At 72.7% G+C, this 230686-nt stretch carries 211 protein-coding genes, 4 tRNA genes and 1 pseudogene (1 of these 216 cut by a window edge); 145 read left to right on the forward strand and 71 right to left on the reverse strand.

The window, feature by feature from the left end:
* Positions 1-343: the start of an NCS1 family nucleobase:cation symporter-1 gene (locus DFQ13_RS14700; RefSeq protein WP_407643168.1), read on the reverse strand. The gene continues 1196 nt to the left of window position 1, outside the view; 343 of the gene's 1539 nt are visible here — the first part of the coding sequence; it begins with the start codon at positions 341-343; its stop codon lies off the left edge, out of view.
* Positions 344-624: 281 nt separating this feature from the next.
* Between DFQ13_RS14700 and DFQ13_RS14705 the strand changes: the two genes are divergently transcribed.
* Both DFQ13_RS14705 and DFQ13_RS14710 read left to right on the forward strand, forming a co-directional pair.
* The gene (locus DFQ13_RS14705) at positions 625-1878 is read left to right on the forward strand and encodes a 2-isopropylmalate synthase (protein ID WP_219994457.1); all 1254 of its coding nucleotides are present in this window, start codon (positions 625-627) and stop codon (positions 1876-1878) included.
* Complete coding sequence (locus DFQ13_RS14710) at positions 1875-2489, forward strand: Sua5/YciO/YrdC/YwlC family protein (protein ID WP_110080233.1); 615 nt, start codon at positions 1875-1877, stop codon at positions 2487-2489. The genes DFQ13_RS14705 and DFQ13_RS14710 overlap by 4 nt, the downstream gene beginning before the upstream one ends.
* A gap of 352 nt (positions 2490-2841) precedes the next feature.
* On the opposite strand, the gene DFQ13_RS14715 is transcribed toward DFQ13_RS14710, so the two are convergent.
* A complete protein-coding gene (locus DFQ13_RS14715) occupies positions 2842-4452 on the reverse strand; it encodes a PucR family transcriptional regulator (RefSeq protein ID WP_110080521.1) in 1611 nt (536 codons plus the stop codon).
* A gap of 96 nt (positions 4453-4548) precedes the next feature.
* Between DFQ13_RS14715 and DFQ13_RS14720 the strand changes: the two genes are divergently transcribed.
* The gene (locus DFQ13_RS14720; RefSeq protein ID WP_110080234.1) at positions 4549-5856 is read left to right on the forward strand and encodes an aspartate aminotransferase family protein; all 1308 of its coding nucleotides are present in this window, start codon (positions 4549-4551) and stop codon (positions 5854-5856) included.
* Entirely contained in the window at positions 5853-7343 is a 1491-nt protein-coding gene (locus DFQ13_RS14725) for a CoA-acylating methylmalonate-semialdehyde dehydrogenase (RefSeq protein ID WP_110080235.1), read from the forward strand. Before DFQ13_RS14720 ends, DFQ13_RS14725 begins: the two co-directional genes overlap by 4 nt.
* Before the next feature lie 52 nt (positions 7344-7395).
* On the opposite strand, the gene DFQ13_RS14730 is transcribed toward DFQ13_RS14725, so the two are convergent.
* On the reverse strand, positions 7396-8772 hold the full coding sequence (locus DFQ13_RS14730) for a S1C family serine protease (protein ID WP_233438414.1): 1377 nt from the start codon (positions 8770-8772) through the stop codon (positions 7396-7398).
* A 134-nt stretch (positions 8773-8906) separates the two neighbouring features.
* On the opposite strand from DFQ13_RS14730, the gene DFQ13_RS14735 reads away from it, so the two are divergent.
* Entirely contained in the window at positions 8907-10979 is a 2073-nt protein-coding gene (locus DFQ13_RS14735) for a S9 family peptidase (RefSeq protein ID WP_110080236.1), read from the forward strand.
* A 55-nt stretch (positions 10980-11034) separates the two neighbouring features.
* Here the strand turns inward: DFQ13_RS14735 and DFQ13_RS14740 are convergent, their stop codons facing one another.
* The 6 genes from DFQ13_RS14740 to DFQ13_RS14765 form a co-directional block, all read right to left on the reverse strand.
* Positions 11035-11862 (reverse strand): helix-turn-helix domain-containing protein, encoded by an 828-nt coding sequence (locus DFQ13_RS14740; RefSeq protein WP_110080237.1) that lies wholly within the window; start codon positions 11860-11862, stop codon positions 11035-11037.
* 88 nt (positions 11863-11950) lie between these two features.
* Positions 11951-12901, reverse strand: a complete 951-nt coding sequence (locus DFQ13_RS14745) for an LLM class F420-dependent oxidoreductase (RefSeq protein WP_110080238.1) — start codon at positions 12899-12901, stop codon at positions 11951-11953.
* Positions 12902-12994: 93 nt separating this feature from the next.
* A complete protein-coding gene (locus tag DFQ13_RS14750; RefSeq protein ID WP_035282885.1) occupies positions 12995-13237 on the reverse strand; it encodes a hypothetical protein in 243 nt (80 codons plus the stop codon).
* Positions 13234-13467 (reverse strand): hypothetical protein, encoded by a 234-nt coding sequence (locus tag DFQ13_RS14755; RefSeq protein WP_035282883.1) that lies wholly within the window; start codon positions 13465-13467, stop codon positions 13234-13236. The genes DFQ13_RS14750 and DFQ13_RS14755 overlap by 4 nt, the downstream gene beginning before the upstream one ends.
* A 133-nt stretch (positions 13468-13600) precedes the next feature.
* Entirely contained in the window at positions 13601-14809 is a 1209-nt protein-coding gene (locus DFQ13_RS14760) for a helix-turn-helix domain-containing protein (RefSeq protein ID WP_110080239.1), read from the reverse strand.
* A 178-nt stretch (positions 14810-14987) separates the two neighbouring features.
* Positions 14988-16214, reverse strand: a complete 1227-nt coding sequence (locus tag DFQ13_RS14765; protein WP_181399992.1) for a bifunctional folylpolyglutamate synthase/dihydrofolate synthase — start codon at positions 16212-16214, stop codon at positions 14988-14990.
* 38 nt (positions 16215-16252) lie between these two features.
* Between DFQ13_RS14765 and DFQ13_RS14770 the strand changes: the two genes are divergently transcribed.
* The 13 genes from DFQ13_RS14770 (at position 16253) to DFQ13_RS14830 (ending at position 33205) form a co-directional block, all read left to right on the forward strand.
* Complete coding sequence (locus DFQ13_RS14770; protein WP_110080241.1) at positions 16253-16873, forward strand: cyclodeaminase/cyclohydrolase family protein; 621 nt, start codon at positions 16253-16255, stop codon at positions 16871-16873.
* Positions 16866-17708 (forward strand): bifunctional 5,10-methylenetetrahydrofolate dehydrogenase/5,10-methenyltetrahydrofolate cyclohydrolase, encoded by an 843-nt coding sequence (locus DFQ13_RS14775; protein WP_110080242.1) that lies wholly within the window; start codon positions 16866-16868, stop codon positions 17706-17708. Before DFQ13_RS14770 ends, DFQ13_RS14775 begins: the two co-directional genes overlap by 8 nt.
* Before the next feature lie 110 nt (positions 17709-17818).
* A complete protein-coding gene (locus DFQ13_RS14780; protein WP_110080243.1) occupies positions 17819-19162 on the forward strand; it encodes a pyridoxal phosphate-dependent decarboxylase family protein in 1344 nt (447 codons plus the stop codon).
* Positions 19159-20439 (forward strand): lysine N(6)-hydroxylase/L-ornithine N(5)-oxygenase family protein, encoded by a 1281-nt coding sequence (locus tag DFQ13_RS14785; protein WP_110080244.1) that lies wholly within the window; start codon positions 19159-19161, stop codon positions 20437-20439. The genes DFQ13_RS14780 and DFQ13_RS14785 overlap by 4 nt, the downstream gene beginning before the upstream one ends.
* On the forward strand, positions 20436-22196 hold the full coding sequence (locus DFQ13_RS14790; RefSeq protein WP_110080245.1) for an IucA/IucC family protein: 1761 nt from the start codon (positions 20436-20438) through the stop codon (positions 22194-22196). The genes DFQ13_RS14785 and DFQ13_RS14790 overlap by 4 nt, the downstream gene beginning before the upstream one ends.
* A gap of 28 nt (positions 22197-22224) precedes the next feature.
* Entirely contained in the window at positions 22225-23622 is a 1398-nt protein-coding gene (locus DFQ13_RS14795) for a glutamine synthetase (protein ID WP_233427577.1), read from the forward strand.
* 543 nt (positions 23623-24165) lie between these two features.
* Complete coding sequence (locus tag DFQ13_RS14800; RefSeq protein WP_110080246.1) at positions 24166-24969, forward strand: TIGR03084 family metal-binding protein; 804 nt, start codon at positions 24166-24168, stop codon at positions 24967-24969.
* On the forward strand, positions 24966-26636 hold the full coding sequence (locus DFQ13_RS14805; protein WP_110080247.1) for an acyclic terpene utilization AtuA family protein: 1671 nt from the start codon (positions 24966-24968) through the stop codon (positions 26634-26636). Before DFQ13_RS14800 ends, DFQ13_RS14805 begins: the two co-directional genes overlap by 4 nt.
* Positions 26627-27778 carry an acyl-CoA dehydrogenase family protein gene (locus DFQ13_RS14810; protein WP_110080523.1) on the forward strand — a complete coding sequence of 384 codons (1152 nt, stop codon included), beginning with the start codon at positions 26627-26629 and terminating at the stop codon, positions 27776-27778. The genes DFQ13_RS14805 and DFQ13_RS14810 overlap by 10 nt, the downstream gene beginning before the upstream one ends.
* A gap of 88 nt (positions 27779-27866) precedes the next feature.
* On the forward strand, positions 27867-29465 hold the full coding sequence (locus DFQ13_RS14815) for an acyl-CoA carboxylase subunit beta (protein WP_181399993.1): 1599 nt from the start codon (positions 27867-27869) through the stop codon (positions 29463-29465).
* Between the two features lie 5 nt (positions 29466-29470).
* A complete protein-coding gene (locus tag DFQ13_RS14820) occupies positions 29471-31438 on the forward strand; it encodes an acetyl/propionyl/methylcrotonyl-CoA carboxylase subunit alpha (protein WP_110080248.1) in 1968 nt (655 codons plus the stop codon).
* A complete protein-coding gene (locus tag DFQ13_RS14825) occupies positions 31435-32592 on the forward strand; it encodes an acyl-CoA dehydrogenase family protein (RefSeq protein WP_110080249.1) in 1158 nt (385 codons plus the stop codon). Before DFQ13_RS14820 ends, DFQ13_RS14825 begins: the two co-directional genes overlap by 4 nt.
* A gap of 10 nt (positions 32593-32602) precedes the next feature.
* Positions 32603-33205 (forward strand): TetR/AcrR family transcriptional regulator, encoded by a 603-nt coding sequence (locus tag DFQ13_RS14830; RefSeq protein WP_110080250.1) that lies wholly within the window; start codon positions 32603-32605, stop codon positions 33203-33205.
* Between the two features lie 47 nt (positions 33206-33252).
* Here the strand turns inward: DFQ13_RS14830 and DFQ13_RS14835 are convergent, their stop codons facing one another.
* The 3 genes from DFQ13_RS14835 to DFQ13_RS14845 form a co-directional block, all read right to left on the reverse strand.
* Complete coding sequence (locus tag DFQ13_RS14835; RefSeq protein WP_035284256.1) at positions 33253-34287, reverse strand: PIN-like domain-containing protein; 1035 nt, start codon at positions 34285-34287, stop codon at positions 33253-33255.
* Positions 34284-35648 carry a cytochrome P450 gene (locus DFQ13_RS14840; RefSeq protein ID WP_181399994.1) on the reverse strand — a complete coding sequence of 455 codons (1365 nt, stop codon included), beginning with the start codon at positions 35646-35648 and terminating at the stop codon, positions 34284-34286. The genes DFQ13_RS14835 and DFQ13_RS14840 overlap by 4 nt, the downstream gene beginning before the upstream one ends.
* A 302-nt stretch (positions 35649-35950) precedes the next feature.
* Entirely contained in the window at positions 35951-37138 is a 1188-nt protein-coding gene (locus DFQ13_RS14845) for a TetR/AcrR family transcriptional regulator (protein ID WP_035284254.1), read from the reverse strand.
* A 130-nt stretch (positions 37139-37268) separates the two neighbouring features.
* Between DFQ13_RS14845 and DFQ13_RS14850 the strand changes: the two genes are divergently transcribed.
* The 5 genes from DFQ13_RS14850 to DFQ13_RS14870 all read left to right on the forward strand — a co-directional run bounded on the left by DFQ13_RS14850 (position 37269) and on the right by DFQ13_RS14870 (position 42298).
* Positions 37269-38483, forward strand: coding sequence for an acetyl-CoA C-acetyltransferase (locus tag DFQ13_RS14850; protein ID WP_110080252.1), 1215 nt, complete (start codon positions 37269-37271; stop codon positions 38481-38483).
* A 10-nt stretch (positions 38484-38493) separates the two neighbouring features.
* Positions 38494-40656 carry a 3-hydroxyacyl-CoA dehydrogenase NAD-binding domain-containing protein gene (locus tag DFQ13_RS14855; RefSeq protein ID WP_110080253.1) on the forward strand — a complete coding sequence of 721 codons (2163 nt, stop codon included), beginning with the start codon at positions 38494-38496 and terminating at the stop codon, positions 40654-40656.
* Positions 40657-40776: 120 nt separating this feature from the next.
* On the forward strand, positions 40777-41160 hold the full coding sequence (locus DFQ13_RS14860; RefSeq protein WP_035284245.1) for a helix-turn-helix domain-containing protein: 384 nt from the start codon (positions 40777-40779) through the stop codon (positions 41158-41160).
* Positions 41157-41975 (forward strand): alpha/beta fold hydrolase, encoded by an 819-nt coding sequence (locus tag DFQ13_RS14865; RefSeq protein ID WP_110080254.1) that lies wholly within the window; start codon positions 41157-41159, stop codon positions 41973-41975. The genes DFQ13_RS14860 and DFQ13_RS14865 overlap by 4 nt, the downstream gene beginning before the upstream one ends.
* Positions 41972-42298: a DUF4180 domain-containing protein gene (locus DFQ13_RS14870; protein WP_084175823.1), complete on the forward strand. Its 327-nt coding sequence runs from the start codon at positions 41972-41974 to the stop codon at positions 42296-42298. The genes DFQ13_RS14865 and DFQ13_RS14870 overlap by 4 nt, the downstream gene beginning before the upstream one ends.
* Here DFQ13_RS14870 and DFQ13_RS14875 read toward each other — a convergent pair.
* Complete coding sequence (locus DFQ13_RS14875) at positions 42295-43116, reverse strand: siderophore-interacting protein (protein WP_110080255.1); 822 nt, start codon at positions 43114-43116, stop codon at positions 42295-42297. The two genes, DFQ13_RS14870 and DFQ13_RS14875, sit on opposite strands and share 4 nt — an antisense overlap.
* A 31-nt stretch (positions 43117-43147) precedes the next feature.
* A complete protein-coding gene (locus DFQ13_RS14880) occupies positions 43148-44596 on the reverse strand; it encodes a PucR family transcriptional regulator (protein WP_110080256.1) in 1449 nt (482 codons plus the stop codon).
* Between the two features lie 147 nt (positions 44597-44743).
* Here DFQ13_RS14880 and uraD point away from each other — a divergent pair, with 147 nt between their 5' ends.
* From uraD to DFQ13_RS14905, 5 genes are all read left to right on the forward strand, one after another.
* Complete coding sequence (gene uraD, locus DFQ13_RS14885; protein WP_219994459.1) at positions 44744-45238, forward strand: 2-oxo-4-hydroxy-4-carboxy-5-ureidoimidazoline decarboxylase; 495 nt, start codon at positions 44744-44746, stop codon at positions 45236-45238.
* Positions 45235-45549: a hydroxyisourate hydrolase gene (gene uraH, locus DFQ13_RS14890; protein ID WP_035284233.1), complete on the forward strand. Its 315-nt coding sequence runs from the start codon at positions 45235-45237 to the stop codon at positions 45547-45549. The genes uraD and uraH overlap by 4 nt, the downstream gene beginning before the upstream one ends.
* Positions 45549-46409, forward strand: coding sequence for a factor-independent urate hydroxylase (gene pucL / locus DFQ13_RS14895; RefSeq protein WP_110080257.1), 861 nt, complete (start codon positions 45549-45551; stop codon positions 46407-46409). The genes uraH and pucL overlap by 1 nt, the downstream gene beginning before the upstream one ends.
* Positions 46406-47803, forward strand: a complete 1398-nt coding sequence (locus DFQ13_RS14900) for an 8-oxoguanine deaminase (protein WP_110080527.1) — start codon at positions 46406-46408, stop codon at positions 47801-47803. Before pucL ends, DFQ13_RS14900 begins: the two co-directional genes overlap by 4 nt.
* 265 nt (positions 47804-48068) lie before the next feature.
* Positions 48069-50072: a diguanylate cyclase domain-containing protein gene (locus tag DFQ13_RS14905; RefSeq protein WP_110080258.1), complete on the forward strand. Its 2004-nt coding sequence runs from the start codon at positions 48069-48071 to the stop codon at positions 50070-50072.
* Positions 50073-50131: 59 nt separating this feature from the next.
* On the opposite strand, the gene DFQ13_RS14910 is transcribed toward DFQ13_RS14905, so the two are convergent.
* Positions 50132-50395 carry a hypothetical protein gene (locus DFQ13_RS14910; RefSeq protein ID WP_110080259.1) on the reverse strand — a complete coding sequence of 88 codons (264 nt, stop codon included), beginning with the start codon at positions 50393-50395 and terminating at the stop codon, positions 50132-50134.
* 375 nt (positions 50396-50770) lie between these two features.
* Positions 50771-51289, reverse strand: coding sequence for a hypothetical protein (locus tag DFQ13_RS14915; RefSeq protein WP_035284225.1), 519 nt, complete (start codon positions 51287-51289; stop codon positions 50771-50773).
* Positions 51290-51455: 166 nt separating this feature from the next.
* On the opposite strand from DFQ13_RS14915, the gene DFQ13_RS14920 reads away from it, so the two are divergent.
* Complete coding sequence (locus tag DFQ13_RS14920) at positions 51456-52607, forward strand: hypothetical protein (protein ID WP_110080260.1); 1152 nt, start codon at positions 51456-51458, stop codon at positions 52605-52607.
* A 496-nt stretch (positions 52608-53103) separates the two neighbouring features.
* Here DFQ13_RS14920 and DFQ13_RS14925 read toward each other — a convergent pair whose 3' ends face one another.
* Genes DFQ13_RS14925 through DFQ13_RS14935 form a run of 3 tightly spaced genes read right to left on the reverse strand, consistent with a single transcriptional unit; the run spans position 53104 to position 56446 of the window.
* Entirely contained in the window at positions 53104-54099 is a 996-nt protein-coding gene (locus tag DFQ13_RS14925) for a polyprenyl synthetase family protein (protein ID WP_181399995.1), read from the reverse strand.
* The gene (locus DFQ13_RS33860; RefSeq protein WP_110080262.1) at positions 54096-55076 is read right to left on the reverse strand and encodes a terpene synthase family protein; all 981 of its coding nucleotides are present in this window, start codon (positions 55074-55076) and stop codon (positions 54096-54098) included. Before DFQ13_RS33860 ends, DFQ13_RS14925 begins: the two co-directional genes overlap by 4 nt.
* Entirely contained in the window at positions 55073-56446 is a 1374-nt protein-coding gene (locus tag DFQ13_RS14935; RefSeq protein WP_110080263.1) for a cytochrome P450, read from the reverse strand. The genes DFQ13_RS33860 and DFQ13_RS14935 overlap by 4 nt, the downstream gene beginning before the upstream one ends.
* 356 nt (positions 56447-56802) lie before the next feature.
* Between DFQ13_RS14935 and DFQ13_RS33865 the strand changes: the two genes are divergently transcribed.
* From DFQ13_RS33865 to DFQ13_RS14970, 7 genes are all read left to right on the forward strand, one after another.
* Entirely contained in the window at positions 56803-57555 is a 753-nt protein-coding gene (locus DFQ13_RS33865; protein WP_233438415.1) for a PP2C family protein-serine/threonine phosphatase, read from the forward strand.
* 218 nt (positions 57556-57773) lie between these two features.
* Complete coding sequence (locus DFQ13_RS14945) at positions 57774-58496, forward strand: DUF2306 domain-containing protein (protein WP_035290700.1); 723 nt, start codon at positions 57774-57776, stop codon at positions 58494-58496.
* 50 nt (positions 58497-58546) lie between these two features.
* The gene (locus tag DFQ13_RS14950) at positions 58547-59047 is read left to right on the forward strand and encodes a (2Fe-2S)-binding protein (RefSeq protein ID WP_035290698.1); all 501 of its coding nucleotides are present in this window, start codon (positions 58547-58549) and stop codon (positions 59045-59047) included.
* Positions 59044-60048, forward strand: coding sequence for an FAD binding domain-containing protein (locus tag DFQ13_RS14955; RefSeq protein WP_110080264.1), 1005 nt, complete (start codon positions 59044-59046; stop codon positions 60046-60048). The genes DFQ13_RS14950 and DFQ13_RS14955 overlap by 4 nt, the downstream gene beginning before the upstream one ends.
* Positions 60045-62126: a xanthine dehydrogenase family protein molybdopterin-binding subunit gene (locus DFQ13_RS14960; RefSeq protein ID WP_110080265.1), complete on the forward strand. Its 2082-nt coding sequence runs from the start codon at positions 60045-60047 to the stop codon at positions 62124-62126. The genes DFQ13_RS14955 and DFQ13_RS14960 overlap by 4 nt, the downstream gene beginning before the upstream one ends.
* A 201-nt stretch (positions 62127-62327) precedes the next feature.
* The gene (locus tag DFQ13_RS14965; RefSeq protein ID WP_110080266.1) at positions 62328-63545 is read left to right on the forward strand and encodes a cytochrome P450 family protein; all 1218 of its coding nucleotides are present in this window, start codon (positions 62328-62330) and stop codon (positions 63543-63545) included.
* A 41-nt stretch (positions 63546-63586) separates the two neighbouring features.
* A complete protein-coding gene (locus DFQ13_RS14970) occupies positions 63587-64186 on the forward strand; it encodes a phosphoribosylanthranilate isomerase (RefSeq protein ID WP_110080267.1) in 600 nt (199 codons plus the stop codon).
* A gap of 57 nt (positions 64187-64243) precedes the next feature.
* Here DFQ13_RS14970 and DFQ13_RS14975 read toward each other — a convergent pair whose 3' ends face one another.
* Positions 64244-65500 carry a tetratricopeptide repeat protein gene (locus tag DFQ13_RS14975; protein WP_146241237.1) on the reverse strand — a complete coding sequence of 419 codons (1257 nt, stop codon included), beginning with the start codon at positions 65498-65500 and terminating at the stop codon, positions 64244-64246.
* 141 nt (positions 65501-65641) lie between these two features.
* Positions 65642-66820 (reverse strand): lipase family protein, encoded by a 1179-nt coding sequence (locus tag DFQ13_RS14980; protein ID WP_456049229.1) that lies wholly within the window; start codon positions 66818-66820, stop codon positions 65642-65644.
* Positions 66821-67373: 553 nt separating this feature from the next.
* On the opposite strand from DFQ13_RS14980, the gene DFQ13_RS14985 reads away from it, so the two are divergent.
* From DFQ13_RS14985 to DFQ13_RS15005, 5 genes are all read left to right on the forward strand, one after another.
* The gene (locus DFQ13_RS14985; protein ID WP_035281107.1) at positions 67374-68894 is read left to right on the forward strand and encodes a PP2C family protein-serine/threonine phosphatase; all 1521 of its coding nucleotides are present in this window, start codon (positions 67374-67376) and stop codon (positions 68892-68894) included.
* Positions 68891-70003, forward strand: a complete 1113-nt coding sequence (locus tag DFQ13_RS14990; RefSeq protein ID WP_110080269.1) for a cobalamin B12-binding domain-containing protein — start codon at positions 68891-68893, stop codon at positions 70001-70003. The genes DFQ13_RS14985 and DFQ13_RS14990 overlap by 4 nt, the downstream gene beginning before the upstream one ends.
* The gene (locus DFQ13_RS14995; protein ID WP_035281078.1) at positions 70000-70350 is read left to right on the forward strand and encodes an STAS domain-containing protein; all 351 of its coding nucleotides are present in this window, start codon (positions 70000-70002) and stop codon (positions 70348-70350) included. The genes DFQ13_RS14990 and DFQ13_RS14995 overlap by 4 nt, the downstream gene beginning before the upstream one ends.
* 46 nt (positions 70351-70396) lie before the next feature.
* Positions 70397-70711 (forward strand): STAS domain-containing protein, encoded by a 315-nt coding sequence (locus DFQ13_RS15000; protein WP_035281080.1) that lies wholly within the window; start codon positions 70397-70399, stop codon positions 70709-70711.
* A gap of 79 nt (positions 70712-70790) precedes the next feature.
* Entirely contained in the window at positions 70791-71543 is a 753-nt protein-coding gene (locus tag DFQ13_RS15005; protein WP_110080270.1) for an SDR family NAD(P)-dependent oxidoreductase, read from the forward strand.
* A gap of 30 nt (positions 71544-71573) precedes the next feature.
* Here DFQ13_RS15005 and DFQ13_RS15010 read toward each other — a convergent pair whose 3' ends face one another.
* Together DFQ13_RS15010 and DFQ13_RS15015 are read right to left on the reverse strand one after the other, a co-directional pair.
* Positions 71574-71816, reverse strand: a complete 243-nt coding sequence (locus DFQ13_RS15010) for a hypothetical protein (protein ID WP_110080271.1) — start codon at positions 71814-71816, stop codon at positions 71574-71576.
* Between the two features lie 164 nt (positions 71817-71980).
* A complete protein-coding gene (locus DFQ13_RS15015) occupies positions 71981-72790 on the reverse strand; it encodes a TrmH family RNA methyltransferase (RefSeq protein ID WP_233438417.1) in 810 nt (269 codons plus the stop codon).
* A gap of 257 nt (positions 72791-73047) precedes the next feature.
* On the opposite strand from DFQ13_RS15015, the gene DFQ13_RS15020 reads away from it, so the two are divergent.
* Positions 73048-74109, forward strand: coding sequence for a TRM11 family SAM-dependent methyltransferase (locus DFQ13_RS15020; protein ID WP_233438418.1), 1062 nt, complete (start codon positions 73048-73050; stop codon positions 74107-74109).
* An 88-nt stretch (positions 74110-74197) separates the two neighbouring features.
* Here DFQ13_RS15020 and DFQ13_RS15025 read toward each other — a convergent pair whose 3' ends face one another.
* The 4 genes from DFQ13_RS15025 to DFQ13_RS15040 all read right to left on the reverse strand — a co-directional run bounded on the left by DFQ13_RS15025 (position 74198) and on the right by DFQ13_RS15040 (position 77180).
* Entirely contained in the window at positions 74198-74878 is a 681-nt protein-coding gene (locus tag DFQ13_RS15025; RefSeq protein ID WP_110080273.1) for a TetR/AcrR family transcriptional regulator, read from the reverse strand.
* Positions 74879-74965: 87 nt separating this feature from the next.
* Positions 74966-76267 (reverse strand): cytochrome P450, encoded by a 1302-nt coding sequence (locus DFQ13_RS15030; RefSeq protein ID WP_110080274.1) that lies wholly within the window; start codon positions 76265-76267, stop codon positions 74966-74968.
* 382 nt (positions 76268-76649) lie between these two features.
* A tRNA-Val gene (locus DFQ13_RS15035) sits at positions 76650-76721 on the reverse strand.
* Between the two features lie 48 nt (positions 76722-76769).
* Entirely contained in the window at positions 76770-77180 is a 411-nt protein-coding gene (locus DFQ13_RS15040) for a TIGR02611 family protein (protein ID WP_052020978.1), read from the reverse strand.
* Positions 77181-77565: 385 nt separating this feature from the next.
* On the opposite strand from DFQ13_RS15040, the gene DFQ13_RS15045 reads away from it, so the two are divergent.
* The 5 genes from DFQ13_RS15045 to DFQ13_RS15065 all read left to right on the forward strand — a co-directional run bounded on the left by DFQ13_RS15045 (position 77566) and on the right by DFQ13_RS15065 (position 79104).
* Positions 77566-77991 (forward strand): SsgA family sporulation/cell division regulator, encoded by a 426-nt coding sequence (locus DFQ13_RS15045; protein ID WP_035281092.1) that lies wholly within the window; start codon positions 77566-77568, stop codon positions 77989-77991.
* A 108-nt stretch (positions 77992-78099) separates the two neighbouring features.
* Positions 78100-78172: transfer RNA gene (locus tag DFQ13_RS15050), tRNA-Gly, on the forward strand.
* Between the two features lie 55 nt (positions 78173-78227).
* Positions 78228-78299 (forward strand) — tRNA-Cys (locus DFQ13_RS15055).
* A 1-nt stretch (position 78300) separates the two neighbouring features.
* Positions 78301-78375: transfer RNA gene (locus DFQ13_RS15060), tRNA-Val, on the forward strand.
* A 276-nt stretch (positions 78376-78651) separates the two neighbouring features.
* On the forward strand, positions 78652-79104 hold the full coding sequence (locus DFQ13_RS15065) for a MarR family winged helix-turn-helix transcriptional regulator (protein ID WP_110080276.1): 453 nt from the start codon (positions 78652-78654) through the stop codon (positions 79102-79104).
* Here DFQ13_RS15065 and DFQ13_RS15070 read toward each other — a convergent pair.
* Positions 79074-79646: a carboxymuconolactone decarboxylase family protein gene (locus DFQ13_RS15070; RefSeq protein WP_110080277.1), complete on the reverse strand. Its 573-nt coding sequence runs from the start codon at positions 79644-79646 to the stop codon at positions 79074-79076. The genes DFQ13_RS15065 and DFQ13_RS15070 overlap by 31 nt on opposite strands.
* 266 nt (positions 79647-79912) lie before the next feature.
* On the opposite strand from DFQ13_RS15070, the gene DFQ13_RS15075 reads away from it, so the two are divergent.
* A complete protein-coding gene (locus tag DFQ13_RS15075) occupies positions 79913-81283 on the forward strand; it encodes a PepSY-associated TM helix domain-containing protein (RefSeq protein ID WP_110080278.1) in 1371 nt (456 codons plus the stop codon).
* 164 nt (positions 81284-81447) lie between these two features.
* Positions 81448-81726, forward strand: a complete 279-nt coding sequence (locus tag DFQ13_RS35620) for a hypothetical protein (RefSeq protein WP_035281097.1) — start codon at positions 81448-81450, stop codon at positions 81724-81726.
* Positions 81727-81891: 165 nt separating this feature from the next.
* Here DFQ13_RS35620 and DFQ13_RS15085 read toward each other — a convergent pair whose 3' ends face one another.
* Positions 81892-82731 carry a helix-turn-helix domain-containing GNAT family N-acetyltransferase gene (locus DFQ13_RS15085; protein ID WP_110080279.1) on the reverse strand — a complete coding sequence of 280 codons (840 nt, stop codon included), beginning with the start codon at positions 82729-82731 and terminating at the stop codon, positions 81892-81894.
* 101 nt (positions 82732-82832) lie between these two features.
* Here DFQ13_RS15085 and DFQ13_RS15090 point away from each other — a divergent pair, with 101 nt between their 5' ends.
* On the forward strand, positions 82833-84161 hold the full coding sequence (locus DFQ13_RS15090; RefSeq protein WP_110080280.1) for an NAD(P)-binding domain-containing protein: 1329 nt from the start codon (positions 82833-82835) through the stop codon (positions 84159-84161).
* Positions 84162-84189: 28 nt separating this feature from the next.
* Here the strand turns inward: DFQ13_RS15090 and DFQ13_RS35045 are convergent, their stop codons facing one another.
* The 3 genes and pseudogenes from DFQ13_RS35045 to DFQ13_RS15100 form a co-directional block, all read right to left on the reverse strand.
* Complete coding sequence (locus tag DFQ13_RS35045) at positions 84190-84603, reverse strand: arsenate reductase ArsC (protein ID WP_200873354.1); 414 nt, start codon at positions 84601-84603, stop codon at positions 84190-84192.
* 237 nt (positions 84604-84840) lie between these two features.
* Positions 84841-85332: pseudogene (locus DFQ13_RS35050) on the reverse strand (aquaporin); the annotation flags it as partial.
* Positions 85333-85368: 36 nt separating this feature from the next.
* A complete protein-coding gene (locus tag DFQ13_RS15100) occupies positions 85369-86043 on the reverse strand; it encodes an arsenate reductase/protein-tyrosine-phosphatase family protein (RefSeq protein WP_035281102.1) in 675 nt (224 codons plus the stop codon).
* Between the two features lie 311 nt (positions 86044-86354).
* Between DFQ13_RS15100 and DFQ13_RS15105 the strand changes: the two genes are divergently transcribed.
* Positions 86355-87119 carry a DUF2382 domain-containing protein gene (locus DFQ13_RS15105; RefSeq protein WP_035281104.1) on the forward strand — a complete coding sequence of 255 codons (765 nt, stop codon included), beginning with the start codon at positions 86355-86357 and terminating at the stop codon, positions 87117-87119.
* An 853-nt stretch (positions 87120-87972) separates the two neighbouring features.
* Here DFQ13_RS15105 and DFQ13_RS15110 read toward each other — a convergent pair.
* The 4 genes from DFQ13_RS15110 to DFQ13_RS15125 form a co-directional block, all read right to left on the reverse strand.
* Positions 87973-88758: a permease gene (locus DFQ13_RS15110; RefSeq protein ID WP_146241238.1), complete on the reverse strand. Its 786-nt coding sequence runs from the start codon at positions 88756-88758 to the stop codon at positions 87973-87975.
* Between the two features lie 476 nt (positions 88759-89234).
* Positions 89235-89573 carry a hypothetical protein gene (locus DFQ13_RS15115; RefSeq protein ID WP_146241239.1) on the reverse strand — a complete coding sequence of 113 codons (339 nt, stop codon included), beginning with the start codon at positions 89571-89573 and terminating at the stop codon, positions 89235-89237.
* A gap of 402 nt (positions 89574-89975) precedes the next feature.
* Complete coding sequence (locus DFQ13_RS15120; protein ID WP_035283535.1) at positions 89976-90332, reverse strand: hypothetical protein; 357 nt, start codon at positions 90330-90332, stop codon at positions 89976-89978.
* Positions 90333-90751: 419 nt separating this feature from the next.
* Positions 90752-91123, reverse strand: coding sequence for a hypothetical protein (locus DFQ13_RS15125; protein WP_146241240.1), 372 nt, complete (start codon positions 91121-91123; stop codon positions 90752-90754).
* 408 nt (positions 91124-91531) lie between these two features.
* On the opposite strand from DFQ13_RS15125, the gene DFQ13_RS15130 reads away from it, so the two are divergent.
* Together DFQ13_RS15130 and DFQ13_RS15135 are read left to right on the forward strand one after the other, a co-directional pair.
* A complete protein-coding gene (locus DFQ13_RS15130) occupies positions 91532-92902 on the forward strand; it encodes a DUF2252 domain-containing protein (protein ID WP_110080283.1) in 1371 nt (456 codons plus the stop codon).
* A gap of 149 nt (positions 92903-93051) precedes the next feature.
* A complete protein-coding gene (locus DFQ13_RS15135) occupies positions 93052-93663 on the forward strand; it encodes a malonic semialdehyde reductase (protein ID WP_110080284.1) in 612 nt (203 codons plus the stop codon).
* Positions 93664-93730: 67 nt separating this feature from the next.
* Here DFQ13_RS15135 and DFQ13_RS15140 read toward each other — a convergent pair whose 3' ends face one another.
* Positions 93731-95149, reverse strand: coding sequence for an LVIVD repeat-containing protein (locus DFQ13_RS15140; protein ID WP_181400018.1), 1419 nt, complete (start codon positions 95147-95149; stop codon positions 93731-93733).
* Between the two features lie 156 nt (positions 95150-95305).
* Between DFQ13_RS15140 and DFQ13_RS15145 the strand changes: the two genes are divergently transcribed.
* The 4 genes from DFQ13_RS15145 (at position 95306) to DFQ13_RS15160 (ending at position 99290) form a co-directional block, all read left to right on the forward strand.
* Positions 95306-95944 carry a DUF305 domain-containing protein gene (locus DFQ13_RS15145; RefSeq protein ID WP_035283550.1) on the forward strand — a complete coding sequence of 213 codons (639 nt, stop codon included), beginning with the start codon at positions 95306-95308 and terminating at the stop codon, positions 95942-95944.
* Complete coding sequence (locus DFQ13_RS15150) at positions 95941-96528, forward strand: GNAT family N-acetyltransferase (protein ID WP_181399996.1); 588 nt, start codon at positions 95941-95943, stop codon at positions 96526-96528. The genes DFQ13_RS15145 and DFQ13_RS15150 overlap by 4 nt, the downstream gene beginning before the upstream one ends.
* Positions 96529-96631: 103 nt before the next feature.
* A complete protein-coding gene (thrS, locus tag DFQ13_RS15155) occupies positions 96632-98659 on the forward strand; it encodes a threonine--tRNA ligase (protein ID WP_110080533.1) in 2028 nt (675 codons plus the stop codon).
* Positions 98660-98744: 85 nt separating this feature from the next.
* A complete protein-coding gene (locus DFQ13_RS15160) occupies positions 98745-99290 on the forward strand; it encodes an HIT family protein (RefSeq protein ID WP_035283539.1) in 546 nt (181 codons plus the stop codon).
* A 45-nt stretch (positions 99291-99335) separates the two neighbouring features.
* On the opposite strand, the gene DFQ13_RS15165 is transcribed toward DFQ13_RS15160, so the two are convergent.
* The gene (locus DFQ13_RS15165) at positions 99336-99893 is read right to left on the reverse strand and encodes a YceI family protein (protein WP_110080285.1); all 558 of its coding nucleotides are present in this window, start codon (positions 99891-99893) and stop codon (positions 99336-99338) included.
* A gap of 97 nt (positions 99894-99990) precedes the next feature.
* On the opposite strand from DFQ13_RS15165, the gene DFQ13_RS15170 reads away from it, so the two are divergent.
* From DFQ13_RS15170 to pdxS, 6 genes are all read left to right on the forward strand, one after another.
* On the forward strand, positions 99991-100554 hold the full coding sequence (locus DFQ13_RS15170) for a MarR family winged helix-turn-helix transcriptional regulator (RefSeq protein WP_084175709.1): 564 nt from the start codon (positions 99991-99993) through the stop codon (positions 100552-100554).
* 86 nt (positions 100555-100640) lie between these two features.
* Positions 100641-101252 (forward strand): phosphatidylinositol phosphate synthase, encoded by a 612-nt coding sequence (gene pgsA / locus DFQ13_RS15175; protein ID WP_035283541.1) that lies wholly within the window; start codon positions 100641-100643, stop codon positions 101250-101252.
* Positions 101249-102160: a phosphatidylinositol mannoside acyltransferase gene (locus DFQ13_RS15180; RefSeq protein WP_035283542.1), complete on the forward strand. Its 912-nt coding sequence runs from the start codon at positions 101249-101251 to the stop codon at positions 102158-102160. The genes pgsA and DFQ13_RS15180 overlap by 4 nt, the downstream gene beginning before the upstream one ends.
* Positions 102157-103281, forward strand: a complete 1125-nt coding sequence (locus DFQ13_RS15185; protein ID WP_035283543.1) for a glycosyltransferase family 4 protein — start codon at positions 102157-102159, stop codon at positions 103279-103281. Before DFQ13_RS15180 ends, DFQ13_RS15185 begins: the two co-directional genes overlap by 4 nt.
* The gene (locus tag DFQ13_RS15190; protein WP_110080286.1) at positions 103278-104258 is read left to right on the forward strand and encodes an NUDIX hydrolase; all 981 of its coding nucleotides are present in this window, start codon (positions 103278-103280) and stop codon (positions 104256-104258) included. Before DFQ13_RS15185 ends, DFQ13_RS15190 begins: the two co-directional genes overlap by 4 nt.
* Before the next feature lie 964 nt (positions 104259-105222).
* Entirely contained in the window at positions 105223-106125 is a 903-nt protein-coding gene (pdxS, locus tag DFQ13_RS15195; RefSeq protein WP_110080287.1) for a pyridoxal 5'-phosphate synthase lyase subunit PdxS, read from the forward strand.
* 136 nt (positions 106126-106261) lie between these two features.
* Here the strand turns inward: pdxS and DFQ13_RS15200 are convergent, their stop codons facing one another.
* Positions 106262-107071 carry a hypothetical protein gene (locus DFQ13_RS15200; RefSeq protein WP_035290821.1) on the reverse strand — a complete coding sequence of 270 codons (810 nt, stop codon included), beginning with the start codon at positions 107069-107071 and terminating at the stop codon, positions 106262-106264.
* Positions 107072-107247: 176 nt separating this feature from the next.
* On the opposite strand from DFQ13_RS15200, the gene DFQ13_RS15205 reads away from it, so the two are divergent.
* Together DFQ13_RS15205 and DFQ13_RS15210 are read left to right on the forward strand one after the other, a co-directional pair.
* Complete coding sequence (locus DFQ13_RS15205; RefSeq protein ID WP_035290860.1) at positions 107248-107820, forward strand: RNA polymerase sigma factor; 573 nt, start codon at positions 107248-107250, stop codon at positions 107818-107820.
* A 2-nt stretch (positions 107821-107822) separates the two neighbouring features.
* Positions 107823-108962 (forward strand): CU044_5270 family protein, encoded by a 1140-nt coding sequence (locus DFQ13_RS15210; protein WP_233427942.1) that lies wholly within the window; start codon positions 107823-107825, stop codon positions 108960-108962.
* 48 nt (positions 108963-109010) lie between these two features.
* Here the strand turns inward: DFQ13_RS15210 and DFQ13_RS15215 are convergent, their stop codons facing one another.
* On the reverse strand, positions 109011-109568 hold the full coding sequence (locus DFQ13_RS15215) for a helix-turn-helix domain-containing protein (RefSeq protein ID WP_035290822.1): 558 nt from the start codon (positions 109566-109568) through the stop codon (positions 109011-109013).
* Positions 109569-109641: 73 nt separating this feature from the next.
* Here DFQ13_RS15215 and DFQ13_RS15220 point away from each other — a divergent pair, with 73 nt between their 5' ends.
* The 5 genes from DFQ13_RS15220 to DFQ13_RS15240 all read left to right on the forward strand — a co-directional run bounded on the left by DFQ13_RS15220 (position 109642) and on the right by DFQ13_RS15240 (position 112711).
* On the forward strand, positions 109642-110331 hold the full coding sequence (locus DFQ13_RS15220) for an AzlC family ABC transporter permease (RefSeq protein WP_035290864.1): 690 nt from the start codon (positions 109642-109644) through the stop codon (positions 110329-110331).
* Positions 110328-110636 carry an AzlD domain-containing protein gene (locus DFQ13_RS15225; RefSeq protein ID WP_035290824.1) on the forward strand — a complete coding sequence of 103 codons (309 nt, stop codon included), beginning with the start codon at positions 110328-110330 and terminating at the stop codon, positions 110634-110636. The genes DFQ13_RS15220 and DFQ13_RS15225 overlap by 4 nt, the downstream gene beginning before the upstream one ends.
* Before the next feature lie 52 nt (positions 110637-110688).
* The gene (pdxT, locus tag DFQ13_RS15230; protein ID WP_035290826.1) at positions 110689-111318 is read left to right on the forward strand and encodes a pyridoxal 5'-phosphate synthase glutaminase subunit PdxT; all 630 of its coding nucleotides are present in this window, start codon (positions 110689-110691) and stop codon (positions 111316-111318) included.
* A 33-nt stretch (positions 111319-111351) separates the two neighbouring features.
* Positions 111352-112101, forward strand: coding sequence for a YebC/PmpR family DNA-binding transcriptional regulator (locus DFQ13_RS15235; protein ID WP_035290829.1), 750 nt, complete (start codon positions 111352-111354; stop codon positions 112099-112101).
* Positions 112102-112198: 97 nt separating this feature from the next.
* Positions 112199-112711: a DUF4262 domain-containing protein gene (locus tag DFQ13_RS15240; protein WP_035290832.1), complete on the forward strand. Its 513-nt coding sequence runs from the start codon at positions 112199-112201 to the stop codon at positions 112709-112711.
* On the opposite strand, the gene DFQ13_RS15245 is transcribed toward DFQ13_RS15240, so the two are convergent.
* The gene (locus DFQ13_RS15245) at positions 112708-113157 is read right to left on the reverse strand and encodes a cupin domain-containing protein (RefSeq protein ID WP_110080288.1); all 450 of its coding nucleotides are present in this window, start codon (positions 113155-113157) and stop codon (positions 112708-112710) included. The genes DFQ13_RS15240 and DFQ13_RS15245 overlap by 4 nt on opposite strands.
* A gap of 77 nt (positions 113158-113234) precedes the next feature.
* Here DFQ13_RS15245 and DFQ13_RS15250 point away from each other — a divergent pair, with 77 nt between their 5' ends.
* The 10 genes from DFQ13_RS15250 to DFQ13_RS15295 all read left to right on the forward strand — a co-directional run bounded on the left by DFQ13_RS15250 (position 113235) and on the right by DFQ13_RS15295 (position 125171).
* On the forward strand, positions 113235-114995 hold the full coding sequence (locus DFQ13_RS15250) for a metallophosphoesterase family protein (protein WP_233438420.1): 1761 nt from the start codon (positions 113235-113237) through the stop codon (positions 114993-114995).
* 52 nt (positions 114996-115047) lie between these two features.
* Positions 115048-115638, forward strand: coding sequence for a crossover junction endodeoxyribonuclease RuvC (gene ruvC / locus DFQ13_RS15255; protein WP_035290835.1), 591 nt, complete (start codon positions 115048-115050; stop codon positions 115636-115638).
* The gene (gene ruvA, locus DFQ13_RS15260; RefSeq protein ID WP_110080289.1) at positions 115635-116237 is read left to right on the forward strand and encodes a Holliday junction branch migration protein RuvA; all 603 of its coding nucleotides are present in this window, start codon (positions 115635-115637) and stop codon (positions 116235-116237) included. The genes ruvC and ruvA overlap by 4 nt, the downstream gene beginning before the upstream one ends.
* Before the next feature lie 74 nt (positions 116238-116311).
* Entirely contained in the window at positions 116312-117373 is a 1062-nt protein-coding gene (ruvB, locus tag DFQ13_RS15265) for a Holliday junction branch migration DNA helicase RuvB (RefSeq protein ID WP_035290871.1), read from the forward strand.
* Between the two features lie 131 nt (positions 117374-117504).
* Positions 117505-117879, forward strand: coding sequence for a preprotein translocase subunit YajC (gene yajC, locus DFQ13_RS15270; RefSeq protein ID WP_035290839.1), 375 nt, complete (start codon positions 117505-117507; stop codon positions 117877-117879).
* 193 nt (positions 117880-118072) lie between these two features.
* The gene (gene secD / locus DFQ13_RS15275) at positions 118073-119917 is read left to right on the forward strand and encodes a protein translocase subunit SecD (protein WP_110080290.1); all 1845 of its coding nucleotides are present in this window, start codon (positions 118073-118075) and stop codon (positions 119915-119917) included.
* Positions 119918-119987: 70 nt separating this feature from the next.
* Positions 119988-121139, forward strand: coding sequence for a protein translocase subunit SecF (secF, locus tag DFQ13_RS15280; protein WP_110080536.1), 1152 nt, complete (start codon positions 119988-119990; stop codon positions 121137-121139).
* 2 nt (positions 121140-121141) lie between these two features.
* A complete protein-coding gene (locus DFQ13_RS15285) occupies positions 121142-121672 on the forward strand; it encodes an adenine phosphoribosyltransferase (RefSeq protein WP_110080291.1) in 531 nt (176 codons plus the stop codon).
* A 247-nt stretch (positions 121673-121919) separates the two neighbouring features.
* Entirely contained in the window at positions 121920-124223 is a 2304-nt protein-coding gene (locus tag DFQ13_RS15290; RefSeq protein WP_407643175.1) for a RelA/SpoT family protein, read from the forward strand.
* 54 nt (positions 124224-124277) lie between these two features.
* Positions 124278-125171, forward strand: a complete 894-nt coding sequence (locus DFQ13_RS15295; RefSeq protein ID WP_110080537.1) for a hypothetical protein — start codon at positions 124278-124280, stop codon at positions 125169-125171.
* Here DFQ13_RS15295 and DFQ13_RS15300 read toward each other — a convergent pair.
* From DFQ13_RS15300 to DFQ13_RS15310, 3 genes are read right to left on the reverse strand one after another with little or no spacing between them, the layout of a single operon-like run.
* Positions 125165-125863, reverse strand: a complete 699-nt coding sequence (locus tag DFQ13_RS15300) for a helix-turn-helix domain-containing protein (RefSeq protein ID WP_233438421.1) — start codon at positions 125861-125863, stop codon at positions 125165-125167. The genes DFQ13_RS15295 and DFQ13_RS15300 overlap by 7 nt on opposite strands.
* Before the next feature lie 7 nt (positions 125864-125870).
* Positions 125871-126614, reverse strand: coding sequence for a peptidylprolyl isomerase (locus DFQ13_RS15305; RefSeq protein ID WP_219994463.1), 744 nt, complete (start codon positions 126612-126614; stop codon positions 125871-125873).
* Positions 126611-127399, reverse strand: coding sequence for a peptidylprolyl isomerase (locus tag DFQ13_RS15310; protein WP_110080293.1), 789 nt, complete (start codon positions 127397-127399; stop codon positions 126611-126613). Before DFQ13_RS15310 ends, DFQ13_RS15305 begins: the two co-directional genes overlap by 4 nt.
* A 133-nt stretch (positions 127400-127532) precedes the next feature.
* On the opposite strand from DFQ13_RS15310, the gene DFQ13_RS15315 reads away from it, so the two are divergent.
* Both DFQ13_RS15315 and DFQ13_RS15320 read left to right on the forward strand, forming a co-directional pair.
* Positions 127533-128240, forward strand: coding sequence for an MBL fold metallo-hydrolase (locus DFQ13_RS15315; RefSeq protein ID WP_035290850.1), 708 nt, complete (start codon positions 127533-127535; stop codon positions 128238-128240).
* Position 128241: 1 nt separating this feature from the next.
* Complete coding sequence (locus DFQ13_RS15320) at positions 128242-128862, forward strand: hypothetical protein (RefSeq protein ID WP_035290852.1); 621 nt, start codon at positions 128242-128244, stop codon at positions 128860-128862.
* On the opposite strand, the gene DFQ13_RS15325 is transcribed toward DFQ13_RS15320, so the two are convergent.
* Positions 128819-130003, reverse strand: a complete 1185-nt coding sequence (locus tag DFQ13_RS15325; RefSeq protein ID WP_407643169.1) for a YibE/F family protein — start codon at positions 130001-130003, stop codon at positions 128819-128821. The two genes, DFQ13_RS15320 and DFQ13_RS15325, sit on opposite strands and share 44 nt — an antisense overlap.
* 21 nt (positions 130004-130024) lie before the next feature.
* Between DFQ13_RS15325 and DFQ13_RS35055 the strand changes: the two genes are divergently transcribed.
* Positions 130025-130369: a hypothetical protein gene (locus DFQ13_RS35055; protein WP_110080294.1), complete on the forward strand. Its 345-nt coding sequence runs from the start codon at positions 130025-130027 to the stop codon at positions 130367-130369.
* Positions 130370-130580: 211 nt separating this feature from the next.
* On the opposite strand, the gene DFQ13_RS15335 is transcribed toward DFQ13_RS35055, so the two are convergent.
* Both DFQ13_RS15335 and pnuC read right to left on the reverse strand, forming a co-directional pair.
* Positions 130581-131630 (reverse strand): AAA family ATPase, encoded by a 1050-nt coding sequence (locus DFQ13_RS15335; protein ID WP_219994465.1) that lies wholly within the window; start codon positions 131628-131630, stop codon positions 130581-130583.
* A complete protein-coding gene (pnuC, locus tag DFQ13_RS15340) occupies positions 131627-132286 on the reverse strand; it encodes a nicotinamide riboside transporter PnuC (protein WP_233438422.1) in 660 nt (219 codons plus the stop codon). The genes DFQ13_RS15335 and pnuC overlap by 4 nt, the downstream gene beginning before the upstream one ends.
* Before the next feature lie 241 nt (positions 132287-132527).
* On the opposite strand from pnuC, the gene DFQ13_RS15345 reads away from it, so the two are divergent.
* Positions 132528-134435, forward strand: a complete 1908-nt coding sequence (locus tag DFQ13_RS15345; protein ID WP_181399998.1) for an intein-containing Rv2578c family radical SAM protein — start codon at positions 132528-132530, stop codon at positions 134433-134435.
* Positions 134436-134989: 554 nt separating this feature from the next.
* Here DFQ13_RS15345 and DFQ13_RS15350 read toward each other — a convergent pair.
* The 3 genes from DFQ13_RS15350 to yaaA form a co-directional block, all read right to left on the reverse strand.
* Positions 134990-136471, reverse strand: a complete 1482-nt coding sequence (locus DFQ13_RS15350) for a DEAD/DEAH box helicase (protein WP_110080296.1) — start codon at positions 136469-136471, stop codon at positions 134990-134992.
* Positions 136472-136784: 313 nt separating this feature from the next.
* The gene (locus DFQ13_RS15355; protein WP_035286250.1) at positions 136785-137759 is read right to left on the reverse strand and encodes a serine protein kinase RIO; all 975 of its coding nucleotides are present in this window, start codon (positions 137757-137759) and stop codon (positions 136785-136787) included.
* A 190-nt stretch (positions 137760-137949) separates the two neighbouring features.
* On the reverse strand, positions 137950-138693 hold the full coding sequence (gene yaaA / locus DFQ13_RS15360; RefSeq protein ID WP_110080297.1) for a peroxide stress protein YaaA: 744 nt from the start codon (positions 138691-138693) through the stop codon (positions 137950-137952).
* Positions 138694-139576: 883 nt separating this feature from the next.
* On the opposite strand from yaaA, the gene mtnA reads away from it, so the two are divergent.
* Both mtnA and DFQ13_RS15370 read left to right on the forward strand, forming a co-directional pair.
* Positions 139577-140557, forward strand: coding sequence for an S-methyl-5-thioribose-1-phosphate isomerase (gene mtnA, locus DFQ13_RS15365; protein WP_110080298.1), 981 nt, complete (start codon positions 139577-139579; stop codon positions 140555-140557).
* 69 nt (positions 140558-140626) lie between these two features.
* Positions 140627-142375, forward strand: coding sequence for a proline--tRNA ligase (locus tag DFQ13_RS15370; RefSeq protein ID WP_110080299.1), 1749 nt, complete (start codon positions 140627-140629; stop codon positions 142373-142375).
* A gap of 55 nt (positions 142376-142430) precedes the next feature.
* Here the strand turns inward: DFQ13_RS15370 and DFQ13_RS15375 are convergent, their stop codons facing one another.
* From DFQ13_RS15375 to DFQ13_RS33870, 4 genes are read right to left on the reverse strand one after another with little or no spacing between them, the layout of a single operon-like run.
* On the reverse strand, positions 142431-143408 hold the full coding sequence (locus tag DFQ13_RS15375) for a hypothetical protein (protein WP_146241241.1): 978 nt from the start codon (positions 143406-143408) through the stop codon (positions 142431-142433).
* Positions 143405-144154, reverse strand: a complete 750-nt coding sequence (locus DFQ13_RS15380; RefSeq protein WP_110080301.1) for an HAD family hydrolase — start codon at positions 144152-144154, stop codon at positions 143405-143407. Before DFQ13_RS15380 ends, DFQ13_RS15375 begins: the two co-directional genes overlap by 4 nt.
* Before the next feature lie 38 nt (positions 144155-144192).
* Positions 144193-144969 carry a hypothetical protein gene (locus DFQ13_RS15385; protein ID WP_110080302.1) on the reverse strand — a complete coding sequence of 259 codons (777 nt, stop codon included), beginning with the start codon at positions 144967-144969 and terminating at the stop codon, positions 144193-144195.
* A gap of 37 nt (positions 144970-145006) precedes the next feature.
* Positions 145007-145717 (reverse strand): hypothetical protein, encoded by a 711-nt coding sequence (locus tag DFQ13_RS33870; protein WP_181399999.1) that lies wholly within the window; start codon positions 145715-145717, stop codon positions 145007-145009.
* A 259-nt stretch (positions 145718-145976) separates the two neighbouring features.
* On the opposite strand from DFQ13_RS33870, the gene DFQ13_RS15400 reads away from it, so the two are divergent.
* Complete coding sequence (locus DFQ13_RS15400; RefSeq protein ID WP_110080303.1) at positions 145977-147185, forward strand: RNA polymerase sigma factor; 1209 nt, start codon at positions 145977-145979, stop codon at positions 147183-147185.
* Between the two features lie 28 nt (positions 147186-147213).
* On the opposite strand, the gene DFQ13_RS15405 is transcribed toward DFQ13_RS15400, so the two are convergent.
* Entirely contained in the window at positions 147214-147624 is a 411-nt protein-coding gene (locus DFQ13_RS15405; protein WP_110080304.1) for a YjbQ family protein, read from the reverse strand.
* 22 nt (positions 147625-147646) lie between these two features.
* Between DFQ13_RS15405 and DFQ13_RS15410 the strand changes: the two genes are divergently transcribed.
* The gene (locus DFQ13_RS15410) at positions 147647-148651 is read left to right on the forward strand and encodes an aminotransferase class V-fold PLP-dependent enzyme (protein ID WP_110080543.1); all 1005 of its coding nucleotides are present in this window, start codon (positions 147647-147649) and stop codon (positions 148649-148651) included.
* A gap of 69 nt (positions 148652-148720) precedes the next feature.
* The gene (locus DFQ13_RS15415; protein ID WP_146241243.1) at positions 148721-149494 is read left to right on the forward strand and encodes a hypothetical protein; all 774 of its coding nucleotides are present in this window, start codon (positions 148721-148723) and stop codon (positions 149492-149494) included.
* 80 nt (positions 149495-149574) lie between these two features.
* Here DFQ13_RS15415 and DFQ13_RS35060 read toward each other — a convergent pair whose 3' ends face one another.
* Positions 149575-150096 carry a ferritin-like domain-containing protein gene (locus tag DFQ13_RS35060; protein WP_233438423.1) on the reverse strand — a complete coding sequence of 174 codons (522 nt, stop codon included), beginning with the start codon at positions 150094-150096 and terminating at the stop codon, positions 149575-149577.
* Positions 150096-150578, reverse strand: a complete 483-nt coding sequence (locus DFQ13_RS35065; RefSeq protein WP_035280595.1) for a hypothetical protein — start codon at positions 150576-150578, stop codon at positions 150096-150098. The genes DFQ13_RS35060 and DFQ13_RS35065 overlap by 1 nt, the downstream gene beginning before the upstream one ends.
* A 218-nt stretch (positions 150579-150796) precedes the next feature.
* Here DFQ13_RS35065 and rimP point away from each other — a divergent pair, with 218 nt between their 5' ends.
* From rimP to DFQ13_RS15495, 14 genes are all read left to right on the forward strand, one after another.
* Complete coding sequence (rimP, locus tag DFQ13_RS15430; protein WP_035280640.1) at positions 150797-151330, forward strand: ribosome maturation factor RimP; 534 nt, start codon at positions 150797-150799, stop codon at positions 151328-151330.
* Complete coding sequence (nusA, locus tag DFQ13_RS15435) at positions 151327-152340, forward strand: transcription termination factor NusA (protein WP_035280597.1); 1014 nt, start codon at positions 151327-151329, stop codon at positions 152338-152340. Before rimP ends, nusA begins: the two co-directional genes overlap by 4 nt.
* A gap of 36 nt (positions 152341-152376) precedes the next feature.
* On the forward strand, positions 152377-152751 hold the full coding sequence (locus tag DFQ13_RS15440) for a YlxR family protein (protein WP_052020940.1): 375 nt from the start codon (positions 152377-152379) through the stop codon (positions 152749-152751).
* An 87-nt stretch (positions 152752-152838) separates the two neighbouring features.
* Entirely contained in the window at positions 152839-155892 is a 3054-nt protein-coding gene (infB, locus tag DFQ13_RS15445) for a translation initiation factor IF-2 (protein ID WP_035280600.1), read from the forward strand.
* Positions 155893-155978: 86 nt separating this feature from the next.
* A complete protein-coding gene (locus tag DFQ13_RS15450) occupies positions 155979-156275 on the forward strand; it encodes a DUF503 domain-containing protein (RefSeq protein ID WP_035280603.1) in 297 nt (98 codons plus the stop codon).
* A gap of 28 nt (positions 156276-156303) precedes the next feature.
* A complete protein-coding gene (rbfA, locus tag DFQ13_RS15455) occupies positions 156304-156765 on the forward strand; it encodes a 30S ribosome-binding factor RbfA (RefSeq protein WP_110080306.1) in 462 nt (153 codons plus the stop codon).
* Between the two features lie 10 nt (positions 156766-156775).
* On the forward strand, positions 156776-157672 hold the full coding sequence (locus DFQ13_RS15460; RefSeq protein ID WP_233438424.1) for an alpha/beta hydrolase: 897 nt from the start codon (positions 156776-156778) through the stop codon (positions 157670-157672).
* 97 nt (positions 157673-157769) lie between these two features.
* On the forward strand, positions 157770-158105 hold the full coding sequence (locus DFQ13_RS15465) for a helix-turn-helix domain-containing protein (RefSeq protein ID WP_035280606.1): 336 nt from the start codon (positions 157770-157772) through the stop codon (positions 158103-158105).
* 17 nt (positions 158106-158122) lie between these two features.
* Entirely contained in the window at positions 158123-158995 is an 873-nt protein-coding gene (locus DFQ13_RS15470; RefSeq protein WP_110080307.1) for an ImmA/IrrE family metallo-endopeptidase, read from the forward strand.
* Complete coding sequence (locus DFQ13_RS15475) at positions 158992-159606, forward strand: PIN domain-containing protein (protein WP_110080308.1); 615 nt, start codon at positions 158992-158994, stop codon at positions 159604-159606. The genes DFQ13_RS15470 and DFQ13_RS15475 overlap by 4 nt, the downstream gene beginning before the upstream one ends.
* 525 nt (positions 159607-160131) lie before the next feature.
* On the forward strand, positions 160132-161418 hold the full coding sequence (locus DFQ13_RS15480; RefSeq protein WP_233438425.1) for an ABC transporter substrate-binding protein: 1287 nt from the start codon (positions 160132-160134) through the stop codon (positions 161416-161418).
* Positions 161418-162362, forward strand: coding sequence for a carbohydrate ABC transporter permease (locus tag DFQ13_RS15485; RefSeq protein WP_035280611.1), 945 nt, complete (start codon positions 161418-161420; stop codon positions 162360-162362). The genes DFQ13_RS15480 and DFQ13_RS15485 overlap by 1 nt, the downstream gene beginning before the upstream one ends.
* A gap of 13 nt (positions 162363-162375) precedes the next feature.
* On the forward strand, positions 162376-163296 hold the full coding sequence (locus DFQ13_RS15490) for a carbohydrate ABC transporter permease (RefSeq protein WP_233438426.1): 921 nt from the start codon (positions 162376-162378) through the stop codon (positions 163294-163296).
* A 24-nt stretch (positions 163297-163320) separates the two neighbouring features.
* Positions 163321-164421 (forward strand): ABC transporter ATP-binding protein, encoded by a 1101-nt coding sequence (locus DFQ13_RS15495; protein ID WP_035280615.1) that lies wholly within the window; start codon positions 163321-163323, stop codon positions 164419-164421.
* Between the two features lie 49 nt (positions 164422-164470).
* Here DFQ13_RS15495 and DFQ13_RS15500 read toward each other — a convergent pair whose 3' ends face one another.
* The 5 genes from DFQ13_RS15500 to DFQ13_RS15520 are packed head-to-tail and all read right to left on the reverse strand — an operon-like array spanning position 164471 to position 169808.
* On the reverse strand, positions 164471-165709 hold the full coding sequence (locus DFQ13_RS15500) for an MFS transporter (protein ID WP_233438427.1): 1239 nt from the start codon (positions 165707-165709) through the stop codon (positions 164471-164473).
* On the reverse strand, positions 165706-167229 hold the full coding sequence (locus DFQ13_RS15505; protein ID WP_267897659.1) for a GMC family oxidoreductase: 1524 nt from the start codon (positions 167227-167229) through the stop codon (positions 165706-165708). Before DFQ13_RS15505 ends, DFQ13_RS15500 begins: the two co-directional genes overlap by 4 nt.
* A 19-nt stretch (positions 167230-167248) precedes the next feature.
* Entirely contained in the window at positions 167249-168472 is a 1224-nt protein-coding gene (locus DFQ13_RS15510) for a beta-ketoacyl-[acyl-carrier-protein] synthase family protein (protein WP_110080310.1), read from the reverse strand.
* Entirely contained in the window at positions 168469-168729 is a 261-nt protein-coding gene (locus DFQ13_RS15515) for an acyl carrier protein (protein WP_035280621.1), read from the reverse strand. Before DFQ13_RS15515 ends, DFQ13_RS15510 begins: the two co-directional genes overlap by 4 nt.
* Positions 168726-169808, reverse strand: coding sequence for a beta-ketoacyl-ACP synthase III (locus DFQ13_RS15520; protein WP_110080311.1), 1083 nt, complete (start codon positions 169806-169808; stop codon positions 168726-168728). Before DFQ13_RS15520 ends, DFQ13_RS15515 begins: the two co-directional genes overlap by 4 nt.
* A gap of 240 nt (positions 169809-170048) precedes the next feature.
* Between DFQ13_RS15520 and DFQ13_RS15525 the strand changes: the two genes are divergently transcribed.
* Positions 170049-170555 carry a MaoC family dehydratase gene (locus DFQ13_RS15525; protein WP_110080312.1) on the forward strand — a complete coding sequence of 169 codons (507 nt, stop codon included), beginning with the start codon at positions 170049-170051 and terminating at the stop codon, positions 170553-170555.
* A 23-nt stretch (positions 170556-170578) separates the two neighbouring features.
* Here DFQ13_RS15525 and DFQ13_RS15530 read toward each other — a convergent pair whose 3' ends face one another.
* Positions 170579-171379, reverse strand: a complete 801-nt coding sequence (locus DFQ13_RS15530) for an AfsR/SARP family transcriptional regulator (RefSeq protein WP_035280625.1) — start codon at positions 171377-171379, stop codon at positions 170579-170581.
* A 453-nt stretch (positions 171380-171832) separates the two neighbouring features.
* On the opposite strand from DFQ13_RS15530, the gene DFQ13_RS15535 reads away from it, so the two are divergent.
* The 8 genes from DFQ13_RS15535 (at position 171833) to DFQ13_RS15570 (ending at position 190188) form a co-directional block, all read left to right on the forward strand.
* Positions 171833-172693 (forward strand): DUF5829 family protein, encoded by an 861-nt coding sequence (locus DFQ13_RS15535; protein WP_110080313.1) that lies wholly within the window; start codon positions 171833-171835, stop codon positions 172691-172693.
* A 74-nt stretch (positions 172694-172767) separates the two neighbouring features.
* Positions 172768-177837, forward strand: coding sequence for a non-ribosomal peptide synthetase (locus tag DFQ13_RS15540; RefSeq protein WP_219994467.1), 5070 nt, complete (start codon positions 172768-172770; stop codon positions 177835-177837).
* Positions 177834-182243, forward strand: a complete 4410-nt coding sequence (locus tag DFQ13_RS15545; RefSeq protein WP_110080315.1) for a MupA/Atu3671 family FMN-dependent luciferase-like monooxygenase — start codon at positions 177834-177836, stop codon at positions 182241-182243. The genes DFQ13_RS15540 and DFQ13_RS15545 overlap by 4 nt, the downstream gene beginning before the upstream one ends.
* Positions 182240-186487 (forward strand): type I polyketide synthase, encoded by a 4248-nt coding sequence (locus DFQ13_RS15550; RefSeq protein WP_110080316.1) that lies wholly within the window; start codon positions 182240-182242, stop codon positions 186485-186487. The genes DFQ13_RS15545 and DFQ13_RS15550 overlap by 4 nt, the downstream gene beginning before the upstream one ends.
* Before the next feature lie 5 nt (positions 186488-186492).
* The gene (locus DFQ13_RS15555) at positions 186493-187731 is read left to right on the forward strand and encodes a metal-dependent hydrolase family protein (RefSeq protein WP_110080317.1); all 1239 of its coding nucleotides are present in this window, start codon (positions 186493-186495) and stop codon (positions 187729-187731) included.
* Between the two features lie 29 nt (positions 187732-187760).
* Positions 187761-187943, forward strand: a complete 183-nt coding sequence (locus DFQ13_RS15560) for an MbtH family protein (RefSeq protein ID WP_110080547.1) — start codon at positions 187761-187763, stop codon at positions 187941-187943.
* Positions 187940-188551 (forward strand): NADPH-dependent FMN reductase, encoded by a 612-nt coding sequence (locus tag DFQ13_RS15565; RefSeq protein WP_052020946.1) that lies wholly within the window; start codon positions 187940-187942, stop codon positions 188549-188551. The genes DFQ13_RS15560 and DFQ13_RS15565 overlap by 4 nt, the downstream gene beginning before the upstream one ends.
* A gap of 32 nt (positions 188552-188583) precedes the next feature.
* The gene (locus DFQ13_RS15570) at positions 188584-190188 is read left to right on the forward strand and encodes an acyl-CoA carboxylase subunit beta (protein WP_219994489.1); all 1605 of its coding nucleotides are present in this window, start codon (positions 188584-188586) and stop codon (positions 190186-190188) included.
* A 367-nt stretch (positions 190189-190555) separates the two neighbouring features.
* Here the strand turns inward: DFQ13_RS15570 and DFQ13_RS15575 are convergent, their stop codons facing one another.
* A complete protein-coding gene (locus DFQ13_RS15575) occupies positions 190556-193519 on the reverse strand; it encodes a helix-turn-helix transcriptional regulator (RefSeq protein WP_084175380.1) in 2964 nt (987 codons plus the stop codon).
* Positions 193520-193827: 308 nt separating this feature from the next.
* Between DFQ13_RS15575 and DFQ13_RS15580 the strand changes: the two genes are divergently transcribed.
* The 3 genes from DFQ13_RS15580 (at position 193828) to DFQ13_RS15590 (ending at position 197254) form a co-directional block, all read left to right on the forward strand.
* Complete coding sequence (locus DFQ13_RS15580) at positions 193828-194910, forward strand: diiron oxygenase (protein WP_200873329.1); 1083 nt, start codon at positions 193828-193830, stop codon at positions 194908-194910.
* A 49-nt stretch (positions 194911-194959) separates the two neighbouring features.
* A complete protein-coding gene (locus DFQ13_RS15585; protein WP_110080318.1) occupies positions 194960-196444 on the forward strand; it encodes a DHA2 family efflux MFS transporter permease subunit in 1485 nt (494 codons plus the stop codon).
* Positions 196445-196522: 78 nt separating this feature from the next.
* Entirely contained in the window at positions 196523-197254 is a 732-nt protein-coding gene (locus DFQ13_RS15590) for an SDR family NAD(P)-dependent oxidoreductase (protein ID WP_110080319.1), read from the forward strand.
* A 64-nt stretch (positions 197255-197318) separates the two neighbouring features.
* Here the strand turns inward: DFQ13_RS15590 and DFQ13_RS15595 are convergent, their stop codons facing one another.
* Entirely contained in the window at positions 197319-197789 is a 471-nt protein-coding gene (locus tag DFQ13_RS15595; protein ID WP_110080320.1) for an acyl-CoA thioesterase, read from the reverse strand.
* Positions 197790-197969: 180 nt separating this feature from the next.
* On the opposite strand from DFQ13_RS15595, the gene DFQ13_RS15600 reads away from it, so the two are divergent.
* On the forward strand, positions 197970-198881 hold the full coding sequence (locus DFQ13_RS15600) for a proline iminopeptidase-family hydrolase (protein WP_110080321.1): 912 nt from the start codon (positions 197970-197972) through the stop codon (positions 198879-198881).
* A gap of 625 nt (positions 198882-199506) precedes the next feature.
* Here DFQ13_RS15600 and DFQ13_RS15610 read toward each other — a convergent pair.
* Positions 199507-200022, reverse strand: a complete 516-nt coding sequence (locus DFQ13_RS15610; protein ID WP_035290503.1) for a CGNR zinc finger domain-containing protein — start codon at positions 200020-200022, stop codon at positions 199507-199509.
* Between the two features lie 62 nt (positions 200023-200084).
* On the opposite strand from DFQ13_RS15610, the gene DFQ13_RS15615 reads away from it, so the two are divergent.
* The 17 genes from DFQ13_RS15615 (at position 200085) to DFQ13_RS15690 (ending at position 215064) form a co-directional block, all read left to right on the forward strand.
* On the forward strand, positions 200085-201386 hold the full coding sequence (locus DFQ13_RS15615; protein WP_035290526.1) for an MATE family efflux transporter: 1302 nt from the start codon (positions 200085-200087) through the stop codon (positions 201384-201386).
* A gap of 108 nt (positions 201387-201494) precedes the next feature.
* On the forward strand, positions 201495-202868 hold the full coding sequence (locus tag DFQ13_RS15620) for an MFS transporter (RefSeq protein ID WP_052022094.1): 1374 nt from the start codon (positions 201495-201497) through the stop codon (positions 202866-202868).
* A gap of 143 nt (positions 202869-203011) precedes the next feature.
* Positions 203012-203914 (forward strand): tRNA pseudouridine(55) synthase TruB, encoded by a 903-nt coding sequence (gene truB / locus DFQ13_RS15625; protein WP_110080323.1) that lies wholly within the window; start codon positions 203012-203014, stop codon positions 203912-203914.
* A 42-nt stretch (positions 203915-203956) separates the two neighbouring features.
* Positions 203957-204901, forward strand: coding sequence for a bifunctional riboflavin kinase/FAD synthetase (locus DFQ13_RS15630; RefSeq protein ID WP_084176445.1), 945 nt, complete (start codon positions 203957-203959; stop codon positions 204899-204901).
* Positions 204902-205001: 100 nt separating this feature from the next.
* Positions 205002-205472 carry a transcriptional regulator gene (locus DFQ13_RS15635; protein ID WP_035290509.1) on the forward strand — a complete coding sequence of 157 codons (471 nt, stop codon included), beginning with the start codon at positions 205002-205004 and terminating at the stop codon, positions 205470-205472.
* Positions 205469-205972: a 2'-5' RNA ligase family protein gene (locus tag DFQ13_RS15640; protein ID WP_035290511.1), complete on the forward strand. Its 504-nt coding sequence runs from the start codon at positions 205469-205471 to the stop codon at positions 205970-205972. Before DFQ13_RS15635 ends, DFQ13_RS15640 begins: the two co-directional genes overlap by 4 nt.
* Positions 205973-206100: 128 nt before the next feature.
* Positions 206101-206370, forward strand: a complete 270-nt coding sequence (rpsO, locus tag DFQ13_RS15645) for a 30S ribosomal protein S15 (protein WP_035290513.1) — start codon at positions 206101-206103, stop codon at positions 206368-206370.
* A 279-nt stretch (positions 206371-206649) separates the two neighbouring features.
* A complete protein-coding gene (locus DFQ13_RS15650; RefSeq protein ID WP_110080324.1) occupies positions 206650-208899 on the forward strand; it encodes a polyribonucleotide nucleotidyltransferase in 2250 nt (749 codons plus the stop codon).
* A 62-nt stretch (positions 208900-208961) separates the two neighbouring features.
* Entirely contained in the window at positions 208962-210296 is a 1335-nt protein-coding gene (locus tag DFQ13_RS15655) for a M16 family metallopeptidase (RefSeq protein ID WP_035290531.1), read from the forward strand.
* Positions 210297-210305: 9 nt separating this feature from the next.
* Positions 210306-211082 (forward strand): 4-hydroxy-tetrahydrodipicolinate reductase, encoded by a 777-nt coding sequence (dapB, locus tag DFQ13_RS15660; RefSeq protein ID WP_110080325.1) that lies wholly within the window; start codon positions 210306-210308, stop codon positions 211080-211082.
* Positions 211083-211129: 47 nt separating this feature from the next.
* Entirely contained in the window at positions 211130-211570 is a 441-nt protein-coding gene (locus DFQ13_RS15665; protein ID WP_035290520.1) for a tetratricopeptide repeat protein, read from the forward strand.
* A gap of 6 nt (positions 211571-211576) precedes the next feature.
* Positions 211577-212281, forward strand: a complete 705-nt coding sequence (locus DFQ13_RS15670) for an alpha/beta hydrolase (RefSeq protein WP_110080326.1) — start codon at positions 211577-211579, stop codon at positions 212279-212281.
* A 41-nt stretch (positions 212282-212322) separates the two neighbouring features.
* Positions 212323-212886 (forward strand): GyrI-like domain-containing protein, encoded by a 564-nt coding sequence (locus DFQ13_RS15675; protein ID WP_233438428.1) that lies wholly within the window; start codon positions 212323-212325, stop codon positions 212884-212886.
* A gap of 97 nt (positions 212887-212983) precedes the next feature.
* On the forward strand, positions 212984-213151 hold the full coding sequence (locus tag DFQ13_RS33875; RefSeq protein WP_161784550.1) for a hypothetical protein: 168 nt from the start codon (positions 212984-212986) through the stop codon (positions 213149-213151).
* Positions 213152-213952: 801 nt separating this feature from the next.
* Positions 213953-214555 carry a MauE/DoxX family redox-associated membrane protein gene (locus DFQ13_RS15680; RefSeq protein WP_110080327.1) on the forward strand — a complete coding sequence of 201 codons (603 nt, stop codon included), beginning with the start codon at positions 213953-213955 and terminating at the stop codon, positions 214553-214555.
* Positions 214556-214584: 29 nt separating this feature from the next.
* Positions 214585-214794, forward strand: a complete 210-nt coding sequence (locus DFQ13_RS15685; protein ID WP_110080328.1) for a DUF2277 family protein — start codon at positions 214585-214587, stop codon at positions 214792-214794.
* 81 nt (positions 214795-214875) lie between these two features.
* Positions 214876-215064, forward strand: a complete 189-nt coding sequence (locus DFQ13_RS15690) for a DUF397 domain-containing protein (RefSeq protein ID WP_110080550.1) — start codon at positions 214876-214878, stop codon at positions 215062-215064.
* On the opposite strand, the gene DFQ13_RS15695 is transcribed toward DFQ13_RS15690, so the two are convergent.
* Together DFQ13_RS15695 and DFQ13_RS15700 are read right to left on the reverse strand one after the other, a co-directional pair.
* Positions 215032-215541, reverse strand: a complete 510-nt coding sequence (locus tag DFQ13_RS15695) for a YqaA family protein (RefSeq protein ID WP_181400020.1) — start codon at positions 215539-215541, stop codon at positions 215032-215034. The genes DFQ13_RS15690 and DFQ13_RS15695 overlap by 33 nt on opposite strands.
* Before the next feature lie 123 nt (positions 215542-215664).
* Entirely contained in the window at positions 215665-216219 is a 555-nt protein-coding gene (locus tag DFQ13_RS15700) for an EF-hand domain-containing protein (protein ID WP_035281854.1), read from the reverse strand.
* A gap of 202 nt (positions 216220-216421) precedes the next feature.
* Between DFQ13_RS15700 and DFQ13_RS15705 the strand changes: the two genes are divergently transcribed.
* Positions 216422-216829, forward strand: a complete 408-nt coding sequence (locus tag DFQ13_RS15705) for a YciI family protein (protein ID WP_110080329.1) — start codon at positions 216422-216424, stop codon at positions 216827-216829.
* 8 nt (positions 216830-216837) lie between these two features.
* A complete protein-coding gene (locus DFQ13_RS15710; protein ID WP_110080330.1) occupies positions 216838-217980 on the forward strand; it encodes an RNA polymerase sigma factor in 1143 nt (380 codons plus the stop codon).
* 477 nt (positions 217981-218457) lie between these two features.
* Here the strand turns inward: DFQ13_RS15710 and DFQ13_RS15715 are convergent, their stop codons facing one another.
* The gene (locus tag DFQ13_RS15715; protein WP_035288880.1) at positions 218458-219015 is read right to left on the reverse strand and encodes a GNAT family N-acetyltransferase; all 558 of its coding nucleotides are present in this window, start codon (positions 219013-219015) and stop codon (positions 218458-218460) included.
* Between the two features lie 55 nt (positions 219016-219070).
* On the opposite strand from DFQ13_RS15715, the gene DFQ13_RS15720 reads away from it, so the two are divergent.
* From DFQ13_RS15720 to DFQ13_RS15750, 7 genes are all read left to right on the forward strand, one after another.
* On the forward strand, positions 219071-220297 hold the full coding sequence (locus DFQ13_RS15720; RefSeq protein ID WP_233438429.1) for a winged helix-turn-helix domain-containing protein: 1227 nt from the start codon (positions 219071-219073) through the stop codon (positions 220295-220297).
* Between the two features lie 59 nt (positions 220298-220356).
* The gene (locus DFQ13_RS15725; protein WP_110080332.1) at positions 220357-220917 is read left to right on the forward strand and encodes a toxin-antitoxin system HicB family antitoxin; all 561 of its coding nucleotides are present in this window, start codon (positions 220357-220359) and stop codon (positions 220915-220917) included.
* Positions 220914-221783, forward strand: a complete 870-nt coding sequence (locus tag DFQ13_RS15730) for a DUF4097 family beta strand repeat-containing protein (protein WP_110080333.1) — start codon at positions 220914-220916, stop codon at positions 221781-221783. The genes DFQ13_RS15725 and DFQ13_RS15730 overlap by 4 nt, the downstream gene beginning before the upstream one ends.
* 101 nt (positions 221784-221884) lie before the next feature.
* On the forward strand, positions 221885-222637 hold the full coding sequence (thyX, locus tag DFQ13_RS15735; RefSeq protein ID WP_110080334.1) for an FAD-dependent thymidylate synthase: 753 nt from the start codon (positions 221885-221887) through the stop codon (positions 222635-222637).
* Between the two features lie 4 nt (positions 222638-222641).
* Positions 222642-223037: an ACT domain-containing protein gene (locus DFQ13_RS15740; RefSeq protein WP_110080335.1), complete on the forward strand. Its 396-nt coding sequence runs from the start codon at positions 222642-222644 to the stop codon at positions 223035-223037.
* Between the two features lie 70 nt (positions 223038-223107).
* On the forward strand, positions 223108-224616 hold the full coding sequence (locus DFQ13_RS15745; protein ID WP_233438430.1) for a serine/threonine-protein kinase: 1509 nt from the start codon (positions 223108-223110) through the stop codon (positions 224614-224616).
* A 20-nt stretch (positions 224617-224636) separates the two neighbouring features.
* Positions 224637-225257, forward strand: coding sequence for a TIGR03085 family metal-binding protein (locus DFQ13_RS15750; protein ID WP_110080336.1), 621 nt, complete (start codon positions 224637-224639; stop codon positions 225255-225257).
* A gap of 30 nt (positions 225258-225287) precedes the next feature.
* Here the strand turns inward: DFQ13_RS15750 and DFQ13_RS15755 are convergent, their stop codons facing one another.
* Positions 225288-225788 (reverse strand): hypothetical protein, encoded by a 501-nt coding sequence (locus tag DFQ13_RS15755; RefSeq protein ID WP_110080337.1) that lies wholly within the window; start codon positions 225786-225788, stop codon positions 225288-225290.
* 98 nt (positions 225789-225886) lie between these two features.
* On the opposite strand from DFQ13_RS15755, the gene dapA reads away from it, so the two are divergent.
* Positions 225887-226900 carry a 4-hydroxy-tetrahydrodipicolinate synthase gene (dapA, locus tag DFQ13_RS15760; protein ID WP_110080338.1) on the forward strand — a complete coding sequence of 338 codons (1014 nt, stop codon included), beginning with the start codon at positions 225887-225889 and terminating at the stop codon, positions 226898-226900.
* On the forward strand, positions 226897-228624 hold the full coding sequence (locus DFQ13_RS15765) for a ribonuclease J (RefSeq protein ID WP_110080339.1): 1728 nt from the start codon (positions 226897-226899) through the stop codon (positions 228622-228624). Before dapA ends, DFQ13_RS15765 begins: the two co-directional genes overlap by 4 nt.
* 144 nt (positions 228625-228768) lie before the next feature.
* On the opposite strand, the gene DFQ13_RS15770 is transcribed toward DFQ13_RS15765, so the two are convergent.
* Positions 228769-229128 (reverse strand): hypothetical protein, encoded by a 360-nt coding sequence (locus DFQ13_RS15770; RefSeq protein WP_146241244.1) that lies wholly within the window; start codon positions 229126-229128, stop codon positions 228769-228771.
* Positions 229129-229348: 220 nt separating this feature from the next.
* Here DFQ13_RS15770 and DFQ13_RS15775 point away from each other — a divergent pair, with 220 nt between their 5' ends.
* Positions 229349-230581: a helix-turn-helix domain-containing protein gene (locus DFQ13_RS15775; RefSeq protein ID WP_233438431.1), complete on the forward strand. Its 1233-nt coding sequence runs from the start codon at positions 229349-229351 to the stop codon at positions 230579-230581.
* Positions 230582-230686 lie beyond the last annotated feature (105 nt).

Here is a 230686-nt window from a genome sequence, read left to right on the forward strand (position 1 = left end):
GGGCGAACACCGGGAACGGGATGCCGTACTTGGTGCCCGCGTGGCTGTTGAGCAACATCGGCACCAACACGATCAGGTTGCCGATCACGATCGTCATCAACGCCTGCACCCAGCTCATCCCCAACGCGATCAACGAGGCGGCGAGGGTGTAGCTGGGGATGTTGTGCGCCATCCCCATCCACAGCGCGAAGTAGTTGTAGGTCGTCCAGGTCCGCTGCGCCACCGGGACCGGCGCCAACTCGGCGTTGTGGAACCGGCTGCCCTCGATGCCGGACCGGTCGGTGAGTTCGACCCGGCCGTCCGGGAGGGTGCGCTGGGTGCCGCCGGTTTCCGCAGTGGCCATCATCCGCTCCGATGCTCGGGATCAGAGTTCCACCCCGGCATCCTTCGGGCAGGTCGAGGTCACCCGGCAGTGTCACTGTGTTCAGCCTTCGACCACTCGGCGAACACACTGCCGATTGCGCGCCGGGGACCGGATGTGCAGCGGGCACAAGGGTTACACCGTGGCAACTGGACTGTCACTCACCCGTCCGGTGGCAGTGTTCCACAGCCGGGTGAGGACTCCTCAGCGCGGGTGCCGGGTGATCGACAACACTGGTGACGGATCGGTGGTCGTGTGTGTTCATGGGCAGGACGAGAAGCGGGTACGAGGAGGCGTTCGTGGACCTGGTCCGGGAGTCGGCGCAGGCCGGTCGGATGGTGCTGTGGGAGGAGTCCGCCCGGGACGGGGCGCAGGGCAAGACCCTGATGTCGGCCGACTTCCGGGTGCGGCTGGCCCGGGCGCAGGGCGCGCTGTTCGGCGCGGACGGCCCCCGGCACGTGGTGTTCGCCGCAGGTTTCCCCGCCGTGTGCCGCGAGGAGTTCGACGCCACCCGGCGGGTCGCCCTCGAAGCGGGCGACGCGGTCACCCCCGCCGCCGTCTGCCGGGGGACCACCGCCGACGTCCGCCAGGCCTGCGCGTCCGTCGCGGGCGCCCCGGGCGCCCGGGTGATGGTCGTCGTCCCCGCGTCGGAGGTCATGGCCGACGTCATGGTGCACCGCCCCCCGGCACAGGCCCTCACGGCCGCGGCCGACTTCGTCGACGCGGCCAGGGCCGAGGGCACCCACGTCGACATCTGCTTCGCCGACGCCACCCGCGCCGACGTGGGCCTGATGGCCGACCACGCCACCTCCCTCACCGCCGCGGGCGCGGGCACGGTGGTCCTGGCCGACACGGTGGGCCGACTGCTCACCCACGAGGCGACGTCGCTGTTCACCGACCTCCACTCCCGAGTCACCGACGAGGTCGTCCTGGCCTCCCACCTGCACAACGACCTCGGCCTGGGCCTGCCCAACACCCTCGCCGCCATCACCGCGGGCACCCGCGTGGCAGCCTGCTCCTGGCTCGGCATCGCCGAACGCAGCGGCATGGTCGCAACGGAGCAACTGCTGTTCCTCCTGTCCCAGCGCGCGGAGGATCTGCTCGGCCCGGGCACCGCCCTCTGGCACACGCCCCCGGACCTGACCGGCGTCCCCCCGATCGCCCGAATGGTCGCCGAGGAGACGGGCATCCCCCTCACCGTCACCACCCCGATCGTCGGCACCGGCGTGGGAACCATCTCCACCGGCACCCCCTTCGCCCACCCCCGCACCTTCGAGCCGTACGACCCGCACGAGGTCCTGGGCATCGAACCCACCGTCCTGCTCACCCACCTCGCCAGCGCCCGGGTCCTCCGCGCGGTCGCCCAGCGCCTCGGCCACGACCTGACGGGGGAGGAAACCGCGGAAGCGCTGGACTGGGTCAAGTCCGAGGCATACCGCCGCAACCAAGCCCACATCCCCGACGCGGACCTCGCCGGCTTCCTCGACTCCCGGAACACCCCGGCGGCCACCCGATGATCACCGACCGCCCTGCTGTCCGCGCCGCCCTGGAATCCGGCTCAGCGGTCGTCCTCCCCAACCCGGCCCCCCTCACCTGCGTCGTCGCGGCCACGGACCCGGCCGCGGTCAACCTGGCCAAGTCCCGCCCCGCCGACCAACCGGTCGCCACCTGGACGGCATCCCCGCAACGCTGGGCCGATGTCGTGCCCGACCTCGCCCTGCCCGCTCGTCTGGTCGAGACCGCCCACCACCTCCTGACCCGTGAACTGGTCACCCTCCTGGTGCCCGTCCGGCCGCGCCCGGCGCTGGCCCCCTCGACCCGCGACGGCTACGCGCTCCTGTTCGGCGCGCACACCATGACGGAGCTGTTCGAGGGCCTGGGCCCGATCTACGTCAGCAGCGCCAACCGCACCGGCCACGCCCCGGCGCCCACGCCCGAAGCGGCTGCCCGGATGTTTCCGCCCACCGTCCCCATCCTGGGCGCCGAGAGCACCCCAGGAGACCGCCGCGCCACCACGACCCTCAAGCTCACCCCGGAGGGTGAACTAACCTTGACCCGCACGGGCGCCCAGGACCACGCGAACGGCGGCCCGGCGGCATACCTGCGGCTGCTGACCGATCGGTGGTGAGAAGGGCTACGGCACCGCGAGGAGGCGCTGCCGCTAAGGTCAGCGTTGAGCCGTGAAAGCGAATGAAAAAAGCCGTTGCGGTTCGGAAGTCCGCAGGTCAACAAGTGTCCTCCCCGCGCAAGCGGGGCTGTTCCCGCCTGGGGTTTCACCTGGGCACCCGCGCCGGAGTTCTCCCCGCGCAAGCGGGGCTGTTCCCGCTCCTGATCGTCACTGCCCCGGCCGCCCACTCGTCCTCCCCGCGCAAGTGGGGCTGTTCCCGTCGGGCGTCCGTTCGATGGCGGCGCCGCGATGTTTTCCCCGCGCAAGCGGGGCTGTTTGTGACTGGACTGCGACAGTGCGGGGCGTGCCCCGGTCACTCGGCCGCGGGTGGCCGGTTCGTGCGGATCTCGGTGACCAGCAGGGCGACGTGCAGGGACAGCACCGATTCCGGCGAGTCCAGGGATACACCCAGGACCTGTTCGATCCGCGCCAACTGCTGGTAGTAAGCCGTCCTGGACATGTGCGCCGCCGCAGCGGCGGCGGACTTGTTGCCGCCGTGGGCGCAGTAGTGGCGGAGGGTGTCCATCAGGCGGCTGCCGTGCGCCTTGTCCCTGGCGGCGAGGGCGCCCAGTTCGCGGTCGGCGAAGGCGAGCAGGCGGTCGTCGTCGGCCAGGAGGTGCAGGAGGCCTCGGAGGCGGACGTCCTGGAGGCGGTGGAAGGGTTTCGGTGAGGGGGTGCTCAGGGCGGCTTGGGCGACGTGGGCGGCTTCGGTGAGGCTGCGGCGGGCTTGGCCCACCTCGGTGACCGTGGTGCCCGCCGCCAGGACCACCGGTTGGTGCAGTTCGCGCGACAGGCGGTTGAGCACACCGTCCACATCGGCCGCCGTGGTCAGCGACAGCAGGGTGCGGACGCTGACGTCGTCCACGATGCCGACCAGGGCTGCGACCCGGGCGCGGCGCGCTGCCAGCGCTGTTGCCTCGGCGAGGTCGCGCAGGGTTTCCGCCACGGCCATGGCGTGCGCTGTCCCCACCGTTGTCGATGGGCGCACGCACACGCCGATCAGTCGCCTGCCCCGCAGCGGGATTCCCAGGGCCTCCGAGCGGGCCACGAGGTCCCCCGGCGGTGTCGGGGAGGCCAGCAGTTCCGCCAGCAGCGTCCGGTGCGCGTGCCGCTCCAGCCCTTCCCGCTCGCGGGCCGCCAACCGGTGCACCGCCAGCGCTGACGCCGCCCGTTCGGCGATGACCACGTGCCGGTGCGCGGGTTCCGACGGGCACAGCAGGACCAGCCGACCCCAGTCGTTGCCGCGGGCGCCGACCACCGTGACCAGCCAGCCCGCCTGCGCGTGGTAGCCCGTTCGCTCCGACAGCACCACGTTCCTGGACCGCTGCGCCCAGTCCGCCAGGAGTTCCCCCGGTGCGCCGCCCGCCGTGTCGTAGGCCAGCACGTCGTGGCCCAGGGTTTCCAGGACGACCGGGAGTCCCGCCGACCGGGTCACCTCCCGCAGCACCTCCGCGGGTTCCGCCCCGGCGACCGTCAGGGCGGTGAACGTCTCGTGCACCTGCCCGGCCGCCCGCAGTTCCGCGACCTGGGCGTCCACGATGAGTCCGGCGACGGCCTCGGTCACCGCGACGAACCGGGTTTCCCGGCCCAGCGTGACCAGGGGCAGCCCGCGCCGCTCGGCGGCCGAGGCGAGGGCGGGGGGCAGGGCGTCGCTCCAGTGGCGGACCAGTTCGACCACCAGGCCCGCGGCGCCGACGTCGGCCAGGTCGTCGACGTAGCGGGTCAGGCCGGGTGGGTCGTCGGGGAGGGCGATGCCGGTGGTGAGGACGAGTTCGCCGCCGCGCAGCAGGCCCGCGATGTCGGCGACCTCGGCCGCGTGCACCCAGCGCACCCGCGACGACAGGCCCGCCGCCCCGGCCACCACGGTCGGGGCGCCGTGGCGGAACACGGGCAGGGCGAGGACTTCCGAGACCGTGGGGTACACCGGCACAGTGTAGGGAACAGGTTGTGCGGTCGGGGTGGTTCGACCGGCACACTGTGTCCATGGCGCCGGGGTCGGCGGGCGGTCACACTCGCGACCATGGCCGACACCGAGCAGACTCCGCTGATCGACCGCCACCGGGCCGTGCTGCCGTCCTGGCTGGCCCTCTACTACCGGGACCCGATCGAGATCACCCGCGCCGGGGGCAGGCGGGTGACCGACTCGACCGGCGCCACCTACCTCGACTTCTTCGCGGGCATCCTGACCAACGCCATCGGCTACGACGTGCCCGAGATCAGCGGCGCGATCCGCCGCCAGCTCGACACCGGGGTGCTGCACACCTCGACGCTGTACCTGATCCGGCAGCAGGTGGAGCTGGCGGAGAAGATCGCGGAACTGTCCGGCATCCCGGACGCGAAGGTGTTCTTCACCAACTCCGGAACCGAGGCCAACGAGACCGCCCTGATGCTGGCCACCCAGTTCCGCCGCAGCAACCAGGTCCTGGCGCTGCGCAACTCCTACCACGGTCGCGCTTTCGGCACGGTCGGCATCACCGGCAACCGCGGGTGGTCCACGAGTTCACTCTCCCCGGTGAAGGTCAGCCACGTGCACGGCGGCTACCGCTACCGCAGCCCGTTCGGCCACCTGCCCGACGCCGACTACGTCGCCGCCTGCGTCGAGGACCTGCGCGAGGTCTTGCTGACCACCACCTCCGGCGACGTGGCCTGCATGGTCGTCGAGCCGATCCAGGGCGTCGGCGGGTTCAGCTCCCCGCCCGACGGGTTGTTCGGGGCGTTCAAGGAGGTGCTCGACGAGACCGGCATCCTGCTGATCTCCGACGAGGTGCAGACCGGCTGGGGCCGCACCGGTGACCACTTCTGGGGCATCTCCGCCCACGGGGTGACCCCCGACGTGATGACCTTCGCCAAGGGCCTGGGCAACGGCCTGGCCATCGGCGGCGTGGTCGCGCGCGGCGACGTCATGGACTGCTTCACCGCCAACTCCATCTCCACCTTCGGCGGCAACCCGCTCGCCACCGCGGGCGCCAAAGCGGCCTTGGACTACCTGCTGGACAACGACCTCCAGGGCAACGCCGCCAAGATGGGAGCCCGCTTGAGCGCGGGCCTGCACGACATCGCCGCGGGCAACCCGGTGGTGGGGGACGTGCGTGGCAAGGGCCTGATGCTCGCCGTCGAGCTGGTCGAGCCGGGCACCCGCGAACCCGACCCGGCCGCGGCGGTGACCGTGCTGGAGCAGACCAGGGCCCACGGGCTGCTGGTCGGCAAGGGCGGTCTGCACAACAACGTCATCCGGCTGGCGCCGCCGATGACGCTCACCGAGGACGAGGTGGACGAGGCGCTCGACGCGCTCGGTCACGCCGTCGCGGCGGTCGGGGTGGGCGAGTGAGCAGGCTGATCACGCACTGGATCGACGGCAAGGCCTGGTCGGGCACCGCCGAGCGGACGGGCGAGGTGTTCGACCCGGCGACCGGTCGGGTGGCCGGGCACGTCGACTTCGCCGGGCCCGCGGAGGTCGAGGCGGCGGTGGCCGCGGCCCGCGCCGCCTTCCCGGGGTGGCGGGACGCGTCGCTGGCCCGCCGGTCGAGCGTCCTCTTCGGATTCCGCGAACTGCTCAACGCGCGCCGTGCCGAGCTGGTCGAGATCGTCACCGCCGAGCACGGCAAGGTCCTCGACGACGCGGCGGGCGAGGTGCAGCGGGCGCTGGAGGCCGTCGAGTTCGCGTGCGGGGTGCCGACGCTGCTCAAGGGCGGGTACAGCGAGAACGTGTCGGGCAACGTGGACGTGTACTCGATCCGGCAGCCGCTCGGCGTGGTCGGGGTGATCTCGCCGTTCAACTTCCCGGCGATGGTGCCGCTGTGGTTCGTGCCGAACGCGGTGGCGTGCGGGAACGCGGTGGTGCTCAAACCATCGGAGAAGGACCCGTCGGCGGCGGTGTTCATCGCCGAGTTGTTCGCCGAGGCCGGGCTGCCCGCCGGTGTGCTCAACGTCCTGCACGGCGACAAGGCCGCGGTCGACGGCCTGCTGGAGCACCCCGACGTGCGCTCCATCTCCTTCGTCGGCTCCACCCCCATCGCCCGGTACGTCTACGAGACCGGCACCCGCAACGGCAAGCGCGTGCAGGCCCTCGGCGGCGCGAAGAACCACATGGTCGTGCTCCCCGACGCCGACCTGGACCTGGCGGCGGACGCGGCGGTCTCGGCCGGGTTCGGCTCCGCGGGCGAGCGCTGCATGGCGGTGTCGGTGGTCGTCGCCGTCGACCCGGTCGGCGACGACCTGGTGGCCCGGATCACCGACCGCATCGGTGGGCTCAAGGTGGGCGACGGCAGGCGCCCCGGCTGCGAGATGGGGCCGCTGGTGACCGCCGCGCACCGCGACCGGGTCGTCTCCTACGTCGAGAACCCCGAGGGCGCCACCCTCGCCGTCGACGGCCGCGACCACGAGGTCGACGGGGACGCGGGCGGCTTCTGGCTCGGCCCCACCCTCTTCGACCACGTCCGCCCCGACACGGCCCTCTACCGGGACGAGATCTTCGGCCCCGTGCTCTGCGTGGTCCGCGCCCAGTCGTACTCGGAGGCGCTGGACCTGGTCAACGCCAACCCCTACGGCAACGGGACCGCGATCTTCACCAAGGACGGCGGCGCCGCCCGGCGCTTCCAGAATGAGGTCGAGGTGGGCATGGTCGGCGTGAACGTCCCCATCCCGGTCCCGGTCGGGTACTACTCCTTCGGCGGCTGGAAGGACTCCCTCTTCGGCGACACCCACGCCTACGGCCCCGACGGCATCCACTTCTTCACCCGGACCAAGGTCGTCACCAGCCGCTGGCCCGACCCCTCCCACGGCGGCGTCAACCTGGGCTTCCCCCGCAACACCTAGGCGAGCCGGTGCCCGAGTCCGTCCGGGGAGGCGGGCTCGGGTACGGGTGGGTTCAGCCGATCCTGGAGATCACCTGCTCGGCGGTGTCGATCGGGATCGAGAAGCCGATGCCGACGCTGCCCGCCGCGCCGTCCGAGGTGGACACGGGGGAGTAGATGGCGGAGTTGATGCCGATGACCCGGCCCGCGGTGTCGAACAGCGGTCCGCCGGAGTTGCCCTGGTTGATCGAGGCGTCGGTCTGGATCGCCTTGTAGGACACGGTCGAGCCGCCGGACACGCGGCTGGTGGGGCCCTCCGAGCCGATGTTCACGTCGCGGTCGAGGGCGCTGACGATGCCCGTGGTCACCGTCCCCTGCAAACCGGCGGGGGAGCCGATGGCGATCACCTGGTCACCGACCCTGACCGCCGACGAGTCGCCCAGGGTGGCTGCGGTCAGCCCGCTGACGCCCTGGACCTGGATGACCGCGAGGTCCGCGCCAGCGTCGGAGCCGACCACGGTGGCCGGGGCGGTCTTGCCGTCGGAGAAGGTGACCGTGATGTCGCGGGCGCCCTCGACCACGTGGTTGTTGGTCAGGATGCGGCCGTCGGCGCTGAGCACCACACCGGAGCCGATGCCCTCGGCGTTGCCCAGCCGCACGGTGATCTGCACGACGCTCGGCATCACCTTCGCGGCGATGGCGGACACGTCGGTGGCCGTGGTCGCCGACAGCGGCGCCGCGTTCGAGGTGGCGGTGGTCGAGGTCGCGGTGGACGCGCCGTCGGAGCCGATGACCGCCCCCGCCGCCCCGCCGAGCAGACCCGCGCCGAGCACCGACGCCGCCACCAGGGCCACCGCACCCCGCCGCAGCCTGCCCTGCCTCGGCTGCGGCAGCACCTGCCGCTGGTAGAAGGCGGGGATCTGCTGCCCGTACCCGGCCTGCCCACCCCGGCCCTGCTCGGAACCCGCCGCCTGCGGGTGAGCGGCCTGAGCAGGCCCGCCCCGCGCATGACCCGCCTGCGCGGCGGCCGGGTCGTGCTGCCCGACCAGGGGCCTGCCGTCGGGGTGCTGCGCCAATGGCGGTGGCTGGTGGCCGTTGGGCCGGTGCCCGTACCCGGCCTGCTCGCCCCGCCCCTGCTCGGCCGCTGCCTGCGGCATGTGGGCGCCGGGGTGCTGCACCTGCTGCCCGGCCTGGTGCACGCCGGGGTGCTGCGCCGAGGTGGGGGCGTGCTGTCCGGCCTGCGGCTGGGCGCCGGGGGCGGGCGGGGACTGCGGACCGGGGGCCGCCTGCTGGGGCGTCTGCGGGGCTGGGCGCTGCTGCGGGTGGCCGGGTTCGACTCGACCGGCGGGCTGCTGCCACGGCTGGGAAGAACCGCCGGGGTTCGCGGGGGGCTGCCACGCGGCGCGCGGTTCGGGGGTCTCGTTCGGCTGCTGCGGTCCGGGGTTCGTCATGGCATGGACTCTCCTGCCGGATCTTGAGAACAACCTGTGCGCAGGCGAGGGATTGCCCAAGAGAGCGGACCCACCCCCGGCGGCAGCGGATCGTCGGGTCCCCTCCGACCGGTCCGCCCGACTAGGTTGGGGCCGTGACCAGTGACACCTCCTTCCTCCGGCTCCAGGCGCGCACCCAGCGCTTCACGCTCGGTTCCCCCCGCGAGTTCCGCATCGCCGCCGACGGCAGCCACGTCCTGTTCCTGCGGTCGTCCTCCGGGGAGGACCGCACGCACGCCCTGTGGGTGCAGGACCTGTCCACCGGGCAGGAGACCCGGCTGGGTGACCCCGGCGAGCTGCTGCTGGGCGGCACCGAGGAGCTGTCGGCCGAGGAGCGGGCCCGGCGCGAGCGCTCCCGCGAGCAGGGCGGCGGCGTGATGGGCAACGCCACCGACGCCGCCGCCAGGGTGTGCGCGTTCGCGCTGTCCGGGCGGCTGTTCGTGGCCGACGCGCTGACCGGCGCGGCGGGCGAGGTGGCCACCGCCACCCCGATCATCGACCCCCGGCCCAACCCCGACGGCACGCACGTCGCGTACGTGTCCGGGGGTGCCCTGCGGGTGGTCGGCATCGACGGCGCCGACGACCGGGCGCTGGCCGAGCCCGGCGGCCCGGACGAGACCTACGGGCTGGCCGAGTTCATCGCCGCCGAGGAGATGGGTCGCTCGCGCGGCTTCTGGTGGTCCCCGGACGGCACCCGGCTGCTGGTCGCGCACGCCGACAAGGGCGCGGTGCGGCGCTGGCACATCGCCGACCCGGCCGACCCGGCCGCCACCCCGCACGTGGTGTCCTACCCGGCCGCGGGCACCGACAACGTGACCGTCCGCCTGGAGGTCATCGGCCTCGACGGCACCCGCGTCCCGGTCGACTGGGACAACCGGGCCACCTCGTACCTGGTGGCGGTGCACTGGTCGGCCGCGGGCAAGCCGCTGATCGCCGTGCAGTCCCGCGACCAGAAGACGGTCGAGGTCCGCGCCGTCGACCCGGACACCGGCGCCACCGAGCTGCTGCACACCGAGACCGACGACACCTGGGTGGAGATCTCCCCCGGGGTGCCCGCGTGGACCCCGGGCGGTGACCTCGTCCGCATCGCCGCCCGCGACGGCGCGAACCGGCTGTTCGTCGGCGAGGAGTGCGTCAGCGGCGACCTCCAGGTGCGCTCGGTGCTGCACGTCGGCGACGACGTCCTGTTCACCGCCTCCGCCGAGGACCCCACCCAGGTCCACGTGTACACCTCCGGCCCGCACCGGGTGTCCACCGAGGACGGCGTGCACAGCGCGACCCGGGCGGGCGACGTCACCGTGCTGGTGTCCTGGTCGCTGGAGTGGGCCGGGCCGAAGGTGCGGGTGCTGCGCGGCGGCGAGGAAATCGGCACCGTCACCAGCCTGGCCACCGAGCCGCCGATCGTGCCCGACGTCCGGCTGCTCACCGTCGGCGAGCGCGGGCTGCGGGTGGGCCTGCTGTACCCGACCGGGCACGTCCCGGGCACCAAGGTCCCGGTGCTGATGGACCCCTACGGCGGACCGCACGCGCAGCGGGTGCTCTCGACCCGCAACGCCTTCGTGAACCCGCAGTGGCTGGCCGACCAGGGCTTCGCCGTCCTCGTCGCCGACGGCCGCGGCACGCCGGGGCGCGGCCCGGAGTGGGAGCGGGCGATCGCCGGGGACTTCGCGGGCGTCACCCTGGCAGACCAGGTCGACGCGCTGCGCGCCGTCGCCGCCGAGCACCCCGACCTCGACCTGGACCGGGTCGGCATCCGCGGCTGGTCCTACGGCGGCTACCTGTCCGCGCTCGCCGTGCTGCGCGCCCCCGAGGTGTTCCACGCCGCCATCTCCGGTGCCCCGGTCACCGACTGGCGCCTGTACGACACCCATTACACCGAGCGCTACCTCGGCCACCCCGACGAGCGGCCCGAGGTGTACGACCGCAACTCGCTCATCGACGACGCGCCCAACCTGGACCGGCCGCTGCTGCTGATCCACGGCCTCGCCGACGACAACGTGGTGGTGGCGCACTCGCTGCGGCTGTCCACCGCACTGGTGGCGGCGGGCCGCCCGCACGCCCTGCTGCCGCTGCCCGGGGTCACGCACATGACCCCGCAGGAGGACGACGTGGCGGAGAACTTCATGCTGATGCAGTTGCGCTGGCTCAAGGGCGCCCTCGGCGTCTGAGCGCCGCGGCGGCGGGGAACCCTGGTGGCAGAACGGGTTCCCCGCCGCCGCCGTTTCAGCTCCGGTCGTGATCGGCCGCGATCCGGGTCATCAAGTTCACCGAATCGATATGATCAAGCGCCGCTGAGGCGATGGTGGCGGTGATCGCGGTGAACAGCTCGACGTGCTCGGGGGCGTCCAAGAAGCCCGAGGAGCCCTCGTGTTCCAGGTAGACCAGCGGGGACGACTTGCGGAAGCGCAGCACCGCGAAGCGCCCCGGGTTGCGGTAGCCGCCGTGCCGGAACGGCACCACCCGGACGGTCACGTTGGACTGCCGCGCCCGGCTGATCAGCCACCGGATCTGCGCGGCCATCGCCACCCCGCCGCCCACCGGCCTGCGCAGCACCGCCTCGTCCAGGAACGCCACGTACTCCGGCGCGGACAGCTTCGACAGCACCGCCTGCCGCCCCACCCTGGCGCTCACCCGTTGCTCCAGCGCGGTGCCGAACGCCATGCTCTGCGCCTGCGCGGCCCGGGCGTACTGGGCGGTCTGCAGCAGCCCGGGCACCGAGGTCGGGGCGAAGTCGACGATCGTGGTCGCCTGCGCCTCGAACCGGGTCAGCGCGGCCGGGTCCGGCGCCATCCCCAGCCAGCCGGGGACGGGGAGTTCGCCCGCCAGTTCCAGCACCGCCCTGCGGTCGTCGGTGGTGGCGCCGTAGACGGCCAGCATGCCGCCCAGTTCCTCGGTGGAGGCCTCGCGCTTGGCGTTCTCGGTGCGGTTGAGGCTCGCCGAGGAGATGCCCAGCCGCCGGGCGGCGCCCCGGGTGGTCAGCCCGGAGCGGACCCGCAGCGTGGTCAGCTCGGTGGCGAGCGCCCGCATCCGCGCGGACAGTCGTTCACTCATGCGGCCACAATGGGCACTCCCGGGCCGCGAAGCAACCGCCGCAGATGGTGGAATGGTTGCAGGACTTGAAATCCAGCGCGAGAGCCGGTTACTTCGGCGCCAGCGCCCGCACCATCTCGGCCGGGTCGGCCGCGGTGGGCAGCACGGCGATGACCGGGGTGGTCAGCCCGTTGTCCACGTAGGACTGGACCTGCTCCCGGCAGCTCTCCGGCGACCCGTGCACGACCAGGTCGTCGACCACCTCGTCGGGGATGGCCGCGTTGGCGGCCTTGCGGTCGCCCGCCGCCCACGCCTCGTGCATCGGGCGCAGCAGCTCACCGCGGCCGAGCCAGTCGTGGAAGGCGGCGTAGGCCGGGACGGTCAGGTAGCTGCTGATCAGCAGCCTGCCCAGCCCCCGCGCCGCCTCGGCGTCCTCGGTCGGGCAGACGAACACCCGCGCCACCAGCTCGGCGTCCGACCCCATCTCGGCGCGCACCTTCGGCACGTCGCGCGCGCCCAGCCAGTTGGTGATCGCCCCGTCGGCCTCGCGCGCGGCCAGCCGCAGCATCCCCGGCCGCAGCGCGGCGAGCAGGATCTCCGGGGCGGTGGCGGGCGGGCGCTCCAACCGGAACTTCGACACGGCGAAGGTGTCGTACTCGGCGCTGACCTTCTCCCCGGCCAGGGCCGCGCGCAGGAACCGCAGCGTGTCCCGGGTCCGCTTGAACGGCTCGGTGAACTCGGCGGCGTTCCACCCCCGCACGATCGTCGGCGACGAGGTGCCGATGCCCAGTGCGAACCGGCCGGGGGCCAGCTCGGCGATGGTGGCCGCGCTCATCGCCAGCAGCCCGGGACCACGGGTGTAGACCGGGACGATGGCGGTGCCCAGCCGCAGCTCCGGCGCCCACTCGGCGGCCAACGCCAGCGGGGTGAACGCGTCGGTGCCCGCCGTCTCGGCCGTCCAGGCGTCGGTGTACCCGAGGTCCGGCAGCTCCTTGACCAGCTCGCGGTGCGCCGCCAGCGGCACCCCGGTCAACGGCAACGTGATACCCCACCGAGCCATGCGACCTCCTCGTCCGAGTTCGGCCGACCCTACCGCGTGGTAGCGCATCGGCGGAGGTGGTCGTGCGCACGGGCGGGGGGCTCCGCGCAGGCCCTACCGGAAATCCGGCAGGGTCAGTTCTTCCATGAGGTCTCGGGTCTCCTGCGCGTCGGGGTGGTCGAGCAACCACCGCAGGGCGGTCGTCGAGTCGTTGAGGGCCGTGCCGAATTCCGCCAGCTGATTGAGGGTGAGTTCGCCCCGGCTGAGGGCGGCCAGGATCTGGGCCGGGTAGATGCGCACGTCGATGAGGTTGCCGTGGATGAAGCAGATCTGGCTGGGTGGCGTGGTGGCGCTCACGCTGCTCCGGTCCGGGTGATCTGCTCGGCGAGCAGGCGGTGGCAGGTGTGCAGGACGCTGGTTTCCAGGCTTTCCAGCCGTTCGACCTCGGCCGGGTTGAGCAGGCCCATTTCCAGGGAGTAGTAGATCTGGTGGGCTGTGGTGACGAGGGTCTGGAGGGCGGTGACGAAGGAAACCGGAATGGTCGGCGTTCCGGGCAGGAGTGGGTTGTCGGCTGTCCCGATTGTCATGGGTGGCGTCCGTGTGCTGCTCGAAGTGGCAGTGGCCGGGGGCAGCCGCCCCCGGCCTGTCGCAGACCACGCTATGCCGTGGGCGTGCCCGCGGTGTTTCGCGATGAATCCACCGGCGAATTCACCCGAAAGGTCAGGCGGTGACCCCCATGCGGTAGGCCATGCCCCGCAGCTCCCGGCCGACGCTGTCGTGCTTCGCTTTGCGCACCAGGTCATTCACAGTTTCCCGGACGAAGGGGTTTGTCCGCACCCGTTGCGGAGCGATCCTCTCGGCCTTGGCCAACGCCGCGACCGCTTGCGGTCGCGTACGAATGTCACTGGCGAGGCCTCGACCGAGGTCGGCGTAGAACATCCCCTGGCGTGCGGCTGACGGGATGTTCTCGGGGCGTACATCGCGGGCGATCTCGGCTACTTTCGCCCCGTCCCCCAACTCGACGTGCAGGCTGACTCGCCAGATGTCGACGTTCGTCCGACCGAAATACATGTAGCCGAAGAGATTCACATCGTCGGGGAGCCTGCGCGCAACAGAGGCGGCTTCGTCGAGGTGGGCCTCCGTCGAGGATCGATCCTTTTGGGTCGCCTTCGCCAGGGCCCCGTAGAGGTGCAGCATCCCGTGCACCTGCATGACCTCCGGTGAAGCCATGTGCGGTTCGAGGTCACTGATCGCCCTGGAGATCTGTTCGTAGTTCCGGGCCTTGCCGCTGCCGCTCGTCGCATTCAGCTTGATCCAGGTGGCCAGGCCGAGCCAGTGCAGCCCGCCGAGCTCCTCGGCAACTCGGCGGGCGTGGAACGCGGCGAGTTGGGGGAGCCCTTGGACGCCCTGGTTCTTGGTCAGGACCTCCGCCGACCGGTAGACGTGCATCATGCCTTCGAGTACTTGGCGGCGGTTCTTCGGGTCGTCGTTGTAACTGGCGTGGAGGTCGGAAAGCAGACGCGGAACCAGCAACCCCTGGGCTATGTAGTCGGCTCGTGGGCGCAATTCTGTGTTCAGTTTACGGATATCGGCCAGTACGGAATCCCAGGGTCGGGCGGGTGTGTCGGCTGGTTGGCCGAGTTCGTAGTCGCTCAGCGCGGCCTCGACCGCTGCGATTCCGGCGTGTGCTTCGCTGGACAGTTGGTCCGATCGGGGGATCGGTTGGCCCGCCAGTTCCGAGGGTGCCACGCGCAGTGCGGCGGCCAGTGCTTCCAGCACCGACCGCTTGTCGACTGCGCGCCTGCCGTTCTCGATGTTGGTCACGTGTGAGCGGGACAGGCCCGCGAGGTCCGCCAGCACGGTCTGGGTCAGGCCCCGCCACTCGCGCAGTTCCCTGAGCCGGTGCCCAATGCTGTGATCGGTGTGCATCAGTCGCCCCTTCCACGGCTTGTGCCTCCATGGTAGGCCGGGTGGGCAAGCAAACCCGTTCGGACGAACCGGATGCGCTCTACCCTCCACATGGGACGAATGTCCGGCCGGGGCGTTCAGCGCGCCGCGCGGACCTGTTCTCCACCATCGCCCGGGGCCACGCCCACGAATCGGTCGGTCACCTGTGCCCGGGGTCCGACAGCAGCGCCCGCACCTGGCTGACCAGGTAGAGCGACCCGGTGACCAGGTGCGTCGGCTCCGGCCGGGCCCGCAGCGCGGCCAGCGCCTCCGGCAGCCCGGGACACACCTCGACCGAGGCGAACCCCAGCGCGGTAGCCCGCTCGGCCAGTTCCACGGCGGGCACGGAGCGCTTCGGCAGCTCGCCGAGCACGGTGAACTCCGGGACCACCAGGTGGGCCGCCAGCGGGCGCAGCGCCAGCAGGGCAGCGTCCAGCTTCGCCGGGGGCGACACCAGCAGGTTGGCCAGCACCGCCGCCGAGGTCACCCCGCGCTCGGCCAGGCTCTCCCGCAGCGCGTCCAGCTTCTGCGGGTTGTGCGCGCCGTCGAGCACCAGGTCGCCGTACCGCTCCAGCCTGCCCGGCGGCTGCGCGGACACCAGCGCCGACGGCGTCACCGCCCTGCCCAGGACCGCCGCCGTCGCCGCCCTGGCCAGGGACCAGTTGCGGCGCTGGAACAGCGGCAGGTCGGCGGGGCCCTCGTCGTGCACCACGGTCAGCGCCGCGCCCACCCGGTCGGCGTGCTCGCGCACGACGGCCATGGCCACCGGGTCCTGCGCCAGCAGCAGCGCGGTGTTGCCGGGGTGGATGATCCCGGCCTTCTGCGCGGCGATCTCCGGCAGGGTCTCGCCGAGGACCTCGGTGTGGTCGAGGCCGATGTCGCCGATCGCGCACACCTTGTCGGCCCGGGTGGCGGTGTTGGTCCCGTCGAGCAGGCCGCCGAGTCCGGTCTCGACCACCGCGACGTCCACGCCCAGTTCGGCGAACGCCCAGTAGGCGAAGGCGACCAGCACCTCGAAGTAGGTCAGCGGCCCGGTCACCTTCGGCAGGAACCGGTCCAGCAGCTCCAGGAAAACCGGTTCCGGCAACGGTTCCCCGTCGACCTGCACCCGCTCGGTGATCGAGGTGATGTGCGGTGACACGGTCAGCCCCGTGCGCAGCCCGGCCTCCTGCAGCATGGCGCGGGCGAAGTAGGCGGTGGAGGTCTTGCCGGAGGTCCCCGCCACGTGCACGACCCGCAGGCGGTCCTGCGGTGCGCCGATGTCGTCGAGGAAGGCCCGCAGCCGGTCGAGGGAGTAGCCGACGCGCAGCGCGGCGCTGCCCGGGACGAACCGGTACAGCTCGGCCACGGCCTCGTCCAGGGACCTGAAGTCCCGCCGCTCCCGCACGCGTCTCCCGATCGGCGAGCCCGGTTACTATCCGGGCCATGAAGGATTCGACTATCGGCTCGTGGCTCGCCGAACTCGGGGATCGTACCCCCACGCCCGGCGGGGGCGGCGCGGCCGCGCTGCTGGCCGCGACCGGCGCCTCGCTGGTCGGCATGGTGAGCTCGTACACCACCGGGGGCAAGTGGGCCGACCGCGACGCCGACATGCTGGCCGTCAAGGCCGAGTCCGACCTGCTGCGCGAGCAGGCCCTCGCCCTGGCCGCCGCCGACGCCGAGGCGTTCGCCGCGGTCGGCGCCGCCTACGGCCTGCCCCGCGCCACCGACGAGGACAAGGCCGCCCGCCGCACCGCGATCCAGGCCGCGCTGCGCGGCGCGGCCGAGCCGCCCGCCGAGGTCGGCCGGGTCGCCACCCGGATCGTCGAGCTGGCCGACGGCCTGGTCGAGCGGGGCAACCCGAACGTCGTCTCCGACGTGGCCGTGGCCGCCTCCAGCGCCGCCGCCGCGCTGGAGTCCGCGATCGTCAACATCGAGATCAACGTGGCCTCGATCAAGGACGCCGAGGTCGCCGACGGCCTGCGCGCCACCGTCACCGAGCTGACCGGGGCGATCGAGCGCGCCCGCGGGATCGTCGAGCGCGTCCGGGAGGGTCTGCGTGGCTGAGAACCTGAGCGGCAAGGCACTCGCCACCGCCATCCGCGCGGACGTCGCCGAGCGCGCCGCGAAGCTCACCGCCTCCGGGGTCACCCCGGCGCTGGCCATCGTCGTGGCCACCGACGACGACGGCACGCTCTGGTACGTGCGGTCGATCGTCAAGGCCGCCGAGAAGGTCGGGGTCCGCGCGGTCATCCACACCGTGGAGAACCCCACCGTCGAGGCGATCGCGGCCACGCTGACCGGGCTGGCCGCCGACGACGACACGCACGGCATCATCCTCCAGACGCCACTGCCCGAAGGTGTTTCCCTCACCGACTTGGCGCACCTCATCCCGGCCGCGAAGGACATCGACGGGGCGAGCCCGGTCAGCGCGGGCAACCTGGTCATCGGCACCCCGGCGTTCGCCCCGGCCACCGCCGAGGCGTGCCTGGAGCTGCTGGCCCACCACGGGGTGCCGCTCAGCGGCAAGCGCGCGGTTGTCATCGGGCGCAGCGCCGTGGTCGGCAAGCCGGTCGCGCAACTGCTGCTGCGCGCCGACGCCACAGTGACCGTGACCCACTCGCGGACCGTCGATCTCCCCGCCGTCGCGCGCACGGCCGAGGTACTGGTCGTGGCCATCGGGCGGGCGGACTTCGTGACCGCCGAGCACGTGGCGCCGGGCGCGGTCGTGATCGATGTGGGCACGAACACCGCGGCGGACGGGTCGCTCGTCGGCGACGTCGAGGCGGCGTCGGTCGACGGGGTCGCGGGCGGGCTGTCCCCGGTTCCGGGCGGCGTTGGGCCGGTGACCACGGCGTTGCTGCTGCGGCATGCGGTGGCGGCGGCCGAGGGCGGCTTCTGAGCCCGCCGAGGGTGGTCTTCGGCGTGCGGGGCACGTCACCATCGCCCCGGGGTTGATCCACTCGTATTGTCGGTAAGGGTTGCCTCACTTGTCGACGTCGAAGGGGTCAGATGACCTACGAGCCCGCGGCCCTGGCCGCGCCGGACGCGGTGCGCGCCCTGGTGTCGGTGGCGCTGGACGCCCTGGCCGAGGGGGCTCGCCAGCGCGGCGGGCCGGTGCCCGCGGGCGGACCCGCGGCGCTGGCCGTCGCCGACGACCCGGTGCCCGCCACCGGGATCGGCGCGGTCGCCGCGCTGGCCGCGCTGACCAGGCGGTTCGCCGCCGGGTCGGCCGACCCGGCGGACCCGTGGTGCGCGGCGCACCTGCACTGCCCGCCGCTGGCCGTGGCCGCCGCGGCCGACCTGGTGGCCAGCGTGCTCAACCCGTCGATGGACTCCTGGGACCAGGCGCCGGTGGCCAGCGAACTGGAGGGCGAGCTGACCAGGGGACTGGCCCGGCTCTGCCACCCGGCGGCCCCCGCGCCGGACGCGCTGGTCACCACCGGCGGCACCGAGTCGAACCTGATCGCCCTGCTGCTCGCCAGGGAGACCCTGGGGCGGGTGACGGTCGTCTGCGGACGCAACGCCCACCACAGCATCGCCCGCGCGGCCTGGCTGCTGGGGCTGGCCGAGCCGGTGCCGGTCGACTGCGTGGACGACCGGGTGGACCCGGTCGCGCTCGGCGCCGCACTGGCGCGGGTCGCGGGCCCGGCCGTGGTCGTGGCCACCCTGGGGACCACCAACACCGGCGCCCTCGACCCGCTGCCCGAGATCGCCGCCACCGCCCGCGCGGCCGGGGCGTGGCTGCACGTCGACGCCGCCTACGCCGGCGCGCTGCTGTTCAGCGACCGCCGGTCCCTGCCCGCACTCGACCAGGCCGACTCCGTCGCCCTCGACCTGCACAAGTTCGGCTGGCAGCCGATCGCGGCGGGCCTGCTCGTCTGCGCCGACTCCGGGGTCCTGCGCGCGCTGAGCACCAGCGCCGACTACCTCAGCGCCGACGACGACACCGAGGCCGGCCTGCCCGACCTGCTCGGCCGCTCGCTGCGCACGTCCCGCCGCCCGGACGCGTTCAAGATCGCCGTCACGCTGCGCGCGCTGGGCCGCTCCGGGGTCGGCGCCCTGGTCGACCACTGCTGCGACACCGCCACCGCCGTCGCTGGTGCCGTCCGCGCCCACCCCCGGCTGCGGCTGTGGGCGGAGCCGACACTGTCGACGGTCCTGTTCCGGCCGATCGACGCCCCCGACGCCCGGGTCGCCGAGATCCGCCGCGACCTGCTGCGCTCGGGCACCGCCGTGCTCGGCCGCGCCCAGGTCGACGGCGAGCTGTGGCTCAAGCTGACGCTGCTGCACCCGCACACCGCGGTCGAGGACTACGCGCCGCTGCTGGACCTCGTCGCCGGGCGGGCGGGATGACCCCGCTCGACCTCGCGGGTATCGGCGTCGGCCCGTTCAACCTGTCGCTGGCCGCGCTCGCCGACGGCGTCGACGGGCTGTCGGCCGCCTTCTTCGAGCGCGAACCCGGGTTCCGGTGGCACCCGGGGATGATGATCGACGGCACGACGCTCCAGGTGCCGTTCCTGGCCGACCTGGTCAGCCTGGTCGAGCCCGCGCACCCGCTGTCGTTCCTGAGCTACCTGCGCGCGCACGACCGCCTGTTCCCGTTCTACTTCGCCGAGAAGTTCCACATCCCGCGCGCGGAGTACGACGATTACTGCCGCTGGGCCGCGCGCCGGTTGCCCTGCCGGTTCGACAGCCCGGTGGAGTCCGTCCGCTGGTCCGACACCGAAGAGGCGTTCGTACTCGATGTGGGCGGTGAGCGGGTTCTCGCGCGCTCGGTCGTCCTGGGTGTGGGAACCGGTCCCGTACTACCGGAACCACTACGGGGACTGGACCGCGTGACCCACTCCGCGCAGTACCTCGCCGCCCGTGACCGGTTAGTTGAGGCCGACGACGTCACCGTCATCGGCTCCGGGCAGTCGGGCGCCGAGGTGTTCCTCGACCTGCTCCGCCGCCGCCGGGGCGCGGTGCGCTGGCTGACCAGGACCAGGGCCTTCGCGCCGATGGAGTACTCCAAGCTGGGGCTGGAGCAGTTCACCCCCGACTACACCCGCTACTTCCGCGGTCTCGCAGGCCCGGTCCGCGCCGCCCTGGTGCCCGCGCAGTGGCAGCTCCACAAGGCGATCAGCGCCGAGACCATCGCCGAGATCCACGACGAGCTGTACCGGCGCACGGTCGGCGGCGGCTGGCCCGACGCCACCCTCGCCCCCGGCGTCGAGGTCGTGGCGGCGACCGGGGCACCGGACGGGGTGCGGCTGCGGCTGCGGCACGTCGACCAGGGGACGACCAGCTCGCTGCGCACCACCGAGGTCGTGTGCGCCACGGGTTACGCGGAGCGCGACCTGAGCGGGCTCCTCGGTGACCTGCCCGCCCACGACGACGAGGGCAAGCTCGTCGTGGACGGTGACTACCGGGTCGCGCTGCGCCCGGGGGTGACCGGCCGCCTCTACGCGCAGAACGCCGAACGCCACACCCACGGGGTGGGCGCACCGGACCTGGGACTGGCCGCGTGGCGGGCGGCGACGATCCTGAACTCGGTCTGCGGGCGGGTCGTGCACCGACTCCCGGAGCGCACGGCCTACACCACTTTCGGGTTCACTGGGGACTCGACAACCGAGGGGAGTGCGACGTGACGGCGTGGCGCGAGGCCGGGTCACTGGTGACCCACAAGGCGCTCGGCGAACTCAGCTACGAGGGCCTGCTGCGCCCGGTGCCCGACGGCGAACCGGACGACCGCGGCCACCGCCCCTGGCGGCTCGACCTCGCGGGCGGCGCCGTCTACCGGTTCGCCGCCCGACCGGGCGCCTTCGAGTCCTGGTCGGTCCGCGCGGGCAGCGCCACCCGCGACGGCGCCCCCGCCGACGACCCGCGCGCGCTCGTCGTCGACGCCCGCGCCGAACTGGGCCTCACCGGGCTGCGGCTGGCCGACGTGCTGGCCGAGCTGACCGCCACCGTCGCCAACGAGGCCGCCCGCCTCGACCGCGCGGTCACCGCCGCGGAACTGCTCGCCCTCGACTACGACACCGCCGACAGCCACCTCACCGGCCACCCCCGCATCGTGCTCAACAAGGGCCGCGTCGGCTTCTCCGCCACCGACCGCGACCGCTACGCCCCCGAGTCGGGCCGCACGTTCGCCCTGCCGTGGCTGGCCGTGCACCGCGACCACGCCGAGTTCCGCTGCGTCGACGGGCTCACCGCCGACAGCCTGCTCACCGACGAACTCGGCGCCGAACTGCTCGCCGAGTTCCGCGCCAAGCTCGACTCCCCGCAGGACTACGTGCTGGTCCCGGTCCACCCGTGGCAGGCGGACGAGATCGTCGGCACCCTCTACGCAGCCGAGGTGGCCACCGGCGTGGTCGTCCCGGTGGGGGAGAGCCGCGACCGGTACCGGCCGCACCAGACCGTGCGGACCCTGGCCAACACCACCGACCTCGCCCGCCGTGACGTCAAGACGGCGGTGTCGGTCCGCAACACCCTCGTCTACCGGGGCCTGGCCTCGGCGGCGACCCTGGCCGCGCCGGAGGTCACCACCTGGCTGCGCACCGTCCACGAGTCCGACCCGCTGCTGCGCGACGAGTACCGCTTCGACCTGCTCGGCGAGGTGGCCAGCGTGTCGGTGCGGCACCCGCTGTTCGGCGCGGTCGAGGAACTGCCGTACCGGTTCCACGAGACCCTGGGCGCGCTGTGGCGGGAACCGATCCGCACCCGCCTGGCACCGGGGGAGCAGGCCCTGTCGTTCGCCGCACTGCCGTACCGGGGCCCCGACGGCGAGTCCGTCATCGCGCACCTGATCACCTCCTCCGGCCTGACCGCCGACGAGTGGCTGCGCCGCACCCTCGACCTCGCGCTGACCCCGCTGCTGCACTGGCTCCTGGAACACGGCGTCGGCTTCTGCCCCCACGGCCAGAACCTCATCCTCATCACGGACGGGGATGGGGTGCCCCTGCGCGTGGCCATCAAGGACTTCGCCCAGGGCGTGGACCTGCTCGACGAACAACTCCCCGCCTACGAACTGCTCGGCACCGCCGCCTCGGCGGACATGCTCCGCTGGCCCGCCCACCTCCTGGTGCAATCGCTGTTCAGCTCCGTCTTCGCGGGCCAACTCAGGTTCCTCGCCGAAATCCTCTACGACGACCTGGACTACCCCCGCCCCCGCCTGTGGTCCCACGTCCGCGAAATCGTCGCCGCCTACCGCGACGCGCACCCGGCCACCACCACCCGGTTCGACGCCTGCGGCCTGTTCGCCCCCGACGTCGAACGCGTCTGCCTCAACCGCGAACACCTCGCGGGCCAGGGCTTCGACAAGATCGACCGCGACGACGAGTTCGACGTCCGCTCCGGCCGCGCCCGCAACCCCCTCGCCGCCCCGGACCCCCAGGGCGCCTGGTGACCCGACCCCCATCGACCACAGTGGACGCGTGGCCCCCGTGCCCGCCCCACCCGGAGACCGCCAGATGACCCTGCTCGACCACCGCCGCCCGGTCGGCCCCCGCCCACTCGCCGACCGCGCCCGCAAGGCCTCCGCCCTCGCGGGCCGACTCCGCGACGCGGTCGCCGACGGCAGCATCCGCCGCGTCGTCTGCCTCGTCCCCGACCCGCACGCCCGCTTCGACGCGGTCGAACTGGGCGCCCCCTTCTTCGTCGACTCCGTCCTGCCCAGCGGCTACGGCATGTGCGCCTACCTGTTCGGGACCAACGCCGAGCGCGAGGTCATCAACGCCCCCGCCGTCGACCAGTTCCTCGGCGGCTACGGCGACCTCCGCCTCCGCCCCGACCTCGCCACCCTCGCCCCCGCCCCCGGCCGCCCCGCCACCTGGCTGGTGGTCTGCGACGTCGAGTGGCCCGACGGCCGCCCCGTCCCGGAAGCCCCCCGCACCACCCTGCGCGACCAACTCGCCGCCCTGGAACAGGTCGGTGTCGTCCCGTCCGTCGGCATCGAGCACGAGGTCACCTTCACCACCCCCGAGGGAACCCCGCTCACCCCCACCGGCCTCGACTACGCGGTCCACGCGCTGACCCCGCTGCGCACCGTCCTGTCCGCAGTGGACACAGCACTCGACGAACTGGACCTCGGCCTGGAATCCGCCCGGGGTGAAGTCCACCCCGCCCAGTACGAGTACGTCCTCCGCCACCGCGACCCCCTCGCCGCCTGCGACGACGCCATGCTCCAACAACTGGCCGTCCGAGCCGCCGCGGCCGCAGTGGGCGTCCGAGCCGGCTACCTCGCCGCAGAAGCCCCCAACACCGGCAGTTCCTGCCACGTGCACGTCTCCCTGAACGACCCCGGCGGTGCCCCTCTGGGCGCGGGAGCCCGCCCCACGGAGATGTCCACCCTCTTCGGCCACTTCCTGGCGGGTGTCCTCCGAGCCGCCCCGGACCTGACGGCGTTCTGGGCCCCCACCTGGAACTCCTACGTCAGGCTCCGCACGGCACCGTTCTCCCCCCGCCAGGTCGGCTGGGGCACCGACAACCGCACCACGGCGGTCCGCCTGGCCGGCCAGGGCCCCAACCTCCGCCTGGAGGCCCGCTTCGCAGGCGCCGACGCCCAACCCCACCAGGTCGTCGCCGCCCTCCTCGCCGCAGGCCTCTCCGGCATCACCGACCGCCTCGACCCCCCACCCGAGGGCCGCGTCCAGGGCGACCTCGCCCGAACCCCCTGGGAGGCCCAACACCGCCTCGCCACCTCCAAACTCGCCCCCACCCTGCTGGGCGAGGAGGTCATCGCCCACAAACTGGCCATCTTCACCGAAGAACTCACCCAATCCCTGGACCCCGTCACCCCCTGGCACCGCACCCACGGCGACCTCCGCGCCTGACCAGCGCCAAGCCCCTGAACCACGAGCCCCGCCGACCAGCACGAACCCACCGACCCGGCAATTACCCGCCCCGAACCCCGCAGCCCCCCAGCCCCTCAGCCCCTCAGCCGACCAGGCTGAACACCACCGGCGCACTCGCCACCGCCACCCCACTTGCCAGCCACCCGAAACCCCACCTGCCAGCCACCCCGCAACGCCGGCTCGCAACGCCAGCCCGCCCCCAGGTCACCAGAAACCCCACCGGCGCAGCCGCTGATGACCCCCATATCGCCGGCCCGGCGACCGAATGCCCGGGTGGGTGGATCTGCTTGGGTGGGGGAAGCGATCATGTGCAAGCCTGCCCGGGCAGTGGGGCACTCTTTTCGCCCCACTCGGTCACACCAGGCACATGATCGCTGTAGGGGCCCCGCCCAAGCAGATCCACCCACCCGGGCGCCACCACACAAATCCCGGGCTGTAAAAGCCGACCCCCAACACCCCCACCCCAAAAACAATCAAGCATGAATGCTTGATAATCCCCTCCCCCCGTGCCACGGTGAACCCGTGGTCGACCTCAGCTCCCTCCTCGCAGACCTCCGCGCCGAAGGCGACGAACTGGACTCCTGGCTCGCGGACCTCCCCGAACCGGCCTGGCGCACCCCCACCCCGGCCCCCGGCTGGACCGTCGCCCACCAGGTCGCGCACCTGGCCTGGACCGACGAGCGCGCCCTCCTCGCCACCACCGACGCCGCCGCCTTCCAAGCCGAGATCGTCGAAGCGCTCACAAGCGACCCAGACCCCCAGCGCTTCGTCGACCAGGGCGCCGAGGACGGCGCCCGGCGATCCCCGGGTGACCTCCTCCGCCACTGGCGCGAACGCCGCGCAGCCCTCCATGACGCCCTCGCCGCCACCCCCGACGGCGTCAAGCTCCCCTGGTACGGCCCGCCCATGAGCCCGGCCTCCATGGCGACTGCCCGCCTGATGGAGACCTGGGCGCACAGCAACGACGTGGCCGACGCCCTCAAGATCCGCAAACCGACCACCGACCGCATCCGGCACGTCGCCCACCTGGGTGTCCGCACCCGCGACTTCGCCTACCTGGTCCGGCAGAAGCCCGTCCCCGCCGCTCCTTTCCGAGTCGAGCTGACCTCCCCGAGCGGTGAGCTGTGGACCTGGGGACCGGACGACGCGACAGCCACGGTCACCGGCCCCGCCCTCGACTTCTGCCTCCTCGTGACCCAACGCGTCCACCGGGCCGACACCGCCCTCGAAGCCACCGGCGAGGCCGAGGACTGGCTCGGCATCGCCCAAGCCTTCGCAGGTCCACCCGGTGACGGCAGGCCCCGGCAGGAAGGAAAAGCCCGGTGATCCGCATCGGCAACGCTTCCGGCTTCTACGGCGACCGCCTCAGCGCCGTCCGCGAAATGCTCACCGGCGGCGACCTCGACGTCCTGACCGGCGACTACCTGGCCGAGCTGACCATGCTCATCCTCGGCCGCCAGCGCCTCAAGGACCCCGCGGGCGGCTACGCCAAGACCTTCCTCCGCCAGTTGGAGGACTCCCTCGGCACCGCCGTCGAGCGCCGGGTCAAGATCGTCTCGAACGCGGGTGGCCTCAACCCGGCCGGTCTCGCCGACGCGGTCCGCGCCCTGGCCGCGCGGCTCGGCCTCGACATCACCGTCGCCCACGTCGAGGGCGACGACCTGCTGCCGCGCGCCGCCGAACTCGGCCTCGACGGCGCGCTGACCGCCAACGCCTACCTGGGCGCCTGGGGCATCGCCGAGTGTCTGAACGCCGGGGCGGACGTCGTCGTCACCGGCCGCGTCACCGACGCCTCCCTGGTCGTCGGCCCCGCCGCGGCCCACCACGGCTGGGCGCCCGGTGACCTCGACCGGCTCGCGGGCGCCACCGTCGCCGGGCACGTCATCGAGTGCGGCACCCAGGCGACCGGGGGGAACTTCTCCTTCTTCACCGAACTCCACGACCTGGGCCACGCCGGTTTCCCCATCGCCGAGATCGCCGAGGACGGGTCCGCGGTCATCACCAAGCACCCGGGCACCGGGGGAGCGGTCACCGTCGAGACCGTCACCGCGCAACTGCTCTACGAGATCCAGGGGCCGGACTACCTGGGGCCGGACGTCACGACCCGGTTCGACACGATCACCCTGGCCGCCGACGGCCCGGACCGCGTGCGCATCAGCGGTGTGCAGGGTTCGCCGCCGCCGGAGACGGTCAAGGTCTGCGTCAACACCCTCGACGGCTTCCGCAACAGCGCGACCTTCGTGCTCTGCGGCCTCGACGTCGAGGCCAAGGCCGCCCTGGCCCGCCGCCAGCTCGAAACCGCCGTCGGCGCGGAGGGCCTGCACTGGACCCTCGCCCGCACCGACCACCCCGACGCGGACACCGAAGAGACCGCAAGCGCTTTCCTGCACGCCACCATCCGCACGCCGGACCCCAAGCGTGCCAAGGCGTTCTCCCGCGCGACGGTGGAACTCGCCCTCGCCAGCTACCCCGGCTTCACCCTCACCGCCCCGCCCGCCGACGGAACCCCAGTGGGTGTCTACCGCGCGGACTACGTGGACCGGTCCGAGGTGGCAGCGGTCGCGGTCGTCGCCGGGGAGCGCAAGACCATCTCCTGGAGCGAAGCCACGAGGGTCGAACCGCGGTCCATCGACTACCCGGCCTCGACAGCCGAGTACGGCCCCACCCGCGCGGTCCCGCTGGGCCGCGTCATCGGCGCGCGCTCCGGCGACAAGGGCGGGGACGCCAACCTCGGGGTGTGGGTGCGCAAGCCCGAGGCCTTCGCCTGGCTGCTCGGTGAGCTGACCACCGACCGCCTCCGGGAACTCCTCCCGGAGACCCGGGACCTCGACGTCGAGCGCCACCCCTTCCCCAACCTGAACGCGGTGAACTTCCTCGTGCGCGGGGTCCTCGGCCAGGGCGTCGCCGCCTCGACGCGGTTCGACCCGCAGGCCAAGGCGCTCGGCGAGTGGCTGCGGTCCCGCGTCGTCGACGTCCCGGAGGCATTCCTGTGAACCCGTTCGACACCGCTGAACGCCGCGAGCTGCGGGCGACCGTGCGCGGCTTCATGACAAGCGAGGTGCTGCCGCACCTCGACGAGTGGGAACGCGCGGGCGAACTGCCCCGGTCGCTGCACAGGTCCGCCGCCGCGCTGGGCCTGCTCGGCATCGCCTTCCCGGAGGCGGTCGGCGGCGAGGGCGGGTCGCTGGTCGACGCCATGGTCGTGGTCGAGGAGATGCACTACGCGGGCGCGTCCGGCGGTCTCATCGCGTCCCTGCTGACCTGCGGGATCGCCGTTCCGCACCTGGCCGCTGCCGCCGATCCGGACCAGGTCGGGCGCTGGGTGCGACCGACGCTGGCGGGTGACCTGATCGGGTCGCTGGCGATCACCGAGCCCGACGGCGGTTCCGACGTGGCGGGCATCCACACCACCGCGGTCCGCGACGGTGACCACTTCGTCGTCAACGGCGCCAAGACCTACATCACCTCCGGCGTGCGGGCCGACTTCGTGACCACGGCGGTGCGGACCGGCGGTCCGGGCGCGCACGGGGTGTCGCTGCTGGTGGTGGAGAAGGGCACGCCGGGGTTCACGGTCAGCCGCAAGCTGGAGAAGATGGGTTGGCACTGCTCAGACACCGCCGAGTTGTCCTACGTGGACTGCCGGGTGCCGGTGTCGAACCTGGTGGGCGCGGAGAACACCGGGTTCGTCCAGATCGCGCAGAACTTCGTGGCCGAGCGGCTGACCCTCGCCGTGCAGGCGTACGCGACGGCCCAGCGGGCGCTGGACCTGTCGCTGGAGTGGTGCAGGCTCCGCTCGACGTTCGGCAGGCCGCTGATCTCCCGCCAAGCCGTGCAGAACACCCTGACGGAGATGGCCCGCCGCGTCGACGTGTCGCGGGTCTACGCGCGTGACGTCGCCCTGCGGCACCTGGCGGGCGAGGACGTCATCGCCGAGGTCTGCTTCGCCAAGAACACCGCCGTGGAAGCGGGGGAGTGGGTCGTCCGCGAGGCGGTGCAGCTCTTCGGCGGTCTCGGCTACATGCGCGAGTCCGAGGTGGAGCGGCACTACCGAGACATCCGCATCCTCGGCATCGGCGGCGGGACCGACGAGATCATGACCATGCTGGCGGGCAGACGACTGGGGTTCACGCAATGACCCGATCGGGGGATGTGGACAACTTTTTGACGGTTTCCGGCGCCCGGCGGATCGTATTCCCGGACACCACGAGCGAAGGAGGTGCGCGATGACGGTGCTGAGGTCCGGTGTGGACACCACGGCCGCCGAGTTCGCGGCCAACCGCGAGGCGATGCTGGCGAAGCTGGCCGACCTCGACGCCGAGCACGCCAAGGCGGTGGCGGGCGGCGGCGAGAAGTACGTCAGCAGGCACCGCGCCCGCGGCAAGCTCCTGGCCAGGGAGCGGGTCGAGCTGCTGCTCGACCCGGACTCCCCGTTCCTGGAGCTGTCGCCGCTGGCCGCCTGGGGCACCGACTACCAGGTCGGCGGCAGCCTGGTCACCGGCATCGGGGTGGTCGAGGGCGTCGAGTGCCTGGTCAACGCCAGCGACCCCACGGTCAAGGGCGGCGCGATCAACCCGTGGGGGATGCGCAAGGGCTTCCGCGCGGCCGACATCGCCGCGCAGAACGGGCTGCCGACGGTCAACCTGGTCGAGTCCGGCGGCGCCGACCTGCCCACCCAGAAGGAGATCTTCATCCCCGGCGGCCGAACCTTCCGCGACCTCACCCGGTCCTCCGCGGCCGGGGTTCCCACGGTGGCGCTGGTGTTCGGCAACTCCACCGCGGGTGGCGCGTACCTGCCGGGCATGTCCGACCACGTGGTGATGGTCAAGGACCGGGCGAAGGTGTTCCTCGGCGGACCGCCGCTGGTCAAGATGGCCACCGGCGAGGAGTCCGACGATGAATCGCTCGGCGGCGCGGAGATGCACGCCCGGGTGTCCGGCCTCGCCGACTACCTCGCCGTCGACGAGCGCGACGCCATCCGGCTCGGGCGGCGGATCGTCGCCCGGCTCAACTGGCGCAAGCGGGGGCCCGCGCCCGCCGCCGACTACGCCGAGCCCGAGCACGACCCGGAGGACCTGCTGGGCATCGTGCCCACCGACCTCAAGGTCCCGTTCGACCCGCGCGAGGTCATCGCCAGGGTGGTCGACGGGTCGGACTTCGACGAGTTCAAGCCGCTCTACGGCAGCAGCCTGGTCACCGGGTGGGCCCAGGTGCACGGGTACCCGGTGGGCATCCTGGCCAACGCCCGCGGCGTGCTGTTCTCCGAGGAGTCGCAGAAGGCCACCCAGTTCATCCAGTTGGCCAACCAGACCAACACCCCGCTGCTGTTCCTGCACAACACCACCGGCTACATGGTCGGCAAGGAGTACGAGCAGGGCGGCATCATCAAGCACGGCGCCATGATGATCAACGCGGTGTCGAACTCGAAGGTCCCGCACATCTCCGTGCTGATGGGTTCCTCCTACGGCGCGGGCCACTACGGCATGTGCGGTCGCGCCTACGACCCCCGGTTCCTGTTCGCCTGGCCCAGCGCCAAGTCCGCGGTCATGGGGCCGCAGCAACTGGCCGGGGTGCTGTCGATCGTCATGCGCCAGGGCGCCGAAGCGCGCGGCCAGGCCTACAACGAGGAGCACGACGCCGCCATGCGCGCCATGGTCGAGAACCAGATCGAGGCCGAGTCCCTGCCGACGTTCCTGTCCGGGATGCTCTACGACGACGGCATCATCGACCCGCGTGACACCCGGACCGTCCTCGGCATCGCCCTGTCCGCCGTCCACACCACCACCGTCGAGGGCGCCGACTCCTTCGGCGTCTTCCGGATGTGAGCCCGATGATCACCAGCCTGCTCGTGGCCAACCGCGGCGAGATCGCCCGCCGGGTCTTCCGCACCGCCCGCGACCTCGGCATCGCCACCGTCGCGGTTCACTCCGACGCCGACGCGGACTCCCCGCACGTGCGGGAGGCCGACGCGGCCGTCCGGCTCCCCGGCTCCAGCCCGGCCGAGACCTACCTGCGGCCGGACCTGCTCATCCGGGCCGCGCTCGACGCCGGGGCCGACGCCGTGCACCCCGGCTACGGCTTCCTGTCCGAGAACGCCGAGTTCGCCAGGGCCGTCCTGGCGGCTGGCCTGACCTGGGTCGGGCCGCCGGTCGAGGCCATCGAGCGGATGGGCTCCAAGATCGAGTCCAAGCTGCTGATGGCCGAGGCGGGGGTGCCGACCCTCACCGACGTCGCCGAGCCCACCGAGGCCGACCTGCCGCTGCTGGTCAAGGCCTCCGCGGGCGGCGGCGGCCGGGGGATGCGGGTGGTGCGGCGGCTCGCCGACCTCGACGGCGAACTGGCCGCGGCCCGGTCCGAGGCCGCGTCCGCGTTCGGCGACCCGACCGTGTTCGTCGAGCCCTACCTGGAGAGCGGGCACCACATCGAGGTGCAGGTCATGGCCGACCGGCACGGCACCGTGTGGGCGGTGGGCGAGCGCGAGTGCTCCATCCAGCGCCGCCACCAGAAGGTCGTCGAGGAAGCGCCGTCACCGCTGGTGGAGCGCACGCCGGGGATGCGCGAGCGGCTGTTCGACGCCGCCCGCAAGGCCGCGGGCGCCATCCGCTACGAGGGCGCGGGAACCGTTGAATTCCTCGCCGACGACGCCGGTCGCTTCTACTTCCTGGAGATGAACACCCGCCTGCAGGTCGAGCACCCGGTCACCGAGTGCGTCATCGGCCTGGACCTGGTGGCCCTGCAACTGTCCGTCGCGGAGGGCGCGCCGCTCGCGGCTGACCCGCCGGAGTCCGCCGGGCACGCCATCGAGGTCCGGCTCTACGCCGAGGACCCGGCGCTGGACTGGCGGCCGCAGAGCGGGACCCTGCACCACTTCGACGTCCCCGGCGTCACCGCGCACTTCACCGCCGCGGGTGGGCGCGGGCTGCGCCTCGACTCCGGTGTGGAGTCGGGCTCGGTGGTCGGGGTGCACTACGACCCGATGCTGGCCAAGGTCATCGCCTGGGCACCCGACCGCACCGCCGCCGCCCGCGCGCTCGCCGGCGCCCTGGCCGGGTCCCGGGTGCACGGCGTGCACACCAACCGCGACCTGTTGGTGCGGGTGCTGCGCCACCCGGCCTTCCTGGCGGGCGAGACCGACACCGCGTTCTTCGACCGGCACGGCCTGGGCGCGCTGTCCGAACCGCTGGCGGACAAGGACACCGAGGCGCTGTCCGCCCTCGCCGCCGCGCTGGCCGACGCCGAGGCGAACCGGGCCGCCGCCCGGGTGCTCGGCCGCGTCCCCGGTGGCTGGCGCAACGTGGTGTCGCAGCCGCAGGTCAAGGTCTACACGGGGGCCACCGGCGAGCACGAGGTGCGCTACCGGGTCGGCCGCGCCGGGCTGGCCGCCGACGGGTTCACCGGCGTGCGGCTGGTGTCCGCCACCGCCCGGGTGGTCGAGCTGGAGGTGGCCGGGGTCCGGCGGCGGTTCGAGGTGACCGCGGTCGGCGGCTCGGTGTGGGTCGACTCCGCGCTGGGTCCGGTCGCGCTCACCGCGGTCGACCGGTTCCCCGACCCGGCCGACCAGGTCGCCGCGGGGTCGCTGCTGGCCCCGATGCCCGGCACCGTCGTGCGGGTCGCGGTCGGCGCCGGGGATTCCGTCACGGCCGGGCAGCCGCTGCTGTGGCTGGAAGCGATGAAGATGGAACACCGGATCGACGCCCCCGCCGACGGGGTCGTCGCCGAGTTGCCGGTGTCCGCCGGGGACCAGGTCGACGTCGGCCGCGTGCTCGCGGTCGTCCGCACTGCCGAGGAGGGGTCATGAGCTTCACCGAGTCCGAGGAACGCCAGGCGCTGCGCAAGGCGGTCGCCGAACTGGGCCGCAAGTACGGCCACGAGTACACGCTCAAGGCGGCGCGCTCCGGCGGCCACACCACCGAACTGTGGAACGAGGCGGGCGAGCTGGGCTACCTCGGGGTCAGCGTGCCCGAGGAGTTCGGCGGCGGGGGCGGCGGCATCGGCGACCTCGCCGCGGTCTGCGAGGAACTCGGCGCCACCGGCACCGGCCTGCTGCAGATGGTCGTCTCACCCGCCATCTGCGCGACGATCATCGCCCGCTTCGGCACCCCGGAGCAGAAGTCGCGCTGGCTGCCCGGCTTCGCCGACGGCACCCTGCGGATGGCCTTCGCCATCACCGAGCCCGACGCCGGGTCCAACGCCCACCGGCTCACCACCACCGCCCGCCGCGACGGCGACGGCTGGGTGCTCAACGGCCGCAAGGTCTACATCTCCTGCGTGGACGAGTCGCAGTCGGTGATGGTGGTCGGCCGCACCGAGGACGCGAAGACGGGCAAGCTCAAGCCCGCCCTGTTCGTCGTGCCCACCGACGCCCCCGGCTTCGAGTTCCAGCGCATCGAGATGGACGTCATCGCCCCCGACAGCCAGTTCCAGGTCTTCATCGACGACGTCCACCTCCCCGCCGAGGCCCTGGTCGGCTCCGAGGACGCGGCACTCATGCAACTCTTCGCGGGCCTCAACCCCGAACGCATCATGGCCTCCGCCTACGCCGTCGGCATGGGCCGCTTCGCCCTGGACAAGGCCGTCGAGTACGCCAAGACCCGCACCGTGTGGAAGGAACCCATCGGCGCCCACCAGGCCGTGGCGCACCCCCTGGCCAAGGCGAAGGTCGAACTGGAACTGGCCAAGCTGATGACCCAGAAGGCCGCCGCCCTCTACGACTCCGGCGACGACATGGCCGCGGGCGAGGCCGCCAACATGGCCAAGTACGCGGCGGGCGAGGCCGTGGTCAACGCCGTGGACGCCGCCGTCCAGACCCACGGCGGCAACGGCCTGGCCAGCGAGTACGGCCTGGGCGCCCTGGTGGCGGCCTCCCGGCTGACCCGCATCGCACCGGTCAGCCGCGAGATGATCCTCAACTTCGTCGCCCAGTTCTCCCTGGGCCTGCCCAAGTCCTACTAGGAGCGCCGCGATGGTCGAGGCAGTCCGCGAACCCCGCCAGGACCGCAGCCGGGCCACCCGGCAGCGGCTGCTGGCCGCCGCCGTGGACTGCCTCGCCGAGGTCGGCTGGTCCGGCAGCACGGTCTCGGTGGTCGCCGAACACGCCGGCGTCTCCCGGGGCGCCGCCCAACACCACTTCCCCACCCGGGAAGACCTCTTCACCGCAGCCATCGAATACGTCACCGAGGAACGCCTCACCCACCTCCGCGCCAACCTCCCCAACCTGCCCCCCGGTCGCGACCGCACCGAGTTCGTCGTCCACACCCTCGGCGAGATGTTCACCGGCAAGCTCTTCCGCGCGGCCCTCCAACTCTGGGTCGCCGCCGCCTCCGACGAACCCCTCAAGGCCCAGGTCGTCCCCCTCGAAGCCCGAGTGGGCCGCGAAACCCACCGCCTCACCCTCGAAGCCCTCGGCGTGGACGAATCCCGCCCCGGCATCCGCGAAGCCGTGCAGGCAACCCTCGACATGGCCCGAGGCCTCGGCCTGGCCAACGTCCTCACCGACGACACCAAGCGCCGCCGCCGAGTCCTCGCCCAGTGGACCGCCATGCTCACCACCGCGATCACCGAATGAGCCGGACAGTCACTCCTCGCGGTGGTGAGCGCAACGCAGGCGCGACCTCAAGTCCCGCTGACGAAATCTTCAGCCACTTCGTAGACCCGCTGCATGGCCGCGTCCAGACGCGCCTGTATCACCGATCGTTCGTTGGTCTCAGGAGTGGCTTTCAGCAAGTGGTCGACCCGCTCGACCTCGACCGCCGAGGTGGGACTGATGTTCGCGTTGATGGCGCTGCCGATGTCCCGCAGGAATTCCTGGGGCTGGAGCATGAACAGCATCCGGCCCGTGCGCCGCCGGAACTCTTCGACCAGTTCGGGTCGGGGTCCCAGTGCCCGGCCCCGGTTGCGGCGCCACCAGTCGTCCTTGGTGTCGCCCGTGACGAAGAGCGCGTCGCACCCGGCGTTCGCCGCTGCGCGGAGGAGCTGTTCCCAGATCAGATAGTCGTCCGCGCGGTATGCATTGTCCTTGTAACCGCTCCGGTAGCCGGGGGGCAGCTTGGCTTGGATGCGCCGTTCGGCTTCTTCCAGTGCCGTGGCGTAGTCCTCATCCGGGAGCGGTGGTCCAACCCGGCCTTCCAGGATGCGGGCGAGCCGAGTGACGATGGGGTCGAGCGCGGTGTCCTGGGCGCCCTTGACGCGGTCCTTCTCCGCTTGCGCGTTGAGCGACCTGACTGCCCGGTCGAGTGCGGGGCCCAGTTCGCCCAGCACCTCATCGCGCGGGTCGTCGGCCAACGCGGTCTTCTTGGCCCACATGGACATCGCCGCCTCGGTGGCCCGGCGCGCCTTCTCCAGCGCCTCGATCGCCTCCTGCGTGCTCGCCCACGCCCCATTGGCGGCGGTTTCCCGGTTGCGCCAGAATTCCTCCATCGCCTGATGCGGCACCCACAGTCGGGCGCTGACCAATTCCATGAGCGACATCAGGTCGTTGCGGGTGGCCTCGTTGTACCGGTAGAGGTTCAACAGGACGTTGGCGTCCAAGGCGATGAGCCCGGAGGTGGCGATCTCCTTGTAGTCGCCGGGTTGTGGGGTGCGGTAGCCCTCGAACCCGTCGAAGAGTCCCGAGCCGCCCGCGATCGGTGGCGATTCTTCCTGGCTCACAACCGTTCCAGGTGGATCGGGAGGTTGTCGGCGGGGACGGGGATGGAGTTGGTGTCCCACACCAGTTCGTAGTCCGGTGGGAACTCCCAGCGGAAGGTGCGCAGGATCGCGTGCAGCAGGGCCTTCACCTCGAACATCCCGAAGTGCATCCCCAGGCACTTGTGCGCGCCGCCGCCGAAGGGCATCCAGGCGTAGCGGTGGGACTTGTCCTCGCGGCGGGGTTCGGCGAAGCGGTCCGGGTCGAAGCGGGTGGGGTCGGTCCAGTAGTCGTCGAGTTTGTGGCTGATGCCGGGGGAGAGGAAGACCAGGGTGTTCTTGGGGACGTAGTGGCCCTGCAGGGACGTGTCCTTCACCGTGCGGCGGGCCAGGGTGGGCAGGGGGGCGACCAGGCGCAGGGATTCCTTGACGACCAGGTCCAGGGCGGTGAGGCCGCCCAGTGAGGTGACCGTGGGCGGGTCCACCGACAGGCACTCGGCCCTGGCCCGGTCCTGCCAGTCGGGGTGGCGGCCGAGTTGGTGCATGGCCGAGGTGAGGGCCGTGGTGGTGGAGTCGGTGGCGGCCATGATGATGAAGATCATGTGGTTGACGACGTCGTCGTCGGTGAACATGTGGCCCTCGTCGGTGCGGGCCTGGCACAGGGCCGTGAACAGGTCGGTGGCGGTGCTGGTGCGGCGCTCGGCGATGCGGGGGCGGAAGAAGTCCTCCAGGGCCTTGCGGCCGCGCAGGCCCGCCGACCAGCGGCCGCCGGGGACCGGGCGGCGGACCACCGCCATGCCTGCCCGGGAGGTGTCGGTGAAGGCCCGTTGCAGGGCGGCGGCGTCCTCGACCGGGGCGTCCATGAACACCTCGGTGGCCACGTCGAGGGTGAGGCGGCGCAGCGCGGGGTAGGCCGGGCCGGGTTCCCACGTGGGGACCACCCGCTTGGCCAGGGTGTCGACCCGGTCCAGGTAGCCCTCGATGCGGCTGGTGGTGAACGCCTCCTGCATGAGCCTGCGGTGGTGCAGGTGTTCCTCGCTGTCGAGCAGGAGCAGGCCGCGGTTGAGGAACGGGCCGACCAGGAAGGTCCAGCCCGCCTGGGAGAACGCCTTGTCCCGGTTGACCAGCACCTCCTGCGCGGCGTCCGGGCCGGTGGCGGCGACGATGCGCGCCCCGAACGCCCGCGCCCACGACACCGGGCCCAGCTCCCGGTGGCGGCGCAGGCCGAAGTCGCCCTGCCGGAACATCGACAGGGTGTGCCCGAGGACCGGGGGACCCGAGTCGCCGGGCACCGCCCGCAGGTCGCTGTCGGCGGGGGGCGCCGCCAAGTCGGTCACCGGCCACCGCCGGCCCGACAACCACCGGTCGAGCATCCCCGTCGCCATGTCCCACTCCCCGCGGCCCAGCCCGCGCGCACAGTGCGCGGTGAAGATCAGCAGACGATAGCCAGTGGCCCGCATGCTGCCGCACCGGACCTGCTCCGTTGCGTGATCAACCGGATTCGTGTGGTGAGTGCCGCCGTTCAGTCCAATGGGTACGGCCGGACGCCGTCACCCCCGGGGTTGCCTGCCCGTCGTCTGCGTCCAGGAGAGGGTCGGGACGGCCGGTCACCCGACCACGCGGCCCCTCGCCGATCAGCGGGGAAGCCGAGGCGAACACCGCGGTCGGCACCTGGGCAACGTGGTCTTCACCGGTCCTCGACCGCGGCGCGCAGCACGGTGGCCGCCAGTGTGGACAGCTCGTCGGCCAGGCCGGGGCGGGTGGTGAAGCGCTGGGTGCGCGGGATGTCGTTGACGATGGTCAGCGCGGCGTGCACGGCGACCCTGGCCGTGGGCTCGTCCAGCCCGGGGGCGACCTCGCGCAGCAGCCGGACCCACTCGGCGACGTACCCGCGCTGCATCGCCCGCAGTTCCCGGCCGTCGCGCTCGGGCAGGTTCGCCAACTCGGTGGTGTAGACGGCGATCAGGTCGTCGGAGCGCAGGACCGTGTCCACGTAGGAGCGGGCGAGCCTGCGCAGCGCGTCCGCCGGGTCGGTGGCGGTGGCCAGCGAGTCCTCCAGGCCCAGGGTGAGCCGGTCGGCCATCCGGCGCGAGGCGGCCAGCAGCAGGTCGGACTTGCCCGCGAAGTGCCGGTACACGCTCGGCCCGGCGATCCCGCCCGCCGCGCCGATGTCGTCCATGCTGACCGCGTGGAACCCGCGCTCGCGGAACAGCCGGGTGGCCGCGGTCAGCAGTTCCTCCCGGCGCGACGGCGCGGGCGCGACCCGGGTGCGCCACCCGTCCGCGCGCGGCGCCGGGGTGGGCAGGTCCGCGCGCACCACCGCCTCGCCGAGGCGGGCCAGCAGCGGCGCGAACCCCGAGCGCGGGGTCGCGCGGTGGTCGCCGACGCTGCCGAACACGCTCAGCGCGGCGAAGCACAGCAGGTGCGCCTGCCCCGACGACAGCTCCGGGCGCAGGCGGCGCAGGCCGGTCAGCCACGCGCTGAGCAGCGTCGCGGCCCGCCCGCGCAGCTCCTTCTGGTCGGCTTCGCGCAGGTGGCGGCCCTGCCAGCGCCACAGCGCGGTCAGCTCCCTGCGCTCGATGGACACCTCGGCGGCGGCCAGCAGCAGCGGTGCCAGCCTGCTCTGCGGGTCGTCGGCGAGGCCGGAGACCGCGTCGTGCACCCGCTCGGCCAGCTCGTCCACCCCGGTGAGCAGCACGTGCCCGAGCACGTCCTGCTTGTTCTGGAAGTGCCGGTAGAGCGCGGAGGCGGTGATGCCCGCCGCGGCGGCGATGTCGCCGACGCCGACCGAGTGGTAGCCGCGCTTGCCGAACAGCGCCGCCGCCGCGTCGGCCAACTGGGCCCTGCGGTTGCGCGGCCTGCTCCGAGCGGTCACCGGCGCCCCTTCCTGGGTGAGGTTCGGATTGCAACCATAGGGTGGCCGTCTCACATTGACAACCAGCGGATTCGGGGCATCATGTGAATCGTCATTAGCGCACACGTACCGTCGGAAGGACTGGACGAGCGTGAGTAACGAAGCCTTCATCTACGAGGCGATCCGCACGCCGCGCGGCCGTGGCAAGAAGAACGGCTCGCTGCACGGCGTCAAGCCCATCTCGCTCGTCGTGGGACTCATCGACGAGCTCAAGACCCGCCACCCGGACCTGGACCCGGCCACGATCGACGACATCGTGCTGGGCATCGTCTCCCCCGTCGGGGACCAGGGCTCGGTGCTCCCGCGCACCGCCGCGATCGTCTCGGGCCTGCCCGACAGCGTCGCGGGCGTGCAGTTGAACCGGTTCTGCGCCTCGGGCCTGGAAGCGGTCAACACGGCCGCGGAGAAGGTCCGCTCCGGCTGGAACCAACTGGTCATCGCCGGTGGTGTCGAGTCGATGTCGCGGGTGCCGATGGGCTCCGACGGCGGCGCGTGGGCGATGGACCCGGAGACCAGCTACGAGAGCTACTTCGTCCCGCAGGGCATCAGCGCCGACCTGATCGCCACCATCGAGGGCTTCTCCCGCGCCGACGTCGACGCCTACGCGGTCGAGTCGCAGAAGCGCGCGGCGGCGGCCTGGTCGGCGGGCTACTTCACCAAGTCCGTGGTCCCGGTCAAGGACCGCAACGGCGTGGTGCTGCTCGACCACGACGAGCACATGCGCCCGGAGTCCACCGTGGAGGGCCTGGGCAAGTTGGGGCCGTCGTTCGCGGGCATGGGCGAGATGGGCGGCTTCGACGCCGTGGCGCTGCAGAAGTACCACTGGGTCGAGAAGATCGACCACGTGCACACCGCCGCGAACTCCTCCGGCATCGTCGACGGTGCCGCGCTGGTGCTGGTCGGCAACGAGGCGGCGGGCAAGGCCGCGGGCCTGACCCCGCGCGCCCGGATCGTCTCCGCCGCGGTGACCGGCGCCGAGCCGACCATCATGCTGACCGGGCCCACCCCGGCCGCGCAGAAGGCGCTGCGGCTGGCGGGCCTGACCCCGGACGACATCGACGTCTGGGAGCTGAACGAGGCCTTCGCCGCGGTCGTCATGAAGTTCATGAAGGACCTGGACGTCCCGCACGAGAAGATCAACGTCAACGGCGGCGCCATCGCCATGGGCCACCCGCTGGGCGCCACCGGCGCGATGATCACCGGCACCGTGGTCGACGAGCTGGAGCGCCGCGGCGCCCGCCGGGGCCTGGTCACCCTGTGCATCGGCGGCGGCATGGGCGTCGCGACCATCATCGAGCGAGTCTGAGGCCGGGAAGATGACCGAGAACATGATCAAGTGGGAGTCCGACGCCGACGGCATCGTCGTGCTCACCATGGACGACCCGAACCAGTCCGCGAACACCATGAACGACACCTTCCGGGAGTCGTTCGGGCCCACGGTCGACCGGCTGGAGGCCGAGAAGGACTCCATCACCGGTGTCGTGATCACCTCCGCGAAGAAGACCTTCTTCGCCGGTGGCGACCTCAACCAGCTCGGCAAGGCCGGGCCGGAGGACGCCGCGGCCATCACCGAGCGGGTCGACGAGATGAAGGCGCAGTTGCGGCGCCTGGAGCAGCTCGGCAAGCCGGTCGTGGCGGCCATCAACGGCGCCGCGCTCGGCGGCGGCTACGAGATCGCGCTGGCCACCCACCACCGCGTCGCCCTCGACGCCAGGGGCAGCGAGATCGGCCTGCCCGAGGTGAGCCTGGGCCTGCTGCCCGGTGGCGGTGGCGTCTCGCGCACCGTGCGGCTGCTGGGCATCCAGAGCGCGCTGCTCAACGTCCTGCTCCAGGGTCAGCGGCACAAGCCCGCCAAGGCCAAGGAGCTGGGCCTGGTCGACGAGCTGGTCTCCACCCCGGAGGAGCTGCTCGCCGCGGCCAAGGCGTGGGTCAAGGCCAACCCCGAGGCCGTGCAGCCCTGGGACGTCAAGGGTTACCGCATCCCCGGCGGCACCCCGTCGAGCCCGTCGTTCGCGGCGAACCTGCCCGCGTTCCCGGCGAACCTGCGCAAGCAGCTCAAGGGCGCCCCGATGCCCGCCCCGCGCAACATCCTCGCCGCGGCCATCGAGGGCTCCCAGGTCGACCTGGACAACGCCACGAGGATCGAGACGCAGTACTTCGTGGACCTGGTGTGCGGCCAGGTGTCGAAGAACATGATCAAGGCGTTCTTCTTCGACCTGCAGGCCATCAACAAGGGCAACTCCCGCCCCGACGGCCAGCCGAAGTACACCGCGCGCAAGGTCGCCGTGCTCGGCGCCGGGATGATGGGGGCGGGCATCGCCTACTCCAGCGCTCGCGCGGGCATCGAGGTCGTCCTCAAGGACGTCACCATCGAGGCGGCGCAGAAGGGCAAGGCGTACTCGGAGAAGATCCTGGCCAAGGCCGTGGGCCGGGGCAAGCTGACCCAGGAGAAGGCCGACGAGGTCCTGGCCAGGATCACCCCGACCGCCGACCCGCAGGACGTCGCCGGGGTGGACCTGGTGGTCGAGGCGGTGTTCGAGTCCCCGGAGCTGAAGAAGAAGGTCTTCGGTGAGGTCGAGGACCTGGTGGCGCCGGACGCGCTGCTGGGCTCCAACACCTCCACGCTGCCGATCACCCTGCTGTCTGAGGGGGTGAAGCGGCAGGAGGACTTCATCGGCCTGCACTTCTTCTCCCCGGTCGACAAGATGCCGCTGCTGGAGATCGTGGTCGGCGAGAAGACCTCGGACGTGGCGCTGGCCAAGGCGTTCGACTACGCGTTGCAGATCAAGAAGACCCCGATCGTCGTCAACGACAGCCGCGGCTTCTTCACCAGCCGGGTCATCGGCACGTTCATCAACGAGGCCGTGGCCATGGTCGGCGAGGGCCTGGTGCCCGCGTCGATCGAGCAGGCGGGCACCCAGGCCGGGTACCCGGCGCCGCCGCTGCAGTTGCTGGACGAGTTGACGCTGACCCTGCCGCGCAAGATCCGCGACGAGACCAAGGCCGCGATCGAGGCCGCGGGCGGCACCTGGCCGGGGCACCCGTCGGATGGCGTGGTGGACCGGATGGTCGACGAGTTCGACCGCAAGGGCCGCTCCGCCGGTGCGGGCTTCTACGAGTACGACGACCAGGGCAAGCGCGCCGGTCTCTGGGCCGGTCTCGGCGACGCCTTCGGCGGCGGCAACGAGATCCCGTTCAAGGACATGCAGGAGCGGATGCTCTTCGCCGAGGCGCTGGAAACGGTGAAGTGCTTCGACGAGAACGTCCTGCGCACGGTGCCGGACGCCAACATCGGCTCCATCTTCGGCATCGGCTTCCCGCCCTGGACCGGTGGTGTCATCCAGTACATCAACGGCTACCCCGGCGGTGTGGCGGGCTTCGTGGCCCGGGCCAACGAGCTGGCGGCCGCCTACGGCGAGCGCTTCACCCCGCCCGCCTCCCTGGTCGCCAAGGCCGAGAAGGGTGAGGTCTTCGAGTAGTCGTCCCCCCGACCGCTCGTCCCCAGCAGGCGCTCCGACTCCGGTCGGGGCGCCTGCTGCCTTCGGTATGACTCCCTAAGCATCGATGTTAGAGTCGTTTAGGGAAGTTTAGGGAGTGATATGGACTGGCTGTCAGTGGACCAGGTCGCCGAGGCGCTCGGGTTGCACGTGCGGACCGTGCGCGGGTACATCCGCGACGGGCGGCTGCGCGCGCAGCGGATCGGCAAGCAGTACCGGATCTCGCGGGCGGACCTCGACGCGTTCACCGGCGTGGCCGCGCAACCCGGGTCCACAGTGGACGTCACGACGATCGCGCAGGTGGAGGACATCGACCGGGGCAACGCCGACCGGGTGACGACGGCGGTGATCGCCGTCGCCGGGCAGGGGCTGCGGGTGCAGACCGTGTTCGACGAGAAGCGCGGTCGGTTGCGGGTCATGGCCTTCGGCGACCCGGGCGCCTGCGCGGAACTGCTGCGGATCGTCGAAGCGGTGGTGCGCGGGTGAGCGGCATCTACCGGGCGCGCGGCGAGGAGGTCCGCGCCGCCTACCGGGAACTGCTCGACCGCTGGCCGGTGCCCGCCGAACGGCTCGTGGTGCCCACGCGGCACGGGGACACGTTCGTCGTCGCGTCCGGCCCGGCGGACGCGCCGCCCGTCGTGCTCGTGCACGGCTCCGGGTCGAACACGGCGATGTGGCTGGACGACGTCGCCGGGTGGTCGCGGGAGTTCCGGGTGATCGCCGTGGACGTGCTGGGCGAACCCGGCCTCAGCGCCGAGACCCGGCTCCCGCTCGACGGCCCGGGGCACGCGGAGTGGTTCGACGACGTGCTCGACGCGGTGGGCGTCGCAGGCGCGGCGTTCGTCGGGGTGTCGCTCGGCGGGTTCCTCGTCACCGACTACGCGCTGCGCTCGAATCGGGTGCGGCGGCTGGTGCTGCTCAACCCCGGTGGGTTCGCGCCGCGCCGGGCCGGGTTCATGGTGAAGGGCGTGCTGCTCGCCCTGCTCGGCGAGTGGGGGTTGCGGCGGTCGATCAAGGCCGCCGTGGGGGCGGTGCCGCCGGAGCTGGTGGACCACCTGGTGTTGGTCTTCCGCAGCTTCAAGCCCCGGATGGAACCGCTGCCGGTCTTCGGGCGGCTCGGGTTGGCGATGCCGGTCCTCGCCCTCCTGGGCGCCCGGGACGCGATGCTCGACGCGGCGGCGACCGCTCGTCGGCTCGCCGCCGAGGTTCCGCACGCCGACGTCCGGGTGCTCCCCGAGCAGGGGCACCACATCACCGGTCAGACCGCGCCGATCCTCGAATTCCTCCGGGAGGGACCATGATCCTGCACGTGCCGCCCACCGGACCCGTGCTCGACGCGGCGGGTGCGATCGACCTGATCGGCGATGCCTGGGCGATGGGCGCCACGTGGGTGGCGATCCCGGCGCAGCGGCTGGGAGCGGACTTCTTCACGTTGCGCACCGGGGTGGCGGGCGAGGTCGTGCAGAAGTTCGTCAACTACCGCCTGGGTTTGGCCGTGGTCGGCGACATCTCCGGGTACACGGCCGGGAGTTCGGCCCTGCGGGCGTTCGTGGCCGAGAGCAACCGCGGCGGGCAGCTCTGGTTCACCGCCGACGTCGAGGAGTTCGAGGCCAGGCTGCGCTAGCCGTCGCGGGCGACGCGTTCCCGGGCGTCGGTGAGGTCTTCGGCGGTGGGGGCGTCGTCCTGGGTGAGGGTGTGGCGCCAGTAGCCGGTGAACTCGATGCGGGGCTTGGGGATGCCCCGGTCGACCAGGTGGCGGCGGAGGGTGCGGGTGATCGTGGCCTCGGTGGCGATCCAGGCGACGGTGTCCGGGGTGGTCTTGGCCGACCGGACCGCTTCCAGCAGGAGCGTGCTGTCGGCGGGTGCGGTCGAGCCGCGGGGGAGCCAGGTGATCGGGTGGGGCAGGTCCTGGGCGTCGGAGAGGTCGGGGACCTCGATGAAGACCTGGGCGGTGGCCGGGTCCGGCAGGGACTCCAGGAGCGTGGCGATGGCCGGGAGGGCGGCGAGGTCGCCCGCGAAGAGGTGGTCGTCGCCGCGGGGGAGGGACCGGGCGTACTGGCGGGCCGGGCCGTAGCGGGCCAGGGTGTCGCCCACCCGCGCCCCGGCCGCCCACTCGGTGGCCGGGCCGGGGGTGTCGTGCAGGACGAAGTCCACGTCGAACTCGGCTGCGCCGGGCCGGAGGTGGCGGACGGTGTAGCTGCGCATCCAGGGGCGTTCCGGTCCCGGGATGGCCATGAACGCCTGGTACCAGCGCATCACGTCGGCCGGGTGCTCGGCCGGGATTCTCGGTTCGGACTGGCCCGGGCGCGGGAAGCACAGCTTGAGCTGCTGGTCCGGCCACCGGGTCAGGGTGTCCAGGCCGTCGCCGGTGAAGGTGACGCGGGTCGTGTGCGGGGTCAGCCGCCGGACGGCGGTGACGTGGACGAAGGACACCGGAGCCATCGCGAACCCCCTTGCGGACCGGGGTGGCAAGTCAAGCGGACCCGAGTTCCAGCGCCAGCACCAGGTCCACCTGAGCGGCCAGGGACGACAGGTCGCGGCCGGTCAGCTCCTCGACCCGGCCGACGCGGTAGCGCAGGGTGTTGACGTGGACGTGCAGCTTCTCCGCGGCCCTGGTCCACGAGCCGGAGCAGGCGAGGAACACCCGCAGCGTGTGCACCAGGTCGGACTGGTGCTCGGCGTCGTAGTCCAGGACCGGGCCGAGGACCCAGCGGCGGAACGCGGCGCGCTGGTCGTCGGGGACCCCCACCAGCAGGGTGTGGAAGGCGCCCAGTTGCACACCGTCCTGCACCCCCGCCCGGCAGTCGCGGCGCTCGGCGACCAGGCGGGCGTTGCGGGCCTGCTCGACCGAGGTGGGCAACCCCGCCGCGTCGGTGACCCCGCCGACGCCGATGGCCACCCTGGCGTCGCCGAACCCGCGCTCCAGCAGCCGGGCCAGCTCCACCAGTTCGTCGAGCACCCGGTCCCGCCGGTTGCGGCGCACCCCGAGGACGGCGAAGACCTCCTCGTCCACCTCGGTCACCACCGCCGCCAGGCCCAGGGTCTCCGCCAGTTCGGCCAGCACCGCCGCGGCCACGTCCGGTGTCGCCTTGTCCGCCGAGGCGCTGAGCACGCACAGCTCATCCGGCCGGGCGAACCCGTCCGCCGCCCGCTCCAGCGGCACCCGGGCCGCCGCGCGGCGGGCGCTGTCGCGTGCGGACTGCTCGTTGGCCGCCGCCACCGCCAGGACGTCCACCAGGTGCCGCTGGTGCGACGTCCACCGCTCCTGCTCGCCCTGCACCGCCAGGAACCAGTCCAGCGCGCGCGTCCCGGTCACCGACGCCTCCGCCACGGTGTGCGGGAGGTGGCCGGGGCCGCGCACGGTCAGCGGCAGCCGGGTCGCCTCCAGGAACCTGCGGACCAACCCCTGGCGCAGCCCGATCGGGGGCGCCGAGGTCGTGCCCGCGACGACCCGGCCGGTGGGGGAGAGCACCCAGCAGCCGCCCTCCAGCGCGGTCGCCGCGTTCGCCACCGCCGTGGCCAGGTCCGGCACGCCCTCGCCCGCGCGCGCCCTGGTCCGGGCCGCGCCCAGCACCACGTGCTCGGTGACCGAGGCGAACGACACCCCGCGCGGCACCTCGAACAGCGGCACGCCGTGGCGGAAGCACGCCGCGACCAGCTCCGCGGGCACCTCGCCCGCCTCGGTGACCCCGGTGCCCAGCGCCACCGCGCCCGCCCGGGCCAGCGCCGCCACGAACGCCTCCGCCCGCTCCGGTCGCCACCACAGGAGGCCGGTCAGCACCAGCTCACCCCCGCTCAGGTAGCGCGACGGGTCCGGGTGATCGGTGGTGTGGACGTACCGGACCGGCCGCTTCGGGTCCTCGGGCGGGACGTGCACCTCCAGCCCCAGGTCCGGGTGGTCGAGGAGCGACTCCAGGTTCACTCAGGTCCTCCGGGGTGGCGGGCCGGTCAATTGGAGGAACCTACAAGAGATCCCCGGGGGGCCTGCTGTTTCTTCGTCGCTTTTGCCGGTGGCCTGTTTGTGCTAGCGCGTGTTGACTGGCGGCTGTGCTCGTGTTGACTGGCGTCCGTGCCGGGCGACCTCATCACCACCACCGACGGCGTCGACACCGCCGACCTGCTCTCCTGCTGCGCCTCGCGCCGGTGGGCCGAACAGGTCGTGGCGCGGGGTCCGTTCGCCGACCTCGACGACCTCGTGACGGCCTCCGCCGAGGTGCTGGCCGGGTTGGACTGGTCGGACGTGCTGGAGGCGCTGGCGGCGCACCCCCGGATCGGGGAACGGGCGGGCGGCGCCGACCGGGAGTCCGGCTGGTCGCGGCAGGAGCAGTCGGCCGCCGCCACCGCCGACGACCGGATCAGGGCAGACCTGATCGAGGGGAACCGGGTCTACGAGCAGCGGTTCGGGCACGTCTTCCTCGTCTGCGCGACCGGGCTGCCCGCCGAGGCCGTGCTCGCCGCGCTGCGCCACCGGCTGACCAACGACGAGACCGAGGAGCGCCGCGCCGTGCGCGGGGAACTGGCCAAGATCGTCGAGCTGCGGCTCGGGAAGCTGGTGGGCCGATGAGCCTCACCCTGTCCACCCACGTCCTCGACACCGCCGCCGGGCGACCCGCCGCGGGCCTGCGGGTCCGGCACGAGCGGCGCGACGGCGACACCTGGGTGCCCGTCGGCGAGCACACCACCGACGACGACGGCCGCGTGCCCGGCTGGGCCGCCGAGCCGGGGGAGCACCGGTTCACGTTCGACACCGGCGACCACCTGGGCCCCGGTGCGTTCTACCCGGAGGTCAGCGTCGTCTTCCGGGCAACAGAGGGCCACTACCATGTGCCGCTCCTGCTCAGCCCGTTCGGCTATTCCACCTACCGGGGAAGTTGATGACATTCGAGCTCGGCGAGAACCAGTACGGCAAGGCGGAGGTCCGGCTGGTCCGGGTGGACCGCGGTCCCCAGGCGCACGGCATCACCGACCTCAACGTCACCACCACCCTCGCCGGTGACCTCGCCGCCACGCACCTGACCGGCGACAACACCGGCGTCCTGCCCACGGACACGCAGAAGAACACCGTCCACGCCTTCGCCCGCGACGGCATCGGCGAGATCGAGGAGTTCGCGCTGCGCCTGGCCAGGCACTTCGTCGACTCCGCCCCGGCGATCACCCGCGCCAGGGTGCGGATCGAGCAGTACGGCTGGGAGCGCATCCCCGCCACCGGGCACTCCTTCACCCGCACCGCGGGCACGCGCACCGCGTCGGCCACCTACGACGGCACGACGGCGTGGGTGGTCTCCGGCGTCGAGGGCGTCACCGTCCTCAACACGACCGGCTCGGAGTTCCACGGCTTCCCCCGCGACCGGTACACGACGCTGGCCGAGACCTCCGACCGCATCCTCGCCACCGACGTCACCGCGCGCTGGCGCCACGCCGACCCCACCCGGACCGACTGGGCCGCCTCCTTCGCCGGGGCCAAGGACCGGCTGCTCAACGCCTTCGCCGCCACCTACAGCCACTCGTTGCAGCAGACGCTGTACTCGATGGGCCAGTACGTGCTCAGCGGTGACGACGGCCTCGCCGAGATCCGGCTGGCGCTGCCGAACAAGCACCACTTCCTGGTCGACCTGGAGCCGTTCGACCTGGACAACCCGCAGCAGGTCTACCAGGTGGCCGACCGGCCGTACGGGCTGATCGAGGGCACCGTCCGCCGCACGGGCGCACCCGACCCCGGACTCGCCTGGTGGTGACCCGGGCTGTCATCCAGGGCGCGGCCGTGGCCACCGTGGACGCCCGCGGCACCGAGTACGCCGAGGGCCACGTGGTCGTCGACGGCGGCCGGATCACCGCCGTCGGCGCCGGGGCGGCCCCGGTCGGACCCGGTGACCGCGTCGTCGACGGCCGCGGCTGCCTGGCCACCCCTGGCCTGGTCAACACCCACCACCACCTCTACCAGTGGGCGACCCGCGGCTACGCGCAGCAGTCCGACCTGTTCCACTGGCTCGTCGAGCTGTACCCGGTGTGGGCCGGGTTGGACGAGGACACCACCCGCGCCGCGGCGACCGCCGGGCTGCTGCGGCTGGCCCGCACCGGCTGCACCACCGCCGCCGACCACCACTACGTGTTCCCCGCCGCGGGCGGCGACCTGCTCGGCGCCACCGTCGACGCGGCGGGCGCGGTCGGCATCCGGCTGCACGCCGCGCGCGGCTCGATGGACCGCGGCGTCTCCTCCGGCGGCCTCCCGCCCGACTCGCTGGTCGAGACCACCGACGGCGCCCTGGCCGCGACCCAGGCCGCGATCGAGCGCTGGCACGACCCGGCGCCGGACGCGTTCACCCGCGTCGCGGTGGCGCCGTGCTCCCCGTTCTCGGTCAGCGCCGAGCTGATGTCGGGCGCGGCCGAACTGGCCCGCGCCGCCGGGGTCCGCCTGCACACCCACCTCGCCGAGACCGTGGGGGAGGAGGTGCAGTGCCTGGCCGAGTACGGCTGCACCCCGGTGGAGTACGCCGAGCGCACCGGCTGGATCGGCCCGGACGTGTGGCTCGCGCACGGGGTGCACCTGTCCGACCGCGCCATCGAGGTCCTGGCCGCGGGCGGCACCGGCGTCGCGCACTGCCCCACCTCGAACGCCCGGCTCGGCGCGGGCACCGCCCGGGTCGCCGACCTGCTCGCCGCCGGTGTCGCGGTGGGGCTCGGCGCGGACGGCGCGGCGTCCAACGAGGACGGCGGCCTCGGGCCGGAGCTGCGCCAGGCCGCCTACCAGGCCCGGTTGCGCGACGGCGCGGACGCCCTCGACGTCCGGCAGGCGCTGTGGCTGGGCACGATGGGCGGCGCGCTGTGCCTGGGGAGGCAGGACGAGCTGGGCTCGCTGGAACCGGGCAAGCTCGCCGACGTCGCCCTGTGGCGGCTCGACGGCCTGGCGCACGCGGGCATCGCCGACCCGGTCGCCGCCTTGGTGCTCGGCTCGCTGCCACCGCTGCGGCTGCTGCTGGCGGGCGGGCGGACCGTGGTGGAGGACGACGTCGCCACCCGGGTCGACGAGCACGGCGCCGCGCGGGCGCTGGCGGCGGCGGGCACCAGGCTCGCGGTCGCGGCGGGGCTGTTGGGGCCGTCGGGCGGAAGTGCGCTGCGTCACATCCGTTAGTCGCTCTCCGTGGTTGTCACCAGGGGCGATGGTCCCCGATCGGCGGACCCGACGACCCGCTCGATCGGATGCTTGATCCAAACGGGCACATCCGACCAGAGCCCTTGTGCCCGAACGGTCTTCGCCCTACCGGGTGTGTTGTCCCCCCACGATCGATCGCACCCGAACGGCCTATCGCCCGATCCGGCCCCGATGGGTAGGAAGGTGGCACTCGGTACCCGATCGGGTGCAGAGTTGTTGCCGCCCCCGGAACCTAGGACGGACCATGACCAGCCCACCCCGTGCCGAGCTGGCCGTCGGGTGGGCGACCGCATTGTCCGCGCTCGTCTTCGTGCCCACGCCGCACGAGGACGTCGAGGCCGAACTCGGTGCCCTGCTCGACGACCTGCTCGGCCACGCCCGCGCGGGCGACCACGTCGCCGCCGCCGGGATCGGCGCGCGGTTGGTGGACGCGGGTTTCGCCACCGCCGACTGCCTGCGCGTCTCGCTGCCGCTGCTGCGGCGGGCGCTCACCGCACTGCCCGAGCTGGACGACGACGCCGTGGCCGAGGCGGTCGCCGCGGTCGCGGTCGGGTTCACCGAGGCATCCCGGGAACGGGTCTTCACCGAGCAGCGCGGTCTGCGCGAGTCGCTGCTGCACCGGCGGGAGGACGCCGAGCGCGAACTCGCCGCGGTCGAGGAGCGGTTCGAGGCGGTGTTCGCCGCCGCCGTGCAGGGCATGGTCCTGAGCACCCCGGACGGGCGGGTCCTGCGGGCGAACGAGGCGCTGGAGGTCGTGCTCGAACACCCCGCGGGCACGCTGCCGGGCACCGTCGCCGACCTGTTCCACCCCGAGGACCGCGCGTACCTGCTGGACCGCTACGCCGAACTGGTCGCGGGCGACTGCGCGCGGGTCGACGAGCAGCGCACCCGCTTCCTGGGCCGCGACGGCGAACCGGTCTGGGTGCGCGTCGTGGTGCTGCCGCTGCGCGACCGCGACGGCGCGACCACCGGCCTGGTGACCATGGTGGGCGACCTCACCGACCTGCACCTGCTCGAGCACAAGATGAGCTTCCAGGACACGCACGACCCGCTGACCGGGCTGCCCAACCGGGACGCGTTCGTCGGCAGGCTCGAGGAGGCGCTGGAGACCGGCGCCGAGCTGTCCGTGCTGCACCTGGGCCTCGACGACCTGGCCGTGGTCAACGACGGCCTCGGCCGGGCCGCGGGCGACCGCGTGCTGCGCGAGGTCGCCAACCGGCTGGAGTCCGTGGTGGAGGGCCGCGGCGCCGCGGTCGCCCGGATCGGCGGCGACGAGTTCGCCGTCCTGCTCCCGCACACCCCCACCACCCGGGTCGGCGACCTGCCCGCGGAGATCAACGACGCGCTGGCCGAACCCACCTACGTCGCAGGCGGCGGGACCGCGGCCTCGGCCACCATCGCCGTGGCCCGGCTGCCCGCGCGCGGCACCCGGCCCGAGGAACTGCTGGCCGCCACCGACGCCGAACTGCGCGCGCTCAAGGCGCAGGGCAAGCGCCAGTGGGGCCTGGTCGACGCCGACGAGAACGCCCGCCGCCGTGAACACCACCGGCTCGCCGCGTCCATCCCCGGCGCCTGGGAGTCCGGCGAGCTGTCCGTGGAGTTCGAACGCGTCCTGGCCGTGCCGTCGGGGGAGGTGGCCGCGGCCCGCGCCCTGCTGCGCTGGGACCACCCCGACCACGGCCCGCTCGACGACGCCCGCTGCCGCGCGCTGCTCGCCGACACCGGCCTGGGCGTCCCGCTCGGGCACTGGGTGCTGGAGCGCGCCCTCGACGCCGACCTGGGCGGGGTGCCCCCGTACCTGGAGCTGACCGTCGAGCAGGCCGCCGACCCGGACCTCGTCGCCGCGGTCGGCCGGGTGCTCACCGCGGGCGGCTCGCTGGAACTGGGCCTGCCGGTCGCCGCGCTGTGCGAGGTGGACAGCCCGGCCGAGGAGAACCTGGGCGTGCTGGTCGACCTGGGCGTCCGCACCGTGCTCACCGGTTTCGGCCGCACCCGCGGTGACCTGGCCTGCCTGGAGGACCTGGGCGCCCTGCGGGCGGTCAGCCTGGACGCCACGGTGGTGGGCCGGGTGGCCGGGGCCGACGGGTCGTCGATGTTCGTCCGGGCCGTCCGCGACCTGGTCCCGATGGTCCGCGACACCGGCCGCTCGGTCATCGCGGGCGGCATCACCGACGCCGCGCAGCTCGACTGGTGGGTGTCGGTGGGCGTGGACCGCGCCTTCGGCCCGCACCTGGGCGGGGTGCGCTGATCCAGCCCCGGGAACGCGAAAGGCCCCCGGGGCGGGGGCCGTGCGCGGGACGGCGACCGTCAGGCGGCCACCGGGGTCGACAGCGCCGCGGTGCCCGCCGGGCTGAGCGTCGCCGGGACCAGTTCGCCGAAGCGGCCGGTGGCCGGGGTGATCAGGCCCGCGTGCGTGAGCAGGTGGGCGGTGAACTGGTCGCAGCACGGGACGCCGTCGATGTAGAGGTCCGGTTCGGCGCTGCACGCGAGCTGGGCGCGGCCCTGGGCCACGGCCCGCAGCATGGCGAGTGCTCTGCGGTTGAGTTCGTGCGGTTCGGTGGTGGTGGTCATCTCTCCCCCTGGTCGAGGTCCTCGTCGGTCTTCGTCGCGACCGCCCGCTCGGATGCGGGACTCCGCTCGGTGGTTTCATCGAGTTGAGACCCGCACCACGTTACGGTCGGTGTCCGGTTTGCGAATGACGAACCGCGTCAAACCGCCATTTCCGGTCGTTCACAGCGGTCGGTTGGGCCGTTCGGGTCTCACCCTGACGGGTGATTGTCGGTCGGGTGAAAGTCGCTGACCTGGGGGAACGTCATCCCGCCCGACTTGGTCGATTGTTTTCCCCGTCTTCCCATATAGCAGGACAACCGTCCGGTGAGGCTCCCGGATGGCGGGAACGGCGGAGGCCGCGACCGGGTTCCGGTCGCGGCCTCCTGGGGTCGGGTCCTACTTCTGGTGCCTGCTCTGCGAGCCGTTGAGGCCGTAGAGGATGCGCCCGAGCACGTCCGGGTCCGGCGGCGCGCCCGCCTCCTCCTCGGCGGCGAGCCGCGCGGCCTCCGGCGAGGGCCTGCGCTGGCGGCGGGGCAGCGGGACCGCGCCCGCGTCCATCCCGCCCGGCAGCGGCATCGTCAGCCACAGCATGTGCCTGCCCGGTCCGAGGTCGTCGGCGCCGCAGCGCCCACCGGCGGGGGCCGACGGCGCCCGAGCGGGCCGCGACGACTCCACCTCGATCACCAGGTTGCCGCCGGAGAGGCGGACCCGGGCGGTGATCATCCCCGGCGACCCCGGCTCGGCCGCGTCCACCACGGCCTGCGCCAGCCTGCCCGCGGCCGCGGCCGCGTCGTCGCGCATCGACCGCAGCTTCCACTCGGTCAGGGAGAACCGCACGAACATCTCCGTGCACCCCACGGCACTGGGTAGGGCGACCAGTTGCAGGTCGTCCATCTGCTCGGTCCGGTCGGTCATAGGGTGCCTCCTTCGCGTGCGCCAGATGGTGTCACGTCATCCCTCGACTGTGGGACGTCAGGTCCCGGTCTCACTCAGCGTGTCCATCTGTCCGCGAATCGGTCACGCACCGCCGCCGATGCGTGGCTGTCTCAAGCTCCAGAACGATGGTGTATCAGTTGACGCCGTGCATGCGAAGCGGTCGGACGGTAGTGACCTTATCGCCGACTTCACCATCACCCCCAGCGGCGACACGCTGACCCTGGTGATCGAGGCAGCCGGACCCGACGCGGCAAACCCCGACTACGTGGAGGCGCTGACGACGCTGTTGCGCAGGCTGAGCGTGCGCGACGCCGAAATCGTCACCGCTGAAACGGACACCCGGGTGCTCCTCACCGAGCCGATCGCGCTGGACCGGAACACCGAACCGGAGAAGGTCCGGATGCGGCTGACCGGCGCCCAGAGCCGCACCGGCGACAACCGCCAGCGGATGCGCCTGGCCCTGCGGGTGCCCGACTACGGCCCCGACGACGCCGACCGGCTGCTCGCCGACCTGGCCGCACCGCCCGCCCACGCGCCGAGGGCGGTGGACATGCTCACCCCGATGATCGGCATCTCGCTGACCACCGTCGGCAAGGGCAAGGTCAACCGCATCCTGGACGTCTCGGAGAACACGGTGGTGGTCTCCACCGCCAGTTCACCGGACGGGCAGTCGGTCCCGGTGGCCATGGTGCAGGCGGGACTCGACCTGCTGTGGGAACGGGGCTCGGTGCGGGTGGGCATCCCGGAGCTGGGACACCGCAGCTCATTCGTCGGCGCGGTCCTGGCCGCCCTGCCCGTCACCGAGTCCTCGACCTCCCCGCCCACCGTCGTGCTCTCCGGCGGGCGGCTGCCCGTGGGCGACCGGTCCGTCACCGCCCTCGACGTGCCCACCCCGGGCAGCCGCCGCGTCGAACAGGGATCGCTGCGGCTGCTGCTGCTCAACGGCCGCGACCACGCCGACTGCGCGCTGTGCGGCCACGTCTTCCCCAAGCGCCTCCTGGTCGCCGCCCACATCAAGCAACGGGCCCAGTGCACCGACGACGAACGCCTCGACCTGGTCAACGTCGCCATGCTCGCCTGCTCGTTCGGCTGCGACAGCCTCTACGAACTGGGCCTGGTGACCGTCGGCGCGGACGGGGTGGTCCGGGTGTCGGACGCCGTGAGGTCCGTCCCCGGCCGGTTTGCCGAACACCTCGACCTGCTGGGGGGCAGGCGGTGCACCGCGCACCGGCCGGAGACCGAGCGGTACTTCGCCTGGCACCGTGACTACTGGGCGGGGCCTGGCGTCCCCTGCTAGAGCTGATCCTGCAAAGCGGCGGGGTTTGTGGGGGCCTGGGTGGGTGGCTGTGCTCGGCTGTGGCTTTGGTTCAAAGCGCGGTCTTTGGTGGGTGGTGCCCGGCTGGGTGGATGTGTTTGGCCGGGGCCCCTATGGCGATCATGTGCTCCAGTGCGTCAGGTGGGGCTGAAAAGATGCCCCACCGCCCAGGCAGGCTGTCACATGATCGCCACCCCCGGCCAAACACATCCACCCACCCGGGCAGTTCGCTCGCCGGGCCGGCGGTTGGTGGGGTGGTCGGCTGGGCAAGCGCCTCCGCCCACTCGAGCAGCCGCGTAGCCGGGCCGCCGGTTCTTGGGGTGGTCGGCTGGGCAAGCACATCCACCCACCCGGGCAGTTGCTCGCCGGGCCGGCGGTTGTGTGGGGTGCCGGCTTTGCGGACGGGGCCCGGCAAGCCCTTGAGGGCGACGCGCTCGCCTGAACCGCGTGCCGCAGCGGCGGAGTGCCGGTGGTGCGGTCAGTGGTCGCGGTCGACCACCGAGGTGGCCAGGGTGCGCAGGTGGGTGTGAGCGGTCGGGTCGAGGTCCAGGTCCTCCAGGTGCGACCAGGCCAGGTCGAGCCTGCGCGCCGCCTCGGCCTCGGTGGCTGCTCGGCCGCCCGCTTCCTCGACCAGTGCGCTCGCCCGTGCCACGTCCGCCTCCGACAGCGGGGCCGCGTAGAGCCGGGCCAGTTCGCGGGCGGCGGGGACGTCGGCGGCGAGTGCGGCCACGACCGGGGCGCTCTGCTTGTGCGCGCGCAGGTCCGCGCCCGCGGGTTTGCCGGTTACCGCGGGGTCGCCCCAGATGCCGAGGAGGTCGTCGGCCAGTTGGAAGGCGACGCCCAGGTGGGTGCCGAAGGCCTCGAAGCGGGGTTGCCAGTCCGGTCGGGTGACGCCGAGGCGGCAGGCGGCGCCGAGCAGTACACCCGTCTTGCCGACGATCATGTCGGTGCTCTCCGCCACCCCCACCCTGGCCAGCCGCTCGAACCGCAGGTCGTCCTCCTGGCCGCGGGCCAGCAGCCGCAGCGTCGTGGCCAGGTGGGCGACGTCGGCGACCGGGGCCGAGCAGGCCAGCGCCTCGAAGGCCAGCGCGATCAGCGCGTCCCCCGCCAGGATCGCCGCGGGCACCCCGAAGCGGGCCCACAGCGTCGGGCGGTGCCTGCGCTCGCGGTCGCCGTCCATGATGTCGTCGTGGACCAGGGAGGCGTTGTGCAGCAGTTCCACCGCCACCGCGGCGGGGACCACCCCGGCCGGGTCGGCGCCGGTCGCCGCGGCGCAGAGCAGGGTGAACACCGGTCTGATCAGTTTGCCGCCGACGGTCCCGGTGGGTGCGCCGTCCGCGGTGCACAGGCCCAGTTGGTAGCCGCAGGTGGTGCTCAGGTGCCCGCCCAACCGCGCCGTCCACCGGTGCAGCGCGGGGACGAGGAGGGTGCGCGCCGACAGCACCGCGGACGGCAATCCGACAGCGGTGGTCACGGTCGCCTCCCCACCAGTTCCGACTCCACGTAGGAGCCGACGGCGGCGTCCCGGTAGCGCCGGGTGCGCGCCGACCAGTCGAGGTTGCCGCGCATCCACGACCGCATCCCCGCCAGGCACCCGGCCACCTCCGGGCCGCCCACCTCCACGGCGGCCCGCTCGAACCGCAGGTAGTCCGCCACCCGCTCCACGACCCGCTCGGTGACCAGGTCCAGCGCCCCGGCCACGCTGAGGCCGCGGCCGTGCCGCACGACGGCCACCAGGTTGTGGCACTCGCCGAGCGAGGTCTCCTTGTCGTGGGAGTACAGGTCGTTCGTCCAGCACACCACGTCGCACGCCGCGCGCAGGGCCCGCTCGAAGCGCTCGTCGGCGTAGGCCGCCCCGGGGACCTCGCCGACCCCGACGACCTCCACCAGGTCCAGGCACACGTAGATCGCCCCGGTGTGCCGCCGCCGCTCCACATAGGTCTGTTCGTCCGGCACGACCCCGCGCGCCCGGTTGTCGGCCTCCCACCCGGCCGCCATCCCGCCCGCGATGACGTGGTCGACGAACCGCTGCCGCCACGCCGCGCCCGCGGGCTCCGCGGTGCGCCGCCACAGGTCGGCCAGCGCGCCGACCAGGGCGGGCGCGTCCGGTGGCGGCGGGGTTCCGCGCAGCACGTCGAACATCATCGCCAGCAGCTCGCCCGTGCGGCCGGGGTCGCGGCCGAGCAGGCCGTCGTCGAGCTGGTCGTCGAGCAGGAACAGCCAGGCGAACCAGTCCGCGATCAGGCACAGCCCGGTCTCGTCCGCGCTCGGGTGGGTCACCGCGGCGAACCACCCGAAGTCGGCGGCGGTGAACCGCTCGCGCGCCAGTGGCCGCAGCACGACGCCCTGCTCGGTGACCCACCGGTCCAGGTGGTCCCGCGCGGCGGCGACGTGCGGGTTGCGCTCCGGGGGGATCGGCGCGAAGGCCGCCCACAGGCTGTCGGTGTTCATCGGCGGGTCACCCGGACGTGCACGCCGCCCTTGGGCTGCAACGTGATCAGCGGTGAGATCTCCACGTCGGGCAGCTCCGGTGGCACCTCGATCCGGTAGCGCTGCACCATCATCGCCAGGATGACGGTCAGCTCCGTGCGGGCGAAGTGCTTGCCGATGCAGTTGCGCGGCCCCGCCCCGAACGGCAGGTACGCCGACTTGGGCCGGGCGGCGACCGCCTCCGGTCGGAACCGCTCCGGGTCGAACGCCTCCGGGTCCGCCCAGAACTCCGGGTGCCGGTGCAGCGTGTAGACGTTGAGGTAGACGTCCGACCCGGCGGGGATGGCGAACCCGCCGATCTCGTCGTCGCCGATGGCCCGCCGCATCGTCTGCCACGACGGGCTGTAGAGCCGCAGCATCTCGTCGACGACCATCCTGGTGTACCGCAGCTCGGCGAGGTCGTCGAACTCGGGGGCGCGCCCGCCGAGCACCCGGTCGACCTCCTCGTGTAACCGCTCCTGCACGTCCGGGTGCCTGCCGACCAGGTAGGACAACCAGGACACGGAGTTCGACGTCGTCTCGTAGCCGCCGATGATCAGGTTGAGCACCTCCCGGTGGAGCTGGGTGCGGGACATGTGCTCGTCGGTCTCGTCGTAGGTGGCGGCCATCAGCGCGGCGAGCAGGTCGTGGTGCTCCTCCCCGGTCGCGTCCCGCTCGGCGATCACCTCGTCGACGTAGCCGTCCATCTGCCGGATGATCTGCCGCAGCCGGTTGTGCTTGCGGGTGGGCCAGCTCAGCGGCGGCACCGGGAACCGGAAGTAGTCCCCGGCGATGGTGTTGGCCTCCAGGAACATCCCCTCGATGATGTCCCCCCGGTCGCCGACCCTGGCTCCGAACAGCGACCGGAACACGATGCGCATGGCCAGTTGACCCAGTTCGGTGCTGACGTTGACGATGTCGCGGGGACCGTACTGACCGTCCCAGCGGTCGAGCATGACCGCCGATTCCTCGGTCATGTTCCGGACGAACCCGGCGATCTGCGGCCGGTGGAACGACGGCTGCATGAGCCGCCGCTGCCGCCGCCACGGTTCCCCGCCGACCACGCCGATCAGCCCGCCGCGCAGGATCGGGTCGACCGTGCGGAACAGGAAGGCGTCCTTGTCGTAGTTCTCGTGGTTGCGCACCAGCACGTGCTCGAAGTGCGCGGGGTGGTTCACCAGCGCCATCCGCATGCCCAGCATCCGAATCCAGGCGATGTCCCCGTGCTTGGCGATCACCTCGGACAGGAAGTCGACCTGCCTGCCCGCGCGCAGCGCCAGCACCCCGCGGACCTGCTCGCCGAACCCCAGGCTGGGCACCTGCCGCGCGCCCGCCACCGCACTCACCGTCATCGCGCCGCTCTCCTCCCGCTCGCGGAACCGTTGCCTGGCGCGGAAAGCGCCGAACCGGTCCCCGACGCGAGCGACGGTACCGGCTGCCCCCGGCCTTGGTAATCCTCCGAATGCCCTCTGCCGCAACGGTTTCGAAGTGACAGTCGCGGTCGGAACGCACACCCCCCGGCAAACGTGCGTCCCGGCGGACAAGGGTTCGCGCGTTTCGCTCACCGGGGGACGAAACCCGGAATTCGCTGAGCCCAGCTCATCATCCGCCCCCGCCCACTTCACAGGATGGCCGCACCGAAACCACAGGAGAACCACAGGGTGCGGGAGCACCCTGGAGATCACACCACCCGAAGAGGAGGCCCGCGATGCTCAGCAGCACGATCGCCCGGACGGCAGGCAGCCGGGGCGAGCGCACCGTGAACGCGGACGCCGTGGCCTCCTTCCCCGACCCCCGCACCGGCCGGGTCCGCTACGCCCTCGCCGACGGCGTGGGGGACGACCCGGGCGCGGCCCGCGCCGCCCGGGTGGCCGCCGCCGCGGCGGTCCGCTCGGGCCTGGGCGCGGCCGAGGCCGTCCTCGCCGCCCAGGCCGAGGTGCGCGAGGCGGGTTCCGGCGACTGCGTGCTGGTCGTCGCGGTGCCGGACGCGGACGGCTACGACATCGCCTGGGTCGGCGACGCCCGCGCCTACGCCTGGACCGCCGGTGGCCTGCGCGCGCTCACCACCGACCACACCCTCGCCCAGTACTTCCGCGACCACGGCACCCCGGTCACGCCCCGGATGGAACACCTGGTGACCACCAGCGTCCGCACGGTCGAGCCGCACCGCGTCGGCACCGCCCGCGTCAGCGAACCCGCCTCCCTGCTGCTGACCAGCGACGGTGTCCACAAGGCCCTGGGCGACGCGGTGATGGCCCGGGTCCTGCGGTACTCGGCCGACGCCGCCGCGGCCCTGGTCGAGGCGGCCACCGCCGCGGGCACCTCGGACAACGCCACCGCGCTGGTCGTGCACTGCGCCGGGCGCCCCACCACCACCCTGCCCGACCGCGCCCCCGACCTCAGCACCGCCGCGCTGCCGGTCGCCACGGTCCCGGTCGCCACAGTCCCCATGGCCGCCTGATCGCCTGACCGCCGAGCCACCCGAGGTCTTCACCCTCCCGGAGAGCCACGTTCCCGGGAGGGTGAAGCGCTTGCGCGCCGGGAAGCGGAGCAACGCGGAGCCGCCGCCCGGCCGCAGGGGGTAGGGCCACCCCCACCCCGCACCCGGTGGTGCGCTCCATGTCCGCGCCGGTCGGATCGCCCTAACTTCTCCCCCACAGGCAATCACGAGGGGGAACCATGGCGGTCACCGAAGCACGTCCGAAGACCTCACGCGCGCCGGTGCCGTGGTGGCGGCGCCCGTGGACGGCCCCGTTGGCGGCGTTGGTCCTGGTGTTCCTCGCCATGTCGCTGCCGCGGTACGCCACCCTCGACCCGGCGCTGTCGCGGGTGCCGCCGGTCGAGGGCTTCGCATTGCACTACCCGCTGCTGGTCGCGCACATCCTGTTCAGCACCGTCGCCATGGTGACCGGGTTCCTCCAGATCTGGCCGTGGTTCCGCCGCCGCTTCCGCACCGCGCACCGCCACCTGGGCCGGGCCTACGTGTTCGGCGGGGTGCTGCCCGCCGGGCTCACCGGGCTGGTGGTCGGCGCGGTGTCGCCGTTCGGGCCCGTGACCCGCGTCAGCAACGTCGTGCTGGCCCTGCTGTGGTTGGCCTTCACCGCCGTCGGCTTCCGCCGCATCCGGCAGCGCCGCCACGCCGAGCACCGGGTGTGGATGCTGCGCAGTGTGACCCTCACCATGTCGATCATCTTCAACCGGCTGGTCGGCGCGGTGGTGGGTGTCCTGCTCGGTCCGCGCGTGGACACCCTGTTCGGCGGCAGTGAGGCGGCCATGGTGCAGACCGTGGCGCTGCTGAGCGCCTGGCTGGGCTGGGTGGTGCCGCTGGCGGCGGTGGAGTGGTGGCTGCGGCGGGGTTCGCGCAGGGCACAATCGAACACGCGGCAAACGGGTCGCGCCTGAACCCGGGCCGGTCCATGATCGTGTCCCCGGTGGGAATCGGAAGGGCACCCATGGAAGCGGACATCACCCTGCGGGTGGACGGCGAGGACCGGAAGGTCACCGTCGACACCCGCACCACCCTGCTGGACGCGCTGCGCGACCGGCTCGGGGTCACGGCCCCCAAGAAGGGCTGCGACCACGGGCAGTGCGGGTCGTGCACGGTCCTGGTGGACGGCAGGCGGGTGGTGAGCTGCCTGTCGCTGGCGGTGGCCCGCGACGGCGCCGAGGTCACCACGGCCGCCGGTCTGGCCGACGCGGACGGGCCGCACCCGGTGCAGCGCGCGTTCGTCGCCAACGACGCGTTGCAGTGCGGTTTCTGCACCCCGGGGCAGGTCTGCTCCGCGGTCGGGGTGCTCGCCGAGGTCAAGGCGGGCTGGCCCAGCGCGGTCACCGAGGGCGATGCCGCCCCCGAGCTGACCGACGCCGAGGTCCGCGAGCGGATGAGCGGCAACCTGTGCCGCTGCGGCGCCTACCCCGGCATCGTGGCCGCCATCCGCGAGGTGGGCGCGTGAAGCCGTTCGCCTACCGCCGCGCGACCGACGCCCGGTCCGCGGTGGCCACCGTCGCCGCCGACCCGAACGCCGCCTTCCTCGCGGGCGGCACGAACCTGGTCGACCACCTCAAGCTGGGCGTTGCCTGCCCGTCGCTGCTGGTCGACGTCTCCGACCTCGCCGCCGACCTGGTCGAGCACCTGCCCGACGGTGGGCTGCGGATCGGCGCGGGCACCCGCAACAGCGACCTCGCCGCGCACCCGGTCGTCCGCGCGCACTACCCGCTGCTGTCGGAGGCGCTGCTGTCCGGCGCGTCCGGCCAACTGCGCAACGCGGCCACCACCGCGGGGAACCTGCTCCAGCGCACCCGCTGCGGCTACTTCCGCGACGCCACCGCGCCGTGCAACAAGCGCGAGCCCGGCTCGGGTTGCCCGGCCGTCGAGGGCCACAACCGCCACCACGCGATCCTGGGCGCCTCCCCGGACTGCGTGGCCACCCACCCGTCCGACCTGGCCGCCGCGATGGTCGCCCTCGACGCCACCGCCGTCGTCCTCGGCCCCGACGGCGAGCGCCGGGTGCCGATCGGCGGGCTGTACCGGCTGCCCGGCGACGACCCGACCCGCGACACCGTGCTCGCGCACGGCGAGCTGATCACCGCGGTCGAACTGCCCGCCCCGTTCGGCGGCCGGGCCCGCTACCGCAAGGTGCGCGACCGCGCGTCGTTCGCCTTCGCCCTGGTCTCGGTGGCCGCCGCGGTGCGGATGCACGACGGCGTCGTGGAGGACCTGCGGCTGGTGTTCGGCGGCCTGGCGCACCGCCCGTGGCGCGCGGCGCACGCCGAGGACGCGCTGCGCGGCTCCGCGCCCACCGAGGTCGCCCTGCGCGCCGCCGCGGACGCCGAACTGCTGGACGCGCGCACGCTGTCCGGCAACGGGTTCAAGGTCCCGCTGGCCCGCAACACCCTGGTCTCGGTGCTGCGCGAGCTGACCGACGGAGCCGCCGAACCGGAGGACGACGCGTGACCGACCAGCTCACCCCGAACGCCATCGGCCGCGACGTCGCCAGGGCCGACGGACCGCTCAAGGTCCTCGGCGCCGCGCCGTACGCCTACGACCAGCCGCTCACCGACCCGCTGTACCTGTGCACGGTGGACGCCACCGTGGTCCGCGGGCGGGTCGCGGGCGTCGACGCGAGCGCCGCGCTGGCCATGGACGGCGTGGAACTGGTGCTGACGCACGAGAACGCCCCCGAGCTGTCGACCGAGGACGGCGAGCTGCGCGTCCTGCAGTCGTCGGAGGTCCACTTCCGCGGCCAGGTCGTCGCCGCCGTGGTCGCCACCACCACCGAGGTCGCCGCCGCCGCGGCCGGGGCCGTCGTGGTCACCTACGACACCGAGCCGTTCTCCGTCACCGCCGGGTCGGACCCGGCCGGGTTGCACGCGCCGGAGAAGGTCAACGCCGGGTACCCCACCGACACCGACGACGGCGACCTCGACGCCGCCGTGGCCGCGGCGGCGTTCACCGTCGACGAGGAGTACACGACGGCCCGCACCCACAACAACCCGCTGGAGCCGCACACCACCGTCGCCACCTGGACCGGCGGGGACCTGCACGTGTTCGAGGCCAGCCAGTCCGTCTTCGGCGCCCGCCGGGTGCTGGCGGGGGTCTTCGGCCTCGACCCCGAGCGGGTCCGCGTCACCTGCCCGTACGTCGGCGGCGGGTTCGGCTCGAAGGGCTCACCGCACGCGGGCGCCGTCGTCACCGTGATGGCCGCCAGGATGCTGCCCGGCCGGTCGGTGAAGTTCGCGCTGACCCGCAGGCAGATGTTCCGCCTGGTCGGCTACCGCCCGCGGATGACCCAGCGGGTCCGGTTGGCCGCCGCGCCCGACGGGACCCTGACCGGTGTCGGCGTGGACGTGGTGCAGGAGTCCGCGCGGATCAAGGAGTACGCGGAGCAGACGGCGGTGGCGGCGCGGATGATGTACGCCGCCCCGAACCGCCGCACCAGCCACCGGCTGGCCCTGCTGGACATCCCGGTGCCGACGTGGATGCGCGCACCCGGTGAGGCCCCGGGCATGTTCGCGCTGGAGACCGCGATCGACGAACTGGCGGCGCGGGTGGGCATCGACCCGATCGCGCTGCGGGTGCGCAACGAACCGGAGCGCGACCCGGCCACCGGCAAGCCGTTCTCCAGCCGCCACCTGGTCGACTGCCTGCACGAGGGCGCGGACCGCTTCGGCTGGTACGACCGGGACCCGCGCCCGCGCTCGCGCCGGGTCAACGGCTGGCTCGTCGGCTACGGCGTCGCCGCCTCCACCTACCCGGCCTACCGGATGCCCGCCAACTCCGCCGTGGTCCGCTACACCGCCGACGACCGCTACCGGGTGCAGATCGGCGCCTCCGACCTGGGCACCGGCGCCTGGACCGCCCTCGCCCAGATCGCCGCCGACGCCCTGGGCGTCCCCCAGGACTCGATCGACCTGGCCATCGGCGACACCCGGCTGCCGCGCGCCACCGTCGCGGGCGGCTCCTCCGGCACCGCCTCCTGGGGCACCGCGATCGTCGAGGCCGCCCGCGCCTTCCGCGACAAGTTCGGCCGGGACCCCGAACCCGACGACGAGGTCTTCGCCGACGCCCCGGAGAACACCGCCGCCAAGGACTTCGCCCTGCACGGCTACGGCGCGCAGTTCGCCGAGGTCCGGGTGCACGAGGACACCGGGGAGATCCGCGTCCCCCGGCTCTACGGCATGTTCGACGCGGGCCGGGTCATCAACCCGCGCACCGCCCGCTCCCAGTTGGTCGGCGGCATGACCATGGGCCTGTCGATGGCGCTGCACGAGGACAGCGTCATGGACACCGCCCTCGGCCACACCGCCAACCCCGACCTCGGCGAGTACCACATCGCGGCGAACGCCGACGTCCACGAGATCCGCGCGGACTGGCTCGGCATCCCCGACGAGCGGCTCAACCCGATGGGCAGCAAGGGGATCGGCGAGATCGGCATCACCGGCACCGCCGCCGCGATCGCGAACGCCGCCCACCACGCCACCGGCGTCCGGGTGCGCGAACTCCCGATCACCCTGGACAAGTTCCTCCGCTGAACCGCCCGGCCCCGCCCTGTGCCGTCCACCGCGGCGTGAACAGGGCGGGGCCGGTTCGCGTGCGCGGTCCGATCGGACGGGGCCGACTGTTGTCAGCCGAGTGAGTGAATTTCGGACGTTTTGCTCATCAGGTGCGCTTTTCCTGCCGAAAACACACGGGGATGCGGAGAACGATCTTCGCCCGCGTGCAGGAGGAGAGCCGTGCAGACGACCGTCACCCGATCGTTGGACGACACCGGGTGGTGCCGCTCGCTGACCCCGGCCGACCCGGCTCGACCGGACGCCGGGGTGTACCGGATGGAGCTGGTCAGCGGCGTGCGGGTCTGGGTGGTCGCCGGCTACGACCGGGCCCGCGCCGCGCTCGCCGACCCCCGGCTGAGCAAGGACGTCACCGGCCTGACCCGGATCATGACCGGGCACCTCGCCGCGATCGGCGCCGACACCGAGCTCAGCGGCATGTACAGCCCGCACATGCTGTTCCAGGACGGCGTCGAGCACACCCGGCTGCGCGGCCTGGTCAGCACCGAGTTCACCCGCGCCAGGGTCGACGCCCTGCGGCCCAGGGTCGCCGGGATCGTCGCCGGGCTGCTGGACCCGCTGCCGGTCGACGAACCGGTCGACCTCGTCGACGCGCTGGCCTACCCGCTGCCGATCCGGGTCATCTGTGACCTGCTCGGCGTCCCGGAGGCCGACCAGGACCGGCTGCGCGGCCTCACCGAGGCGCTGATGGACGACGACAACGCCCGCAACGTCCCCGCCTCGCGCGAGCTGCACGGCTACTTCACCGACCTGTTCGCCGCCCGCCGCGCGGAACCGGGCCCCGACCTGCTCTCCGCCCTCCTCGACCCGGCCAACGCCGACCGCCTCACCCCCGATGAGCTGATGGCCACGGTCTTCCTGCTGTTCGTGGCGGGCCACGAGACCTCCACCAACCTCATCGGCAACGCGATCCGCTGGCTGCTCGAGGACCCGGACCGCTGGCGCGCCCTCGGCGCGGACCCGGCCTTGGCCCCCCGCGCGCTGGAGGAGGTCCTGCGCTTCGACTCCCCGGTGCGCATGTCCACCCACCGCTTCACCGCCGAACCGGTCGAGTACGGGGGCATCACCATCCCCGCGGGCGAGATCGTCATGGTCTGGCTGCACGACAGCAGCCGCGACGGGTCCCGGTTCACCGACGCCGACCAGTTCGACCCCGACCGCCGCGACGCCGCCGCCCACCTCGGCTTCGGTCACGGCCCGCACTACTGCCTCGGCGCCCCGCTCGGCCGGATGGAGGCGCTGGCCGCCCTCACCCACCTCGCCCGCCACCACCCGCACGCCCGGCTCGCCGTCCCCGGGGGCGACCTGGTCCGCCAGCAGAGCGCGATCATGAACGGGTACCGCGCCCTCCCGGTCGTCCTCGGCCCCCGGGTGGGCTGATCCCCGCAACCCGGGTCCGCCGCTGCGGCTACGCTCGAAGCGTGTTCACCAAGGTGTGCGGCCTCCGCACCGAGGCCGATGTGGCGACCGCGGCGGAGGCGGGCGCGGACGCGGTCGGCTTCGTCTTCGCCGCCAGCCCCCGCCGGGTCGACGAACCCACCGCCCGCCGCCTGGTGGCGGCCACTCCGCCGTCGGTCCTCACGGTGGGGGTGTTCAAGGACATGCCCACCGGTGAGGTCGCGGCGCTGGCCCGCGCCTCTGGGGTCGACGCTGTCCAGCTCCACGGCGACTACCCGCGGTCGGCTTTCGACGACTTGCTGGGGCAGGGCTTCCGCCTGGTCCGCGCCACCGCGCTGACCCCGGCGACCGAGGTCACCACGGGCGCGTACGGCGAGGACATGCTGCTCCTCGACTCCCCGGTGGCGGGCTCCGGCGAGCGCTGGGACCTGACCGCGCTGACCGGCCGTCCCCCCACCGGCCACTGGCTGCTGGCGGGCGGGCTGACCCCGGACAACGTGCGGGCCGCGGTCACCGAGGTCGCCCCCTGGGGCCTGGACGTCTCCAGCGGTGTGGAGTCGAGTCGTGGTGTGAAGGACCACGGCCGGATTCGCGCCTTCCTCGCCGCTGCCCGCACCACCTGAACCCGCCCGGGTTCGCGGCACCGGCTCCACCGAGTACCGACCGTTCCCCGGGCGCACTCAGGTGGATTCGCGTCGGCGGGACGGGTCTGCGCACTCGTGGGTGATGTGCAGTGCGGTGCGGCGGGCGAGGGCGGCCTCCGCGTGGTCACCCGCGCGGGCGAGGACGCGGGCCAGGGAGCGCCACGCGGTGGTCTCGGCGGCGGGGTCGCCCAGTTCCCGGTGCAGTTCGATGGCCGTGCGGTGGACCGCCGCGGCTTCGGTGAGGTGGCCCGCGGTCTCCAGCAGGTGCGCCAGGCGGGTGTTGGCGTGCGCTTCGGCGGGGCGGTTGCCGGATTCGGCGTGGTGGTGGGTCGCGGTGGCGGCGAGGTCCAGGGCTTCGGGGAGGGCGCCGTCGGTCGCCAGGGCTTCGGCCAAGGCCAGTGCGGCGGTTCCGGCGCCGTCCTGGTCGCCGAGGGTGCGCAGGGTTGCCAGGGCGGTGCGGTGGGCGGTCGCGGCCTCGGTGGGGCGGTGGTGGGCCAGGAGGGTGTGGCCGAGGTGGTGGCGGGCCAGGGCTTCGGCGCGGTGGTCGCCGAGGGTGTGGAAGTGGTGGAGGGCGCGTTGGTGGTGGGTGAGGGCCGTGGGGAGGTCGCCGGTGTCGGCGGACACCGCGGCCAGGCCCGCGAAGGCCACTGCGGCTGCGTGGTGGTCGCCGTGGTGTTGGGCGAGGCGCAGCGCTGTCGTGTGCTCACCGGCCGCCGCCGAGTGGCGGTGGTGTGACCTGAGGGTGGTGCCGAAACCGTTGTGCGCGAACGCGTCGTCGGTCAGGTCCAGGGCGCGGCGGTGTGCTGATTCCGCCTCGTCGAGCCGGTGGGTGGTGGCCAGGGCGGTGCCCAGGGTGGTCAGCGCGGTCGCGGACCGGGTCAGCGGGGTCAGCGAACCGATGGCCTCTAGTGGGCGGTGCAGGCGCAGGAGTGCTTCTGCGGCACCGATTTCCGCCTCGGTGGTCGGTTCGCCGGACGAGCGCAGCCACCCCCTGGCCAGGCGGTGCGCGGTCAGGCCCTCCTCCGGCCGGCACGCCCCGGTCAACGCCGAACCCCAACCCACCGCCGCTCGGCCCCGGTCGGCTCCGCGCAGCACGGGGACCGCCCGCGCGTAGGCCTCGGCCGCGTCGGTGAACCGCCACCACCGCGCGCGGACCGCGCCCAGCTCCGCGAGCGCCGCTCCGCCGGGGTTCCGGGCGCACCGCCGCACGGCCTCTTCGATCTCCGCCGCGATCCGGGCGGGCACGTCGGTCAGCGCGCACGGCGCACCCGCGGCGCTCCGCTTCCGCGACATCCACGTCATGGCGGCACCCCCGACCACCCCAGTATCGGCGGCACTCCCGCCCCGGGACAAGGGGTGACCCCGACCCGGGGCACAAGCGGGCGCCCCACGGGAAATGATCTCCGTGGGGCGCCCGTCGAACCGGGGGAGCGGTCAGCAGTTGCTGGGTGCTGTCTTGCCCGCGAATCGGTCCTTGATCCATTTTCCGGCGTCGGCGTTGCCCGCGAAAATGCCGGTCAGGTGATCGGAGATGTAGGTGTTCCACTGCTCGGTGACCCCGGCGGCGCAGTAGGACTTGTGCAGCGCGTCGCCCTGGGGGGTGTTGACGATCTCGTCGGTGGAGGCGTGGTACTGCAACACCGGCACTCGTGGCGGGTTCTGCCCCAACTTGTTCTGCGCCAACCGTGCTTGCCACTTCGGGTCGGTCAGGGGGTTGGTGGTGGTGTAGCCGGCGATGGTCTTGAACGGGTAGTTGGCCAGCAACTCCACCACGCAGGCGTTCTGCTTGGCGTCAGCGAGGTCCTTGCGGCCGGTGTCGTTGAGGTAGGAGTCGAGTTGCAACTCCGGGTAGGCGTTGTCCAGGCCGACCGCGGCGAAGGCGAGGAACCCGAACCCCAGGTACCCGTCCAACCCCTTGGCAACCTCGGTCAGGTCGGCGGGAACACCACCTGCGGCCACACCCACCAGGTTCAGGTCAGGGGCGTAGGAGGGTTGCTTCTCCGCCGCCCACAGCGCACCGCCGCCGCCTTGGGAGTAGCCCTGGAAGATGACCTTGGCCGTGGGCTTGAGGCCGGTCTGCGGCAGGCGCTGCGCCGCGCGCACCGAGTCGATGACCGCCGGACCCATGGACTGGCCCACGATGTAGGTCGGCTTGTTCGCCGCGCCCGGGCGGTAGCCCTCATAGTCGGTGATCGCCACCGCGTAACCGGCGCTGATGGAGTCGTTGATGGCGGGCTGGTCATACAGGGTGCCGCGCTCGATGGCCTTCGACGGTGTGCACTTGAACGCTGGGCCCTGCGTGCCCACCGAGTAGCCCACGATCGGTGCCTTGGTGGTGTCGGCGAACTTCGGCGTGAGGATCGTGCCGGTCACCGCATTCCGTTCGCCCAGGGCGTTCGTCGACAGGTACATGACCTGCCAGGCGTTGGCGTTCAGCGCGTTCAGCGGGGCGACGGTGGGGCGCCAGCGGATGACGTCGCCGGGCTCACCGGCGGGCAGCGGGCTCGGCGGCTCGTAGAAGGCGTCGCCCGGGGGGCCGGGCAGGGCGGGCGCCGCGGCCTTGACCACGGCCGCCTCGGCGGGGGACTGGACCGTGCCGTTGACCACGACCACCGCGACAGCTCCCGTCACCACCGCGGCGACCGCGCTCGCGATCCGCCGGTGAGTTCTGGTCACCAATGACCTCCAGGGCAGGGGAAGGGGATAGCCGTACTATCCGGATCTGCGTATCCCCAGGTCAACCATTGCGTAGGAAACTTCGAAAAGATGTGGTCGGGTGCGCGTTCCCGGGGTCGGATTCGCACGGCGTTGACACTTCCGAAAGCTCTTTTCGGGTACCTCCAGGTACTTCGATTGCCTGCCCGCGGCTCCGGACATCCGGCTGGGCCGTACGCCCTACCGCTGGTCAGCGTCGTGCCCGGCGGCCACGGGGATGCGGACCGTTGGCCGTTGGCCGATTGCGCGAGCAGTTGGTATGGTGGTTGATCCACTCCGCAAGAGCACTGATCAAGATGTGGTCTGTGCGATACTTGCCATGAGCCAACCAAGGTTCGAGTGAGTGGCGAAGAGGTGAAACGACTTCCCCGTGATTGAGCCACGACAGTCCACCCGCACGACCCCCGTCTCGACCGGCAACGGTTGGTGGGGTGCTCCCCATCCGGCGGTGGTGCTGGACGGGAACGGCGCCCTGCTCGCCGCGAACGAGGTGGCAACCCTCCTCGTGCCCCCGGGCGACACCGTCCCCGACTGGCTGGCCACCGCCTCCGCCGCGGACGGTCGCGTCCACGGCGACATCGGCGGGCGCGGCTTCGAAGCCCACCCGGTCCCGCACGGCGACGACGACAGCGTCACCTGGTGGCTGGTGGAGGACACCGACACCCGGCTGGCCATCGAGGCCCTGCGCGTCGAGCGCGAGCGCACCGCCCTGCTCAGCGAGGTCTCCTCCGCGCTGCTGGCCTCGCTGAACCTTGACCGCTGCATGGACGTCACCGCCCGGCTCGCCGCCGAGCACCTCGCCGACGCCGCCGTGGTCATCGCCCCCGCCGCCCGGCACCGCTACCCGGCGGTGCTGTGCGTGCGCGACGGGGACCCCGTCCGGACCCGGCTGCGCGTGCACCCGGAGGACGTGCCCGGTCTGGCCGAGGCCCTGCAGGGCTTCCCGCCGGTGCCCTCGCGCTGGATCGACCCGGCCAGCACGCCCGACTGGCTGCGGCCGGACGGGTTCGGCGAGATCGGCTCGGTCGTGGTCACCCCGCTGCCCGGCCTCGGCGTGGCCGCGGGCGCGCTGGTACTGCTGCGCCGCGCCGGGCAGCCCGCCTTCGACGAGGGGGAAGAGGTCTTCGCCCGGCTCTTCGCCGCCAGGGCGGGCGCGGCCATGTCCGCGGCCCGGATGTTCGCCCAGCAGAACTCGATCACCGAGACGCTGATGCGCGAACTGCTCCCGCCCACCCTGCACCAGGTGGGCGGCGTGGAGTTCGCGGGCCGCTACCGGGCCGCCCAGGACACCGAGCGGATCGGCGGCGACTTCTACGACGTGCACCCGACCGCCGACGACGACGAGTCGCTGGCCGTGCTGGGCGACGTGTGCGGCAAGGGCCTGGAGGCCGCCGTCCTCACCGGCAAGATCCGCAACACCCTGCACGCGCTGCTGCCGATGTCCGGCGACCACCTGCGGGTGCTCAACCGGCTCAACGACACGCTGGTCAACCCGCACAGCACCCGCTTCGCCACCATGGTCCTCGCCTCGGTGCGCCGCGAGGGGGCGGGTGTGCGGCTGCGGCTGACCTGCGCGGGCCACCCGCCGCCGTTCATCGTGCGCGCCGACGGCCAGGTCGAGGAGGTCGCCAGCCGGGGCAACCTGGTCGGCGTCATGCCCCGGATCGAGGCCACCAGCACCACCGTGACCCTGGCCCCGGGGGAGACCTGCCTGCTGTTCACCGACGGCATCACCGAGGCCCACGGCGGCCCCCTCGGCGGCGAGCTGTTCGGCGAGGACCGGCTGCGCCGGGTGCTGGCCGACTGCGCGGGCATGCCCGCGGACGCCATCGTGGAGCACGTCCAGATGCTCGCCGCGCAGTGGATCGGCGACCGCCCGCACGACGACATGGCCGTGGTGGCCATCACCGCGCCCCGGGGCTCGCACCTGACCGCGGTCGGGGGGCACGGTCCCGGCAGGTACACCGCATGACGCCCGCCGAGCCCACCCGCACCGCACCCGCCCACACCGAGCCCACCCGCACCGAGCAGGTCACCGCCGGGCACGTCGAACGGCTGTGGGCCGCGGTGTGCGACCGCGACGAGCACACCGCCGCCGAGGTCGTCACCGGTGCCGCCGCCGACGGGCTGGCGCCGGAGTCGGTCCTGCTCGACGTCATCGCCGCCGTGCAGCGCCGGGTCGGCCAGGAGTGGGCCGACAACCGGATCACCGTGGCCCAGGAGCACGCCGCCACCGCGATCAACGAGCGCGCCCTCGCCGCCCTCGCGCTCACCGCCCCGACCCCGGCGCCGACCCTGGGCACGATCACCGTCGCCTGCGTGGACGGCGAGTGGCACGCCCTGCCCGCCCGCCTGCTGGCCGAGGTCCTGCGCCTGCGCGGCTTCCGCGTCGACTACCTCGGCGCGCAGGTCCCGGCGCCGCACCTGATCACGCACCTGCACCGCACCGGCCCGGACGCGGTCGCGCTGTCCAGCTCGATCGCCACCCGGCTGCCGTCGGCGCACGCCACCATCACCGCCTGCCAGGCCGCGGGCACCCCGGTCATCGCCGGGGGCGCCGCCTTCGGCCCCGACGGCCGCTACGCCCGCCTCCTGGGCGCCGACGCCTGGGCCCCGGACGCCCGCGCCGCCGCCGACCGCCTCGCCCGCTCACCGCTGAACCGGCCCGCCGGGGGCCACCAGCCCATCGACGACCTCCCGCACCTGGCCGACCAGGAGTACACGATGGTGTCGCGCACCTCGGGCCAGCTCGTCAAGGCGATGCTGAGCGGCCTGGAGGAGACCATCCCGGCCATGCGCTCCTACACCGAGGCGCAGCGCGAGTACACCGCCCAGGACCTCGCGCACATCGTGGACTACCTCGGGACCGCCCTCTACGTGGACGACGCGGACCTGTTCACCGGTTTCCTGACCTGGACCGCGGGCATCCTCACCGCCCGCTCGGTCCCGGCCAGGTTCCTCGTCCCCGCCCTGGACCTGCTGGCGGCGGAGCTGCGCGACTTCCCCCGATCCACCGCCCTGCTGACGGCGGGCAGGTCCGCCCTGCCGGCCCGCGACGTGCCCGGAGACCACGACCGATGACCCCCCGCCCCCTCACCACGAGCTGGACCGCCCCCGACCGCGACTCGGTCCGGGTGCGGCTGGACGGTGACCTCGACTTCGACACCGCCGACACCCTGCTGCGCGAGGTCATCGCCCGCCTGCCGACCGTGCGGGCCCTGCACCTGGACATGTCCACCCTGGGCTTCTGCGACTCCTACGGCCTGTCCACCCTGCTGATGATCCGCCGCCACGTGGACGCCGCGGACGCCTGCCTGCACCTGGAGAACCGCCCGGCGGGCCTGGACCGCATCCTGCGGATCACCAACACCCTGAACCACCTCACCGGCTCCACCGCCGAGGCCCACCAGCAGACCCCGCGACCGTGAGCGGACCGACGATGCGGTTTGCCCGCCGGTGCGGGAAACTGGGAGCATGACGAGCGAGGGGATCGGCTCCGCGGTGGTGGTGCCCGTCGGTGACCGCGTGGACGCGGACACCCTGGGCGCGGTCGCCGACCACATCCCGACCCGGCCCGCCGCGATCGTGCTGGACCTCACCGCCGTGTCGTTCCTCGACTCGGCCGCGCTCAGCCTCCTGGTGACCGAGCACAACCGCTGCGCCGACCACGGCATCCCGCTGCGCCTGGTGGCCGACACGTCCGTCGTCACCCGCCCGATCGAGCTGACCGGCCTGGACCGCCTGCTGGACATCCACCCCACGGTGGAATCCGCTGTGCGGGCGGAGTAGTCCTGCACCGTCCCAGGTGGACCGGACCGCGGCTCCCCGGAGGGGAGCGCGGAGCGGGCCGCCCGCTAGCGTGGTTCCCGTGACCACGGACAACACCCCCGCCGTCGTCGTGACCGGTGGCGGCACCGGCATCGGCCGGGCCATCGCCCGCGACCACGCCAGGGACCACCGGGTCCTGGTCGTGGGCCGCACCGAGTCCGCGCTGGCCGAGACGGCCGGGGACCACCCCGGCATCCGCACCCTCGCCATCGACATCACCACCCCCGACGCCGCGGCGGTGGTCGTCGCGACCGCCCTGCGGGAATTCGGCAGGCTCGACGTGCTGGTGAACAACGCGGGCGCCGCCACGCCCGCCCCGCTGTCCGCCGTCGACCCGACCACGACCGCCGAGCAGTTCGCGGTGAACCTGAGCGCCCCGATCTTCCTCACCCAGGCCGCGCTCGACGCCCTGGCCGAGACCCGGGGCACCGTGGTCAACATCAGCAGCGCGGGTTCCACCGGCGGCCGGGCCTGGCCGGGCTTCTCGGTCTACGGCGCGGCCAAGGCGGGGGTGGAGTTCCTCACGCGGACGTGGGCGGCGGAGCTGGCGCCCCGGGGCATCCGGGTCGTGGCCGTCGCGCCGGGGGTGGTCGAGTCGGGGATGGGGCTGCGGATGGGGGCCACCCCGGAGCAGTACGCGGCGTTCCTCGCCGAAGTCGCCGCCACTACCCCGGTGGGGCGGGTCGCCCAGCCGGAGGAGATCGCCCGGTGGGTCCGCACCCTCACCGCCCCGGAGGCGGGCTTCGCCACCGGCTCGGTCTTCGTCGTCGACGGCGGCATGAGCCTGGGCTGACACCCCGGTGGTCCTCGGTGCCGTCGACGGTCACCGCCTCCGGTGAGACGAAGGTGGGCAGGTCCACCAGGTCCTCGGGGCGGGCCCGGCGTTCGGCGTCTCGTTGTGGTGGAAGGTGGAGCTGAGGTCGGCGTCGAACTCCTGCGAGGTCAGGCCGGTGGTCGGGAAATTCTCGTGGGTGAAGGTGGTCAGGGTGAACTCCGACCCGTCGGTCTTGACGTCCACCTCGCCCCCGCGGAAGACGTGGCCGCTCTGCCCGCTCCCCGCGGGCACCCCCCCAGGTGACGCGGTCGGTGGTGAGCCCGTTCATCCACACCGGGTGTGCCCCCGAACCCAGGGCTCCGAAACCGGGTGACCGCACCGCCACCGGAAGGTTTTGACCACAGTGGACGGTCAGCCGGACGGGCCTGCTCGCCCGTCCCCGCGCGGCCGTGCGATCAGCGGTTCTTCCGGGAACGCTGCCGGGACGTCTCGTACAGCACGGCCGTCGCCGCGTTGGCGGCGTTGAGCGAGCTGGCGCTGCCCACCATCGGGATTCGGACGAGGTGGTCGCACAGCTCGCGCCAGGTGGAGCTGAGCCCGGCGGTCTCGTTGCCGACCAGCAGCAGCACCGGCCCGGTCAGGTCGAAGTCGAAGACGTCGGCCTCCCCGTGCTCGTCGGTGCCCACGATCGCCACCGGGACCCCGGCGGCGCGCTTGGCCCGCACCCAGGACGTGACCTCGCGCGGCGCGGACACCCGCACCGACGGCAGGGAGAACAGCGAACCGGTGCTGGCCCGGACGGACTTGGGGTCGTAGACGTCCGCCGCGTGGCCGGTCACGATCATCCCGTGCGCGCCGAAGGCGTCGGCCGACCGGATGATCGAACCGATGTTGCCGGGGCTGGTGGGCCGGTCGAACAGGACGCCGAGGAAGTCGGCGCGCACCTCGATCCGGTCGAGGTCGTCCGGCGGCAGCTCCAGCACCGCGACCAGCTCCGCGGCCGACTCGTTCTTCTCGCCCAGCTCCGCCAGCAGCTCGCCGGACAGCGCGAACTGCTCCGCGGGCACGGTGTCGAGCAGTTCCCGCGCCCACCGCGACGGCGACCGGTCGGCGTTGTGCAGCAGCGCCCGGACCGGCCAGCCGCGCTCGACGGCGATGGTGATCGGCCGCACCCCCTGGACCAGGAACTCCCGCGACCGCTGCCGCTTGTTCCGGTTGGTCAGCAACGCCTGCCACTGCTGGAAGCTGGCGTTGCGCGAGGTCACGCGCCGCACCGAACCACCGCCCTCCGGACCCCGTGGGCCTGCGTCGACAGCGACCCGCCCCTCGCCGGAGATGGTCGCACGCGGCGGTCGCCCACCCGGCCGGGGCCCGTCCCCGGAGCAGGCGCGCCCACGGCCACCCCGGTCCGCTTCCAGCGTGCCGCAACCCTATGATGTGCCGTCGACGACGCGTCGAATCCCACCCGGACACCGTGTGGTCGCGCGTGCGGTTCCTCCGCCGAGCGAAGGGGTGTGGGGCAGTGGCCGTCCGTCTGCTGGCGAGGACCCTGCGCGGCCTGGAGGACGTGGCGGCCGGGGAGGTCGCCGAGCGCGGTCTCGGCGAGGTCGAGCACCGCCGCCACCGCGAGGTGTGGTTCACCGCCCCGCGCGCCGACCCCGGCCTGCTGGACCTGCGCACGGTCGACGACCTGTTCCTGCTGGCGGGTGTCCTCGACGGCGTCGGGCACACCAAGGCGGAACTGGCCAAGTTCACCGGCGCCACCAGGTCCGCCGACCTGGCCGGGCTGCTGCGGCAGCGGACCCGCTGCGGCGGGTCCACCGGGGCCACCGGCGTCGACGTCGCCGCGTCGTTCCTCGGCAAGCGCAACTACAACCGCTTCGACATCGAGGACGCCGTGGGCGCCGAGGTCGCGGGGGCGCTCGACCTGCCCTACCACTCCCGGCGCGGCGGCGCGGCCCCACCGGCGGGGACGCTGTCGTTCCGGGTGACGGTCGAGGGCTCCCGGGCGGCGCTGGCCCTGCGCATCGCCGACCAGCCGCTGCACCGCAGGCCCTACAAGCAGGCCTCGACCCAGGGGACCCTGCACCCGCCGCTGGCCGCGGCGATGGCGCTGCTGGCGGGCGTCGGGCCGGGGCACACCGTGCTCGACCCCTGCTGCGGCACCGGCACCATCGTGATCGAGACCGCCGCGCTGGCCCCCGGGGCCCGGCTGCTCGGCGCCGACCACGACCCCCGCCCGCTGGCCGCGGCCACCGCCAACGCCGCGCTGACGGCCACCTCGGCGCTCTGGCTGCGGGCCGACGCGGGCCGCGTCCCCGTGGGCACGGGACGGGTCGACCGGGTGGTGGGCAACCCGCCGTGGGACCGGCAGGTCGCCGCCCTGGGCACGCTGGCCGGGCGCCCGGACCGGCTCTTCCGCGAGGTCCGGCGGGTGCTGGCGGACTCGGGTGTGGCGGTGCTGCTGCTGCACGAGGCGGAGGACCAGCGCGCCGCGGCGGAATCCGCCGGGCTGCGCGTCGGCGACGTGCGCCCGCTGAGCCTGTTCGGCGCGCACCCCTCGATCGTCACGCTCACCGGCTGACCGGGTCGCCCGTCTCGGCCCGGGGGAGCGGACTGTCCGGTGAGGACTCGGCCGAGCCCGGCGGGGTGGGCCGCCCGGCCGCGGTGGGTCAGTGCGGTGGGTCCTGGGTGCCCGGTCGGTCGAGGCCCGCGGCCAGGTGGGAGAGGGCTTCGTCGACCTCCTCGCGCAGGGTGGACGAGGTCGGGATCTCGTCGGTGTCCGAGGTGCGGCTGAGCCAGCGGGAGAGGACGACGCGCAGGGTGGCCAGGGTGGCGGTCGCGCACAGTTGCGGGTAGACCCCGGGCGGGTCGGCGGGGTCCGCGGCGGTCAGGCGCTCGGCGATGGCGTCCGCCAGGGCCTTCTCCTGGGCGATGAGCACGGCCATCTGCTGCGGCAGCAGCGCGGGGGTGTGCTGCATGAGGCGCAGCACCCGGATGTGGTCGCGGCCGACGGCGTCGTCGCGGTCGACGACCACGAGGACCGCCTCCCGCACGGCGCGCAGGACGGATTCGTGCGGGGGCCGGGCCCGGAACTCCTCGACGAGCGCTTCGGCGCCCGCGGCCGCCGCGGCGAGGACGGCCTCCTCCTTGCTGGAGAAGTGGTTGAAGAAGGTGCGCAGGGCCAGGTCGGCCTCGGCGGCGATCTGCTCGACCGTCACGTTCTTCACGCCGTGGCGCACGGCCAGGCGCAGCGCCGCCTCGCGCAGGGCGGTGCGGGTGGCCTGCTTCTTGCGCTCACGGCGCCCCGGGACCTGCGCGGAGGGGGAGTCCCCGGCCTGGGGCTGGCTCACTCGGCCCTCTCCTCTGCTGTTCGGCGGGCGGGCTGCCCATTATGGACGAACAGCGGGCCACCGACCCGGCCGGTGAGCGCCCCGGGGTCAGTCCCAGGCCACCGGCAGGGAGTGCACGCCGAAGATCAGCATGTCGTTGCGCAGGGGCACCTCGGTGGCGGGGGTGGCCAGGCGCAGGCCCGGCAGGCGGGTGAACAGCTCGGTGAAGCCGATGCGCATCTCGATGCGGGCGAGCTGCTGGCCGAGGCACTGGTGGACCCCGTGCCCGAAGGCCAGGTGCGGGGCCCGCTCGCGGCGCAGGTCCAGGCGGTCGGGGTCGTCCCAGTGCCGGGGGTCCCGGTTGACCTCCGGCACCCCGAGGACCACGGTCGCCCCCGCCGGGATGTCCACACCCCCCACGGTCACGTCCTGCGTGGCGACGCGGGTGACCCCGAGCTGGATGATGCTCAGGTAGCGCAGCAGCTCCTCGACGGCCTGGTCGACCAGCTCGGGGTCGGCGCGCAGCGCGGCGAGCTGCTCGGGGTTCTCCAGCAGCGCGAAGGCACCCAGGGCCAGCATGTTCGCCGTGGTCTCGTGCCCGGCGCCGAGCAGCACCAGGGTGAGGTCGATGAGCTGGGCGTCGGTCAGCGGCGGGTCGGCGTCGTGGATGAGTCCCGAGATCAGGTCGTCACCCGGTTCGACCCGCTTGGCCGCGACGAGCCGGGCGATGAACCCGTACAGCTCGCCGCCCGCCCGCGCCCGTTCCTCGTCGGTGGAGGCGGAGCTGAGCGCGATGGCGGTGTTCTCCTGGAAGGAGCCCCGATCCCCGTAGTCGACCCCGAGCAACTCGCAGATCACCAGCGACGGGATGGGCAGGGCGTAGGCGGGGACGAGGTCGGCCCCGGTCCCGGCCGCCCGCATGGCCTCGATGTGCTCGACGGCGATCTCGGTGACCCGCGCCTCCAGCGCCTTCATCCGGCGCACGGTGAACTGCCCGGTCAGCAGCCGCCGCAGCCGGGTGTGCTCCGGCGGGTCCATGAAGATGAACATGCCGTCGGCACGCGCCTCCACCGGCACCGGGCACACCGGCGTACCCGCCTGCGCGGCCACCTCATCCGCCCCCATCTGGGTGGCGTCGCGGTAGCGGACCCGGTCGGAACTGAACCGCAGGTCCCCCATGACCTCCCGGGCCTCGGCGAACCCGGTCACCAACCAGGCCCGCGCCCCGTTCCCCAACTCCAGCGGCTGCACCGCCCCCTGCCCCCGCAGCCCCCGCAACCCCGGCGCCGGGTCGAACGGACACCCCTCACCGCGCTCCAGCAACTCCGCCGGGATCAACTGCCGCAACGCCACCGGCGCCGCCCCGTTCCCGCCCACCTGCTCCTCGGCCTGCCCCTGGGAAAGGTCCATCACCCGTCCTGTTCCCGGGACCGGCACCCCGCCCCCGTAGCCACCAGTAGTCCCCCCAACCCTACCCACAACCATGCACAAAATGCATCAATGCACACCACGCACGAATAAGTCGCTCCCTGCCGTCAACCGGGGGTGCGCTCGTCAAGCCAGGGGCGTACTCACAGACTCAAGCCCGCAAACACGAACGGCCCACCGGCGAACATCACCGGCAGGCCGCACAACCCACGCACACCACCACGGACCTGAAAGGTCCCCCAGCCAACCCCACCACCCCGACACGCGACACACCGCACCGTGGGGGTCCGGGGGGTCGCCCCCCGGAAACGATGACGGCCGACCCCGTTCGCGCTCTCCGCGAACATGGATCGGCCGTCGGTCGTGGGCGATACTGGGATCGAACCAGTGACCCCTTCGGTGTGAACGAAGTGCTCTCCCGCTGAGCTAATCGCCCGGCGCGGTTTCCCGCGTCGACGGGGAGAAGATTAGCAGGGGGTGCGCGTCAGTTGAACAGGGGGGAGGTCAACCACGCCCAGTGGATGCCGAACCAGCCGCCGACCAGCGCGAACGCGTTCAGGAGCCAGAGGGTGGCCAGGACGATGAGGGCGGTGGCGGCGAGGACGAGGAGGCGGACGAGCAGGCTCTGGCGCTTGAGCCAGTCGGTCCAGGCGTCGTACTTGCCCCTGGCGTAGGTGAGGATGCGGCGGGCCCAGGCGAACTCGGTGGCGAGGATGGCCAGGCCGCCGAAGACCACCACCCAGCCGGGGCCGGGGTAGGGGATGAGGATCACACCCACGACCAGCACCAGGGTGCCGACGACGCCCACCCCGGTACGCCAAACGGCGCGGGTGGTGGGGTTCCGATCGGCCCAGTCGGGTCGAATGGGGCCTTTCCGGCGGGTCTCGTCGGTCACCAGTTCACCACCTTCCTCGCTTGTCGTCCACATTCTGCCGTCTGCGGGCACGCGGGGCACCGCGACCGCCTGACCTGGGCCAACCAGGTGGTCCTGCCCACAGATCACCGCCCCGCCCCCAGGTCAGCGCGGTATTGGCGAACTGGTACACAAACGGTCCCGATAATTCGTGCGCCCGCAGCTACCCCTGCCGTGGGAAACCGGTCAATATGGAAGTGCCTCCACACGGGCCGATCACCGGGTGCGCAGGCTCGACTGCACTGCGCACCGGGGTGTGGGCCGGACGGGTGATCTCACCGCGATCCGCGTTCGGATACCGGCGCTCGGGCGTCACACCGGTGTGCCTCAGTCGTTTGGCTGGGAAGGGAGCAGAAGGGTAGCGACGATGCGAAACGATCACGTCACGCTGCGGTCGACAGCGGTGTTCGACCTGTTGGCGCCGAGGACCCCGGCGGTCCCGGTGAAGGTCGAGCTGCGCTACGACACGCGCGACCCGTACGCGGTGGTGGCGGCCTTCCGCACCGGCCGCGCGGGCTGGGTCGAGTGGGTCTTCTCCCGCGACCTGCTGGCCGACGGCCTCATCGCCGAAGCGGGCGACGGCGACGTGCGCATCCGCCCGGCGGTGGACGACCCCGAGGTCGTCGTCATCGAGCTGAGCTCCCCGTCCGGCCACGCCGTCTTCGAGGCCTCCGCCCAGGAGCTGGCCGACTTCCTCGACCGCACCTACGACGTGGTCGTCCCCGGCAACGAGCACCTGTGGGTCGACGTCGACGAAGCGCTCACGCACCTCATCTCAACCGATCTGACCTGAGGGAACAGCCCGATCCGACCCCCGATTTGGAGCCCGGATCGGGCATCGGATAGAGTTCTCCTCACACCACGGCGGACGGGGACACCAGCCCCGGAAGTCGCGGAGTACGCGGATGTAGCGCAGCTGGTAGCGCATCACCTTGCCAAGGTGAGGGTCGCGAGTTCGAATCTCGTCATCCGCTCGGAAGTGGTTCGGCCACGGCCGGTCCCCTGGGGTCTCCAAGGCCCCAGATCGCTGGCGGAGTGGCCGAGTGGCTTAGGCAAGGGCCTGCAAAGCCCTGTACGCGGGTTCGATTCCCGCCTCCGCCTCGGGCGATTAGCTCAGTGGGAGAGCACTACCTTGACACGGTAGGGGTCACTGGTTCAATCCCAGTATCGCCCACCAGCGCTTGTGCGCAGGTGACACAGCCCTCCCCCTCGATCAGAGGGGGAGGGCTTCTGCGTTCCCGGGGTCGGTCCGACCGGAACGGGGCGCCGAGCGCTCGGGGCGGTCGTCCGGTGTCGACCGCCTGCGGGGTCGAGTGGCACCGCGCTGTCCTCACTGGACGGTGCCCGCGACCTCCTCGATCCGCTGGGCGGTCCACCGTGGCGGCGGGCACGCCGATGGCGCGTACCGTCACGGCAGCGCACGACGTGAAGGCACTCGACCACTGGAGGGGCGTTGACCGCCGAGATCCCCGCCCTGCTGGCCATGGCGTTCCGCACCGTCATGGACCAGGTGCACGAATCCCTTGCCGCGGAGGGGTTCGACGACGTCCGGCCCGCGCACGGGTTCGTCTTCCAGTACCTGTCGCAGCGGGCTGCGGGGGCCACCGCGGTCGAGTTGGGGGTGCACCTCGGGGTGACCAAGCAGGCCGCGGTCCAGTTGGTGGACGAGCTCGAGCAGCGCGGCTACGTCGAGCGCGGGCCGCACCCGACCGACCGTCGCAGCAGGATGGTCGTGCTGGCACCGCGGGGCCGGGCCTGCGTGGCGAGCGTGGTGCGGCGCTGGGGTGAGGTCGAGGCGCGCTGGGGCGACCTGATCGGGGCCGACCGGGTCGAGCACCTGCGCGCCGACCTGCGGCGGATCGTCGCCGACTCCGGTCAGGCGGTGGCGCTGCGCCCGGTGTGGTGAGGTTCCCAGCGGTGCGCCTCGAAGGGTGCGTCGAGCGGGGCCCCGGTCAGCCGGTTGGCGAACGTGGACAGCGTGTACGTGCCGACGCCGAGCACCACGTCCAGGGCGTTGCGCTGGTCGTAGCCCGCGGCGAAGAACGCGTCGACGTCCTCGTCGGCCACGCCGCCGCTGGTCGCCAGCACCGCGTCGGTGAACCGGCGCAACGCCTCCAGCTTGGCGTCGGCGAGCGGCTCGCCCCCGCGCAGCGCCCCGATGACCTCCGCGTCGACCGCCTGGCGGGTCATCGTCGCCGAGTGCAGCGCCACGCAGTAGTGGCACCGCACCCGGGTCGCGAGGGTCATGATGACGACCTCGCGCTCCAGGGCGTCGAGCGACGAACGGTCGAACGCGGCGGTGTTGCCCAGGAAGGTCGCCAGCAGTTCCGGCGACTCGGCGATCCGCGCGACGGGGGAGGGGATGAAGCCGAACTTCTTCCGCGCGCCCTCGACCATCTTCCGGGAGCCCTCGGGTGCGGTCTCGATTGTGTGGCTGGTGAATGCCATGTGGATCTCCTTCTGCTCGTCCTCCCGAACTGTGCCCGCCCCATCGCCAACTAGTCAAGTTGCTTGACTAGTTGGCGATGGGGTCGGGGCTGTCGAGTTCGGTGTCGACAGAGGTGCGGGGCGGCGCGCCCGCTGGAACCTGAGCGCTGTCGATGATGACGACCGGGCTGTCCATCACCTGGGGCGCAAGGTGAAAATCACGGGAACTGATGCGTACCCCGATCCGACCACCTCGCCGACCCACCTCACGAGCGAAGGAGTCCGGGATGACCGTCGACGAGCACGAGGCGCCGCCACCCGAGCAGCGGCGGCGGGCGCCCGGTGGGTGGGCCGGGGTCCGACCGCTGCTGATGCGCCTGCACTTCTACGCCGGGGTGCTGGTCGCACCGTTCCTGTTGGTCGCCGCGCTGAGCGGGCTCGCCTACATCTACACCCCGCAGTTGGAGCAGGTCGTCCACGACCACGAGCTGCACGTGCCCGCCGCCGCGGCGTCGGTGCCGCTGTCGCGGCAGGTCGAGCTGGCCAGGCAGGAGGTGCCCGAGGGCAAGCTGGTGTCGGTGCGCCCCGGGGCGACCCCGACCGACAGCACCCAGGTCGTCTTCCACCTCCCCGACGCGGGGTCCAGCTTCAACCAGACGGTCTTCGTGAACCCGCACGACGGGGAGATCCGCGGCTCGCTGGAGACCTACGGCTCCAGCCAGGCCCTGCCCGTGCGCGCGTGGCTGAGCGGGCTGCACCGCAACCTGCACCTCGGTGAGTTCGGCAGGCTCTACAGCGAACTCGCGGCCAGTTGGCTCGGGGTGCTCGTCCTGGTCGGCCTCGGGCTGTGGGTGGGCAGGCGGGGCGTGCTGCGCCGGATCGCCCGCCGCGACAACCCCGCCGCGGGTCCCGCCGCGAAGCGCGGCCGGACGGTGTCGCGCCACGCCACGGTCGGCGTGTGGGCCGCGATCGGGCTGCTGTTCCTGTCCGCCACCGGGCTGACCTGGTCGGCGTACGCGGGGGAGAACGTCTCGGACCTGCGCACGGCGCTGGACTGGACCACCCCGTCGGTCACCAGCGCCGTCGACCCGTCCCCCACCGGCGCGGACGTCGGCATCGACGCGGTCCGCGCCGCCACCGCCGCGGCCGGGCTGGCCGACCCGGTCGAGATCCGCGTGCCCGCCGCCGCGGGCAAGGCGTACGTGGTCACGCAGGTGCAGAAGGGCCTGCCGGGCAAGTCGGACTCCATGGCCGTCGACCCGGCGACCGGGCAGGTCACCGACACCCTGCGCTTCGCCGACTACCCGCTGATGGCGAAGCTGACCAAGTGGGGCATCGACGCCCACATGGGCATGCTGTTCGGCCTGCCAAACCAGATCGTCCTGACCGCGCTGGCCCTGGCGATCATCGGGCTCGTCGCGTGGGGCTACCGGATGTGGTGGCTGCGCAGGCCCCCGCTCGGCGCCAACCGCTTCGGCAAGGCCCCGCCCCGCGGCACCTGGCGGCGGGCGTCGCCCACCGTGCTGGTGCCGCTGGTCGTGGTCGGCGGGCTGCTCGCCTGGTTCCTGCCCGTCTTCGGGGTGTCGCTGGTCGCGTTCCTCGTGGTCGACGCCCTGGTCGCGTTCAGCACCAAGGAGGAGCCCACCAAGACCGGCTGAGCGCCGTCACCCCGCCGCCGGGAGAGTCACCCATTCGCGGTCGTTGGGCCATATGTACCATCGCCCGAGATCGAATGCTGGGCCGAATGGCCTACCACCCCGGTGACGATGTGCGTCGTCCCCACGTCGGACCCACCGCAGCAGGTGGGTGAAGGAGTACCTCCATGAACGTCCACAAGCGGACCGCCGCGACCCTGGCCATGCTGGCCACCGCTGCCACCCTGTCCATGGCCACCGCGGGTGTCGCCTCCGCCGACCCGATCGTCGACGACAACGGCCCCCTCGGCAACGGCCTCGGCCTGCTCGGTGCGCTCGGCGCACTCGGCGACGGCGGTCCGCTCGGCGACGGTGGCCCCCTCGGTGACGGTGGCCCCCTCGGCGACGGCGGTCTCCTCGGTGGCGCCGGTGCCGGTCTCCTCGGCGGCGGTCTGCTCGGCCGCTGACCGACTCGGTCGCGTACGTCTGTGAACCGGCTCCCGATCCCGGGAGCCGGGATCGGATGAGGCTCCGCCGAACCGCGGCAGCGGTTCGGCGGGGCCTCGCCCGTCGGCCCGCACCCGGATGGAAGAGTCCACAGGGGACTGATCCGGTGGCGGGCCGTTGCCGTGTCAGCCGGTGGGTGAGCGGCGTTCGATGAGGACGGTGTCGTGCCAGGTGCCGTCCACCTGGGCGATGCGCTCGCGGATGCCGACGGTGCGGTAGCCCGCGCGGTGGTGCAGGGCGATGCTGGTGCGGTTCCGGGTGAAGATGGACGATTGCAGGGTCCAGATCCCGTCGGCGTCGGCGGCGGTCACCTGCTTGTGCAGCAGGGCTTTGCCGACGCCCCGACCGCGGTGGGTTCCCGCGACGTAGACGGAGGTCTCGGCGACGCCCGCGTAGCAGTCGCGGGTGGAGGTGGGGGCGGCCGCGGTCCAGCCGACGACCTCGCCGTTGACCTCGGCCACCCAGCGGTGGCCGGGGAGCCACTTGGCGTCGAGGGTGGCGCGGCTGGGGACGGTGGTCTCGAACGTGGCCAGACCGGTGGCGATGCCCTCGCCGTAGATCCGGCGCACGGCGGACCAGTCGCCGGGTTCGAGGGCGCGGACGGTCACGTCGCCGGGGACATCGTCGGGGCAGCAGGGGTGGGGGGCCAGCAGGCCCATCACGGCGTCGGCGGCGTGCGGGAGCCCGGCGCAGCAGGCCTCGTTGACGGTGACGATCGTGGCGGTGCCCTCCCTGCGCAGCCGCACGAAACCGACGTCGGCGAGTTTGCGCAGGTGGTGCGAGGTGGTGGACTGGCTGGTGCCCAGGACCGCGGTCAGCGCGCCGACGGTGGTGCCCTTCGGGCTGGTGGCCACCGCGTGCAGGAGGCGGACGCGGACGGGTTCGGCGAGGCAGGCGAACCACTCGGCGTAGGTGGCGGCCTCGCCGTGGGGCAGGACGTGCACCAGGGGCAGTGCGATCGGCATGGTGTGAAGTGTATCGACTTGGATCGATGGTTGTATTCATCGACGCAGCTCGATACTGTTCCCCCGTCTTGATCGAGCACAGTCGATGAATGGGGAACACGATGAGCGACCTGCCCGTGGTGGTCGTCGGAGCGGGACCGGTGGGGTTGGCCGCCGCCGCGGAATTGGTCGAGCGCGGGGTGGTGCCGCTGGTGCTCGAACGCGGCGCGACCGCGGGCGCGGCGGTGGCGCAGTGGCACCACGTGCGGCTGTTCTCCCGGTGGGCGGAACTGATCGCCCCGGCCGCGCGCAGGCTGCTGGAGCCGCTCGGCTGGCGCCACCCGGCCCCCGGCGACCACCCCACCGGCGCGGAGTGGACCGGGTCGTACCTGCGCCCGCTGGCCGATGCGCTCGGCGACCGGGTGCGCTTCGGTGCCGAGGTCGTCGGCGTGGCACGGCGCGGCCGGGACCGGGTCGTCGACGCGGGACGCGGGACCGAGCCGTTGGCGGTGCACGTGCGCACCGCCGACGGTGGGGAGGAGCGGATCGCCGCGCGGGCGGTGGTCGACGCCTCCGGCACGTGGACCTCCCCGAACCCGCTGGGCGGGGACGGCCTGCCCGCGATCGGCGAAGCCGCCGCCGCCGACCGGATCTCCTACCGGGTGCCCGACCTCGCCGACCCCGGGGTGGCCGCGCGGTACGCGGGCGGGCACGTGGTGGTGGCGGGCAGCGGGCACTCCGCGCTGACCGCGCTGGTGGCCCTCGCCGGGCTGGCCGAGCGGGAGACCGCGACGCGGATCACCTGGCTGCTGCGCCGGGGTGCGGCCGGGGCGGTGTTCGGCGGCGGCGCGGCCGACCAGCTCCCCGCCCGGGGCGCGCTGGGCCTGCGGGCGCGAGCCGCCGTCGAGACCGGGCACGTCTCGGTGGTCACCGGGTTCCGCACCGAGGCCGTGGAGCGCGACGGGCGCGACCGGTTGGTGCTGGTGTCCGGCGAGGGGCAACGGGTGCAGGGCGTGGACCGGGCCGTGGTGCTGACCGGGTTCCGCCCGGACCTGTCGTGGCTGTCGGAGGTGCGCCTCGACCTGGACTCGACGTTGCAGGCGCCCGCGGCGCTGGCGCCGCTGATCGATCCGAACACCCACTCCTGCGGAACCGTCCACCCCCACGGCGTCAAGGAACTCAAACACCCCGAACCCGGGGTGTTCCTGGCCGGGATGAAGAGCTACGGCCGCGCGCCGACGTTCCTGGCCATGACCGGCCACGAGCAGGTCCGCTCCCTCGCCGCCGCCCTGGCCGGGGACCGGGAGGCGGCCGAGCGGGTGGAGCTGGTGCTGCCCGAGACGGGGGTCTGCGGCGGAGCCGGGGTGTTCGACGCGCCCGCCGAGGACCAGGGCGGTTGCTGCGGCACCCCCGCACCCGCCGCTGCCCCGTCCGCGACCCCGGCCCGCTGATCCGGCCGAGCCGCGCCTGCGGGTGCGCTCAGGAGGTCGGTGCGGGGGCGATTTCGGCGATCAAGCCCTCGACCAGGGCCTTGATCTCGTCGCGGATGGGTCGGACGGCCTCGACGCCCTGCCCGGCGGGGTCGGTGAGCTTCCAGTCCAGGTAGCGCTTGCCGGGGAAGACCGGGCAGGCGTCGCCGCAGCCCATCGTGACGCACACGTCCGATTCGCGGACCGCGTCGTGGGTGAGGACCTTCGGGGTCCGGGCGGAGATGTCGACGCCCACCTCGCGCATGGCCTCGACCACGGCGGGGTTGACCTCATCGGCGGGGGCGGACCCGGCGGAGCGGACCTCCACCCGGTCCCCGGCCAGGTGCGACAGCCAGGCGGCGGCCATCTGGGAGCGGCCCGCGTTGTGCACGCACACGAACAGCACCGAGGGCTTGACGGGCACGGTTCCTCCGGTTCGGACTGTGGTTCCGGTCGGGTGGGGGAGGACGGCGTCCTCGGCGTGCGCCGAGGCGTGCGGGTACAGGGCACGCAGCAGCGGCACCGCGATCGCGGCGGCGACGAGCTGGGCGAGGACGTAGGCGGGGACCGAGGAGGGCGCGATGCCCGCGAAGCTGTCGCTGAACACGCGCCCGACGGTGATGGCGGGGTTGGCGAAGCTGGTGGAACTGGTGAAGAAGTACGCCGCGCCGATGTAGGCGCCGACCGCGGCGGGGGCGGAGGCGGCCCGGCCGGAGCGGGCCAGGGAGAAGACCACCAGCAGCAGGCCCAGCGTGGCGACGACCTCGGAGAGCCCGTGCGGCCAGGTGGCCCGGTCGGTGGTGGAGATGCTGATCGGGGCGGCGTCGAACAGCGTGTTCGCCACCACCGCCCCGGCCACGCAGCCGAGCACCTGGGTCGGGGCGTAGGCGAAGAGGTGCCGTCGGGGCAGTCCGCCGAACACGGCGTCCACGAGGGACACCACCGGGTTGAAGTGACCGCCGCTGACCGGGCCGAAGACCAGGATGATGGCGTGGAGCCCGACTGCCGTGGCGGCGGCGTTCTCCAGCAGTTGCAGGCCGACGTCACCGGGGGAGAGGCGCTGGGCGGCGATGCCGGAGCCGATCACCAGTGCGGCGAGCAGCAGGCTGCCCAGGAACTCGGCCAGCAGTGCGCGGGCCAACGGCCGCGTCATCGGAACTCCTCCTCGGAACGCGCTGTGGGTGGGTCGTCATGGGGTGCGGACGGCGGGCGCCAAGCGCTCGACCCGGTCGGCCAGGTCGCGGAAGGCGGAGTCGAAGGCGTCCTCGGTGCCCACCGCGGCCGGGTCGGGCACCGACCAGTGCAGCCGGTCGGCGGGGTCGAGTTCCTCGTGGGCGTTGTCGCACACGGCCACGACCAGGTCGTCCGGGTGCACGACCTGCTCGACGTGGTGGGGGCGGGCCCGGGCCAGCGACAGGCCGTGCGCCCGGGCGGTGGCGACGGCCAGCGGGTGCACCCGCTCGGCGGGCCGGGTCCCCGCCGACGCCGTCGGCACGGCGCTGCGACTGGCCCACAGCGCCGCCGCCAACTGCGAGCGCGCGGAGTTGTGGCTGCACACGAACACCACCCGCCGCGCCCGCCGCACCCCGGAGGGCACCAGTCCGGCGAGCGCCGCGGTGCGCAGCCGCAGGTAGGTGCGGCGGGCGTCGCCCTCCGACCGCGACCGCCGCACCAGCCCGGCCCGCTCCAGCGACTTCACGTGGTGGGCCAGCAGATTGCTGGGCAACCCCAACGCCGCGCCCACCTCACCCGGCGCGGCGTCGCCCAGCAGGAGCCGGTCCACGATCGCCAACCGCGCGGGCTCGCCCAGCGCGGCGTGGACGCGGGCCCGCGCCGCCAGCTCCGGAGACCAGTCAGTGTTCATTGACTCAATACTTGCTGAGCTTCCCGTTGCCGGTCAAGATCGACCACGCAGACGAGCGCTGCGTCACACGACTGTGGACGCATCCACTCGTCAGTGGGAAGCGGGGCATCCCGCATACCCACTGTCCGATGTCGACGCTCAACACCGCGGCCGGGCCCTCACCCCGAGGAGTGCATCAATGTTCAGGTCGCGGTTGCCGGGTACGTCCTAGGTGGCGGAAAGAACGGGACGCCGGGGTTCTGCCCGACGCAACCCTCGGGCGCGGCCCCCGCCACCCGGCCCCGATGATCACAACAGGAGGAACGCACACCATGGGTTTTCCGAAGCGAGCTGAGGACATCATCGGTCTGACCGCGCACGACCGGTCCGGTGACAAGGTCGGCAAGATCGGTCAGGTCTACTACGACGACCAGACGGAACAGCCCAAGTGGGTCACCGTCAACACCGGCCTCTTCGGGATGAACGAGAGCTTCGTCCCGTTGCAGGGCGCCCGGGCCGACGGCGACACGGTGGTCCTCGGCCAGGAGAAGTCGGTCATCAAGGACGCGCCGAACGTCGGCCACGACCAGCACCTCTCCGAAGCCGAGGAGATGGAGCTGTACCGCTACTACGGCCTCAAGGCCGAGCAGGGCCAGGGCGAGCGCGCCGTGGGCACCGAGCGCCGGGCCGAGCCCGTGCGCACCGGCCGGGGCAACGGTGAGGCCACCATGACCCGCTCGGAGGAGCGGCTCAACGTCGGCACCCGCAACGAAGAGGTCGGCAAGGTGCGGCTGCGCAAGCACGTCGTCACCGAGGAGCAGCAGGTGTCGGTGCCGGTCCGGCGCGAGGAACTGCGGGTCGAGCGCACCCCGATCACCGGGGCCGAACGCGGCGCGGCGGGCAAGCACGCCGACTTCACCGAAGCCGAGCAGGAGGTGACCCTGCACCAGGAGCGCCCGGTCGTGGGCAAGGAGGCGGTCCCGGTGGAGAAGGTGCGGGTCGGCACCGAGACGGTCACCGAGAACGAGACCGTGCGAGGCGAGGTCCGCAAGGAGCAGGTCGAGGTGGACGGCGCTGACGAGCGTCGGCGGCGCTGACCGGGTTCGCCCGCAGACGGGGGTGCCCCTGGCCCACTGGGTCGGGGGCACCCCCGTGTGCGTGTCTGGCGTTGATGCCCGGTCTGTTGCTGTGGTGCCTGGGTGAGGGTCTGCTCCCCTTGGCCGTGTTTGAAAGCCCGGCCTTTCGCTGGGGTGCCTGGGTGGGTGTGCTCTGTTTCAATCCCGGGACTTCGTGGGTGTGCCCGGGTGGGTGGATGTGTTTGGCCGGGGCCCCTATGGCGATCATGTGCTCCAGTGTGACCGGGTGGGGCTGAAAAGATGCCCCACCGCCCAGGCAGGCTGTCACATGATCGCCACCCCCGGCCAAACACATCCACCCACCCGGGCAGGGTCGTAGCTGGGGCGGCGGTTGGTGGGGTGGTCGGCTGACCAAGCAGCACATCCACCCACCCGGGCAGTTGGCTCGTCGGGCCGCCGGTTGGTGGGGTGGTCGGTGGGTCGCTGCGCTGGTGGGGTTCGGGTGACTGGTGGCTGGGTGGCCGGTTCGCGGTGACTGGTTGGCCGCTGTGCCGATGGTGTTGGGGGGTGGGTGGCTGGGTGGCCGGTTCGCTGGGTGGTGGCTGGGCCTGGTGGTTCGCGGGGGTGGCTGGTCAGCCGCTGTTGCGGTGGGGAGTGGGGTGGCTTGTGGGCTGGGTGCCGGGAGGGCGGGCGCTGGAACCGGTGGCACGTGGGCGTGTCCGGGCAGCGCTGTGGCCGGTGTCGTCCCTGCCGACACCGGCCACAGGTGGTCCACCCGGGTCGCTCGCGGCTCGACCGGAGCGGGGTGCGGTCCGCCGAGCCTGCGGCGGGTGCCGTGGGTGGTGGGCTCGGTCGGGCCCGGTTCGGTCTGGTCTCAGTAGGCTGCCTGGTCGCGGTAGGGCGCCTGCTCCCGGTAGGTCGTGGTCCGGCGCGACCTGCGCGGCCAGGTCTTCGCCCCGAGCATGCCGCCGAGGGCCGCCGCGCCCAGTGACAGGGCGAGCCACAGGGCGCCCCACCCGGCGCTGCTGCGGGCGATCCGGATGGCGGTGTCCTCGTCGACCCCGGGCTGCGGGTTCGCGCCGACCTGGACGGCTGCCTCGAAGGCGCTGCCGAGGAGGGCGGTGCCGCCGACCAGGGTGAGCAGGAGCAGGGCGGTCAGGCCGACGGCCCAGACCAGGGCGCCGTGGAAGGCGCCCTCGCTGACGCCGCGCCAAATCGCCGACGAGCCCGCGGCGAGGCCGCCGATGAAGAACGCGACGAGGGAGAGGATGCCGCTGGTGACGGCTGCCGCCGTCTCGTGGCCGTCGGTGACGTTGAGCCAGCCCGCCGCGAAGAAGGCGAGTTGCAGCACCAGGAAGACGGGCAGCGCGATCGCGGTGCCCGCCCAGACCGCACCCCACCGCACCCGGTCGCGGCGGCGGCTCATCCCGTCGTTCGGGTCGTTGTCCACCTCGACTGCGGGGGCGCTCTCGGTGGGCCAGGCCGGTACGCCCTCGGGGTGGACGGGGGGCCTGGGCGACGGGGTGTGCGCTGCGGCGTGCTCGCTCGCCTGGTGGCTGCCGTAACCGGCCGTCCCGGTTCCGGGCATCGTCGCGGTGCTGCGGTCGGCCGGGTAGCCGGGCTCGTACGCTTGGTTGCCGGACATGCGTGGATCGGTCATGGCGCCATCTCCAGGGATGCGAGGGGTGGATCGAGCAGAACAGACCGCGAGGGCCGTACTCGGGATGAGCGGTCCGGCGGCCGGGGAAACACGCTTGTCCCTGTTTCACCAGGTCGTGGTGGTTGCCAGTGGGACCCCGGCGGCTTCGGTCACGCTCGGTGGCTCGGTGCCCGGGGTGTTGGACAGGGGGCGGGGCGCCGGTGGTCCACATGCGACATCGTGGGTGCAGTCCTCTGTGTCCTGCGTTGCGCAACCCGCTCGCGGGTGTTGGGGACGCCTCCGCAAGCGTTTGCCATGGGGGTTCACGGGCGTCTGCTCGGTAGCGCTGTCCTGGGGGAGCTGCTTTCCGGTACGGGGTGTCCGGTGTGCGCTGTCCCGGTACGTGAAAAGCGGTGGCGCGGTACCCGTTGCCGGGTACCGCGCCACCGCAGGTCACTGCTCACGCCTCCCGCGCGGGAGGCGACGACCGATCCGGGTCAGTTGCTCTGGCCGGTCCCGTTGTCGAGGATGCCGCCCTGGCCGCAGATGTCGGTGGCGATGCCCTCGTTCTCGTGCTCACCCGCGGAGCCCACCGGCGCCTGGACGCCGTTGAGGACCTCCTCCACCGGCACCTGGACGCCCAGGACGTTGATGTTGTTGTCGCAGACGCTGGCGATGATGTTGGTGTTGTGCAGCAGCGTCGTGTTGTCCAGGTTGACCAGACCCACCTGCGAGAACTCGCTGGAGTCGACCGTGCCGGAGTTGCCCACGCCGTCCTGGCCCTGGGGGGTGGGGAGGTCCGCCTCGGGCGCACCCGCCGTGGTGGCAGAAGCCATACCGCCCAGCATGACCATGCCGGCAGCGGTCGCAGCCACAACGGCACCAAGCTTCTTGATCACTGAAAGTCCTTTGATAGTCACTAGCTCATGTACACCGGAGATACGGCCACTCCGCATCGGCGCGAGGCGCGAACGGGCCCGGGGGGCATTTCGGAGTCAGCCGCGAAGCGAACGTACAGCGTCTCCGTGGGGGATTCCAGCGGGATACCCGATCGTGTATTTCTGAATCGGGTGGAGTCGTGAGGACCTGCGGTTGGACCGGTCCGCGGGGTGGAGCGGGCACAAAGCGAAGCGGTGGTGCGAGACCCCACACGGGAGTCCCACACCACCGCTTCACGGCCTTGGAACGACGAAGGCCGACTGATCGGGCCGCGTGAGCGGCTTGATCACTGGCTCAGCTCAGTTGTTCTGGCCGACGCCGCCGTCGAGGATGCCACCGGTGGCGCACAGGTCGGGGACCTCGGCCTCGTTCTCGGACTCGCCCGGGGACAGGATCGGCAGGTTGAGGCCGTTGGCCACGTCCTCGACCGGGACCTGGACACCCAGGACGTTGATGTTGTTGTCGCACACGCCCACGACGGCGTTGACGTTGTGCAGGATGTCGGTGTTGTTCAGGTTGAGCAGGCCAACCTGGTCGAACTCGCTGTGGTCCACGCTGTCGTCGTTGCCGACCACCGGGCTGGCCGAGGCCATGCCACCGAGCATCACCATGCCTGCGGCGGTGCCAACGGCGATAGCACCCAACTTCTTGAACACAGAAAACTCCTCATTGCATCAATGGATCGGCTTGACTGGCAATCGTCTTACGGGTTCCTTATCGAAGGAAATCCACCGTATCGAGCTGAACCTGACTGCCGTGGAATGAACATACATCGGGCGTTCGGCTAAATCCACTTGGCGACACTATCGTGTGATAGTTGATCACAGAGTAAGGAGGAGCCCCCTCAATCGGGTGATCCATTACCGGTTCGTGGCGGCGGTGATCCCGAAAAATCTAAAAATGAATTCGCTTTCACCGGCGCCCGGTCCGATCCGAGGCCCGAGGGAGAAGCTGTGTCCTTTGTGGATGAACGCGGCGGTGGCCCCCGGTCCGGGGGGCGCGCCCGGTTCGCGGGCGGGGGCGGTGTGCCGCGGGCGGCGCCGGAGCGCCGCCCGCGGTGCGTCCCCGCCTGCTGTCAGTACCCCGCGGTGGCGCGGATGCGGGTGGAGGAGGCGCCCTGGTCCCCGGCGACGTCCTGGCCGCGGAAGTAGGCGACGCCACCGTCGTCGTCCGCGACGGCGACCACGTACTCGCTCATGGCGCCCCCGGGGCCCGCGACCGAGTTGGTCTCCACGAAGGTCGAGTCGTTGTCGTTGTAGCGGTAGCCGTGGTGGTGGTGGCCGTAGTCGTTGTCGGTGTCCGCCGCGACGTAGGTGGACGAGGCGCCCCAGGGCCCGGCGGTGGACTCCTGGGCCTCGTAGTCGTCCGCCAGGGCGGTTCCCGCGCCACCGAGCGCGAGGGGGATGGCGATGGCACCGGCGACGAACATGCGACGAAGCGAAAGCATGGAATTGCCTCCTACCTGCTGCTGCTGCTGTTGTTGACCGATCCCCGCGGTGCGCTGCCGGTGGAAACGGGGCTGCGCTCTGCGGGATGTTGGTAAATCTGCTGGCCCCGCCCCGCGGTCGCTCAGCGAAATTGCTGTGACCAGGGTCACGCGATTTTGGTGCATGACGGACATTTCCAAGTCTGACGTCGGACTACGCGGAGGCTGATTCCGCTGATCAGCGCGTTCGACGCCCCTCGTGGTCACCTGGTCGAATGACGCACCTCCCGGTGGTTTAACCAACCCCGACCGGGGGTCCGTCCGCCGGAGCGCGGAGCGCCCCCGGTGTCGCGGGAACCGCACCGCTGGGCCGCCCCGGTCGACGATCGGGGGGTTGGGGGATCGACCCGGGGACTGGATGATGTGGACATGGGAGAGAAGGCGGAGGAGGCGGCGGCGCTCGCCTTCGGACAGCGGGTCGACGCGGCCGAGGTGGTGGCCGGGGGTCGGGCGCTGCGCGACGAGGTGGGGCACGAGGAGCAGGGCGTGCTGTCGTTGGCCGCCGACCGGCCGGGCGCGGTGGAGTTCGTCGAGGCGAGCAACGCGGGGCGGCTGGCCGACCTGGTCCCGCTGCGGGTGGGGCGGATGGTGGCCTCGCCGTTCTCCTTCTTCCGGGGCGCGGCCGGGCTGATGGCCGCCGACCTGGCGGCGGGGGTGCGGACCGGCGTGCACGCGCAGTTGTGCGGGGACGCCCACGCGGCAAACATGGGCCTGTTCGGCACGCCCGAGGGCAAGGTCGTGATGGACATCAACGACTTCGACGAGACGGTGCCCGGCCCGTGGGAGTGGGACCTCAAGCGGTTGGCGACCAGCCTGGTGCTGGCGGGCCGGGAGGGTGGGGTCCCCGAGGACCGCTGCCGGGAGGCGGCCGAGGACGTGGTCAAGTCCTACCGCAAGACGCTGAACCGGTTGGCCGAGCAGCCGTTCCTGGAGTCGTGGAGCGCCCTCGGTGACGAGTCGGCGCTGCGCGACGCCGAGGCGGACGCGCTGGAGGACGACTTCGCCAAGGCCGCCAGGAAGGCCGGGCGCAACACCAGTTCCCGGGTGGCGGCGCGGTGGACGCACCGGGCCGACGACGAGTGGCGGTTCGTCCCGGACCCGCCGCTGCTGTCCGCGGTGGACGATGGGGTCCGGGCGGCGGTGGTCGCCGCGCTGCCGCACTACGTCACCTCGCTGCGGGAGTCGCGGCGCAACCTGGTGCTGCGGTACGGGGTGTCCGACGTGGCGTTCCGGGTGGTCGGCACCGGCAGCGTCGGGTTCCGCAACTACCTGGTCCTGCTGCACGGCAACGGGGACGAGGCGCTGGTGCTCCAGGTCAAGGAGGCGCCCCGGTCGGCGGTGGCCGAGGTGCTGGGCCTGCCGCCCGCCAAGCACGAGGGCAAGCGGGTGGTGCACGGGGCCCGGCTGGTGCAGGCCGAGACCGACATCCTGCTCGGGTGGACGACCGTGCGGGGCAGGCACTTCATCGTCCGCCAGTTCCGCAACCGCAAGGGCGAGATCGATCCGACCGCGCTGGGGCGCGGCCACCTCGACGACTACGGCAGGCTGGCGGGCGCGCTGCTGGCCCGCGCGCACGTCCGCTCGGTGGACCCCAGGCTGCTCGCGGGCTACTGCGGCAAGGACCTCGACGACGCGATCGGCGGGTACGCGGTGGCCTACGCCGACCGCACCGAGGCCGACCACGCCGAGTTGGTGGCCGCCGTGCGGTCCGGTCGGCTGCCTGCGACCACCGAGGTCTGACGCGGCGGGCGAATCGGACAGTTCGTGCCAAGTGGACAGGATTCGCCGAGCCGGTGCGCGTGGGTGTGGTCACACGGGTGTGAGGAATCGTCAAACGCTCAAGTACGTTGGAGCTGATTGAACGTTTGACTACCGTGGAGGCGCGCGACATGACCACCGACCAGGGCACCCGGGCACTCAGGTTGGCGCAGGAGGCCCAGGACCTGCTGTTCCGGGAGGCCCGCACGGCGAACACCTTCTCCGCCGAGCCGGTGACCGAGGAGCAGGTCCAGGCCATCTACGACCTGGTGAAGTGGGCGCCGACCTCGATGAACACCCAGCCGCTGCGGGTGCTGCTGGTGCGCTCGCCGCAGGCCAGGGCCAAGCTCGAACCGCTGATGTCCCCGGGCAACCGGGCCAAGACCGCGAGCGCGCCGCTGGTGGCCGTGCTCGCCGCCGACGTCGACTTCCACGAGCACCTGCCCAGCCAGTTCCCGCACCACCCCGGCGCGAAGGACAACTTCGCCGACGAGGGCGGCCGGGTCGACGTCGCCCGGTTCAACGCGCTGCTCCAGGTCGGCTACTTCATCCTCGGCGTGCGCGCCGCGGGCCTGGCCGCGGGCCCGATGACCGGGTTCGACGCCGCCGGGGTCGACGCGGAGTTCTTCCCCGACGGCAGGCGCCGCTCGCTCGTCGTGGTGAACATCGGCCACCCGGGCGACGAGGCCTGGTTCGACCGCAACCCGCGGCTGGGCTACGAGCAGGTCGTCGAGACCGTCTGACGAAACGGCGAAGGACCCCGCGGGCGGCCCGCGGGGTCCTTCGCCGTCAGCGGATCAGGTCAGTGGATCAGTACGTGCCCTGGGTCTGCACGTTCAGCTCGGTGGAGCGGTGGAACTTGGCCAGGTCGGTCCGCGGGTCGTCGATCCGCAGCACGTCGAAGCCCTTGCCCAGGTCCGAGGTGTAGATGTAGCCGTTGTAGTAGTACGCCGACCAGACACCGCCGCTCTCGTCCGGGTCGGCCGCCGGGCCGCGCTCGAAGAAGCCGATCTCCTTCGGCGCCGTGGAGTCGGTGAAGTCGATGATCTGCACGCCGCCCATGTACCAGGCCTGGACCATGATGTCGCGGCCGGGGACCGGCAGCAGCGAACCGTTGTGCGCCACGCAGTTCTCTTCGTCGGTCTGCGTGCGGTTGATCTTGTAGAAGCTCTTGAACTCCAGCGCGCGCTTCTCGCCGCGGCCGGTGATGTCGTAGATGCCGTCGGCGCCGCGGGTCGGACCGATCTCCGGGTTGCAGGTGGCCGCGCCGCCGCCGCCCAGCTCGTCGGTGAACAGGACCTTGGTGCCCGCGTTGTTGAACGTGGCCGAGTGCCAGAACGCGAAGTGCTCGTCGTCCTGCACCCGGCTGATCACCCGGGGCTTCTCCCGGTCGGAGATGTCCATCAGCACGCCGTCGCCCATGCACGCGCCCGCCGCCAGGTCCTTCGCCGGGAAGACGGTGATGTCGTGGCAGCCGGTGGTCGCCGAGGTGTAGCCGGTCTCGATCGTGCCGGAGCGGCCGGGGTTGCCGCCGTCGGGGAACAGGTTCGGGGTGGCCACCAGCGCCGCCGACGCCGGGTCGCGCAGCGGGACCTTGACGATGGAGATGATGTCGTGCGGCGGCTGGCACTTGCTCAGGCTCGCCGCCGGGCTGTAGGACGAGACGTAGAGGTAGACGTCCTTGTTCTTCTTGCCCGGCACCAGCGTGTGCGTGTGCGAGCCGCAGGCGGTCTCGACCGCGGTGACGTAGCGCGGGTTGCGCTTGTCGCTGATGTCGAAGACCTTGATGCCCTCCCAGTACGGCTTGGTGCCGTCGTTCTGGGCGACCGAGTTGCAGGAGGCGTCGCTGCGCCGCGAGTCGGTCGACAGGAACAGCAGGTTCCCGCTCACCGAGACGTCGTTCTGCGACCCCGGGCAGAGCACCTGGCTGGTGATCCTCGGGCGCTCGGGGGTCTTGATGTCGTAGATGGTGAAGCCGAGGTAGTTGCCCGCGATGGCGTAGTCGCCGGTGAAGGCCAGGTCGGTGCCGACGGAGCTGGGCCCACCCAGCGGCGCGGTGGCCGGGATGTTGGCGACGTGCCGCACGTTCGGGCTGGTCACGATCTCGTCGGCGGCGGGGAACGCCCCCTGGGCGCTCGCCGAGGTCACCCCCGCGAGGGTCGACAGGGTCAGCGCGGCGGCACCCAGCACCGCTGTGGCCGACAGTCGTCGGGTGGAAGGCACGAGCAGCCCCTCTCGTGGAATGCGGAAACCGCAGTATGACCTCCCGGTCGGGCCTCGGACCAGCCACCAAGGTGGGATGTTTTCACCAGTTATGGGCGTCTTGTTGCCCCTGTCCGTGAACGGGTAGCGTCGGGGATCGTTGCTGGTGAGGGGAGTTCCGACGTGCGATGGCGACTGGTCGCGGCCTGTGCGGCCGCGCTGGCGGGCCTGACCGGTGCCGCCGGGTGCACCGCCGACGAGGCCCCGGCGAACCCGGTCGTCCAACCGGGGCTGCCGGGCGAGGGCAACCGGACCCTGTCGGCGGAGGAGGCCGCCTCGAACGCCGCCGCCACCCCGCCCAACGAAGCCGACCACACCTACGTGCGGGACATGGTCGCCCACCACCGCCAGGCGCTGGTGATGACCGCGCTGGTCCCCGACCGCGGCGCCGACCCCACCGTCAAGGCCTTCGCCACCCGGATCGCCGACACCCAGGGCCCCGAGGTGGACATGATGAACCGCTGGCTCACCCGGCACGGGCAACCCGAGGTCACCGAGCACGAGGGGCACGGCGGGCACGAGCACCACGCCATGCCCGGCATGGCCACCGACGAGCAGTTGGCCGCGCTGGCCGCCGCGTCCGGCCCGGCCTTCGACAGGCTGTTCCTGGAGCTGATGATCCGCCACCACGAGGGCGCGATCAGCATGGCCGACACCGTGCGCCGCTCCGGCTCCGACGTCCTCGTGCAGGAGATGGCCGACAACGTCGTGGCCGAGCAGTCCGACGAGGTCGCCAGGATGCGCGGCATGCTGGGGGCGTGACCGACCACCCCGCCGCACCCGACCTGTCCGCCAAGCCCGTCCTGATCGGCGAGCGGGTCCGCCTCGAACCCCTCGGCCCCGAGCACGTGGACGACCTGCTCGGCATGGTCACCGACCCCGCCCTCGACCGGCTGACCGGCACGCACACCACGTTCACCCGCGAGCAGCTCGTGGCCTGGTGCGGCTCCCGCGCCGAGCAGGACGACCGCCTGGACCTCGCCGTCGTCGACCCGGTCGGCGGGGAGTTCCTCGGCGACCTCGCGGTCAACGACTGGGACCCGGACAACCTGGTGGCGGGCCTGCGCATCGCGCTGTGGAAGCGGCACGGCCGGGGGCTGGGCAGCGAGGCGCTGCGGCTGGTCCTCGACCACCTCTTCGACGTCGTGGGCGCGCACCGGGTGGGCCTGGAGGTCGTCGAGTACAACGAGCGCGCCGTCGCCGCCTACCGCAAGGTCGGGTTCCGCGAGGAGGGCAGGCTGCGGCAGGCCTGGCTGTGGGACGGCGAGCGGTACGACGTCATCGTCATGGGCGTGTTGTCCACAGACCGGCAAACCGGGGCGCGGGCCGTCGGGGCGGGTCGTTAACATCATCGTCGACCTGACACCGCTGACCTGCCCGGGTCGGCCCCGCACCGAGGAGTACACCGTGTCCCAGCCGCAGCCCGTCGCCGTCGCCCCCGCATCGAGCGTGGTGGTGAAGGCGGGCACCACCGCGGGCGCGGCCGTCCGGGAGGCGGGTCTGCCGGGCAAGGGGGCCGACGCGGTGGTCGTCGTGCGCGACCCCGGCGGCCGGTTGCGCGACCTGTCCTGGACGCCGTCGGCGGACACCGAGGTCGAGGCCGTGCCCGCGAACAGCCCGGACGGGCGCTCGGTCATCCGGCACTCCTGCGCGCACGTGCTGGCCCAGGCCGTGCAGCAGCAGTTCCCCGAGGCCAAGCTGGGCATCGGCCCGCCGGTGCGCGACGGCTTCTACTACGACTTCGCCGTCGACCGGCCGTTCACCCCGGAGGACCTGCAGGCGCTGGAGAAGCGCATGAAGGCCATCATCAAGGGCTCGCAGCGGTTCTCCCGGCGGGTGGTCGAGTCGGTCGAGGCGGCGAAGGCCGAGCTGGCGGCCGAGCCGTTCAAGCTGGAACTGGTCGACCTCAAGAGTAGTGACACCAACGCTGTGGACACCACTGAAATCATGGAGGTGGGCGGCGGCGAGCTGACCATCTACGACAACCTCGACCCGCGCAGCGGCGAGCAGGTGTGGGGCGACCTGTGCCGCGGCCCGCACGTGCCGACCACCAAGCACATCCCCGCCTTCAAGCTGACCCGCGTCGCGGCGGCGTACTGGCGCGGCAACGACAAGAACCCGCAGCTCCAGCGCATCTACGGCACCGCGTGGGAGTCGCAGGAGGCGTTGGACGCGCACCTGGAGCTGCTCGCCGAGGCCGAGCGGCGCGACCACCGCAGGCTCGGGGTGGAGCTGGACCTGTTCAGCTTCCCCGACGAGATCGGTTCCGGGCTGGCGGTGTTCCACCCCAGGGGCGGGATCGTGCGCCGGGCCATGGAGGACTACTCGCGGCAGCGGCACGAGGAGGCGGACTACGAGTTCGTCTACTCCCCGCACATCACCAAGGGCACCCTGTTCGAGACCTCCGGGCACCTCGACTGGTACCGCGACGGCATGTACCCGGCCATGCACCTCGACGCCGAGTACAACGAGGACGGCACGGTCCGCAAGCCCGGCCAGGACTACTACCTCAAGCCGATGAACTGCCCGTTCCACGACCTGATCTTCCGCTCCCGCGGCCGGTCCTACCGCGAGCTGCCGCTGCGGATGTTCGAGTTCGGCTCGGTCTACCGCTACGAGAAGTCCGGCGTCGTGCACGGCCTGACCCGCGTGCGCGGCATGACGCAGGACGACGCGCACATCTTCTGCACCCAGGACCAGGTGCAGGAGGAGCTGAAGTCACTGCTGACCTTCGTCCTCGACCTGCTGCGCGACTACGGCCTCGACGACTTCTACCTGGAGCTGTCGACCCGCAACGACGAGAAGTTCGTCGGCTCCGACGAGGTCTGGGCCCAGGCCACCGAGACCCTGCGCGTCGCCGCGGAGGCCTCCGGCCTGGAACTGGTCCCGGACCCGGGCGGCGCGGCGTTCTACGGCCCCAAGATCTCCGTGCAGGCCCGCGACGCCCTCGGCCGCACCTGGCAGATGTCGACCATCCAGCTCGACTTCAACCTGCCGGAGCTCTTCGAGCTGGAGTACACCGCCCCGGACGGCTCGCGGCAGCGGCCGGTCATGATCCACCGGGCGCTGTTCGGCTCCATCGAGCGGTTCTTCGGGGTGCTCACCGAGCACTACGCGGGCGCGTTCCCGGCGTGGCTGGCCCCGGTGCAGGCCGTGGGCATCCCCATCGCCGACGAGCACTCCGAGCACCTGCTGGCGGTGGCGAAGGAACTGCGGTCGCACGGCATCCGGGTCGAGGTCGACCTGTCCGACGACCGGATGCAGAAGAAGATCCGCAACCACACGTTGCAGAAGGTCCCGTTCCTGCTGGTGGCGGGCGGCAAGGACGTGGAATCGGGCTCGGTGTCGTTCCGGTTCCGCGACGGCTCGCAGCTCAACGGGGTGCCGGTGGCCAAGGCCGTGGACGCCGTCCGGGCCTGGGTGGCCGGTCGGGAGAACGCCTCGCCGTCGTCGGAGACCTTCGTCGTGCCCGAGTAGCACCGCCGGGCCGCGCGGACGCACCCCCCGGTGGCGGCGTCCGCGCGGTGTACCCGGGGCGGGGCGGTGGCCCTAGGATCGGTGCATGGTCGATCCGGAGCTTGTCCCCCAGGAGGGTGTCGGCATTCCCGATGCGTTGCAGCGGTTGTGGACTCCGCACCGGATGGCCTACATCAGGGGTGAGGGCAAGCCGGAGGGGGACACCGCGTCCGGGTGCCCGTTCTGCGGGCTGGTGGACCTGGACGACGCCGACGCGCTGATCGTGGCGCGCGGGAAGACCGTCTACGCGGTGCTCAACCTCTACCCGTACAACCCGGGTCACCTGATGGTGGTGCCCTACCGGCACGTGGCCGACTACACCGACCTCACCGCGGACGAGACGGTCGAGCTGGCCGAGTTCACCCAGCACGCGATGCGGGTGGCGCGGCGGGTGTCGGCGCCGCACGGGTTCAACCTGGGGATGAACCAGGGCGTGGTGGCCGGGGCCGGGATCGCCGCGCACCTGCACCAGCACCTGGTGCCCCGGTGGGGTGGGGACGCGAACTTCATGCCGGTGATCGGGCACACCAAGGTGCTGCCGCAACTGCTGGGGGAGACCCGGCAGATGCTCGCGGACGCCTGGGCGGACTGAGGCACCCCGGCCGACCGGTCCGGGGACCGGTCGGCCGTGCGGGGGTCACGCCGTGCGGAGGACGGCCTCGACCTCGATGTGGATGTCGACCTTGTCGCTGACCACGATGACGCCGTTCTGCAGGCCTTCGAAGTTGACGCCGAAGTCCTTGCGGTTGATCTGGGTCTTGGCGGAGAAGCCGACCCGGGTGCCGCCGTAGGCGTCCGGGCCGAAGCCGTTCAGCTCGAAGTGCAGGGGGACGGTCCTGGTGACGCCCTTGAGGGTCAGTTCGCCGTTGAGGACGTAGCCGTCGCCGTCCTCCTGGAAGCCGGTGGCGGTGTAGGTCAGCTCCGGGTGGTTCTCGACGTCGAAGAAGTCCGAGGACTTGAGGTGGCCGTCGCGGTCGGCGTTGTAGGTGTTGATCGTGGCCAGGTCGATCCTCACCTCGACGCCGGAGGTGGCCGGGTCCTCGGTGGTGACGATGTGGCCGGAGACGCCGTCGAAGCGGCCCTTCACCTTGCTGACCGCCATGTGCCGCACGGAGAAGCCCACCTCCGAGTGCACGGCGTCGATGTCCCACGTGCCCGCGACGAAGTTCGGGATCTGGGTGAGTGCGGTGGTCATGGTCGCCCCTTCGGTTCGTTGAACGCTTGATTAAGCGTTCAACGAGCAAGCTACACGCATGCGGTTGAGAGTTCAACCAGAGGGGTACGCTGTGGGCATGGCTGAGGAGACGCGGTGGCTGAGCGGGGCCGAGCAGGATGTCTGGCGGACGTTCATCACCATGACGAGCGCGCTCACCGACTCGCTCGACCGTCAGCTCCAGCGGGACGCGAAGATGCCCTACACCTACTACGAGATCCTGGTGGTGCTGTCCGAGGCGCCCCGGCGCGAGCTGCGGATGAGCGAGCTGGCGGGGCTGCGCGGGTCCTCCCGCAGCAGGCTCTCCCACGCGGTGTCCCGGCTCGAGGAGGCGGGCTGGGTCGAACGGCGGGAGTGCCCGACCGACAAGCGCGGGCAGCTCGCCGCGCTCACCGACGCGGGGTTCGCCGCGCTGGCGGCGGCGGCCCCCGGGCACGTGACCGCCGTGCGGGAATCCCTGTTCGACCGGCTCACCGCCGAGCAGGTCCGGGTGCTCGGCGAGATCAGCGCGGCCGTCCTCGGCGGCCTCGACCCGGACATGCTGCTGCCGGGCAACCACCCGCGCGACTGTGGCGGTGGGCACGTCGCCGACTCCCCGCACACCGCTGAGGTGGGACAGCCCGAGGTCGGCGCCGACACCTGAGCGGGTGGGGCGCGCCCGGGCCGGGGCGGGCCGGTTAGGCTGCGGGCACCAGGTCGTCTTGCCGGTTAGGTGTCCCCGACAGACTCATGCTCAACATCTTCGCCCGTGCCTCGGTCTCGCGCGCCACCGATCCCATCGGGGCGTGGCTGGTCCGCCTCGGCCTCACCCCCAACGCCATGACCCTCTTCGGCACGGCGGGCGCCGTCGCGGGCGCGCTGTGGCTGTTCCCCACCGGTCACCTGCTCGCGGGCACCTTCGTGGTGTGGGGCTTCGCCATGTTCGACCTCATCGACGGCTCGATGGCCCGCGCCCTGGGCGGGGGCACGCGCTTCGGCGCGGTCCTCGACGCCAGTTGCGACCGCCTCGCCGACGGGGCCCTGTTCAGCGCTCTCACCTGGTACCTGTTCACCGTGGTCGACCACCGGGTGCTCGCGGTGGCCGCGCTGCTCAACCTGGTGCTGTCGCAGGTCGTCTCCTACGTCAAGGCGCGCGCCGAGGCCTCCGGGCTCAGCGCCGACGGCGGCCTCGTCGAGCGCGCCGAACGCCTGATCATCACCCTGGTCGGCACCGGGCTCACCGGGCTGGGCGTCCCGTACGCCATCGACGTCGCGCTGTGGCTGTGCGCGGTCGGCTCGGTCATCACCGTCGTGCAGCGGCTGCTCGCGGTCCGCCGCGCCGCCGAGGGGGCCGCCGCGTGAGCGGGCTCGCCGCCACCGCGTACGGCCTGGGCTGGCGCCTCGTGCGGCTGCTGCCCGAGGCCGCGGCCAAGACCCTGTTCCGGGCCGGTGCCGACTGGGCCGCCCGCCGCGGCGGGCCGGGGGCGCGGCGGCTGCGCGCCAACCTCGCCCGGGTCGTGCCGCAGGCCGGGCCGGAGGAACTCGACGCGCTGGTCCGCGAGGGCCTGCGGTCCTACGCCCGGTACTGGATGGAGACCTTCCGGCTGCCGACGATGGACGTCGCCGCGATCCACGCGAACGTCGCCGCCAACATCACCGGCGCCGAGTACATCACCGCGGGCCTGGCCGAGGGCAACGGCGTGGTGATCGCCCTGACCCACTCGGGCAACTGGGACGCCGCGGGCACCTGGCTGGTCCGCGAGCACGGGTCGTTCACCACCGTCGTCGAGCGGCTCAAGCCCGAATCGCTGTTCGAGAAGTTCGTCGCCTACCGCGAATCGCTGGGCTTCGAGATCCTGCCCGCCGAGGGCGGCGCCCGGATGGCCTCGGTGGTGATGGCCGAGCGGCTGCGCGAGAACCGGGTCGTCTGCCTGGTCGGCGACCGCGACCTGAGCCCGCGCGGCATCCCGGTCACCTTCTTCGGCCAGCCCGCCCAGTTGCCCGCGGGCCCGGCCTACCTGGCCGCGCGCACCGGCGCGGTGCTGCTGCCCGCGGGCGTGTGGTTCACCGACGACGGCTGGGCCGTGCGCATCCACCCGCCGGTCCCGGTGGGCGGGGTCAAGGGCATCCCGGCCGCCACCCAGGCGCTGGCCGACGTGTTCGCCGCCGACATCGGCTCGCACCCGGCCGACTGGCACATGCTGCAACCGGTGTGGACCGCGGACAAGGAAGCCGCCAGGGCCGCGGCGGCCGGGGAAAGCCCGCGGTGAGGGTCGGCATCGTCTGCCCGTACTCGTTCGACGTCCCGGGCGGGGTGCAGGCCCACGTGCTCGACCTGGCCAGGGCGCTGACCGGGCTCGGCCACGAGGTCGAGGTGCTCGCCCCGGCCGACGAGGACACCGAGCTGCCGGACTTCGTGCACCCGGCGGGCCGGGCGGTGGCGATCAAGTACAACGGCTCGGTCGCCCGGCTGGCCTTCGGCCCGGTGTCCTACGCCAGGGTCCGGCGGTGGATTCACGACCACGACTTCGACGTGCTGCACCTGCACGAGCCGACCGCGCCCAGCCTGTCGATGCTGGCCATGATGATCGCCGACGGCCCGATCGTGGCCACCTTCCACACCTCCACCCCGCGCTCGCGCACCCTCAGCGCGTTCCAGTCGGTGCTGCAACCGTTCCTGGAGAAGATCACCGCCCGGATCGCGGTGTCCGAACTGGCCAGGCGGGTGCAGGTCGAACACCTCGGCGGCGACGCGGTGGAGATCCCCAACGGCGTCGACGTCGGCTTCTTCCGCGACGCCGAACCGCTGCCCGGCTACCCCAGGGCGGGCGGCACGATCGGCTACGTCGGCCGCTACGACGAACCGCGCAAGGGCATGCCGGTGCTGCTCGACGCGCTGCGCCTGCTCGAGGACCTGCCCGACCTGCGGGTGCTGGTGGTCGGCCGGGGCGACGAGGAGGAGCTGCGGCGCGCGGCCGGGCCGTGGGCGGACCGGATCGACCTGCTCGGGCAGGTCGACGACCCGACCAAGGCCCGCGCGCTGCGCAGCGTGGACGTCTACTGCGCCCCCAACACCGGCGGGGAGAGCTTCGGCATCATCCTCACCGAGGCCATGTCGGCGGGCACGGCCGTGGTCGGCAGCGACCTCGACGCCTTCCGCCGGGTGCTGCTCGACGGCCGCGCGGGCGTGCTCACCGCCGTCGGCGACCCGGCGTCGCTGGCGGCCGGGCTGCGCTCGGTGCTGACCGACCCCGCCCGGCGCGCCGCGCTGGTGGCCGAGGCGGACCAGCGGGTCACCGCGTTCGACTGGTCGGTGGTCGCCCGGCAGGTGCTGCGCGTCTACGAGCAGGCAGCGGCGGCCGTCCCGCGCGCGGTCGGGGAGGTCGGGTGAGCGGGTTCGGGCTGGCCGTCCTCCTGGTCGGGCTCGCGCTGCTGGTCGTGCTGGGTAGCTGGCTGGTGGGCACGGCCAACCGGCTCGACCGGCTGCACGTGCGCACCGACGCCGCGTGGGCGGCGCTCGACGCGGCCCTGGCCCGGCGCGCCGTCGTCGCCCGCGCTGTCGCCGGGACGCTCGCCCCCCGGGCGGGCGACCGGTTGCGGGTGCTGGCCGACCGCGCCGAACGGGCACCCCGCCGCGAGCGCGAACCCGCCGAGAACGCGCTGAGCAGGGAACTGGCCGGGGTCGACCGCCAGTCGATCCCGCTGGTGCTGGCCGCGGAACTGGTCGACGCCGAACACCGGGTCGTCATCGCCCGCCGCGTGCACGGCGACGCCGTGCGCGACACGCTGGCGCAGCGCCGCCGCCGGGTGGTGCGCTGGTTCAAGCTGGCGGGCACCGCGCCGCAACCGGCCTACCTGGAGATCGCCGAACCGCAGCCCACCGACCTGCCCCGCCCCCGCCCAGCGGCCAGGGTGGTCCTGCTCGACGCCACCGACCGGGTGCTGCTGTTCCACGGCCACGACCCGGCCGACCCGGGGGACTCGTACTGGTTCACCGCGGGCGGCGGCGTCGAACCGGGGGAGGACCTGCGCGGCGCGGCCGTGCGCGAACTGCGCGAGGAAACCGGGGTCGACCTGCCGCCGGACGCGCTGACCGGCCCGATCTGGCGGCGGCGGGTGGCGTTCAGCTTCGAGGGCCGCAACTACGACGGCGAGGAGTGGTTCTTCCTCGCCCGCCTCCCCGAGGGCGCGCAGGTCAGCACGGACGGCTTCACCGAGCTGGAGGCCCGCACCATCGCCGAACACCGCTGGTGGACCCCCGAGGACCTGCGGGAGACCACGGACACGGTGTACCCGGTACAACTGGCCGACCTCCTCCCGAACCTGCCCGACGAAACCTGGTCCGGCGCGCCGAGAACGGTCCGCTGAGCCACCGGGACCTGCCCTCGAACCCACCCGACGAACCACCGGCCGGCCACCCGAACCACATCGGCGCAGCAACACCCAGCCAGCCACCCCGAAACCCGCCTGCCCGGCAGGCGAATGCCCGGGCGGGTGGATGTTGCTCGGCCAGCCACCCGACCACCCCGCCAACCGCCGGCCCGGCCACCGGGCACCCGAACCCCACCGGCGCAGCGACCTACCGGCGCAGCGACCCACCGGCGCCACCGAAACCGCCGGCCCGGCGAGCAATGCCCGGGTGGGTGGATGTGCTGCTGGGCCAGCCGACCACCCCGCCAACCGCCAGCCCGGCCACCAGCCACCGCGAACCCCACCGGCGCAGCGACCCACCGGCGCCACCGAAACCGCCGGCGCCACCGAAACCGCCAGCCCGGCGGGCGAATGCCCGGTGGGTGGATGTGCTTGGCCAGCCACCCGACGACCCCGCCGGCTCGGCCACCAGCCACCCGAAACTCCACCGGCGCAGCGGCCCAACCGGCCACCCCACCAACCGCCGGCCCGGCGAGCCAACTGCCCGGGTGGGTGGATGTGTTTGGCCGGGGGTGGCGATCATGTGACAGCCTGCCTGGGCGGTGGGGCATCTTTTCAGCCCCACCTGACGCACTGGAGCACATGATCGCCATAGGGGCCCCGGCCAAACACAGCCACCCAGCCGGGCACACCCATCAAAAGACCGGGCTTTGAACCAAAGCCATGGCCAAACACATCCACCCACCCGGGCACCCAACGCAAAGACCGGGCTCCGCAGGACACATGCGCGGCCAAGCCCATCCACCCGGGCACCACCAGCGGAATCCCGCTTCGCGGACACGGCCCAAGTGGCCTGGTGGAATAGCGGCGGATTGGCCTCGATGAGCGGGCCACCTCGGACGTAGTGTCGGGGGAGCGGCGGTGTGCCGCCACCCCCGACGAGAACTGGAAGGGCCCTCCCGTGTCCGAAACGCAGACCGCTCCCGAGACCGGCACCACCCGCGTCAAGCGCGGCATGGCCGAGATGCTCAAGGGCGGCGTCATCATGGACGTGGTCAACGCCGAGCAGGCGAAGATCGCCGAGGACGCGGGCGCGGTGGCCGTCATGGCGCTCGAGCGGGTCCCCGCCGACATCCGCGCCCAGGGCGGCGTTTCCCGGATGAGCGACCCGGACATGATCGACGGCATCGTCGCCGCGGTGTCCATCCCGGTCATGGCCAAGGCCCGCATCGGCCACTTCGTCGAGGCCCAGGTCCTGCAGTCGCTGGGTGTGGACTACATCGACGAGTCCGAGGTCCTCACCCCCGCCGACTACAGCAACCACATCGACAAGTGGGCTTTCACCGTCCCCTTCGTCTGCGGCGCCACCAACCTCGGTGAGGCCCTGCGCCGCATCACCGAGGGCGCGGCCATGATCCGCTCCAAGGGCGAGGCGGGCACCGGTGACGTCTCCAACGCCACCACCCACATGCGCAAGATCCGCGGCGAGATCCGCAGGCTGACCTCGCTGCCCGAGGACGAGCTGTACGTGGCGGCCAAGGAACTCCAGGCCCCGTTCGAATTGGTCCGCGAGATCGCCCGCACCGGCAAGCTCCCGGTCGTCCTGTTCACCGCGGGCGGCATCGCCACCCCCGCCGACGCGGCGATGATGATGCAGCTCGGCGCCGAGGGCGTCTTCGTCGGCTCCGGCATCTTCAAGTCCGGCAACCCCGCCCAGCGCGCGGAGGCCATCGTCAAGGCCACCACCTTCCACGACGACCCCGACGTGATCGCCAAGGTCAGCCGCGGCCTCGGCGAGGCCATGGTCGGCATCAACGTCGAGGACATCGCCCAGCCCCACCGCCTCGCCGAGCGCGGCTGGTAGTCGGGGGCTGCCTGCCCCCGGGGTCGGCTCGTGCGAGTCGAGTGGTCGCTGGGTGGTCGGGCCGGGATCGATCCGGCCCGACCACCCAGCGCCATTTCGACGGTCGGACCAGCTCCCCCGCAGCCACCGGGCTGTGTCAACCGTTCGAGCGCGGGGCGATGAGACAGACCACTCCGCCGATCAGCAGGACCGCCGCGGGCAGGAGCAGGTCCTTGCCGTTGAACAACGCGCTGTCCGGAGGGGCGAAATCCCACCCGAGGTGGTGGAACACCCTGCCCACGTGGTTCACGTTCGCCAGCAACACCACACCCGTGAACGACGCGATCACCACCTTCAGCCCCTTGCTCCCCCCGGTGACCGCCAACGCGAGGAGCAAGACCGCGATCAGCCACAGGCCACCGGTTTTGTGGACAGCCACCGCCGCCAACCCCGCCGCCAAGGCCACCAGTCCGCCGAGCGCACCTCGTGACAGCGCCGACGAGCGCACCACCGCGAACGCGGCCACCGCGACCAAGGCGACGAGGGCGAACCGTTCCGGCCAGGCGCCCAGGTCGGGAAGTGTCCCGGTGAGGCCGCGGATCACGCTGGCGAGCACGAGGGTGCCCGAGCCGACGACCGAAACCGCCACGAGCGGCCCGGTGGGATGCCCGCCGCGGCGGTACCACCACCGGGTGGCCAGGACACCGACCGCGATGGCGACCAACCACGCCATGCCGAGCACGAGCGGGTGCGCGACCTGCTGGAACAACCCATCGGCCACGGTGTCGAACGGGTCCACGCCCACCGGACCGAAGTCGACGCGAGTCGACGGCAGGGTCCCGCCGCAGCCCGTCGTCCCTGTCGCGGGGTCGGTCGTGCAAGTGCCGGTGGACGCACCTGACCACCCGAAGGGGTCGTGGAACGGGATCAGGGCCAAGAGCAGGACCCCGAACGCGATCTGGGGCAACCAGGCGGGATTCCTCCCGCCTCGGGGGCGCCCGGTCGGGCCGGGACGTTCGGGCATTCGGCACTCCCCAGGTCGGACCGCACCGCGTCGGGCATCCTGCCGGACCATGATCGCGTCCCGCCGTGAACACATCCCGCCGCGGGTGCCAATACAGGGGTGTGGAGGCGATCACGGGCATGGCGGTCGGGGATGCGCGGCCAGACCTGACCGGCGACGACGCCGCAGTGGTGTTCACGCGCCTGTTCGACAGCCATGCCGATGGCATCCACCGCTACCTGACCAGACGGGCCGGCCCGGCGGCCGCGGACGACCTGGTGGCGGAGACCTTCGTCGCGGCCTGGGCGGGCCGGGTCGGCTACGACCCCGCTCGCGCCGATGTGCGCCCGTGGTTGTTCGGGATCGCCACCAACCTCCTCCGTGCCCACTGGCGCGAGGAAACGCGGTCGCTGCGGCTGGCCGCCCGCGTGGGTGACCAGCCCCTCGAACCACCCGAGGACCCGGACGACACCGCGATTCGCCGTGCCGACGCCGATGCCGACGTGCGTGGTCTCGCCGCCGCGCTGTCGGACCTGCCCGCGGCGGACCGCGAGGTGTTGCTGCTCACCGCGTGGGCTGAGCTGACGGCGGTCGAGGTCGCGGAGGTCCTGGGCATCCCGGCGGGCACGGTGCGGTCGCGCCTGCACCGGGTCCGCCGCACCCTCCGCGCCACCGCCCCCGCCCTGGCCGCCCGAGTCGAGGAAACGACGTGACCATGCCCACCCCGTGGACCGAGGCGGAGCTCGACGACGCACTGGACCGGCTCAACGCCGGCATCCGCCCAACCGCGGGCGGTGTGGCCCGCGCCCGCGCGAAGCTGGTGGCGGCGATCGCGGAACCGGACCGGGTTCCGGTCGCGCGGCCGGACCGAGCCGCGGCGGGCCGTGCGGCCCGCGCCGCAACCGCGCGACCGAGCCGCGGTACGGCAGCGCGGAGGTGGCGGGCGAGCAGGGTGCTCACCGCGGCGGCAGCCGTGCTGGCGGTCGTCGGGTTGGCTGTCGGGATGTTGCTCGTGCAGTCCGCGACCACGGCCGGACCCGCGTCCGCCGCGGCGGTTGCGGCGTTGGAGCGGGCAGCCGTCGGCGGGGGACAGGATGCCCCGGTGCCGGACGGCTCGTACCGTCACGTGACGACGCATTCGTGGGACCTGCGTGAGATCGGGCGGACCCCGCAGGGGCCCGCCGCCTACCTGGCCGAGACGGTCATCGAGGTGTGGATACCGCGCGACCCCGCGCAGGAGTGGCAGATGGAGCGGTCGACCACACCGCGCAAGGTGTGGGTGGCGGGGAACGAGAACGAGGCCCGCGCCGCCGGGTTGATGATCGACTACCCGCTTCCCCGCGGCGGCCGACCCGGCCCGCTGCGCGCGGCCTGCGGCGACTTCTACGCCACCGGGGACCGCCCGGCCTGTGCGGCGCCCGGAACGTGGCAGACACCCGACACCGAGTTCCTGTCGAGCCTCCCCCGCGATCCGCGGGCCCTCTACGACCGGTTGCTCACCGATGCGTCCGCGACGGGCCACGGGACCTCGCAGGTGCTCACCCTGACCACCGACGTGCTCCGCACCGGCTTGGTCCCCGCCGACCTGCGGGGCGCGCTCTACGCGGCTCTCACCCGCCTGCCCGGTCTCGACGTGGTCGACGCCGCCGCGAACCTCGACGGGAAGCGCGGCACCGCCCTCGGTGTTCTCGACGACCAGACCCGTCAGGACATGATCATCGACCCCGTGACGGGTGCCTTCATCGGTGAACGCCGGGTGAGTGCGGGGACCACCGAGAGCGGTATCCCCGGTGGGACGCTCCTCGGCTACTCCTCGGTGGAGGCGGACGTCGTCCCCGCCATCGGCCAACGCTGACCTCGCACACCGGTGCGGGCACGTCGTGCGCCGACGCGGGGAGTCCGCTCAGTTGTGCTCGGACACCAGTGAAGCCGTGGTCCCGGTCTCCAGCGCCTCGAACACGTGCGGCAGGTCCCCCGGGTAGCTCATGAAGTCCCCCGGCAGCAGTTCCACCGGCGCCTCCGCCGGCCCCACCAGCGCCCGCCCCGTGCACAGCACCACGTGCTCCACCACCCCCGGCGCGTGCGGGTCGGACACCCGTCGGGACCCCGGCTCGCTCGACACCAGGTAGATGTCGCGCCGGGCGTGCGGGGGGCTCGCCGAGAGCAGGGCGGTCCGGTACTCGGCCTGTTCCGATCGGACGGCGGGCCCCTCCCCGCGCCGGATCACCTGGACCGGTGTGCAGGGTGGGTCCACGAGCCTGCTGAAGGGGATGTCCAGGGCCAGGCTCAGGGCCCACAGCGTCTCGATGCTCGGGTTGCCCGCGCCCGACTCCAGTTGCGAGAGGGTCGACTTGGCGACGCCCGCGCGCTTGCCGAGTTCGCTCAGCGACAGGCCCACGCGCTCGCGTTCGCGCCGCAAAGAGCGGGCGATGATCTCGCGTGGTGCGCCCCGGTCCGGCATTCCAACCTCGTTCGACACATCGGTCCGATCGTTCTCCTTGACGAACGATCGGTGTGTGTTCATGATAATGGCCATGCGTTCGTTGTGGCGAACACTCGATCCGGAGACCCTGCGGGGAATCCTGACCATCACGGGGTCCGCGGCGGTCAGCGGTGCCTCGTTCGGGGCCATCGCCGTGGCCACCGGGCAACCGCTGTGGGTGCCGATCACCATGTCCGCCCTGGTCTTCGCCGGTGGGTCGCAGTTCCTCGCCGTCGGGGTGCTGGCGGGTGGGGGCGGGCCGGTGGCCGCTGTGCTCGGGGGGCTGGTGCTCAACGCCCGGCACCTGCCGTTCGGGTTGGCCGTGGGGCACCTCGTGGGGCGCGGGCGGGTCGCGCGCCTGGTCGGGAGTCACCTGCTGGTCGACGAGTCGGTGGCGTTCGCCCTGGCGCAGCGTGATCCCGGGCAGGCCCGCGCCGCGCTCTGGGGGTGCGGCGCGGGCCTGTTCGCGGGGTGGAACCTGGGGACCGTGCTCGGCGCGCTGGTCGGCGACCTGATCGCCGACCCGGCCGCCCTGGGGTTGGACGTGGTGTTCCCGGTGCTGCTGCTGGCGCTGGTGCTGCCGGTGCTCACCGGGTCGCAGCGGCAAGGCAAGCTGCGGCCGGTGCTGGTGGGGGCGGTGGTGGCGTTGGCGACGACGCCGTTCCTGCCCGCCGGGGTGCCGGTGCTGCTGTCGCTGGTCGGGCTGTTCGCGGTGCCCCGGCGCGAGGCGGCGGCCACGTGACGGTCGTGGCGATCCTGCTGCTCGCCGCCGGGACGTTCGCCTTCCGGTACGGCGGGACCGCGCTGCGCGAGCGGATCGACCTGCCCGAGCACGTGCGCGAACTGCTCTCCACCGCCGCGCTGGTGTTGCTGGTGGCCCTCGCCTCGACCGCCGCGCTGGCCAAGGGGCAGTCCTTCGCCGGGTGGGCGCTGCCCGCGGGGGTGGTCGTCGGCGGGGTGCTGGCGTGGCGGAAGGTGCCGTTCCTCGTCGCGGTGGTGGCGGGGACGGGCACGGCCGCCCTGCTGCGGGTGGTCGGGGTGTCCTGACTAGGCTGGTGGACCGGCCGGGGTGGCCGGGGCGGCAGGAGGATGGACGAGGGTGTCGGACGGTCGACCGCTGATCGGGGTGCTGGCGCTGCAGGGCGACGTGCGCGAGCACACCGCCGCGCTGGAATCCGGTGGCGCGCGCACGCTGGCGGTGCGGCGGGTCGCGGAACTCGCCGACGTCGACGGGCTGGTCATCCCCGGCGGGGAGTCGACCACCATCTCCCGGCTGTTGCAGACCTTCGAGCTGCTGGAGCCGCTGCGCGCCCGGCTGGCCGACGGGATGCCCGCCTACGGGTCCTGCGCCGGGATGATCCTGCTCGCCGAGAAGGTCCTCGACGGCCGACCCGACCAGCAGCAACTCGGCGGGATCGACATGACCGTCCGCCGCAACGCCTTCGGCAGGCAGGTGGACTCGTTCGAGGCCGACCTCGACCTCGCCGGACTCGACAGCGCGGCCGGGAAGATCCATGCTGTGTTCATCCGCGCCCCCTGGGTCGAGGCGGTGTCGACCGGCGTCGACGTGCTCGCGACCGTGCCGGACACCCCGGCGGCGGGTGCCGCCGCCGGTAGGATCGTGGCCGTTCGACAGGGACCCGTGCTGGCGACCGCGTTCCACCCGGAGCTGACCGGCGACACCCGGGTGCACCGCCTGTTCGTGGACGTCGTCCGCGGCCGGGCCTGAAGCAGACACGCCTGAGTTACAGACGGAGGAGAGATGAGCGGCCACTCCAAGTGGGCGACAACCAAGCACAAGAAGGCCGCCCTCGACGCCAAGCGTGGCAAGCTCTTCGCGAAGCTGATCAAGAACATCGAGGTCGCGGCGCGGACCGGCGGCGGTGACCCGGAGGGCAACCCGACGCTGTTCGACGCCATCCAGAAGGCGAAGAAGAACTCCGTCCCGCTCGACAACATCGAGCGCGCCCGCAAGCGCGGCGGCGGCGAGGAGGCAGGCGGCGCCGACTGGCAGACGATCATGTACGAGGGCTACGGGGCCAACGGCGTCGCGGTGCTCATCGAGTGCCTGACCGACAACCGCAACCGGGCCGCGAGCGAGGTCCGCACCGCGATGACCCGCAACGGCGGTTCGATGGCCGACCCCGGCTCGGTGTCGTACATGTTCAACCGCAAGGGCGTCGTGGTCATCCCGAAGAACGACCTGTCCGAGGACGACGTGCTGATGGCCGTCCTGGACGCGGGCGCCGAGGAGGTCAACGACCTCGGCGACACCTACGAGATCGTCTCCGAGGCCACCGACATGGTCGCGGTGCGCACCGCCGTGCAGGAGGCGGGCTACGACTACGAGTCCGCCGACGCCAGCTTCGTCCCGTCCCTCACCGTCGCGCTGGAGGTGGACGGGGCGCGCAAGATCTTCAAGCTGATCGACGCCCTCGAGGACTGCGACGACGTCCAGAACGTCTATTCGAACTTCGATGTCTCCGACGAGGTCATGGCCGAGGTGGACTGATTTCTGGTCTCATGGAGGCCCGGGCGCACCGCGCCCGGGCCTCCATCGTCTCCACCGTCTCCACCGAGTCCCCGCCCGGTCCCCTGAGGAGTCCCCGATGTCGCTGGACCACATCTCCGAGGAGGAGGCGGCGCTGCGCGAGTGGCTGCTGGCCACCTGCGAGTCCGACGGGCACGCGGTGGTCGAGGTCGACGGCGACGAGTTCGGCGCCCCCTACGCCTTCTCCGTCGGTGCCTGGCGCTGCTTCGGCGCCCCCGAGGCGGTGGTGGTCGGCCTGCCGAAGGACATGGCCCGCCCGCTGATCGACCTCTACGTCCGCCGCGCCGCCGCCGGGGAGCGGTTCTTCCCCGGCCTGCCCTACCTGGACTTCTTCGACGGCACACCGCTGGTGGTCGAGCGGGTCCACCAGGCGTTCTACCCCGAATACCTCGGCAGCGCGATGCTGCTCTACCCGTCCGGGCAGTTCCCGGCGCTCCAGTTGATCGTCGCCACCCCGGAGGGCCACTTCCCGTGGAGCCGCCGCGCCCCGGCGGGCTTCGCCGACTGGCAGCCGGTCCTCACCGACTCCGGCCAGCCGGAGAGCTGGCGCCCGGGGATCGACGGCCCCTAGCGGGTCAGCCGGGTGATCAGCCCCGCGTGCTCCGGGAACTCCGCGACCAGGTCCGCGCGCTCGGGGAAGTGCACGGTGTCGTCGGTGTAGGGCGGGACGACGACCGTGCCGACCAGTGACCAGTTCGGCGTCTCCGAGGCCTGCCACACCCCGGCCGGGACCACAAGCTGCGGGCGCTGACCGGCCACGACGTCCGGGCCCAGCACGGTCGAGCGCGGACCGCCGGGGCCGAGCAGGTGCACGGTCAGCGGGGAACCGGCGTGGAAGGCGTACAGCTCCGGGTGGTCCAACCGGTGCCAGGCGGAGAACTCCGGGGCGACGAGCAGGTAGTGGATCGCCGAGAACGCCTCGTCGCGCCAGGACTGGCTCCAGCGACCGCCCTCCACCGGCAGCGGTTCGAGGCCGAGCGCGGCGGTGATCTCTTCCGGTGTCACGCGGGCGATCATGCCGGAACGGCCCTCCCGGCCTGTCGGGGTGCCTCGCTAGGCTCGGGCGGCCCGTTCCCCCTGGAGGTCCCACCGCTGTGACCGCGCCCGACCGACCACCGCGCCCGCGCGACATGTCCGAGGACCAGCTCGGGTTCTGCCCGCAGCCCGCGGTGCGCTGGCTGGCGCCGAAGGTGCTGATCAGCACCGGCGTGCAGTCGCTGATCGCGTCGATCTTCGGCTCCTACGCCGACAAGCGCGAACTCCAGGGTTCGCTGCCCTCGGAGGTCCACCGCTTCTCCCAGGGGACCGACGAGGCGGGCGAGTTCTGGTTCGACTTCGTCGCCGACCTCGGCGACGGGTTCGACGCGACCTTCTCGGTGGCCTCCCTGCTCGCGGCGGAATCCCTCGACCTGCCCGGCGTCGGCCCGCTGCCGCGCGGGCGGCTGCTGGTCATGGGTGGCGACGAGGTGTACCCCTCGGCGTCCACCCGCGCCTACGAGGACCGCACCAAGGGCGTCTACAAGGCGGCGCTGCCGGTGGCGCGCGGCGAGGCGCCCACGCTGTTCGCCCTGCCCGGCAACCACGACTGGTACGACGGCCTGACCTCTTTCCTGCGGGTCTTCGCCCAGCAGCGGGCCATCGGCGGTTGGCAGACCGCGCAGCGCCGCTCGTACTTCGCCGTGGAGCTGCCGCGACGGTGGTGGCTGTTCGCCATCGACACCCAGTTCGACGACTACGTCGACAGCCCTCAGTTGGAGTACTTCCGCGCGGCCGCCGAGGGCCTGCGCCCGGGCGACGGGGTGATCCTCTGCACGCCCACCCCGGTGTGGGTGGACGCGGGCTCCGGGCGCGAACCCGGCGGCTACGACACCGTGGAGTTCTTCGACCGGGAGGTCGTCCGCCCGCACGGCGCCGAGATCCGGGTGATGCTCTCCGGCGACAAGCACCACTACGCCCGCTACGCCGAGGACGGCGGCGACCGGCAGCGGATCACCGCGGGCCACGGCGGCGCCTACCTGACCGCCACCCACGCCCTGCCCGCGCACCTGCGCCTGCCCCCGCCGCAGTCGCGGGTCCGGGAGAAGGCCGCGCCGGTCGACTTCAGCCTCGCCACCCGCTACCCCAGGCGGCTGACCTCCGAGCGGTTCGCCGCGGGGATCTTCCGGCTGCCGTGGCGCAACCCCGGCTTCTGGGGCCTGACCGGCGCCCTCCAGACCGCCATGACGCTCGCCGTCCTCTACGGGCTGGTGGAGACGCTGGGCACGCAGCGGCAGAAGGGGTTCTTCGGGCTGGTCGCGAGCTGGACGCCCGCGCTGATCGTCGCCGTGGTGCTGCTGCTCGGCGGCACCGCGTTCGCCAAGATCGAGCGCTCGCACGGCGGGCACACCGCCACGGTCGCGGGCGTCCTGCACGCCCTCGCGCACATCGGGTTGAGCACCGCGTGGGCCTTCGTCGTCATCTGGCTCTACACCCGGGTCCTGCCGGACGGGCCGGTCGAGGACTGGGCCACGCTGGTCATCGTCCTGGTGGGCACGCCGGTGGTCATCGGGCTGCTCGACGCGGAACTGGTGGCGCTGTACCTGATGGTCGTGAGCCGGTTCGGGATCAACCTCAACGAGGTCATGGCCGGGCAGAGCATCGAGACCCACAAGGGCTTCCTGCGGCTGCGCATCGACGCGGGCGGCGCGCTCACCATCCACCCGGTGCGCCTGGACCGGATCGGCCGCCGCTGGAGCGCCAACCCCGACGGTGCCGAGCACGAGCCGTGGCTGCTGCCCGCCCGACCGCTGCGACCGGAGCTGATCGAGCCCCCGGTCACCGTTCCCCGCGTGTCCGCCCCGGACCGGGCCCGGTGACCCCCTAAGCTCTCGAACGAGTGTTCACCGGTGTGAGGGAGAGCGGCCGACCGTGCGTGTCCTGGGTGTCGACCCCGGTCTGACCAGGCTCGGGATCGCCGTGGTGGACGGCGGGACCGGCCGCGCCGTGACCGCCGTGGCGGTCGACGTAATCCGCACCCCCGTCGACGACGACCTCGCCGTGCGGCTGCTGAAGGTGGCCGACGGGGTGGAGGCCTGGCTGGACCGGCACCGGCCCGGGGTGGTGGCGATCGAGCGGGTGTTCAGCCAGCACAACGTGCGCACCGCCATGGGCACCGCCCAGGCCGCGGGCGTGGTGGCGCTGGCCGCCGCCCGGCGCGGGCTGCCGGTCATGTTCCACACCCCCAGCGAGGTCAAGGCCGCGGTGACCGGGTCCGGCCGGGCGGACAAGGCGCAGGTGACGATGATGGTCACCAAGCTGCTGCGGCTCACCGAGGCGCCCAAGCCCGCCGACGCCGCGGACGCGCTGGCGCTGGCGATCTGCCACCTGTGGCGGGCCCCGGTGCGCAACCGGATGGCCGAGGCGGAGGCGAGGGCGGCGGAGTTCGCCAAGGCCCACCGTGCGAGGCTGGCCGCGGCAGCGGCACAGGCCAGGAGCGGGAGCGGGACGGTGGCGAAGTGATCTCATCGGTGCGCGGGACGGTGGCGTCCATCGGGCTCGACCACGCCGTGGTCGAGGTCGGCGGCGTCGGGCTGGCCGTGCAGGCCACCCCGCACACGCTGGCCACCCTGCGCCGCGGCGACGAGGCGGCGCTGTCCACGGCGCTGGTGGTCCGGGAGGACTCGCTGACCCTGTTCGGGTTCGCCGACACCGCCGCCCGCGACTTGTTCTGGCTGTTGCAGACCGTCTCCGGCATCGGCCCCCGGCTGGCCCTGGCCACGCTGGCGGTGCTGGAGCCCGCGCAGTTGCGGCACGCCCTCGCCGACGGCAACATCACCACCCTCACCCAGGTCCCCGGCATCGGCCGCAAGGGCGCCGAGCGGCTGATCATCGAGCTGCGGGACAAGGTCGACGCCCTGGCCGGGTCGGCGGAGGCGCCCGCCGCGCCCGCCGCCGGGCAGGTCCGCGGCTCGGTCGTGGAGGCGCTCACCGGCCTCGGGTTCCCGGTCAAGCAGGCCGAGCAGGCCGTCGACGGGGTGCTGGCGGCGCCGGAGAACGCCGGTGACGCCACCCCCGCCGTGCTGCGCAAGGCCCTGGCCACCCTCGGCCGCAAGCGCTGATGGTGAACAGCGGCATGGGCGGCGGCACGGACAGTGGCACGGGTGGTGGCACGGGCGGTGGCATGGTGGAGGACATGAGCGACGACCTGGCGGGGGAGTGGGCGGAGACCCAGCTCTCCCCGCTGGCCGAGCCCGCCGAGCGCGACGACGAGTCGACCCTGCGCCCGCGCGACCTGCACGAGTTCGTCGGTCAGCCCCGGGTCCGCGAGCAACTGCAACTGGTGCTCCAGGGGGCGACCCGGCGCGGCGCCCCGCCCGACCACGTGCTGCTGTCCGGGCCGCCCGGCCTGGGCAAGACCAGCCTCGCCATGATCATCGCCGCCGAGCTGGGCAGGCCGATCCGGATCACCTCCGGCCCGGCCCTGGAGCGCGCGGGCGACCTGGCCGCGATGCTGTCCAACCTCGCCGAGGGCGAGGTCATGTTCATCGACGAGATCCACCGCATCGCCCGCCCGGCCGAGGAGATGCTGTACCTGGCGATGGAGGACTTCCGGGTCGACGTGGTCGTCGGCAAGGGCCCCGGCGCCACCAGCATCCCGCTGGAGATCGCCCCGTTCACCCTGGTCGGGGCCACCACCCGGTCCGGGACGCTGACCGGGCCGCTGCGCGACCGCTTCGGCTTCACCGCGCACATGGAGTTCTACACGCCCGAGGAGCTGGAGCAGGTGCTGCGCCGCTCCGCGCGCATCCTGGGCATCGAGCTGCGCGACGACGGCGCCGCCGAGATCGCGAGCCGGTCGCGGGGCACCCCGCGCATCGCCAACCGGCTGCTGCGCCGGGTCCGCGACTACGCCGAGGTCCGCGCCGACGGCCGGGTCGACCTGGCCGTCGCCCAGGCCGCGCTGGCCGTCTACGACGTCGACGACCTGGGCCTCGACCGCCTCGACCGGGCCGTGCTGAGCGCGCTGGTCCGCTCCTTCGGCGGCGGACCGGTCGGGGTCGCCACGTTGGCGGTGGCGGTCGGCGAGGAGCCGACCACGGTGGAGGAGGTGTGCGAGCCGTACCTCGTGCGCGCCGGGATGCTGGCGCGCACGCCGCGCGGTCGGGTGGCCACCGCGCTCGCGTGGTCCCACCTGGGGCTCACCGCCCCAGCGGACGCGCCGGGCTGGACTGCGCCTACCCTGTTCGACGAGTGACCCTCGCGCACTGCTGACACGCACTGCTGACAGACGGTGGCCACCGGGGCGCCGTGACCTGGCAGACTCGGGTGCACAACCCGAACAATCGGACTTTTCCCGCATCGGGAACGGTTCCCGAACGGAGAGAAATGAACTCAGCGCTCCTGCCCCTGCTCCTCGTCGCCGTGCTGGCCATCCCGCTCATCCTCGGCTCCCGCAAGCAGAAGAAGATGGCGGCTGAGCAGCAGAGCCTGCAGAACTCCCTCGCGGTCGGCGACCGGGTGATGACCACCTCCGGCCTCTACGGCACCGTCTCCGACGTCTCCGACGACGCCACCATCGGCATCGAGATCGCCCCGGGCTACGAGACCACCTGGCTGCGCCAGGCCGTGCGCGAGAAGGTCGGCCCGGATGTGCTCGACGAGGATGACGACCTGACTGCCGGTGACCACGAGGCCATCCGCGACGAGGACGACGACGTGCGCACCGAGGTCGCCCCGCCGCTGGACCACGGCAAGAAGTAGGCACCGGTTCACCGTGCGCCCCGGCTCCGGGGCCACCGTGACCCGTGCAACACTGGGTTAACTTCGCACCAGGTACGCTGCGCCCTCACCCACATGTGTCATCAGGGTGTGGGCGCAGCGTTCTGACCACACCATCGCGGCGCGCAGGCCCCCGGGCGTGCGCACACGAGCGAGCCGAGGAGACGGACCGACCGTGGCACCACCGGTTGGGCAGATCCGCCCAGGGCGCTATCTGGCGCTCTTCGTAGCAATCGTCGCCGTCCTCTACGCCCTGGTCTTCGCGACCGGCGACCACCAGGCGAAGCCCAAGCTGGGCATCGACCTGCAGGGGGGGACCCGGGTCAGCCTCACCGCCCGGACGGAGAGCGGTGCGCCGCCGTCGAAGGAATCGCTCGACCTGTCCCGCGAGCTGATCGAGACCCGGGTCAACAGCACCGGTGTCAGCGGCGCCGAGGTCGTCCTCGACGGCGACACCCTGGTGATCACCGTCCCCGGTGCGAACGGCGACCGCGCCAGGGACCTCGGGCAGACCGCGCAGCTCCGGTTCCGCCCGGTCCTCAACGCCGCGGCGAGCCAGCCCACCCAGCAGCAGCCGCAGGTCACCCCGCCGACCAGTGGCGCCGCGCCGACCAGTGGCGCCGCGCCGACTTCCGGCGCCCCCGCCGCGGGCCAGGCCTCCACCCCGGCCGCCCCGCAGGGCCGCCCGGCGCCCCGCCTGGCCCAGGAGCAGCCGACCACGCCGCCGTCGGCCCCGGCCCCCGCGCCCGCCGAGGACCCCCGGGTCACCGCCGCCCCGGAGACCTGCAAGGCCTACGTCCAGTTGGTGGCCAAGAAGTCCGACCCCACCACCCCCCTCTCCGACGAGGAGGAGGGGAACCTGATCACCGAGGGCAAGAAGTGCAGGCAGGACCCGCGCCTCGGTGAGAGCACCGACGCGAACGGCGCCACCGTCCCGGCCGACCAGAACCTCCAGGCCGCCGTGCTGGGCGTGATCGACTGCTCCCCCGGCCAGCTCGACCCGCTGGTCGGCAACGACGACCCGAAGCTTCCGCTGGTCGCCTGCGACCAGGACGGCGCGGAGAAGTTCATCCTCGGCCCGTCGTTCCTGGAGGGCACCGAGATCAGCAACGCCTCGGCGGGCCTGGACCCGCAGGGCGCCGGTTACCTGGTGACGGTGAGCTTCAAGTCCGGCGGCTCGGACACCTGGGCGAAGTACACCGCCTCGCACATCCAGCAGCGCGCCGCGTTCGTGCTCGACACGCAGGTCGTGTCCGCCCCGACCATCCAGGGCGCCATCGCGGGCGACACCACCATCACCGGCGGGCAGGGCGGGTTCACCCAGTCCGAGGCCACCCGGCTCGCCAACGTGCTCAAGTACGGCTCGCTGCCGCTGTCGTTCGACCCCTCCGAGGCCGAGACGGTGTCCGCGACGCTGGGCCTGGCCTCCCTGGAGGCGGGCCTGATCGCCGGTGGCATCGGCCTGGCCCTGGTGTTCATCTACTGCCTGCTCTACTACCGGCTGCTCGGCGTGCTGACGATCCTGTCGCTGGTGCTGTCCGCGGGCGTGGTCTACGCGGTGCTGGTGCTGCTCGGGAGGTGGATCGGGTTCACCCTCGACCTCGCGGGCATCGCCGGGTTCATCATCGCCATCGGCATCACCGCGGACTCCTTCGTCATCTTCTTCGAGCGGTTGAAGGACGAGGTCCGCGAGGGCCGCACGTTCCGCTCCGCGGTGCCGCGCGCCTGGATTCGCTCCCGGCGCACCATCCTCTCCGCCGACGCGATCAGCTTCCTGGCCTCCGCGGTGCTCTACGTGCTCGCCGTCGGCCAGGTGAAGGGCTTCGCGTTCACCCTGGGCATGTCCACCGTGCTGGACCTGGTGGTCGTGTTCCTGGTGACGCACCCGCTGGTCGTGCTCGCCTCGAAGTCCAAGACCCTGTCCAACTCGAAGCTCTCCGGCCTCGGCTCGGTCCAGCGGACCGCCGCCTCCGCGCGGGCAGCGCGGACCGCGGGCCCCGCCGCCGCGAAGGAAGTGTGACGTGTCGACTCCCACTGGCACCGGCTCGGCGAAGGCCCCCGGGCGCAAGCAGCCGAGCATCTTCGAGCGGATGCACGTCGGCAACGGCGTGTTCGACATCGTCGGCACCCGCAGGCGCTGGTACCTGCTCTTCGGCGCGCTGATGCTGATCTGCGTCGCCTCGATGGTCTTCCGCGGCTTCAACCTGGGCATCGACTTCGAGGGCGGCACCCGCGTGTCGCTGCCCGCGCAGAACGAGTCCAGCCAGACCATCACGGTCGAGCAGGTGGAGGACTCCTTCACCAAGGCGGTCAACAAGGAGGCCGCCTCGGTCCAGGTGGTCGGCACCGGGGCCAACGCCAGCATCCAGCTCCGGTCCGACACGCTGAGCAACGACGAGGTGGCGCGGGTCAAGGCCGGGCTGGCCAACGACCTCAAGCCGATGTCCGCCGACGGCGGGACCGGGATCGGCCAGGTCAGCGACTCGGCGGTCTCGGGCACCTGGGGCGGGGAGATCTCGCGGCAGGCGCTGATCGCCCTCGGCGTCTTCCTGGTGCTGGTGACGATCTTCCTGGCGCTGTACTTCGAGAAGTGGATGGCCGTGGCCGCGTTGGCCGCGCTGGTGCACGACATCGTGATCACCGCGGGCGTCTACTCGATCATCGGCTTCGAGGTCACCCCGGCGACCGTCATCGGTCTGCTGACGATCCTCGGGTTCTCCCTGTACGACACCGTCGTGGTGTTCGACAAGGTCAAGGAGAACACCCGGGGCCTGCTCGGCCTGACCAGGCGCAGCTACCCCGAGGCCGCCAACCTCGCGCTCAACCAGACCCTGATGCGCTCGATCAACACCTCGCTGATCGCGCTGCTGCCGGTGGTCGGCCTGCTGATCGTCGGGGTCGGGCTGCTCGGCGTGGGCACCCTGGAGGACCTGGCGCTGGTGCAGTTGACCGGCATGCTGGCCGGTGTGCTGTCCTCGATCTTCCTGGCCACCCCGATCCTGGTGGACCTGAAGATGACCGAGCCGAAGTTCAAGCAGCAGGCCCGCAAGGTCGAGCAGCGCCGGGCGGGCCTGGCCAAGCGCGCCGAGGCCGGTGCCGCGGGCGAGGACGCGCCGGAGGACGAGGACGGCGAGGCGCGCAGGGAGAAGGCGTACGCGGGTGGGGTGCCCGGCCGCATCCCGAAGGCGTCCGACGCCCGCCGCACCGCCGCCGCCCGGCCCACGGGCAAGAAGCGCCGCTGACGGTGGCGAACGCGAGTCTGGACAGGGCGCTCGGCCTCGTCCGGGAGGTCCCCGACTTCCCGGAGCCGGGCGTCCTGTTCCGCGACCTGAGCCCGGTGCTGGCCGACGCCGACGCGTTCCGCGCGGTGACCGACGCCCTGGTGGCCGCGCTGCCCCCGGGGATCGACACCGTCGTCGCCATCGAGGCGCGCGGGTTCCTCTTCGGCGCGGCCATGGCCGTGACCGCGAGCCTGGGGCTGGTGGCGGTGCGCAAGCCGGGCAAGCTGCCCGCGGTCGCCGACCGGGTCACCTACGCGCTGGAGTACGGCACGGCCACCCTGGAACTGCCCGCGGACACGCTGGCCCCCGGTGCCCGGGTGGTCGTCGTCGACGACGTGCTCGCCACCGGCGGCACGGTCGAGGCCACGGCCGGGCTGGTGGCCCGCGCGGGCGCGCACACCGACGCCGTCGCGGTGGTCATCGAGCTGGCCGGTCTGAACGGCCGGTCCCGGCTGCCCGGGGGCGCCCCGGTCACCGCCTTGCTCACGGTCTGAGCAGGACCGCCTCCCCACCGTCCCGGTTCCGCTCCCGTACGGGCGCAATCGCCGGAACCGGCCACCCGTCGCCGGGCGGTCGTCGGCCGGGGACGCGCCTGCCCCCGGCGGGCAGCTCGTCGTCCCATGTGGGCAGTTCATCCCCCCGATGCCGCGAACCGGGCCCCGGCGGAGTTATTCTCGGTACCCGGGCCACACCCGTGACCCGGACACCCGAGAGTGGCCGGGAGCCGGTTTGACCCACGACGTGGAGACAGGTCTCGCCGGGCAGGTGGGTGCCGAGGCGGCGTCCACCCCGGCGGGCAGGCAGCCCTCGGCCACCCGGCGCGTCCGGGCCAGACTGGCCAGGCGGATCACCGCCCAGCGGCCGACCGTGGTCAAGCAGGTCCTCGAACCGCTGGCCGCCGTGCACCGCGAACTGCACCCCAAGGCCGACCTCGCGCTGTTGCAGCGCGCCTACGACATCGCCGAGGAGATGCACCGCGCCCAGCGGCGCAAGTCCGGCGACCCCTACATCACCCACCCGCTCGCGGTCGCCACGATCCTCGCCGAGCTGGGCATGGACACCACGACGCTCGTCGCGGCGCTGCTGCACGACACCGTCGAGGACACCGAGTACTCCATCGAGGGCCTCACCGGCGACTTCGGCGACGAGGTCGCGCACCTGGTCGACGGGGTCACCAAGCTGGACAAGGTGCAGTTGGGCACCGCGGCGGAGGCCGAGACCATCCGCAAGATGGTCATCGCGATGGCCCGCGACCCCCGGGTGCTGGTGATCAAGCTCGCCGATCGGCTGCACAACATGCGCACCATGCGCTTCCTGCCGCCGGAGAAGCAGGCCAAGAAGGCCCGCGAGACGCTGGAGGTGCTGGCCCCGCTGGCGCACCGGCTGGGCATGGCCACGGTGAAGTGGGAGTTGGAGGACCTGGCGTTCGCCATCCTGCAGCCGAAGAAGTACGACGAGATCGTGCGGCTGGTGGCCAACCGGGCGCCCTCGCGCGACACCTACCTGCAGAAGGTCGTCGGCGAGCTGGGCACCAACCTGGAGGTCTCGCGGATCGACGCGCGGGTCGAGGGCAGGCCGAAGCACTACTACTCGATCCACCAGAAGATGATCGTCCGCGGTCGCGACTTCGACGACATCCACGACCTGGTCGGGGTGCGCATCCTGGTCGACGACGTGCGCGACTGCTACGCGGCGATGGGTGTGGTGCACGCGCTGTGGCAGCCGATGCCCGGCCGGTTCAAGGACTACATCGCCCAGCCCCGCTTCGGCGTCTACCAGTCGCTGCACACCACGGTGATCGGCCCGGACGGCAAGCCGCTGGAGGTGCAGATCCGCACGCACGAGATGCACCGCACCGCCGAGTACGGCATCGCCGCGCACTGGCGGTACAAGGAGACCAAGGGTTCGCACGCCGGGGTCGAGGTCGACGAGATGGCCTGGATGCGCCAGCTCCTGGACTGGCAGCGGGAGGCCGCGGACCCGGGTGAGTTCCTGGAGTCGCTGCGCTACGACCTGGCCACCCGCGAGATCTTCGTGTTCACCCCGAAGGGCGACGTGGAGACGCTGCCCGCCGGGTCGACGCCGGTGGACTTCGCCTACGCGGTGCACACCGAGGTCGGGCACCGCTGCATCGGCGCCAGGGTCAACGGCCGCCTGGTCGCCTTGGAGCGCAAGCTGGAGAACGGTGAGGTCGTCGAGATCTTCACCTCGAAGGCCGAGGGCGCCGGGCCCAGCCGCGACTGGTTGGCCTTCGCCGCCTCGCCGCGCGCCCGGGCCAAGATCAAGCAGTGGTTCGCCAAGGAGCGCAAGGAAGAGGCGATCGAGGCGGGCAAGGACGCGATCACCAAGGAGGTGCGCCGGGTCGGCCTGCCCATGCAGCGGCTGGTGTCGGCGGACTCGGTGACCGCGCTGGCCCGCGAGCTGCGCTACCCGGAGGTCAGCTCGCTGTACGCGGCGGTGGGTGAGGGGCACACCTCCGCCCGGCACGTGGTGCAGCGGCTGGTGGCCCTGCTCGGCGGCGTCGACCACGCCGAGGAGGAGCTGGCCGAGCGGTCCACGCCGTCCACCATCACCCGCCGCCGGGCCTCCGGCGACGCGGGCGTGATCGTCAAGGACGCCTCGGACGTGTGGGTCAAGCTGGCCCGCTGCTGCACCCCGGTCCCCGGCGACGACATCCTGGGGTTCGTGACCAGGGGTGGCGGGGTCAGCGTGCACCGCACCGACTGCACCAACGCCGACGACCTGCTGGGCACCCCGGAGCGGCTGCTGGAGGTGGAGTGGGCGCCGTCGGAGTCGTCGGTGTTCCTGGTCGCCATCCAGGTGGAGGCCCTCGACCGGCACCGGCTGCTCTCGGACGTGACCAAGGTGCTGGCCGACGAGAAGGTCAACATCCTGTCCGCGTCGGTGACCACCTCGCGCGACCGGGTGGCGGTGAGCCGCTTCTCCTTCGAGATGGGCGACCCCAAGCACCTCGGGCACGTGCTCAAGGTCGTGCGCAGCGTGGAGGGCGTGTACGACGTGTACCGGGTGACCTCGGCGTCCTGACCGTTTTCGCCAAGACGGGGTCCGCGCGCGGCGGTTAGGTTCGGTCGCGTGAAGATGCTGAGTGCTGAGGCCGCGGGTCGCGCCGGGACGTTCGTGTACCGCACGGCGCGGCTGCTGGAGCGGCGGCGGTTCGAGTACCTGTTCCGGTCCGGTTCGGCCGCCGCCGTGCTGGGGGCGCTGGCCGCCTACCGCAACGCCGACGGCGGTTACGGCAACGCGTTGGAACCGGACGGTCGGGGGCCGGGCAGCCAGCCGATCACGACGCTGTCGGCGCTGCACGTGCTGTTCGAGGCGGGTGCCGCGCCGGACGGGGTGGTCGAGTACCTGGAGTCGGTGACGGCGCTCGACGGCGGGCTGCCGTTCGTGCACCCCAACGCGGCGGAGTTCCCCCGGGCGCCGTGGTGGCGGGTCGCGGACCGGTACGGGGGCGAGTTGCTGACCACGGCGAACCTGGTGGCGGCGCTGTGGCGGGCCGGGGTGGTGCACCCGTGGGTCGACCGGGCGGCGCAGTTCTGCTGGGCGGGCGTCGACGCGATCACCGAGACGCACCCGTACGAGGCCATGGGGGTCGTCCGGTTCCTGGACCGGGCCCCCGACCGCGACCGCGCCGCCGCGGCGGCCGAGCGGATCGGCGCCCTGGTGCGCGCGGCCGGGTACGTGCGCCTGGGCACCGGCGGGGTGACCCCGCCCGGGTACGCCGACGGGGAACTCCAGGACCCGCACGACTACGCGCCCACACCGTCGAGCCTGGCGCGGGCGTGGTTCACCGACGAGGAGTTCGAGTCCAGCCTGGACTCCGTGGTCGACGCCCAGGGCGAGGACGGTGGGTGGCGGGTCCGGTGGCCCGCGTGGGCCCCGGTGACCGAGTTCGAGTGGGCGGGGGTGGTGACGGTGGAGAACCTGGTGCTGCTGCGCGACTTCGGCCGCTGGGACCCGGATGTCTACTGAGGACGGTCCGGTCCGACCAGGTCGCTCAGCGTGGTGCCCGCGAGGTCCCGGACCTCGTTGGACAGGTGGGCCTGGTCGGTGAACCCGCCCGCCTGGGCGATGTCGGCGAACGGGGTTCCCGCGCGGGCCAGGGAGACGGCCCGGGTGAAGCGGAGCACGCGGTGCAGGACCTTGGGGCCGTAGCCGAAGGCGGTGTGGGCGTGCCTGCGGAGCTGGCGGGGGCTGTAGCCGAGCCGGTCGGCCATCTCGGTCACGCTGCCGGTGCGTGCGGCCAGGGCGCGCAGCGCCGCGGCCAGCGGATCGGGTTCGGTGGCCAGCGCCGAGACCAGGACGCGCTGCGCGGCGGCGGTGTCCGGCGCCTCGGCCAGGCGGTCGGCGAGGTCGGCGGCGCGGCGGGTCGACCACAGGTCGGCCAGCGCCACGCGGGCGTCGCGCAGGTCCGCGGCGGGGACACCGAGCGGCCGGGCCGCGCTGGGGAAGCGGATGCCGACGATGGTGCCCGCGACCGGGGCGCTGAGCTGGGCGGCGGTGTCGGGCCCGGCGACCCACAGCGCGCCGGACTCGCGGTGCCAGATGACGTCGGCGCAGGCGTCGGGCAGGACGCGGACGGCGGTGGCGCCGCCGGAACGGGACCAGACGCAGACGACGCCCAGCCCGGGCAAGCCGGGTGGGCGTCGTTCGCGGTAGGTCACCGGGTGCTCAGGTGGCCTCGGCGGACTGGATGTCGATCGGGGTCTTCGGCTTGCCGTCGCCGTCCGGGTCCGAACCGCCCTGCGCCACCCTGTCGACCACGGCGAGGCTCGCCTCGTCCAGGGTGCCGATGACCGCGTAGTCCGGGGAGAGCGTGGAATCGCCGTAGACCAGGAAGAACTGGCTGCCGCCGGTGCCCGGGCCCGCGTTGGCCATGGCGACCGTGCCGCGCGGGTAGACGACCGAACCGGCGCCCGAGCCCTGCGGCAGGTCGGTCGGGTTCTCGTCCGGGATCGCGTAGCCGGGGCCGCCCGTGCCGGTGCCGGTCGGGTCACCGCACTGCAACACCTCGATGCCCTTGGTGGTGAGGCGGTGGCACGGGGTGCCGTCGAAGAAGCGCTGCGCGGCGAGGAACGCGAAGCTGCGCGTGGTGCACGGCGCCTTGGCCGTGCCCAGCGCCACGGCGATGTCGCCCTGGCTGGTCTTGAACGCCACCCTGGTCTGGTTGTCCTCGGTGGTCTCCGGCGGCAGGCCGACGTCCTTGCCCGGTGCCGCCGTGCCCTTCTTGCGGTAGGCGCACGTCTTGACCCCGGTCGGCGCCGACGTCGTCTCCGAGGTCGGGGTGGCCGTGGTGGTGGAGGTCCGCGTCGCGGTCGTGGTGTCCGAGCCGACCGCGGACCCCGAGGTGGACGACGAGCAGCCCGCGGTGAGGGCCGCGCACGCCAGCAGCGCGCCGATCAGAAGCCTGCTCATCCGGCGATCACCACTTCGTTGACCTTGACCTCGTTCTTCGGCTTGCCGTCGCCCTGGCCCTCGGGGGTGTTGATGCCCGCCTTGGCGATCTCGTCGATCACCGCGAGGCCGGGCTCGCCGATGGTGCCGAACACGGTGTAGCTCGGCGGCAGCGAGGACGCGTCGCCGTAGACCAGGAAGAACTGGCTGCCGTTGGTGTTCGGGCCCGCGTTCGCCATCGCCAGGGTGCCGCGGGTGTACTTGAGGTCGGGGGTGACCTCGTCGTCGAAGGTGTAGCCGGGGCCGCCGGAGCCGGTGCCCGACGGGTCGCCGCACTGGAGCACCTGGATGCCCTGGGTGACCAGGCGGTGGCAGACCGTGTCGTTGAAGTAGCCCTGCTTGGCCAGGCTCGCGAAGCTGTTGACCGTGCACGGCGCCTTGGTGCGGTCCAGGGTCAGGCCGACGTCCTTGCCGTTGAGCTTGAGGGTGGCGCCGACGGTGCCCTGGGTGGTGATGTTGGCGGTCTCCGGGGCCTGCGCGGGCTTGCTCGCGGGCTGGCCCTCCGAGGCGGGGTAGGAGCAGTTCACGGTGCCGGGCAACGGCTCGTTGGTCTCCTCGGCGGCGGTGTCGGTCGTGTCACCGCCGATGTTGGCCAGCCAGTAGACCAGGCCCACCACGACGACCACGCCGACGACGGTGCTGATCAAGCCGACGGTGCGGCGCTTGCGCGCTCGCTCGGCCCTGTTCGCGAGCTGGCGTTCCAGCTTGCTCTTGGCCGCTTTCCGGCGCTGCTCGTTGCTCGGCACCTGCCACCCTCCCTGACCTGTCGCTTCCAGCAGTGGCGCAGTCTATGGGTGACCCCGGTAAGAACAGTGTGGTGGCCCCGGCCGATAGGCTGAGAACCAGCGAAGAATCCCGCCGACTTGGAGGTCCGTGCCCGTGTTGGTCGTCGGCTTTCCCACCGGATCGTTCCAGGCGAACTGCTTCCTGATCGCCCCCGGCGAGGGCGAGCAGTGCGTGATCGTCGACCCGGGCGAGGGCGCCGAGGAGCCGCTGGCCCAGGCGCTGCGCAAGCACCGGCTGACCCCGGTCGCCGCGCTGCTGACCCACGGGCACCTCGACCACGTGTACTCCGTCGCCCCGGTGTGCGACGGCACCGACATCCCCGCCTGGATTCACCCGGCCGACCGCTACATGCTCAGCGACCCGCTGCGCGGGCTCAGCCGCGAGTCGGCCGCCTTCTTCGGCGGCCTGGAGCTGCGCGAGCCCAAGGAGGTGCGGGAGATGACCGACGGCGCCGAGCTGGACCTCGCGGGCCTCAAGTTCGGCGTCAGCCACACCCCCGGGCACACCGAGGGGTCGGTGGTCTTCGGCCACGACACCGCCGACGGCGACCACCTGCTGTTCGCGGGCGACACCCTGTTCGCCGGGTCGATCGGCCGCACCGACCTGCCCGGCGGCTCGATGGCCCGGATGACCGAGTCGCTGCGCAAGCTGCTCGCCCTCGACGACGAGACGGTGGTGCTGCCCGGCCACGGCGGGGCCACCACCATCGGCCGGGAGCGGGCGAGCAACCCGTTCCTCACCGGCATGATCGACCTCGACGACCCGGCGTCCGGCCACAAGCACCGCGGCCGGGGCATCTGAGGTGGCCGAGCGCATCCCGCTGAGCCTGGTCGAGGGAGCCACCCGCAGGCGGGGCTGCGCCGCGGCCGCCGTGGTGGTGGTGTTCGCCGCGGCCGTCGGCGGCGTCGTCGGCCTGATCGCGGGCAGGCTGCCCGCGCTGATCGCCGCCGGGGTCGTCGCCGTGCTGTTCGGCGTCCTGTTCTGGGGGTCCACCCGGCGCTCGGTGTGGCTGGAGGGCGACTCGGTCGTCGCCAGGACCTTCGGGCAGCGCTCGGTGGACCTGCGCGGGGCCGACCGGCTGGAACTGGTCGTCACCGACATGCGCGGCACCCGCACGGTGGGCCTGCTGGTGGGGGAGGGCAGGCGCACGGTCAACGTGTCGCTGGCCGTCTACGCCGGGACCGGTGGCCGCGAGCTGGGCATCCTGGTGCTGCGCAGGCTCGCCGACATCCTCGCGGGCAGCGAGAACAGCGCGGGCCTGGTGTTCTCCCAGTTGCTGGTCGCCCAGTTGCGCGCGGAGGCCAAGGGCGAGCCCGCCCCGGACCGCCCGCTCTACCGGCTGGCCTCGGTGGCGCCCACCGGTCGCCTGGCCCAGCGGCTCAAGCCGGAGGCCGTGACCCGGTTCGTGGCTTCCCTGGATTGATCGGGTCCGGCCCCGCGGCGGGTTCGCGCACCGCCACCAGCGCCGCCACGGCCGTGGTCACCGGCACCGCCGCCACCAAGCCGATGCTGCCCACCAGGGTCCGCACTATTTCCTGGGCGATCGACTGCGATTGCAGGATCGTGCCCAGGCCCACCCCGGAGATCGACGAGTACAGCAGCACCGGCAGCGCCGCCCCCGCGTAGGCCATGACCAGGGTGTTCACCGCCGAGGACACGTGGTCGCGACCGATGCGCAGGCCCGCCGCGTACAGCGCGCGCCAGCCCAGCGCCGGGTTGGCCGCCCGCAGCTCCCACACCGCGCTGGTCTGGGTCACCGTCACGTCGTCGAGCACGCCCAGCGCGCCGATCACGATGCCCGCCAGCAGCAGGCCCCGGGTGTCGATGCCATGCCCGAGCGACCCCACCAGCGCCGAGGTGTCCTCGTCCAAGCCGGTCAGCGACGACACCGCGGCGAACAGCGCGCTGAGCACCCCGATCAGCGCCAGGCTGACCATCGTCCCCAGCACCGCCGTGGACGTGCGCGCGGACAGCCCGTGGGTCAGGTACAGCACCGCGAACATGATCACGCCCGCGCCGAACACCGCCACCAGCAGCGGGCTCTCCCCGGCCAGGATCGCGGGCAGCACGAACAGCAGCAGCACCGCGAAGCTCAGCACCAGCGCGCCCAGCGCCTTGAACCCCTGCCACCGCCCCAGCACCAGCACCGCCAGCGCGAACAGCGCCGCCAGCACCGCCAGCGGCACCCCGCGCTGGAAGTCGACCACCTGGTAGCTCTCCCCGGCCAGCGGGTCGCCGCCGGAGTAGGACAGCACGACCTCGTCGCCCACCGAGAACCGCGGCGTGCTCGGCTCCAGCGGCAGGGCGGTGCGCACGTCGCTGCCCGCCGCGGCGCCGTCCGTCATCGCCACGGTGAGCACCAGGCACCGGTCGCCGCCGGTGTCGGTCGCGCCGCACGGGCCCGCCTGGGCTCCGGTGACCTCGCCGTGGACCGCTTGCCGCAGGGCGGAGTTCACCGCGGTGGGGGAGTCGCCGGTGGGGAACAGGACCACCATCCCGACCACCGACGCGAGCGCGAACGGGGCCAGCAGCGCGACCAGCAGCCTGCGCACCCGGTCGGACACCGGCCGCGCGGGTCCGTGCCCGTGCCCGTGTCCGTGCCCGGTGACGAGGGGCGGTTCGGCGGGCTCCTCGGGCGATGCGGTCGCGGCGGGCTTCGGTCGCCGCCCGCGCTCCGCGCCTTCGCGCGGCTCGCGCTGCTCGCGCTGCCCGCCTTCGCGCGGCTCGCGCTGCTCGCGCTGCCCGCCTTCGCGCGGCTCGCGCTGCTCGCGCTGCCCGCCTTCGCGCTGCTCGCGCTGCTCGCGCTGCTCGCGCTGCCCGCCTTCGCGCGGCTCGCGCTGCTCGCGCTCGTGGCCGGGCTCGTGCTTGTGGCCCGGCTCGTGCTTCTCGCGCGGCTCGCGTTCTCGGCGCGGCCTGTGTTCCTGGCCTGACTGGTGCTGCTCGCGTTCTCGGCGCGACTCGTGCTCCTCGCGCCGTTCGCGTTCCTCGCGTCGTGTGGGACCCGGGCGCCGACCGGGGGGTTCTCGCCCGGGGGGCGCCTGCTGCTGCGGGGTCCCCGGGTCGCGCCGGGGCCGCTCGGCCCGGACCCGCGGTATCGGTTGGGTGTCCCCGTCATCCACGCCGTACATCCTCACACGCCGCTCAGAGCGGGTCGGTGAAGGTGAACCGGGCGGCCGCCGCGGCCTCGCAGGCGCGGACCGCCCGGCGCAGCCGGTGCTCGCGGCTGCCGGTCAGCAGCAGCCACGGCACCCCGCGCCCGCGCAGGCCGCGGACGAACCGCGCGGTCATCCACGGCCGCAGGTGCTCGCCGTCGCGGGTGCCGTCCTGTTCGAACTCCACGGCCACGTGGTCGGTGAGCAGGTACAGCGCGGGCCTGCGGTCCCCGACCGCCGCGTCCACCTCGGGGTGCCCGAAGCCCAGGTAGCGCTCGCACCAGACGGTCGCCGCCCACGGGTCGTTGTCGCACACCAGGACCGGTGCGGCGGGGGCCGCCGCGTCCTCGTCCGCGCCCTGGCGCACCGCCACGTCGACGAAGTCACCGACCGTCCACACGGGAGCTTTCGCGGCGAGCTTGGCCGCGGTGTGCTCCCGGCCGTACTCGGGCACGGCGGTGCCGCCGTAGTGCGCGGCGAGCGCGGTGGCCAGGGTGGTCGTCCCGGTCGACTCCGCGCCCAGCACGACGACCCGGGTGGCCAGCCCGGCGCGGGTGGGCCGGGCCAGGTTCGCCCACTGCCCGCGCACGTCCGCGCGCACCGCCGTGCCGGAAACGGGGAACGCCAGCCGCCGCGGGTCCACCGGCACGTGCGTGGCGCCGAGCCGCCGCGCCAGTTCGACGCCGTAGTCCTCGCTGCTGAACACCGCGTCGACGGCCGCCCCCGACGGGTCCCCCTCGGCGATGGCGCGGCGGGCGAGCACCGAGCGGGTGACCCCGACGTGCAGGTCCCACACGGCGTCGTCGGAGTAGTCCACCGGGTGGTCGTCGAGGTCGCCGAGCACCCGCACCCCCGGATCGGCGGCGTGCTCCTCGGCCAGCCAGCGCACCCGGTCGGCGATGGACAGCGACTCCGCGGACGAACCGAGCACCGCGACCGTGGTGCGCTCCGAGGCCGCCGCCGCGGTTCGGATGAGGTGGTGGTGGCCCGCGTGCGGCGGGTAGAACTTGCCCAGGACCAGGGCGTGCCGGAACCTCACGCGACCACCGGCCGCCGCAGGTCGGCCCGCCACGAGCGCAGCCCGAGCACGCACAGGGCGATGAACCCCAGGTACAGCAGCGCGGTCAGCCACAGGCCCTTGTAGGCGTAGAGCGGGACGTAGACGACGTCGGCGGTGATCCACAACCACCAGCACTCGACCTTCTTGCGCGCCTGGCCCCAGGTCGCCAGCAGCGACAGCACGGTGGTGACCGCGTCGGGGAAGGGCACGGTGGAATCGGTGGCGTGGTTGAGGACCAGGGTCAGCCCCACCGTGGCGACGACACCGACCGCCAGTAGCACCCACCACTGCGCCGCGGTCGTCCTCGACACGGTGAGTGCCCCGTTCCGCGTGCCGCCGCGCAGCCACGCCCACCACCCGTAGAGCGCGAGGACGAGGTAGACGACCTGGAGCCAGGCGTCGGCGTAGAGGCCCGCGGTGGCGAAGAGGGCGAAGAACGCGACGTTGTTGACGATGCCGATCGGCCAGTTCCAGGCGTTCTGCCTGGCCACCAACCACACGCACAGCGCGCCGGTGACGAAGCCGACGACCTCCATCCACGAGGTCGCCGCCCCGAACGCGGTGAACGCGGTCGCCCGCAGCGGTTCCAGCACCCGGTCGAGCGACACCCGCGGACTCCGTTCCTCCAGTGGCAACCGGTGCAGCCTACGAAACCGCCGCCCGGGCCCCGGCGGTCGCGGTCGCGACGGTGTGCGGGAGCGGTTGCGCGGTGATCGTTCCCAGGGCTCCCGAGACCCCCACCGGCCACACCGGCCCCAGTGATCACGGAGTCGGAAAAGCGCTGCTCACGGTGCGTGCCAAGGGGTGGGGTCCGGATCATCCACAACCCGGGAACCCGCGATTGCGCGATGATCGAACATGTGTTCGACTGTGCTCGTGCGATGGGACGGACAGCGAGCGGACCGGGTCGGGCAGCAGGCGCTCCCGGGCCTGCCGGGGTTGGTGCGCAGCGTGCGGGCCCCGGAGTTCAGCGGGGTGGTGTTCCACGAGGTGCTGGCGAAGTCGGTGCTCAACCGGGTGCCCGGCGGCTCGCCGCCGCCGTTCGAGTGGACGGTCAACCCCTACCGGGGGTGCTCGCACGCGTGCAGCTACTGCCTGCACGGCGACACCCCGGTCCTGATGGCCGACGGCACCACCAGACCCCTGGCCGACCTGCGCGTCGGCGACCGGATCTACGGCACCGAGCGGCGCGGCAGCTACCGGCACTACGTGCCCACGGTGGTCCAGGCGCACTGGTCCACGGTCAAACCCGCCCACCGGGTCACCCTGGCCGACGGCACCCAGCTCATCGCCAGCGGAGACCACCGGTTCCTCACCGAACGCGGCTGGAAGCACGTCACCGGCGCGATCTCCGGCCCCGACCGCCGCCCGCACCTCACGGTCGGCAACAAGCTCATGGGCACCGGCTCCTTCGCCCCCGCCCCCAAGGACACCCTCGACTACCGCCGCGGCTACCTCACCGGCGTCGCCCGCGGCGACGGCGGCCCACCCCGCCCGGCCCAGGCCGCCGCCAGGGTCGCCGAGTACCTCACCAACGACTCCGGCCTCACCCTCCCGCTCGACTGGCCCCGCACCCCCACCGACGAGTGGCGCAAGGGCCTCCTGGCAGGCGTGTTCGACGTCGACGGCACCTTCGCCCACCGCATCCTGCGCCTGCCCAACCTGGGCGAGACCACGCTCACCGCGGTCCTGTCCGCACTGGAGCACTTCGGCTTCCACGCCGCGGTCGAAGAGCGCCGCCTCCCCAACGCCCGCCGCTGCGTCCGCGTCGACGGCGGCCTCCCCGAACACCTCCGCTTCTTCCACACCGCCGACCCGGCCGTCACCGCCAAGCGCACCATCGACAACGCCGCCATCAAGTCCCCCGCGCGCCTGGACGTCGTGGCCATCGAACCGCTGGGCCTCGACCTGCCGCTGTACGACATCACCACGGGCACCTCCGACTTCATCGCCAACGGGGTGGTGAGCCACAACTGCTTCGCCCGGGGCAGCCACACCCACCTGGACATGGACGCGGGACAGGACTTCAACACCCAGGTCGTGGTGAAGCTGAACGCGGCCCAGGTGCTCAACCGGCAACTCCACTCCCCGACCTGGCCGCGCGCGCACGTGGCGATGGGGACCAACACCGATCCCTACCAGCGGGCGGAGGGGCGGTACGGGTTGATGCCCGGGATCATCCGGGCGCTGCGGGAGTCGGGGACGCCGTTCTCCATCCTCACCAAGGGAACCCTCCTCTCCCGGGACCTGCCCGTGCTGGCGGCAGCGGCGAAGGACGTGCCGGTGGGGTTGGGGGTTTCCCTCGCGCTGCTGGACGAGGACCTGCAGCGGTCGCTCGAACCGGGGACGCCGTCGCCGCGGGCCCGGCTGGAACTGGTCAAGCGGATCACCGACGCCGGGCTGCCGTGCGGGGTGTTCGTGGCGCCGGTCCTGCCCGGGCTCACCGACTCCGTGGAGCAACTGGACGCGCTCCTGCGGGAGATCGCTCAGGCTGGTGCGACGGGGGTCACCGTGCTGCCGTTGCACTTGCGGCCGGGGGCGCGGGAGTGGTTCGCGGGGTGGTTGGCCCGGGAGCATCCGCTGCTCGTGCCGTTGTACCGGCGGATCTACGGTCGGGGGAGCACTGCGGCTTCGGGTTATCGGGCGGCGCTTGCTGCTCGGGTGGGGCCGTTGGTGCGGCGGCACCGGTTGGAACGGGGTGGGGCGGATCGGTGGCCGGAGGGGAGCATGCCTGGTGCGGCTGGGACCGTTGAGGTCAGGGAGGATCAGCTGACTCTCTTGTGACTGGATCGCGCTGGGCCTTGTTCCGGCTCTGGGCTCCGCGTGCCATGTTCAAGGGCCCGGTCGTTTGTTGGGCGTGCCCGGGTGGGTGGATGTGCTCAGCTCTCGCGCCCGGGGTTTTGGTGGGTGGTGCCCGGGTGGGTGGATGTGTTTGGCCGGGGCCCCTATGGCGATCATGTGCTCCAGTGCGTCAGGTGGGGCTGAAAAGATGCCCCACCGCCCAGGCAGGCTGTCACATGATCGCCACCCCCGGCCAAACACATCCACCCACCCGGGCAGTTGCTTGGTCGGGCCGCCGGTTTGTGGGGTGGTCGGCCGCCAAACGCATCCACCCACCCGGGCAGTTCGCTCGCCAGGCCGGCGGTTTGTGGGGTGGGCGCCTGAGCTGCTGCGCCGAGTGGGGTTCGGGGTGGCTGGTGGTCGGGCCGCCGGTTGTGGCGGTGGGCGATCGGCTTTGCGGGCGGGGGCTGGGAGGTCCCGCCGACGACTCAACGGCTGAGGGCCGGGAGCGCATCCGCTCCCGGCCCTCAGCCGCCGTCTCAACCGGTCTTCGTGGGTCAGCCGCGCTCGGCGTTGAAGCGGCGCGGGGCCCGGCGGGGGGCGCCGCCCCGGCGGTCGTCGCGGCCGCCCTCGCGCTGGTGGAACTCGCGCGGGCCGCCTTCGCGGGCGCCGCCCTCGCGGCTGCGGCGGGGGCGGAAGTCGCCGCTGCGGCGGGAGGGGTGGCCGCCGGAGCGGGGGGCGCGCGACGGGCGGGCGGGGGGCTCGATGTACGGCTCACCGCTGGGCACCCGGGCGCCGGTGATGCGGATGAGTTCCGCGTCGCCGGGGCGGACCCGGGTGCTTTCGGGCTTGACGCCCGCCTTGTCGGTCATGCGGGTGACGCTGCGGCGCTGGTCGTGGGTGACGACCGTGACGACCGTGCCGGACTCGCCCGCCCGGGCGGTGCGGCCCGCCCGGTGCAGGTAGTCCTTGGAGTCGGCCGGGGGGTCGACGTGGACGACCAGGCTGACGCCGTCGACGTGGATGCCTCGGGCGGCGACGTCGGTGGCGACCAGGACGGGCATCTCGCCGTCGCGGAACTGGGTGAGCACGCGGTTGCGGGCGCCCTGGGTCTTGCCGCCGTGCAGGGCACCGGCGCGGACGCCGACCGAGCGCAGCTTGTCGGCCAGGCGGTCGACGTGGTGCTTGGTGCGGACGAACATGATGGTGCGGCCGTCGCGGGCGGCGACCTCGGTGATGACGTCGGCCTTGTCCTGCTTGGACACCAGGAGCATGTGGTGCTCCATGGTGGACACGCTGGCGGTGGACACGTCGACCGAGTGCGTGACCGGGTTGGTCAGGTAGCGGCGGACCAACTGGTCCACGTCGCCGTCCAGGGTGGCCGAGAACAGCAGCACCTGGCCGTCGGGGTCGGTGAGGTCCAGGATCTCGCGGACCTGGGGCAGGAAGCCCATGTCCGCCATCTGGTCGGCCTCGTCGATCGCGCTGAACTGCACGTCGTGCAGGACGCAGGTGCCCTGGCGGACGTGGTCCGAGAGCCTGCCCGGGGTGGCGATCAGCAGGTCGACACCGCGCTTGAGCGCCTCGGCCTGGCGGGGGAAGGACATGCCGCCGACGGCGGTGCGGCACCACAGGCCCAGCGACCGCGCCAGCGGGGTCAGCGCGTCGCTGACCTGCAGGGCCAGCTCGCGGGTGGGCACCAGGATCAGCGCGCGCGGCCGCAGCGAGCGGGCCTGGCCGCCGTTGAGGCGGGCGAGCAGCGCGAGGCCGAAGGCCAGGGTCTTGCCCGAGCCGGTCTGCGCGCGGCCCAGCACGTCCCGGCCCGCGAGGGCGTCGGGGAGCGTGGCGGACTGGATGGGGAAGGGCTTGTCGATGCCCGCGGCGGTCAGGGCGCGCAGCAGGGGCTCGGGCAGGCCCAGCTCGGCGAAGGTCACGCCGTCGCCGGTCTCGCTGTCGAAACGCCCCTTGTCGCCGGCGCGGTGGCGCGGCTTGCGGTCTTCGGTGGTGATGTCTTGCGTGGGCAGGGCAGAGTTCTGCACGGGGTCCTCTCCGGACGTGGCACGTCTCGGGAGGCTCCGCCCTCACGCAGGAGGTCGGCAGGCTTTCACGCGGACGGGCCCGGCACGATGTGTTCGTACCGTTTGGGTGGCTTCCACCGCTGCCTGTCGGACCAGTACGAATGACTGGTGTCTGACTGGGAACGGCGCATGGGCCGTTCGCGGTGATGACCCAAGCGTACCCGACATGTGTCGGCCCCCGCGCACCCCGGGGACCCGGACATCGTGACCGTCCCCACTGATCTGCGGGAACAGGGCGGGTGGACCCCGCAAAAGGGGCCCACCCGCCCCCGCCTCAGATGCCCGCCGCGGTGAGCAGGCGGGCGGTGAGGGCGCCCGGGTCGCCGACGTCCTCCGGCAGCCCGCGCGAGCGGAACCAGGACGCGATGTTCGCCACATCCCGGGCCAGGAACTCCGGGCCGCCCGGGTTCGCGATGACGTCGACCACCTGCGGCAGGTCGATCAGCACCAGCTCGCCGCCGCGGACCAGGGTGTTGTAGGCCGACAGGTCGCCGTGCGCGAGCCCCAGGGAGGCGAACAGCTCCAGCGCGTGCACCATCTGCTCCCACAGGTCGCGCAGCTCGTCGGCGGGGGGCCGGAGCTGCGCCAGCCGGGGCGCGGCCGAGTCCGGGTCGTCGCCGCGCAGGTACTCCAGCAGCAGCTCCGTGCCGTCGCGCTGCACCGGGTAGGGCACCGGGGCGCCCGCCGTCCACAACCGCGACAGCGCGGCGAACTCCGCCACCGCCCACTGCTCGGCGATGAGGTTGCGGCCGAAGGAGCTGCGGTTGCCCATCGCCCGCATCTCGCGGGACCGGCGCACCCGCCTGCCCTCCAGGTAGCCCGCGTCCCGGTGGAACAGCCGGTGCTCGCCGCTGCGGTAGCGCTTGGCCGCCAGCACGCAGCTCGCGCCACCGGGGACCGCGCGCTCCAGCAGGAACACGTCGGCTTCCTTGCCGGTCTTGAGCACGCCGAGTTCGGTGTCGGCGGCGGCGAGGTCGGTGACCAGCCACTCCGGCCGGGGCGCGGGGCCCTGGTCGGCGTCACCCCAGGTGGACCACCGGTCGGTGCCCGGGGGCAGCTCCTGGGCCTTGGTGTAGGCGTCGTCGCGGACGCGGGCGAGCCGGGCCCGCTCGGCCTCGGTGAGCCGCCCGGACCGGGTCGGCTGCGGGTCGTCGTCGAACCCGCCGCGCCTGCGCATCCTGGCGGAGCGCGGAGCGTCGTCGGTCAGGTCGGAGAAGTCGGAGAAATCGTCGGAACCGTGCTTGCGCACTGGTGGGTCTCCTCGAGGAAGGAAGGGGTCCCCACCGCGCAGCTCAGCTCGGTGGGGCGGGTGGACGGGTCAGCGCCACCACAGGGACCGTCATCTCCACGGGGCACCTCCTCGGTTCCACCGGCGTCTCTCCACCGGCAACGTGCGCACAGGATCGCGCGGACCGCCGGGGCCGCGCAACCGAATTGACTCAGCTATCGATGACCAGTTCGAGTTCGCGCTTGCCCACCGGCTCCAGCCGCAGCCCGGCGGCCCGCGCGGCCGAGACGACCGTGCGGACGGTGCCCGGCTCGCGCGGCGCCAGCGCCAAGGCGGCGGCCAGCCTGCCCTTGGCGGCCTTGTTGAAGTGGCTCACGCTCTTGCGCCTGCCGCCCTCGCCCTCGGTGACCACCCGCACCGTCACCGCGTGCGGGACGTCGGCCAGCGCCGCGTACGCCCCGGAGCGCAGGTCCACCACCAATTCATCCACAGTGGACAGAGTCTTCTCCAGGTCGGCCCGCCACACCGCGCGCAGCCCGCCGATCCCGGGCAGCACGGACGCCCCGGAGAGCCGGTAGGCCGGGATGGGGTCCTCGGCGCGCACCACCCCGAACAGCGCCGAGGCCACCGCCAGCCGCCTGCCCGCCCGCGCCCGCTGCGTCCTGGTGAACTTCTCCGCGCCGAGCGCGTCGTAGAGCACCCCGGTGTAGCGCTCCAGCGCGGGCCGGGTCGGGGAGGTGAACAGCTCGGCGTTGCGCTCGACCTCCTCCACCTGCCGCTCGGACAGGTCGAGCGCCCGGAGGCTGGCGGGCACGTCGTCGGCGAGGGTGCGCAGCGCCTCGGTCAGCCGCAGCCGGACCGGGGTCAGCTCGGCGAAGGACAGGGCGCCGAGGTCCAGCGGGTCGCCGTCCCCGCCGTCGCTCTTGGTCTCCGAGGGCGGAAGCAGTACGAGCACCGGGCGAGCGTAGAGAAAAGCGGTCGAGGCGCCGTGCCGGGGTGGGCTACGCCTCTGCGGGGTTGAGGGTTGATGCTGACAACCAGTCTGCCTGCTGGACCATCTGCCTCCGCTGGACCGTGCGCCTCCGCTGGGCCGTGCCTTCAAGCTGCGGGGTTTGTGTGGTGGTGCCCGGGTGGGTGGATGTGCTCGGCCGTGCCTGTTTCCTGCAAAGCCCGGGTTTCGCTGTGGTGCCCGGCTGGGTGGATGTGTTTGGCCGGGGCCCCTATGGCGATCATGTGCTCCAGTGCGTCAGGTGGGGCTGAAAAGATGCCCCACCGCCCAGGCAGGCTGTCACATGATCGCCACCCCCGGCCAAACACATCCACCCACCCGGGCAGTTCGCTCGCCAGGCCGGCGGTTCTCGGGGCGGTCGGCTGACCAAGCACTTCCACCCACCCGAGCATTTGCTGGCCGGGCCAGCGGTTTTCGGGGCGGTCGGTTGGGCCGCTGCGCTGGTGGGGTTCGCGGTGGCTGGTGGCCGGGTCGGCGGTTGGCGGGGTGGTTGGGTGGCTGGCCAAGCGCATCCACCCACCCGGGCGTTCGCTCGCCGGGTCGGCGGTTGGGTGGTGGCTGGTGGCTGCGCCCGGTGGGGGCGTGGTGGCTGGTGGTCGGGTCTGCGAATGGCGTCGAGGCGGGTGGGGCCGCCGCCCCCGTGCTTGGGGGGCGGCGACCCGTTGGGGAGCCGCGTCCGGGGAAGCGAGTCGCGGCTCCGGTCCGTGCGTCAGCTCCCGGGGGCGCGGGCGGTGTCGTCGAGCACCACGCTGCCTGCGATCACGCCCGGGTTCTGACCCGTACCCCGGACCGTACGCACGACCACCGACAATTCCGCCACGATGGACCCATGCGCACCATCGACTGGCGCGGGGACCGCGTCGTGATCATCGACCAGACCCGGCTGCCGCACGACCTCGTCGTCGCCGAGTTGCGGACCGTGGACGAGTTGGTGGCCGCCATCGCCTCCCTCGCCGTGCGCGGTGCTCCCGCGCTCGGGGTGGCCGGGGCGCTGGGTGTGGCGCTGGCCGTGCTGACCGCGCCCGACCGGGTCGAGGAGGAGGCGGCGAAGGTTCGCGCGGCGCGGCCGACGGCGGTCAACCTGGCCTGGGGTGTTGACCGGGCCCTCGCGCGCCTGCCCGAGGGGGGTGCCGCCGTGGTCGCCGAGGCGGTGGCCGTGCTGGAGGACGACGCGCGGTTGAACCGGGCGCTGGGTGAGCGGGGCGCGGACTGGCTGCTCGACCGGGTCGGTGGGCCGGTCGACGCGCTCACCCACTGCAACGCGGGTGCGCTGGCCTGCGTGGAGTGGGGCACCGCGCTGGGCGTGCTGCGCTCGCTGCACCTGCGCGGCGGCCTCGGCCACGTCTACGCCGACGAGACCCGGCCGCTGCTCCAGGGGGCCCGGATCACCGCCTGGGAGCTGGCGGGCCTGGGTGTGCCGCACACCGTCGTGGTCGACTCCGCTGGGCCGTCGGTGATCGCCAACGGGCTGGTGGGCGCCGTGGTGGTGGGCGCGGACCGGATCGCGGCCAACGGTGACGTGGTCAACAAGGTCGGCACGTACCCGCTGGCGCTGGCCGCGGCCAGGGCGGGCATCCCGTTCGTCGTCGCCGCGCCCGAGTCGACCGTCGACCTCGGCACCCCCGACGGCCGGTCGGTGGACATCGAGGTGCGCGACGAGGACGAGGTGCTCGGTTGGCGCGGTGAGCGGATCGCCCCGGCCGCCACCCGGGCGCTGAACTACGCCTTCGACGTGACCCCGGCCGACCTGGTCGCCGCGATCGTCACCGAGGCGCGGGTGGTCGAGCCCGCCTCGGGTTCGCTGTCGTAACCCGAATGCGCAGGCGAGAGCCTGGTCACTACCCTCTAGGGCACTGTTCCGGCCGTAGGGAGCCCCACCGTGATCACCAGGATGTCGTCGTTGTTCCTGCGCACCCTGCGCGAGGACCCGGCGGACGCCGAGGTGCCCAGCCACAAGCTGCTGGTGCGCGCCGGGTACGTCCGCCGCGTGGCGCCGGGCGGTTACACCTGGCTGCCGCTGGGGCTGCGCGTGTTCCGCAACGTCGAGCGCGTCGTCCGCGAGGAGATGGACGCCATGGGCGCCCAGGAGATCTCCTTCCCGGCGCTGCTGCCCAAGGAGCCCTACGAGGCGACGAACCGGTGGACCGAGTACGGCCCGAACCTGTTCCGGCTCAAGGACCGCAAGGGCGCGGACTACCTGCTCGGCCCCACCCACGAGGAGCTGTTCACGCTCACCGTGAAGGGCGAGTACGCCTCGTACAAGGACTACCCGGTCACGCTGTACCAGATCCAGACCAAGTACCGCGACGAGGCGCGGCCCCGGGCGGGCATCCTGCGCGGGCGCGAGTTCACCATGAAGGACTCCTACTCCTTCGACCTCACCGACGAGGGCCTGTCGGCCTCCTACCAGGCCCACCGCGACACCTACATCCGGATCTTCGACCGGCTCGGCCTGGAGTACGTGATCTGCTCGGCCACCTCGGGCGCCATGGGCGGCTCGGCGTCGGAGGAGTTCCTGGCGGTGGCGCCCACCGGTGAGGACACCTTCGTCCGCAGCACCGACTCCGACTACGCCGCCAACGTCGAGGCCGTCGTCACCCCCGCCCCGCAGCCCCGGCCGCTGGAGGGTCTGCCCGAGGCGCAGGTGCACCACACGCCCGGCACCCCCACCATCGAGTCGCTGGTGGCCTTCCTCAACGGCGCGGACCTCGGCCGGGAGTTCACCGCGGCCGACACGCTCAAGAACGTCCTGCTCAAGACCCGCAAGCCCGGGGCCGAGGGCTGGGAACTGCTCGCCGTCGGCCTGCCCGGCGACCGCGAGGTGGACACCAAGCGGCTGGAGGCGGCGCTGGAGCCCGCCGAGGTCGCCATGCTCGACGACGCCGACTTCGCCCGCAACACCTTCCTGGTCAAGGGCTACATCGGCCCGAAGTCGCTGCTGGACAACGGCGTGCGCTACCTGGTCGACCCGCGCGTGGTCACCGGCACCGCCTGGGTGACCGGCGCGGACAAGGCCGAGCACCACGTGGTCGACCTGGTCGCGGGCCGCGACTTCATCCCCGACGGCACCATCGAGGCCGCCGAGGTGCGCGAGGGCGACCCGTCGCCGGACGGCCACGGCACCCTGGTCGCCGCGCGCGGCATCGAGATCGGCCACATCTTCCAGCTCGGCCGCAAGTACGCCGACGCCTTCGGCCTCGACGCCCTCGGCGCCGACTCCAAGCCCATCCGGATCACCATGGGCTCCTACGGCATCGGCGTCTCCCGGCTGGTCGCCGTGCTGGCCGAGCAGCAGCACGACGAGCAGGGCCTGTACTGGCCGCGCGAGGTCTCCCCGTACGACCTGCACCTGGTCGTGGCGGGCAAGGACGACGCGCTCAAGGCGGGCGGCGAGGACCTGGCGGCGAAGCTGGACGCCGCCGGGCTGTCGGTGCTGCTCGACGACCGCACCACCTCGCCCGGGGTGAAGTTCAAGGACGCCGAGCTGATCGGCGTCCCGACGATCGTCGTCGTCGGCCGCGGCCTGGCCAACGGCGTCGTCGAGGTCAAGGACCGCAAGTCCGGCGAGCGCGCGGAGGTCGCGGTGACCGACGTCGTCGAGCACCTCACCTCGCTGGTGCGCGGCTGACCCACAGCGCACGGGGGGGCCGGAATCCACTGTGGATTCCGGCCCCCGCGTCCGCTCAGCCCTCGTGGGGGCGGATGCTCTCGACCATCTTCGCCGCGGTCTCGGCGGGCAGCGCGTCGGACACGCCCTGGTCCTGGTACATCATGAACAGCGCGGTGTTCTCACCGTTCTTGAACGCCACGGCCGTGAACACCACGGTGGGGGAGGGGCACTCGCCGGGCTGGGTCACGGTGAGGGTCGCGGTCGCGGTGAACGCATCGATCCTGCCCGCGTTGACCTTCGTCGGGGTCGCCTCGGTGACCGCCACCTGCGCCTTGGACCCGTCGGGGTTGAGCGCCGCGGAGTCGGCGAACAGCTTCACGCCGTTGCTCGCCGCCCTGGCGGGTTCGGTGGTCCCGGCCGTGACGAACCCGGCGCGGCCGCGGTAGGAGCCCTTCACCGACGTGCACGCGTCCGGCTTGTACGTGGTCACGCCGTGCATGACCGCGGTGGGCTTGCCGTCGTTGTCCTCGAAGCCGACGATCGTGCTCGGCGTCTCGACCTCCCAGTCCTTCGGGACGTCGTAGGCCACCTTCTCCTTGAACGACAGCACCCCCTGCCAGCCCGAGACCACCGAGTCGACCAGGATGTCCTCCACCTTCGTCGGGGTGGACGAAGTGGACGGTTGCCTCGAGGTCGTCCTCGGCGCGGAGGACGTGGTCTTCTGCCCGGAGGACGGCGGCGGGGGCGCGCTCGACGACGTGCCGGGGTCGGCGATCGGCTGCTCGTCGTCGCGGTTGACCAGGAACAGGGTCGTCACCCCGCCGATGGCCACCACCAGCACCACCACCGCCACCGCCACGATGATCCACGGCGTGCGGTTCCCCCTGGGCGGCTCGGGCGGCTGGTACATGCCGAAACCCTGGTACCCACCGGGTTGCTGCGGTTGCTGTGGGTGACCCTGCTGGTGGTACGGCGAGGGTTGGCCGGTCATCGGGTCCACTTGGTACTGCGGGTGCGGCTCCTGCCAGTACGGACCCCCTGGGGTGCTCATGCCCCAGACGGTAGTTGACCGTCCCGCGTACCGGCGGGCGAACCTGCCCATCCGAGCAGCGCGGCGACCGCGGCCCCGGTGTCGGACAGGTCCGCCAGCACCACGTCGGCGCCCGCCGCGGCCAGCTCCGCGGCGCTGTCGCGCCCGGTCGCCACCCCCACCGCGACCACCCCGTGGTGCCGGGCGCCCACCACGTCGTGGGTGGTGTCGCCGACGACCACCACCCGGTCCGCGGCGAACCGGGTGCCGTACTTCGCCTCCGCTGCCGCCCGCGCGGCGGCCACCAGCACGTGCCGGTCGGCCGAGAGCGCGCCGTAGCCGCCGACCTCGAGGTCCAGGTGGTGGTGCGGCAGCAGCGGGGCCAGCTTGCAGGCGGCCAGCTCCGGCAGGTTCCCGGTGACCAGCGTCTGCACCACCTCCGGCCGCCCGCCCAGCGCGGCGAGGACCGCGGCGGCCCCGGGCAGCGCCCGGCCGCGCTCGGCCATGGTGGCCCGCCCCGCCTCGGCGATCGAGACCAGCTCGGCGTGCACCCGCCGCACGTGCTCCTCGGTCCAGGCGACGCCGTGCGCCTCCAGCAGCTCCACGGTGATGCCGCGCTCGGTGCGGCCCGCGAACGCGGGCACGTGCACCAGGTTGATGCCCAGCACGGTCACCAGCGCCTCGGCGTACCAGGCGCGACCGAGCCCGCGGTAGTCCACGAGCGTCTGGTCGACGTCCCACAGGACGAGGGTGGTCGGCGGTGTCACCCGGTCATCGTGACACGGGAATCAGGGGAGCACGGCGATCAGGGGATCGGGCGCGCGCTGTCGGCGACGGCCAGCAGGGCGGCCCGGTCGACCGGCGGCGGGTCGGCGGGCCCGCCCTCGGTGTCCCCGTTGACCACGACGAACCGCAGCCCGTCGGCGACCCGCAGCACGGTGACCACCACCAGGCCCCTGGTGCTCAGGCATGCGCTGCCGGAGGTGGTGACGGTCGCCTCGACCTGCACGCCGTCGACCTCCGCACCGCCGTCCCCGGTGCGCTTGACGGCCTTGGGAGTGCCCACGGACACCTCCAGGCCGCTGGCCCCGGTGTACCCATCGGTGCCCACCGCGTGCGCGATGTCGCTGGCCACCTCGTTGATCTCCCCGGCGGGCGCGGTGCCGCTCCCGGCGAAGCCCCGGCTGTAGTCGCGGCCCTCGCAGGCGTACTCGCCCGACCCGGCCAGGGCGCTGATGCTCACCCCGGACATCGACGGCAACGTGATCGGGTCCCCACCCGAGGCCACCCACCCGTCGGGCACCGTGTAGGCGACGTGCGCGTCCTCGTTGGCCACCACCTCGCCCGGCGGGGCCTCGGTGGTCGGCTGCGCGGTCGTAGTTGGGCCGGTCGTGGTCGGGCTGGTCGTCGGCCCCGGCCCGCCGCCGTCATCGCCCCGGTTCAGCAGCACCACCGCCACCACCGCACCCACGATCACGACCACGGCGGCCACCGCGACAGCCGCGATCCGCCCGGTGCGCCGCGGCGGCGGCGGCTCGTCGAACAGCCCGAGGCCCTGGTACTGCCCACCCGGATAGGTCACGGCCCGACGGTATCGCCCCGCCGGTCACCGCCCGCGCTCATCCGCGCGGTCGAACGCTGTCCGTTATCGCTCGCAGGTCCCCGGCCTCCACCGTGTCCGGCCCCAACGCCTCACCCGGCACCGTGTCCGCCCCCAGTACCACCACCGACGTCCCCACCCCGGTCGCCAGCGCCACCACGACCACCGTCCCCCGCACCCCGGCGCACGCGTCGGCGCTGTCGGTGGTGGTCTCCGCGTCCGCGCGCACCACACTCCCGCGCACCCCGTCCCGCACCACCGGCGTGGCCCGCGACAGGGTCACCCGCGCGGTCTGGTTGGCGTCGCTGTACTGGTCGGCGGCGATCGCGGCGGCCAACTCGGCGGCGGCGTCGGCGGGCACCCCCTCGGCCACCCCGCTGCCGCTGAACGCCCGCCCGTACTCCGCCCCCTGGCAGGTGTAGGTCCCGAAGTCGGCCAGGTGCCCCAACCGCACCCCGTTGGACGACTCCAGCGATTCGGTGTCCTCGGCCAGCGCCCACTCCGGGGGCAGCTCGTAGGTGAGCTGTGCCTGCCCGTCGACCACCACCTGCCACCCCGGGTTGCGCGCCTCCTCCGAGGCGGCCTCCCGCGTCCGCGTGGAGGACACGGAGGTCGCACTCGGCAGGTCCGCCGGGTCGTCGGTGGCGGACCCGAACACCCCCACGGCCACGAACGCGGAGGCGACCAGCACCAGTGCCGTCGCCCCCACCGCAAGCCGCCTGCCCACCACCGGCACGACGTTAACGCAGCCCGGCTCACCCGTTGGAACAACCTGGCCCCACTCCCGGAGCCGCCCGGCACCCCGCTCGCCTCCTCGGATGAGGGGGTTCTGACCTCGAAGGAGGAGGCGGTCGAGTGGGCCGAGCGGGTCCCCGCGGTCCGCGGGTCCAGGATCGAGGTCCGGCGGGTGCCCGGGGACGACGAGGTCCCGCAGGACAACCGGTGAGCGCCGGGGAACGGACCCGGCGCCGGGACGCGAGGCGGGTCTGATGGGTGCGGTCGACGTCGGGGCCGTGTGGCGGGTCGAGTCGGCGCGGATCGTCGCCGCGCTGACCCGGTTCACCGGCGACTTCGGGCCGGCCGAGGACGCGGCCCAGGAGGCGGTGGCCGAGGCGCTGGTGTCGTGGCCGTTCACCCCACCTGCCAACCCGGCGGGCTGGCTGATGGCCACGGCCCGGCGGCGGGCCATCGACGCGATCCGCCGCCGCAGCGCCCTGGAGGACCGGTACGCGCTGCCGGCCCCCGACCCGGCGGTCGACGGGGAAACCGACCCCGACCGCATCGACGGCATCGAGGACGACGTCCTGGCGCTGGTGTTCACCAGTTGCCACCCGGTGCTCTCCCGCGAGGCGCGGGTGGCGCTGACCCTGCGCGTGGTCGGCGGCCTGTCCAGCGAGGAGGTCGCCCGCGCGTTCCTGGTGCCCGTGCCGACCGTGCGGGCCCGCGTCACCCGGGCCAAGAAGGCGATCGCGGCGGCCGGGGTGCCGTTCGAGCTGCCGCCCGCCCGCGAGCGCCGGGAGCGGCTGGGCGGTGTGCTCAGCGTCCTCCACGCGATCTTCACCGAGGGGTCGACGGCCACCTCGGGCGACCGGCTGCTGCGCCCCGACGTCGGGCACGAGGCGATCCGGCTGGTCCGCGCGCCGGCCGCGGTGCAGCCGGACGAACCCGAGGTGCATGGCCTGCTCGCGTTGTGCGAGCTGACAGCCGCGCGCTTGCCGGCCCGGACCGACCCGGACGGTTCGCCGGTCCTGCTGGAGCACCAGGACCGGCGGCTGTGGGACCTCCCGGCGATCCACCGCGGCCTGGCCGCGGCCTCGACCCGCGACCTCGGCCCCTACGGCCTCCAGGCCGCGATCGCGGCCACCCACGTGTCGGCGCCCTCGGTCGAGGCGACCGACTGGGACCGCGTCGTGCTGCTCTACCAGGCGCTCGGCCGGGTCGCGCCCTCACCGGTGGTGGATCTCAACCGGGCCGTGGCCATGGCCTCGGGTCCGGAGCGGGCACTGGTCATCGTGGACGAGCTGATCGCCTCGGGTGCGCTCCCCGGTTCGCACCTGGTCCCGACCGTGCGCGGGGAGCTGCTGGCCCGCCTCGGCAGGCGACCGGAAGCGCGTGCCGAACTGGAACTGGCCGCCCGGCTGTGCGCCAACCAGCGCGAACGCTCGGTGCTGCTGCGCAAGGCCGCCGCGCTGGGCTGACCCCTCCGACCACGCGGTCACCGCCGGCCTAACCGGCGAGGAAGCTCAACCGCACCCGCCGCACCGGGTTGTCGACGTTGGTGTCCACCAGGCAGATCGACTGCCACGTCCCCAGCGCCATCACCCCACCCAGCACCGGCACCGTCGCGTACGGCGGCACCAACCCGGGCAGCACGTGGTCGCGCCCGTGCCCCGGGGTCCCGTGCCGGTGCCGCCACCGGCTGTCGGCGGGCAGCAGTTCGCGCAGCGCGGCCAGCAGGTCCTCGTCGCTGCCCGCGCCGGTTTCGATGACCGCCAGCCCGGCCGTGGCGTGCGGCACCCACACGTGCAGCAGGCCGTCCCCGGCGTCGGCGTCGGACAGGAAGCGGGCGCAGCGGTCGGTGAGGTCGTGCACCACCTCCGCGCCGCCGGTGCGGATTTCGATCTCCTCGCTGTGCACGCGTCCACCGTAGGCTGTGGGGGTGCGCGCCGCCTTCGGAGAACACTTCGACGTCCCGTTCGGGTACCTCAACACCGCCAGCATCGGCATCCCGCCCGCCAGGGCCGCCGACGCCGTGGACAACGCCGTGCGCCGGTGGCGCTCGGGCGCGGCCAACCCGCCCGAGTTCGACGAGTCGGTGGCCGTGGCCCGCGCCGCCTGGGCCCGCCTGGTCGGGGTCGACGCCGGGTCGGTGGCGATCGGGTCCAACGTCGCGCAGTTGGTGTCGCTGGTCGCCTCGGGTGTCCCGGACGGGGCCCGCGTGCTGACCCTGCGCGGGGAGTTCACCAGCTTGACCTTCCCGTTCGCCGCCCGCGGCCTGGAGGTGGTCGAGGTCGGGCCGGAGGAGCTGGTGGCCAGGGCGCCGGAGTTCGACCTGGTGGCGGTCAGCGTCGTGCAGTCGGCGGACGGGGCCATCGCTGACCTGGAGGGGTTGCGGGCCGCGGGCACCAGGGTGCTGCTCGACGCCACGCAGGCCGTGGGCTGGCTGCCGCTGAGCCTGTCGTGGGCGGACTGGGTGGTCGGCACCTGCTACAAGTGGCTGCTCTCCCCGCGCGGGGCGGCGTGGTTGGCGGTCGGGGCGGGCGCCGCGGAGCTGACCCACCCGCTGGCGGCCAACTGGTACGCGGGGGAGGACCCGTGGCAGACCGTCTACGACCTGCCGCTGCGGCTCGCCGGGAACGCGCGCGCCTACGACCTGTCCCCGGTCTGGTTGGCCCACGTCGGCGCCGCCGAGTCGCTGACCTGGCTGGCCGGGCTGGACCTCGCCCGCGTCCGCGACCACTGCGTCGGCCTGGCCGATTCCCTGCTGACCGGTCTCGACCTGCCCCCGCGCGGTTCGGCGATCATCGCCCTGGACCTGCCCGGCGTCGCCGACCGCCTGGCCGCCGCGGGCATCCGCTGCGCCCAGCGCGCGGGCCGCTCCCGGCTGTCGTTCCACCTCTACAACACCCCCGAGGACGTCGACGCCGTGCTGGGCGCACTCTGAACTGGGGTTTTCGTCCTGTTCGTCGGCCGGTATCACACGGTCGGGGGACACCGATTACCGTGGGCAGCCGTGTCGGACCCCCAACAGCCAGGTCGCGGCCCGTGGCCAGGGCAGCACCCCCGCCAAGGCGAGACGGACTGGATTCCGCGGGTGCCCGCGGCCGAGCAGCCCGGTGACCCGTTCCGGTTCCAGCCCGAGCCCGCCCCGCCGCCCGGCAACCCGGCCCTGAACTGGGGCTTGCGCATCGCCGCCCTGGTCGCCATCGCCGTCATCTCCGGCCTGGTCTGGTCCTACGTCAGCGGCGACGACGACCCCTCCGGCACCGCGACCCCGACGACGCAGCAGACCCGCCCGAAGACGGAGGGCGTGTACCGGTTCGAGCCGTACAAGGACGTCCCCACGCCGCGCACCGACACCGACTGCGCCGCGCACGCCTACAGCAAGACCAAGACCTTCCTCGCCCAACCCGGCATCTGCACCAAGGTCGTCCAAGCCGTGTTCACCACCCGGGTCCAGGACCGCACGGTCCTGGTGGGCGTCGGCGTGCTGCACATGAGCGGCGCGGACAAGGCGGACGAACTGCGCCGCCTCACCGACCAGGACGGCACCGGCAACGTCAGCGACCTCGTGCGTGAGGGCGTGGTCAGCGCCCCGCCGCTGAAGTCGCTGAGCAACGGCCTCGGCTACGCCGCCCAGCAGAACCAGGCCGTGGTCGTCATCGTCGAAGCCGACTTCGCCCCCGTCAACGGCAGGTCCACCACCACCAAGGCCGACGAAGCCACCCTCGACAGCATCTGCGACGACGCCCTGCGCCTCGTCGAGGAGATCGACACCGGAGCCTGATCCCCACCCGCGCACGGGAAGCGGCGGCACGGGGGCACCCGAAGCTGCCCACAGCCCCGGTCAGCGCACCCCGCGCGACCTCACGGCCTGCCGGGGAACGACGGCGTGGCGGGCGAAACCCCGGCCACGATGCGCCACTTCGTCGCCCGCACCGCCTCCTCCGTCAGCGCCTGCGCCGCCGCCGCCCGCACGTCGGCGTCGTCGGTGCGGTCCAGGACGGCCCGCCACGCCACCGTCGCGTCCTGCTCGGCCGTGATCAGCAGCGCCAGCGCCGAGGCCTGGTCCGTCACCGGTTGCGGTGGCAGGTAGGCGGGTTCCGCCGCCCGGGGGGTCGCCCCGGAGGCGCCCAGCAGCCGTTCGGTCGCGTCCCGCCGGGCCCGGTGGGCCAGCGCGCCCGCGTCGATGCCCGCGTCGAACGAGGCCGGGAGGAAGGCGCTGACCAGGCCGTAGACCCACACCGCCGCGTGCTCGGCGCCCAGGGCCGCCTGCACCGCGTCGAGGGTGTCGGAGGCCATCGGCGGCCGGGTGGCCGGGATGCCCGTCGGTTGGGCCGCCCCGGGCGGGACGGCGGTGGGGGCGTCGGCCCCGGGGTCTTCCTGCATCAGGCCAGCACCTCTCGCAGACTCGCGCAGGCCGCCCCGACCGAGGCGACCATCCCGGCGCGGTGGCGCGGCACCGCCGCCACGACCCCGCCCGCTTCCTTCTCCGCAGCCGTCAACCCGTCCACCAGCGCCGCCTTGGCCGCCGCCGGGTCCGCGGGTGCGGCGGGCGGGGCGGTGGCGGGGGTGGACGAGGGCGCCGTGGACGACGGCGGTCGCTCCCGGTCCACCTCAGCCTGCAACGCCGCCGCGTGCTCGCCGCGCACCCGGGCGACCTCCCCGGCGGGGGCGGCCAGCGCGGGCACCGCCGCCGCCACGGCCGTGGCCAGCGCCGCGTCGGCTCTGGCGCGGGCGGCGAGGGCGGCCAGCGGGTCCGGGGCCGGTGGGCCGTCCTCGGCGGTGCAGGCGGCGAGGACGGGGGCGGCCACCGCCCCGGCGGCGATGGCCCGGAGCACGGCGCGGCGGGTGAGTGGACTTCTCGTCACGGCCGGTCATCCTGCCAGGGGCGCCCGCGCGGCGCGGACGCCGCCGGATCATCGCCTGCGGCAACCGGCCCGGTGGGGTCGGGATACGCTAGGTGACCACGGTCGGCGCGGTACCGCCGACCGGCCGACAACCGCAGGACCGATCAGAACAGGGAGCGGCCGAGGTGGCCAACCAGGGACAGGGCGACACCCCCACGACAGGCGGGGGCGGGGGTGGCATCGATACCGCGCTGCGCCCCGTCGTCGCCGACGCCGTCGGCGCGGCGGGCTTCGAACTGGAGGAGCTCGACGTCTCCACCGCGGGCCGCAGGCGCCTGGTCCGGGTGATCATCGACAGTCTCGACGGGGACAACTCCGCCAACGCCGTCGGCCTGGACGAGGTCGCCAGGGTGAGCCGGGAGCTGGCCGCGGTGCTCGACGAGCACGACGCCGTCCTCGGCGGCCCGTACACGCTGGAGGTCACCTCCCCGGGCACCGACCGGCCGCTGACCCGCCCCCGGCACTGGAAGCGCAACCGGCTGCGGCTGGTGAAGGTCCGCCCCGTCGAGGGCGCGGAGTACCTCGGCCGGGTCGGCGACGCCGACGCCGAGGAGACCGGCGGGGTCACCCTGCTCGTGGACGGCGCCCCGCGCCGGGTCGGGTACGCCGAGGTGGCGCACGCGGTGGTCGAGGTGGAGTTCAAGCAGCCCCCCGCGGCTGAGCTGGCGATGCTCGATGGTCGGGCGTCCGAGGACGAGGAGGACGCGCGATGAACGTGGACATCGCCGCACTGCGGGCCATCGAGCGGGACAAGGAGATCCCGTTCGAGACGGTCATCGAGGCCATCGAGACCGCCCTGCTGACCGCGTACAAGCACACCGAGGGCCACCAGCCGCGCGCCCGCATCGACATCGACCGCCGCACCGGCCTGGTCCGGGTGCTGGCCTCGACCCTTGGCGAGGACGGCGAGGTCGCCGAGGAGTGGGACGACACCCCGGAGGGCTTCGGCCGGATCGCGGCCACCACCGCCCGCCAGGTCATCCTGCAGCGGCTGCGCGACGCCGAGCACGAGCGCACCTTCGGCGAGTTCGCCGCCAAGGAGGGCGAGATCATCGCCGGGGTGGTGCAGCGCGACACCCGGGCCAACTCCCGGGGCATGGTCATCGTCGGGATCGGCGACACCGAGGGCGTGATCCCGCAGGTCGAGCAGGTGCCGGGGGAGCCGTACGAGCACGGCACCCGGATCAAGTGCTTCGTCGTCGGGGTGGCGCGGGGAACACGCGGGCCGCAGATCACGTTGTCCAGGACGCACCCCAACCTCGTGCGCAGGCTCTTCGCGCTCGAGGTGCCCGAGATCGCCGACGGCACCGTCGAGATCCCGGCGGTGGCGCGTGAGGCAGGTCACCGCTCCAAGATCGCGGTCCGCTCCACCGTCGCGGGCGTCAACGCCAAGGGCGCCTGCATCGGCCCGATGGGCGCGCGGGTGCGCAACGTGATGAGCGAGCTGGCGGGCGAGAAGATCGACATCATCGACTGGTCCCCGGACCCGGCGACGTTCGTCGGCAACGCACTCTCACCTGCGAAGGTCGTCTCGGTGACGGTCGTCGACGAGAAGGCCAAGACCGCCCGGGTGGTGGTGCCGGACTTCCAGCTCTCGCTGGCCATCGGCAAGGAGGGGCAGAACGCCCGCCTGGCCGCGCGGCTGACCGGCTGGCGGATCGACATCCGCAGCGACGCGGCGGCGGAGGCGCAGGCGGCACCGGTATCCGGTTCTGCCGACTGAGCCGGACGGGATAGACTTCTGGTGGTTCATCGTCAGATGCGCGCTCCCGACGGCGTCGGCGCCGCGGAACCCGCCCCCCGGGGCGGTGACCGCCCGGTGCGGACGTGCGTCGGGTGCCGGGTCCGGGCGGCGGACACGGAACTGTTGCGAGTGGTTCTCGCGGCCGGGGAGGCGATCCCCGACCCGAGGCGCCGGATGCCGGGCCGGGGTGCGTGGCTGCACCCCGACGAGCGGTGTCTGGCCAAGGCCGAGAAGCGGCGGGCGTTCCCCAGGGCCTTGCGGTCCGCGGGCGCGGTCGGTGTCGAAGCCCTGCGCGCGGAGTTGGCGCGCCGGGGCGGGCTCGGCGGTGGAATCGGTGCGGGAGAACCCCGCCCCGTGGAAGGAAACAGGAAGCAGGTCGACCCGTCATGAGTCAGCCGTGAAGCTGAAGACATGAACGCGCGACGATAGGACGAGGTCGACGGTACTTGCCGCCGGCCTCATCAGACGAGGAGAGCAGTGGCAGGCAAGGCCCGTGTGCACGAGCTGGCTAAGGAGCTCGGAGTCACCAGCAAGGATGTACTCGCCAAGTTGAAGGACCTCGGTGAGTTCGTGAAGTCCGCGTCCTCCACCGTGGAGGCGCCGGTAGCCCGCAGGTTGCGGGATGCCTACCCCGGCAAGGGCGGGAGCGAGGCCAAGTCCGGCCCGCGCCCCGGCCCGAGGCCGGCCCCGCGCCCGCCGACACCGCGTCCCGAGCCCAGCGCTCCGGCCGCCGCGGCGAGCACCCCGACCGCACCCAGTGCCCCGGCGCAGCAGGCGACCCCGCCCGCTGCCCCCGGCTTCCGACCGGGCACGCCCGGACCCCGGCCGGGCCCCAAGCCCGCGCCGCGTCCCGAGCAGCCCGCACCGCAGCAGGAGCAGCGCCCCGCCGCCGCGGCGGCCCCCGCGCCCGCTCCGGCCCGGCCCGCGCAGTCGACCCCGTCGACCCCGCAGGCCCCGGCCCCGGGCAAGCCCGGCCCCAAGCCCGCCGAGCAGCGCCCGGCCGCCGCCCAGCAGGGTGGCGCGACGGTCCCGCCGCGGACGCAGTCCCCCAAGCCCGGTCCGCGCGCGCCGCGTCCCGGCAACAACCCCTTCGGCGTCGGCGGCGGCACTCCCGCCCCGCGCCCCGGCGCACCCCGGCCCGGCGGCCAGGGTGGTCCCGGTGGTCAGGGTGCCCCCGGCGGCGACCGCCCGGCCCGGCCCGGCGAGGGGCGCCCGGCGGGCGCTCCGCGCGGTGACCGCGCGCCCGGCGGACCCCGTCCGGCCGGTGGCCCGAACCCGGGCAACATGCCGCCCCGGCCCAACCCCGGCATGATGCCGCCCCGCCCGGCCCGCCCGGCCGGTGGCGGTCGCGGTGGACCCGGTGGTGGCCCCGGCGGCCCGCGTGGCGGCCCCGGTGGCGCGCCCCGCGGCGGTCCCGGTGGCGCGGGCGGTGGCTTCCGCGGCGGCCCCGGTGGCGGCGGCGGTGGCGGTGGCTTCCGCCCCGGTGGTGGCGGCGGTGCCGGTGCCGGTGGCGGTTTCCGCCCCGGTGGCGGTGGCGGTGCCCCGGCCGGTGGTGGTGGCTTCCGCGGTGGCGGTGGTCGCCCCGGTGGTGGCGGCGGTCGCGGCGGTGCCGCGGGCGCGTTCGGCCGCCCCGGTGGTCCTTCGCGGCGTGGGCGCAAGTCCAAGCGGCAGAAGCGCCAGGAGTACATGGACAACATGCAGGCGCCCAGCGTCGGCGGTGTCCGCCTCCCCAAGGGCAGCGGAGAGGTCATCCGGCTGGCCCGGGGCTCCTCGCTGACCGACTTCGCCGACAAGATCAACGCCAACCCGGCCTCGCTGGTGCAGGTGCTGTTCCACCTCGGTGAGATGGTCACCGCGACCCAGTCGGTCTCCGACGAGGTCCTGGAGCTGCTCGGCACGGAGATGAACTACACCGTGCAGGTCGTGTCCCCCGAGGAGGAGGACCGCGAGCTGCTCGACTCGTTCAAGATCAGCTATGGCGAGGACTCCGGCGACGAGGACGACCTGCAGGCGCGCCCGCCGGTCGTGACCGTCATGGGTCACGTCGACCACGGTAAGACCCGCCTGCTCGACACGATCCGCAAGACGACCGTGCACGAGGGCGAGGCCGGTGGCATCACCCAGCACATCGGTGCCTACCAGGTCGCGACGGCCCTCGAGGGCCGCGAGCGGCTGATCACCTTCATCGACACCCCGGGTCACGAGGCGTTCACCGCCATGCGAGCCCGTGGTGCGCAGGCCACCGACATCGCCGTGATCGTGGTCGCGGCCGACGACGGTGTCATGCCGCAGACGGTGGAGGCGATCAACCACGCGCAGGCCGCGGGTGTGCCGGTCGTGGTGGCGATCAACAAGATCGACAAGGAGGGTGCCAACCCTCAGAAGATCCGCCAGCAGCTCACCGAGTACGGGCTGGTCGCCGAGGAGTACGGCGGCGACACCATGTTCGTCGACATCTCGGCGAAGCAGGGCACCAACATCGACGGGCTGCTCGAGGCGATCCTGCTGACCGCGGACGCGGCGCTGGACCTGCGGGCCAACCCCGACATGGAGGCCCAGGGCGTGGCCATCGAGGCGCACCTCGACCGCGGTCGCGGTCCGGTCGCCACGGTGCTGGTGCAGCGCGGCACGCTGCGCGTCGGCGACTCCATCGTCGCGGGCGACGCCTACGGCCGCGTGCGCCGCATGGTCGACGAGTTCAACGAGGACATCACCGAGGCGACCCCGTCGCGCCCGGTCCAGGTCATCGGCTTCACGTCGGTGCCCGGGGCGGGCGACACGTTCCTGGTCGTCGAGGAGGACCGGACCGCCCGGCAGATCGCCGAGCGCCGGGCCGCCAGGAACCGGGCCGCGCAGAACGCGCAGAAGCGCAAGCGCATCAGCCTGGAGGACCTCGACGCCGCGCTGAAGGAGACCAGCCAGCTCAACCTGATCATCAAGGGTGACAACTCCGGTACCGTCGAGGCACTGGAGGACGCGCTCACGAAGATCGACGTCGGCGACGAGGTCGAGCTGCGGGTCATCCACCGCGGCGTCGGCGGCATCACCGAGGGCGACATCAACCTGGCGATCGCGGACAACATCATCGTGATCGGCTTCAACGTCCGCGCGGAGGGCAAGGCCACCGAACTGGCCAACCGCGAGGGCATCGATGTCCGCTACTACTCGGTGATCTACCAGGCGATCGACGAGATCGAGGCGGCCCTCAAGGGCATGCTCAAGCCGATCTACGAGGAGGTGGAGCTCGGCCGCGCCGAGGTCCGCGACATGTTCAAGTCCTCCAAGGTCGGTACGATCGCCGGTTGCATGGTGCTCTCCGGTGAGATCCGGCGGAACTCCAAGGCCCGCCTCATCCGCGACAGCGTCGTGGTGCAGGAAGGCCTGCCGATCAGCTCGCTGCGCCGGTTCAAGGACGACGCCGTCGAGGTCCGCGAGGGCTTCGAGTGCGGTCTGACGCTCGGGTCCTACAACGACCTGCGCGTCGGCGACATCATCGAGACCTACGAGATGCGCGAGAAGCCGCGCGCGTAGTCGGTCGACCCCGGGTGGCGCTCCGGCGCCACCCGGGGTCTCCTCGCCCTGCCCTTCCCCACGAGCACACCCACGGTGATGTCACTTTGTTCGTCGGTGCCCTGGAGCTGGACGTCCTGCTCGGCGATGTCCACTCCCTCAAGGAGAAGCGCTCCGCGGTGCGGCCCGTCGTGGCCGAGCTGCGCAAGCGCTTCGACGTCGCGGTCTCCGAAGCCGGGCACCTCGACCTGCACCGCCGCGCCCTGATCGGGGTGGCGGCGGTCGCCGCCGAGTCCGGCCACGTCGGCGAGGTGCTCGACGCCTGCGAGCGGCTGGTGGCCGGTCGACCGGAACTGGAACTGCTCTCGGCCCGGCGCAGGCTGCTCGGACCGGAAGACGACTGACCCGTACGAGAAAGAAAGAAGGAGCGTCGTGGCCGACGCACCCCGCGCCCGCAAGATGGCGAAGCGCATCTCCCAGATCGTGGCCTCGGCCATCGAGCACGAGGTCAAGGACCCCCGGCTGACCGGTGTCACCATCACCGACACCCGGGTGACCGGTGACCTGCACGAGGCCACCGTGTACTACACGGTCATCGGCCCCAAGATCGACGTCGAGCCCGACCACCAGGGCGTCGCCCAGGCGCTGGAGAGCGCCAAGGGCAGGCTGCGCACCATGGTCGGCCAGGGCACCGGCGTCCGCTTCACCCCGTCGCTGACCTTCGTCCCCGACCAGGTCCCCGACGTCGCCCGCGGCATCGACGACCTGCTGGCCAAGGCCCGCGCCGCCGACGCCGAGGTCGCAGCCCGCGCCTCCGGTGCCGTCCACGCGGGCGAGCCCGACCCGTACAAGCCCCCCCGCACCACCGACGACGAAGACGACGAGGACGACTAGTCCCCGACCGGTGCCCGACAACGACGCGCCCGTGCCCGACGCCGAGCCGCCCCGCCCGAACCGCCGCACCGTGCTGACCGGAACGGCGGCGGCGGTCGTCGGGGTGGCGGGCATCGGCGTGTTCGGCAGGTGGCTCCTCAAGCCCAAGAGCATCGCCACCCCGGTCACCCCCACGACGGTGCCCCGAACGGCCCTCGGCGGCCCCACGCCCCCCGCGGTCCAGTCGACCCCGTTCCAGTCGGGGGCCCGTGGCCGCACGGTGAACGTGGTCGTCATCCGCCCGGAGGGCACCCCGGTCCGCGACCTCCCGGTCTGCCTCGCCCTGCACGGCCGAGGCGCCGACGCCACCATGTTCGCCAACCTCGGCGTCCCCGCCGCCCTCACCGCGGCGGTCACCGCCGGGACACCCGCCTACGCCGTCGTCTCGGTCGACGGCGGCGACCGCTACTGGACCGCCGCCGACCCCGCCGACGACCCGCGGGCGATGCTGTCGGACGAACTCCCCGGCTGGCTCGCCGAACTGGGCCTGCGCCGCGAACCCCGGGTGCTCATGGGCATCTCCATGGGCGCCTTCGGTGCCCTGGGCCACGCCCGCACCCACCACGTCGCCGCCACCGCCGCAATCAGCCCGGCCCTGTTCACCTCCTGGAACGAGGCGAGGCTCCGCTCGGTCTTCGCCTCCAAGGCCCAGTGGGAGGAAGCCGAACCCCTCCGCCACACCCAGGACCTCAACGGCACCGCCCTCGGCGTCTGGTGCGGCACCGACGACCCCTTCGCCCCCGCCGCCCGGCAGTTGGTCGAGAAGGCGAGACCCGAACGGGCGGAACTCACCGACGGCGCCCACGACGAGGCCTACTGGACGGCGGTCCTCCCGGACGTCCTGCGCTGGCTGGGCACCCACATCTGACGCACCACCCAGTCGAGTGCCATGGTGTGTACCCGGCCGGATGTGTAGTCTGAATCAGTTGGTGTAAGTTTGATTCAGCAGCTTCGGGGGAGGCGTCATGACACAGACGAGCGGTGCGGTGTTCGACCGTGCTCGAGAGGTGGCCGGGCTCAGCCAGCGCGAGCTCGCCGCCGCGACCGGCATTTCCCAGTCCACCCTGTCGAGGATCATGTCCGGCGAGCGTACGGCGAAGGTGTCCGAGGTGGTGGCGATCGCTTGGGCGACTGGTCACACTGTCGCCCAACTGACTGCCGACGCAACGGTGGCCGAGCGAGCTGAGTGCGCGGCGCGGTCGACCAATGGGTCGAACATGGAGCAGATGCGGGGATCGCTGCTGCACTTCCTGGAACTGAACGACTACCTCAACGATCAAGCCATCCCCGCCACCGTCTGATCGAGCCGAGAGACATCGTGGACCCCGAGCGCGAAGGCCGCACAGAGGCGGTGCGTTTCCGCCAAGCGAATCACCTGGGCACACAGCCATTGGGTGATCTGATCACCATCGTGGAACAGACGACCGGCATCGATGTGGCGGTTCTGGACACGGGGCCGGATGAACACGGCCTCACGATGAGAGATCCCGCCACCGAAACGGTGTTCATCGGTGTTGCGCGCACACGACACCCCATGCGACAACGGAGCACGCTCGCCCACGAGCTCGGCCACGTCCTGTTCGAGGACTGGGGGGTGTGGTCGTCGGATGACAGCGGGGGAGAGACGGGGCGCAGCCCCGGCGAAGTTCGTGCCGACGCTTTCGCGCGCCACCTGCTGCTGCCGATCGAGGGCCTCGGGGAACTCGTGAAAAGACCAGGAGCGGTCAACCAGACTGTTCTCTCCAACGTCGTGCAGCGGTTCATGGTGTCCCCCGCGATAGCCGCCATCGCTCTGCGCCAAGCCGGGTGGATCGACTACACGACGAAACAGGCGTGGATGGGACTGACGGCCCCGCAGTTGGCTGCTCGGTTCGGTTGGATCGATCTGTACCGCGCGTTGCAGGAGGAGTCCGACAGGAGGAGACCGCCGCAGCGCCTCTTGGCGCGTGCGATCAGGGGTTATGTGGAGGGCGTGGTCTCCGCCCAGACAATCGCCACGCTGCGCGGCACGCCCTTGGATGTCGCTGAGGCGGATCTGCGCGAGGCAGGCGTTCGTCCCGTGGAGGCGGTGCCGGTCTGGGCAGATCTGGATGAATTGCCTGGCGTGCGGGTCGACCTTGACGCTCTTGACGCCGATCTCGCCCGTGTTGACAACGATGTCCCTGGACAGACGGCACGAGAGCGGGAATGACGCAGCTTCCCATCATCGATGCGGGTCCTGGCCTGAACTTTCTGTCAATCGGGAAGGAGCGCATTCTCATCAAGGCGCTCGGTCCGCTCAGTACTCCGGAGGCGGTCCGGGATGAACTGCTGCGCAAGGCCGAACATGATCGCCGGTTCCGGCGCGTTCTCACGACTTGGCCCAAGTTGACCGCCAGGTGGGTTGAGGTGCTGTCCGACAGTCAGACACCGGAACTCGCCGCGGTGGTCCGGAGGATCACGCAACTCCCCATGGCCCAGCGCATGAAGACGTCCAAAGACTTGGGTGAGACCATGGTCGTTGCGCACGCGGTCGTCGCGGCCGAGGCGGGCCAGGAGGTGATCGTCCTCATCGATGACAGCGAGGGCGCGCGAATGGCGACCAAGGAATGCGCCAGGCTGGACCGCCTCCGTGCAAGCGGTCGCTCTGTCGGAACGATCAAACTGGTGAACACGCGGACCGTCTTGGAACTCCAAGCGGGTCAGTTGATCGCTGATCGAGGAGAGATGCGCACCATCTACAACCAGATGCGCGGGCTCGACGATGGGCTGCCACCGATCGAAGGAACGGACCTCCTCACCACCAAGCGCTGGTCTCGGTGACACGGGGTGAGTGGCAGCCTCCGGAAATGAACCCGACCAGCCCTGGGGCGCGGTCATGTTGCGCGTGGTCCGGCAGCGGCGTTCGACTTGGTCGTCTCTGACTTCCGGGTGCGCGGCGTTGGTGAACGCGGTCGGGCAGGCCGGTTGAGTGGCTGGTTCCACCGCTCGACCATGTTCTCGACCACCTCGTCGGTGATCGAGGAGGCGGCCGGGTACGACGAGGAATTCCGCTACACACGGCGATCTGCGGTAACTTGGAGCCACCTTTACTGTCGCCCTGCTGCAGGTGGTATAAACCAATCCAGCGGTGCGGCTGTCCGTGTGAAGGATTACCCGGACTTGTTGACAGATGTTTGCCATCTGGCCAAACTGCGCAACATCACGCAACTGGATCGGGTGGTGGCGATGCGATCGACCAGGCTGACAGCCCTTGCTGCGGCGTCCGTGCTCGTGCTCACGGCCTGTGGTGGCGGGGGGTCGGACTCGGGTTCCGGCGGTGGCGAGGCGCAGTTGACCCTCCCGGGTGTGGACGAGTACCTGAACGCGCCGTGTCCGGAGGTGGGGACCAAGCCCGCCACCGACAAGGAGTTCACCTACTGGTCCATGTGGACCGCCGACGAGCCGCAGGGGAAGGTGCTCGGGAAGGCGATCAAGTGCTTCACCGAGAAGACCGGGGTCCAGGTGAATGTGCAGTGGTTGGGGCGCAAGCTGCTGACCCAGAACGTGGCGCCCGCCCTGAACACCGACACCGTGCCGGACCTGTTCGACCAGGACGTCAGCCAGGTGAAGGCGGCGATCGTGGCGCCGGGTGGGACGCAGACGGTCGAGGACGTGCTCGACTACAAGGTCGGTGAGGGTGACAAGCGGGTGCGGGACGTCATCCCGGCGACCTCCTGGGATTTCCCGGCCAACAAGGACGCCGACGGCAAGATCTTCGAGATCCCGTACGAGCTGATCGGCAACGCCTGGTGGTACAACAAGGACCTGGTGAAGGACTTCCAGGCGCCGAAGACCGTCGACGAGCTGTTCGGGCTGTTCGACAAGGCCAAGGCCGACGGGCTCGCCGCCGTCAGCCAGGACGGTGACATCGACTTCTACAACGCCTACTTCTACACCCAGATCGCCGAGCGGTACGTGGGCGCGGGTGGCCTGGAGAAGGTGGCGCTGGACAAGTCCGGGCAGGCGTGGCTGTCGGACCCGAACCTGGCCAAGGCCGCCGAGCCGGTGGAGAAGCTGGCCAAGGGGCAGTACCTGGTCGACGGGTGGGACGCGGCGAAGTTCCCGCAGGTGCAGCAGCGGTGGGCCGACGGCGAGTCCGCGTACCTGTTCCTGGGGAGCTGGGCGCCGAGCGAGACCCGCGAGTACCTGAGCAAGCAGGGTGGGGACAAGGGCATCGCCTACGCCACCTTCCAGTTCCCGCAGCCGGACGGCGCCGAGCACAAGGTCGTGGAGCAGTTGCCGCTCGGGTTCGCGGTGACCAAGAAGGCCAAGCACCCGGAGGCGGCCAAGGCGTTCATCGCCTACACGCTGAACAAGGACATCCTGTCCGGCATCCCGGCGGTGGCCGACAACCTGACCCCGCGCGCCGACCTGGCCGTGCCGGACTCGCTCAAGGACATCAAGTCCGTGCTGGAGTCCGACGCCGAGCACACCATCTTCATGGACGGGCTCGACGCGCTCTCCGGCGGCAAGTGGGTGGAGTCGGTGTTCTACCCGCTCAACAACGACCTGCTCAAGGGCAAGCTGACCGCCAAGCAGTTCGTCGAGGGGCTGGCCGCCAAGCAGGCCGAGTTCTGGAAGACGAACAACTGATGGCGACGGTGACCGCACCCGCCGAGGGGCGCACCTCCTCGGCGGGTGCCCACCTGTCGAGGAAGAAGCGGCTGTTCTTCCCGTTCTTCCTGCCCGCCGTCACGCTGTACGTGCTGTTCCTGCTGGTGCCGACCGTGGCGACCGTGGTCCTGGGGTTCACGTCCTGGTCCGGGGCGGGGGACACGCCGCGGTTCACCGGTTTGGACAACTACGGCGAGCTGATCGCCTCGGACGCGTTCCGGTACTCGTTCCTCAACACCGTGCTCTACATCGTGGCCGGTGGGGTCGGGACGTTCCTGCTGGCGTTCCTGTTCACCATGGTGCTGCGGGAGATGCGCGGCGGGAAGGTCGTGCGGGCGGTCCTGTTCTTCCCCAACATCGTGGCGCCGGTGGCGCTGGGGATGTTCTTCGGGATCATCCTGGTCTACCGGCCCAACCGGCAGGGCCTGGCCAACTACCTGCTGGAGTCCGTGGGCATCGACGCGGTGAAGTTCCTGGCGCCGGAGAACATCACCTGGGTGGTGACCGGCTGCCTGATCTGGGCCAGCTCCGGCTTCTACATCACCATCCTGATGGCCGCCGTGGACCGCATCCCGCCGTACCTCTACGAGGACTCCGACATCGCCGGGGCCACCCCGTGGCAGAAGTTCCGGCACGTCACCCTGCCGCTGACCTGGGACGTGGTCGGGGTGGCCGGGGTGCTCTGGACGATCTCGGCGATCAAGATCTTCGAGCTGGTGTTCGTGCTCGCCGGGCCGGGCACCTACTCGCCGCCGATCCGGTCCTGGACCCTCGGCGTCTACGTGTTCGACCGCTCGTTCGGCGACCAGGGCGCCCCGCAGTACGGCATGGCCTGCGCGGCGGCGGTCGTGATGATCCTGCTGGTGTCGGTCCTGGTCGTCCTGCTGCGCAGGCTCATGCGCCGCGACACGATCCAGTATTGACGGGGAGCGCCTTGTGACTTCGACAGTGGACGAGCGGCTGGGCGGACCCGTCCGCAAGCCGCCGCGCAAGCCCAAGCCCGCGCCGACCGCGCGCGGGTTCAGCCCGCTGCGCGCGCTGGGCATGGCCGTGGTGTGGCTGTTCACCGCGCTCAACGTGCTGGTGCTGTACTGGCTGGTGATGGCGGCGTTCAAGTCGCCGATCGAGATCTTCACCAAGCCGTTCGCGCTGCCGTCGTACTGGGTCGAGCGCGGGCAACTGTTCCGGAACCTGGCCTACGCGTGGAACAACGCCGGGTTCGGCCGCGCGTTCGTCATCACCGTGGTCCTGGTGGCGGTGTCGTCGGTGGCGATCGTGCTGCTGGCCGCGCCCGCCGCCTACGCGCTGACCCGGTTGGGGGTGCGCGGGGCCAACGGGTTGACCAACTTCGTCGCGATCGGCATGGGCATCCCGTTCCAAACCGTGGTGATCCCGCTGTTCATCGGCATGGCCGAGCTGGACCTGACGAACAACCTGTTCGGGCTGTTCCTGATCTACGTGGCGCTGTCGCTGCCGTTCACCGTCTTCCTGCTCACCGGGTTCTTCCGGTCGCTGCCCGACGAGCTGGAGGAGGCCGCCGCGATCGACGGCGCCTCCCCGGCGCGGACGTTCTTCACCATCATGCTGCCGCTGGCGCGCGGCGGGCTGATCACCGCGCTGATCCTCAACGCCATCGGCCTGTGGAACGAGACGCTGCTGTCGATCGTGTTCCTCAACGAGAACGCCAACTTCACCCTGGCCCGCGCGCTGTTCGCGTTCAACAGCGCGGCGAGCTACCAGTCCGAGTACGGCGGCCTGGTCGCCGGGGTAGCCATCGTGGTGCTGCCGATGCTCGTGCTCTACGTCCTGCTGGCCCGCCGGATCATCACCGGTCTCACCCTCGGCGCGGGCAAGTAGCCCCGACCGGGAAAGGCAGTCCCCATGGCAACGGTCAGCTTCGCGGGCACCACGCGCTACTACGCGGGCAACCCCGTCCCCGCCGTCGACGGTCTCGACCTGGAGGTCGCCGACGGTGAGTTCCTGGTGCTCGTCGGCCCGTCCGGCTGCGGCAAGTCCACCACCCTGCGGATGCTCGCGGGCCTGGAGGGCGTCGACGGCGGCACGATCCACATCGGCGAGCGCGACGTCACCGACCTGCCGCCGAAGGAACGCGACATCGCCATGGTGTTCCAGAACTACGCGCTCTACCCGCACATGACGGTGGGGGAGAACATCGGCTTCCACCTCAAGATCGCCAAGATGGCGAAGTCCGAGCGCGAGAGCAGGGTGCGCGAGGCGGCGGCGCTGCTGGGCCTGACCGACTACCTCGACCGCAAGCCCGCCAAGCTCTCCGGCGGCCAGCGCCAGCGGGTGGCGATGGGTCGGGCGATCGTGCGCTCCCCGCAGGTCTTCTGCATGGACGAGCCGCTGTCCAACCTGGACGCGAAGTTGCGCGTGCAGACCCGCACGCAGATCGCCTCGTTGCAGCGGCGGCTGGGTGTCACGACGATCTACGTCACCCACGACCAGGTCGAGGCGATGACGATGGGTGACCGGGTGGCGGTGCTCAAGGACGGTCTCCTGCAACAGTGCGATACGCCGATCGGCCTGTTCGGCAAGCCCGCCAACCTCTTCGTCGCCGGGTTCATCGGCTCCCCGGCGATGAACCTGATCGTCGGGACGGTGTCCGGTGAGTCGGCGGAGGTGGACGGTTCCGCGATCCCGTTGACCCCGGCCCAGCGCGCGGCCCTGACCTCGGAGGCGGTCGTCGTCGGCGTGCGCCCCGAGGGTTGGGAGATCAAGGCGCCGGGTGACGGCATCCCCGCCACGGTCGAGGTCGTGGAGGAACTGGGCAGCGACCAGTACCTGTACTGCTCGACGTCGACCTCCCGGGTGTCGGTGGACGGCGGCGCCCCGGAGCCCATCGCGGTCCGCGCCCCCGGCATGTCCCCGTGGCAGCGCGGCGAAAAGCTCGGACTCGTCCCGGTCCCGGGTGCGGTGCACCTGTTCGACGCCGCCACCGGCGCCCGCCTGCCCGACTGACGCAGCCGAACGGGCCGCCTCCGCGTCGGAGGCGGTCCGTTCGGCTGCGTCAGGGGACGTTCTTGATGCGCTGCACCAGGACCGCGCCCAGCAGCCCCAGCAGCGCCGTGACCGCGAACAGCGCCGGGTACCCGCCGAGCGAGGACACCAGCGGGGCGGCGATGACCGGGCCGAGCACGTGCGGCAGCGAGTTCGCCACGCTGATCACCCCGAGGTCCCGGCCCCGGTCGCCGTCGGTCGGCAGGACCTGGGTGATCAGCGCCTGGTCCACCGACACGTACACCCCGTACCCGAGGCCCAGCAGGACCGCCGACAGCACGGTCACCGGCCACGTCGGCCACACCGCCAGCGGCGCCGACCCGGCCGCGATCACCAGCCCCGCCGCCGTCACCAGGCCCTTGCGCCTGCCCAGCCGGTCCGATACCACCCCGCCGACGAACGCCGACACCACGATGCCGACGGTGTAGATCAGCACCAGCAGCAGCAGGCCCTGCTCGGCGCGCTTGCCGGGGAACAGCTCGGCGTACCTGATCTCGTCGCGCAGGAAGTACAGCAGGTACAGGGTGCCGGTGGCGTTGCCGAGCTGGATCAGGAACCGCGTCAGCCAGGCCCACCGGAAGTCCGCGTCGGTGCGCAGGCCGGTGGTGAACGACGCCAGGAACCCCCGCAGCCGCAGCGGGGGCAGCGCGACGGCGGCCCGGTCGTCGCGGACCCAGAACAGGAACGGCAGCACCAGCACCAGCAGCACCCCGGCGACGAGCGCGTACCCGCCGACCACCAGCGTCACCAGCGCCGTGCCCGCCAGCGTCGCCAGCGGCTGGGTCGCCCCGACCCAGGCGCTCACGACCCCGCGCTGCCGCACCGGGACCTGGTCGGGAACGGTGGCGACCAGACCGGCCAGCATCGCGCTCAGCGCCACCTGCACCACGACCCAGCCCGCGGCGACCCCGGCCACCGTCGACTGGCCCAGCAGGAACAGCAGGCCCGCCGCGGCCAGGACCGCGCCACCGGCCACCCACGGCTTGCGCCTGCCGAAGCGGGAGGTGGTGCGGTCGGACAGGGCGCCCGCCAGCGGGTTGGCTACCACGGCCACCAGCGCGCCGAGCCCGGTCACGAACCCGAGCGCCGACTCCTTGTCCGCGGGCGCGATGACCGCGAGCTGCTGCGCCAGCAGCACCTGGACCGGGGTGTAGAGCGCGGTCCACAGGCCCAGGCTGGCCAGGGCCATGCCGCCGACGAACCGCCTGCCGACCCGCGGCTGCGCCGAGACCGGCGCGACCGCGGTCACGAGGCCGCCCCGAGGAAAGCCGCCGCCCGCTCACCGGCCAGCAGCGCGGGCGCGTGGGTGTTGCCGGTGGTCACCGCAGGGAAGATCGAGGCGTCGGCGACGGTGAGGCCGTCCACGCCGCGCACGCGCAGCCGCGGGTCCACCACGGCGTCGGCGTCCACGCCCATCTTGCAGGTGCCGACCTGGTGGTGGTAGGTCGAGACCGTGCGGCGCACGTAGGTGTCGAGGTCTTCCGCGCCCGGGTGCGCCTCCACCGAACCCCACTCCGCGCGCAGGCCGGGGGCGGCGCCGATCTCCCGGCACAGCTCGACCGCGGCGGTGAGGGCGCGCAGGTCGGCGTCGGTGCCCAGGGTGTTCGGGTCGATGCGCAGCTCGTCGGTGGCCGCCGACCCGGACAGCCGGATGGAGCCGCGGCTGGTGGGGCGGACCAGACCGGCCTGGAGGGTGAAGCCGCGCATGGGGCCGGTGGCGCCCTCCGGGTACATCGGGACCGGGAAGTGCAGCGGCTGCACGTCGGGCACCGCCAGGCCGGGCCTGCTGCGCCAGAACAGGTGCGTCTGGGCCGGGCCCAGGCCCGCCGACGGGCGGCCGGGGTCGCGCTCGGTGGTGAACACGACCGGCACCAGCACGTGGTCGTGCAGGTTGCGCCCGACCCCCGGCAGGTGCACCAGCGGGGCGACGCCCACCGAGCGCAGGTGCTCGGCGTCGCCGATCCCGGAGAGCATCAGCAGCTTCGGCGACTCGACCGCGCCCGCGCTGACGACGACCTCCGCCGCGGTGGCCCGGCGCACCTCGCCGTCGCGGACGTACTCCACGCCCACGCAGCGGGTGCCGTCGAACAGCAGCCTGCTCGCCCGCGCGTCGGTCTCCACGACGAGGTTCGGGTTGTCGTAGACCGGTTGCAGGTAGGCGACCGCGGAACTGGCCCGGCGACCGCCGGAGATGGTGAACTGCACGCGGGACACGCCGTCGGGGACGCCGCTGTTGTAGTCCGGGTTGTACCCGATGCCGGTCTCCACCGCCGCATCCACCAGCGCGTCGTGGATGGGGTCGGTGGCGTACTTGCTGAGCACCGGCAGCGGGCCGCCGGTGCCGTGCAGCTCGCTCGCGCCCGCGTCGAAGTCCTCGATGTCGCGGTACACCGGCAGCACGTCGTCCCACGCCCACCCGTCGTTGCCCAGGTAGGCCCAGTGGTCGTAGTCGGCCGCCGCGCCGCGGGCGTAGACCATCGCGTTGAGCGAGCCCGACCCGCCCACGACCCGCCCGCGTGGCCAGTGCAGGCGGCGGCCCGCCGCGTGCTCCTGCGGGCCGGTCCGGTAGGCCCAGTCGCGCGGGCCGAACCACAGCTCGCCGAAGCGGCGCGGGTCGTGGATGGTCTCGTCGGTGTCGCGCCCGCCCGCCTCCAGCAGCAGCACGCGCGCGCCCCGGTCGACCATCCGCCGCGCCACCACGCACCCAGCCGATCCGGCGCCCACGACGATCACGTCGTGGGAGCGGTCCTGTGCGGTCGATCCGGTCACTGTGCCGCTCCTGTCGGGGTCAGGCGGAGGTGAAGACCAGGACGGCGTTCTGGCCGCCGAAGCCGAAGGAGTTGCTCAGCGCGACCTCGGTCCGCTGCGCGCGCGGCGCCCCGGTGACGATGTCGAGTTCGACCTTCGGGTCCTGGTTGGCCAGGTTGGCCGTGGGCGGGACGGTGGAGTTCTCGATGGTCAGCACGGTCAGCGCCGCCTCGATCGCCCCGGCGGCGCCGAGGGTGTGCCCGACGACGCCCTTGGTGGAGGTGACCGCGGCCCGGTGGCCGAGCAGGTCGCGCAGCACCGCGGCCTCGGTCTGGTCGTTGAGCGGGGTCGAGGTGCCGTGCGCGTTGACGTGGTCGACGTCGTCCGGGCCGACCCCGGCGGCGGTCATCGCCATCCGGGTGGCCTGCTTGACGCCGCGGCCCTCGGGGTCGGGCTGGGTCATGTGGAAGGCGTCGGCGGAAGCGCCGTACCCGGCCACCTTGGCCCGCACCTTCGCGCCGCGGGCGCGGGCGTCGGCCTCGCGCTCGAGCACCAGGATGCCGCTGCCCTCGCCGACGACGAACCCGTCGCGGTCGACGTCGAAGGGCCGGGAGGCGGCGCCCGGGTCGTCCAGCCTGCGCGAGAGCGCGCCCATCTGGGCGAAGCCGGTGACGATGAGCGGGCTGACCCCGGCCTCGGCGCCACCGGTGATCACGACGTCGCACACGTCGTCGCGCAGCAGCGACAGCGCGGTGCCGATCGCGGTGGCCCCGGAGGCGCACGCGGTGGCGGTGACGAAGTTGGGGCCGGTCGCCTTGAGGTCCATGGCCAGGTGGCCCGCGACCATGTTGGGCACCAGCATCGGGATCAGCAGCGCCGAGACCGAGGTCGCCCCGGTCTCCACCAACTTGCGGTGCTGCTGCTCCCAGGTGCTCACCCCGCCCAGGCCGCAGCCGATCACGACACCGACCCGGGCGCCGTCCCAGGTGTCCGGGTCCAGTCCGGCGTCGGCGACGGCCTCGCGGGCGGCCACGATGGCCAGCTGCACGAACCGGTCGTGGCTGAGCGAGCTGCGCCGACCCACCAGCTTGTTCGCCGAGAAGTCCGGCACCGTGCAGGCGATGTCGACCGGGAGGCCCGCCAGGGCGGGGGCGTGCGCGGCGGTGGAGACCCCCGAGCACACCCCCGCCCAGCTCGCCTCGGCGCCGATCCCGGCCGCGGTCACCAGGCCCAGCCCGGTGACCGCGATCGACGCGTCGTTCACGAGGACTTCGCCGCCGTGGCCTCGAGGACCTGCGCGGCGATGGCCTCGGCGGCGTGGCCGATGGTGTCGCGCGGGGACGCGGTGTCCTCGCTGATCTCCACCCCGGTCTCGGTCTGGATGACGACGAGCAGCTCGACCAGGAACAGCGAGTCCATGTCCAGGTCCTCGAAGGTCACCTCGGGGGAGATCTCGGCGCGGTCGACCTCGAAGCGGGTGACCAGCAGGTCGACGAGGGTGTCGTACATGGGTGAGGTCATCGGGTGCTCTCCTCGGATCGCGGTGGGGTCATCGGGTTGGTGCTGCGGTTCGCGTCCCCGGCCAGGTTCGGCCAGGTCAGCACGGTGGAGCCCCAGGTGAGCCCGCCGCCGAAGGCGGTGAGCAGCAGCCGGTCGCCGGTGTGCAGGCGCCCGGCCGCCCTGGCCTGGTCCAGGGCCAGCGGGATGGAGGCCGCGGAGGTGTTGCCGACCTCGGCGATGTTGGTGATGCTGCGCTCGCGCGGGACGCCGATGTCGTCGGCGAGCCGGTTGAGGATGCGGATGTTGGCCTGGTGCCCGACCAGGTGGTCCACCTCGTCGACCCGCCACCCGGCCGAGTCGAGCACGGCGCGGGAGGACTTGGCCATGTGCCGCACGGCCTGCCAGAAGACCTGCTTGCCCGCCATGGCGAAGTAGCGCTCGCCCGGCTCGGCCGGGCGACCGGACAGCCGCTGCTCGGCGCCGCCGCCGCGCACGGTGATCAGGTCCACGCCGTCGCCGTCGCTGCCCAGGTCGAACGGGCCGACGGCGCCGGGCTCGTCCGGGTCGCCCGCGCGCAGCACGACCGCGCCCGCGGCGTCGCCGAAGATGACCGAGGTGGTGCGGTCGGTCGGGTCCAGGATGCTGGAGTAGGTCTCCGCGCCCACCAGCAGCACCCGCCGCGCCGCGCCCGCGGCGATCAGCCCGGTCGCGGTGGCCAGGCCGTAGACGAAACCGGTGCACACCGCCGAGACGTCGAACGCGGCGGCGCCGGAGAGGCCGAGCTTGGCGGCCACCACCGGGGCGGTGCCGGGGCACGGGCGGTCGGGGGTGGTGGTGGCGACCACCACCGCGTCCACCGCGTCCACACCGGACGGGTCGGCGTCGGCGAGAGCGCGGGCGCCCGCCGCGGCGGCCAGGTCCGAGGTGGTGGTGCCGGGATCGGTGAAGTGCCGGGCGCCGATGCCGGTGCGGGTGCGAATCCACTCGTCGGAGGTGTCCAGGGTGGCGCTGAGCATGTCGTTGCTGACCCGGCGCGCGGGCAGGAAGCTGCCCGTGCCGCACAGGACCGCGGCCCGCGCCGGAGCTGGCGGTGCTGCCACGTCGGTCCTCCTTCGGGCAGGGTCGGGGTTTCGGGTCCAGCCTGTGCCCCGGCGCTGACGGCGCGTTGACGCGGCGGTGACGCAGTGCCGGGGCGACCTCACCGTCACCCCGCCGTCACCGTGCGGTCAGCGCCGGGGCCCTAGCATTCGGCTCGTCCGGGGGGAAGCGGGCCCGCCGCGGTGGCGGCCCCCGCGCCGGACAGTCCCATGTAGACAATTCCACGAGACCGGAGCGGTGCGATGAGGATCTTCCAGGGCGTGGGCGAGCTGTCCGCCGCCGCGGGCGAGGACCTGGGGGTCAGCGCCTGGCACGAGGTCACCCAGGCCGAGGTGGACCTGTTCGCCGAGGCCACCGGGGACCGGCAGTGGATTCACACCGACCCCGAGCGCGCCGCCACCGGCCCGTTCGGGCGCACCGTCGCCCACGGGTACTACCTGCTGTCGGTGTTCCCGGCGCTGCTCGACGAGGTGTTCGCCATCCGGGGCGTCGGGTCGGTGGTCAACACCGGCGTCGACGCGCTGCGCTTCCACCGGCCGGTGCCGGTCGGCAGCCGCATCCGGGCCATGGCCCGGCTCGCCGAGGTGCGGGTGAGCAGGCGCGGGGTGGCCGAGCTGGAGGTGGAGGCGGGCATCCACGTCGAGGGGATGCCCGAGCCCGCCACCACCGCCGTCCTGCACAGCATGGTCCGGCCGCCGCGCGGCGCGGCGGTGGCCGGTGCGGCCCCCGCCGCCGCCGCGACCGGCTGACCCGGCGGGTCAGCCCGCGGGGCTCACCTGGCGGCCAGCGACTCGCGCTGCGACCACCAGATCGCCGACGGCAGGACCAGACCCGGGTCCTGGGCCAGGACGTCGGCGTGCAGGCGCTTGAGCGCCGCCGACGGCTCCAGGCCCAGCTCGGTGTCGAGGTGGCGGCGGTTGCGCTGGAACAGCTCCAGCGCCTCGCACTGCCTGCCGGTGCGGTAGAGCGCCAGCATCAGCAGCTCGCAGAACCGCTCGCGCAGCGGGTGCTGCTCCACCAGTTGGCTCAGCTCGGCCACCGCGTCGCGCTCGCGGCCGACGAGGAGCCAGGCCGCGGCCAGGTCCTCCCAGGCGGTGAGCCTGCGCTCGTCGAACAGCGCCGCCGCGCCGCGGCAGCGCAGGCCGTCGCCCGCGTCCAGCAGGGCCGGGCCGCGCCAGAGCCGCAGCGCCGCGCGCAGCGCGGTGATGGCGCGCTCCGGGTCGGCGCGCACGTCGGCCGCGCCGCGGGCGGCGAGGTCGAGGAAGCGGTTGGCGTCCACGCTCTCGGCGGGGATGTCGAGCAGGTAGCCGTTGCGCATCGCGCGCAGCCTGCTCTCCCGCCGGTCCGGGCCGTCGACGACCTTGCGCAGCCGGGTGGCGTGGGCCTGCATCGCGTTGCGCGAGTTGCCCAGCCGGTGCCCGGACCACAGCTCGTCGGCCAGCTCGCCGTGCGAGATCGCCCGCCCCACGTCCAGGGCCAGCGTCGCCAGCAGGGCGCGCACCTTGTGCGACCCGATGCGGCGCTGCTCGCCGTCGACGGTGACCGTGACTGTGCCCAGGATTTCGATCTGCACGGCACTCCTCGTGACCATACGAATAACAATGGTGACAAACGGTGATGGAAAATGTTCTCGGCGTCGATCCGGCGACACCGACGCAATGGTTGACGTCGATATCGAACCTGTCAAGAGGAATATCATTGTCGAGCAGGTGGAGCAGCTTGGTGAGAATTCCCGAGAAGGGTGTCCGCTGCTGCGAACGCGCGGTACCCTTCGGCCGAACGACGGTAGGGAATGCCTACCTCCTGGTGTCGGAACCTGGGGAATCCCAGGGAATCCCCGGGGGTGTGCAGGGTTATCCCCAGTGCGACCCAGGGTGTCGGGTGCGGTAATCATTCGGGGCCACAAATGCGCGCGGCGACGTCGGAAGCGATTTAAATTCTTCCGACGCCCGGTGTTCGGGACGGGGCGCCAGGTGATTTTTCGGACATATTGTTCGTGCTCATACTGCGATCGGAGTATCGGAAGATGACGCGTGCGGCCGCGGCGGTCGACAACCGACCGGTGCCCAGGCTCGACCACGTGATGGTCCTGCTCGACGCCGAGACCCACCGGTCGATCGAGGAGACCGGTTTCCTGGCCGAGCGCCTCGGCCGGATCAAGGTGAAGAAGGCCGACAGCTCGGTGGCGGGGCAGTACTCCACCCTGGGCATCGCCGGGCGCAGCACCCTGGTCGAGCTGTTCGGCGCGGAGATGCCCGGCTCGGCCCCGCTCAGCGGCGGGCTGGTGTTCTCCTTCGAGGAGCCCGGTTCCTCGCCGGGGGCCCGCGCGCTGCTCGACGCGACCGGAACCGTGCGCCACCACCACGACCTGGTCCGCCGGGTGGTCGAGGGGCACGAGGAACCGCGGCCCTGGTACCACCTGATCAACGTCGACCTCGGCGCGGGCAACCCGCTGCTGCTGTTCCTCAACGAGGTCACCCCGGAGTACTTCGCCTCCCTCGGCGCGGTCGCCGAGCCGGACGGGGCGATGCGCCGCGCGGCCTACCTCGACGCCGTGCTGGGCCGCCCGGCCGACCCGGCGTCGCTGCTGCGCGACATCTCGGGGGTGACCCTGCTCGTCGGCGCCGACCGCGCCGCCGCGCTCGCCGCCGCCCTGGCGCCCTTCGGCTGGGTGCCGACCGAGGGCGTGGAGGGCACCGAGCTGGTCGGCCCCGGCCTGACCATCGGCCTGCGGGTCGGCGACTGGCCGCGCGAGCGGGTCGCCGAGATCCACCTCGACCTCGAACCCGGCGCCTGGACCGACGACGTGCCCGCCGAACTGGTCTTCGGCCCCACCTCGCGGCTGGTGTTCACCGGCCCCACCGCCGCCACCTGGCACTTCGCCTGACCGTCCACACCGGACCCAGCAGTCCTCGTTCCCCCGAACACCCTGCCGCCCACCGCATGGGAGCACTGACGCACATGTCTCCGTCGTCCCCGCTGTTCCAGGACGTCTTCCACCACCACGCCGCGACCACCCCGACCGCCCCCGCGGTCCGGTTCGGCGACCGCGCGCTCACCTACGCCGAACTGGCCGACCGGGTGGACCGGCTCGCCGCCGCGCTGCTGCGCCGCGGGGTGCGCCGGGGCGCCCTGGTCGGCGTCGCGGCGCGGCCCTCGCTCGAACTGGCGGTGTCGATCCTCGGCATCCTGCGCGCGGGCGCGGCCTGGCTGCCGCTGGACCCGGCCTACCCCGGTGAGCGGCTGCGCTACATGGTCACCGACGCGAAGGTGGGCCTGCTGCTCGCCGACGGCCCGACCGGTGACGTGCTCTCCGGCGGGGTCGTCGACGTGCTCTCGCCTGCGGCGGGGGAGGACCCGGCGGGTGTCGAGTTCCCCGAGGTCGGCCCCGAGGACCTGGCGTACGTCATCTACACCTCGGGCTCGACCGGTCGGCCCAAGGGCGTGCAGCTCACCCACGGCGGCCTGGCCAACCTCGCCGCCGCCCAGCTCGGCCTGTTCGAGGCCGGTCCCGGGGCGCGGGTGCTCCAGTTCGCGCCGACGAGCTTCGACGCGTCAGTGTTCGAGATCGCCATGGCGCTGGGCTCGGGCGCGGAGCTGCTGCTGGCCCCGCGCGACGCCATCGCCCCCGGCCCCGGCCTGGCCGACTTCCTGCGCGCGCACCGGGTCACCCACGTGACGCTGCCGCCGTCGGTGCTGGCCACCGTCGGCCGGGCGGAGCTGCCGGAGCTGCGGGTGCTGGTGTGCGCGGGCGAGGCGCTGCCCGAGCCGTTGGCCGAGCAGTGGTCGCCCGGCCGCCGGATGTTCAACGCCTACGGCCCGACCGAGACCACGGTGTGGGCGAGCACCGCCGAGGTGGTGCCCGGAGGCGGCAAGCCCGGCATCGGCACGGTCATCCCCGGCGCCACCGCCCACGTCCTCGACGAGCAGGGGCGCCTGGTCCCCGCGGGCACCACGGGCGAGCTGGCGATCGGCGGCGCGGGTGTGGCCCGCGGCTACCTCGACCGCCCGGAGCTGACCGCGGAGAAGTTCATCGACCACCCGGTCACCGGCGAACGGCTCTACCGCACCGGCGACCGGGTGGTCCAGGCCGCCGACGGCACCCTGGACTTCCTCGGCCGCGTCGACCACCAGGTCAAGCTGCGCGGCTTCCGGATCGAGCCGGGGGAGGTCGCCGCCGAGCTGGTCGCGCACCCCGCCGTCACCGACTCGGTCGTCGTGGTCCGCGACGACGGCGCGGGGGAGCGGCTGGTCGGCTACGCGGTGGCCGACGGCGTCACCGGCGCCGACTTGGTCGAGCACCTGCGCGGCCTGCTGCCCGCGCACATGGTCCCGTCGGCGGTGGTCGTGCTGGCGGAGATGCCGCTGAGCCCCAGCGGCAAGATCGACCGCACCGCGCTGCCCGCCCCCGAACGCGAGCCGGGCGCCGACTACGTCGAACCGAGCACCCCCACCGAGCGCGCGCTCGCGGAGATCCTGGTCGAGCTGCTGGGCCTGCCCAGGGTCGGCGTGAACGACGACTTCTTCGACCTCGGCGGGCACTCGCTGCTCGCGGGCCGCTACGCCGCCCGGGTCCGCTCGTCGCTGGGTCGGGAGCTGCCGCTGGGCAGGCTGTACGAGACCCGCACGGTCGCCGCGACCGCCGCCCTGCTCGACGCGGGCGGTTCCGGGGAGGACGCCCCCGCGGTGCCGCCGATCACCGCGGGCGCCGTCGCCGAGGGCGAGCCGGTCGCGCTGGCGCACCCGCAGGAGCGGATCTGGTTCCTGGAGAGCCTGTCCCCGGGCAACCTCGCCTACAACGCGCAGGCCACCATCCGGCTGCGCGGCCCGCTCGACGTCGGGGCGCTCCGCGCCGCGCTGGACGAGGTCGTGCGCAGGCAGGCGATCTACCGCACCGCGTTCCTGCCGATCGACGGCAGGCCGATGCAGGTCGTGCACCCGCCGATGCCGGTGCCGCTGCCGGTGCTCGACCTGACCGACCTGCCGGAGGACGCCCGCGAGGAGCGCGCCGAGGAGATCGTCCGCGAGACCGTGGCCGACCCGTTCGACCTCGTCGCGCCGCCGCTGGCCCGCTGGGTCCTGGTGCGGCTGGCCGCCGACGACCACTCGCTGATCCACGTCGAGCACCACCTGGTGCACGACGGCTGGTCCTACGGCGTGTACCTCAACGAGGTGCAGGAGCTCTACACCGCCACCGTGGAGGGGAAGCCCTCGCCGCTGCCCGAACTCCCGGTGTCCTATGTGGACTTCGCGGCGTGGCAGCGCGACTGGATGCGCGGCGACGTCCTCGACCGCTACCTGGGGTTCTGGACCAAGGAGCTGGCCGGGGCCCCGGCCGCGCTCGACCTGCCCACCGACCGGCCGCGACCGGCGTCGCAGAGCTTCGCCGGGCGCGCGCTCAACCTCGACCTGCCCGGCGACCTGTGCCAGGCGCTGCGCGCCTACAGCCACGCCCGCGGCGTCACCCTCTACAGCACCATGCTCGCCGGGTTCGCCGCGGTCGTCTCCCGCTACGCCCAGCAGGACGACGTGGTCGTCGGCAGCGGGGTGGCCAACCGGCGCCTCGCCGACGTCGAGCAGGTCATCGGCATGATCGTGAACACGCTGGCGCTGCGGGTGCGCCTCGACGGCGAGCCGACCTTCGACGAGCTGGTGCGGCGCACCCACGAGACCGTCGGCCGGGCCAACGAGTGGCAGGACATGCCGCTGGACAAGCTGGTCAACGCGCTGCCGCTGCGGCACGACCCGTCGCGCAACCCGCTGTTCCAGGTCATGTTCAGCTTCCACGACTCGCAGGTGCCGAGCCTGGAGTTCGCGGGCCTGACCGGCACGGTCAAGGAGCGGCACAACAACTCCGCCAAGACCGACATCAACGTGGTGGTCATCCCGCGCGCCGAGCAGCGCGCGGGCCGGGGCCTGGACGGCAGCGCGGGCGCGATCACCCTGATCTGGGAGTACGCGACCGACCTGTTCGACGAGTCCACCATGCGGTTGATGGTGGAGAGGTTCCAGACCCTGCTGCGCGCCGCGGTCGCCGCCCCGCACACCCCGGCGTCGCGGCTCCCGCTCACCACCGACGCCGACGAGGCCCGCCTGGTCGCCGCCGCCACCGGCGACCGGGTGCCGTTCCCCGACGGGGCCACCATCGCCGAGCTGTTCGCCGAGCAGGTCGCCGCCGACCCGGCCGCGGTGGCCATAGTGGACGGCGAGGTCGAGCTGACCTACGCCGAACTCGACGACCGCGCGGGCCGCATCGCCACCCTGCTGCGCGAACGCGGGGTGGACCGCGAGACCCCGGTCGGCGTCATGCTCGAACGCGGCCACGAGCTGCTGACCGTGCTCCTCGCGGTGGCCAAGGCGGGCGGGGCGTACGTGCCGCTGGACCCGTGCTACCCGCAGCAGCGGCTGCGCTGGATGCTCGCCGACGCCGACGCCCCGGTGGTCGTCACCCGCTCCGGCCTGCGCGACCGGCTCGGCGCCCGCACCGGGGTGCTCGCCATCGACGAGTGGTCCGACGCGCTGGCCGAAGCCGCGCCGTGGACCGGGCCGACCGGCGCCCGCGCCGACACCATCGCCTACACCATGTTCACCTCCGGCTCCACCGGCAGGCCCAAGGGCGTGCAGGTCCCGCACCGCGCGATCGCCCGGCTGGTCAAGGGCAGCACCTTCGCCGCCTTCGGCCCGGGGGAGCGCTTCGCCCAGGTCGCCGACGCGTCCTTCGACGCGCTGACCTTCGAGCTGTGGGGCGCGCTGCTCAACGGCGGCGCGGTCTGCGTCATCCCCTCCGACGAGCTGCTGGCCCCCGGCGGCCTCGGGCGGGCGCTCAAGGCGGGCGGGGTCACCGGGATGTTCCTGACCTCGGCGCTGTTCACCGAGGTCGTGGCCGGGCACCCGGACAGCTTCTCCGGGCTGCGCACCCTCATGGTCGGCGGCGACGCGCTCAACGTCGGCCGGGTGCGCGCGCTGCTCGCCCTGGACCCGGCGCAGCGGCCGGACCGGCTGGTCAACGGCTATGGCCCGACCGAGACCACCACGTTCGCGGTGTGCCACCACATCGAGCACGTCGCCGAGGGCGCGCCGTCGGTGCCGATCGGGCGGCCGATCGCCAACACCACCGCGCACGTGCTCGACGCGCGGCTGCGCCCGGTGCCCGACGGCGTCCCCGGCGAGCTGTTCCTGGGCGGCCCCGGTGTCGCCCGCGGCTACGCCAACCGCCCGGCGCTGACCGCCGACCGGTTCCTGCCCGACCCGTTCGCCGCCGACGGCTCCCGGCTCTACCGCACCGGCGACCGGGTCCGCAGGCTCGGCGACGGCACGATCGAATTCCTCGGCCGCGTCGACGACCAGGTGAAGATCCGCGGGTTCCGGATCGAGCCCGGCGAGGTCGAGTCGGCCCTCGGCGAGCACCCCGGCCTGGCCCAGGTCGCGGTCGTGGTGGACGAGCCGCCGTCGGGCAAGCGCCTGGTCGCCTACACCGTGGCCCGGCCGGGGCAGCAGTTCGGCCCGACCGCGCTGCGGGAGTTCCTGGCCGACCGGCTGCCGCCGCACCTGGTGCCCGCGGTGTTCGTGGAGCTGCCGGAGCTGCCGCTGACCGCCAGCGGCAAGCTCGACCGCCGCGCGCTGCCCGCCGTCGGCGACGAGCGCCCGGCCTCCGGGGACTTCGTGGCACCGCGACCGGGCACCGAGACCGAGTTGGCCGACCTGGTCGCCGCCGCGCTGGGGCTGGCCAGGGTCGGCGCGCACGACGACTTCTTCGCCCTGGGCGGGCACTCGCTGCTGGCCATGCGGCTGGTCGCCCGGATCAACGAGATGTGGTCCTGCGACGTGGCCCTGCGCGACTTCCTGCACACCCCCACCGTGGCCCGGCTCGCCGAGCGGGTGGACGCCACCAGGGGCGGGGGCGGTGCCGCCGCCATCGGCGCGGGACCCGGCGCGGAGGAACTGCTGCTCGACCGGCTCGACGAACTGACCGACGAGGAAGTGGACGCACTGTTGCGCGAGACCGAGCTGAACACGGAGACCGAGCGATGACCGACGTGACCGCGGCGCCGCCCGACCGGCGCGCCCAGTTGGCGGCGAAGCTGCGCGAGCGGATGGCCAACCGCCACCACCCGCTGTCCTACCCGCAGCAGCGGCTGTGGTTCCTCGAACAGCTCGACCCGGGCAGCGCCGTCTACCTCGTGCCGCTGGTGCACCGGATCAGCGGCCCGGTCGACGTGCCCGCCCTCGAGCACGCGCTGACCGAGGTCGTGCGCCGCCACCAGGTGCTGCGCACGGTGTTCAAGGACGTCGACGGCGAGCCGCGGCAGTTCGTCGAGCCGCCGGTCCCGGTGCTGGTGCCGGTGCGCGACCTGTCCGGCGAGGACGACCCGACCGCCGTGGCCGCCGAGCTGGCCGCCGCAGAGGCGCGGGCGCCGTTCGCCCTGGACTCCGGGCTCAAGCTGCGCCCGCTGCTGCTGTCCCTCGGCGCCGACGAGCACTGGTTCTGCCTGACGCTGCACCACATCGTGTGCGACGGCTGGTCGCTGGGCCTGCTCGACGCCGAGCTGTCCGAGCTGTACCGGGCCCGGCTGGCGGGCGAGGAGCCGGTGCTGCCGGAGCTGCCCACGCAGTACGCGGGCTTCGCCGAGTGGCAGGTCGGCAGGCTGACCGGGGAGCCGTTGCAGGAGGCGCTGGGCTACTGGCGGGAGAAGCTGGCGGGCGCCCCGGCGCTGGCCACCCTGCCCACCGACCTGCCCCGGCCGCCGTCGCAGACCCACGCGGGCGCGCACCTGGACTTCACCGTCGCCCCCGAGGTCGCCGCGGCGGTTGCCGAGCTGGCCAGGGCGTCCGCGGCGACGCCGTTCGCGGTGCTGCTGGCCGCGTTCTCCGCGCTGGTGCACGCCTACACCGGGTCGGCGGAGGCCATCGTCGGCTCCCCGGCCTCGGCCCGCTCGCGGGCGGAGATCCAGCACCTGGTGGGCTTCTTCGCCAACACCGTCGTGCACCGGGTCGACCTGTCCGGGAACCCCACGTTCGCCGAGCTGGTGGCCAGGGTCCGCGAGGAGTCCCGGGCCACCATGGCCAACCAGGACCTGCCGTTCGAGAAGCTGGTCGAGGAGCTGCACCCCAGCCGCGACCCCGCGCACAACCCGCTGTTCCAGCTCATGTTCAGCTACCACGACGTCGACGCGGGCGCCGGGCTGCGGTTGCCCGGCTGCGAGGTCGTCATGGTCCCCGGCGACACCGCCACGGCGAAGTTCGACCTGACGCTGAGCATGACCAACTCCGCCGACCGGCTCGGCTTCCGGCTGGAGTACTGCACCGACCTGTTCACCGAGGCCACCGCCCACCAGCTCGGCGAGCACTTCCAGACCCTGCTGGCGGCCGCGGTCGCCGACCCGGAGCAGCCCGTCGGCCGCCTCCCGGTGCTGACCGAGGTGGACCTCGACCGGGTGCTGGTCGACTGGAACCCCACCGGCGCCCCGATCGGCGACGAGCTGATCCACGAGCTGATCGCCGCGCAGGCCGCCCGCACCCCGGACGCCCCCGCGCTGCTCGGCGCCGACCAGGCGCCTACGGACGCGCTGACCTACCGGCAGGTCGACGAGCGGGCCGAGGCGCTGGCCGCCCGGCTGCGCGCGCACGGCGTCGGCCCGAACGTGCCCGTCGGGGTGTACCTGGACCGCTCGCCGGACCTGGTGATCACCCTGCTGGCGATCCTCAAGGCGGGCGGCGGCTACCTGCCGCTGGACCCCGGCTACCCGCCGGACCGGGTGGCGTTCATGGTCGTGGACTCCCAGGCCCCCGTCCTGGTCACCCGCGGCGGCCTGGCCCGACGGCTCACCGCGCTGCCCGCCACCGTGGTCCGCCTCGACGACGAGCAGACCGCGGTGGACAGCGCGCCCGCCGCCGGGCGCGGTTCGCAGCACGACATGGCGTACCTGATCTACACCTCCGGGTCGACCGGCAAGCCCAAGGGCGTCGTGCTCTCGCACCGCAACGCGCTCAACTTCTTCACCGGCATGGACCGGGTCCTCGGCGGCGACGCCCCGGGCACCTGGCTCGCGGTCACCAGCATGTCCTTCGACATCTCCGTGCTGGAGCTGCTGTGGACGCTGGCCCGCGGCTACCGGGTGGTCGTGCGCGGCGACGAGCCCACGGCGACCACCGCGGCCGACTCCGCGCCGGTGCCCGCCTCGGTGCAGACCCGCAAGATGGACTTCAGCCTGTTCTACTTCGGCGGCGACAAGGGCGGTTCCCCGGAGGACCGCTACCGCCTGCTGATGGAGGGCGCGAAGTTCGCCGACCGCAACGGGTTCACCGCCGTGTGGACCCCGGAGCGGCACTTCCACGAGTTCGGCGGGCTCTACCCGAACCCGTCGGTGACCGCCGCCGCCGTCGCGGCCGTCACCGAGAACGTGGCCGTGCGCGCCGGGTCGGTGGTGCTGCCGCTGCACGACCCGCTCCGCGTCGCCGAGGAGTGGTCGGTGGTGGACAACATCTCCGGCGGCCGGGTCGGCATGTCGATCGCCTCCGGCTGGCAGCCCAACGACTTCGTGCTCGCCCCGGACAACTACGCCGACCGCAAGAAGATCATGATGGACCGGTTGGCGGAGCTGCGCGCGCTCTGGCGCGGCGGCGAGGCCCGGCGCCGCAACGGCGTCGACGCCGAGACGTCGGTCAAGGTGTTCCCCCGCCCGGTGCAGGCCGACCTGCCGGTCTGGGTGACCAGCGCGCGCAGCCCGGAGACCTTCCAGATGGCGGGTGAGGCGGGCGCGGGCCTGCTGACCCACCTGCTCGGCCACTCCATCGAACAGCTCTCGCACAAGATCGCGCTCTACCGGCAGGCGTGGCGGGAGAGCGGGCACCCCGGCGACGGCCAGGTCACGGTGATGCTGCACTCCTACGTCGGCACCGACGTCGACGCCGTGCGCGAGATCGTCCGCGAGCCGCTGTCGGCCTACATCAAGTCCTCCTTCGACCTGCTCTCCGGCCTGGGCCAGGCGATGGGCAAGGACGTCGACCTCAAGAAGCTGCCGGAGGACGAGCTGGACGCCCTGGTGGCGCAGGCGTTCGACCGCTTCTTCGAGACCTCCGGCCTGCTCGGCACCCCCGAGCACTGCGCCGACATCGTCGACCGGCTCAAGCTGATCGGCGTCGACGAGGTGGCCTGCCTGGTCGACTTCGGCGTCGGGCACGACGCGGTGCTCGACTCGCTGGAGCAGCTCGCGGTCGCCAAGGAGGTCAGCGAGGACCGGGCGCGCAAGGCCGCGGCCGACGAGCCGGTGCCCGCGCAGCTGCGCCGCCACGGCGTCACCCACCTCCAGTGCACCCCGTCGCTGGCGGCCATGCTGGTCGAGGACGACGACTCCCGTTCCGCGCTGGGCGGGCTGCGCCGCATCCTGGTCGGCGGCGAGGCCCTGCCCGGACCGCTGGCGGAGAAGCTGGCAACGCTGCCGAGCGCGGGCGCGCACAACATGTACGGCCCCACCGAGGCCACCGTGTGGGCCACCACCTGGGAGGTCTCCGACACCGAACCGGTCGTCATCGGCTCACCGCTGGCCGGGGTCAGCGCCTACGTCGTCGACGCGCACCTGCGCCCCACCCCGATCGGCGTCCCCGGTGAGCTGCTCATCGGCGGCGAGAGCATCGCCCGCGGCTACCTCGGCCGCCCGGCGCTGACCGCCGAGCGCTTCATCCCCGACCCGTTCGGCGCGGTCCCCGGCGCCCGGCTCTACCGCACCGGCGACCTGGTGCGCAGGCGGCGCACCGGCGAACTGGAGTTCCTGGGCAGGCTCGACCACCAGGTGAAGCTGCACGGCCACCGGATCGAACTCGGCGAGATCGAGGACGCCGTGCGCGCCCACCCCGACGTGCGCGCCGCGGTCACCACCGTGCGCGGCACCGAGGCGGCCCGGCACCTGGTGGCCTACTGCGTGCCGGTGCCCGGCGCGGCGCAGGCGCTCACCGACACCTCGGTCAAGGCGTTCCTGGCCAAGTCGCTGCCGGACTACATGATCCCGGCCGCGGTGGTGCTGCTCGACGAGCTGCCGCTCACCCCGAACGGCAAGGTCGACCGGGCCAAGCTGCCCGACCCCGAGCAGAAGCGGACGGTGGCCTACCAGGCCCCGGAGACCGACCGGGAACGGGCGACGGCCGAGGTGTTCGCCGACGTGCTGTCGGCGCCGCGGGTCGGCCTGGACGAGAACTTCTTCGACAGCGGCGGCAACTCGCTGCTCGCCGTCCAACTGCGGATGCGGCTGGTGGCCGTCCTCGGCGACCGGCTGTCGCTGGTGGACATCTTCCGGTTCCCGACCGTGCGCGCGCTGACCACGGCGCTCGCCGAGGACGCGGGACCGTCGACGGAACTGGACGAGGCACGGCAGGCGGCGGGGCGGCGCGCGGCGGCGCTCGGCCGCCGGGCCAAGGCGCGCGGGAAGCGGAGCGGTCAGTGAGCGACACCAACCAGCCCACCGGGGAACCGGACGAGGGCCTGGAACCCATTGCGATCATCGGGATGGCGTGCCGGGTGCCCGGCGCCACCACCCCGCCGGACTTCTGGCGGGCGATGCGCGACGGCATCGAGTCCATCACCCGGTTCGGCCGCGACGAGCTGATCGCCGCGGGCACCGCCCCGGAGACCCTGGACGACCCCGACTACGTGCCCGCCTCCGGGCACGTCGAGGGCGCCGACCGGTTCGACGCCGGGTTCTTCGGCTTCAACGCCGGTGAGGCCGAGACGATGGACCCGCAGCACCGGGTGCTGTGCGAGACCGCCTGGGCGGCGGTGGAGGACAGCGGGCACGACCCGGCCGACTTCGGCGGCACCGTCGGGGTGTTCGCGGGCACCTTCATGAACAAGTACCAGATGGCGAACCTGGCCACGAACCCCCGGTTCCAGCGCTCGCCGATGGCGCCGCTGGCCCGGATGTTCAACGACAAGGACTTCCTCGCCACCCGCATCGCGCACCTGCTGGACCTGACCGGCCCGGCGATGACCGTGCAGACCGCGTGCTCGACCTCCCTGGTCGCCACCCACCTGGCCTGCCAGTCGCTGCTCAACTACGAGTGCGACGCCGCGGTCGTCGGCGGCGTGTCGATCAACGTGCCGCTCAAGACCGGCTACCCGGTGGCCGACTCCGGGCTGTTCAGCCCGGACGGGCACTGCCGCCCGTTCGACGCCGACGCCAAGGGCACCGTCCCCGGCAACGGCGCGGTGACCCTGGTGCTGCGCAGGCTCTCGGACGCCGTGGCCGACCGCGACCACGTCTACGCGGTCATCCGCGGCAGCGCGGTCAACAACGACGGCTCGCAGCTCAAGGCCGGGTTCGCCGCGCCGAGCGTGGAGGGCCAGGCCCGGGTGATCACGGCCGCGCACGTGGTGGCCGACGTCGACCCGGGCACCATCGGCTACGTCGAGGCGCACGGCACCGCCACCCAGGTCGGCGACCCGATCGAGATCACCGCGCTGACCCAGGCGTTCGACACCGAGGCCACCGGCTACTGCGCCATCGGCTCGGTCAAGGCCAACATCGGCCACCTCGACGCGGCCGCGGGCATCGCCGGGCTGATGCGCGCCGCGCTCGCGGTGCACCACGCGCAGATCCCGCCGAACGCGGGCTTCACCGCGCCCAACCCGCTGCTGGGCCTGGAGCGCACCCCGTTCTACGTGCCCGCCGAGGCCGCCGACTGGGACAACTCCGAGCACCCCCGGCGCGCGGGCGTCAGCTCCTTCGGCGTCGGCGGCACCAACGCCCACGTGGTGCTGGAGGAGGGCCCCGAACCGCCCGCCGCCCGCCCGGCCCGGCCGTGGCAGCTCCTGCCGCTGTCGGCGCGCACCCGCACCGCGCTCGACGCCGCCACCGACCGGCTCGCCGCGCACCTCGACGGCGACGGCGCCCGGGTGCCGCTCGCCGACGTGGCGTTCACCCTGCAAGCGGGCCGCCGCGGCTTCGAAACCCGGCGCTTCGCCGTGTGCGCCGACACCGCCGACGCGGTCCGCGCGCTGCGCGGCGAGGAAGCCAACCGGCTCGACACCCGGGCCGCCACCGACGGGCCGCGCGAGGCCGTGTTCGCCTTCCCCGGCGGCGGGATGCAGCACCCGGACATGGGGCTCGACGTCTACCGCAGCGAAGCGGTGTTCCGCGCCGAGGTCGACGAGTGCGCCCGCCTGCTGGAGCCCCGCCTGGGCTTCGACCTGCGCAGGCTGCTGTTCCCGTCGGCGTTCGCCCCGCTGGAGGGCAAGGGCGTCAGCGGCGGCGGGGTGATGATGGGCCGCGACCAGGGTGCCGGGGTGGTGTCCTCGCTGTTCGTCGTCGAGTACGCCCTGGCCAAGCAGCTCATGGCCTGGGGGATCACCCCCGCCGCGATGATCGGGCACAGCCTCGGCGAGTACGTCGCGGCCTGCCTGGCCGGGGTGTTCAGCCTGGCCGACGCGCTGGAGATCACCCTGGCCCGCGGTGAGCTGTTCGCCCGCATGGCGCCGGGGAAGATGCTGGTCATCCAGCTCCCCGAGGCCGAGGTGGAGCCGCTGCTGCCGGAGCGGATCTCGGTGTCGGCGGTCAACTCCCCGGACCTGACCGTGGTCGCCGGACCGGACGAGGACATCGCCGCGTTCACCAGGGAGCTGCGCGCCAAGGACATCGACTGCCGCAAGGTCAGCGTGCCGGTGGCCAGCCACTCGTGGATGGTGGAGCCGTTCCTCGACGAGTTCGTCGCCAAGGTCTCCGCGCTGGCGCTCAACCCGCCGCGGATTCCGTTCGTCTCCAGCGCCACCGGCACCTGGATCACCGACGAGCAGGCCACCGACCCGCACTTCTGGGGCAGGCACCTGCGGCAGCCGGTGCGCTTCGCCGACGGGGTGCGCGAGGTGCTGGCCACCTCGAACCGGGTGCTGCTGGAGGTCGGCCCCGGCAAGGCGCTGACCTCGCTGGCCGCCGGGCAGCGGATCGCCCCCGCCCCGGTCGCGGTGTCCACCATGGGCCTGGCCCGCGACACCCTGCCGGACCTGGCGCACCTGGTCACCGCCGTGGGCCGCCTGTGGCAGGCCAACGTGCCGGTCGACTGGGTGGCCTTCCACGGCGAGGCCGAGCCGTCCCGCGTCCCGCTGCCGACCTACCCGTTCGAGGGCAAGCGGCACTGGGTCGAGGCCGGGCGCCTCCAGGAGAACGTCGTCGCGGCGGTCGCCGCCGCGGTCGAGGAAGTCCTGGGTGATGAAGCCCTTGGCGAGAACGGCGCAGACAACCGCCTACAACCGCGCACCGACCGTGAGCGCAAGGTCGCCGAGATCTGGTGCGACCTGCTCGGCGTCGAGTCGGTCGGGGTGGAGGACGACTTCTTCGACCTGGGCGCGCACTCGCTGATGGTCACCCAGGTCACCAAGGAGCTGCGCCGGATGGGCGCCACCTCGCTGACCGCCCGCGACGTCATGTCCGCGCCCACCGTGGCCGCCATGGCCGCGCTGGTCGACCGGGCGCTGGGCCTGGGCGACGGCACGCCCGCGGGCACCGGCCCGGTGCTGGAGGACGAGGTGGTGCTCGACGAGTCGATCACCACCGACGGCCTCGCCCCCATGTCCACGGAGGACCCCAAGGCGATCCTGCTGACCGGGGCCACCGGCTTCGTCGGCGCCTTCCTCTGCGCGGAGCTGCTGCAGCGCACCAAGGCGACCGTGCACTGCCTGGTCCGCGCCGCCGACGAGGCCGCCGGGCTGGAGCGGGTGCGGGCCAAGCTCGACTCGTTCGGGCTCACCGGACCCTGGCAGAGCAGGCTCAAGGTCGTCATCGGCGACCTGTCCAAGCCGCTGCTGGGCCTGGGGCAGGAGCGGTTCACCGAACTGGCGGGCCAGGTCGACGCGGTGCACCACTGCGGCGCGTGGGTCAACTTCGTCCGGCCGTACCGGGCGCTCAAGGCCTCCAACGTGCTGGGGACGCAGGAGGTGCTGCGCTTCGCCACCACCGTGCGGCTCAAGCCGGTGCACCACGTGTCCACCCTGGCGGTGCTGGCCGGGGCGTTCCTCACCGACGCCAGGGTCATCTCCGAGAACGACCCGCTGCCCCCGCCCATCGGCCACGACACCTCCTACAGCCAGAGCAAGTGGGTCGCCGAGGGCCTGGTCGACATCGCCCGCTCGCGCGGCATCCCGGTGTCGGTCTACCGCGCGGGCGGGGTGCTCGCCGACAGCCGCAGCGGCGCCACCAACGCCGACGACTACGTCACCAAGGTCATCCAGGGCTGCGTGCAGCTCGGCCTGGCGCCCAGCCGCCGGTACGCGCTGTCGGTCGGCACGGTCGACCACCTGGTGCGGATGATCGTGGAGCTGTCGCTGCGACCCGAGGGCCTGGGCCGCAACTACCACGCCATCGACCCGAAGCCGCTGGAGTGGAACGTCCTGTTCGAGGAGATCCGCCGCTTCGGCCACGACGTCGAACTGGTCCCGTTCGACCGGTGGCGCACCACCCTGGTCGAGCACGTCGACCGCGACGGCGAGGACAACGCCCTCGCCCCGCTCATGGCGATGATCGGCGAGACGCCCGACCGGGACATGCCGGTCATGGACTGCGGCAACGTGCTCACCGTGCTCCCGCCCGACCTGGCCCGCCCACCCGCGCTCGACCCCGAGTACTTCCGCAGGATGCTCGACTACTTCGTCCGGGGCAGGCTCCTGCCGCCCGTTCCCGCCACCACCACGGGGGTCTGACCCACATGTCCATGCTGCTCACCGGTGCCACGCTCATCGACGGCCTCGGCGGCGACCCGACCGCCAACAGCGCGGTCGTCGTCACCGACGACCGGATCACCGCGGTCGGCTCCACCGCCGACGCCCCCGCCGACGCCGACCTGGTCGACCTGTCCGGGCTGACCCTGCTGCCCGGCCTGATCGACGCGCACGTCCACATGGGACACGCCAGCGAGATGCGCGCGGTGCTCAACAACGAGCTGTCGGTCGCCGAGCGCGCCGCCGACATCTTCCGCACCCTGCGCCAGACCGTGGAGGCCGGGTTCACCGCCGTGCGCGACTGCGGCGGCATCGACCACGGCATCCTGCGCACCGTCGGCAAGGGCATGGTGCCAGGGCCGCGGCTGTGGGCCTCGGCCTCGCCGCTGGTGCAGTGCGGCGGGCACGGGCACCTCGGCTCGCCCTTCCAGGCCCCGGACGAGTCCTTCGCGTTCCGGGTGCGCGGCCTGACCGCGGTCGGCCGCATCTCCGACGGCCGCGACGAGGTGCGCAAGGCCGCCCGCGAGTGCTTCCGCCAGGGCGCGACCTTCCTCAAGATGGCCGTCACCGGCGGCGTGGTGTCCATCGCCGACGACCTCGACGACACCCAGTTCTCCATCGAGGAGATCGCCGTCGCGGTGGAGGAGGCCAACGCCAGGCACACCTACGTCACCGTGCACGCGCACAACAAGTACGGCATCCAGAACGCGGTCAAGGCCGGGGTGAAGTGCGTCGAGCACGGCACCGGCATCGACGAGGCCACCGCCGCGCAGATGGCCGCCGCCGGGGTCGCCCTGGTGCCCACGCTGGCCATCGCCCAGGTCCTCACCGACGACTTCGACGCCCACGGCCTGCCGCCGCAGATCCGCGAGCGCGTCTGCGGCACCATGGAGGGGATGGTCGAGGCGATCCGCCTGGCCACCGCCGCGGGCATCCCGGTCGGCTCCGGCTCCGACCTCATCGGCCCCAAGCAGGACCGCCGCGGCCTGGAACTCGCGCTCAAGGCCAAGGTGCTCGGCCCGATGGGCGCCATCCAGTCCACCACCTCGGTCAACGCCGAGATCATGCGGGTCGCCGACAAGATCGGCTCGGTCGAGGTCGGCAAGTTCGCCGACGTCATCGCCGTCGACTTCGACCCGCTCACCGAACCCGAGCTGTTCGACGACCCCAGCCGCGTCCGGCTCGTGGTCAAGGGCGGCAAGGTCGTCAAGGACACCCGCAAGTGACCGCGCCCGAGCCGATCGAGGAGAAGAGCATGTCCACCGCGTTCCACGTGGTCGTCAACGGTGAAGAGCAGTACTCGGTGTGGGAGGACGGCCTGGCGCTGCCGCAGGGCTGGCGCGCGGAGGGCTTCACCGGTCCCCGGCAGGACTGCCTGGACCACATCGAGCGGGTGTGGACCGACATGCGCCCGGCCAGCCTGAGGAGCGGCGCGTGAGCACCACCGAGACCAGGCCCCGCCCGCTGGTGGTCGCCATCGGCGGCACCGGCCGCCCCGGCTCCAGCACCGAGCGGGCCCTGCTCACCGCGCTGAGCAGCCCCGAGGCGGCGGGCTGCGAGGTCCGCCTGTTCGGCGGGGAGTTCCTGGCCGCGCTGCCGATGTTCCGCCCCGGCGCGGCGCCCACCGACCCCGGCGTGCTGGACCTGGTGGAGACCGTCGGCCGCGCCAACGGGGTGCTGCTGGCCAGCCCCGCCTACCACGGCGGCGTGTCGGCGATGGTCAAGAACGCCCTCGACCACCTCGAACACCTCGCCGACCGGGAGCGCGCCTACCTCGACGGCCGCGCCGTGGGCTGCTTCGTCACCGCGGCGGGCTGGCAGGCGGGCGGGGCCACCCTGTCGGCGCTGCGCTCGATCGTGCACGCCCTGCGCGGCTGGCCCACCCCGCTGGGCATCACCGTCAACACCTCCCCGCCCGCCCCGGGCGACGGCGGCGAGGCGGCCCGCGCCCAGTGCGACGTGCAGTTGCGCAAGATCGGGTGGCAGGTGGCCGAGTTCGCCACCCGCGCCGCCCAGTCGCGGGTCCTGGCGGGGATGCCGACGTGACCGCGGGCGTGTCCGACCAGGAGCGGGCGGCGGTGCTCGCGCCGCCGCCCGCCCTGCCCGAGCCGGTGGCGCCGAGGCGGGCGGGCACCGCGGAGCGCATCGCCGAGTTCCGCAGGCGCCGCCAGGTGGCCCGCCAGCCCGGTTCGCCGCGCGCGGCCAAGCGCCAGCACGTGCTGGGCAAGCTGACCGCCCGCGAGCGCATCGACCTGCTGCTGGACCCCGACTCGTTCGTGGAGACCGACGCGTTCGTCCGGCACCGCTCCACCAACTTCGGCATCGACGCCAACCGCCCGGCGGGCGACGGCGTGGTCACCGGTTACGGCACGGTCGACGGCCGCCAGGTGTGCGTGTACGCCCAGGACGTGACGTCGTTCAACGGCAGCGTGGGGGAGATGTTCGGCACCAAGGTCGGCAAGATCCTCGACCTCGCGGTGCAGACCGGCTGCCCGGTCATCGGCATCAACGACTCCAGCGGCGCCCGCATCCAGGAGGGCGTGCTGTCGCTGTCGGCCTACGGCCAGGTCGCCCGCCGGGTCGTGCGCGCCTCCGGGGTCATCCCGCAGATCTCGCTGATCATGGGCGTCTGCGCGGGCGGCGCGGTCTACACCCCGGCGGCCACCGACTTCGTGGTCATGGTGGACAAGACCTCGCACATGTTCGTCACCGGCCCCGAGGTCATCCGCAAGGTCACCGGCGAGCGGATCAGCCTGGAGGCCCTCGGCGGCGGCAAGGTCCACAGCGCCCAGACCGGCAACGCCCACTACCTGGCCACCGACGAGGCCGACGCGATCGCCTACGTCCGCGACCTGCTGGCGTTCCTGCCCGCCAACAACCTCGACGAGTCCCCCACCTACGCCGCCGCCACCGACCTGACCACCACCGACACCGACGCCGAACTCGACGCCCTCATCCCCGACGCCCCCGAACACGGCTACGACATGCGCGAGGTCGTGGAACGCGTGGTCGACGACGGCGACTTCCTGGAGGTCCACCCCGCCTTCGCCCCCAACATCCTGTGCGGCTTCGCCAGGGTGGAGGGCACCAGCGTCGGCGTCGTGGCCAACCAGCCGCTGCACCTGGCCGGCTCGCTCGACATCGACGCCGCGGAGAAGGCGGCCAGGTTCGTCCGCTTCTGCGACGCCTTCAACATCCCCATCATCACCCTGGTCGACGTCCCCGGCTTCCTGCCGGGGGCGGTGCAGGAGCACGCGGGCATCATCCGCCGCGGCGCCAAGCTCGGCTTCGCCTACATCGAGTCCACCGTCCCCAAGGTCACCGTCATCACCCGCAAGGCCTTCGGCGGCGGCTACGCGGTCATGGGCTCGAAGGAACTCGGCGCCGACGTCTGCTTCGCCTGGCCGGTCGCCCAGATCGGCGTCATGGGCGCCCAGGGCGGCGTGGACATGCTCTTCCGCAAGGAGATCATGTCCGCCCCCGACCCCGACGACGCCCGCCGCACCTTCACCGAGGCCTACGAGGACACCCTCACCAGCCCCTACGTGGCGGCCGAACGCGGCTGCATCGACGACGTCATCGCCCCGAGCGAGACCAGGGTGGCCATCACCCGCGCGCTGCGCGCCCTGCGCACCAAGCGGGAGGCGGTCGCCCCCCGCAAGCACAGCAACATTCCATTGTAGACACACCAGCGGTTCGGTTGCGGAGATGCCCGGATAGGTGGACAGGTGGATGGGTCAGGCTGCCCACCCCGAGAACCGGCGGCCCGGCTACGCCCCTGCCCGGGTGGGTGGATGTGTTTGGCCGGGGGTGGCGATCATGTGACAGCCTGCCTGGGCGGTGGGGCATCTTTTCAGCCCCACCTGACGCACTGGAGCACATGATCGCCATAGGGGCCCCGGCCAAACACATCCACCCAGCCGGGCACCACCACCAAAAAAACCCGGGCTCGAAAGCTGAGCACACCCACCCACCCGGGCACCCCCACCAAAGCCTCGACTTCGAGGGCCCCGGTGCGCCATGCGCACCGGGGCCCTCGAACGCCAAGACCTACGCCGTGTTCCGGATCATGTAGGCCGCCACCCCGGAGCGGCTGCTCACGCCGATCTTGGCGAACACGTTGGACAGGTGCATCTCCACAGTCTTCTCCGCGATGTGCAGCCGCCGGGCGATCAGCCGGTTGGTCATCCCCTCGCCCACCAGCTCCGCCACTTCCCGCTCGCGGCCGGTCAGCGTGGTCGCCCCGGACGCGCTTTCCGACCGCGGCCCCCGCACGGTCGCCGACCGCGCCGCCAGTCGGCGGCGTTCGGTCCGCGCGACGCGGGCCAGGCTCTGCGCGCCCATCTGGGTGAACGTCATCTCCGCCGTCTTGAGCTCGCGCATCCCGTCGTCGTGGCGGCCCTGGTGCCACAGGGCGGTGCCGAGGACGACGCGGGCGCGCAGGCCGTCGACGACCATCCCCGCGTCCTCCAGGCCGCGCACCGCGCGCTCGGCGGCGGGGACGGCGGTCTCGGGCCTGCGGGCCAGGTCGACCTGGGCCTGGGCGAGCACGGCCAGGGCGTTGCGGCCCGGCTGGTCCAGCGCGGTGGCGGCCTTGGCGGCGTGCCCGGCCCAGACCGCGGCCGCCTCGGTGCGGCCGGTGAGCAGTTCGGCCCTGGTCAGCAGTTCGTACCAGGCGACCCGGGAGCAGACGTCCGCGGCGACCAGGCCGGGGCCGCCCGCCGAGGTCACCAGGGCCATGCACTCCTCGCGGTTGCGGGTCATCAGCCGCACCTCGGCGAGCATCCGCAGCGCGAGGGTGCCGCACCACCCGCTGGCGGGTTCGCGGTTGTTGTCGGTGGCCACGATGCCGCTGTGCAGGGCCTGGTCGGTCTCGCCGAGGGTGGCGTCGATCCAGGCCAGCATGGAGTGGGCGCTGGTCATCTGCTCCGGGCTGCGGGACTTCTCGGCCAGGTGCACCGCGTGCTCGGCGGCCGTGCGGGCCTCGCGCAGGCGGCCGCGGTTGCGCAGCACGAACACGTAGCCGACCAGCAGGTGCGGCAGGACCAGCCAGCTCTTGCTGCGGCCCGCGACCTCGACGGCCTTGTCGAAGTGGCGCAGGGCGTCGTCCCACTGCTCCAGGACGACCTCGCTCCACCCGATCCACACCACCGCGGTGAGGCTGTGGGCGAAGTCGTTGTCGAGCATGGCGTCGAGCAGGGTGGTGGCGCCGCGCAGGCAGGCGCGGGCCCCCTCGATGTCGCCCGCGGTGGCCTTGGCCATCGCGCTGAGCCCCAGGCAGGAGGCCTGCATCGGGGCGAGCCCGTGCCGCACGGCGACGTCGAGGGCGGCCGCGGCGAGTTCCTGGCAGCGGTCGGGGTCGCCCTTGCTCAGCTCGTTGCAGGCGAGTTCGAACGTGAGCTGCGCGCAGGCGGAGCTGTCCGGGCGGTCCAGGGCCTCGATCTCGGCCCGGATCATGGCCTCGGTCTCGGCGTGCGCGCCGAGCAGCCGCTGCACCATCGCGGTGAACGCGACCGCCTTGGCGTGCGCGACCCGGGGTTCGGCGGGCAGGTGGCGCAGCGCCTCGTGCATGGTGTCGCGGCACTCGCGCAGGTAGCCGGAGGTGCCCCGGGCCTTGGCCAGGCGCACCAGCATCTCTGCCCGCCGCGACTGCAGGTCCGGGATCTGCGGCAGCACCCGCAGGGCGGTCTTGAGCCAGGTCGCGGCGCGCACCGGGTCGGTGGACATGACCGAGGCCGCGGCGTTCTCCAGCACCTCGACCGCGTCCAGGTCGCCGTAGCGCGCCCACTGCTCGACGTGCGGCGCCCGGGTCGCGGGGGAGGCGTCCCTGGTCCGCAGCGCCGCGTCGGCGGTGCGGTGCAGCTCGATGCGGGTGCTCAGCTCGGCGTTCTCCCGGATGACCCGAGCCACGACCGGGTGGCGCAGGGCGAAGTACTGGCCGGAGACCACCGGGCGCACCAGGTCCTGGCGGATCAGCTCGCCGATGGAGGCCAGCACCGCCGCCTCCGGCTGCTCCAGCATCCTGGCCACCAGCGTCGTGTCGAACACGTCGCCGAGCACCGCCGCGGCCTCCACGACCGTGCGCGCGGCCGGGGTCAGCCCGTCGAGCTCGTCGAAGAAGACCGGGCAGTCGCCCGCCCGGATGTCGTGCGGCGCCCCCGACCCCGGGCCCCCACCCGGGAACGGCGTGCGCTCGGCGGAGAGCGCCTTGAGGTAGGAGGGGTTGCCCTCGCTCTCCAGGTGCAGTTGCCTGCGCCAGCTCGCGGTGCCCTGCCCGGACAGCATCCGGGCGGTGTCGGCCTCGGTGAGCGGCGCCAGGCGGGTCGCGGTGAGCGTCACCTGGCGGGACCGGCCCGCGATGGCCTCGCGCAGCCGGGTGCCCGCCTGCCGGTCGCGGTAGCCCACCGCGAACATGACCGAGGCGTTCGGCGGGCGGCGCAGCAGGCTGCCCAGCAGGTCCAGCGACGCCGGGTCGGCGGTGTGCATGTCGTCGAGCACCACCACGAGCGCCGAGACGGCCAGGCGCTCCAGCAGTTCCCGCACCAGGCGGTGGCCCACCGGTGCGGGCCCGGGTAATGGGATGCCGAGCAACGCGTCCTCGCGGGTGGCCAGGCTGGGGAACAGCCAGCCGAGCTCGGCGCGCTCGGCGGGCGTCCAGCTACGGACGACGTCGCCGACGAGCCGGTGCTGGTCGTCGAAGGCGTCGGCCCAGACGCTGTAGGAGGAACCCCGTTCCGGCCTGCCCGACAGCACCACCGCGTGCCGGGCGCGGGCCACGCTGACCAGTTCACCCAACAGGGCGGTCTTGCCGATCCCCGCGTCCCCGGTCAGTTCGATCAGTTGGCTGCCCGCGGCGCCGTTGGACAGGTTGTCCAGTGAGCGGGCGATGATGCCCAGTTCGTGTTCCCGGCCGACAAGGTGGTCTGCCCATTTTCTCCGTTTTGCGCCTTCGGCAAACCTTGTTCCGCCCGGTCGTTCCAACCCGGGAACGCCAAGGTCATCAAGCGTGCTCAAGCTTTATCCCCCATCCAATGGACTGCGGCCTTTGGACCCACGAACACCCCCCGTCGGCGCGGCCCTGCGGGTCTCGGCGGATGTCTGCTCCACCAGTATGCGACAGGCTCCAGGAAATGGGCACCTGTTCCGATCACATCGGATGTTAGGAGGACCGGGAAAACAAGCCCGGCCGCGCACACCCCTGGGGACCCCAGGGTTATCCCCACTGCCTCCAGGGGGGCGCCTCGCACAGACTTGCCCCGGTAGAGCCCGGTGCCCGGTGACGTGGCAGACCACGGGCCGCGACCCCATTCCTGGAGGAATCCGTGAGCACCCGGATGTACGCGTTACCCGTCGACCAGACCCAGTGGCAGATCCCCGGCGGCGGCACCACGGTCTTCGACTGGGAGTACGACGAGGGCCGCGACCGCCTGCTGAGCCTCTACGAGAAGGGCAAGCAGAAGCAGTGGGACGCGGCCGAGCGGCTCGACTGGTCGATCGAGGTCGACTGCAACAACCCCATGGGCGTGCCGGAGCAGACCATCGCCATCTACGGCTCCCGGGTGTGGGACTCCCTGGGCGACAAGGACAAGGGGATGGTCCGCCACCACCTGGCGGCCTGGCAGTTCTCCCAGTTCCTGCACGGTGAGCAGGGCGCGCTGATCTGCTCGTCGAAGATCGTGCACACCGTCCCCGGCCTGGACGCGAAGTTCTACGCGGCCACCCAGGTGATGGACGAGGCCCGGCACATGGAGGTCTACTCGCGCTACCTGCGGGAGAAGCTCCAGCTCGCCTACCCGATCAACCCCAGCCTCAAGGCGCTGCTCAACGACGTCATCTCCGACTCCCGGTGGGACATGACCTACCTGGGCATGCAGGTGCTGATCGAGGGCCTGGCGCTGGCCGCGTTCGGCCTGATCCGCGACAACGCCTCCGAGCCGCTGGCCCAGGCGCTCAACACCTACGTCATGCAGGACGAGGCCCGGCACGTGGCGTTCGGGCGGCTGACCCTGCGCGAGTACTACCCGCAGCTCACCCAGGCCGAGCGCGACGAGCGCGAGGAGTTCTGCATCGAGGCCTGCTACCAGATGCAGGAGCGGTTCGTCGGCGAGGAGGTCTGGCGCAACCTCGACATCGACGCCGACGAGTGCATCGACTACATGCGCGGCTCCCAGCACTTCAAGGCGTTCCGCAGCCACCTGTTCTCCCGCATCGTCCCGACCCTCAACGACCTCGGCCTCTTCGGCGACAAGATGCGCCACGCGTTCGCCGAGATGGGGATCATCGGCTACGAGCACCACGACCTCGACGCGCTGATCGCGCAGGACGAGCAGATCGCGGGCGACCTCGACCTGGCCCGCATCCAGCAGGTCGACAAGGTCATCGACTACGCCGCCACCGAAGAGTGAGCGCAACCACCACCCCGAGCCGCCGGGCACGGGCAACCAGGAGTGAAGGATGACTGAGGCAACCAAGAGCGCGGGCCGGACCCGCGCGATCCTGCTGACCGCGTCGGGCGGCGCGTTCCTGTCGATGCTCGACTCGACCGTGGCCAACCTCGCGATCCCCGACCTGCAACGGGCGTTCCCCACCGTCTCGGTCAGCTCGATGTCGTGGGTGATCAGCGCCTACGCGGTCATGTTCGCCGCGCTGCTGGCCCCCTCCGGCCGCCTCGCCGACGTGCTGGGCCGCCGCGCCCTGTTCGCGGGCGGGGTCGGCCTGTTCACCGTGGCCTCGCTGGCCTGCGCGGTGGCGCCGAACCTGCCGTTCCTCATCGTCGCCCGGCTCGTGCAGGGCGCGGGCGCGGCGGCGATGATCCCGGCGTCGCTGACGATCCTGCTGCTCGACGGACCGGCGGACAAGCGGGCGCAGTCGATCGGCCTGTGGAGCGCGGCGTCCGCGCTGGCCGCGGCCGTCGGCCCGACCGTCGGCGGGGTGCTGGTCGACCTGTTCGGCTGGCGCTCGGTGTTCTACATCAACCTGCCGTTCGGCGTCCTGCTGGTGATCGCCACCCTGCGGCTGCTCGCGCCGCAGGACAAGAGCAGCCGCGGCGCGCTGCCCGACCCGCTGGGCACGCTGCTGCTGGCGCTGGGCGTCGGCGCCCTCACCATGGGCGTCACCGAGGGCGGCACCTGGGGCTGGACCGACGCCAAGACCCTGGCCTGCCTGGTGGGCGGCGTGCTCGTGCTCGCCTTCGTGGTCCTGCGCTCCCGCTTGCACCCGGTCCCCGCGCTGGAGACCGCGCTGTGGGGCAACAAGACCTTCGTCGCCACCAACGCGACGTCGCTGTTCTACGGCATGGCCCAGTACCCGTGGCTGCTCGTCGGCGTGCTCTACATCATCGACGTGTGGCAGTACTCGCCGCTGCAGGCGGGCCTGGCGATGACGCCGGGCGCGATCGTCGCCTCGATCGCCGCGCTGCGGATGGGCAAGGTCGCCCCGAAGATCGGCGGCCCGCGGATGGTCACCCTGCTGGGCCTGGGCGCGTTCCTGGCCTGCGGCATCTGGTTCAGCTTCGGCCTGACCGACAGCGCGGCCTTCCTCGCGCTGTGGCTGCCCGGTGGCTTCCTGGTCGGCTTCGCCATGGGTTCGGCGACGCTGGGCACCTCGCAGTCGGCGGCGATGTCGGCCCCGCCGACCCGCTTCGCCTCCTCCAGCGGCCTCAACACCACCGCCCGGCAGTTCGGTGGCGCGCTGGGCATCGCGATGTGCGCGGTGATCCTGCAGTCGAAGACGGCCGCGGACGGCTCCCTGGGCGTCGACGCGTACTCGGCGGTTTACCTGGCGTGCACCGTGCTGGTGGCGATCTCGTTCCTGATCGCGCTGTTCTGGCTGCGCTTCCCGCCGCCCGCCGCCCCCGCCCCGGCCGCCACCCCGGCCACGCCCGCCGCGGCACCGAAGGCGGACTCGGCCGGGGCCAAGGAACCCGCCGCCGCGGAGTGAACCGCCGCTGCGGGATGATCACCCCGCAGCCCGACCACCCCGCAGCCAGCCCGTCGACGATCGACCCGGAGTGAACCGATGACCGACACCGCCCCCGCCAAGGTCGCCCTGGTGACCGGCGCCAACAAGGGCCTCGGCCACGAGACCGCGCGCCAGCTCGCCGCACTGGGCCACACGGTGCTCCTCACCGCCCGCGACCCCGCCCTGGGCGAGGCCGCGGCGGCGGGGATCGACGGCGACGTCCGGTTCCTCCGGCTCGACGTCACCGACGCCGACAGCGTCCGCGCCGCGGGCGAGCACGTGGCCGAGCACCACGGCGGCCTGGACCTGCTGGTCAACAACGCCGGGGTCACCGGCATCCCGCGCGGCACGGCCCGCACCCTCGACGAGCTGTCGGTAGAGGACCTCACCTCGGTGCTGGACACCAACTTCACCGGGGTGTTCGCGGTGACGCAGGCGCTGCTCCCGGCGCTGCGCAAGGCGTCCGGCCGGGTGATCAACGTGACCAGCTCGCTGGCCACCTTCGAGCGGGTGGCCACCGGCGCCGCCCAGCGCCCGGACCTGCTGCCCTACTGCGCGTCCAAGGCGGCGATGAACATGGCGTCGGTGTTCTACGCCGGTGCCCTGGCCGAGTCCGGGGTGACCGTGTACGCGGTCTCACCCGGGTTCGTCGCCACGGACCTGAACAACTTCACCGGCCCCAAGTCGGTCGAGGAGGGGGCGGCGGTGATCGTCCGGTACGCCACGGCCGACGCCGCCACCCTGCCCGACCGCCGGTTCCTCACCGAGACGGGCACGATCCCCTGGTGAGACAGGGGTACTGACGACACCGCCCGGGTGCGACCAGTGGTCGCACCCGGGCGGTTGTCGCGTGTCAGGCGGAGGTCTCCTGCGGCTTGGCGAGGGCGTCGAGCACCGCGCGGGCCTCGTCGGTCCACGGCGTCGGGCGGTGCGTGGCCTGGTCCAGTCTGATGTGGACCCGCCGCCCCTCGGCGTGCACGGTCGCGCTGTCGGCGGAGAGGACCCGGAACCCGTAGGTGGCGCTGGACTGCCCCACCTTCTCCACCCACAGGTGCACCCCGATCGGGTTGGTGCCCCGGATCGGCGCCCGGTAGGAGATCGAGAACTCCGCCACCACGATCACCACGTCCGGCTTGCTGTAGACGCCGTTGACGAAGTCGAACCCCTGCCGGGTCCAGTGCCCGGTCAGCGCCCGCTCGACCAGCACCGGGTACCGGGTGTTGTGCACCATCCCCATCAGGTCCAGGTCGTCGAAGTGCGTCCACAGCGGTTCGACGTGCCCGTACTCGACGGCGGTCGCCGGGGTCTGTGCGGGAGCGGCCATGACGGTCCTTCCTCGGGGGGATTCGTCGCGGGGAATCCGTTCCCCGGCAACGGTCTCCGGTCCTGCGCCCGGATTTCAGCGCACGTCGGATGCTACCAGCCGAAAGGCCCTCCGAGCCGTCAGCGATCGGTCAGCAACGGGGGCTTGCATGGCGGAACAGCGACGACAGCGAGGGGTGACATGAGCACCGCCGAAACCCGCCCCACCGCGGAGGGAACCCTGCACCGGCAGGGCTTGCGGACCTGGTACCGCACCGTGGGAACCCCCGTCCCCGGCCGCGCCCCCGTCATCGTCTGCCACGGCGGCCCCGGCATGACCCACGACTACCTGCTGTCGCTGGCCGCCCTGGACCGCGTGTGCGTCTTCTACGACCAGTTCGGCAGCGGCCGCTCCGGCCGCCTCCCCGGTGCGCCGGAGGTGTTCTGGCGGCCGGAACTGTTCCTCGACGAGCTCGCCGCCCTGGTCTCGCACCTGGGGTTCGGCACCGGGTACCACGTCCTGGGGCACTCCTGGGGCGGGATGCTGGCCCTGGAGCACGCGGTCGCCCGGCCTGCGGGCCTGCTGTCGGTGGTCGCGGTCGGCGCGTTCGCCTCGGCCCGGCAGTACATCGACGAGGTGGGCGGCTTGGTGCGCAACCTCCCGGCGGAGATCCGGTCGGCGATCGAGCACCACGAGGCGGCGGGCACCACCGACTCCCCGGACTACAAGGTCGCCGTCCGCGCCTTCTACCGCGAGCACGTCTGCCGCGCCAAGCCGGTGCCGGACGAGGTCATGGCGACGCTCGCGGCCCTGGGGGAGGAGTCCACGGTCTACAACGCGATGATGGGGCCCAGCGAGTTCAGCCTGACCGGCTCGCTGCGGGACTGGGACATCCGCTCCCGCCTGCCCCGGGCGGTCGCGCCGGTCCTGCTCGCCTCCGGGCGCCATGACGAGGTCACCCCGCGCGCCGTCGCGCCTCTGCACGAGGGGATTCCCGGGGCCCGGTGGGAGGTCTTCGAGAACTCCAGCCACATGGCGCACGTCGAGGAACCCGACCGCTTCCGCGCGGTCGTCGACGCCTTCTTCTCCCAGCACGACCCTGGTTCTGGCTGATTCCTTCGGATGGGCTTTCTGTCCATACTGGAGTTTGTTCGGCCGTGGCTGTGGTTCAAGGGCCCGGTCGTTTTGTGGGCGTGCCCGGGGTGGGCTCTTGCTCAGCCGTGGCTGTGGTTCAAGGGCCCGGTCGTTTGTTGGGCGTGCCCGGGTGGGTGGATCTGCTTGGGCGGGGCCCCTACAGCGATCATGTGCCTGGTGTGACCGAGTGGGGCGAAAAGAGTGCCCCACTGCCCGGGCAGGCTTGCACATGATCGCTTCCCCCACCCAAGCAGATCCACCCACCCGGGCATTCGGTCGCCGGGCCGGCGGTTTGTCGGGTGGTCGCCTGCTGTGCCCGGTGGGGTTACGGGTGACTGGCCGCCAGACTTGCGGTGGCGGGTGGCGGTGGCAGGTGGCCTGCGGGCTCTGGGCGGTTGCCGCCGGGCTGGTGGTCTGCTGGGCGGCGGCTGCGCTGGCGGGGGTCGGCTTGACCTGCCGCTGGGCCGCCGGGCTGGCGGTCGTCGCTGCGCCCGGTGGGGTCCGAGGTGGTCGGTCGCTGCGCGGTGGGGTTCGGCGTGGCTGGTCGCTGGGCCTGCGGGTTCCGGGGTGGCGGGCTGATCGCTGCGCCGGTGGGGGTTGGTGGTCAGGAATCCTGTTGGCGGGAGCGGAAGGCCGCCACGTGCACCCGGTTCGCGCACCGCGCCGAGCAGAAGCGCTTGGCCCGGTTCGTCGACAGGTCCAGGAAGTAGTTGCCGCAGTCCGCCGCGTCGCACGCGCCCCAGCGTTCGGTTTCGTGCCGGACCACGCCCTGGGCCACTCCCCAGGCGGCGGCTGCCGCGACCTCGGTGGCCGGGGGCGCGTCCGGTGAGGCCACGTGGATGTGCCAGTCACCGCTGTGGCCGGACAGGCGGGGCTGCGGCGGGTGCTCGGTCAGCAGGCGGTTCACCCCGGCCAGCACGGCGTCGCCGTCGCCGCGCACGACCGCGCCCAGGACCTCCCGCAGGGCGCCCCGGGTCTCGCGCAGTGCCACCAGGTCCGACTGCCCGCAGCGCTCCGACCACCACGGCTCGTCGTGCAGCGCCGCGCGGAGGCCGGTCAGCCCGTCGAGGTCGGCGTTGGCGAGGCGCAGCGCCACGTCCAAGTAAGCAGCGTTGTCCATGACCGGTCCTTACGGCTAGTGTCAGGGGTGTACACGTATTTCGCACCTTACTGGGAGTGTCCATGCGGGACCACACGACAGGGCGGCGGGTGCTCGCGCTCGCCTTGCCCGCGCTTCCCGTGCTCGCCGCCGAGCCGCTCTACCTGCTCGTGGACACCGCCGTGGTCGGCCACCTCGGGGCGGTCGAACTCGGCGCCCTCGGCGTCGGCGCGATCGTGCTGGCGCAGTTGTCGACCCAGTTGACCTTCCTGTCCTACGGCACCACCGCCCGCACCGCCCGGCTGCATGGCGCCGGGCGGCGCGCGGACGCGGTGGCCGAGGGGGTGCAGGCGACCTGGCTGGCGCTGGCCCTCGGGGTGCTCCTGCTCGGCGCCGGTCAACTGCTGGCGGGCCCGGTCGCGCGCGGGCTGGCGGGGGAGGGGGCGCTGGCGGACGCCGCCGTGTCGTGGCTGCGGATCGCGCTGCTCGGCGTGCCGATGATCCTGGTGTCGCTCGCCGGGAACGGGTGGATGCGCGGCGTGCAGGACACCCGGACGCCGCTGCGGCTCGTGCTCACCGGCAACGCCGTGTCCGCCGCGCTGTGCCCGGTGCTGGTCTACGCCGCGGGCTGGGGGCTGGAGGGGTCGGCCGCCGCGAACGTGGCGGGCCAGGTGCTCGGCGGCGCGCTGTTCCTGCGGGCGCTGCGCCGCGAGCGGGTGCCGCTGCGACCCCGGTTCCCGGTCATGCGCGCGCAGTTGGTGCTCGGCCGCGACCTGCTGGTGCGCAGCCTGGCCTTCCAGGCCTGCTTCGTCTCCGCCGCCGCGGTCGCCGCGCGCACCTCCGTGGGCGCGGTCGGGGCGCACCAGGTGGTGCTGCAACTGTGGACGTTCCTGTCGCTGGTGCTCGACTCGCTGGCCATCGCCGCGCAGGCGCTGGTGGGGGCGGCGCTCGGGGCGGGGGACGCGGGCCGGGCGCGCGAGCTGGCCCGCCGCCTCGCCGGGTACGGCCTGGCCTTCGGCGTCGGGCTGGGGGTCGTGTTCGGGCTGCTCGCCGGGGTGCTGCCGCGGGCGTTCACCGGCGACCCGGCCGTGCTCGCCGAGATCCCGCACGCCTGGTGGTTCTTCGTCGCCCTGCAACCGGTCGCCGGGGTGGTGTTCGCCCTCGACGGCGTGCTCCTCGGCGCGGGCGACGCGGCGTTCCTGCGCACGGCGACGCTGCTGTCCGCCGTGGTCGGGTTCCTGCCGCTGGTGTGGCTGTCGTTCGCGCTGGGCTGGGGGCTGGCCGGGATCTGGACCGGGCTGAGCGCGTTCATGCTGGTCCGGCTGGTCACGATCCTGCTGCGCACCCGATCGGGGCGGTGGGCGGTCGTGGGGGTGGTCCGCTGATCCCACGGGTGTGCGCAACAGCACCGATTAGCGACGCTAATAATTGCGTCTGCTTCGCGGTTCGTGCGGCACCATGGACACCGACCACGAGGGAAGGGGCGGACACCCATGTCATCGGCGCTCGCGTCCGACGCGAAGACCGCGGGCAGGCGGGGCGCCCTGCTCATCTGGGCCACCGCCGCGGCGGTCTACCTGATGGCCGTCTTCCACCGCACCTCCCTCGGCGTCGCGGGCCTGGAGGCCGCGGAACGGTTCCACATCGGCTCGGCCGCCCTGGGCACCTTCACCGTGCTCCAGATCGGCGTCTACGCGGCCATGCAGATCCCCACCGGCCTGCTCGTCGACCGCTTCGGCCCGCGCCGCGTGCTGACCGCCGCCGCCCTGTTCATGGGCCTGGGCCAACTGCTGTTCGCCTTCGCCGCGAGCTTCCCGCTCGCCCTCACCGCCCGCGCCGTCCTCGGCCTGGGCGACGCCATGACCTTCGTCAGCGTCCTGCGGGTCGTCGCCGCGCACTACCCGCCGCGCCGCTACGCCACCCTCGCCGCCATCACCGCGACCTTCGGCTCCTTCGGCAACCTCGTCGCCACCGTCCCGCTCACCCTCCTGCTCGACAACGCGGGCTGGACGACCACCTTCGCCATCGCGGGCGGCCTCACCTTCTGCTACTCCCTCGCCGTCGCCCTCCGCGTCCGCGACACCCCGCGCGGCACCCCGGCCCAGCCCGCCGCCGCGATCCCTCTGCGCCAGGTCGCGGGCCACGTCCGGGCGGCCTGGGTGGTCCCCGGCACCCGGCTGGGCTTCTGGGTCCACTTCACCACCATGTTCACCCCGGCCGCCCTGGGCCTGCTGTGGGGCTTCCCGTACCTGGTGCAGGCCCAGGGGATGTCCGACGCGCAGGCCGGGGCGGTGCTGAGCCTGCTGGTGGTCGTCGGCATGGTCCTCGGCCCGTTCATCGGCGAGACCACCGGCCGCCGCCCCATCCTGCGCCTGCCGATCGTCTGGGCGTTCCTCACCGGCGCGATCACCGTCTGGGCGGTCCTGCTGGGCTGGCCCGGCGGCGTGGTGCCCGGCCCGGTCGTGGTCGCCGCCATCGGCTTCCTGTCCCTGGGCTCACCGGTCAGCAGCATCGCCTTCGCCCTCGCCCGCGACTACAACCCCATCGCCAGGGTCGGCACCGCCACCGGCGTGGTCAACGTCGGCGGCTTCTGCGCCATCACCACCACCTCCCTGGCCGTCGGCGTCCTCCTGGGCGGCAACACCGCCGACGCGGGCCCGGCGGACTTCCGGGTCGCCTTCCTCGCCATCGCCGCCCTCCTCCTGCTCGGCACCTGGCGCACCTGGGTCTGGTGGCGCCGAGCCCGCGCCGCCGTCTTCGCCGCCACCGAACGCGGCGAGGCCGTCCCGGTCCGCATCCGCCGCCGCGCCTGGGACATCCCCACCCTCGCCGCCGGTGAGGCCCAACCGGAACCCGCCACCCCCTGACCCGCGGGCACAGCCCCGACCACGCGAATTCACCCAGCCGGGCACCCCCGCGGAAAGCCCGGCCGCCGGAGCACGCGGTCCACCGCGGACCCGGCACCACCGCCGAGTCCCGGCTTCGAGGCCACGGCCTAGGATTCCCGCTCGTGCCCAGCCAGAAAGCCCCGCGCCCCACCGTCCCCCCCGGTCTCGTCGTTGTCGACAAGGCCCCCGGCATGACCTCCCACGACGTCGTCGCCAGGGTGCGCCGGATCGTGGGGACGCGGAAGGTCGGGCACGCCGGGACCCTCGACCCGATGGCGACCGGCATCCTGGTGCTCGGCGTCGAGCGGGCCACCAAGCTCCTGGGGCACCTGGCCCTCGACCGCAAGGTCTACCTGGCGACCATCCGCCTCGGGCAGGCCACCACCACCGACGACGCCGAGGGTGAGCCCACCACCGGCGCCGACCCGAGCGGCGTCACCGACGAGGCCGTTGCCGCGGGGATCGCCGAGTTGACCGGCGAGATCATGCAGGTGCCCAGTTCGGTCAGCGCCGTCAAGATCGACGGCAAGCGCGCCTACGCCAGGGTCCGCGCGGGGGAGGACGTGGAGATCCCCGCCCGGCCGGTCACCGTGTTCCGGTTCGACCTGCTGGCCACCACCCGCACCGACACCTCCCTCGACCTCGACGTGATGGTCGACTGCTCCTCCGGCACCTACGTGCGCGCGCTGGCCCGTGACCTCGGTGCCGCCCTCGGGGTCGGCGGGCACCTCGCGGCGCTGCGGCGCACCCGCGTCGGTCCCTTCGACCTGCGGGTCTGCCGGACGCTGGAGCAGTTGGAGGAAGACCCGGCGCTGTCGCTGGACATGGACGCCGCCGTGGCGACCGCCTTCCCGCGGCGCGACCTCGACCGGGTGGAGGCCCAGGCCCTCGCGCACGGCAAGCGGTTGCCCGCGGCCGGGATCGACGGCACCTACGGGATCTTCGACCCCGCCGGGAAGGCCGTGGCGCTCGGTGTGGACGAGGGGCGGTCGGCCAGGGCGCTGGTCGTGCTGAACGTGCCGTGACCCACCGCTCGGGCGGGGGCGAACCGTATTAGGGTTGACCGCGTGCAGCGTTGGCGCGGGCTCGCGGACCTCCCCGGTGGCTGGGGTCGCTGTGTGGCGACCATCGGCGTGTTCGACGGCGTCCACCTCGGACACCAGGCCCTGATCGGGCGGGCGGTGACCCTGGCCGAGGAGCGCGACCTGCCCAGCGTGGTCGTCACCTTCGACCCGCACCCGGCGGAGGTCGTGCGCCCCGGCAGCCACCCGGCCCAGTTGACCACGCTGCGCCGCAAGGCCGAACTGGTCGAGGGCCTGGGCGTGGACGTGTTCTGCGTGCTGCCGTTCACCCCGGAGCTGTCGAAGCTGCCCGCCGACGAGTTCGTGCACGAGATGCTGGTGGAGCGGCTGCACGTCTCGTCGGTGGTGGTGGGGGAGAACTTCACCTTCGGCCACCGCGCGCAGGGCACCGTGCAGATGCTGGCCACCCTCGGGCAGCGGTTCGGGTTCAGCACCGAGGGCGCCGCCCTGGTCACCGCCGAGAGCGCCGGTGGCCTCACCTTCTCCTCCACCTACATCCGCGCCTGCATCGACGCCGGGGACGTGCGGGCCGCCGCGGCGGCCCTGGGGCGGCCGCACCGGCTGGAGGGCATCGTCGTGCGCGGTGACGGCCGGGGGCACGAGCTGGGCTTCCCGACCGCGAACCTGTCGGTGCCGCGCTTCGCCGCCGTGCCCGCCGACGGGGTCTACGCCTGCCGGTTCACCCTGCTCAACGCCCCCGACCGGGCCCCGCTGGTGGCCGCGACCTCGGTGGGGACGAACCCGACGTTCTCCGGGCGGGAGCGGCGGGTGGAGTCGTTCGTGCTGGACGTGAGTGAGGACTTCTACGGGCAGCGGGTGGCCGTCGACTTCGTCGAGCGGCTGCGCGGGATGGAGAAGTACCCCTCCTCCGAGGCGCTGGTCGAGCAGATGCACCTCGACGTCGCCGACACCCGCGCGCTCCTGGCCTGAGGACCTCCTGGTCGGTTCCGCCCCGGCAGCCGCTCCTGGCCTGGCAAGATACCCCCCGCGAGGTTCGCGCACGGGCGGGAGCATCAGGGGAGAGGCGCAGGTGGAGGACCACAAAATCGTCCAACGCAACATCGCCCTGCAGCGGGAGTGGTACGGGGAGCCGCTCGGCGACCGGGTGCGCAGGCTGGTGGTGGCGTTCGACGTGTCCCAGGCCAACCTCGCCGACGTCCTGGGCATCAGCGCGCCAATGCTGAGCCAGGTGATGAGCGGCCGCCGGGCCAAGATCGGCAACCCGGCGGTGCTGGCCCGGCTGATCATGCTGGAGCGCAAGGTGCTGACCCCCGAGGTGGCCTCCGGCAGGCGCGAGGCGCTGCAACGGGCGCTGGAGGACGTGCGCAACTCCAAACCGTCGGTGACCAGGGACAACCTGCCGGTCGACATCGGCCGCAGCGCGATCATGGCGCTGCGCCGGATCGCCTCCCCGGACGACCTGACCGAGGCCGCCGGGCTGCTCGACGACCGGTTCCCGGAGCTGGCCGACCTGCTGCGCCGGGCGGGCAAGCGGGCGTGACCCGGCTGTTCTCCGCGTTCCCCCTGCCGGACGCCGTGGCCGACCACCTGGCCGACCACCTCCGGGTGAACCCGCCGCTGCGAGCCGTTCCGAGGGAACAGTGGCACGTGACCGTCGGTTATTACGGTGCGGACGACCCCGAGGCCCGGCTACGCTCACTGCGCGACCGGGTCACCGGCCTGGTCGCACCCGAACTCCGGCTGAACGGTTCCGGGACCTTCAGCGCCGTCGCGCTGCTGGTGGTCGAGGACCGCACGCCGAACCTCGTGGCGGTCGCCGAGGCCGCCGAGGCGTCTGCGGGCGGGCACCCCGAGTACTCCCCGCACGTCACCGTCGCCCGCTGGTCGCGGGAGGGCAGCGGCGAACCCGGCCGGGCGCTCGCCGCGGAGCTGGCGGGCTACCGCGGCCCGTGGTGGACGCCGTCCGAGCTGGTGCTCTACGCCAGCGAGGGTGGCCGGTACACGCCGCTCGACCAGGTGGGACTTCACGCCCCGCGTTGACTCGGTGAGCACCTGCTAACCTTGGTGATTGGGTCCGGCTGTGGTCCGTGGCGGCCGGTACCGACTTCCCCGGGGGCGGGACGACCCGGTCCGGGCCGCACGGCACATCAGAACCAGGAGATCCACGAGTGGCACTGACCACCGACCAGAAGAAGACGATCCTCACCGAGTACGGCGTGCACGACTCGGACACCGGATCGCCCGAGGCCCAGATCGCGCTGCTCACCAAGCGGATCAAGGACCTCACCGAGCACCTCAAGGAGCACAAGCACGACCACCACTCGCGTCGTGGTCTGCTGCTCCTGGTCGGCCGCCGCAGGCGGCTGCTCAACTACCTGACCAAGGTGGACATCGAGCGCTACCGGTCGCTGATCTCGCGGCTCGGCCTGCGCCGATAGCTCGACCCCGGGGGGAGGAACCGGTTTCGGCCCCTCCCCCCGGGTCGTTCACCCACCCGGGTGGACACTCGCACCGAAGACGAGAACAAAGACGACAAGGGCGAAGCACGCTACGCGCCACGGGACCAGTTCGCCGGTCCTCGGTAGTGGTCTCCGGGACGGCCCCGGTGCTCCGAGAGCACCGAGGGGCCCGAGGACTTCGATCGAAGACCGGCCTCGTCCGAACCGCGACCCCGTGCTCGGGTGGTTTGCGCGCCCTTAGACGAGGAGTACCGCTACATGTCAGAAAACACCGTGCACGAGTCGACCGCTGTCATCGACAACGGCAAGTTCGGCTCGCGCACCATCCGATTCGAGACCGGGCGCCTGGCCCGGCAGGCCGCGGGAAGCGTCGTGGCCTACCTCGACGAGGAGACCATGCTGCTCTCGGCGACCACCGCCTCGAAGCAGCCGAAGGAGCACTTCGACTTCTTCCCCCTCACGGTGGACGTCGAGGAGCGCATGTACTCGGTGGGCCGCATCCCCGGCGCGTTCTTCCGCCGCGAGGGCCGCCCGTCCACGGACGCGATCCTCACCTGCCGCCTGATCGACCGCCCGCTGCGCCCGTCCTTCGTGGACGGCCTGCGCAACGAGATCCAGGTCGTCATCACGGTCCAGTCGCTCAACCCGCAGGACCTCTACGACGTGGTCGCGATCAACGCCGCGTCCGCCTCCACCCAGCTCGCCGGGCTGCCCTTCTCGGGCCCCATCGGCGGCGTCCGGGTCGCCCTGATCGAGGGCCAGTGGGTCGCCTTCCCGACCCACGAGCAGCTCGCCACCGCCGTCTTCGACATGGTCGTCGCCGGTCGCGTGGTCAACGACGATGTCGCGATCATGATGGTCGAGGCCGAGGCCACCGAGAACGTCACCGACCTCATCGCCGCCGGTGCCCAGGCGCCGACCGAGGAGATCGTCGCCTCCGGCCTGGAGGCCGCGAAGCCGTTCATCAAGGCGCTGTGCGACGCGCAGGCCGAGCTGGCCTCGCACGCCGCCAAGGCCACCCGCGACTACCCCACGTACCCGGCCTACCAGCCGGACGCGCTGGAGGCCGTCACCGCCGCCGCCGCCGAGGACCTGGCCGCGGCGCTGACCATCGGCGACAAGCAGGAGCGCGAGTCCAAGCTGGACGAGGTCAAGGGCGCGACCCTGGTCAAGGTCGGCGCGGTCGAGGGCGGCGCCTTCGAGGGCCGCGAGAAGGAGATCGGCGCGGCGTTCCGCTCGCTGAACAAGAAGCTGGTCCGCCAGCGCATCCTGCGCGACAAGGTGCGCATCGACGGCCGCGGCCTGACCGACATCCGGTCGCTGTCGGCCGAGGTCGCGCTCATCCCGCGCGCGCACGGCTCGGCCCTGTTCGAGCGCGGCGAGACCCAGATCCTGGGTGTCACCACGCTGAACATGCTCCGCCTCGAGCAGCAGATCGACTCGCTGTCGCCGGAGACGCACAAGCGCTACATGCACCACTACAACTTCCCGCCGTTCTCCACCGGTGAGACCGGCCGCGTCGGCTCGCCCAAGCGGCGCGAGATCGGCCACGGCGCGCTCGCCGAGCGGGCCCTGGTGCCGGTGCTGCCCAAGCGCGACGAGTTCCCCTACGCGATCCGCCAGGTCTCCGAGGCGCTCAGCTCCAACGGCTCCACCTCGATGGGCTCGGTCTGCGCCTCGACCATGTCGCTGCTCAACGCCGGTGTGCCGCTCAAGGCGCCGGTCTCCGGCATCGCCATGGGCCTGGTCTCCGACGAGGTCGACGGCAAGACCGAGTACGTCGCGCTGACCGACATCCTCGGTGCCGAGGACGCCTTCGGCGACATGGACTTCAAGGTCGCGGGCACCAAGGAGTTCGTCACCGCGCTCCAGCTCGACACCAAGCTCGACGGCATCCCGTCGGACGTGCTCGCCCAGGCCCTCGGCCAGGCGCGCGACGCCCGGTACACCATCCTGGAGGTCATGGCCGAGGCCATCGACCGCCCGGACGAGATGAGCCCGTACTCCCCGCGGGTCACCTCGGTGAAGATCCCGGTCGACAAGATCGGCGAGGTCATCGGCCCGAAGGGCAAGATGATCAACTCCATCACCGAGCAGACCGGTGCCGACATCTCCATCGAGGACGACGGCACGATCTACGTCGGTGCCGCGGACGGACCGTCCGCCGAGGCCGCGATCGACCTGATCAACGCCATCGCCAACCCGCAACTCCCCAAGGTCGGCGAGCGGTTCCTGGGCACGGTCGTCAAGACCGCCGCCTTCGGCGCCTTCGTCTCCCTGCTCCCGGGCAAGGACGGCCTGATCCACATCTCCAAGCTGGGCCAGGGCAAGCGCGTCAACAAGGTGGAGGACGTCGTCAACGTGGGCGACAAGCTCCGCGTGGAAATCGCCGACATCGACCAGCGCGGCAAGATCAGCCTGGTCCTGGTCGCCGAGGAAGCCGCGGCCCCGGCCGACGGCGACGCCCCGGCGACCGAGGACGCCACCTCCGAGGCGGCCAACGCCTAGTGGCAACCGGCTCCACCGCGACCGCGGGCGCCCCGAGCGCCCGCGGTCGCGGTACCTCCCGCATCTCCTCCCGCACCCCGGGGCACCTGCAGAAGCCCGGCAGCACCGTGGTGCTGGAGCGCTCCGCCGACGCCGAGGTGCGCCGCACGCTGCTGCCCGGCGGCCTGCGGGTGATCACCGAGCGCGTGCCCGGCGTGCGCTCGGCCTCGGTCGGCATCTGGGTCGGCGTCGGCTCGCGCGACGAGGCCCCGCCCGTCGCCGGTGCCGCGCACTACCTGGAGCACCTGCTGTTCAAGGGCACGGCGAAGCGGTCCGCGGCGGCCATCGCCGAGGAGATCGACGCCGTGGGCGGTGAGCTGAACGCGTTCACCGCCAAGGAGCACACCTGCTACTACGCGCACGTCATCGACGAGGACCTGCCGCTGGCGCTGGATCTCGTGGCCGACGTGGTCTTCGACGCGGTCTGCGCCGAGTCCGACGTGGAGACCGAGCGCGGGGTGGTCCTCGAGGAGATCGCCATGCGCGACGACGACCCCGAGGACCTGCTGCACGACGCGTTCTGCGAGGCCCTGATGCCCGGGCACGCGCTCGGCCGCCCGGTGCTGGGCTCCGAGGAGTCGATCACCGGCATGAGCCGCACCGCGCTCAACGGCTTCTACCGCCGCCGCTACACGATGCCGAAGATGGTCCTGGCCGTGGCGGGCAACGTCAGCCACCGCCAGGTGCTCGCCCTCGCGCGCAAGGCGCTCGGCGACCGCCTCACCGGCGACCGCGCCCCGGCCGCGCCCAGGGTGGGCCGCGCCCGCTTCGGCAGCGCGCCGGAACTGGTGCTGCACACCGACGACACCGAGCAGGCGCACATGATGCTCGGTGTCCGCGCCCTCGACCGGCACGACGAGCGCCGCTTCACCCTCAACGTGCTCAACGCCGCCCTGGGCGGCGGCATGAGTTCCCGGCTGTTCCAAGAGGTCCGCGAGCGCCGGGGCCTGGCCTACCAGGTCTACTCGTCGGTCGCCTCCTACGCCGACTCCGGGCACCTGTCGGTCTACACCGGCTGCCAGCCCGACCGCCTGGGCGAGGTGGCCGGGGTGGTCCGCGAGGTCCTCGCCGACGTCGCCGCGAACGGCCTGTCCGACGCCGAGGTGGCCCGCGGCAAGGGCCAGTTGCGCGGCGGTCTGGTGCTGGGCCTGGAGGACACCAGTTCCCGCATGTCGCGCATCGGCAAGGGCGAACTCGCCTACGCCGACTACCTGACGGTGGAGCAGACCCTGGAGCGCATCGCCGCCGTCACCGCCGAGGACGTCGCGGTCCTCGCCAAGGACCTGCTGACCCGACCGCTGGCCGCGGCCGTGGTCGGCCCGTACGACCACATCGACGACGTGCCGGTCCGACTCTGAGGTGAACCGATGACGACCCCCACCCCCCGTTCCGCGGACAACCCCGTCCGCGTCGGCGTGCTCGGCGCCCGCGGCCGCATGGGCGCGGAAGTCGTCAGAGCCGTGGAAGCGGCCCCGGACCTGCGGGTCGTGGCCGCCGTCGACGCGGGCGACCCGTTGTCCGCCGTCGCCGACGCGGGCGCCGAGGTGGTCGTCGACTTCACCCACCCCGACGTCGTCATGGACAACCTGCGCTTCTGCCTCGACCACGACCTCCACGCGGTCGTCGGCACCAGCGGCTTCGACGACGCCAAGGTCGCCACCCTGCGCGAGTGGCTGGAACCGAAGTCGGACCTGGGTGTCCTCCTCGCCCCCAACTTCGCCCTGGGTGCCGTGCTGTCGATGCGCTTCGCCCAGCTCGCGGCCAAGTACTACGACACGGTCGAGATCATCGAACTGCACCACAACCGCAAGGCCGACGCCCCCAGCGGCACCGCGGCCCACACCGCCCGCCTCGTCGCCGAGGCCCGCGAGGCAGCCGGTCTCATCGAGGTCCCCGACGCCACCACCGCCGAGGTGGACGGCGCCCGGGGCGCCCTGGTCGACGACATCCGAGTCCACTCGGTCCGCCTGCGGGGCCTGGTCGCCCACCAGGAAGTCCTCTTCGGAGGGACCGGCGAAACCCTCACCATCCGCCACGACTCCCTGGACCGCACCAGCTTCATGCCGGGTGTCGTGCACGCCGTCCGGGCGATCCCGGACCGGCCCGGCCTGACCGTCGGCCTGGAAAACCTCCTCGACCTCTGACCGGCCCGACCAGCGGCGATCCGCCGCCCGGCCCGTACGATCGCGGCGTGTCCCCCAGAACCGTCTCGATCATCCTCACCGCCGTCCTGGTCGTGTACTTCGTCCTGCTCGGCGGCCGGGCGGTCGCGCTGTTCCAGGACGGTTCCCCCATCGCCGTGGCCCTGGGGGTCGGCGTCCTCCTGCTGCCCCTGGTCGGCGCCTGGATCGCCTACGCCACCTTCCGCTTCGGGATGCGCACCTCGGTCCTGGCCAAGCGCCTCGACGCCGAGGGCGGCCTGCCGGACACCTCCGACCTGCCCCGCACGCCCTCCGGCCGGGTCGACCGCGGTGCCGCCGACACCTGGTTCGAGAAGCACCGCGCCGAGGTCGAGTCCACCCCGGACGACTGGCGGTCCTGGTACCGCCTGGCCGTGGCCTACGACGTCGCGGGCGACCGGTCCCGGGCCAGGGACGCGATGCGCAAAGCCCTCGAACTGGCGGGTGTGTGACCGACCATGGGCACCTACGTCCTGGTCCACGGCGCGAGTTCCGACAGCACCTACTGGTACCGCGTCACCCCGCTGCTCCAGGCGCTCGGGCACGAGGTCATCACCCCCGACCTCCCGGTGGCCGACCCGACCGCCGGGCTCGCCGAGTACACCGACGCCATCGTGGACGCGGTCGGCGACCGCCCCGGCGTAATCCTGGTGGCCCACTCCATGGCGGCGTACTCCGCCCCGCTGGCCTGCGAGCGCATCGCGGTGGACCTGCTGGTCCTCGTGGCCGCCATGACCCCCAGGCCGGGGGAGACGGCGGGGGACTGGTGGGAGGCCACCGGCCAGGTCGAGGCCCAGCGCGAGCAGGACCTGCGGGAGGGCCGCGACCCCGACGCGCCGTTCGACCCCCTGGTGACCTTCCTGCACGACGTGCCCCCGGAGGACCTGGAGGAGGTGCTGGCCCAGCCGGTCCCGGTGCAGTCCGACCGGCCCTTCAGCGACCCGTGGCCCGCCTCGGCGTGGCCGCCGGTGCCGACCCGGTTCCTGCTGTGCCGCGACGACCGGCTGTTCCCGGCCGACTTCCAGCGGCGCGTCGTGCCCGAGCGGCTGGGGATCACCCCGGACGAGATGGGCGGTGGCCACCTGCCCGCGTTCTCCCGCCCGGCCGAACTCGTGGAGTGGTTGGAGCGCTACCGGAGCACGGTTGTCGGTGCCGCTCGCTAGCCTCGCCCGTTGACCGCGTTCGACCCGGCGAAGGGGTCGGTGTGGAGCGGGTGTCCGAGGCGCACGAGGTCGTCGTACTGGTGGCCCTGCCCGCCGACCGAGCGAGAGGAACCTCCGACATGACCACCGAGCCGCACGTCGAGAGCCGCACCGAGCAGCCCTACGCGAGCATCCGCACGACCGCTCCGCTGAGCGAGTGGGGGCGGGTCAACGCGCTGGTCCCCGAGGTGCTGGAGTGGCTCACCGCACGGGGGAACACCCCGGTGGGGGCGCCGTTCTACCGCTACCACGCCGTCGACCCCGCCGGCCTGATCGACGTGGAGGTCGGCTGGCCGGTCCAGGACCCGGTCGAGGGGGACGGGCGGGTGGCCGCCGGGGCGCGGCCCGCGGGTGACTACGCGGTGCTCGTCCACCTCGGGCACCCGGACCGAATCCGGGAGACCTTCGCCGCCCTGGACGGCTGGTCGGCGCGCACCGGAACCGGTTTCGCCATCCGTGACGGGGTGTGGGCTGGGCGTTTCGAGACTTATCTCACCCACCCCGATGAGGTCTCTGACCTGGGGGAATGGCGAACCGAGGTGGCTTACCTGCTCTCGACCGAGTGACCGATTCGGCTCTTCCCAGTGAGGCACGAGCGACCTGCCCTAGCATGATCGCCGTCACTGCCGACACCACAGGTCGCTTTCCCTCGAAGGTGGACAAGTGAACGCCAACGAAACCCTGGTGGACCCCGACGGTCTGTACGACTCGACGGGCGTCTGCCTCTGCCCCGCCTACGCCCGCGTGCCGGGCAGGCGGGAGTTGCACGACATCGGCGCCCCGGGGTGCGCCCACGGCCCTGCTGACTGGTCCGACTCGGACGGCGAATAGCCCACATCGGAGTTGGGCGATAAGGAGTAATCGGCTCACAGGACATCGAGGGAGACCGGCGAGCGGGGGCTCGCCGGTCTTCGTCGCTTTCGGCCACCATGCGGGTTTATCCCGATTCTGCCGACGAGATCGACACCGCCACCGCGTATGCGGCGGCCTGGGGTGTGTCTGGCAGCCCAGTTTTTTTGTGGGTGTGTCCGGGTGGATGTGCTCTGGTTTTAGAGCCCGGTTGTTTGTTGTGGGTGCCCGGGTGGGTGGATGTGTTTGGCCGGGGCCCCTATGGCGATCATGTGCTCCAGTGCGTCAGGTGGGGCTGAAAAGATGCCTCACCGCCCAGGCAGGCTGTCACATGATCGCCACCCCCGGCCAAACACATCCACCCACCCGGGCAGTTCGCTCGCCAGGCCGCCGGTTTCGGGGGTGGCTGATTGGGCCGCTGCGCTGGTGGGGTTCGCGGTGGCTGGTGGCTGGTGGCTGGTGGCCGGGCCGGCGGTTGGCGGGTGGCTGGCCAATCGCATCCACCCACCGGGGCGGTTCCGTAGTCGGGTCGCCGGTTTCGGGGGTGGTCGGCTGACCAGGCGCATCCACCCACCCGGGCATCTCCGTAACCGGGCCGGCGGTTTCGGGGGTGGGAGGCCAGCCAAGCGCATCTGCTCACCTGGTCATCTGCTTGGCCGGGCTGGCGGTTCCCTGGGTGGTCGGCTGGCCGAGTACTTCCACCCACCCGGGCATCTGCTTGGCTGAGCCGCCGGCTTCCTGGGTGGTCGGGCTGTTTTGAGGACACGCTCCGGGGAGGCGCGGATGTTCGGCTGGGTGGGTGCGGCCCCTGCGGTCGCGCTGGCCGTGGTCCTGCTGTGGGCGGCGGGCTTCAAGCTGCTGGCGCCCTCCGCGTCCGCGGCGGTCCGGCGCTCGGCGCTGCGCGGGCTGGTCGGTGCTGAGCGGGTCGGGCCGGCGCACCGGGTGGTCGGGGGAGTGGAGGCGCTGGTTGCCGTCGCCCTGCTGGTTCCGGCGGTGCGGCCGGTCGGCGCGGTGGCGGCGGTGCTGCTGGGCGCGGGCATGGTCGCCTACCTCGGCTACGCCAGGTCGGCGGCGCCGGGGTCCTCGTGCGGGTGCCTGAGCGGGGAGGTGGCCCCGGTCGGGGCGCGCCAGTTCGCCAGGGCCGGGCTGGTGGTGGTGGCGGGTGCCGGGGCGTTGTTCCCCGGCGGGTTCGCCCCGGGGTCGGCGCTGCTGGTGCTGCTCGCGCTGGTGGCGCTCTCCCCGGAGTTGGACCCGTACTGGCGCGCGCCGCTGCGCCACGAACCGGACGACGCGCGGGTGGCCCTGGTCGACAGCACCGACGACACCGACAGCACCGGGGCGGCTCCGGCCGACAACGTGGAACCGGTCGGGTCCGCGACCTCGTGATTGTCGGTGCCCGGGTGCACCATGGGGCCATGTGTCGCAGCATCAAGACCCTGAGGCCCCCGTACGTCGAGGAGGCGGGCGACGACGACGTCCGCGCTGCGGCGTTGCAGTACGTGCGCAAGATCTCCGGTTTCCGCGCACCGGCCGCGCACAACGCGGCGGCCTTCGAGGCCGCGGTGGACGCCGTCGCGGCGGCCACCGCGGACCTGTTGGACCAGTTGGTCGTCAAGGGCCGGTAGGGGTTCGGCGCGTGGGCCGGTTCGCGGGTGCCCGTCACCGGCGAAGCGGTCCGCCGTCGTGAGCAGGGGAAAGGGGAGTACGTGGCGAGCAGGTGGCGGCGCAGCAGCTTCAGCGGGGACAGCGGCAACTGCGCGGAGGTCGTCCACGGGCCCCGCGTCGGCGTCCGCGACTCGAAGAGCCTGGGCGCGGAGCTGTGGTTCCCCGGTGGCGCCTGGGTGGCGCTGCGTGCCCTGCTCCTAGAGGAACCAGCCCGCGAACAGCGCCGGTGAGGCCGCCAACAGGCTGAACCGGATGAACCGGCCCACCAGCCCGGCCCCGATGAACGTGCTCAACCGCATCCGCACCAGCCCCGCCAGCACCACGGTCGCCATGTACGGCGGCAGCCCCACCACGGAGCTGACGCTGTAGGTGCCCAGCATCCAGTGCGGGTGCTCCTCGCACTTGGCCCGCACGGTCTCCACCCACGCCCGCAGCCGCTTGGTCCGCAGCTCCCACCGGGCCCGCCGCGCGGTCAGCGGCCTGGGCCGCCGGTGCAGGAACGCGGGCAGGTGGATCGATCCCCGCCCGGCGTAGTAGTACAGCAGCTTGCCCCCGACCTGCCCGACCGCCACCGCGGCGCCGAGGAGCAGGCAGGAGATCTGCGGTTGCTGCGTGGCCAGCCCGATCACGAACAGCTCGATGCTGACGAACGGGACCACGGCGGACCCGAAGGCGATGCCCAGGGTGATGCACAGCCAGGGCAGCAGCACGCGGACCCCCTTCCGTCGGACCGGCCGTCGACGGTACCCGACCCCACCACGGGGACGCCCGGACCGGCGGACCCGTTCCACCGCGCCCGGGATCGACCCCCGCGGGTCAGCCCGGCGCCGTCATTCCGGCAGCGGCCCCAGCAGGAACTCCCCGGCCGAGCCCTGGCTGTCGTCGAAGTAGAACTCGCGGATCGCCGACAGCAGTTCGGCCGTGCCGATGTAGCCGTCCTCGTCGGTGTCGAGCCGCCGGTGGACGTCGCGCCCGGTCGCGTCCGGCAGGGCCATCAGGCCCCGGGTCCAGCGCACCTCGTCCTCGGCGGACAACCGGCCGTCGCCGTCGGTGTCGGCGATGGCCATCAGCGCGTCGAGGAAGGGCACGTAGACGCGGTCGAAGTTCTCCGGCGTCTCCAGCAGGCCCGCGGTGAACGCCCGCTTGTACTCGGCCAGGTCGATCCGGCCGTCGCCGTCGGTGTCGGCCGCGGCGGCCAGGTGCCGCCAGAGCCCGCCCATGAGTTCGCGCAGCCTGCGCAGCCCGGGGTCGGTGTCGGGGAGGCCGTACTCGGCGCCCAGGTTGGCGCAGGCCCGCTCGAAGTCGGCCGCGTCGACCAACCCGTCCCGGTCGAGGTCGTAGGTCTGGAACCGGCGCGTCAACTTGCGGTCCAGGAACGACGACATCGCAGCGGTCCTCTTCCCCTCGGGTGCTCGAACGACGTCGAGTCAACCACGGGTCGGGAGCGCGGTGGGATCGGGTGCGGACGGCCCCCCGGAAAAAATCCAGGAGATTTCGCCTGCGGTGTCGAGAACCAGTGCCCGGCTCCGTCCCCGGGGTGAGAGCGACCAGAATGGGGTCGCGCCAGTACTGAGGAGACAACCCACCATGGCCAAGTACCTGCTGCTCAAGCACTACCGCGGCGCCCCGTCGGCGGTCAACGACGTGCCCATGGCCCAGTGGACGCCGGAGGAGATCTCGGCCCACGTGCGGTACATGAACGACTTCGCCGCCCGGCTGGAGGGCACCGGCGAGTTCGTCGACAGCCAGGCGCTCGCCCCCGAGGGGACGTTCGTCCGGTACGACGGCGAGGGGCGCCCGCCGGTCACCGACGGCCCGTTCGCCGAGACCAAGGACCTCATCGCCGGGTGGATGGTGATCGACGTCGACAGCCACGAGCGGGCCGTTGAGCTGGCCGGGGAACTGTCGGCCGCCCCCGGCAAGGACGGGAAGCCGATCCACGAGTGGTTGGAGCTGCGCCCGTTCCTCACCGCGTCGCACACCATCACCGAGTGAGCTCGCCGGTGACGGGGGCACTGCTGCGGGGCCTGACCCCGGGCGTGCTCGGCGTCCTCGTCCGCCGCGGGGCCCCCTTCGCGGCGGCCGAGGACGCCGTGCAGGACGCGCTGGTGGAGGCGCTGCGCACCTGGCCGGACGACCCGCCGCGCGACCCGAAGGGCTGGTTGGTCACCGTGGCCTGGCGCCGGTTCCTCGACGCCACCCGGGCCGAGGCCGCCCGCCGCAGGCGCGAGGACCTCGTCGACGAGGAACCGGCGCCGGGCCCCGCGCCCGCGGTGGACGACACGCTCCAGCTCTACTTCCTGTGCGCCCACCCGTCGCTGACGCCGTCTTCGGCGGTCGCGCTCACCCTGCGCGCCGTCGGCGGGTTGACCACCCGCCAGATCGCCCAGGCCTACCTGGTGCCCGAGGCGACCATGGCCCAGCGCATCAGCCGGGCCAAGCGCACCGTCTCCGGCGTGCGCTTCGACCAGCCCGGCGACGTCGCCACCGTCCTGCGCGTCCTCTACCTGGTCTTCAACGAGGGCTACTCCGGCGACGTCGACCTGGCCGCCGAGGCCATCCGGCTCATCCGGCAGCTCGCCGCCTCGATCGACCACCCCGAGGTGGCCGGGCTGCTCGCCCTCATGCTCCTGCACCACGCCCGCCGCGCCACCCGCACCGCCCCCGACGGCAGCCTGGTCCCGCTGGCCGACCAGGACCGCACCCGCTGGGACACCGCCGCGATCACCGAGGGCGTCGGTGTCCTGCAGGCGGCCCTCGCCCGCGACCGCCTGGGCGAGTTCCAGGCCCAAGCCGCCATCGCGGCCCTGCACGCCGACGCCCCCACCCCCGAGGAAACCGACTGGGTCCAGATCGTCGAGTGGTACGACGAACTGACCCGCCTCACCGACAACCCGGTCGTCCGCCTCAACCGCGCGGTGGCAGTGGGCGAGGCCGACGGCCCACGAGCGGGCCTGGCCGCCCTGTCAACCCTGGACGCCTCCCTGCCCCGCCACACCGCCGTCGCCGCCCACCTCCACGAACGCGACGGCGACCTGGACACGGCGGCCCGCCTGTACGCCGAGGCCGCCCAGAAGGCCCCCAACCTCGCCGAACGCGACCACCTGACCCGCCAGGCCGCCCGCCTCAACACCCGCCACCACTAGAACTCCCCGCAAAGCCGCCACCCAACCCCCCAAACCACCAGCCACCCGGAACCCCCACCGGCGCAGCAACACCCGCCACCCGGAACCCCACGGGCGCAGCGACAACCGACCACCCCGAAACCCGCCGGCCCGGCGAGCGAATGTTCGGGTGGGTGGAGGTGCTTGCCCGGCCGACCACCCCGGAAACCGGCGGCCCGGCGAGCCAACTGCCCGGGTGGGTGGATGTGTTTGGCCGGGGGTGGCGATCATGTGACAGCCTGCCTGGGCGGTGGGGCATCTTTTCAGCCCCACCTGACGCACTGGAGCACATGATCGCCATAGGGGCCCCGGCCAAACACATCCACCCAGCCGGGCACCACCCACAAACAACCGGGCTTGAAAACGCGCCAGGCATATCTACACAGCCGGGCACACCCACAAAACGACCGGGCTTCGAAACTCGGCCACCACAACAAAACCCCAGCACACCGCGACCGCTCAGGCCAGTTCCAGCTCCAGCGTCCCGGTCACCCGCACCTCACGCAGCGGCCGCCCACCCGCGTCCAAGGTCCGCACAACCCCATCCGGTTCCCACCCGACCCGGCGGAAGAACCCCACCGAGGCCGCATTGCGCTCCGGCACCCACGCGATCCCCCGCGTGCACCCCGCCCCCCGCAATTCCGCCGCAGCAGTGGCGAGCAGCCTGCCCGCATGACCACGGCGCCCCCACCGGGGTTCCACCAGCAGCAGGCTCACCAGCGCGACCGTGGCCGCGTCCTCGGCGGGCAGGTCGTTGGCGGCGGCGGATTCGGATTCGGGGGAGGGCCCGACCGAGCAGAAGCCGACGACCCACGGTCCCTCCTGGGCGACGAACACCGTGGCAGGCCCCTGGGCCATGGTCTGGCGCCACTGCTCGGCCGCTTCCGCCGGGTCCAGTCCGGCCAGGACGTCGGTGGGCAGCAGCGACTCGAAGGCCGTCTGCCAGGTCTGGACCTGGATGCGGGCGATCTCGTCGGCGTCCGCGGGGGTGGCGGGGCGGACCTGGGCATCGGCCATGCCCGGCAACCTATCGGGTGCCGGGTTGTCGGTGGTGGCCGGCAGCATCGTCGCGGTGATCGAAGCAACCCCCACCCTCTCGGCCGCGGCGGCCCGGCGGACGGCGCTGGCCGCGCAGGGCTTCGCCGACGCCCGCCCCGGTGGCCCGCCGACCCGGCGCCACCTGCAGAAGGCGCTGTCGCGCGTGCAACTGCTCCAGCTCGACTCGGTCAACGTGGCCGTGCGGGCGCACTACATGCCCGTGTTCTCCCGGCTCGGCGCCTACGACCAGGACCTGGTGGACGAGGCGGCGTGGTCGCACTCGACGCGCAGGCCCCGGTTGCTGGTGGAGTACTGGGCGCACGAGGCGAGCCTGATCCCCGCCGAGGACTGGCCGCTGTTCCGGTGGCGGATGCGGCGGTACGAGCAGCGCTACGCCCGGCACGTGGAGCGGATTCGCCGCGAGTCGCCCGGGTTGGTCGACGACGTGCTGGCCACCGTCGGGGAGCAGGGGCCGATCGGGGCGGGGGCGCTGGAGGCGGCGCTGGGCGGGGCGGTGCCGAAGGTCAAGGGCGGGTGGTGGAACCGGTCCGACGTCAAGCACGTGTGCGAGTACCTCTTCGCCGTCGGCGAGTTGACCACCGGGACGCGCAAGGGCTTCCAGCGCCACTACGACCTGCCCGAGCGGGTCCTGCCGCCCGAGGTGCTGGCCCAGACCCCGGATGACGACGAGTGCGCCCGCCGCCTCACGCTGCGCGCGGCGCTGGCCCACGGGGTCGGCACGGAGAAGGACCTGCGGGACTACTACCGGCTCCAGCCCGCCCAGTCGCAGCGGGCGGTGGCCGAGCTGGTGGAGGACGGGCAGTTGGAGGCGGTGGCGGTGCAGGGGTGGCGGCACCCGGCCTACCGGCACCCGGCCGCCCGCACGCCGCGCCGGGTCGAGGGGCGGGCGCTGCTGTGCCCGTTCGACCCGCTGATCTGGGAGCGCGCCCGCACCGAGCGGCTGTTCGGCTTCCACTACCGCATCGAGATCTACGTCCCCGAGCCCAAGCGCCTCTACGGCTACTACGTGTTCCCGTTCCTGCTCGACGGGGAAATCGTCGCCAGGGTGGACATCAAGGCCGACCGGGCCACGGGAACCCTCCGCGCGCAGGGCTCGTTCGCCGAGGACGGGGTCGACCGGACCCGGGTGGCCGCTGAACTCGCCGCGGAGTTGCGGCTGATGGCGGACTGGTTGGGGCTGGAACACCTGTGGGTCGGAGACCGGGGTGATCTGGCCGATGCCCTGCGCAATGCCGTCTGACACCACAGTGGCATCACGGCTTCCTCGACAGATGTCAAGAATGGTGTCATGGTGGTGTCATGGACCTGAGCCCGTACATCGCCGCTCTGCGGGATGACCTGACCACCACCGCGTCCGCGGGTGACGAGACGACCCGCCGGGCCGCGGCGGTGCTCGCCGCGGCCGTCGAGCCCGCCGCCCGGCTGGCGATCATGAACGCGCTGGCCGACCTGGCCGCCGAGGTGACCGCCGAGCTGCCCGACCACGTGGTCGAGGTGCGGCTGGACGGCCGCGACGTGCGGGTGGCGGTCACCGGCACCGCCAAGTCGACCACCGGGCAGGCCGGGCCCGAACAGCCCCGGGCCGAGGAGGTCCCGCCCACGCCGCCGTTCAGCGGCGCGGCGGGCGACATGAGCCGGATGACGCTGCGGCTGTTCGAGGAGCTGAAGGGCCGCGCCGAGCAGGCCGCCTCCACCCAGGGGGTGTCCCTCAACACCTTCGTGCAGCAGGCGTTGCAGGGCGCCCTCAGCGGCAAGGGCAGGGGGTGGCACTCGCACCCCTCCGGCACCCCCGCCGCCGAGAAGCCGGATTCCGACGACGGCGAGGGCGGCTCCCGGGTGCGCGGGTGGTACGCGGGATGAGCACGCGCAACGAGACCTTCACCGCCGACGGCCCGGTGCACGTCAACGTCGGCACGGCGGCCGGGCGGATCGAGGTCCGGCTGACCGACGGACCCGACGTGCACGTCGAGGTCCGGCACGCCCCGGAGAGCGCCACCCCGTGGTCCGAGGGCGTCTCGCAGGTGCTCGGCTGGATCAACGGCCAGTTGGGCGAGCAGGGCCCCACCGACACCGGCGCCGAGGCGGTCCGCCGGACCTGGGTCGACTTCACCGCGGGCACGCTCACCGTCCGCTCCCCGAAGGCGGCCCCGCTGGGCGCGGTCCCGCTCGGGGTGACCGTGCTGGCCCCGCTCGGTTCCCGGGTGACGGCCAACGGCGGCGCCGCCTCGGTGACCGTCGCGGGCACCGCCGACCGGGTGGAGGTCGGCACCGGCGCGGGCTCGGTCAACGTCGAGCGCGCCACCGGGGTGGTGCAGGCGAACGCGGGCACCGGCACCGTCCGGGTCGGCTCGGCGGGCGGCGGGCTGCGGGCGCGCACCGGGGCGGGCGACGTCGAGGCGGGCGAACTCGGCGGGCCCTCCACCATCGTCACCGGGCGCGGCAACGTCCACCTGGCGACCGTGGCCGCCGACCTCCGCGTGCGCAGCGGTTCCGGGACCATCACCGTCGCCGACGCCACCGCGGGCCGGATCGAGCTGAACACCGGCTCCGGCGCCCTGAACGTCGCCGTGCGCCGGGGGACACCCGCGGAGGTCGACGTTTCGACCGGTGTCGGCACGGCGGTCGCGGACCTGCCGCTGGACACCACCGCCCCCGCCGAGGCCCCGGCGCTGCGCGTGCGCGGCCGCAGCGGCACCGGCGACGTGGCGGTGACGCTGGCGGGCTGAGGGCATCCGGCGGGGGTGGGCCGTGCACCGGGCCCGCTCCCGCCGCGGTCCACCTATAGTGCAGGCGACCGGGTACGCCAGTCGGAGCAAAGGACCAGCACGTGACCCAGACGGTGCGGCCGAGGGTGCAGCTCATCGCCAAGACCGAGTTCTCGCCCCCGGCGGACGTCCCGTGGTCGACCGACGCCGACGGCGGTGCGGCGCTGGCGGAGTTCGCGGGCCGCGCCTGCTACCAGTCGTGGGACAAGCCGAACCCGGCCACCGCCACCAACGCGGGCTACCTCCGGCACGTCATCGAGGTCGGCCACCTGTCGGTCCTGGAGCACGGCAGCGCCTCCTTCTACCTGACCGGCATCTCCCGCTCGCTGACCCACGAGCTGGTCCGCCACCGGCACTTCTCCTACTCGCAGCTCTCCCAGCGCTACGTCCCGGAGACGTCGGCCGCGGTGGTCGAGCCGGGCGTCATCGCCGACGACCCCGAGCTGCACGCGAAGTTCCTCGCCGCCACGCGGGCAGGCCAGGACGCCTACAACGAGCTGCTGGCCGGGCTGGAGGCCAAGTTCGCCGACGTGGCGGGCGGCACCCTGCGCAAGAAGCAGGCCAGGCAGGCGGCGCGGGCGGTCCTGCCCAACGCCACCGAGACCCGGATCGTGGTCACCGGCAACTACCGCGCCTGGCGGCACTTCATCGCCGTGCGCGCCACCGAGCACGCCGACGTGGAGATCCGCGCGCTGGCCGTGGAGTGCCTGCGCCACCTGCGGGAGGTCGCCGCCGCCGTGTTCGCCGACTTCACCATCAGCGCGCTGCCGGACGGCACCGAGGTCGCCTCCAGCCCGCTGGTCGCCGAGGGCTGAGCCGGTGAAGCGACTGATCATCGACGTGACCGACGGGGACTACGCGGTCACCCGGCTGGACCCGGGGACCCCGGTCGACCCGGCGGTCTTCGGCTCACCGGGGCTGGTGTCGGTCACCAGCACCCCCGACGAGGTGTCCGTCGTGGCCCCCACCGGCCGCGGCCCCGCCGGGGGCCGCGCCGAGGACGGGTGGCGGGTGCTCACCGTGCGCGGCCCGCTGGAGTTCACCCTCACCGGCATCATGGCCTCGCTCGCCGGTTCGCTGGCCGCGGCCGGGGTCTCGCTGTTCGCGGTGTCCACCTTCGACACCGACCACATCCTCGTCCACGACGCCGACCTGACCAGGGCGGTGGCGGCGCTGCGCTCCGCCGGACACGAAGTGCACCCCGCGAGCGACTGATCTGCCGGGAGCACCCGCGCGGGCGGGGGCCTGCCGGTTACGATCCCCGGCACTTGCAGGAGGTGGACGGGTGACGCAGGAGCAGGGACCCACCGTGGCGCACGGGTCACGGGTGGTCGCGGGTCGCTACGCGATCCTCGGTGAGCTGGGCCGCGGCGGCATGGGCGTGGTGTGGCTGGCCGAGGACCGGATGATCGGCCGCAACGTGGCCATCAAGGAGCTGCACCTGCCCGAGGGCGTCCCGCACGAGGAGCGCCGGGTGTTCGAGGAGCGGGTGCTCCGCGAGGCGCGCACCGCGGGCAGGCTCAACGACCCGGCGGTGGTCACCGTCTACGACGTGGTGCAGGAGGCCGGGGCCACCTACATCGTGATGGAGCTGATCCAGGCCCCCACCCTGTCGGACGTGGTCAAGGAGCGCGGCCCGCTCCCGCCCGAGCAGGTCACCGTCCTCGCCGAACAGCTCCTCTCCGCGCTGGAGGCCGCCCACCAGGCGGGCGTCATCCACCGCGACGTCAAGCCGAGCAACATCATGCTGGCCAAGAACAACCGGGTGAAGCTCACCGACTTCGGCATCGCCCAGTCGCTCGACGACCCGCGGCTCACCAGCAGCGGGATGCTCATCGGCTCCCCGACCTACATGGCCCCCGAGCGCATCCGCGGCGAGGAGGCCCACGCGTCGTCGGACCTGTGGGCGCTGGGCGCGGTGCTGTTCTTCGCCATCGAGGGCTACTCGCCCTTCGAGCGCCCCACCACCGCCGCCACCATGCACGCCATCCTGGCCGAGGTCCCGTACCTGACCAGGGCGCAGGGCGCGCTGGCCTCGGTGATCACCGGCCTGATGGTCGCCACCCCACAGGCCCGCCTCAACGCCGCCCAGGTCCGCGGCCTGCTCGCGCACGTCCGCACCGGTCCGCCGACCGGCCCGCACGGCATGGCCACCCCGCAGCACACCGGCCCGGTCCCCACCCAGAACACGGTGCTCCACCCGCCGCAGCCCCCGCACACCGCCACCCGCGCGGTCCAGCCCGCAGCGGGCAAGCGCTGGAGCCTCAAACCCGGTGTCGTCTTCACCGTGATGGCGGTCGTGGCGGTGCTGGCGCTGGTCGGAGGCATCTTCCTCAACCGGGCCTTCACCGCCACCGGCTCGGACGGAGCCGCCCCGAAGGTCGAGACCTACACCTACGGGCCCGGCGGCGACCTCACCGAGTTCAACCTGTCGGAGGGGTACTGCGCCAACAACCGCCTCCAGGCCGGCGCGGGCTTCTCCAACTCGGGCAACGACTGCAAGAAGACGTTCCTGATCGAGGTCTTCGGCACCATCGACCCCCTCAACTCGAACTACACCCTCGCCTACGACGCCGAGGACGTCGAGGCCGTGGGGAAGGGCTACTGCGGCTGGCTGTTCAACACCGAACGGGTCATCCCGGACAAGCGCGGCAACCTCAAGTACTCGATCGTCTACCCCTCCCGGCAGACCTGGGACGACAAGGAGGACAGCAGCCGCCACACGATCTACTGCGTCCTGTCGGGCGCGAACGGCCAGCAACTCACCGGCTCCCAGGTGAACGACTACAAGTGACCCACCGGTAGGGTCGGCGCATGGGTGTGGCCAAGGACGAGCGCGCGGCGCTGTGCGACCTGTTCACCGTCGTCGGGCCGGACGCCCCGACCCTCTGCGGGGCGTGGACCACCCGGGACCTCGCCGCGCACCTGGTGATCCGCGAGCGCAGGCTCGACGCCTCGGCGGGCATCCTGGTCAAGCCGCTCGCCGGTTACCTGGACAAGGTGACCCGCGGCTACCTGGCCAAGCCGTGGGACGAACTGGTCACCCTCGTGCGCACCGGCCCCCCGGTCTGGTCGCCGTTCAAGCCGCTGGACGAGCTGATCAACACCACGGAGTACTACGTCCACCACGAGGACGTCCGCCGGGCCACCCCCGGCTGGGAACCCCGGCCCCCCGCCGCCCGCCGCGACGCCGCGATCTGGACGACCCTGGGCCGCATGGGCAAGGTCCTGCTGCGCAAGAGCCCCGTCGGCATCGCCCTGCGCACCCCCGAGGGCCGCACGGCGACGGTCAAGAAAGGCCCGGACCCGGTCACCCTGGTCGCGGAACCCGGCGAGATCCTCCTGTTCGCCTTCGGCCGCGACGAGAGTCGCGTGGAGTTCGAGGGCCCGGACGCCTCGATCTCCGCCGTGAAGAACCTCAGCCGGGGCTTCTGACCCGGGCGGCACCTGTCCACATCGGAAACGTCACTGGATCGGGTGGCGCAGGAACCCGTCCGCGAAGAACTCCGTGGACCCGCACACCGGGCACCGGTAGGCGTGCTGCACCACCGCGTCCTGCGACAGCGCCTTCACCCCGCCCATCAGCGCCATCTCCCCGAGCATGAAGCTCATCGCCCCCGCGTACTGCCGCCGCACCTTGCAGTGCGGGCACACCAGGTCCACCGCCGCGTGCCGGGCCGCCTCCTCCACGTCCGCGGCCTCCGCGCGCGTGCGGGCCTCCCGCAGGAAGTGCTCGGCCTCGGACAGGGTCATGACCTGCTCCTGGTCGTACCCGTCCTCGTCGTGGTACTTGAGCAGCGCGGACTGCGCCTGCGAGCGGGGGACCGTCTTGCGGCCGAGGATGCCGCCCGCCGCCCGGTAGTGGACCTGGGCGTTGCGGATGCCGGGCGGGGAACCGCGCAGCACCTTGACCTTGCTCGGGTCGGGGGTGGTCGCCGGGTCGGGCTCGAAGACGGGATCGGGCACAGCGCACCGTAACGCGCGTCACCCGGGTGGGCACCCGTCGGTGTCGCAACCGCAGGTGGCGGACGGCACCGGGGAGGCCAACGGGTAGCGTCAGCACCATGACCGCATGTCCCACCGCCGCCCCCGGCAGGCCGTTCGGCCGGGTGCTGACCGCCATGGTCAGCCCGTTCGCCCCCGACGGGACGGTGGACCTCGACCGCGCCCAAGCCCTGGCCGAGCACCTGGTGGAGCTGGGCAACGACGGGCTGGTCGTCAACGGCACCACCGGCGAGTCGCCCACCACCTCCGACCGGGAGAAGTCCGACCTGGTGCGCGCCGTCGTCGAGGCGGTCGGCGACCGGGCGACCGTGGTGGGCTCGGTGGGCACCTACGACACCGCGCACAGCCTGCACCTGGCCCGGGAGGCGGAGAAGGCGGGCGCGCACGGCCTGCTCGTCGTCACCCCGTACTACTCCCGGCCGCCGCAGGCCGGGCTGCTCGCGCACTTCACCGCCGTCGCCGACGCGACCGGGCTGCCGGTGATGCTCTACGACATCCCGCCCCGCTCCGTGGTGCCGATCGAGGTGGACACGCTGCGGCGGCTCGCCGAGCACCCGCGAATCCAGGCCGTGAAGGACGCCAAGGGCGACCTGCTGGCCGGGTCCGACGTGATCGCCAGCACCGACCTGGCCTACTACTCCGGTGACGACGCCCTGAACCTGCCGTGGCTGTCCGTCGGCGGGGTCGGGGTGGTCAGCGTCATCGGGCACGTGGTCGCCGGGCGGCTGCGGTCGCTGGCCGACAACTACGACCAGGGTGAGGTCGCCCAGGCCCGCAGCATCCACATGGGACTGCTGCCGGTGCTGCGGGCGTTCAGCCGGGTCGGCGGGGTGGTGTTCAGCAAGACCGCCCTGCGGTTGCGCGGCCACGACTGCGGCAACCCCCGGCTGCCGCTGCTCGCCGCCACCCCCGAGCAGGTCAAGGCCATCGCCGCCGACCTGGCCGAGGCCGGGGTGCCGCTGTCGAGCGCACCGGAATCACACGTGGCCAGCGCCCGCGTCGCCCACACCGACGCCAACGCCGCCTACGTCACCACCACGACCCACACCAGCGCCGGGACGGTCCGCCAGTGAGCCCGCAACCAGCACGCCCCACCCAGAACCAGGCCCCGAAGGCCGGGAAGTGGCCGCACAACCCGCCGCCCCCGCTGCCCGAGGGCGCGCTGCGCGTCGTCGCGCTCGGCGGCATCGGCGAGGTCGGCCGCAACATGACCGTGTTCGAGTTCGCGGGCAGGCTGCTCATCGTCGACTGCGGGGTGCTCTTTCCCGAGGACCAGCAGCCCGGCGTCGACCTGATCCTGCCCGACTTCTCCGCCATCGAGAACCGGATGGCCGACGTCGACGCCCTCGTGCTGACCCACGGCCACGAGGACCACATCGGCGCGGTCCCGTTCCTGCTGCGGCTGCGCCCGGACCTGCCGGTCGTCGGCTCTCGGTTCACCCTCGCCCTGGTCGCGGCCAAGTGCAAGGAACACCGGCTCAACCCGAACCTGCGCGAGGTCAAGGAGGGCGACACCACCTCCTACGGCGAGTTCGACTGCGAGTTCTTCGCGGTAAACCACTCCATCCCGGACGCGATCGCGGTCGCCATCCGCACCCCGGCCGGGGTCGTCCTGCACACCGGTGACATCAAGCTCGACCAGCTCCCGCTCGACGGCCGCCTCACCGACCTGGCGGGCTTCTCCCGCCTCGGCGACGAGGGTGTGGACCTGTTCCTGGTCGACTCCACCAACGCCGAGGTCCCCGGCTTCGTCATCTCCGAGCGCGAGATCGGCCCGGTCCTCGACAGCGTCATCCGCCGGGCCGACCAGCGGGTGATCGTGGCCTGCTTCGCCAGCCACGTGCACCGGGTGCAGCAGGTCCTCGACGTGGCGGTCAAGCACGGCCGCCGGGTCGCGCTGGTGGGCCGGTCGATGGTGCGCAACATGGGCATCGCCGCCGACCTGGGCCTGCTCAACGTCCCCGCGGGCCTCCTGGTCAACATCGACGAGGCCATGACCATGCCCGACGACCAGGTCCTGTTCGTCTCCACCGGGTCGCAGGGCGAACCGCTCTCGGCCCTGTCGCGGATGGCGCGCGGCGAGCACCGGCAGATCTCCATCCGCCCCGGCGACACCATCGTGCTGGCCAGCTCCCTGATCCCGGGCAACGAGAACGCGGTGTTCGGCGTGATCAACGGCCTGGTCCGCCTCGGCGCGGACGTCGTGCACCAGGGCAACGCCAAGGTCCACGTGTCCGGCCACGCCCCCGCCGGGGAACTGCTGTTCCTCTACAACGCGGTCCGCCCGAGCAACGTGATGCCGGTGCACGGCGAGTGGCGCCACCTGCGCGCCAACGCCGCACTGGCCGTGCAGACCGGTGTCCCCGCCGACCACGTGGTCATCGCCGAGGACGGCGTGGTCGTCGACATGGTCGACGGCCGAGCGGCCATCTCCGGCCGCGTCGAGGTCGGCCACGTCTACGTCGACGGCCTCTCGGTCGGCGACGTCGGCGAGTCGACCCTGTCCGACCGCCTCGTGCTCGGCGAGGGCGGCTTCATCTCGATCACCGTCGTGGTCGACTCCTCCACCGGCCGCGCGGTCTCCCCGCCCACGGTCTCCGGCCGCGGCTTCTCCGACGACCCCAAGGCCCTTGACGGCGTGGTGTCGCTGGTGGAGATGGAGCTATCGCACACCGAGTCCGCGGGCATCACCGACCCCCACCGCATCGCCCAGTCCGTGCGCCGGGTGGTGGGCCGCTGGGTCGCCGACACCTACCGCAGGCGTCCGATGATCGTCCCCACGGTCATCCCCGTCTGACCCGCTGAACGCGAACGACCTCCGCCCCACGCGCAGCGCTCGTGGGGCGGAGTCGGTTCACGGGCGGCGGATGGGTCCTGGTCCGGCGATTCCTCCCGGAAATCGGCTGCCACTCGGCCGGGGGCGTGGGTGCCGTGCACCGGGCTAGCACGACGTCACCGGGATCTGTTCGCGCATGTCCACGACGTCCGAGGTGTTCAAGCGCTTGCCCGACTCCATGACCCGGTATTCCTCCGCGATCACCCGGTCAGGGAATCGCGTGCCCCCGTCCTCCTCGTCCTCACCCACCGAGGCGAGGCACACGTTGAACAATTCGTAGTAACCGGTGTGCGATGCCAAGCGCTCGTCACCCCACCGGGGCAATCCGGCGATGGCTTCCGTCGTGGTCGAGCCGCCCAGGTCCTCGGCGTCCAGCGGCACCTCGGAGAAATCGACGAGATCCCAGTCTTCGATTCGCTTGCCGTCGGTACCGGCGATCTTCAGCAGGAAATAACCGAATCGCATGAACAGCTTCCTTTCAACCACGCGTGTGCGGCCACGGCGGAGCCGGGTGGCGGGCACTTCGCAGGCGTGAGTCCATCAACGTTCCCGATGCTAGGGACCGGGCGCCCGGTGAGGTTGCACAGGAGTTGCACACAGTGGCAGGGTGAACGCGGCAAGTGATCGGTCGCGGGTCCCGCTGGCTCCGGCTCCGGCAGGCGCCCTACCCTGGGCTCGAACGCCAGTGCGGCCCGTCTTCGCCTGGTGCTGCCGGAAGGGGATACCGATGTACGACGACACGGCCCACATCGGTCGGCAGATCGCCACGTTGCGCAAGGCGTCCCGGCTCACCCAACGCCAGCTCGCGGGCAGAGTCAACGTCTCCCTGAGCCTGTTGCAGAAGGTCGAGGTCGGCGACCGCGCCGTGAGCAACGGGCTGCTCTCCGGTGTCGCCCGAGAATTGCGGGTGCCCATCGAGAAGCTGACCGGGCAGCCGTACACCGAGGACCGGAAAGACGACAGCACGCACCGGCAGATCGACGCGATCCGCGCGGTTCTGCGCGGTTACGACCTGCCCGACGAGGTTCCGGTCCGCCCGGTGGCCGAACTCGCCGTGGAGGTGAAAGAAGTCGCTCGACTGCGCGGCGAAGCCCAATACGGAAAAATGGCACTTCGACTTCCGGCCCTGCTGGAGGAACTGACCAGCGCCGCGTACCGCGAATCGGGAACCGAAGTGTGGAACCTGTTGGTCAGCGCCTACCACGCAACACACACCCTGCTGTACCGGCTCGGTTACAGCGATTTAGCCGAAGCTGTCGAACACAAGCTCACCTGGGCAGCGGAACGCACGGGAAACCCGTTGGCGGGCGCACTCGCGCAGTGGACCAGGTGTGTGACCTTCCAGGCAGCCGGAGATTTCACCCGTGGTCTGCGGCTCATGGACACGGCGCGGTCGGAGTTGGACGATCAAATCCGGCGCGATCCGGCTGACGACGCCATCACCGTGTACGGCAGCCTGCACCTGCGGTCCGCCACCCTCGCCTCACGTGCCGGAGATGGCGCGGCCACCCGCTCCCACCTCCAGGCAGCGGGGGATCTGGCGACTAGGATCGGGCAGGACCAGGTGCACTGGGGTCTCACGTTCGGGACGGCCAACCGCGCGACCCACGAGGTCGCGGCGCACGTGGAACTGGGAGATGGCATCGCGGCCATCAAGGCGGCCGAACACTGGCGCGCGCCGCGCTCCATGCCGCGAACCCGTCGGGCGCACCACCACATCGACGTCGCCCGCGCCCACCTCATCAACGACGACCGGAGCGCCGCCCTCCGCTCCCTCCAGGAGGCGCGGCGGATCGCCCCGCAACTGACCCGCCTGCACCCGATGGTCCGCGAACTCACCGCTGTCCTGGTGTCCTTGCACCGGAGGTCGAACCCGGAGTTGAGCAAGTACGCCCACTGGCTGGGCCTGGCAGGCTGATCCGACTCCCGGCACCAGCGCCGGACACGACTCGGCCCCACGAGCAGCGCTCGTGGGGCGGAGTCGTGTCCGGCGCTTTTGTCAGCGGCGGGTGGCCGAGGCGAT

It is taken from the genome of Actinokineospora spheciospongiae, assembly GCF_003182415.1.
Lineage (GTDB): Bacteria > Actinomycetota > Actinomycetes > Mycobacteriales > Pseudonocardiaceae > Actinokineospora > Actinokineospora spheciospongiae.

Coding starts and splice junctions, on each gene's coding strand:
- DFQ13_RS15205 (WP_035290860.1), top strand. CDS start 107,248: ATGGCGGTCGGGGATGCGCGGCCAGACCTGACCGGCGACGACGCCGCA.
- ruvB (WP_035290871.1), top strand. CDS start 116,312: ATGAGCGACGACCTGGCGGGGGAGTGGGCGGAGACCCAGCTCTCCCCG.
- DFQ13_RS14830 (WP_110080250.1), top strand. CDS start 32,603: ATGGTCGAGGCAGTCCGCGAACCCCGCCAGGACCGCAGCCGGGCCACC.
- DFQ13_RS15125 (WP_146241240.1), bottom strand. CDS start 91,123: ATGCTTTCGCTTCGTCGCATGTTCGTCGCCGGTGCCATCGCCATCCCC.
- DFQ13_RS14760 (WP_110080239.1), bottom strand. CDS start 14,809: ATGCACACCGATCACAGCATTGGGCACCGGCTCAGGGAACTGCGCGAG.
- DFQ13_RS15170 (WP_084175709.1), top strand. CDS start 99,991: ATGGCTGAGGAGACGCGGTGGCTGAGCGGGGCCGAGCAGGATGTCTGG.
- DFQ13_RS15560 (WP_110080547.1), top strand. CDS start 187,761: ATGTCCACCGCGTTCCACGTGGTCGTCAACGGTGAAGAGCAGTACTCG.
- DFQ13_RS33865 (WP_233438415.1), top strand. CDS start 56,803: ATGCTCAGCAGCACGATCGCCCGGACGGCAGGCAGCCGGGGCGAGCGC.
- dapB (WP_110080325.1), top strand. CDS start 210,306: ATGACGACCCCCACCCCCCGTTCCGCGGACAACCCCGTCCGCGTCGGC.
- DFQ13_RS15160 (WP_035283539.1), top strand. CDS start 98,745: ATGGTCGATCCGGAGCTTGTCCCCCAGGAGGGTGTCGGCATTCCCGAT.
- DFQ13_RS14770 (WP_110080241.1), top strand. CDS start 16,253: ATGAAGGATTCGACTATCGGCTCGTGGCTCGCCGAACTCGGGGATCGT.
- DFQ13_RS15000 (WP_035281080.1), top strand. CDS start 70,397: ATGACGAGCGAGGGGATCGGCTCCGCGGTGGTGGTGCCCGTCGGTGAC.
- DFQ13_RS15210 (WP_233427942.1), top strand. CDS start 107,823: ATGCCCACCCCGTGGACCGAGGCGGAGCTCGACGACGCACTGGACCGG.
- DFQ13_RS14915 (WP_035284225.1), bottom strand. CDS start 51,289: ATGACCGACCGGACCGAGCAGATGGACGACCTGCAACTGGTCGCCCTA.
- DFQ13_RS15770 (WP_146241244.1), bottom strand. CDS start 229,128: ATGCGATTCGGTTATTTCCTGCTGAAGATCGCCGGTACCGACGGCAAG.
- DFQ13_RS15585 (WP_110080318.1), top strand. CDS start 194,960: ATGACTGAGGCAACCAAGAGCGCGGGCCGGACCCGCGCGATCCTGCTG.
- DFQ13_RS15525 (WP_110080312.1), top strand. CDS start 170,049: ATGAGGATCTTCCAGGGCGTGGGCGAGCTGTCCGCCGCCGCGGGCGAG.
- DFQ13_RS14755 (WP_035282883.1), bottom strand. CDS start 13,467: ATGACAATCGGGACAGCCGACAACCCACTCCTGCCCGGAACGCCGACC.
- DFQ13_RS15680 (WP_110080327.1), top strand. CDS start 213,953: ATGTTCGGCTGGGTGGGTGCGGCCCCTGCGGTCGCGCTGGCCGTGGTC.
- DFQ13_RS15115 (WP_146241239.1), bottom strand. CDS start 89,573: ATGGCTTCTGCCACCACGGCGGGTGCGCCCGAGGCGGACCTCCCCACC.
- DFQ13_RS14740 (WP_110080237.1), bottom strand. CDS start 11,862: ATGAGTGAACGACTGTCCGCGCGGATGCGGGCGCTCGCCACCGAGCTG.
- DFQ13_RS14745 (WP_110080238.1), bottom strand. CDS start 12,901: ATGGCTCGGTGGGGTATCACGTTGCCGTTGACCGGGGTGCCGCTGGCG.
- DFQ13_RS14910 (WP_110080259.1), bottom strand. CDS start 50,395: ATGACCACCACCACCGAACCGCACGAACTCAACCGCAGAGCACTCGCC.
- DFQ13_RS15485 (WP_035280611.1), top strand. CDS start 161,418: ATGGCGACGGTGACCGCACCCGCCGAGGGGCGCACCTCCTCGGCGGGT.
- secF (WP_110080536.1), top strand. CDS start 119,988: ATGCACGTCGGCAACGGCGTGTTCGACATCGTCGGCACCCGCAGGCGC.
- DFQ13_RS15650 (WP_110080324.1), top strand. CDS start 206,650: ATGTCAGAAAACACCGTGCACGAGTCGACCGCTGTCATCGACAACGGC.
- DFQ13_RS35620 (WP_035281097.1), top strand. CDS start 81,448: ATGAACGTCCACAAGCGGACCGCCGCGACCCTGGCCATGCTGGCCACC.
- DFQ13_RS15600 (WP_110080321.1), top strand. CDS start 197,970: ATGAGCACCGCCGAAACCCGCCCCACCGCGGAGGGAACCCTGCACCGG.
- DFQ13_RS14945 (WP_035290700.1), top strand. CDS start 57,774: ATGGCGGTCACCGAAGCACGTCCGAAGACCTCACGCGCGCCGGTGCCG.
- DFQ13_RS15400 (WP_110080303.1), top strand. CDS start 145,977: ATGGGTGCGGTCGACGTCGGGGCCGTGTGGCGGGTCGAGTCGGCGCGG.
- DFQ13_RS15105 (WP_035281104.1), top strand. CDS start 86,355: ATGGGTTTTCCGAAGCGAGCTGAGGACATCATCGGTCTGACCGCGCAC.
- DFQ13_RS15240 (WP_035290832.1), top strand. CDS start 112,199: ATGTCGCTGGACCACATCTCCGAGGAGGAGGCGGCGCTGCGCGAGTGG.
- DFQ13_RS15540 (WP_219994467.1), top strand. CDS start 172,768: ATGTCTCCGTCGTCCCCGCTGTTCCAGGACGTCTTCCACCACCACGCC.
- DFQ13_RS14935 (WP_110080263.1), bottom strand. CDS start 56,446: ATGACGGTGAGTGCGGTGGCGGGCGCGCGGCAGGTGCCCAGCCTGGGG.
- DFQ13_RS15555 (WP_110080317.1), top strand. CDS start 186,493: ATGTCCATGCTGCTCACCGGTGCCACGCTCATCGACGGCCTCGGCGGC.
- DFQ13_RS14975 (WP_146241237.1), bottom strand. CDS start 65,500: ATGTCGCGGAAGCGGAGCGCCGCGGGTGCGCCGTGCGCGCTGACCGAC.
- DFQ13_RS14825 (WP_110080249.1), top strand. CDS start 31,435: ATGAGCTTCACCGAGTCCGAGGAACGCCAGGCGCTGCGCAAGGCGGTC.
- pucL (WP_110080257.1), top strand. CDS start 45,549: ATGACATTCGAGCTCGGCGAGAACCAGTACGGCAAGGCGGAGGTCCGG.
- DFQ13_RS14995 (WP_035281078.1), top strand. CDS start 70,000: ATGACCCCCCGCCCCCTCACCACGAGCTGGACCGCCCCCGACCGCGAC.
- DFQ13_RS15165 (WP_110080285.1), bottom strand. CDS start 99,893: ATGACCACCGCACTCACCCAGATCCCGAACTTCGTCGCGGGCACGTGG.
- DFQ13_RS33860 (WP_110080262.1), bottom strand. CDS start 55,076: ATGAACACCGACAGCCTGTGGGCGGCCTTCGCGCCGATCCCCCCGGAG.
- DFQ13_RS35060 (WP_233438423.1), bottom strand. CDS start 150,096: ATGCAGGAAGACCCCGGGGCCGACGCCCCCACCGCCGTCCCGCCCGGG.
- DFQ13_RS15615 (WP_035290526.1), top strand. CDS start 200,085: ATGCGGGACCACACGACAGGGCGGCGGGTGCTCGCGCTCGCCTTGCCC.
- DFQ13_RS14870 (WP_084175823.1), top strand. CDS start 41,972: ATGATCCTGCACGTGCCGCCCACCGGACCCGTGCTCGACGCGGCGGGT.
- DFQ13_RS14950 (WP_035290698.1), top strand. CDS start 58,547: ATGGAAGCGGACATCACCCTGCGGGTGGACGGCGAGGACCGGAAGGTC.
- DFQ13_RS15700 (WP_035281854.1), bottom strand. CDS start 216,219: ATGTCGTCGTTCCTGGACCGCAAGTTGACGCGCCGGTTCCAGACCTAC.
- dapA (WP_110080338.1), top strand. CDS start 225,887: ATGACCGCATGTCCCACCGCCGCCCCCGGCAGGCCGTTCGGCCGGGTG.
- DFQ13_RS15070 (WP_110080277.1), bottom strand. CDS start 79,646: ATGGCATTCACCAGCCACACAATCGAGACCGCACCCGAGGGCTCCCGG.
- DFQ13_RS15730 (WP_110080333.1), top strand. CDS start 220,914: ATGAGCACGCGCAACGAGACCTTCACCGCCGACGGCCCGGTGCACGTC.
- DFQ13_RS15375 (WP_146241241.1), bottom strand. CDS start 143,408: ATGAGCACCCCAGGGGGTCCGTACTGGCAGGAGCCGCACCCGCAGTAC.
- DFQ13_RS15545 (WP_110080315.1), top strand. CDS start 177,834: ATGACCGACGTGACCGCGGCGCCGCCCGACCGGCGCGCCCAGTTGGCG.
- DFQ13_RS15725 (WP_110080332.1), top strand. CDS start 220,357: ATGGACCTGAGCCCGTACATCGCCGCTCTGCGGGATGACCTGACCACC.
- DFQ13_RS14705 (WP_219994457.1), top strand. CDS start 625: ATGGGCAGGACGAGAAGCGGGTACGAGGAGGCGTTCGTGGACCTGGTC.
- DFQ13_RS14840 (WP_181399994.1), bottom strand. CDS start 35,648: ATGGCGACGGGGATGCTCGACCGGTGGTTGTCGGGCCGGCGGTGGCCG.
- DFQ13_RS15135 (WP_110080284.1), top strand. CDS start 93,052: ATGACCACCGACCAGGGCACCCGGGCACTCAGGTTGGCGCAGGAGGCC.
- DFQ13_RS15100 (WP_035281102.1), bottom strand. CDS start 86,043: ATGAACACTGACTGGTCTCCGGAGCTGGCGGCGCGGGCCCGCGTCCAC.
- DFQ13_RS14990 (WP_110080269.1), top strand. CDS start 68,891: ATGACGCCCGCCGAGCCCACCCGCACCGCACCCGCCCACACCGAGCCC.
- DFQ13_RS15670 (WP_110080326.1), top strand. CDS start 211,577: ATGGGCACCTACGTCCTGGTCCACGGCGCGAGTTCCGACAGCACCTAC.
- uraH (WP_035284233.1), top strand. CDS start 45,235: ATGAGCCTCACCCTGTCCACCCACGTCCTCGACACCGCCGCCGGGCGA.
- DFQ13_RS15215 (WP_035290822.1), bottom strand. CDS start 109,568: ATGCCGGACCGGGGCGCACCACGCGAGATCATCGCCCGCTCTTTGCGG.
- DFQ13_RS15235 (WP_035290829.1), top strand. CDS start 111,352: ATGAGCGGCCACTCCAAGTGGGCGACAACCAAGCACAAGAAGGCCGCC.
- DFQ13_RS15715 (WP_035288880.1), bottom strand. CDS start 219,015: ATGGCCGATGCCCAGGTCCGCCCCGCCACCCCCGCGGACGCCGACGAG.
- DFQ13_RS15085 (WP_110080279.1), bottom strand. CDS start 82,731: ATGCCGATCGCACTGCCCCTGGTGCACGTCCTGCCCCACGGCGAGGCC.
- DFQ13_RS15220 (WP_035290864.1), top strand. CDS start 109,642: ATGCGTTCGTTGTGGCGAACACTCGATCCGGAGACCCTGCGGGGAATC.
- nusA (WP_035280597.1), top strand. CDS start 151,327: ATGAACGTGGACATCGCCGCACTGCGGGCCATCGAGCGGGACAAGGAG.
- DFQ13_RS15750 (WP_110080336.1), top strand. CDS start 224,637: ATGGGTGTGGCCAAGGACGAGCGCGCGGCGCTGTGCGACCTGTTCACC.
- DFQ13_RS15130 (WP_110080283.1), top strand. CDS start 91,532: ATGGGAGAGAAGGCGGAGGAGGCGGCGGCGCTCGCCTTCGGACAGCGG.
- DFQ13_RS15045 (WP_035281092.1), top strand. CDS start 77,566: ATGCGAAACGATCACGTCACGCTGCGGTCGACAGCGGTGTTCGACCTG.
- DFQ13_RS15595 (WP_110080320.1), bottom strand. CDS start 197,789: ATGGCCGCTCCCGCACAGACCCCGGCGACCGCCGTCGAGTACGGGCAC.
- DFQ13_RS15590 (WP_110080319.1), top strand. CDS start 196,523: ATGACCGACACCGCCCCCGCCAAGGTCGCCCTGGTGACCGGCGCCAAC.
- DFQ13_RS14785 (WP_110080244.1), top strand. CDS start 19,159: ATGACCCCGCTCGACCTCGCGGGTATCGGCGTCGGCCCGTTCAACCTG.
- pgsA (WP_035283541.1), top strand. CDS start 100,641: ATGCTCAACATCTTCGCCCGTGCCTCGGTCTCGCGCGCCACCGATCCC.
- DFQ13_RS15440 (WP_052020940.1), top strand. CDS start 152,377: ATGCGCGCTCCCGACGGCGTCGGCGCCGCGGAACCCGCCCCCCGGGGC.
- DFQ13_RS15305 (WP_219994463.1), bottom strand. CDS start 126,614: ATGAGCAGGCTTCTGATCGGCGCGCTGCTGGCGTGCGCGGCCCTCACC.
- DFQ13_RS15685 (WP_110080328.1), top strand. CDS start 214,585: ATGTGTCGCAGCATCAAGACCCTGAGGCCCCCGTACGTCGAGGAGGCG.
- DFQ13_RS14720 (WP_110080234.1), top strand. CDS start 4,549: ATGGCCGACACCGAGCAGACTCCGCTGATCGACCGCCACCGGGCCGTG.
- DFQ13_RS15620 (WP_052022094.1), top strand. CDS start 201,495: ATGTCATCGGCGCTCGCGTCCGACGCGAAGACCGCGGGCAGGCGGGGC.
- DFQ13_RS15475 (WP_110080308.1), top strand. CDS start 158,992: ATGACGCAGCTTCCCATCATCGATGCGGGTCCTGGCCTGAACTTTCTG.
- mtnA (WP_110080298.1), top strand. CDS start 139,577: ATGCGCACCATCGACTGGCGCGGGGACCGCGTCGTGATCATCGACCAG.
- DFQ13_RS15705 (WP_110080329.1), top strand. CDS start 216,422: ATGGCCAAGTACCTGCTGCTCAAGCACTACCGCGGCGCCCCGTCGGCG.
- DFQ13_RS15610 (WP_035290503.1), bottom strand. CDS start 200,022: ATGGACAACGCTGCTTACTTGGACGTGGCGCTGCGCCTCGCCAACGCC.
- DFQ13_RS14860 (WP_035284245.1), top strand. CDS start 40,777: ATGGACTGGCTGTCAGTGGACCAGGTCGCCGAGGCGCTCGGGTTGCAC.
- DFQ13_RS14875 (WP_110080255.1), bottom strand. CDS start 43,116: ATGGCTCCGGTGTCCTTCGTCCACGTCACCGCCGTCCGGCGGCTGACC.
- DFQ13_RS15535 (WP_110080313.1), top strand. CDS start 171,833: ATGACGCGTGCGGCCGCGGCGGTCGACAACCGACCGGTGCCCAGGCTC.
- DFQ13_RS15295 (WP_110080537.1), top strand. CDS start 124,278: ATGCTGAGTGCTGAGGCCGCGGGTCGCGCCGGGACGTTCGTGTACCGC.
- DFQ13_RS14820 (WP_110080248.1), top strand. CDS start 29,471: ATGATCACCAGCCTGCTCGTGGCCAACCGCGGCGAGATCGCCCGCCGG.
- DFQ13_RS14780 (WP_110080243.1), top strand. CDS start 17,819: ATGACCTACGAGCCCGCGGCCCTGGCCGCGCCGGACGCGGTGCGCGCC.
- DFQ13_RS14730 (WP_233438414.1), bottom strand. CDS start 8,772: ATGACGAACCCCGGACCGCAGCAGCCGAACGAGACCCCCGAACCGCGC.
- DFQ13_RS14905 (WP_110080258.1), top strand. CDS start 48,069: ATGACCAGCCCACCCCGTGCCGAGCTGGCCGTCGGGTGGGCGACCGCA.
- DFQ13_RS14855 (WP_110080253.1), top strand. CDS start 38,494: ATGACCGAGAACATGATCAAGTGGGAGTCCGACGCCGACGGCATCGTC.
- DFQ13_RS15515 (WP_035280621.1), bottom strand. CDS start 168,729: ATGACCTCACCCATGTACGACACCCTCGTCGACCTGCTGGTCACCCGC.
- DFQ13_RS14710 (WP_110080233.1), top strand. CDS start 1,875: ATGATCACCGACCGCCCTGCTGTCCGCGCCGCCCTGGAATCCGGCTCA.
- DFQ13_RS15030 (WP_110080274.1), bottom strand. CDS start 76,267: ATGGACCTTTCCCAGGGGCAGGCCGAGGAGCAGGTGGGCGGGAACGGG.
- DFQ13_RS15075 (WP_110080278.1), top strand. CDS start 79,913: ATGACCGTCGACGAGCACGAGGCGCCGCCACCCGAGCAGCGGCGGCGG.
- DFQ13_RS15495 (WP_035280615.1), top strand. CDS start 163,321: ATGGCAACGGTCAGCTTCGCGGGCACCACGCGCTACTACGCGGGCAAC.
- DFQ13_RS14815 (WP_181399993.1), top strand. CDS start 27,867: ATGACGGTGCTGAGGTCCGGTGTGGACACCACGGCCGCCGAGTTCGCG.
- DFQ13_RS15110 (WP_146241238.1), bottom strand. CDS start 88,758: ATGACCGATCCACGCATGTCCGGCAACCAAGCGTACGAGCCCGGCTAC.
- yajC (WP_035290839.1), top strand. CDS start 117,505: ATGAACTCAGCGCTCCTGCCCCTGCTCCTCGTCGCCGTGCTGGCCATC.
- DFQ13_RS15245 (WP_110080288.1), bottom strand. CDS start 113,157: ATGATCGCCCGCGTGACACCGGAAGAGATCACCGCCGCGCTCGGCCTC.
- DFQ13_RS15090 (WP_110080280.1), top strand. CDS start 82,833: ATGAGCGACCTGCCCGTGGTGGTCGTCGGAGCGGGACCGGTGGGGTTG.
- DFQ13_RS15465 (WP_035280606.1), top strand. CDS start 157,770: ATGACACAGACGAGCGGTGCGGTGTTCGACCGTGCTCGAGAGGTGGCC.